This window comes from Marinobacter panjinensis, assembly GCF_005298175.1.
Lineage (GTDB): Bacteria > Pseudomonadota > Gammaproteobacteria > Pseudomonadales > Oleiphilaceae > Marinobacter > Marinobacter panjinensis.
Genome location: NZ_SZYH01000001.1, coordinates 1 through 230,686 on the forward strand (window position 1 = coordinate 1; position 230,686 = coordinate 230,686).

The window sequence follows — 230,686 nt, forward strand, 5'->3', positions numbered from 1 at the left end:
CCCGAACTCAGCAGTGAAACAGACCAGCGCCGATGGTAGTGTGGCTTCTGCCCATGTGAGAGTAGGTCATCGTCAGGCTCTTAATACTGAAAAACCCCCGCGGCTTCGCCGACGGGGGTTTTTTATTACCTGAATTAAAAAGGGTCAGGGCAACCAGATCTCAAACACCCCACCGCCCAGGCTGCCACCATTATGCAGCCGAATGGACCCGGTCCGGTCCCCTTCATTGTGCAGCTGAGCAACAGACGACGCGAAGAACAACCCCAGGCTGGTGCTGCCGCTCTTGAAGTTCAGGGATTTGAAACTCGGTGTGCCGCTGTGCTGCATACTCTCCGGATAACCATCTCCGTCATCCTCAACGCCAACAACCAGGAAACCCTGCTGTTCTGAGGCAGTCAGTTTGATCTTGCTCTTGGTGTAGCGAATGGCGTTGTTAATGGTGTTATTCAGCACGCCGGTCAGCAAATCTTCATCGAAGAACCCATTGATGTCATCGGCTTCTATCGCCAGCTCGATACCCAGGCCCTCGAGAAGGGGGGTGTGCCGGGCCATATGCTCGGAAAGAAAGTCGGGGACGAAGTGTTCCTCAATGTGAGCCGACAGGTTGTTTTCACCAAGCCGGTAGATGCCCAGCAGTTGCACCAGATCATTGTGCATACGCTCGGCTTCATATTGCAGGGTATTGAAGCGGGAAGACTCACCCACCGAGTTACCTTGCTCCTGGCGCAGCTCATCTAGAGAATTCAGCAACATGCCCAGGGAATTCTTCATGTCATGAACGGCGGATGCCAGAACCATGGAGAAGTCGATACTTTGAGACTCACGAGGACCAGAAGAGGTCTCCTGATTTTCGATGGTCATGACATCATTCCTTTCAGTTTTTTGCGCAGGGACATCAGGCGTCGATACTGCCGGTGTTGCTCCGGCAACCCTGAGAGCTTGGCGAGGTATTTCTCACAGCGCTTCAACAGATCGCGGTCGTCTTGGGTTTCCTGGTACTTCTTCATCAGTACCTGCACCAGATTAAGGTTGAGTGAGGCGTGGGAGGGCACTATCTCAAGGGCCTGACTGAACGTCGAGGCGGCCTCGTCAAGCTTTCCTGCCTCAAACGCCTTGATGCCATCCCGGTTCAGGGACCTTGCCTGCAATTTTTGTCGGAATCCTACCGGCTCATCAAGCAGGTTCTCGATCTTCTGCAGCAATGTCGGATTATCCTGGCAGCGATTGGCCAGGGCTGTCAGCAGGGTTTTTGCTTCTTCGTCCCGGCCCAGCCGGAACAATGTCTTGGCATAATCCAGGCCGGCCTCGGGATCCATGAGGTCCGGATCGCCCAATTCGTCAGCAATACTCTCGATTGCCTTCTGGGCTTCGTTCATTCTGCCCTGGCCGGCATGAACCCGGGATTGCACAATGCGGCTGCGGACCTTGATATCCTCCTGGTCTGCGAAACGTTTTTCCATGCGCCGCAGAATGGTCAGAGCTTCGTCCGCATGAGCCGAACCTTCGTCGGATGTATCGCCTTCGCTGAGATCCGACAGCGACTGGCCCAGCGCGAGGTAATGCTCGGAGCTGTCGTGAATAGAGTAGGTGCCCAGGGAAACCGTTTGTCGCCATGCCTCCGATGCGGTCGACATGTCCTGATTGGAAGCTGCCAGTCCAGCCAGGTGCTTGTGTCGCAGGAGCGCGTTAGGGGAGTGCTCGGCGGCCTTCTCCAGGATTTGCTGTGCCTGGGTGGGGCGCCCCTGCTTCTCCAGTGCTTCGGCCAGCAGATCATAGGCTTCCATGTAGTCAGGATGTTTGCTGACCAGGTCTTTCAGGGTGACAACGGCATCGTCGTAGTTCTGGTTGGCCACCAGGATTTTGCCGCGCCCCGCCCTGGCCCAAGAGAGATCCCGCTGAGCCAGCACGTCGTCATAGATTTTCAGGGCATGGCTGAAATCGCCGACCTGGTAGTAAAGGTCGGCAAGGGTTTTCATCAGCCATGTCTTGTAACGGGGCTTCGCGGGTAGCGCCTGCAGGCAGAGGGAGATGGCTTCAGGGTAGTTTTCACGGTCGATTTCCCGATTGATGGGAAGTAAAGCGTTTCGCTGTGTGATCAGCCCGCTGAGCCGTTTTTCCAGCATGGCGCGGTTGATGGGTTTCGTCAGGTAGGCATCGGGCTGGTATTCCCTGGCGCCCATGACCATCTCCTTGGACGTCTCAGCGGTGACCATCAGGAACAGGGACGAGCGTTTCAGAAGTTTCTTGTGCCGCAGTTCCTCCAGAATGTGCTGGCCGTTCTTGCCGTCTCCCAGGTTGTAGTCGCACAGGACCACATCCACATGGTTGTAGGAACAGTACTGGACGGCGGTAGACGCATTGGGTAGAAGTTCGATCTTGTCAGCACCACAGCTTCGTAACATCTGCCTCATGGACAGGCGAAAATTTTCGAAGTCATCGACAACCAGATAACTGAGTTTGGCAAAGGTGTTACCGATGGCGGTGTCTGTTGAATCGGTCATGGGCGCTTCTGTTTGAGTAACTTGTTAACCACAGCCCTGAGGGCCGCTGGCTTAACAGGTTTGTAAAGAATCTGATAACCCCTGCCAATAGCATCTTCCCTGACTTCCGGGGCCATGTAGCCGGTAATAAGTATGCCAGGTATATCATTGGTTGCCTCTTCTCTCAATGCGTCCATTGCGTCCAGACCATTACGGTTATCATCAAGCTGATAATCCGCCAGGATGATGTCCGGTTCTGTGCCGTTCAGCTTGTAGCGCGCATCTTCGAGGCTTTCGGCGGTGGTGACGTCACACTGCCAGTTGTCCAGAAGAGCACTCATGCCATGAAGGATGGCAGGGTCGTTGTCGATGCACAGCACGTGTAACCCTCCCAGGCTGGAGAGGCGCCGTGGTGCGGTGGCGGGCTTGGCAGCGTTCTGTTCGCTGTGTTCGGGGGCAGCGACCGGTACGGTGATGCTGAACACACTCCCCAGACCCTGAACAGAGCGAACATTGACCGGATGGTTGAGCATGCCGCAGATACGGTCAACAATGGCCAGCCCCAGGCCCAGCCCCTTTTTATCCCGGCCCTGCTGGAAACGGCGAAACTCCTCAAAGATATGGGCGAGCTGGTCGTCCGGAATACCCGGCCCGGTATCCCAGACTTCGATGCGAATATAACCCTTCAGACGGCGGCACCCGAGCAGGATCCTCCCGCTGGGGGTATATCGGATGGCATTGGAAAGAAAGTTCTGGATCACCCGTCTGAGCAGTTTGGAGTCAGAGCGTATCCAGGCACTGCTGGGCACCACGTGCAGATCCAGGCCCTGATCCTTGGCGATGGCGGAAAAATCCGTAGCCAGGTGACGCATGATCTCGTTGACCGGGAACACGCCGATATCCGGCTCCAGAGCGCCCGCGTCCAGTTTGGAAATGTCCAGCAGGGTGCTGATAATTTCCTCGGCGGCCCCCAGAGAGCTGTCGATATGTTCCACCAGTTCCGTCATTTCCGGGTCACGGGCCTTGCCGGCAAGCGCAGACGTGAACAGACGGGCCGCGTTCAGCGGCTGTAGCAAATCGTGACTGGCTGACGCGAGGAAGCGGGTTTTGCTCTGGTTAGCCTGCTCGGCAACCGACTTGGCCTTGAGCATCTGCTCGTTGATTACCTGCAACTCCTGGGTGCGTTCCTTCACCCGTTGTTCCAGATAGATATTGGTTTCCTTCAGCGCCTGTTCGGTGCGGCGCATGGCAGTGATGTCCTGGAAGGTGGTCACATAACCGCCGCCGGGAATCGGGCTGCCGTCAATTCGCAGCACGGTGCCGTCCGGTCGCTGACGCTCGTAGGACATGGCTCGGCCCTCCCGCATCTTGCTGCAACGGTCGGTAATAATCTCGTCAATACGTCTTGCCGGCAGATTGGTATTGGTCAGGTTGTAGCGCATCAGGTCTTCCACCGGCCGTCCGACCCGGACAAAACCGGCGGGGTAGTTGAATTGCTCCAGGTAGCGTTGATTCCATACCACCAGCTGTTGCTGATGATTCACCACTGAAACGCCCAGGCTGATATTCTCAATGGCGGACTGCAGGAGCTCGCGGCTGAACGTCATGGCCTGGGAGGCTTCATCGACAATGCTGACAACGTCCTCGATCTGCATGTCCCGGCCGGTCAGGGTCGACTCAAGCACAACTCTGGCGGTTGACGCGCCGATGACTGAGGCCAGCTGGCGTTCGATAAACTTCATCAGGTGCGATGAAGCAGGGCGGTGAAGGTGCAGGCGGATGGCGTTGCGCCGTTCATAGTTGCGGAATATGGCCTCCGCCCGCTCCTCTCCCATAAAGCGGTCAGCAATGGCCTGGAGGTCAGATGTCAGGATTTCACCCTGCCAGCTTTGTTGCTGGGGTGTTTCCGCTTTTGGCTGGGGGTCCTGGAAGAACGAAGCGATCTGGATTTTTTCCCGCACCCGTTGGCGGGTGAGCATGGACAGCACGATGTAGGTGACGGTGTTGATGCCAAGGCTCCAGATGATGCCATGGCTGATCTGGTCGAGCTCGGAGCCGAACAGGGCCGTTGGCCTGGTCCAGTTGATTCCCCAGATACCCTGTTCGATGAGGGTATCGTTCAGCCATCCGGTTGAAGCCAGTGCCGGTAGCAACAGGGTGTAGCACCACATAAGGAACCCGAGCCCCAGCCCCCATACCGCGCCCGTATGGTTGCCCCTGCGCCAGAGGATGCCCCCCACCAGGGCAGGGCCAAACTGGGCTGCTGCAGCAAACGAGAGGAGCCCGAAAGCCGTCAGGCTGTAGTCTTCCCCGGCCATACGATAAAAACCGTAGGCAGTTAACAGAACCACGAAGATGGCCACACGGCGGATGCTCAGCAGCAGGTAGCTGAGATCCGAGCGTTTGTTCATGCCGGGGCGGAAAAATTTCAGCAGGGCGGGCATGATGATTTCGTTGCTCACCATGGTGGCGATGGCCACGGAACAGACAATCACCATTGCAGCGGCGGCCGAGCCACCGCCGAGAAATGCCAGTATGGCGAGCCATTGTTCGCCGGCAGCAATAGGCAGGTTGAGAATCAGGATGTCGGGATCCGAGGAACCGATTTCCGGCGACAGAAGTCCGGCCGCGGCAATGGGCAGGACAAAGGCACTGGCGATAATCAGGTAGATGGGCATGGCCCACCGGGCAGTTTCGAAATCCCGGTAGTCGGTGTTCTCTACCACCATAACGTGAAACTGCCGTGGCAGGCAGATAATGGCAAGCATGGCCACCAGCGTCTGGGTAATAAAGGCTGGTGCCTCTATTCCGTCCGTTGTCAGGGTGCCCACCAGTCCGGCCTCACGGACATTGCCCCAGAGATCACCGAAACCACCGTAAAGGCCATAGCCCACAAACAGCCCGACAGCCACAAAGGCAACAATCTTGATCAGTGATTCGAAGGCAATCGCCTGAATCATGCCGCGATGGTGTTCCGTGGACTCCAGGTGCCGGGTGCCGAACAGCACAGTAAACACCGCCAGCACAAGGGTGATGTACCAGGCAGAGTCGTTCCAGGCGGCTGTGCTCAGCTCGGTATGGGTCGTTCCAGCGCCGGAAAGAACGTTGAAGCCCATGGAGATGGCTTTTAACTGGAGCGCAATGTAGGGAACGCTTCCAATGAGCGCAAAGATGGCGACCATGGCCGCCAGGGACTGGGATTTGCCATACCGCGAGGCAATGAAGTCAGCGATGGAGGTGCTGTTGTTGCGCTTACTGATGAAGATGATGCGGCGAAGAAGGGGAGCGCCGAACACGAACACCAGCAAGGGGCCCAGATAGATGGGCAGGAAGCCCAGCCCTTCCTGGGTAGCACGCCCGACAGCACCGTAGAAGGTCCAGGAGGTGAAATAGACTGCAAGGGACAGGGCATAGACATGGGTTCTTGCCCAACGCCGGCGATAGAGCCCGGGATGGCGGTCACCAGCCCAGGCAATGGCAAACAGCAGCGAGATGTAAGTGATCGAAATGAGGACTAACAGCCAGCCACTGAGCATAAACAGGCTTTCCCAGAGTACGATGAACAGACGTCAGGCCCGGTAACCGGATCTACTGGTCGCAGGCAAGCTCCAGCAACGGGTCGTCTTCGGGCAATGTTCGGAGTGCACTGGTATCCAGACTCTTTTCGCCCTTGAGGGGGACCAGCTCACGCGAATCACAGTTTAGCAGATACATTTTCTGGGACACCGCATCGGTGTAGGACTGCTCGAAGCGGTAAAGGCTGAAGCGAACAATATTCTGTTCAGGGTCGTCCACCATAATGCTGTTGGTATCCAGAACGGTAAAAGCAGCGATCTGTGGCACAACATAGGCCCATGGCCGCCACGGCGCGCCATATTCCTCGGTGCTGACGACAACAGCCTCTTCCGGGAGCTGCGTCTGCTTGAGATCAAACCAGGTGTACTCCATGTATATCAGGTAACCCAGCATGCCCGCGCCGGCAAATACCGGAATAATCCACTTGGGGGCTTTTTGTCGGGTGATGGCACGGATAGTGAGGGCGATACCGGCGGCGCCGAGACCACAGAATACTGTCGCCACAAAAGTCCAGAACATATGATTGATTCCTCGAAAAAAAACGGGCTTCCCCAATGAGGAAGCCCGTTCAGGTTCAGCCAGTCAGATTGTCATCTGCCGTTGGCTGATGTGTTGCTTAGTGGTCAGTAGCTTTGCCGGAACCGCGTGGGTAACGGACGCTTTCGACCAGTTCCTGAATCTCAATGGGCGGCTCTTCGGTCGCATGAGAGACCGCAAAGGCTACCGCAAAGTTGATGATTGCACCAACTGCACCGAACGACAGTGGGGAAATGCCCAGCAGCCAGTTGTCCGGAGTGTTGGCCAGGTTGTTGGTTCCCGGAATGAAGAACCAGCCAAGGAAGATGAAGATGTAGACCAGGGTAGCACCCAGGCCAGCCAACATTCCCGAGATGGCGCCCACATTGTTAATGCGCTTGAAGAAGATACCCATCATCAGCGCCGGGAACAGCGAGGCAGCCGCGATACCGAAGGCCAGAGCTACCACCTGTGCGGCGAACCCTGGAGGGTTGGCGCCAAGGTAGGTAGCCAGCACTATGGCAACGGCCATGGAGATACGTGCCGCCAGCAGTTCCCCTTTCTCCGAGATGTTGGGGTTGAAGCCACCTTTGATCAGGTCGTGACTCACCGCAGACGATATTGCCAGCAACAGACCAGCCGCTGTCGACAAGGCCGCCGCAAGACCACCAGCCGCAATCAGACCGATAACCCAGCCTGGCAGGTTGGCAATCTCGGGGTTGGCCAATACCAGAATGTCGTTGTTGTAGGTGAATTCGTTGCCTTCCCAGCCGCGGGCTTCCGCCTCGTCTGCGAACTCGGCATTACCATCGTTGTAGAACTGGATGCGGCCGTCGTTGTTCTTGTCTTCGAACTGGATCAGGCCAGTAACTTCCCACTCCTGAATCCACTGCGGCCGGTCATCATATTCGATGGCCTGACCCTGGACGCCATCCGGATAGATGGTGGTCATCAGGTTCAGTCGAGCCATGGATGCAACTGCAGGCGCAGTCAGGTACAGCAGGGCGATGAACACCAGCGCCCAGCCAGCGGACCAGCGTGCGTCTGCAACCTTGGGTACGGTGAAGAAGCGGATGATAACGTGAGGCAGACCAGCAGTACCGATCATCAGAGACAGGGTAAACAGAACCATGTTCAGTTTGTTGTCCACGTCTGCCGTGTAGTCCCGGAAGCCGAGTTCAGTGATAACCTGGTCCAGCTTCTCCAGCAGGGGAAGTCCCGAATCAACGTGAGTCGAGAACAGGCCAAGCGGAGGCAGCGGGTTGCCAGTCAGTTGCAGTGAGATGAACACCGCTGGAATGGTGTACGCAATGATCAGTACGCAATACTGGGCCACCTGAGTATAGGTGATGCCTTTCATGCCGCCCAGTACCGCGTAAATGAAGATCACGATTGCCGCGATGATCAGACCCATGGTGGCGTCCACTTCCAGGAACCGGGAGAAAGCTACACCGGCACCGGCCATCTGGCCGATAACGTAGGTAACCGACGCCACGATCAGACAGGCTACAGCCACAAACCGTGCATTTCGGCTGTAGAACCGGTCACCGATGAACTCGGGAACCGTGAACTTGCCGAACTTACGCAGGTAAGGTGCAAGCAGCATGGCCAGCAGCACATAACCACCGGTCCAGCCCATCAGGAAGGTTGAGTTGGCATAACCACCAGCGGCAATCAGGCCCGCCATGGAAATAAAGGATGCCGCAGACATCCAGTCAGCACCGATAGCGGCACCGTTGGTGATTGGATGAACGCCGCCACCCGCGACGTAGAAATCACTTGTACTACCGGCACGCGCCCAGACGGCGATACCGATATAGAGGGCGAATGAACCGCCTACGAATAACAGGTTGATTATAAACTGATCCATTCGAACTTACTCCTCATGCACGTCGAATTTTTCATCGAGCTTGTTCATTCGCCATGCGTAATGAAAGATCAGCGCGATGAAGGTAAGAATCGAACCCTGTTGGGCGAACCAGAAACCGAGGTCGGTTCCGCCGATAGGGATTCCGGCGAGCATGGGGCGAAGCAATATGGCGAATCCATAAGATACCAGGGCCCAGACGATCAGGCTCCCGAATATCAGGCGAAGGTTCGCCTTCCAGTAATTCACAGCATCGTAGTCATGACCTGACATAGGATCACTCCTGTTTTGTTGTTGTGGGGGTTGGGTGGGTTTTCTGTGACGTGTTTTTTGTAGAGAAATTATTATTCATATAGTTCTTCTCCGACTTGTTGTCCTCTCCGACTTTACCCGTCAAGCGATATATAGATATTGGCAAAAGGTCTAATTCTCAGTAATTTGCCTGCCAAAATGTCCGCAAACGCGACACAGTTCCAGGGTTTCTAACCTGGCCGATGCATGTTTTTAAGACGGCGGTAGTACTTTAGCTTGTCGATGAGGCCCTGCAATGTGACAACGTCGTTTTTGTGAGCTCTGTTGATAACTGCCAGGGTCAATTCCGCAGTGGCGAGGGCGTCGGCGGCCGCATGGTGGCGGGCACTGACCTCTAGGCCGAAAAAATCAGCCCAGTTGTCCAGGCCCCGGCCTCCGGTTTTTGCATCGGGAAAAAACGCCGGTAGCATCTCCGCCACGTCGATCCAGGTGTGGGGTTGGGTGTATCCAAGGGTATTTTTGAGCGCTTTCTCAAGGAACTTCTGGTCAAACGCTGAATGGTAGGCAAGGATCGGGTCGCCGTTCATCCATTCCAGCAGATGCAACAGGGCATCTTCGGTCTCGTGGCCGCGGGTCAGGGCTTCCGGGCCGATACCGTGAATCAGGACAGTCTCACTGATGTCCAGCTCCGGGCGCCGGAGGATAAGGTCGAACTGGTCCCCCATGACTATGGCATTTTTGTGGATAGCCACGGCTCCGATGGCAATGACTTCATCTTTTGCGGCATTGAGGCCGGTAGTTTCAAGGTCAAGCACGATCAGCCTGCAATCGGACAGGCGCTGAACGCCGGCGGTTTTCGGGGTTGGCAGGTGTTCACGGTCGGGCCCGCCCGTACTGCCGGCCCTGAGCCGTTCAATCCAGTCTTTGATCTGCTCCAGCATAATGGTCGGCCCGGGGGTCAGAGTTGATAGGTCACTTCCAGCTTCTGCTGCAAGCGCTGGGCCTGGCGGAAAGATTCGCGAAGAATTCGCCGGTCCAGCGGGTTGAGATCGTCAGGGTCGATATAGTTGGACAAGGGTTCCTCCCGCTCCAGCATTTCCTGGTGGGCTCTCATCCGGATCGCCTGAATGAGGCTATAGGCCTCCTGCCAGGCATTGGCATCCTTGGGGTCGAAGACACCTTTCTTGGCAAGGGCGCTCATGCGCTCCAGCGTGTTGGCTTCGCCAACCCCATTGGCCAGGGCAAACACCCTGACGGCTTCCACAAACGGCGCCAGGCCCTGACGCTTCAGATCCAGTTTGTTCTTCTTGCCTTCCTGGACATAGCGGAAGTTGCGGAACATGGTCAGAGGGGGCTTGCGGGTGATGGCATTGCCCGCCAGCATCTTCTGAAACAGGGCGTTCTTGCGGATGCGTGCGAGAACCTTGTCCAGCAGGGCGTCCAGTGGCTCTGTTGGCCCGAACACCGCTCTCATGTCGAGGAATATGGACGAGTACACCAGGTTTTGCGGGGTAGATGCGTCGATAAACCGGATGAACCAGTCGTCCCACTCACGGCCGCTGAGGCACAGTTTCGGATTGCTGGCCATGATGTTGCCCTTGCACAGGGTGAAACCACATTCTGCCAGTTCCTTGTTGATGGTTTCGGCAAACGGCAGCAGTTTTTCCCTTGCCTGGTCTTCGCTCATTCCCTCTGGTGTTTCGAACAGGATGCCGTTGTCCTGGTCCGTCAACAATGTCTGCTCCTGCCGGCCTTCGCTGCCGAAGGTCAGCCAGGTGAAGGGAATGCCCGGGTCGTTCTTCTTTATGTTCAATTCCAGTACCCGGCGCACAGTAACATCGTTCAGGGTGGTAATGATTTTTACCACCTGACCGGAGTCCGCTCCGTGGGCAAGCATGGCGTCCACGAGCCTGGAAACGTCGGTTCTCAGGCTGACCAGGGTCCTTAGATGGCTGGCGGTGCCAATGGTACGGGCGAGATTGACCAGATCCACCCGTTGCAGGGAGAAGAGGTCTCTCTCCGAGACCATGCCTATCAGGCGCTTGTCCTCATCCACCACACAGATATGGGCAAAGTGGTGCTCTGCCATGAGCATGGCGGCTTCAAAGGCGTCGGCCTGGGCTGTCAGGCAGCAGGGGTTTTTTGTCATCACCTGCCCGATGGGTGTGTCCAGCGGCCCTTTTTCTTCCGCCACCATGGTGCGCAGGTCCCTCAGGGTAAAGATGCCCCTGGGGTGCCGCTCGTCATCGGTTATGACAATGCTGCCTACATTATTCTCGTGCATGCGTGCGACGGCCTTGCGCACTGGCAGGTCCGGTGAGCACACAATGGGGTTGCGAATGGCATAGCGTTCCAGGGGGGTGTCCAGAGAGTTGCTGGAGCCTATGGAGGCCATGGCGCCAGTCTGTATTCGCTGGTTGACCTGGTCGAGCAGGCTGCTTACGCCCCGCAGGCAGAAATCGCGGAAAGGGTCACTCTGTGAGAACAGCGTGACAAAGGTGTCGTGTTCAATGCTGAGGCAGAAGGTGTCCCCGGAGGCGCGGTGAAGCGTACGGGTGGGGCGCTCGCCGATCAGGGCTGCCAGAGGAAAACACTCACCCTGGCTGATTTCGAACGTGGTTTCCGTCTCGCCGTCCTTGTCCCGGGCGCGTTCGCCGCGAATGCGCCCCTGCTTGACGATGTAGAATCGTTTTACAGGGCCATCCTCCGGCGAGAGTACGACATCATCATCGGCATAGAACCGCAGGGAAGCGTGTTCTGCAAAATGGGCCAGATGTGAATCGTCCATGTTCGAAAATGGCGAATGCTCGCGCAGAAAGGTCATAATGGCGCGTGTATTCTGGGGGCGTTCGCTGTCCTGGGGTGCGGCGGTCATAAACGCGCTCCGTTGTGGTTGTTATGAGCCTGAAGTGTAGACTAACTACAGGTACGCGGGCCCTAAGATTTTCGTCGGATAGTCAGTTATTAACGCTGTGGCGGGTGTGGGCCGGCGGGTGTTAAAGTCCCATCAACCCGACTGCAAATGATATCGACATGACGACCAAAGATGAGCGCCTTAGCTTTCTGGAGGAGATGAAGGACGTCCGTCGCATCCGGAAACCCAACAAGGCCGACGTGAAGACTCCGAAGGACCTGACGCCGGGTCACCTTGAGCGGCAACGGTCAGCCATGGATCAGCCGCTGAAGGACCGTAACCCGCTGACCGCTGATATGGTGGAGCCGCTGACGGCACACGATGTCCTGTGCTGGCAGCGCCCGGGTGTCCAGAACGGGGTGTTTCGCAAGTTCCGTCTTGGGCAGTACCCGATTGAAGCACGCCTGGACCTGCACCGTATGACAGTCGAGGAGGCACGCCGGGAGGTGTTCGGCTTTATAACTGACTGTGTCCGCTACGGGCTAAGGTCGGTGATCATCCTGCACGGCAAGGGTGAGCGTAACCCGGACGGTATCGCCCAGCTCAAGAGCTACATCGCCAAATGGCTTCCGGAGCTGGACGATGTGCTGGCGTTCCATTCAGCACAGAAGCGTCACGGCGGCACCGGTGCCGTCTACGTCATGGTTCGCAAGGGCGACCGTGACAAGCAGCGTAACCGTGAAATTCACGGTGCCTGAAGATTATCAGCCAAAACCGATGAGATCGGTCCGGAGGTAAGAATGAAACAGTTGATGTTGGTACTTTTTGTGGCAGCGGCCCTGGCCGGGTGCAAGGACCGTGTTATCTGGAATGATAACGGCAAGGTCGAAGAGGCGACAACGGACCGTAAGGTCTGGGACTCCGAGGGGAAAATGCCGACTGGCGAACGAAAGATCTGGACCGACAAGGACGGTGAGGACGTCGTCAAATAAGGCCGTTCCGGCTGACAAACAATAAAAACTCAGCCGGGGCCATGGCTCCGGTGAACACGGGAGAGTCTTCATGGCCGTGCGCCTGACTGTGAATGGCAAAAAGCAAACCGTTGAGGTTGAAAGCGACACCCCCCTGCTGTGGGTCGTTCGCGACGAACTTGGGCTTAAAGGAACCAAGTTCGGCTGCGGTAAGGGGCTTTGCGGCGCCTGTACCGTCCACTTGAATGGACAGCCAGTGCGTTCCTGCTCCACGCCGGTGGAAATGGCCGAAGGTGGAGATGTGATCACCATCGAAGGCCTGACAACCGATGGCGATTTGCATCCCCTGCAACTGGCCTGGGTGGAACATGGAGTTCCCCAGTGCGGCTATTGCCAGTCAGGTCAGATCATGAGCGCTGCTCATCTGTTGCAGCACAACGAGTCTCCTTCCCGTGAAGACATTGTTGCTGCGGTAAGCGGTAATCTGTGTCGTTGCGGCACTTACTCCCGAATTGTTGCCGCTGTCGAGTCCGTGGTTGAAAGCCGCGTCGGCCAGTCCAGTCACGGGGAGGCGTGATATGACCATGAATCGACGCGACTTCCTCAAGGTTACTGCGGGCACGTCTGGCGGGCTGGTCATTTCCCTGTCGCTGCCGGGTTGTGCCGGGATACAGACCGGTTACGATCAAAACAGCGGCGACTGGAAGCCGGATGCCTGGCTGGAGCTGACGACCGACGACAAGGTTTATTTCACCCTGGCCCGGGTAGAGATGGGGCAGGGCACCTACACCGGCCTGACCACACTGATCGCCGAAGAGCTGGAAGTGGCTCCTGCCGCCATACAACCCAGGTTTGCGCCGGTGGCCCCTGAGTACCGAAATCCGCTTTACAAGCTGCAACTGACGGGCGGAAGCACCAGCATGGCGACCAGTTGGCAGCCATTACGGATAGCCGGTGCCTCTGCCCGCATCATGCTGATCAGGGCAGCTGCCAGCGTCTGGGAAGTCAGTCCGGAAGACTGCCGCGCGGCTGACGGCCGGGTGGTGCATCCGAACGGCAATGAAAGCCTGTCTTATGGCCGACTGGTGGAGCTGGCCGCGAAGCAGAAGGTTCCAGGAGATCCCGTCCTGAAACCCCGCGAGGAATGGAAATACATCGGCAGGAACCGGGGCCGCCTGGATGCCGAAGCCAAATCCACCGGCGCCCCGATCTATGGCATTGATGTTGAACTGGACGGCATGGTTTACGCCGTTGTCACCCGTCCGCCCCGTTATGGTGCCCGCCTCCGGTCCTTCGACGATTCTGAAGCTCGCAAGTTGCCCGGTGTTCTAGACGTCTTCGAGATTGAGCGGGGCGTTGCAGTGGTCGCCGACAAATACTGGCGCGCTCGCAAGGCACAGGACGTGTTGACCATTGAATGGGATAACAGCGACGCCCTGAGCCTGTCGAATGACGAGGTCTTTTCTTCCTATCACAAGGCGGCCGACGAAGACCCGGGCGAAAGCGAGCGCAGCGAGGGCGACTACGGCGATGCGGTCGAGAGCGCTGAACGCCTGGTTGATGCCAGCTATGAGCAGCCCTACCTGGCCCACGCCACGCTGGAGCCGATGAATGCCACGGCCTGGTACCGGAACAACGGAATTGAAGTCTGGGCACCAACCCAGGCACCGGACCTTGGCCGTATTGCGGCCGCCAGGGTAACCGACCTGTCACCGGACGATGTGACCATCCATACCACCTTCCTCGGTGGCGGTTTCGGTCGTCGGCTGACCAACGATTACATCGAGGAAGCCTCTGCGGTCGCATTCAGGGTTGGCAAACCGGTCAAGCTGATCTGGTCGCGGGAGGAGGACACCCGCCATGATCTGTATCGCCCGGCCATGCTGCATCGTATGCAGGCCAGTGTCAGCGGTGATCAGGTTACCGGCTGGCACCACCAGATTGTTGGCCCCCAGATACTGGACTGGTACGTACGCAACGCGGCGCCTGCGCAGTATCCCTGGGCACCGAAATATCTCTACAACACGCTGGGACGGGTGGGGCTGATGGCCGAGGGCATTGCCACACCAAAGGATCACTCCGCCATAGAAGGCGCCATCGAGTATCCGTACCGGGTGCCGAATCTTGATATCCGCCACACCCACACGGACCCGGGCGTGCCCGTTTCCTGGTGGCGGTCAGTCGGGTTTTCCCACAACGGCTTTGCGGTGGAAACCTTCATGGATGAGCTGGCCAGTGAACTGGGGCAGGACCCCTACCAGTTCCGGCGGTCGCTGATTGACCATGAGCCCAGGCATCTGGAGGTGCTCGATCGCGCCGTCAGGCTGGCGCAATGGGACGACCCGGCACCGGAAGGCCGGGCGCGCGGCATAGCCCTGTTCCGCAGTTTTGGCACCTACGTCGCCCAGGTGGTCGAGGCCAGTGTTGAGGCCGGCGAAATTCGCGTGCACAAGGTGGTCTGCGCCGTTGACTGTGGCCAGGTGGTCAATCCGGACATTGTGCGCGATCAGATCGAGGGTGGTGTGATCTTCGGTCTTACAGCGGCACTTTATGGCAACATTACCTTCAGGAACGGGCAGGTTGAGCAGAGCAATTTCCATGATTACCCGTTGATGAGGCACGACCAGCGGCCGGAAGTGGTTGTCGACATTGTTGATAGTGAGGCGGCGCCAACGGGCGTCGGCGAGCCGGGTGTTCCGCCGGTGATTCCGGCGCTGGGTAATGCGCTGTTTGCATTGACTGGCAAGCGCCAGCGCAGGCTCCCCCTGAAAGCACAGGTGTAACGACCGGATGGCCACTGGCGCCCACGAGTCCGTTTTCAACGACGTCCGGGACTGGCTGCTGGCCGGAAAGCGGGTGTGGTTGTCTACCATCACTGAAACCTGGGGGTCTTCTCCCAGGCCCGCGGGATCCTGGCTGGCCGTCAGCAGCGATGGCGACTGGTCCGGGTCGGTGTCCGGCGGCTGCCTGGAGGAGGATTTGCTGAACCGCTGCGTTGCCGGCGGGCCGGAAATCCCCCGGTTCATCGACTACGGCATCTCCGACCACGACCGGGATCAATTCCGGCTGCCGTGCGGTGGCCGCATACGCCTGCTTGTGGAACCCCTATGGCCCGAACGGGACTTGCCCCATGTGGAAGCGGTGCTGGAGGCACTGAAAGCGCGGAATCCGGTTGCCCGGATTGTGTCCCTCGGCTCCGGTATCGCCCGGTGTGAGCTTGCAGACACCCGGCAAGCCGGAATTACAGTGGATGCGCAGGTTTTGAGGCACGGGCTGATGCCCGAGTTCCGGCTGTTGCTGGTGGGCGCGGGTGAAGTTGCTCGCTACGTGGCAGACTTCGCCAGGGCAGCCGATTTTTCCGTCACCCTCTGCGAGCCCCGGCCAACCTTTTCAGAAGGCTGGAGCCACGCCGGCCTGCCACTGGTTCAGGCACTGCCGGATGACCTGGTCAGCCGCTCCTTCAATGATCCCTGGGCCGGTGTGCTGGCCCTGGCCCATGACCCCCGGGTGGATGACATGGCGCTGCTGGCGGCTTTGAATTCCGGGGCTTCTTACGTTGGTGCCATGGGCTCGGCCCGCACCTCCGCCGAGCGCCGGGAACGGCTGGCATCGCTAGGGTTGGCGCAGGAACAACTGGGCAGGCTGAGAGCGCCCATCGGCATCAATATTCCCAGCAAGACCCCCGCTGAGATCGCCATTTCCGTGGTTGCGGACCTTATCGCCGCACGTCACCATTTGCGGGTGGCCCGCCCATCCTTATAATGGAAACCATCAAGCGCTGAACCGGCGCGTCTGTTCCGAGGTGCCCTTTGTTTGACGTAACCCGCTACGCCATTGCGGCGCAATCCATCATTGATGCCGGCCGGTTTCTCTACGGCCAGGGCTGGTCTCCGGCCACCAGCAGCAACTATTCAGCGCGCATCGACGATGAACATATTGCCGTTACCGTCTCCGGTCGCCACAAGGGGCAACTGGTCGCCGGCGATGTGATGGTGGTGGATCTGGCCGGAAAAGCCGTTCAGAGCAATGCCCGCTCATCCGCTGAAACACAGCTGCACACCGTTCTTTACCAGACCTTCCCGGAAGTTGGTGCGGTATTGCATACCCATTCGGTCAAGGCGACAGTGCTGAGCCGGCTGCTGCCGGCCGGAGAGCCTCTGACATTGCAGGGTTACGAGTTGCAGAAAGCCTTTTCAGGCATCGATACCCACGAATCAGAGCTCACGGTGCCGGTTTTCGACAACACCCAGGACATTCCTGCGCTGGCACGGCAAACCGGAGATTGGTTCCGCCAGCATCCCGGGCAGCCGGGCTACCTGATCCGCGGACATGGCCTTTATACCTGGGGCAGGACCATGGCAGACTGCTTGCGCCATGTTGAAGCCTTTGAATTTCTGTTTGAATGTGAGCTTGAAACCATGAGGGTCCGCCGATGACAACCTTGAGTATTTTTGACCAGAGTGCACCCGAAACGCCTCGCGTCGTTACCGAAGACGCCGGCAAGATTGCCAGCCTGCTGGCGGAGCACGGTGTACGGTTCGAACAATGGAGCACCCGGGACCTGCCCGCGGACGCATCGTCAGACGATATCCTGGAAGCCTACGCAGGCGAGATTCAGGCCCTCAAGGACGAGTGTGGGTTTCAGGCAGCGGACGTGATCAGCCTGAACCCGGATAACCCCCAGAAGGAGGCATTTCGTAACAAGTTCCTGAACGAGCATGTGCACAGCGAGGACGAAGTTCGGTTCTTCGTCCGCGGGCAGGGCCTGTTCTACCTGCATTTCGGCGACCAGATATACGCCGTTCTGTGCCAGAAAAACGACCTGATCAGCGTGCCGGATGGCACTCGCCACTGGTTCGATATGGGACCGGAGCCTGCCTTTACCTGCATTCGCCTGTTCACCAATCCGGAAGGCTGGGTTGCAGAGTTCACCGGCGAGGACATTGCCAGCCGGTTACCCCGTTATGAACGCCTGGCAGGAGCCGCCGGATGATTCGCGTGATCCTGACAGACATCGAGGGGACCACCAGCTCGATCTCCTTCGTTCATGAGGTGCTGTTTCCCTATTCGGCGAAGCACATGGCCGATTTTGTGCGGGAAGGCGAGGCCGACAGCATCGAGATCCGGGAACAACTGGATGCGATTGCGCAAACGTCCGGAGTGGCCAGGAACGATATCGAGGGGCTCATTGGAGTGCTGGATACCTGGATTCGCGAAGATCGTAAGGAAACACCCCTGAAAACCCTGCAGGGCATGCTCTGGGAGCAGGGCTACCAGCAGGGTGCCTTTCGCGGCCACATCTATGAGGATGCCGCCGAATATCTGCAGCGCTGGCATGATCGAGGGTTTCGCCTGTTCGTATATTCTTCCGGTTCCGTGAAGGCACAGAAGCTGATTTTCGGATTCAGCGAGGCGGGGGATCTGACACCGTTCTTTTCCGGGTTTTTTGATACCCGTATCGGTGGCAAGAAAGATCCGGAATCCTACGGCAATATCATCAATGAACTGGGTGTAGAACCCGGAACGGTGCTTTTCCTGTCGGATGTGGAGGCAGAATTGCAGGCGGCTGAAAGTGCTGGCATGCAGACCATCTGGCTGATTCGCGAGGGTGATATCCCGGAAACTCAACGTCAGGTGGCCAGGGACTTTGCTGAAGTAGACCGGTTTCTCCTGCAGCGCTGATCCGCCCCTTGCGCCTTCTTCTCTGAGCCCCCCGTGAGCAGGAGGCCTTGTGCCTGATACCCGAAAACTGATCATCCCTCTTTTGTGCCTCTACCTGGCGAGCTGTGCCCCGGACTCGGGCGTTCCGGAGATGATGGACAACTATGTGGTTCAGGTGGCGGACGCCCTGGAACTGAACCCTGAGTTGTCCGAAGTCAGTCCGGTCTCACAGATCCCCCGTCGCCGTGAGCGCTTCCTGGAAATGCCTGACCTGGATATGGGAATGCTGGACTTCCTGTCTCTCTATGGATGTGAGCTGCAATACGTGGTTGGTGAGCGAAACTCCATTATGGGCCGGGTGATGCAACCCCTGAACCGGTTACGTTACGAGGCGCATTTTATCCGCGCCGCTGAAAACTGTATCCCCCAGACTGATCGGGAAAGCGTCAAGGAAGATCTGCAAGAGGCTATCGAGAGCAAATCCGAAACGCTGGCCATTGCTGTCTGGAATGCGACCTGGGGCGTGGAGGAGGTTGAGCGGCTTTTCACCCTGGCCCAAGGGTACTATCCCGGAAAGAGTGACGAGAACCCGGTCGCTGAGCTGGCCAGTGGTGTCATGAAGCTTAATAGGACCGTCACTGGCCTGTTGGGTGGCAACACCGATGAGCCACTGGAATACGTTGGAGAGGTACACCAGCGCTGGCAGGCTGAGCATCGGGCAGGCCAGTTGATGAACAGCGCGCGGTTGCTGGTTACACGGCTTGATGATGCAACAGCTCTGCTGGCCAGGAGGGTTGAAACCGATCCGTTATGTCCGGAGGACGGTGCCAGCACAGCAACTGGGGCCCTCGGGGAGGCCTATTCCAGAGCTTACGCTGAAGGTGTTCAGACTTATCTGCAACGCGTTGACCAGGCTAAAGAGGCTCTGATCGAACCGCTGGAGAAACTGGCGGCGCAGCAGGAGGACACTATGCCGGAGGCTTTCAGGGAATGGTACCGGCAGCACCTGGACACGGAAAATACCGGAAGCCTGTGGGGCCAACTGGACCGGGCGACTGAAACCCATGCCCTGCGTTGGCAGCAGCTTCTGGCCCAGTGCGGCGTGTCCCCGGATTCGTGAGGTATGGTGCAGCTTAACGCTGGCTTTCGGGGGTAACCCGCAGGATCTCCTCGACAGTGGTAGAGCCGGCCGCCACTTTCTGCGCACCGCTGAGCCGCAGCGATTTCATGCCGTCCTTGTAGGCATCCACCCTTAGCTGCTCCAGTTCGCACTGCTCGGTAATCTGGCGGATCAGGTTGCCGGAGAGCTGCATGATTTCATACACCCCCGCGCGACCGTAATAGCCGGTATTCCGGCACTCCAGGCATCCCACCGGGTGATAGACCTGTTTGGGTGGGGTTGCCTTCCAGGGCCGTGTCAGGCTCTGCCAGGCCTGCTCGTCCACAGGCCCCGGCTCCTTGCAGTGGGGGCACAGGGTTCTGGCCAGCCGCTGGGCCATTACACCCAGCACCGTGGCGCGAATCAGGTAAGGGGGAATGCCCAGCTCCATCAGCCGGGTAATCGCGCTGGGGGCATCGTTGGTGTGCAGGGTGGACAGCACCAGGTGCCCGGTCAGTGCGGCCTGCACGGCCATCTCAGCTGTCTCAAGGTCGCGGATCTCGCCGATCATGATGATGTCCGGATCCTGCCGCAGCAAGGCCCGCACGCCGGAGGCGAAGGTCAGCTCAATGTTGGTCTGTACCTGCATCTGGTTGAAGGCCGGCTCCACCATCTCGATTGGGTCCTCGATGGTGCAGATATTCACCTCGTGGGTGGCCAGCTGCTTGAGGGTGGAATACAGGGTGGTGGTCTTGCCGGAACCGGTGGGGCCGGTGACCAGCACGATGCCATGGGGCCGGTCGGTAATGCCCTGCCAGCGTTCCCGGTCTTCCTTTGAAAAGCCCAGTTGTTCGTAGGATTTCAGCAGCACTTCCGGGTCGAAGATCCGCATTACCATTTTTTCGCCAAATGCGGTCGGCATGGTGGCCAGGCGCAGCTCCACTTCGCTGTTGTCCGGCTTGCGGGTCTTGATGCGACCGTCCTGGGGGCGGCGTTTTTCCGCCACGTTCAGCCGGCCAAGGATCTTCAGGCGGCTGGTAACCGCCACGCCGACCTGGTCCGGAAATTCGTACACGTTGTGCAGCACGCCGTCGATGCGGAAACGCACCTGGGTGACGTTGCGCCGTGGTTCGATGTGGATGTCAGACGCACGCTGGTCAAAGGCGTACTGCAGCAGCCAGTCAACAATCTTGACCACGTGCTGGTCGTTGGCGTCCGGGTTTTCGCTGGCGCCCAGGTCCAGCAGTTGTTCGAAGTTCTGCGCACCTGCGGGGTTGGCTGACTTGTTGCCACCGGCCTTGCTGACAGAACTGGCCAGTTGGTAGAACTCGACCGTGTAACGGCGGATATCATCGGGGTTGGCCACCACCCGGCGGATATCCTTGCCGACTGCCTGCCGCAGGTTGCTTTCCCAGTCGCCCTTGAACGGCTCGCTGCTGGCGATCAGCACTTCGTCTCGGCCGATTTCAACGGCAAGAATGCCATGCCGCTGGGCAAAGGCATAGGACATCACCCGGGCGATGGCCGGCGTGTCTATCTTCAGGGGGTCAATGTGGTAATAGGGTTGCTCCGCCCATGCCGCGAGCCATTGGGTAAGCTTGTCCAGATCCAGGGTGTGGCCGGTTTTCTGGCTTTCCAGGCCGGCCTTGGCGACCAGTTCCAGCGGGTGGCGATGGCTGGCTGGCCCGCTGCCACCTGTAAAAGCACTGATGTTGGCTGACAGAACCCGCTCAGCGTCCTCCTGGGTGATGTCACCGCTGGTCACCAGTGCCGTACAGATGTCCCTCAGGGTCAGTGTGCTTCTGTGGGGCGCAGGTGGATGGGTGCTGTCTGCCATGGAGTGCTTCCTGTCAGGTTTCTGAAACCGGCTGTGGGCGATTTACCTTAAGATGGACCATGGCCACTGTAAACAGCAGGAAGGTCAGCACTGTGAGGATCAGCGGCGCAATGGCGCCTTCGCTGAGCCAGGCGGACACAACGTGACGGGTGAAATAGAAAATGACCACAAAGCTCAGCCATATATAACCCCGGTTATGGCCGCGGAATACGGGCACTGCAAACACCAGTAGCGGGATCAGTTTGATGCTGAGCATCAGGGTTACCGAGACACCCTCAGTCTGCACCGGATAAAACGTCGTAACGACCAGAGTCACCAGGGTTGCAAGATAAAGCGCAATGGTCAGTCGGGCCGTGATGCGTGCTTTCGGATTGTGAAGCATTCAGAATTCCGTTGTTGGTAATGGGCTGTCAGTCGATAAGTTTTACGGCGAGCCGGGCCAGGCGTTCACCGAATGTCTGGCAGATGGTTTTTTCGTGGTCGCTCACGGCCTGCTGCTCTCCGGTGCCGGCCCAGTGGGACGGGCCATAGGGGGTGCCCCCGGACGTGGTCTCGTTGAGGGCGTTTTCGGAGTAGGGCACTCCGCACAGCACCATTCCGTGGTGCAAAAGCGGCACCATCATGGTCAGCAGGGTGCTTTCCTGTCCTCCGTGAAGGCTGCCGGTTGAAGTAAAGGCACCGGCAGGTTTGCCGGAGAGCGTTCCGTTCAGCCACAGGTCCCCGGTGCTGTCGAGAAAATACTTCAGTGGCGCGGCCATGTTACCAAAGCGGGTCGGACTGCCGATGGCCAGGCCGGAACAGTTCGCCAGGTCACCCTTGCTGGCGTAGGGTGCGCCATCGTCCGGCACCGCCGGCAGCGACGCCTCGGTATCCGGCGATACGCTCGGCACTGTGCGAATTCTGGCATCAATGCCAGCCACCCGGGACACGCCCCGGGCGATCTGGGTAGCCATTTCTGCAGTCTGGCCGGTGCGGCTGTAGTACAACACCAGAATGTAGGGGGCCTCGGCAGCCATCGCCTGTCTCCGTTTAAAGAATGTTGAGGACGTTCTCGGGCGGTCGGCCCAGGGCCACCTTGTTGCCCTTGATGACAATGGGGCGCTCAATCAGTTTCGGGGTGGCCACCATGGCTTTGATCAGGGTCTCCCGATCCAGCTCCGGATCGTCCAGGCCCCGTTCCCTGTATTCTTTTTCGCCGGTTCGCATCAGCTCCCGTGGGCCAATATCGAGAGCCTCGAGGATGTGTTCCAGTATCTGCTCTGTTGGCGGCGTTTCCAGGTAGCGTATAATTTCTGGTTCAACACCCTGTTCTCGAAGGAGTTCAAGGGTTTGCCGGGATTTTGAGCAGCGTGGGTTGTGGAAAATCCGGGTCGGTTCTGTCATGGTTCTCCCTCTTTCCAGGTCAGGTAAACCGCAAGTATGTACGAGCGCTGTAGTCTAACAGGAGGCCACCCTGTGCAATACCCTGCCGGGCACACTGTTGATAAACCCTTAGAGCATCGTGCAATGATGTGTAATTCCAGCAGGGCACGTGGAGTCGGTATAATACTGGTCGTATTGATGCTGGCGGGCTGCCAGAATCCGGAGTTTGAAAAGCCGGACGGCACGGTGCTGAAGTGGGAGAGCCTGCGCGGCCACTGGGTGCTGGTCAACTACTGGGCAGAATGGTGCAAGCCCTGCCTGGAGGAAATCCCGGAGCTTAATGACCTCGACAGGTCCAGTGCCATTGTGGTCCTGGGCGTAAACTTCGATGACATCCGGGGCCAGGAACTGATTGAACTGGGCGACAGAATGGGAATCAGGTACGGCATGCTGAACGAGGACCCTGGCCCTGAATTCGGCTGGAAAACCCCGGTAGCCTTGCCGGCCACCTTCGTTGTCAACCCTGACGGAGATCTGGTGGAAGCCCGTTTCGGCCCACAGACAGAAGAAGACATCAAAGAACTGATCGGGCGCTGAACCCACCCGATCCGGAATCATCAAGCAGGATTACCCCGGCGCTATGTCACAGACCTTTGTCCACCTCCGCGTGCACTCCGAATATTCCATGGTAGATGGGCTGGTGCGGGTGAAACCGCTGATCAGTCGGGTTGCAGAGCTGGGCATGCCAGCGGTTGGCCTGACCGAGCAGTCCAACATGTGTTCCCTGGTGCGTTTCTATAAGGCTGCCATGGGTGCCGGGGTAAAACCCGTCATTGGTGCGGATCTCTGGATTGAAAACCCGGAAGAGCCGGACAACCCTTTCCGTATTACCCTGCTGGCACGTGATAACGACGGTTATCTGAATCTCACCGAAGTGGTTTCCCTGGGGTATACGGAAGGGCAGCGGTTCGGCAAGCCCATCATCCAGCGCAAGTGGTTGGAAGACCGCTCCGGTGGGCTTATTGCCCTGTCGGGGGCGCGGATGGGCGATGTCGGCAAGGCACTGATGGCCGGCAAGCTGGATCTTGCCCGGCAGCGCGCTGAATACTGGATGACGCTTTATCCCGGGTCGTTTTACCTGGAACTTCAGCGCACCGGCCGGCCGGGAGATGAAGACTGCCTGCACCTGAATATCGAACTGGCAGAAGCCCTTTCATGCCCGGTAGTAGCCACGAATGACGTTCACTTCCTCCACGCCGAAGATTTCGAGGCCCACGAGGCCAGGGTCTGCATCGGCGAAAGCCGCACCCTCGATGACCCGAGACGGGATCGCCGCTTCAGCGATCAGCAATACCTGCGCAGTGCCGAGGAAATGATCGAGCTGTTCTCGGACATTCCCGAGGCGGTGGAGAACACGGTCGAGATTGCCCGTCGTTGCTCGGTACAGGTGCGGATGGGTGAGTACTTCCTGCCGAACTATCCCATCCCTGATGGCATGACCATGGATGAATACTTCCGCAAGGTGTCGGAAGAGGGCCTGGAAGAGCGGCTGGCGAAGACCCTGAGCAAGGATGACCCGGACTACGACACCAAGCGCGAGGCCTACTACACACGGCTGAATTTCGAGCTCGATATCATCACCCAGATGGGCTTCCCCGGCTACTTCCTGATCGTTATGGACTTCATCAAGTGGGCCAAGAATAACGGCGTGCCGGTGGGCCCGGGTCGGGGCTCCGGTGCCGGCTCGCTGGTGGCCTACGCCCAGTTGATTACCGATCTGGACCCACTGGAATACGACCTGCTGTTCGAGCGCTTCCTGAACCCGGAGCGGGTATCCATGCCCGACTTCGACGTGGATTTCTGCATGGAAGGCCGTGACCGGGTCATCGCCTATGTGGCAGAGAAATACGGCCGTGAAGCGGTATCCCAGATCATCACCTTCGGTACCATGGCCGCCAAGGCGGTGGTTCGCGACGTGGCTCGGGTTCAGGGCAAGTCCTACGGGCTGGCGGACAAGATGTCCAAGATGATTCCTTTCGAGCCGGGCATGACCCTGGAGAAAGCCCTGGAACAGGAGCCGCAGCTGGTCGAGTTCCTGGAAAACGACGAGGAAGCCCAGGAAATCTGGGAAATGGCCCTTAAGCTTGAGGGTGTCTGCCGTAATGCCGGGAAACACGCCGGTGGTGTGGTGATCGCGCCCACCAAGATTACCGACTTCTCGCCACTGTATTGCGATGATGAGGGCGGCAGCCTGGTAACGCAGTTCGACAAGGGTGATGTGGAAGATGCCGGTCTGGTGAAGTTCGACTTCCTGGGCCTGCGAACCCTTACCATCATCGACTGGGCCCTGAAGATGATCAATCCTCGCCGGGAGAAACAGGGCAAGCCGGCACTGGACATCAACGAGATACCGCTGGACGACGTTCCGTCTTTCACCATGCTCAAGAAAGCGGAAACCACCGCGGTATTCCAGCTGGAATCCCGTGGCATGAAAGACCTGATCCGCCGCCTGCAGCCGGATTCCCTGGAAGACATGATCGCCCTTGTGGCGCTGTTCCGTCCCGGCCCGCTGCAATCGGGCATGGTGGATGACTTTATCGACCGTAAACACGGCCGACAGCCGATGTCGTTTCCGCACCCGGACTATCAGTATGATGGCCTGAAGCCGGTTCTGGAGCCCACCTACGGGGTTATCCTGTACCAGGAACAGGTCATGCAGATCGCCCAGGTGATGGCCGGCTACACGCTCGGTAACGCCGACATGCTGCGTCGGGCCATGGGCAAGAAAAAGCCCGAGGAGATGGCCAAGCAGAAGCAGTTCTTCCTGGACGGCTGTGAAAAGAACGGCATCGACAAGACGCTGGCGGAAAACATCTTCGACCTCGTCGAGAAGTTCGCCGGTTACGGCTTCAACAAATCCCACTCAGCTGCCTACGCCCTGGTTTCCTACCAGACGCTCTGGCTGAAGGCTCATTATCCAGCTGAGTTCATGGCAGCGGTGCTGACAGCGGACATGCAGAACACTGACAAGGTGGTCACGCTGGTGGAGGAATGCCGCAGTATGGGGCTGGAGCTGCTGGTGCCTGATGTCAGCCGTTCCGAGTTCACCTTCACGGTGAACGAGGATGGCGCCATTATTTACGGCCTGGGCGCGATCAAGGGCCTGGGCGAGGGCCCGATTGGCAGCATCCAGGCCGGGCGCGCAGATGGTGAACCCTACCAGGATATATTTGATTTCTGCCGCCGCGTGGACCTGAAGAAAGTGAACAAGCGGGCCATGGAGGCGCTGATTCGTTCCGGGGCCATGGACAAGCTGGGCGCCGGACGTGCACAGCTGATGGCAAGCATTGATAAGGCCATTCAACAGGCCGGCCAGCAGTCCCGCAACGAATCCGCAGGTATGACGGATATGTTCGGCGAAATGCTCATGGGCGGTGAGGATGGCGACCCCTACTCTGATGTGGCAGATGTACGGGAATGGCCAAAGAAACAGCGCTTGAAAGGGGAGAAGGATACCCTCGGCATTTATCTGACCGGCCACCCCTTCGATGAATATGAGAAAGAGGTTCGACGGTTTGTGCGTTCCTCCATTGCCGACCTCAAGCCTGCGCGACAACCCCAGCGCGTTGCTGGCCTGGTGGTGGCTCAACGCTCAATGAAAACCCGTACCGGCTCTACCATGGCGTTTATCACCCTGGACGACCGCAGTGCCCGCATCGAGGCAACGCTGTTCTCCGAGGCGTTTTTCGAGAACCGGGAGCTGTTGCAGTCAGACCAGGTGATCGTGGTTGAGGGGCAGGTCAGCCACGACGATTACTCTGGCCAGATGAAAATGCGGGTGAATTCGGTGATGGACGTGGGCACGGCCCGGCAACAGTTCAGCCGCGGACTCAAACTCGCCATTCACGCCGACCAGCTGCAGAACGGCCTGCTGGACAAGCTGGACTCCACTCTGCGGCCCTTCCGTTGTGAAGGCAGCCCGGTATGGATTGAATACAGCAGCGACAACGCCAGCACCCGTATCGAGCTGGGTGAATCCTGGCGTGTTCAGCCAGATGACGACCTTTTGCTGGAGTTGAAATATCTGGTGGGCGACCAGTCCGTAGAACTGGTCTATGATTGATAGTGTCCGGCAAGGTTCATCCCCGGTGTGGCGACGTGCTGAAACATTACGTTTTTGTCAGAAAGCGGACTCATACCAAGGTACGCTTTAGCCATGGCCCGGGCGCTGCTATCTTTGTCCAAAATTCTGGTTTGGCGGCTTACATTCTCGCCATGCAAGCAAATGATGGAACATCATGAACCCTAACTATCTGGATTTCGAACAGCCTATTGCCGACCTTGAAGCCAAGATTGAAGAGCTTCGTATGGTGGGTAACGACACCGACATCAACATTACCGACGAGATCAGCCGGCTACGCAAAAAGAGCGTAAGCCTGACGGAAAGCATCTTCTCGAACCTTCAGCCCTGGGACGTGTCAAGACTGGCGCGCCATCCACGCAGGCCCTACACCCTCGACTACGTCGACATGATCTTTGACGATTTCGACGAGTTGCATGGTGACCGTCGGTACGCCGACGACCAGGCCATTGTTGGCGGTACTGCCCGGCTGGACGGTAAACCGGTGATGGTGATCGGCCACCAGAAGGGCCGGGAAGTGCGCGACAAGGTAAAGCGCAATTTCGGTATGCCCCGCCCTGAGGGCTATCGCAAGGCCCTGCGGTTGATGGAAATGGCCGAACGCTTCCACATGCCGATCCTCACGTTTATCGATACGCCAGGCGCCTATCCCGGTATTGGTGCCGAAGAGCGCGGCCAGAGTGAAGCGATTGCCTTCAATCTGGCAGTGATGTCACGCCTGAAAACGCCGATTATCTCCACGGTAGTGGGTGAGGGCGGTTCAGGTGGCGCACTGGCCATCGGTGTATGCGACCAGCTCAACATGCTCCAGTATTCCACCTATGCGGTTATCTCCCCTGAGGGCTGTGCCTCCATTTTGTGGAAGAGCGCAGAGTTTGCCTCCCAGGCTGCAGAGGCCATGGGGGTGACCGCTGACCGCCTGAGGGACCTTGGGCTGGCGGACAATGTGATTGCCGAGCCCCTGGGTGGGGCCCATCGCAACCCTGAGAAGATGGCCGAATCCCTTCGCGCGACCCTGAGCAAGGGCATTGCCGAACTTAGCCGTTTGCCGGCAGAAGAACTGGTGTCCCGCCGCTATGAGCGGTTGACCCGATATGACACGGGCCGGTAACCCCGGCTCCGGATCAGGCTGGCCGGAGGCTCTCTGTGCCCCGGTCAGGCAGCTGCCTTCAGCACCCCGTTTACGAGTTGCCCTCAGTGGAGGGATGGACTCGGTCCTTCTTCTTCATGTTGTTGCAACCCTGCACACCGATTCAGGTCGGTTGTCCGCGGTCCACGTCAATCATCAACTGCAACCCAATGCCGATCGAACGGAGCAATTCTGCCAGCAACTTTGCCGCGAACTGGGTGTGCCTCTTGAGGTCCGCCGGGTTGTGATCAATGGCCGCGAGGACGGCGCCAGTGGAGGGGTTGAGGAAGCGGCAAGGACTGCCCGTTACAATGTCTTCGAAGAGGTACTGACGTCCGGCGAACTGTTGTTGATGGCCCATCATGGTGACGATCAGGCCGAGACGGTGCTGTTTCGATTGCTGCGAGGCACCGGCGTAGCCGGGCTTGGAGGCATGCCCCGTTCAAGGTCATTGGGCGACGGCATGCTGTATCGGCCCCTGCTGGGTTTCAGCCGCAATGAACTGGAAGCCTGGGCAGTCGCAAAGGGGATCAGCTGGGTTGAGGATCCCAGCAACACCGATGAGCGTTTTGACCGCAATTTCCTCCGTCAATCCATCATGCCACTTCTAAAGACCCGCTGGCCGTCACTGGTCAACCGTGTTGCGCACAGTGCACGTTCCTGTCGTGAGGGTGATGAGCTGGCCGGAAAACTGGCAGAAATCCGTTTCCAGCAGTGCGCTACCGACCAGGGGGCCATCAGCGTCGACGCTTTGGGGCAACTTGTCGAGGTGGAGCAAAAAAACCTGATTCGTTGGTGGATCATCCGTAACCGATACACTCCGCCATCCATTGCCGATTGGCCTCAGGTGATTGAAGATCTGGTCAGAGCGCCTGCGGATCGGGAACCCGAGTTGCGTGGTAATGGCTATGTGGTGCGCCGCTATCAGGGCAATCTGTATCTGGTTGGTGAATCCATGGCGCTGCCATCGGTTAAACTGACACTGGCTCCTGGCCAGGAACGGGTATGGGGAGAGTGGCGTCTGCGGCTGGTGGCAGTGGCTAACCCTGAAATGCCCGTGCCGGATATACGGATATCTACGAGGGCAGGAGGCGAGCGCCTCAGGCCGGCTCCCGATGGCCCCTCGAAATCCCTCAAGAACTGGCTGCAGGAAAAAAATATTCCACCCTGGGAGAGGGCACGGCTACCGCTGCTTCTGGAGGTGAAGGATGGCCACGAAGAAGTGGTCGGAGCCGGCGACCTGTGGCTTTCCGACAAATACTGTGGGGCGGCTCCAACAAGTGGCTGGCGCATTGTTGTGGAGCGGGAATGTAATTGAGAAGCGGAGGCCTTTCTGGTAGTCTGGCGTCCCATCTTGAGATGACAATCTCCCTCCTTCACCGAACCAGACAAATCACGGAATCTGCATGACGCGTTATATTTTCGTCACCGGCGGTGTCGTGTCCTCCTTGGGGAAAGGTATCGCATCGGCCTCTCTGGCCGCGATACTTGAGGCACGCGGCCTGAAGGTCACTATTCTCAAGCTGGACCCATACATCAACGTGGACCCCGGCACCATGAGCCCGTTTCAGCACGGTGAGGTTTTTGTCACCGAAGATGGCGCGGAAACCGATCTGGACCTGGGGCACTATGAGCGGTTTATCCGCACGCCGATGTCACGCAGGAACAACTTCACCACCGGCCGCGTTTACGAGGAAGTCATTCGTAAGGAACGCCGCGGTGATTACCTGGGCGGCACGGTTCAGGTGATTCCCCACATTACTGACGAGATCAAGCGTCGTGTGGTCGAAGGCGCTTCCGGTGCCGATGTGGCGATGATCGAGATCGGCGGTACCGTGGGCGATATCGAATCTCTGCCTTTCCTCGAAGCCTGTCGTCAGTTGAAGGTGGAAGTCGGGCCCCAGCGCGCACTGTTCATGCACCTTACCCTGGTTCCGTACATTGCCACAGCCGGTGAGATCAAGACCAAGCCCACACAGCACTCGGTGAAAGAAATGCGGTCCATCGGCCTGCAGCCGGATATTCTGCTGTGTCGTTCCGAGCACGAGGTGGACGCCAGTTCCCGCCGCAAGATCGCGCTGTTTACCAACGTGGAAGAGCGGGCGGTCATTCCGCTCCAGGACGCCAAGTCCATCTATGCGATTCCGCGCATGCTTCACGAATTCGGCCTGGACCAGCTGGTGATCGAGCGTTTCGGCATTGACGCCAGCCCGGCCGATCTCGGTGAATGGGACGCGGTGGTCGAATCCCTGATGAACCCGGACCATGAAGTCACTATTGCCATGGTCGGCAAATACATGGAGCTGCTGGACGCCTACAAGTCCCTGATTGAATCCCTGCTCCATGCCGGCATCAAGACCCGCACCAAGGTCCGGATGAACTACATCGACTCTGAAGACATCGAGCGCGATGGCACCGGTGCACTCCATAGTGCCGATGCCATTCTGGTTCCCGGTGGCTTTGGCGAGCGTGGCGTGGAGGGCAAGATCCGCACTGTGCAATACGCCCGGGAAAACAAGGTTCCCTATCTGGGCATCTGTCTGGGTATGCAGGTTGCCGTTATCGAATACGCCCGCAACGTTGCCGGCCTGAAAGACGCCCACAGCACCGAATTCCGTGAACACACGCCGGAGCCGGTGGTAGGCCTGATTACCGAATGGCTGGATGCCAGCGGAGAAAAGGAAGAGCGCACCGAAGCCTCTGACCTCGGCGGCACCATGCGCCTGGGTGCCCAGGACTGCGTGGTGACAGAAGGCTCCACCATCGCCAACTGTTACGGTCGCAAGACCATCCGCGAGCGCCACCGGCACCGCTTTGAGGTGAATAACCATTTCCTGCCACAACTGGAAGGCGCCGGCCTGAGAATTTCCGGTCGCTCAACCGATGGCAAACTGGTGGAAGTGGTGGAAGTACCCGATCATCCCTGGTTTGTAGCCTGCCAGTTCCACCCGGAATTCACCTCCACTCCCAGGGACGGCCATCCGCTGTTCAAGGGTTTTGTAGAGGCAGCCCTGGCCCGTAAAAAGGAATCCTGATCATGGCGCAGAGTACGGTCAACGTCTCGGGAATTCAGATCGCTAACGACAAGCCGTTCGTGCTGTTTGGTGGTATGAACGTGCTGGAATCGCCTGAAATAGCCATGGAAGTGGCCGAGGCTTATGTCGAGGCCACAGGCAAGCTCGGTATTCCTTACGTATTCAAGGCTTCCTTCGACAAGGCCAACCGCTCTTCGGTCCACTCGTTCCGTGGTCCGGGCCTCGAGAAAGGCTTGCAGACCCTGGCTGACATCAAGAGCAAATTTGGTGTCCCCATCATTTCCGATGTCCACGAACCGGCCCAGGCAGCCCCGGCTGCTGAAGTCTGTGACATCATCCAGCTGCCCGCCTTCCTGAGCCGCCAGACCGATCTGGTGGTGGCCATGGCCCAGACCGGCGCCGTTATTAATATCAAGAAGGCCCAGTTCCTCGCGCCCCAGGAAATGCAGCACATCATCAAGAAGTGCGAAGAGGCGGGGAACGACAAGGTAATCCTGTGTGAGCGGGGCAGCAGCTTCGGTTATAACAACCTTGTGGTCGACATGTTGGGCTTTGGCATCATGAAGTCCATGAATGTCCCGGTCATGTTTGATGTGACGCATTCGTTGCAGATGCCTGGCGGGCGCGCTGATTCCGCTGGCGGTCGCCGCGCACAGGTAACCGACCTTGCCCTGGCGGGTATGTCCCAGGGTCTGGCAGGTTTATTTCTGGAGGCCCATCCCGATCCGGATAAAGCCAAGTGCGACGGCCCCTGTGCATTGCGGCTGAGTCAGCTGGAGGCCTTTCTTCAGCGAGTCAAAGCTGTGGATGATCTTGTAAAAAGCTTTAAACCTATCGACACCGCCTGATTGGGCGGTGTTTGTTTTTGTTTTGCTTGGGGGGAGCGAGCAGGCGAGCCCCCGCCTGCTCTTGATCAAACTATAAGCCATAACCTTCTAGACATTATTGAAAATACGGAGATTTGGACGAATGACCAAGATTGCTAATATTAAAGGCCGTGAGGTACTGGATTCCCGTGGGAATCCTACGGTTGAAGCGGACGTTATCCTTGAGGATGGAACCATTGGCAGTGCCTGCGCACCCTCTGGCGCTTCCACCGGTTCCCGTGAGGCTCTTGAGCTTCGGGACAAGGATGCCAGCCGTTACTTGGGCAAGGGTGTTCTAAAAGCAATCGAAGCGGTGAACACCAAAATTCGTGAGGCGCTAATTGGCAAAGACGCCGCAGACCAACGTACCCTTGATAACATCATGCTGGAGCTGGATGGCACCGAGAACAAAGCCAACCTGGGCGCCAACGCGATTCTGGCGGTCTCATTGGCAGCCGCCAAGGCCGCCGCCGCGTCACTGGGCAAGCCGCTGTATGCGCACATTGCAGACCTGAACGGCACTTCCGGCAAATACAGCATGCCGGTACCGATGATGAACATCCTGAACGGCGGCGAGCATGCCGACAACAACGTTGATATCCAGGAGTTCATGGTTCAGCCGGTGGCGGCCAAGAGCTTTGCCGAGGCTCTACGTGTAGGCGCAGAGATTTTCCACAGCCTGAAGAAAGTGCTGAAGGCTCAGGGTCTGAACACCGCAGTGGGTGATGAGGGTGGCTTTGCGCCCAACCTGCCGTCCAATGAAGCGGCACTTGCGGTTATCCAGGAAGCGGTGGAGAAGGCCGGCTACAAGCTGGGTACTGATGTGACCCTGGCTCTGGACTGTGCGTCTTCCGAGTTCTACAAGGATGGCCAGTACCAGCTGTCCGGTGAGGGCAAGTCCTTCGATTCCGCTGGTTTTGCCGACTACCTGGCGGGGCTGTGTGAGCGCTATCCGATTGTGTCCATTGAAGATGGTATGGACGAGAGTGACTGGGACGGTTGGAAAGTGCTTACCGAGAAGCTGGGTAGCAAGGTTCAACTCGTGGGTGATGACCTGTTCGTTACCAATACCAAAATCCTCAAGCAGGGGATCGACAAGAGCATTGCCAACTCAATCCTGATCAAGTTCAATCAGATCGGCAGCCTGAGTGAAACCCTGGACGCCATCAGGATGGCCCAGGACGCGGGCTACACGGCGGTGATCTCTCACCGTTCCGGTGAGACCGAGGACACCACTATTGCCGACCTGGCGGTTGCTACCTGTGCCGGGCAGATCAAGACTGGTTCCCTGTGCCGCTCTGACCGGGTGGCCAAGTACAACCAGCTGCTTCGTATCGAGGAAGCACTGGATGGCAGCGCGCCTTATCGTGGCCTGAGCGAGATCAAGGGCCAGGGCTGATCGCCCGGTCACCAGAATTACTCGTCGGGCATGACTCTGGCGGGTAACCGACCGGAAAAGGCCATCGTAGCTCCGAAATTGAGAAGCACGATGGCCTTTTTGCACAACTGGTTAGCAGAACTTGTTGCTAAACTACACTAAGGTCTATACTGACTGTCCGGTTGTTGCATCGTAAACGGAATTCGCAATGAAGTTGCTCTGGTCCATCATGATTATTCTCATTCTCCTGCTACAGGTGCGCCTGTGGGTCGGAGAGGGCAGTTTTGCCCAGGTATGGGGACTGGAAAAGGCCATTGCCGAACAGCGCGAGGTAAATGATGAGCTGGCTGTTCGTAACGAACGTCTGTATGCCGAGGTTCGCAATCTCCGTGGCGAGAAGGGTGCGGTAGAAGAGCGGGCGCGCATGAACCTGGGACTGATCCGTAACGATGAAACCTTCTTCCTGGTGGTTGAGCAGTAAGCAGCCACAAGCCAGACCTTTCAAAGTCGACCACGTTCATGAGTAAACCCCGCTACTGGCTGATCGTTCCCGCCGCAGGCTCCGGCCAGCGAATGAAGGCTGACTGCCCCAAACAGTACCTTCGGCTGGGCCAGCGTTTTATTCTCGATATCACACTTTCCTGTTTACTGGATAACGCCGCTTTTGCCGGGTGCGTGGTAGCTACAGGGCCCAATGACCAATGGTGGCCGGAAACGGAGGCCAGCAAGGACCGCCGTATCACTACCTGTATCGGTGGTGCGGAGCGTGCAGAGTCAGTGTTGGCGGCCCTCGATGCGTTGTCTGATCGTGCGAATGACGATGACTGGGTTCTGGTCCACGACGCGGCGCGTCCCTGTCTTCATGCTGACGATCTTGCGCATTTGTTAACCGAACTGAAGAATCATCCGGTGGGAGGCTTGCTGGCAACGCCAGTGGCGGATACCCTCAAGCGTACCGGACCCGGGAGCCACGAGGTAGAAGCGACGGTAGACCGTCGTGATCTCTGGCGTGCCCTGACTCCCCAGATGTTTCGTTTCCTGGCACTGAAGCAGGCACTTGAGAGCGCCATCAATTCCGGGTATCCGGTAACCGATGAGTCCTCCGCGATCGAGTTTGCGGGCCAGATACCCTGTATCGTGGAGGGACGACCGGATAACATAAAGGTTACTGTACCTGCCGATCTGGCCCTCGCCGGTTTTATCTTGGAAAGGAAGTAACACTATGCGAATCGGGCAAGGATTCGATGTCCATGCGTTTTGCGAGGGTGACCATGTCACTCTCGGCGGCGTCCGTATTCCGTTCAGTCAGGGCCTGAGGGCCCACTCTGACGGGGATGTGCTGCTGCATGCCCTCGCTGATGCATTGCTCGGCGCCGCCGCCCTGGGAGATATCGGCCACCTGTTCCCGGACACCAGTGATGAGTGGGCCGGCGCCGATAGCCGGGATCTGCTGCGCAGGGTTCTGGAGCGCGTATCAGACGAAGGTTTTGTGATTGGCAATGTGGATGCCACCATCATTGCTCAGGCTCCGAAGATGGCTCCCCATATTCAAGCCATGCGTCTGAATATTGCCGAAGATCTTGCCATTCCTGCCAGCCGCGTCAGCGTCAAGGCAACCACCACGGAGAAACTGGGTTTTACCGGCCGCGGCGAGGGCATCGCCTGCCAGGCCATTTGTCTGCTTGAAGCGGTATCCTCATGATCGACGCCACTGACAGAAACCCGGAGAAGTCGGGCTGGCGCCTCGACTGGCCTACCTCCGGCGGAGGGCGAGTCGCCAGTGCCCTGCTCAAGTCCACCCCGGATGATTTTTTCGTGGATGAAGACCTGCCTCTGCCGGATGACCTGGCGGCCGGTGGCGAGCACCTCTGCATTCGGCTGGAAAAAAGGGGTGATAATACCGATTACGTTGCGCGCCAACTGGCCACTCTTTCTGGCTGTCGCCATTTCGATGTGGGTTTTTGCGGGCTCAAGGACCGCCATGCGGTCACTCGTCAATGGTTCAGTGTTTACCGGCCGGGCCAGGAAGATGAAGACGCCGCGTTCCTCGGGGAAGTGGCGGAGAGCTGGCGAGTCCTCGAATACCACCGCCAGGCTCGAAAGCTGCGCCGGGGCGACCACCGGGGTAACTATTTCGAGTTGGTTCTGCGGGAGGTGTCGGGAGACCCGGAGGCCGTTGACGAGGCTCTGACCCGGTTGCGGGATCTGGGTTGTCCGAATTACTTCGGGCCCCAGCGATTTGGTCATAACGGGGCTAACCTGGACCGGGCGCTGGCCATGGATCCGTCAAAGCTGAATCGTCGTGGTTCCCGCAACGTCAAAAAGCGTGGCAGGGGGCGGTCGACCTCTGGCAGTGACGACAGTAAAAACGTATTGTACTTTTCGGCGGCACGCTCCTGGTTATTCAACGAAGTGCTTGCGTACCGGGTGCAGAATGGCACCTGGCTGGCACCTCTGGAAGGTGAGCCCGGAACCAATGACAATCAAGACGTAATGGTGACCGGCCCCCTCTGGGGTGACGGCGGAACAGAGGCGGTATCAGTCCAGGGTGAAATCGAGCGGACGGTCGTTGCTGAGCATCCGGAGTTGGCGGCGGTGTTTGCAACAACGCGCATGAAGCCGGAACGCCGACCACTTCGGATGATACCGGAAGCGTTCGAGTGGCAATGGCAGGGTAGCGACCAGCTATTGCTGAAGTTCCGGCTCGCGCCCGGGCAATATGCGACGACCTTGCTGGGTGATGTATTCGAGATAACGGATGCCACCAGGGATACAGGGCAGGACTGACGCCTCCCGGTTACAATTAAAGGGGCGCAAGACCCCGACAATAGAATGCCCGGCACCACGTTGCGGATTGTTGAGGTGGACACGGGTAATCAAAGCTAGCGGAGAAAATTGTGCGAATTCTGTTGTCCAATGATGATGGCGTTCATTCACCCGGACTGCAGGCCCTTTATGAAGGGCTTGTCGGCTTGGGGGATCTTGAAGTTGTAGCGCCGGATCGCGACCACAGCGGTGCCAGCAATGCGTTAACGCTGAACCGCCCATTAACGGTTGAAGACCACCCGAACGGATTCCGTTCGGTGGATGGCACTCCTACGGATTGTGTTCATCTGGGGGTAAATGGTCTGTTCGACGAGCCCTTTGATCGGGTGGTGTCGGGCATCAATACCCACGCCAATCTCGGGGATGACATTATCTATTCCGGAACCGTTGCTGCCGCCACCGAAGGCCGGAATCTCGGTTTGCCGGCCATCGCGGTGTCATTGGTCAATGAGGGGCGCTTTCATTACGAAACCGCTGCGAGGGTTGTTCGGGTGTTACTGGAAAGCAAAGATCCGCTCACTCTCGGGCCCCGTTGTATCCTCAATGTGAATGTCCCCGATGTTCCCTGGGAAGAGATAGCGGGTTTTCGTGTTACCCGCCTGGGCCATCGTGACCGAGCAGAGGGTGCGGTTCCCATGATCTGCCCACGGGGCAAGGCCCGTTACTGGATTGGCGCGGCAGGCAAAGGCAGTGATGCCGGGCCGGGTACCGATTTCAACGCTGTCCGTGAGAATTATGTGTCGATTACCCCGGTCCATGTGGATATGACCAGGCACGAAGTGCTTTCACCCCTGCGGGAGTGGGTTGGGCTGCTGTCGGAACGGGAGGGGCGCTGATGGTCGCTGAAATCGATGGTATCGGTATGACATCACGCAGGACCCGCATGCGGCTGATACAAAGGCTGAGAGCGGCCGGCATTTCCGATGAGCAAGTGCTGCAGGCGATGTCTGATACCCCGCGCCATATCTTCCTGGATGAGGCCCTTTCCCATCGGGCCTATGAAGACACGTCACTGCCTATCGGTTATAGCCAGACCCTTTCCCAGCCCTATATTGTTGCGAGGATGACCGAAGCACTGATGCGCCACAAGCCACGCAAGGTGCTGGAGCTGGGTACCGGTTCCGGTTACCAGACCGCAATCCTGGCCCGGTTGGTGGATCAGGTGTTCAGTGTTGAGCGCATCCGTCCGCTACAGGACAGGGCCCGGGACCGGCTCCGCCAGCTTGGTCTGCGCAATGTCATGCTCAAGCATGCCGACGGGGGCATGGGCTGGCCAGATCAGGGGCCGTTTGACGGGATCATCGTTACCGCCGCTCCCCGGGAAATTCCGCCGGAGCTCAAGGAGCAGCTTGCGGACGGTGGTGTGATCGTCGCTCCGGTCGGTGAAGGAACCCAGATGCTGGTGGAAATGGTCCGCCATGGTGACCGGTTTGAAACCACAGACATTGAGCCGGTGCGTTTTGTCCCTCTCCTGGGCGGGGTTGTTCGGTGACCTCAGAGCCCCAAACACAAGACACTACTGAACCGGTCCGCTCCCACCATCCTTTTGCTGTGTTTCTCAGAGGTATGGCCATGGGGGCTGCGGATATCGTGCCCGGTGTGTCCGGGGGTACCATCGCTTTCATCACAGGCATCTACTTCCGACTGCTGGAAGCCATCGGGGCAATCCCCCTGGCGGTATTCAGGCACCTGATTCGCGGCCGGATAAACGCATTCTGGCTGGCCTGTGACGGCACTTTCCTGTTGAGCCTGCTGATGGGCATTGTTGTCAGTATCGCTACGCTGGCCTCTGCCATCAGTTTTATCCTGACGGAATATCCCGTTCTTATCTGGAGTTTTTTCTTTGGCCTGATTGTGGCTTCTGTCTGGCATGTGGGCCGCCAGGTTCGCCATTACGTTCCAGTGCTTATCCTGCCGTTTCTTGCCGGGACGGTATTTGCCTGGTGGGTGACCACCTTGCCGGCCAGTCAGCTTGAGCCCTCGGCCATGGTCTTTTTCGGAGCCGGCGCCCTGGCGATCTGTGCGATGATACTTCCGGGTATTTCGGGTAGCTTCATCCTGGTCATTCTGGGCATGTACGTTCCGGTCCTGGACGCCATACGTGCACTGGATCTGGGAACGTTACTGATTTTCGTTGGCGGATGCCTTGTGGGGTTGCTGTCTGTGGCCAGGCTTATTACCTGGGCGTTCAGGCGGTTTCACGACCCGGTTCTGGCCCTGCTTACGGGGTTTATGGTGGGGGCACTGAACAAGGTCTGGCCCTGGAAGGAAGCGCTGAGTTGGCGGACCAACAGCGCAGGCGAGCAGGTGCCGCTTAACGAGACGAGCATCAGCCCGTTGGGCTATGCTGAGATGACTGGTCAGGATCCGCAACTGATGCTGGCTGTCATCTGTGCGTCCCTGGGCCTGTTATTGGTATTGCTGGTGGAATGGGCAGGCAGGAAAGAAACTGTCTGATGATCACTGCCGGCGGCTGATTTCCGCTCGGATCTGTGCGGTGGATCACAGGTCTATCGAGACGAAGTGTTACTTTTTGCTCATTGAAGGTGTGTCGACCGGTAACAAATACAACAAGTGGGTAACTTGGTTTCCTGTCCAAAATATGCAATAAATTAGCGGGTTACTTACAACACTTTATAAAGTGCCGTATTTTTTTATACGAATTTTTGATAACGGGCATATTTTTATTCTTTTCAGATCAGTGCGTGGGTTTATTATCACTGCAAAGGCAGTTCTCCCGCGGCTCCCCTCCGGTGCCCCTGTCTCTCCGTGTTCGAAAAAGCAGGGCCGCCGTCGCACCCTTCCTGTGTTGCTGCTCAGTTTGGTGTTGTTTCCTTTTCTGCTCAGTGGCTGCAACACCCAGGCACTGTACCAGGACGACATTTACAACCCGCCGGTATACTGGGGCAGGCATGTGGTCAAACCGGGTGAAACTCTCTATAGCATTGCCTGGCGCTATGGCCGCGACTACCGCGAGCTTGGCGACGCCAACGGAATCAATCCCCCTTTTAACATCAAGGCAGGACAGGTGCTCAGGCTGGATGTTCGTGGAAATGTAACATCGTCTGGAGATAATCGGAGCAGAAGCAAACCTGCGGTGTCTTCCTCACCGACGCGGTCTGCACCGAGCGTTTCTCGCCAGCAGGCAGCGAAACCGGAAACGAAACCGGCGGTCTCGAAAGCACCGGACAGATCATCGCCGTTAACAGGGCAAAGCCAGACCGTCGCCAGTATCGACTGGCGTTGGCCACACGTTGGCACCGTAATTGCAGGTTATTCAACGTCCGGGAAAGTCAATAAAGGTATTGATATTGCTGGAAAAGAAGGGGACTCTGTAAGGGCGGCGGCAAGTGGTAATGTCGTCTATGCCGGTAGCGGATTACTTGGCTACGGCAACCTGGTTATAGTGAACCACAATGAGCACTATTTGAGTGCTTATGCACACAACCGGAAGATTCTGGTGCAGGAAGGGGAGGATGTAAAAGCCGGACAGGTCATCGCTGAACTGGGAAACAGCGGCACGGATCGGCCCAGGTTGCATTTTGAAATCCGCAAAAATGGCAACCCTGTGGACCCCGCGCACTACCTCCCACCCCGATGAGACGGACTTGCGACAAAAACCTGATGCCGGCATCAGAGACAATCGACACTAATAAGAGAATCGGTGTTTTTTTATCGCCGTGAGCTAGCAATAAATGTCCTGAACAAGAAAACGAATAACAGCAGGCGCTCGCAATAACAAGAAACCGTGAGCGAATACCCAGGATCATTGAAAGGCGGGGCAAGAGCTATGTCAGCAGAGCATGAAGAACTTATTATCGATCGCGTATCCGACGTTGAGGATGCAGACGATCAACTGTTAGCAGAAGACAAGGTAGAAGAAAAAGAGACCGCGGAAGTAGAAGCGGCGGAAACAGAAGACGATATTCCGGCCCAGGGTCGTTATTTCACCAGCCAGAAGCAGCTGGATGCCACTCAGCTATACCTCAACGAAATCGGTTTTTCTCCACTTCTTACTCCGGAAGAAGAAGTCTATTTTTCACGGCTTGCCCGCAAAGGCGAGGAATCCGGCCGAAAGCGGATGATTGAAAGCAACTTGCGTCTGGTGGTCAAGATCGCTCGTCGTTACGTCAATCGCGGCCTGACGCTGCTGGACCTGATCGAGGAAGGCAATCTGGGCCTGATCCGGGCTGTTGAGAAGTTTGATCCGGAACGGGGCTTCCGCTTCTCCACCTACGCCACCTGGTGGATTCGCCAGACCATTGAGCGGGCGATCATGAACCAGACCCGCACCATCCGCCTTCCCATTCATGTGGTCAAGGAGCTTAATCTCTATCTGCGTGCGGCCAGGGAGCTGACACAGAAACTGGACCATGAGCCTTCTGCGGAAGAAATCGCAGCGATGGTGGACAAGCCGGTTTCCGATGTGAAGCGGATGCTGGGATTGAATGAGCGCGTTGCCTCCATGGATACACCCATCGGTAGCGGTGGTGAGAAGTCCCTGCTGGACACCGTTGCGGATGAAGGCGCATCAGACCCGGCTGATCTGCTGCAGGACAACAACATGTGTTCCTGCGTCGAGAAGTGGATTGACCAGCTCAGCGACAAGCAGCAGGAAGTGCTCTCCCGCCGCTTTGGTCTTAGGGGTTATCCCATCAGCACGCTGGAAGAGGTTGGCCAGGAGATCGGCCTGACCCGTGAGCGGGTGCGGCAGATTCAGGTCGAGGCGCTTCGCCGCCTCCGGGAAATCCTGGAAAAAGAAGGCCTGTCAGGAACCATGCTTTTCAAGTAACGGGTTCTGTCTGATCAAAAACCGGCCCGCTATCCGCGGGCCGGTTTTTTTTGCGTTGCCAAATGAGAACCAGCCGGCGTAAGCGTCCGTTTGCTCCCTGTTAAACTTGTCTGGCCGGAGGGGGATAAGGGTGTCGAACTCCGGCAACTAATACCAAGACATTCAATAATAACGATCAATAAGGAAAGGACGATGAAAAAGGCCCTATCAACAGGATTTGCCTCACTGCTGCTGACTGCAGCCCTGTCAGCCCCGGCTACCGCGCTGACGGTGGAAGGAGTGGACCTGCCGGATACCTATTCGGCAATGGATACCGAGCTCAAGCTGAATGGTGCGGGCACCCGCTCCAAGTGGTTCATGGACCTCTACATCGGTGGTCTTTACGTGCCTGAGACCATTGACGATGGCCAGGCCATTATCAATGCGGATGAGCCCCAGGCGATTACCCTGCATATCATTTCCGGGATGATCACCAGCGACAAGATGAAATCGGCCACCCTGGAGGGGTTCGAGAACTCTACCGGTGGCGATCTTTCAGCCATTCAGGGCGATGTCGATACCTTCCTCGATGTATTCTCCGAGGAAATAAAGGATGGTGACGTTTTTGACCTGGTCTATTTGCCGGGTGAGGGTGTGCGTGTGCTGAAGAATGGCGACGAGCGCGCCACCATCGGTGACCTGGAGTTCAAGAAGGCACTGTTTGGGATCTGGCTGTCGGACGAACCCGCCCAGGAAGACCTGAAAGAGAAAATGCTGGGCCAGCGATAATAGCCCGGTGACGTGCCGGCTTTCCCGCTGGGGAAGCCGGCACTACTCCATGTAGTCCCTTTTCTGTTTGAACTCGCAAAGATCCTCGATAACGCAGGCGCCGCACTTGGGCTTTCTTGCCGTACAGGTATAGCGTCCGTGCAGGATCAGCCAGTGGTGGGCGTCCAGCAGGAATTCTTTCGGCACCACCCGCATCAGGCGTTTTTCCACGTCCAGTACATTCTTGCCCGGAGCAATGCCTGTGCGATTAGAGACCCTGAAGATGTGTGTGTCCACAGCCATGGCAGGCTGCCCGAAAGCGGTGTTCAGAACCACATTGGCGGTTTTGCGCCCGACACCGGGCAGTGCTTCCAGATCCTCCCGGTTATCCGGCACCTCACCCCGATGTTTTTCAATCAGGGCGCGACAGGTTTTGATGACGTTCTCGGCCTTGCTGTTAAACAGCCCGATGGTTTTTATGTAGTCTTTCAGCCCGTCAACGCCAAGGGCCAGAATCTTCTCCGGAGTGTTGGCAACCGGGTAAAGTTTGGCGGTTGCCTTGTTCACGCCTACATCCGTGGCCTGGGCAGACAATATCACGGCAATCAGCAACTCGAACGGGCTGGAGTAGTTCAGCTCGGTGGTCGGGTTGGGGTTGGCGTCCCGTAAGCGGGTAAAGATTTCAATTCGTTTTTGTTTGTTCATCAGCTCTCAATCAACTGCGGCCATGAATTCAGGAAACGTGCCCGGTAACCCGGACCCGCTTGCTTCCGGAGGCTACCGGGGCGGGTTCGCTGGCCTTGCGGCGTTCCTCCAGGTGGCTGTCGATGCCGTTTTTCAGGGCAATCAGCAGCCCGAGACCAACAAAGGCGCCGGGCGGCAATACCATAAAAAGCATATCCGGATAGTTTTCAAATGGCCGGATGACCCAGTCAGCAGCAGCGGGGCCGAGCAGCAGGTTCATGTCCACAAACAGACTTCCCTGGCCGATTAGCTCTCGCATGCCGCCGAGCACGATCAGAACGGCCAGAAAGCCGATTCCCATCATGGTTCCGTCCAGCAGGGCAGGGCCTGGTGCGTTTCTGGAAGCAAAGGCATCGGCCCGGCCCAGGATGGCGCAGTTGGTCACGATCAGCGGAATAAAAATGCCCAGTATCTGGTAAAGCTGGTAGGTAAAGGCCTGCATCAGCAGTTCGGCGCAGGTCACGAACGAAGCGATGATCATCACAAAAGCGGGCAGCCGCACGGATTCACTGACGAAGTTGCGGATAAGTGACACCGCAAGATTGGAACCCATCAGCACCATCAGGGTCGCCAGGCCAAGTCCGATGGCATTGACAACGGTGCTGGTAACGGCCAGCAGAGGGCAGAGCCCGAGCACCTGTACCAGTGCCGGGTTGTTGGTCCAGAGTCCGTCGCGGATTATTTCGCTGGAAGGTTTGGTTGCCATGATCAGGAATGCTCCGTATTGGACGATTCGCCGGCAATCGCTTCGGGGTTCAGGGTCTTTTCCCTCAGAGAGGGCGCTTCATTCAGTCGTTCTCGTATTATCTGGCGATTCTCGCGGAAATAGATCAGGGCCTTCTGAACAGCCTTGACCACGGCCCGCGGAGTGATCGTGGCGCCGGTGAACTGGTCAAACTCGCCCCCGTTTTTCTTGACGTTCCATTCCCGGTGGGGGGGCTTGCCCAGAGACCGGCCTTCGAAGCTATAGATCCAGTCCGATTTTTTGGTTTCGATACGGTCACCCAGCCCGGGGGTTTCCCTGTGACCCGTTACCCGGACGCCCAGTATCGTGCCCTGCATATTCACACCAACCAGCAGGTTTATCTTTCCGGAGTAGCCGTCGGGCGCCACGATGGGCATGATCATGCCGATGGGGCGATCATCCTTGCGGGCAACCCAGACCGTGAGGGGGCCGGGCTGAGCCAGGCGTTCACTGGCTGGCAGCTGCACGGTGTCCCTTAGCAGATCGTTGGTGTGCCGGCTCTGCGGAATGATCTCGAACAGGGCCTGCGCCTCTGCACGGGCGGCCTGTTCCTGGATCCGTTCCTCGGTTATGGCCTGCGTCAGGGCAATGGTGCCACCGGTTATAACGGCGAACAAGCCAAGGCCGATGGCACTGCGACGGATTGATTGCGCGATGGCGGCCATGATTTACCCCTGACTGCCCGGCACACCCCGGCGGGCTTTGTGATGGCCGTACGTCCGCGGTGGTGTGTAGTGGTCGATGAATGGGACGGCAAAGTTCATTAGCAGAACGCTGAAGGCTACGGCATCCGGGTAGTTGCCCCAGGTACGGATCAGGTAGATCAGGATACCGATCCCGGCGCCATAGATCAGTTTGCCCTGGTGACTGGTGGCGGCAGAGACCGGATCAGTGGCAATAAAAAAGGCACCGAGCATGGTGCCCCCGGCGAGCAGATGAAGTGACAGGGGCGCGTATAGGTCGGCATTGCTACCAAAGGCCAGGCTCATCAGGGCCAGGCCGCCAAGGAAACCCGCGGGAATGTGCCAGGTGATGATTCGTAGGCCAATCAACAGCAGGCCGCCGGCAAGAAAGGCTGCGTTAACCCACTCCCAGCCCTTGGCGATGCCGTCACCAAAGGTGGGGTGGGCAAGCACTTCGGTCGCCGTGTGTCTGGCAATCTTATGTTTGTATTCGTCCAGGGGCGTTGCCATGGTCCAGCCGTCGATGGCTGTTTGCTGGCCCGAGGCAATGGTTGCCAGGGTTTCGCCGAAGCCCGGGGCGCCTTCCCAGAGCATGGCCGGTTCTGCCCAGTTGGTGGTCATGGCCACGGGGAAAGAAACGAGGACCAATGCATAGCCCACCATGGCCGGGTTGAAAGGATTGGAACCCAGTCCGCCGTATAGTTGCTTGGCGACGACGATGGCAGAAATAACCGCGACCGCCGACACCCACCAGGGGGTAAATTGCGGTAATGACAGACCCAGCAGTAAACCGGTAACAGCGGCGGTGTTGTCCCGGATAAAAAAGGCCACCGGTTTTTTCCTGAGCCGCAGGAGGGCCGCCTCCGAAACAATGGCAACGGTGATGCAGAAGACCACATTGATCAGGTTGCCCCAGCCGAAAAACAGAGTCTGGGCGAACAGGCCAGGCAATGCCGCTATGAGGACCCAAAGCATCACCCGGGATGTCGGTCGGGCCCTGTGGGCATGAGGTGAAGACTGCTGAACAAACGCCATGAATGTCGTGCCTGATTTCTTTTAATGGGTGGACTGGGGTTCGGTTGGCCGGGTGCCCGGTGTGTTTCGGGCCTCAGCCAGAGCCTCTTCGGCCCGTTTTACCCGATCGTGGTTCTTCGCCACTGCGCGCTCAAGTTTCTCTACGTTGTCAGCCTGTTGCGCCTTCGCGTCATCGAGCATGCTCTGCATGGTTTCCAGCTTGGACCTGGCCTGACTCAGCTGCTTTTCCAGAGCCTCTGTATCCGGCTTCTCTGCGGCCGGCTGACTCGCCGGGGATGACTGGTTTGCTTCGGCTTTTGCCTTCTTGCGGGCCAGGGCCTGCTCGACAATGGCGGATTTGGCCGATCGCTCATCAACCGCGCCACCCTCAGCCGTTGCTTGTTCCGCCTCGGCCTGTTTCTTTGCCTGGGCTTCAGCCGCAGCCTTTGCCCGTTCCTTGCGACGGAGCTCTTTCTCTTCCTTCTCGCGTTCCAGGCGTGCCTGACGTGCCTCAAAACGCTCCCGGGCACGGTCTGATTTCAGCTGTTCTGCCCGCTGCACGCGGATCTCGTCCTTGGCAAAGCGATAGTATTGAACAAGGGGGATTGAGCTCGGGCATACGTAGGAACAGGCACCACACTCGATGCAGTCGAACAGGTTCAGGTGCTCTGCCTTTTCAAACTCGGTAGACTTGGAATACCAGAACAGCTGCTGTGGCAACAGTTCCATGGGGCAGACTTCGGCACACTCGCCGCATCGGATACAGGGTTGCTCAGGCGGCGGCGCTGGCAGTTCGCTGGCCGTTGCCGCAATCACGCAGTTGGTGGTTTTAATCACCGGGACCGCTTCGGTTGAAAGCGTGTAGCCCATCATCGGCCCACCGAGGACCAGACGGCTGAGTTTGTCCTGTTGCACACCAGCCTGTTCCAACAGGTACTCGATCGGTGTGCCAATCAGAACCTCAAAATTACCCGGTTCGCGAACGGCTTCGCCGGTGATGGTAACTGTCCGGGAGATCAGTGGGATGTCTTGGTAAACCGCCTGTGCTACGGCAACGGCAGTGCCGATGTTCTGGCACATAACTCCGATATCCGCCGGTATACCGCCACTGGGTACTTCCATGCCGGTAAGAATCTGAATCAGCTGTTTTTCGCCACCAGACGGGTATTTGGTCGGAATAACGGCGATTTCAGTCTGTGTGCCTTCGGTCGCCTTACGAAGGGCGGCGATGGCTTGTGGTTTGTTGTCTTCCACGCCGATAACGCAGCGTTCCGGGCGAAGAATCCAGGCCATGACTTTCAGGCCGGCAACAACTTCATCGGCTTTTTCCCGCATGGTCATGTCATCGGCGGTGATATAGGGCTCACATTCAGCACCGTTGAGAATCAGGGTGTTTACCTTGCGGTCACGGGGCGGCCGGAGCTTGATGTTGGTCGGAAAACCGGCCCCGCCCATGCCGGAAATTCCGGCGTCCCGGATCATCTCCAGAACCTGGTCCCGGTCGAGGGCGTGGAAGTCATCCACCGGATTTCGCGGGCACCATTGGTCTTCGCCATCGGGCTTCAGGGTAATGCACCAGTCAGCCATTCCCGACGGATGGGGAACGGGATGTTCCGTAAGGCTCTCGATGATACCGGATGTAGGCGCATGAACGGGTACGCCCATGCCGGTTTTGACATCGGCGATCTTCTGCCCCTTGAGGACCCGCTCACCGACCTCGACAATGGCCTCGGCCGGGTCCCCGATATGTTGCTGGAGCGGCAGGATCAGCCGCTCGGGAATTCCGCAGCGGCGTATCGGACGAGACGTTGAAATGTCTTTGTGTTCCAGAGGATGAATGCCACCGGAGAAATCCCAAAGCTGACTCATCAGGCACTGGCTCCCTGACGGTCGGTGGCAATGAGCCCTGACGTTGGCGGAGTCCAGGTCCAGGTGCGGATGTCCGGTTCAACCGTCACCATATCGATGCAATCCACAGGGCAGGGCTCGACACAGAGGTCGCAGCCGGTGCATTCGCTTTCAATGACGGTGTGCATGTGTTTTGCGGCCCCGAGAATGGCATCCACCGGGCAGGCCTGAATGCATTTGGTGCAGCCGATGCACTCATCTTCACGAATAACAGCAACCCGCTTGACCTGCTCAACGCCATGCTCGGCATCCAGCGGTTCCGGCTCTACATCCAGCAGATCCGCCAGGGCCTTGATGGTGGCTTCACCTCCGGGAGGGCACTTGTTAATGGGGCCACCTTCTGCGATGGATTCGGCATAGGGCCGGCAACCCGGGTAGCCACACTGCCCGCACTGTGTCTGCGGCAACAGGGCGTCAATCTGGTCTGCCAGCGGATTGCCTTCCACCCGGAAACGTTCAGCTGCAAAGCCGAGCAGGCCGCCGAATACAACGGCCAGGGCCAGAAGCACCAGAATGGCAACAAGAACGCCTGTCCACATAGTCGTATTACTCCTAGTCCTGTCGCCCCGTCAAACGCTGACGAGACCGCTGAAGCCCAGAAACGCCAATGACATCAGCCCGGCCGTCACCAATCCGATGGCAGCCCCCCGAAACGCCACCGGTACATCGGCGACGGCGATGCGCTCACGCATGGCGGCAAACAGGACCAGAACCATGGAAAAACCGGCGGCCGCGCCGAACCCGTATAAAACCGATTCAACGAAGTTGTTGTTCCTGTTTATATTGAGCAGGGCGACACCGAGTACAGCACAGTTGGTGGTAATCAGGGGGAGGAAGATCCCCAGCACCCGATAGAGCAGCGGGCTGGTCTTGCGCACTACCATTTCCGTGAACTGGACTACGACGGCAATCACAAGGATAAAGGTGATTGTCCGGAGGAAGGCCAGGTCAAGTGGGGCCAGAAGGTAGGTATAGGCCAGGTAGCTGCACACTGAAGCCAGGGTCAGCACAAAGGTGGTGGCCAGGGACATACCCATGGCCGTTTCCAGCTTTCCGGAAACGCCCATGAACGGGCACAGGCCCAGGAACTGGACCAGCACAAAGTTATTCACCAGAATGGTGCTGACCAGAATCAGCAGATATTCGGTCATTCGCCTTGCTCCATTGACCCGCGTGCCGGCCCTTACATAATACGCATGCCGGGTGTGGCACCGGAATCCGGGGACAGGATAAAGATATCCTTGCCACCAGGGCCCGCTGCCAGCACCATGCCTTCAGACATGCCGAACTTCATTTTGCGGGGCTTAAGGTTGGCAACCATCACTGTCAGGCGTCCTTCCAGATTTTCTGGCTCGTAAGCAGACTTGATACCAGCAAACACGTTGCGTTCGCCATGCCCCACGTCAAGGGTAAGGCGAAGAAGCTTGTCTGCACCCTCAACATGTTCGGCTTTCACTATTTTAACCACCCGGAGGTCGACTTTCGCGAAGTCGCCGAATTCTATCTCATCGGCGATGGGTTCAAGATTGGCTTCTGGCACTTTCTGCCCTGTCGCTGCAGGCAGCTCTTCCTTTGAGGCGTCCAGCATTTTATCGATCTGGGCCATCTCGACGCGGTTCATCAGCGGCTTGAACTTGTTGATGCCGTGGTTTTCGAGGCGTTGCTCGCGCTTGTTCCAGTCCAGCGGGGCATTCAGGAAGCCCTCCGAGGCCTTGGCGGTTTCCGGAAGTACCGGTGCCAGGTAGGTCATCAGCAGGTGGAACATGTTGATGGCGTTGGTGCAGATGGCCTGCAGGTTGTCGTCCTGGCCTTCCTGTTTGGCAATCACCCAGGGCTGCTCATCGTTTACATACTGGTTGGCGACATCCGCCAGCTCCATGATGCGACGCATGGCACGGCCGAATTCCCGGGCTTCGTAGAAGTCCGCGATTTCTTCCCCGGCATCAATAAACTCTTTCATCTTGTCGTGTTCGGTCACGGTGCCGAGTTGGCCATCGAAGCGCTTGGTGATAAACCCGGCACTGCGACTGGCGATGTTCACCACCTTGCCCACCAGATCCGAGTTGACCCTTGCGGCGAAGTCTTCCAGGTTCAGATCCATGTCATCGACGCTGCCGGTAAGCTTGGCGGCAAAGTAGTAGCGCAGGTATTCCGGGTTCAGGTGGTCCAGATAGGTCCGGGCCATGATGAAAGTGCCCCGGGACTTGGACATCTTTTTGCCATTCACCGTTACAAATCCATGGGCCCAGACTGCACTCGGGGTGCGGAAACCGGCGCTGTGGAGCATGGACGGCCAGAACAGGGCGTGGAAGTTGATGATGTCCTTGCCGATGAAGTGGTAGACCTCGGCGGTGGAATCCGCTTTCCAGAAGTGCTCGAAATCAATGCCTTCCCGGTTGCACAGATTCTTGAAGCTGGCGAGGTAACCGATGGGGGCGTCAAGCCAGACATAGAAATACTTGCCCGGCGCATCGGGAATCTCGAAACCGAAGTAGGGCGCATCGCGGCTGATATCCCATTCCTGCAGGCCGGCATCCAGCCACTCGGCCAGTTTGTTGGCCACCTGGGGTTGCAGGGTGCCGCTGCGGGTCCAGTTGGCGAGAAAATCTGCGAACGCCGGCAGACGGAAGAAATAGTGCTCGGATTCTTTCTCGACAGGCGTGGCGCCGGAGACCGCCGAGCGCGGGTTGATCAGCTCCGCCGGGGTATAGGTGGCACCGCAGGCCTCACAGTTGTCCCCGTACTGGTCTTCGGTCTTGCACTTGGGGCAGGTGCCCTTGATAAACCGGTCCGCCAGGAACATTTTCTTTTCCGGGTCATAGGACTGGGTGATCTTGCGGGTGGCGATGTGACCGTTTTCCTGCAGCTGACGGTAGATGTATTCCGAGAACTGGCGGTTCTCCTCGGAATGGGTGGTGTAATAGTTGTCGAAGCGGATATGGAAGCCGCCAAAATCCTGCTGGTGCTCTTCCCGGATACGGTCAATCAGGTTTTCGGATGAGATGCCTTCCCGCTCGGCCCGCAACATGATTGCGGTGCCGTGAGCGTCGTCGGCACAGACGTAGTAGCAGTTCTGGCCTCGCATTTTCTGATAGCGCACCCAGATATCGGTCTGAATGTATTCCAGCAGATGGCCCAGATGGATGGGGCCATTGGCGTACGGCAGGGCGCTGGTTACCAGAATATCGCGCTGTTGCTTTGAACTCGCTTGCGTCATGTTATGGTCCGAACCTTCATTCGTCAGGAGTTGGGCGTTCGCGTTTGCCGGCCTTGTTCAGGGTCAAAACTCCTTATGGCCAGAAACGGGCACAGATGATACCTTCCAAGCAAAGTTTTTTCACCCGAAACACCCGCTTCAGCGCTATATCCGGAGACTCCGATGGCACAGATTTCACAGCACGCACTGGAAACCGCGGTAAAACAGTACCGCGACCCATACCTGGGCAAGGATCTGTATGAGCTGGGCGCGGTGAAATCCCTGACGACCGATGACAGTGGCAGGGTTACCGTCATGATCGAGTTGCCATATCCATCGAAGGGGATCGCTGGCGCCCTGAAGGAACTGCTCACCAACGCCCTTGACGACGTTGAAGGCGTTGAAAGCGTGGATGTCCATGTGGGGCAGCGTATCCACTCCCACAAGGGCCAGAAAGACATCCAGTCCGTGCCCGGGGTGAAAAACATCATCGCCGTCGCCTCCGGCAAGGGCGGCGTGGGCAAATCCACCACCGCCGTCAACCTGGCCCTGGCCCTGCAAGCCGAAGGCGCCCGCGTCGGCATCCTAGACGCCGACATCTACGGCCCCAGCATCGGCATGATGCTGGGTGTACCCGAAGGCAAACGCCCGGAAACCCGGGAGAACAAATACTTCATTCCCATGGAAGCCCATGGCCTGCAGGCCAACTCCATGGCCTTCGTGGTCACCGACAAAACCCCCATGGTCTGGCGTGGCCCCATGGTCAGTGGCGCCGTCATGCAGTTGCTGCAGCAGACCCTGTGGAATGAACTGGACTACCTCATCATCGACATGCCCCCCGGAACCGGCGACATCCAGCTCACCATCGCCCAGAAAGTCCCGGTCACCGGCGCCGTGATCGTTACCACACCCCAGGACATTGCCCTGCTGGACGGCAAGAAAGGCATCGAAATGTTCCGCAAGGTGGAAATCCCGGTACTGGGCGTGGTGGAAAACATGAGCGTCCACATCTGCAGCAACTGCGGCCATGAAGAACCCCTCTTCGGCCACGGCGGCGGCGAGCGCATCGCCGAAGAATACGACACCACGCTGCTGGGCCAACTGCCCCTGCACATGACCATCCGCGAACAGACCGACGGCGGTAAGCCCTCAGTAGTGGCGGAACCTGACTCGGAAGTGGCAAGACGATACAAGGACATCGCTCGAAGGGTGGGCGCTGAACTTTCTACCCGCGAAAGAAACCTGACGGGCTCTATTTCCAGTGTTTCCGTAACAGAACACTGATCCACGCAAAAAGTCAGACCGCAAGAACAGGCAGGGCCTTCCGAAACTGTGAAAAACATGGATGTTTTTCTCAAGCCTACAGGGACGTATTAACGGCGTGTTTCGGAAGGCCCTGCCTGTTCTTGCAGCCCCCAAGCTAAAGGTGGAATTCAAAAGCCCAAAGCTTCGACAGCCATTAAGTGAACAGGTAAACTACCGCCTCTTTTTTTATGGATACGAGACGTCACCCATGAGCATCAAATCCGACCACTGGATTCGCCGGATGTCCCGGGAACACGGCATGATCGAGCCCTTCGAGTATGATCAGGTCCGCGAAACCGAAAAAGGCCGCGTAATCTCCTACGGCACATCCAGCTACGGCTACGATGTCCGTTGCAGCAACGAATTCAAAATCTTCACCAACGTCCACTCCGCCACCGTGGACCCGAAGAACTTCGACGAAAACAGCTTCGTCAACTACACCGGCGACGTCTGCATCATTCCGCCCAACTCCTTCGCCCTGGCCCGCACCGTGGAATACTTCCGTATCCCCCGCAGCGTGCTGACCATCTGCCTGGGCAAATCCACCTATGCGCGTTGTGGCATTATCGTCAACGTCACACCGCTGGAACCAGAGTGGGAAGGGCAGGTGACCCTGGAGTTTTCCAACACCACCAACCTGCCGGCCAAAATCTACGCCAACGAAGGCATCGCCCAGATGCTCTTCTTTGAGTCAGACGAAGTCTGCGATACCAGCTATAAGGACCGCGGCGGAAAATACCTGGGACAAACAGGCGTGACCCTGCCACGAACATGAGTGGTTTTACCCTCAGGAGAGATCCACAGTGAATGCCAATCAGTTTCTGAAAGCGGTATCACAACTGCAGGGTTGGCGGGAATTCACCTTCCTGATGGCCCTTGCGGAGCGGTCGTTTCCTAACTACGCGCTGTTCGCCGACGCCGTTGAGCTGAAAACTGGTGCGAAAATGCGCCAGTTACTGGATCTGGGCTGGGAAATGCTGCAAAAAGACGTTTCCGAAGCGGCCGTCCCCCAGCTATTGGCAAAACTGGAAGCCCTGTCACCGGATGTGGATGCCTACGACGCCTACGGTGTCTACCCGGCTTTCGATTTCTGCCAGTTGCTTGAACAGGCGCTGCTGAACCGGCTCAACCCGGGCAAGCACCGCGCCACCGATGCCTCGCAGATGGCCACGGCAACGGTGATGAACTTCATTGAGCTTTCTGAAGGGGAGGATCTGAACGAGGACGAGCTGGTCCGGCTGCTGGAGCAGCACCCGCTGATGAAAGAGGACAAGATCTTCCAGCGTGACCTGATTCTTGCCCTCAAGCGCCAGCGTACCCCCACCAGCCAGTTTGTGGGGCGTATCCGCGAGGACGCCGCCAACGAGGGCGTGAGTAACCTCGGTATCTCCCTGAACGACTGACAGGCGGCGTTGCCGGCTCTGTCCTACACTGGGATGACAACCCGTTTTGAACCGATACAGACAGACACCATGAAACTCTCTTCGTTCGGCCGGAAATTTACCGCAGATGCGGGCATCACCTCGCTGATGGATGATCTTGGCAATGCCCTGGCATCCGGCGACGACATGATCATGATGGGCGGGGGCAATCCTGGCCATATTCCGGAAATCCAGGAACGGGTTCAGCAGATCCTGGCGGATATAGCCCGGAGCGAAGGCGACACCCGCCGAATGGTGGGTATCTACGATCCGCCCCAGGGCGAAAAACAGTTTATTGCGTCGTTGACGGAACTGCTGAACCGGGAGTATGGATGGGGTCTGAAGCCGGAAAATATTGCCCTGACCAACGGCAGTCAGGCGGCATTCTTTATGCTGTTCAACATGTTCGGCGGTGACTATGGCAGCGGGGTGCACAAGCACATCCTGCTGCCCCTGGCGCCGGAATACATCGGTTACGCCGATGCGGGTATCGAGCCGGGGCTGTTCCACGCGGTGCAACCAGACATTTCTTTTACAGATGCCCACGAATTCAAATACCGCGTGGATTTCGATGCGGTTGAGGTTACTGGTGAAACCGGTGCCATCTGCGTTTCCCGCCCCACCAATCCCACTGGCAATGTGGTCACTGATGACGAACTGGCCAGGCTTGAAGCCATGGCGCGCCAGCACAATATCCCGTTGATTGTCGACGGAGCCTACGGCACACCCTTTCCGAATCTGCTGTTTGTCGATGCAACACCGCACTGGAACGAACAGGTGATTCTCTGTCTCAGCCTGTCGAAGTTTGGCCTGCCGGCTGTGCGCACGGGGATCGTTATTGCCGCAGAGCCGGTCATCAAGGCGTTGTCGGGCATTAACGCCATCATGAACCTGGCCACGGGCAGTTTTGGTGCCATGCTGGCGGAACCCCTGGTGCGTTCCGGGGAAATCCTGTCACTCAGCCGGGACGTGGTCTGCCCCTTCTACAAAGCGAAGATGGAACGGGCCGTCGCCGTATTTCGCGACGCCATGGGCGAAGACAGTTGTCGCTGGTATGTGCACAAACCCGAAGGCGCCATGTTCCTGTGGCTGTGGTTCCCGGACTTGCCCATTACCAGTCTTGAGCTGTACCAGCGGTTAAAGGAAAGAGGTGTACTGGTGGTCTCCGGGCACTACTTCTTCCCGGGATTACCGGAGGATGGCTGGCAGCATCGTCATGAATGCCTGCGGGTAACTTACTCACAGGACGATGAGCGGGTCGCCCGGGGATTGCGCATCATTGCCGAGGAAGTGAAGGCGGTCTGGGCCGATGCCGGGAAGTAAATAACCGAATGCCTAGCGATCAAAAGAGGCCTGGTTAATGGTGAGCTCGTACTCGCTGCCATCCGGCTCTACCTGCAGGAAGCGGATGAGCAGGTAGTCGCGCTCTGGTGCGAACCACATCAGGGATCGTCGCTTGCTATCGCTGTCGCGGACTTTCTCTGCCTTGAGAGTCGTGACCTCGTCGCCATTGATTCGCCTGATTTCTTCATCAACGACCGCAAAACGATCGGTGTCGTAGTCACCCTTGTCGATCACCCGGTATTCCATTTCGCGCTTACCGGCCTTTATGTCCTGGCTCAACTGCAACTGGTAGCCCATGGGGTCAAGAGCGCCTTCTTCCAGCGCCATCGAAAACCTGTCGCCCTCATGGTGTCCGCTGACCACCATTGTGTCCCAGTCGAAGTCGATCGCTTCTTTCCTGGTTTTGATCAGGAAGCCGGAGAGCTCGTAACGGTAACGCAGGGGGACCACCTGATTATTCTCCCAGCGAAAGATCAGGGTTTCGTCGATATCGGCGATAAACGAGTCCACATCGGTGCGGAAACGCCAGGTGCCGTCATCCCGTTTTTCCAGAATGCGGCGGGCACTGCCTTTGAGGGAAATGCCCTTGTCCATGGACGCGTTATAGCTGAGCTCCATGGGGTGAAGAGGGACCTGCTCCGTGCCTTCTTTCAGCTGTGCGAGGGCGGCGCCAGAAAGTAGCAACCAGGCCAGCAGAACTGGCAAGACTGTGGTGCTGTGTTTCAGGTGCATAGAACTTCTCCGGTTGCACAATGGCAGGCGTACTTACCTCTGAGCAGTCTAACCTGCCAGGGTGCTCCCACAGATGACGATAACGTCACTCAGCGGTCGCTGCGTTACCGTCGTCCGGAAGCACAAGGGGGCTGTTCAGGGGCTGCCCGTCGAAAACCACATAATCAGAGCCAAGCTGAATGCGCCCTTCGCAGAACCAGCGAACAACGATGGGGTAGAGCACATGCTCTTTGCGCTGCACCTTTTCGGCAAGAGACTCGGCGGTATCGTCCGGGGCCACGATGACTTCTGCCTGGGCGATAATGGGGCCGCCATCCAGCTCTTCAGTGACAAAGTGGATGGACGCGCCATGAATCTTTTCGCCCGCCTCCAGTGCGCGCTGATGGGTATTCAGCCCGGTATACTTTGGCAGCAGCGAGGGGTGGACGTTCAGCAGGGTGCCGCGCAAGGCCTGTACGAAATCCGTGGTGAGAATGCGCATGAATCCTGCCAGCACGATCAGGTCCGGATTGTGGCGGCGGATCTCGGCCATCAGTGCGCCGTCGAATTCCTCACGGGATCCGTATCGGGTGTGGTCCACGGTGAATGTGTCAATATTTGCCTGTGCAGCGCGTTCAAGGGCGAACGCCTTGGGCCGATTGCAGCCGACGGCTACGATCTGGCCCGGAAAATCGCGCTCGCGACTGGCGTCAATCAGAGCCTGCAGATTGGTCCCGCTTCCGGAGGCCAGAACCAGAATACGAGGGGCGGTTACGGAATCTGCCTTCATGTCGACAGCAGCCCCGGCGCATAGCGTACAGACGATGAGGAGGCGGAGTCTTCCGCTGCTTCAATAATGCCGATCTGCCAGACCTTTTCACCCAGTGCGTTCAACGTATCCAGCGCCAGTTCACGCTGATTGGCAGGAACGCAGACGACCATGCCCACGCCACAATTGAAGGTGCGGTACATCTCTTCGATGGCAACACCGCCGGCTTCTTTCAGCCACTGGAAAACCGGGGGCAGCTTCCAGCTGTCGGTATCAATAGCGGCAACCATACCGTCTGGCAGAACCCGGGGAATGTTTTCTGGCAGACCACCACCGGTGATGTGGGAGAGCGCGCGAATATCCACTTCACGGGCCAGTTGAAGCAGGTTTTTTACATAGATACGGGTCGGTGCCATCAGCGCATCCGCGAGGGTGGTATCACCGATGGTCTGGTCAAGGTTCGCGTCGCTGACTTCCAGGATCTTGCGGATCAGTGAATAACCGTTGGAGTGGGGGCCGGACGAACCCAGCGCCAGCAATACATCGCCGGTCTGCACGCGGCTGCCGTCGATGATTTCACTGCGCTCGGCAACACCCACACAGAAGCCGGCCAGGTCGTAATCGTCGCCTTCGTACATGCCCGGCATTTCGGCAGTCTCTCCGCCCACCAGGGAGCAGCCTGCCTGTTCGCAGCCACGGCCAATGCCCTCGACTACCTGGGCCGCCACATCCACATTGAGTTTGCCAGTGGCGTAATAGTCGAGGAAAAACAGAGGCTCCGCGCCGCCTACAACCAGATCATTCACACACATGGCCACCAGGTCGATGCCGATGGTGTCGTGTTTCTGAAGTTGCATGGCAAGCCTGAGCTTGGTGCCTACTCCGTCTGTGCCAGAAACCAGAACCGGCTCATGGTAGCCCTGGGGAATGGCAACCATCGCGCCAAATCCCCCGAGGCCGCCGAGAACCTCCGGGCGACGTGTGCGTGCAGCCGTGTTCTTGATGCGGTTGACGAGTTCGTTTCCTGCGTCAATATCAACGCCGGCGTCACGATAGGTGAGGGAGGGCTTGTGTTCGCTCATGGTGTGCTTAACCGTTTGGACAGTGGGTCAGGCGGCGGATTTTAACAGGTGCGGAGTGGCGCTCCAAATGCAATTGCCAAGTTTGCCGTTGTGTCGGCATTCGCGGGCTGTATTGACTTTCTGCAATCCCGCCTGGCTACTCACACCATGGGGCTTGGTGTATCCTATGCGCCATTCAGACGAATTGCAGGGTGTTTCATGCCAGACTCAGGAAAAATCTCGATGCAGGCAGCGCGGATAATCCGTCGGTCAGTGCGGTTATTCGGTCTTCTGGCGCTGATCGCAGCACCGGCCGCCGCCGTTACGGTTACCGGGCTCTACTCGGTGGAAGTGCCAGTGGCGAGCTCACAGCCGGCAGACCTGGAACAGGGGTATGCGGACGGTCTGAGCCAGGTTTTCGTGCGCGTGTCCGGCACCCGAGATGTGCTTGGCAATGAAGGGGTCAAAGCGCTGCTGGACGATGCCGAGTCCCTGTTGCAGTCCTATCAGTTTCTGCGTTCGGACAAGGATCAGCACCGCCTGCGCATGTCGTTTGGCGCTGTCGGGGTCAATCGCGCCCTCGCTTCCGTCGACGCGCCGGTCTGGGGCGCCAATCGACCCCTGACCCTCGCCTGGATTGCCGTCGAAGAAAATGGCCGTCGTACCCTTGTACATGCTGACGGGGAAGACAGCAGCGGGAATGGCCAGTGGCGGCAGATATTTGAGAATGCGGCGGTAGACCGGGGCCTCCCGGTCAGCCTGCCACCGGCGGACTATGGTCAGGACCGCGAGCTGCTTTCCGATATCTGGGGCCAGTTTACTTCCAGTGTCAGGAGCGCTTCTGAAGAGCTTGAGCATGACCTGATGTCCCTGGTGCGGGTCCGCCGCTCCGGCTCCCAGTGGCGTGCCGGATGGGTTTTTGATGGCATGGGACTGGACAGCACGGAACAGTCGGTGACCGCGGATACCAAAGAAGAACTGGCCGCCCGGGTTGTCGGGCGCTGGGCCGAAATGTTTGCGGATCGTTATGCGGTCGCCGGGAGTGATGTGGGTGAATCGCCACAGGTGGATATTGTGGTGCATGGTGTAACTGACCTGAAAGATTATGCCAGTGTAAACGGCGTGCTCAAGAACCTGTCTCCGGTACTCGAAGCGGGCGCTACACAGGCTCGTGAGAACCAGCTAAAACTGCGGGTGGTGTTTTCCGGGGAAATGGAGCAGCTGAAACAGTACATCGCTCTTGACCCGCGCCTGGTGCCGCTGTCTGATGCCGAAGTGTCCCGGATGCCTTCCGATGATACTGTTGATTCAGGTGAGGAGGGCGCTGAGGGGCCCGTCCAGCAGGCACCGGAAGGTGGTTTCGCGCTGGCAGAAGACAGTGCCGAGAATGCCAGTTCGCCGGCTAACCCTCTGTTCGTATATCAGCCGCTACTGGTGGATGAAGAGGAATCGGAACAGGCATTCGAGTCACTCTATCAGGTGCTGCATTATCGCTGGCAGCCCGCTTCGATTGTTGATTCGGAAAACGGAGAGTAATATCCGGGTGCCGCAAGGAGAGGGAGGCGTGTCATGATGACGCATCGCTGGCGCTGGATTCCCAATGCCCTGACGTTTCTGCGTATAGTGATGATCGCTCCCTTTGCCGCCGCTCTTATGGCCAAGGAATACCGGATTGCATTGGCGATTTTTTTTATCGCGGCTGCTACCGATGCGTTTGACGGTTTTCTCGCCCGCCATTTCGATTGGCGGACCCGGCTGGGTGCCATTGCAGATCCTCTGGCCGACAAGGCCCTGCTGATTTCGGCTTACCTCATGCTTACCCTGACGGGTGTCTTGCCGCCATGGCTGCTCTGGTTGGTGGTGGGAAGAGACATCCTGATTGTCTGCGGTGGGCTGGCTTTCCATTACTACGTTGGCAGGTTTGATTTACAGCCCAGCATTCCCGGTAAACTCAATACGCTGATCCAGATTCTGGTGGCCCTTGCGATTATTATCCTGCTGGCGGATTTGCCAATGCAGCCGTGGGTTATCGAGGCCGGTATTCTGGTGGTTGCAGTTTCCGCACTGTTCAGTGGGGCTCATTATATTGTGGTCTGGAGTCTGAGGGCCTGGAGGGTCAAGAGTCAGTGAGTGCTTCGCAACTGTTGTTGGGGGTCAAGCTGCGTGATGACGCCCGCTTTGACAATTTCCACGGGGACAGAAATGCAGCCGCTGCGGCACGTCTGCGTGAGGCCTGTGAGCATCCGTATCCGGTGCCGGTTGTTGCTGTCTGTGGCGATGCCGACACTGGCAAGAGTCATCTGTTGCAGGCCGTATGCCATCTTGCCGAGCAGCGTGAACAAAGCGCCGTGTGCGTCAGTATGGAGGAGTTGTTGCCGTTCGGGCCGCAAGCGCTGGCAGGGTTGGAGAACCAGTCGGTGATCTGCCTTGACGATCTGGATCTCATTGCCGGCCTGGAAAGCTGGGAAGAAGCGGTCTTCCATCTGTACAATCGGGTTAATGATTACGGAAGCCTGATGGTCGTCAGCCTGTCAGAAGTGCCAGGCGGTTTGCCGTTTCTGTTGCCGGATCTGGTATCGCGGCTGCGGCACGGGCTAACGATTCAGTTGGGCATAAACCGTGATGATGACCGGCTCCGGATTCTGATGGCCAGGGCCGAACAACGGGGGCTGGTTCTTGGCGACGATGTGGCGGCATTCATTCTCAGGCGTGCGCCACGAAAGCTTGCCGATCTGCTGGCAATGCTGGATCGCCTGGATGAAAATTCATTGCGTGCCCAACGCCGGCTGACGATACCGTTCGTGAAGTCGGTGATGGGCTGGTAGGGCGAACAAATAACAGGGAACAGGTCAGGGGAAAAACATGAGACGAGTAGTGTTCAATCAGAAAGGTGGTGTTGGTAAATCCAGTATTACCTGTAACCTGGCCGCCATCAGCGCCGCCAGGGGCAAGCGTACGCTGGTCGTCGATCTTGACCCCCAGGGCAACTCAACCCATTACCTGCTGGGCCGGCCGGCGTCGGAGCTCAAGGACACCGTAGCAGACTACCTGGAACAGACGGTGGCGTTTACAGTGTTTAACCGCCGCGCTGACGAGTTTGTTCACGCGTCTCCCTTTGACAATCTGTTTGTCATGCCCTCCAGCCCGGAACTGGACTTTCTGGAACACAAGCTGGAAGCAAAGCACAAGATCTACAAACTGAGGGATGCGCTCAGGAAAATGGGCGAATCTTTCGATGAGATCTACATCGATACCGCGCCGGCGCTGAACTTTTATTCCCGTTCGGCACTGATCGCAGCACAACGGTGTCTTATTCCCTTCGACTGCGACGACTTTTCCCGCCAGGCGCTCTACAGTATCCTCCATGAAATCCAGGAGTTGCAGGAAGACCATAACGAAGATCTGGTGGTGGAAGGGATTGTTGCCAACCAGTTCCAGCCCCGTGCCACTCTGCCCAAGAAGCTGGTTCGCGAACTGTTGGACGAGGGGCTTCCGGTATTGCCGGTGAGGCTGTCCAGCTCGGTGAAGATGAAGGAATCCCATCAGAGCCGACAGCCGCTGATTCACATGGCGCCGAAACATCCACTGACACGGCAGTACGAGGACCTTTACCGGGTACTCCATGGAGAAACTGTCGAACTGGAACCACTGGCCGACTGAGAGCAAACGATGGCAAGACCGTCCGACCATACCGCCCGCGTGGCGGACAGCCTGCTGCAGATTGAGATCGAGTTACGGCGACTTGGCGCCTGGGAAACCGATCCGCCGTCTGATGAGGCGTTGCAAAGCACGAAGCCATTTGCGGTAGATACCCTGGAATTTACCCAATGGCTTCAGTTCGTGTTCGTTTACCGAATGAAGGTGCTGATCGAAAACGGGCATCCACTGCCGGAGGTGTCGGGAATGGCGCCCATGGCGGAGGAGTATTTCCGGGGCAGAAGCGAGCCCGGTCACAGCCTTATTCGCGAACTCGCGGAGATGGACCGCCTGCTTTCCGGGCAGTCCTGACTGCTCAGCCGACAGTGTCCAGTCTCATGGACAGATCTACGGCCCGCACATCCTTGGTCAGTGCCCCGATGGAAATATAGTCCACTCCTGTTTCTGCGATCGGCACCAGTGTGTCTGTGTTGATGCCGCCGGAAGCTTCCAGTTTTGCGGCGCCGGCAGTGCGACTGACAGCCTGCTTCATATCAACCAGCGAAAACTCGTCCAGCATAATGATGTCCGCACCGGCGGCAAGGGCCTGCTCCAGTTCATCCGGGTTTTCGGTTTCTACTTCCACGGGGCGACCAGGAGCAATGCGGCGGGCCTCGGTTACTGCATTGGCAATCGAGCCGCAGGCTGCAATGTGATTTTCCTTGATCAGGAACGCATCCCACAGGCCGATGCGGTGGTTGTGGCAGCCGCCACAGGTGACTGCGTACTTCTGGGCCAGCCGCAGGCCGGGAAGCGTTTTGCGGGTATCGAGCAGTTGTACGCCGGTATGGGCCACGCGCCGCGCATATCCGGCACAGGTAGTCGCAACACCGGAGAGCATCTGAAGCCAGTTGAGACCCGCACGCTCGCCAGTGAGCAGGCTGCGGGCAGGACCTTCCATGGTAAACAGCAATTGGTCGGGGCTCACTTCGTCGCCATCATTGACCGTCCACTCCAGGGTGACCCGGGGGTCTACCTGCCGGAATACCTCTTCAACCCAGGACCGCCCGGCAATGGTTGCGGCTTCGCGGGTGATAACCTGTCCACGACTGATTCGGTGCTCCGGTATCAGCATGGCGGTGATATCGCCGTCTCCGATATCTTCCCGAAGGCTTTGGGCGACGGTTTCGATGCGGGACTGGCGAAGCAGTTCGGCTTGGATCATGGTCGGGATTCCGGTGGTTCTTTTTGGGTCTGGGCTTGCCTGGGCAATGCAAATAATACGGGCCAATGATTCTAAAGCCCGCAAGGGTATTCGCCAAACACAAGTGAGTCAGAATGCTAAACTGTGACCGCCATCACTTAAACACAAAAGGTGACAAATTCTGACACAAGGTGACGTCGGTAAGGCCTAAGATGTGCAATGACGCACGTCTCCAGTCACTGTCCGGAGTAGCCGAATGGCGCAGGATAACAAGGTTGTAAGTCTTAAAGCCCAGAAAATGCCGGACAGGTTTTCCCTGCCGGGTTCTCTGGTGCGCCTGCGTGACGTATCTGGTCAGTCCTTGAAGGCAGTGATGTCCGGTTTTTTCGACAAGGCGGACGACGCGCTGTTCGAACTGGCGGACAAGGCTGGCACCAATCAGGACCAGACTGCCTATTTCGACGCGATGCGGGAACTCAGGTTGCGCCGCAAGAACATGACGGTTTCCGTTCTGCAGTACGTCAGCCGCGCCTTCAATGAAATCGGTTCCTTCCGTCCGGGTGGTGGCAGCGGCAGCCTGGACGAGGTAGACCAGGATTCACTGGCGCTGGTGGATCACTCCGATCTGGAGCAGCAGGTCGCCATCGACAACCTGATCAACAAGCTTCGCAACCAGCACGCCGAGGCCATCAAGCTGCTGAATGTCCGGGTGTCCCACCTGGTGCCGGCTGTAAAACTTGATGACAGCCAGATGCCACTGAGCCCGGAAGTGATTTGCGGCGGCGTCGCAGAAGCCTGCACAGATCTGGAAATCGACATTCGCGCCAAACTGGTGGTGCTGAAACTGTTTGATCGTCTGCTCGTCGGAATCCTGGGAGATGTCTACAGAGATGCCAATAAAACACTGATCGCCGAAGGCGTATTGCCAGACATGCGTCGTGCGCCGGTTGGCGGTCGTTCACCCGCCGGCAGATCCGCTCCGGGATCCGGCCAGAGTGGGGGAATATTGTCAGCACGCCAGAGCTCGGAACCGACGGGCCCGCTGACGGCGCCGCCTGATGATGTCCGTGCTACCTTCTCCGAGCTCAGTGCATTGCTGCATCAGGGCCAGGGCGATGCTGGTGGCATGCCTGCCGGCGGGGCGGGATTACTGGATACCGGCACCCTGATGTCGCGGTTGAGCGACGTTCAGGCGCAATCCGTGCATTGGGGGCAGGGTGAGGTTGTGCCTTTGTCCCGGCAGCTGCAGCCGGTTTTCAGGGCGGAAACCGGAGGCAGACTCAATGCCGGCCAGGTAGACAGCGATGTTATCAACCTGGTCTCCATGTTATTCGATTTTATCCTTGAGGATCGCCAGCTCCATCCCGTCATGAAAGCGGTCATCGGGCGTTTGCAGATTCCTGTGTTGAAGGTGGCCCTGAGTGACAAGAATTTCTTCAATCGCGGCGGACACCCGGTCAGAAAGCTTCTGAACGAGCTGGCCATGTCAGCTATTGGCTGGACCGAGAAAAGAGCCGGCCAGCGCGACCCCTTGCGGGAAAAAATTGAATCCGTCGTTGACCGCGTGCTGAATGAATTCACCGACAACGTGGAAATCTTCAGCGAGCTGCTCAGCGACTTTGGTCATTTCATGGACCTGGACCGCCGGCGCAGGGAACTGGTGGAGCAGCGACTTCGTGACGCGGAAGAGGGTCGGGCCAAACAGGAAAGGGCTTCGAGGGCAACAGAATCATTGTTAAGCGAGCAGATGACCGGCCGGGACCTGCCGCCCCAGGTGGTCACGCTGCTGAATGAGGCCTGGGCAAAATACCTTCAGTGGATTGTGTTGCGCGAGGGTGAAGACAGTGAACGCTGGCAGGTGGCGTCCGCACTGACCCGTCAATTGGTCTGGAGCGTTGATCCAAAGCCGGTCGAAGAGGGCACCCGGAGCGAACTCCTGAGGGCAATTCCCGGCATCGTGGACGGGCTGAGGTCAGCATTGCAGGAAATCGCCTGGGACCCGTTCGCAACGGACGCAGCGATACGGGACCTTGAGCTTGTCCATGTGGATGTGTTCCAGCGTCTGGTGACCACTTCCCGACGCTCCGCACCTGAAGAAGAGCCGGTGCGGGCAAACACGACCGAAGTGGCGCCCCCTGCCATTACGCCGGAGGACACTCAGCAAACGCAATCAGAAGCTCCACCACAGGAGATCCCGGAACCGCTGCAGGCCCCTGAGCCGATTGCACCAGTCGCAGAGGCTGCCAGTGGCGAGCCTTCTGAAGCGCCAATGGCGAACAATGGCCCCGATAAACAATGGCTGGACCGTGCGGATAGCCTCCGTGTCGGCTCCTGGATCGAGCTGATCCGCGACGGCGGCAAGATTCGCTGTAAACTGGCCGCCTTTATCAAGGCGACGGGCAAGTACATTTTTGTCAATCGCAGTGGCGCGAAAGTGGCTGAGTACCGGCGTGAGGATCTGGCCACAGCGCTGGCAGCGGAAGAAATTACCATGCTTGACGATGGCCTGATTTTTGACCGCGCTCTGGAGTCCATCATCGATAACCTGCGCAGCAGTCGCAAGGACTGACCGGCGACTGACTGGATAGCAAGGCCGGCCGCTTTGTGCTTCAATCACAGGCACAAACGTAACAAAGGCGGGTGGTTGTAAAACGCCCGCCGTCGGCTTGCTGGAAACACATTGTCTGAACAAAACGCTTCCCACTGTGATATTGACCCTTCGGAAAACCCAGCCTCCAGGCTGCGCCGCACCGGGCGTATAAGCACGGCCAGGTGGTGCCCGTCACCCAATTTCGGCCCGCGACCCCAAGATGCCTCCATTTCCCTGCTGGTGGTTCACAACATCAGCCTGCCGCCAGGGCAGTTTGGTGGCAATGCCATAGAGCGATTTTTCTGCAACCAGCTTGATGCTTCCCTGCACCCCTATTTTGAGACCATTGCCGGGATGAAGGTGTCGTCGCATTTGCTGATCCACCGTGATGGTTCACCAGTGCAGTTTGTCAGCCTGTTGGACCGAGCCTGGCATGCGGGCCGGTCGTGCTTCCAGGGTGAGGATGAGTGCAATGACTTTTCGATAGGGATTGAACTGGAGGGTGCGGACGACATCCCCTATACCGACGCCCAATACCAGACTCTGGTGGACCTGTCGCAGAAGATTATGTCGGCCTGGCCGGAAATCACCCCGGACAGGATTACCGGCCACAGTGATATCGCGCCGGGCCGGAAAACCGACCCGGGCCCGGCGTTTGACTGGTCATACTACCGGCAGATGCTGGATGCCGGTCAGCAAACAGAGGGGGTTGGCTGATGGTACTGGTGGTGTTTCTGCTCGCGTACCTGACCAGGCGCAAGCTGGATGCGGCGAACGCCTGGTCCGGGGACTTCCTTTGGAGCGCTGCCTTTGGTGCCAACAGTAAAGCGCGCGCCGGAAAGGAAGCGGTGAAATGGAAGGGGCTGCTCATGGTTGCCGTTCCGGCCGTTTTGCTTGCCGCCGGCGAGTGGTATCTGAGGGAGCTGGACTGGAGAATGGCGGCTTACCCTCTGGAATTCGCGCTCCTGGTGATGCTGATGGGTGCACCCGGCTGGCGCTCACCATTGGAAGCCTACAGTGCGTCCTGGGCCAGGGGTGACATGCAGGCAGCCTGGCACCATATCAAGGATAGCCTCCCTGCCCGGGATCGAGGTGCGGCCACCTCTCCCGACGAGATGCACCTGATACTGTCACGCTCGCTGATGGTCAATGTCTTTGAGCGATTTTTCCTGATTGCCTTCTGGTATGTGATTGGTGGCCCGGCAGCGGCATTTTTCGCACGCGGGGTCATTGCGTTGCGTGATCACTGGCCACAGGTGGCAGCAAGGCCTGACTTTGCCGCACTGGCAGAGGTGCTGAACTGGCTGCCCTCCCGTTTACTGTCGTTTACCTTCGGCGTGGCCGGGGATCTTGCCGGCTGGATGAGCGAAGGGAAGCGTGTTCTGGTCGGTATAACACTGAAAACGGATCAGGTGTTGATGGCGGCGGCGAACGGTGCGCTGACGGGCTATGCGCTGGACCCGGGGCGATTCTCGCAAATTCACCCCGACGAGTGGGCTGATTATGGCCGCCGCAGTCTGGATGCAATCAGGGATCTGCTGAACCGCAGCATGCTGGTTTGGATCTGTGTGTTGGCTCTACTGGTGATCGCGGGGGTCGTATAAGATTGATGTGTTAATAAAATTTACATTTTTACTCCGAAAAACACTCAAGTTTGTAGTACTTTAGTCGACAAAATAAACAAATAGAATAAAGCTTCATTTTTTCGACGCCTTGCGTGGGGGTATACGTGAACCAGCTTATCAAGCCTGCAGTGTCGTTGATGAACCGGCTGCCGATGTTCTACAAGTTCAGCCTGATCAGCGTTCTGTTTCTGCTGCCTATCGTTGCCCTTTCCTGGCTGGTGATCAGCGAGTTGAACCGGTCGGTAGACACCATGACCCGGGGTGTTGAGGGTCTGGAGCAGCTTGAGAAAGTGGATGCACTCTTGCAGGCTTCGCTTGATTATCGTGATTTCCGGTCGCCTGGAAAGACCAAGGATGACAACGAGCTGCTCGCCAGATCGGACGAGGCCGCTGAGCGGATTGACAGCCTTCTGGAAGAGTTGGCGGAAGCAGACGCACTGTTCGACACCTCCGGCAACTGGGCGGAACAGGTGGCAATGCTGCGGGAAGAGTGGCAAACGCTGAAATCAACCGACAGTTATCAGGGCAACATCGACCCCCAGTTCAAGTATTATCAGGAGTTTGTCCAGAAAGTCCGGGCCATGCTCTCCGCCACCATCGAGATTTCCGGCCTCGGCCAGGACGCGTCACGGGAAAACCTGTTGTTGCTCGGGCTTGTGCGTGAGGCACTGCCGGATGCCGAAAGCATCATCGGGCGGGCCCGTGCTTTCGGCATTTTTGCGCTGATAGAGGGGCAGGTGGGCTATGGTCTCAGTGACGTGCTGAATGAAATCTACGATCAGCTGACCAATCGCGCATCACTGCTTGGCCCCGCGCTCGCGGTGGCAATCGATGCATCGCCCACCCTGGCGGAAAATACCGGTAATGCCGTGCAAGGTATTGAAGACAGCCTGACCAGCATTCGGAATGAGCTTGATAGCAATGTCATCACTCCCATGCGACTGGAGTTGCCGTGGCAGGATTTCAATAGCACGGTCGAGAGCCAGCTTGTTCATTATGAGGCTTTTACCGCCGGCATTTTTGATGTGGTCAGCGATAACCTGAATGCACGCCTGGATCGCGAGATTCAGCAGCGACAATTCATCATTGTTGCTCTTGTGATTGTGCTGCTGGTGGTGGTGTATCTGTATGTTGGTTTCTTCATGTCGGTACGTACCGCAATCAACCGCTTCAGTCAGGCGGCCCGCAACGTGGCTGCCGGCGACATGACGACACACATCGAACTGGATAACCGTGATGAGCTGGGGGAACTGACCACCGAGTTCAACAGCATGACGGACCGGATCGCCGAGCTGATCCGTTCCGTCAGCGGCACGACATCGGATGTTGATCGCCAGGCAACCCGGGTCAATGACACGGCAGCCGCCAATAGTGAGGCAGTGGCCCGTCAGATGGAGGAATCCGGCCAGATCAATGAAGCCATGAGCCAGATGGTGGAAGCCGTCAATGAAGTGACAGAAAGCGCCCACAGGGTATCCGACAGTGCAAGCGCTGCCGAGGGAGATACCGAGAGAGGACGCGAAGTGGTCGCCGATACCGTTGAGACCATTAATCGCCTGGCCACCGAAATTTCCGGCGCGGTGGAGGTTATCAACCGGGTAAACGGAGACAGCGACAACATCAGCCAGGTGTTGGTGGAAATCAAGGCGATTGCCCAGCAGACCAACCTGTTGGCGCTGAACGCAGCCATTGAGGCTGCCCGCGCCGGCGAGCAGGGCCGCGGGTTTGCCGTGGTTGCAGATGAGGTAAGGTCACTGTCCCAGCGCACCCACAAGTCAACGGAAGAGATCGAAGGCATGATTTCCCGCCTGCAAAGCGGTGTCAAAGAAGCGGTTGCAGCCATGACCAACAGCCACGAGGTGACTGAAACCACGGTCAGGAAATCCTCGGAGGTCACCGAGGCGCTGGACCGGATTGCCCAGGGGATCTCCACCATCGTGGATATGAGTCACCAGATTGCCCAGGCGGCGGAAGAGCAGTCTGCGGTCGCGAAAAACGTCAATACCAACGTTGAGCAGATCAGCGTGTTGGGCCAGAAAACGGCGGACAACGCCGAGGAGACTCTGGCGTCCTCCCGCGAGATGTCACAATTGACGGCCTCGTTGCAGCGCCTTGTGGAAGCCTTCAGGGTCTGACAGAGGCGTGGGTCACCTGACGGACCTGCTCCGTCAGCATTTGATTCACTGGCACGTCAATGCCCAGCGCCTGCCCCCGGCGCGCCACATAGCCGTTGATGAAATCGATTTCGGTGGTCCGGCCCTGCTGCCGGTCGCTCAGCATCGACGATGTGTTCTTTGCTGTGCGTCGGGCGACCGTTTCGATGCGCTCACGAATGGTGTCTGGCGCCAACGGCTGACAGCCTTCGGCTTTGAGGACAGCAGCAATCTCCACACACAAGGGTTCTATATGCTGCAGATAGAACTTGTGATCCAGAATGTCGCCGTTGCAGCAGCCGAGAATAGCGGTAAAGGCGTTGATTCCGGCATTGACCACCAGCTTGTCCCAGAGTCTTTGGTGGATGTTGGTTTCCCCGTGGACCGTAAGGCCGCTGGTGGCCAGGGCCTGTACTACTGGCGCTATAAGCGGTCTTGCACGGTCTGTGAGTGCGCCAACCCAGGTTTCTCCCTTGCCGGCGTGGATCGTCTGGCCCCGCTCAGGGCGATTGGCGCCTTCGGTGGTGCTGGCGGCAAGAACAGGGCGGTGCGGCCACCGATCGGCGACAGCCTGTTGGCTGCCCATGCCGTTCTGGAACAACACAATAGGCGTGTCCGGGGGCAGGTCGGGTAGTCGGGACTCAAGGGCGCCGAGGGTGTCGCCGGCTTTGGTGGTGACCAATAACAAAGAGGGTTGTCCGGCGGGGCTGGTCAACCAGGGAACGGTCACAGACCGGGCAGAGCCGTCGAATCGCTGAAGCCTGTAGCTCAACGAATTCGCGCAGAGAACGGCGGTTTCGTCGTGACGAGGTACAAATGCCACCTTGGCGGTGGGCAGGTACCCCGCCCACAACTGGCCGAGGGAACCGGCCCCGAGAATGGCAATCAGGCCATTCCCGGGTAGCTGATGGTTGTCCCCGTGCCGGCACATTGGGTTTACATGGCCTCGATAGCAGTCCGCTGCTCGGTGAGACGGCTCATGCTGCCCTGGGCATCCCGGAGCTTGTCCTTCTCTTTTTCAACCACATCAGCCGGAGCCTTGGCGGTGAATTTTTCATTGCCGAGCTTGCCTTCCAGCCGGTCCACCTCTTTCTGCAGCCGCTCGAGCTCCTTGTCCAGGCGCTTGAGCTCGGCATCCTTGTCGATCAGGCCGGCCATGGGTACCAGCACTTCCATCTCGCCAACCAGTTGGGTCGCAGACATGGGGGCGTCACCGTCGGTGAACCATTCCACGCTCTCCAGCTTGGCCAGGGATGCCAGAAACTGGCGGTTCTCGTCCAGCCGGCGCCTGTCTTCCGCGTCTTTCCCGCGGAGCAGTACCGGGATGGCCTTAGCCGGGGAGATGTTCATTTCGCCACGGATATTCCGTACCGCAACAATCACGCCTTTCACCCATTCGATATCGGCGGCAACAGCGGCGTCCTGCTTGCCCGCATCCGGCTGGGGGAAGGGCTGCAGCATGATGCTGTCACCGGTCTTGCCAGCCAGTGGTGCGATACGCTGCCAGATTTCCTCGGTAATAAACGGCATGATCGGGTGCGCCAGGCGCAGAACTGCCTCAAGCACACGTACCAGCGTACGGCGGGTGCCACGCTTCGCCTCGGCACTGGCGTTGTCGTCGCTCAGGGCTGGCTTGGAGAGCTCCAGGTACCAGTCGCAGTATTCGTTCCAGATAAATTCGTACAGGGCGTAGGCCGCCAGGTCGAAGCGATACTGGTCCAGGTGGCGGATCACGTCCTGCTCGCAGCTCTGGAGTTCGCTGATGATCCAGCGGTCTGCCAGGGAGAGTGCTACCGGCTCGTTGTTAACACCGCAATCTTCGCCCTCGGTATTCATCAACACGTAACGGGCGGCATTCCACAGCTTGTTGCAGAAGTTGCGGTAGCCCTCCAGGCGCTTCATGTCCCAGTTGATGTCGCGGCCGGTGGTGGCCATGGCGGCCAGAGTGAAGCGCAGGGCATCGGTGCCGTGGGCGGTGATGCCTTCCGGGAATTCCTTCTTTGTACGCTTGGCGATTTTCTCGGCCAGCCTGGGCTGCATCAGGTTGCCGGTGCGCTTTTCCAGCAGGTCATTCAGTTCGATGCCGTCAATCATGTCCAGCGGGTCGATGACGTTACCCTTGGACTTGGACATCTTGTCGCCGTGCTCGTCACGGATCAGACCGGTGACGTAGACAGTCTTGAAGGGTACCTGCGGAGTGCCGTCTTCATTCTTCATGAAGTGCATGGTCATCATGATCATCCGGGCAACCCAGAAGAAGATGATGTCAAAACCGGTGACCAGCACATCAGTAGGGTGAAAGGTTTTCAGCCGTTCAGTGATTTCCGGCCAGCCCAGGGTGCCAAAGGTCCACAGGGCAGAGCTGAACCAGGTGTCGAGAACGTCGTCGTCCTGGTTCAGTTCCAGGTCCGCGGCAAGGCTGTGCTTCTGGCGCACTTCGTCCTCACTGCGGCCAACGTAGATATTACCCTCGGCGTCGTACCAGGCGGGGATGCGGTGGCCCCACCAGAGCTGGCGGGAGATACACCAGTCCTGGATGTCGCGCATCCAGGCAAAGTACATGTTTTCGTACTGCTTGGGCACAAACTGGATACGCCCGTCTTCCACGGCTTCAATGGCGGGTTTCGCCAGTGTCTTCGCGTCAGCAAACCATTGGTCCGTAAGCATCGGCTCGATGATCAGGCCGGAGCGGTCACCACGGGGTACATTCAGTACGTGGTCTTCCACTTCGTCGACCAGGCCTTCGGCGTCCATGTCTGCCACGATCCGCTTGCGGGCTTCCTCACGGGTGAGGCCGGCATAGGCGGCGGGCAGGGTGCCGTCTACGTCTGTGTTCTCGGTGCCATCGGGATTGACCACTTCGGCCACATCGCGGATGGAGGCATCCTGGGTCATGACGTTGATCATCACCAGGTTGTTGCGTTTGCCGACGGCATAGTCGTTGAAATCATGGGCCGGGGTAATTTTCACGCAGCCGCTGCCTTTCTCCGGGTCGGCGTGGGTGTCGGCAACGATGGGAATGCGGCGGCCCACCAAAGGTAGGTCGACGAATTTGCCAACCAGGTGCTGGTAACGCTCGTCTTCCGGGTGAACAGCCACGGCGGTGTCGCCCAGCATGGTTTCCGGGCGTGTGGTGGCGACCACCAGGTAGTCCTTGCCGCCCTGTGTTTTCTCGCCGTCGGCCAGCGGGTAGCGCAGGTGCCAGAAAAAGCCCTTTTCTTCCTTGTTTTCCACTTCCAGATCGGAGATGGCGGTATGCAGTTTCGGGTCCCAGTTGACCAGGCGCTTGCCGCGGTAGACCAGGCCTTCGTCGTACAGGCGGATGAACACTTCCTGAACCGCCTTGTAGAAGCCGTCGTCCATGGTGAAGCGTTCGTGGTCCCAGTCCACGGAGTTGCCCAGGCGGCGCATCTGGCCGGTGATGGTGCCACCGGAGTGTTCTTTCCAGTCCCAGATGCGTTTGATGAATTCTTCCCGGCCCAGGTCATAGCGGGTTTTGTCTTCTTCCGCTGCCAGTTTGCGTTCGACCACCATCTGGGTCGCGATGCCGGCGTGGTCGCTGCCTACCTGCCAGAGGGTGTTACGGCCCTGCATGCGTTTGAAGCGGGTGAGCGTGTCCATGATCGTGTGCTGGAACGCGTGGCCCATGTGCAGGCTGCCGGTGACGTTGGGCGGTGGGATGGCGATACTGAATGATTCGCCTTCGCCGGAGGGGCGGAAGTACCCTTTGGATTCCCAGTTTTCGTACCACTGGCGCTCGATGTTTTCTGGCTGGTAGGTTTTTTCCATGGGTTTCTGCTGGTGCCCGTTTGGTTGATTCACAAGGAAATTTGAGACCGCTGATTATACATGGTCCGTTGGTTCGCGGCGAACCATGGGGGGAGGGGTACGGGGGTGGTTGGAATTTCAGGCTGGAAAAGAACTCGCTTCGCTCAGACACCTTTTCCAGCCTGAAATTCCAACCACCCGCATACCCTTATGGACTCCGAGTTGTCTCGACTGTGTTCAATGGTTTTACCTGGGTTTGTTCGTGAGCCTGTTTTACCTATCCCGCTTTCAGATAAAACACAGACAGACCCTGCACTACCTTGGAGACACCCCCTTGGCTCGAAGAGTGGGGTGGTGGTATTTATTTCCCGCCAGGAAAAGGTGTCTGAGCGCAGCGAGTTCTTTTCCCAAGGGAGATAAATACCACCACCCCGCTCCTCTGCCAAACGAACAGTCCTACATAGGGCCCGCTATACGGCCCCCATCAAAATCTCACCGCTTCCTCTGATCATGCACCCGAGGCTCAATCCCCAACGCCCGCAATTGCTTGAAATGCGACCGCGCCTGTCCCAGCACTGCCTCATCGTTATGGGCCACCAACGCCAACCGTTTGAACCGGTCCGCATCCGCCGGCAGCGTGGCCGACAGAATGATCACGGTATCCCAGTCCTCTGCCACCGGCGGGCAAAGCAATATCCCAACCGGGTCGGTGCAGGTGGTGGCGGAGTCAGGAACGATGCTGTGGGGGATAAAAGCATCCGGACTGAAGTTCCAGAGCAGGTCGTCCAGTTCCTGGGCGTGCTGCATGGTGTCGCAGACGATACCTACACGGTCACCCTGCTGCCGCGCCTTGGCCACCAGTTTGGCGGTGTGGAGGTTGCGGGCAGCAGGGGTGTTCTGGGCGAGGATGTGGAACCAGTAGGACTGGTTCCGTTCATCCTGGGGGCCCGGGTTTTGCGAGCTGGAGTTACTTTCCGGCATGGGACATCAGGTAGTCGACCAGCAGGGGTACCGGGCGACCGGTGGAGCCTTTGGCTTTGCCGGAGTTCCAGGCGGTGCCGGCGATGTCCAGGTGGGCCCAGCGGTAGTCCTTGGCGAAGCGAGACAGGAAGCAGGCCGCGGTGATGGTGCCGGCGGGGCGGCCGCCGATGTTCTGCATGTCCGCGAAGTTGCTGTCGAGCTGGCTCTGATATTCATCCCACAGCGGCAGGCGCCAGGCGCGATCACCGGCGCGCTCGCCGGCGGCCAGCAGGTCGTTGGCCAGTTCGTCGTTGTTGCTCAGCAGGCCGGTGGCGTGGCTGCCCAGTGCAATAATGCAGGCACCGGTGAGGGTGGCCATGTCGACAACCACTTCCGGGTCGAACTTCTTGACGTAGGTGAGGGCGTCACACAGTACCAGGCGGCCTTCGGCGTCGGTGTTGAGAATTTCAATGGTCTGGCCGGACATGGAGGTGACGATATCCCCCGGGCGTGTCGCGGTGCCGCTGGGCATGTTCTCAGCGGCAGCGATAACAGCGACTACGTTGATCTTGGGCTTGGTTTCGGCAATGGTTTTCATGGCACCGAAAACAGCAGCAGCGCCACCCATGTCGTACTTCATTTCGTCCATGCCTTCGCCGGGCTTGAGGCTGATGCCGCCGGTGTCGAAGGTGATGCCTTTACCCACCAGAACGTAGGGTTTGTCTTTCGCCTTACCGCCACGGTATTCCATAACAATCAGTTTGGCGGGCTGGGCGCTGCCGGCTGAAACGGAAAGCAGGCTGTGCATGCCCAGCTTCTTCATCTGCTTTTCGTCCAGCACCTCGGTCTTGATAACGTCGTTTTCTTTCGCCAGTTTCTCGGCGTGTTCGGCCAGCCAGGTGGGGTGGCAGACGTTCGGCGGTGTATTGCCAAGGTCGCGGGTGAAATTCATGCCGCGGCCGGTGGCCAGGCCCAGGTTAAAGGCGTCTTTCAGTGCCTTGCCGGCAGAGGAGGCAGTAACGGTGACTTTTGCCAGTTTGCGGTCTGAGGGCTTCTCGCTCTTGAACTCGCTGAAGCGGTAGAGCTGCTCTTCCAGAGTACGGCCGATGAGATTCAGGCGTGCCGCTTCCGAACTGGTGGCGTCATCACCGGTCACCAGGGTGTCGCCCAGGCCGACCAGTACGTGTTTCGACGGGCCGTCCTTAATCTGGCCGGCCATGGCAATCAATGCCTTGCGATAGTTCGCGGGAGTGCGGTCTTTGTCAGCTCCGGTGCCAACCACCAGCAGGCGTGCCCAGGGCTGGCCGTCCAGGGGCATTTGCAGGGTGGTTGCGTTTTTACCGGTGGCGTCCCCGTTTTTGTGCAGGGTCTTGATCAGTCCGCCCAGGGCTTCGTTGGCCTGTGTCGTCGAGGCGGGCCAGTCGCCTTTTTCCGGCAGGGCTACAACAAGGCAGTCCGCTTTGGTATCGGAAATGGGCTTACTGCTCAGGGTAAAAGTCATGGCAACTCCCGTTGATTGTTCTGATGGAGGACAGTCCCGGGCCCGGGTTTGCTGTCCGAATGCGTATAGCATTGGGGTTAGGGGGCAAATTATCAAGCGCTGACAGGTTGTTAACGTCTTTGTTAAGCCCGTGGCCTGTCATTCGGCCCCAAGGTTACTTAGAATACGGCGAATCCCGAATTCCATCGACTCCGGTCGCATCCGGCTCTGAGAGACCGAATTGAGCATCGTTTTCCGCTACCTTACCCGCCAGGTGATTATCAGCATGCTTGCCGTTTCCGGCATTCTGCTGATGGTGTTCATGAGCGGCCGGTTTATCAAGTATCTGGCCGATGCCGCTGCCGGGGAGCTGGCCGGCGATGTACTGTTCCAGATTATGGCCTACCGCTTTCCCGGATTCCTGGAACTGATCCTTCCACTGGGCTTTTTCATCGGCATTCTGCTGGCTTACGGGCGCATGTACCTGGAAAGTGAAATGACCGTTCTGTTCGCCTGTGGTATCAGCGACAAGCAGCTGTTGGGCAAAACCCTGGTTGGCAGTATTCCGGTGATGCTGACCGTCGGGGCCATGAGCCTTTATGTATCGCCCTGGGGCATGAAGCAGGTGGAAGCCATTTTCAATGAGCAGCGCCAGGCGACAGAGTTTGAAATGCTTGCGCCAGGGCGCTTCCAGTCGCTGTCATCCGGGGGGCGTGTTACCTATACCGAAGGGCTGAGTGACGACAAGCGACGGCTTGAAGGCGTTTTTATTGCGGAGTACAAGCCGGAGGGCGAAGGCCTGTCGATTATTACCGCCCGTGAGGGTTCCCAACTGGTTGATGAGGAGACCGGCAGCCGGTTTCTGGTTCTCGAGGAGGGTGCCCGCTTCGAGGGTGTTCCCGGTCGCCTTGATTACGATGTGACCGGTTTTGATGCCTATGGGCTGAAGATTCGCAGTGGCAACGCCCGTGAAAAAGAGCTGGAAGAGGGGCTCAGTACCTGGGATCTGATGGCATCAGACAATCCCGAGCACCGTGCGATGCTGCACTGGCGCTTCACACTGCCACTGATCGTGCCGATCGTAACCTTGCTGGCCGTGCGGCTGAGCCGCGTGAACCCGCGTCAGGGCCGGTTTTTCCACCTGCTTCCGGCAATGCTGGTTTATATCACCTATCTTGGCTTGCTGATTGTGGCTCGTGACGCCCTTGAAAACGGGAAGGTTCCTGAGTGGGTCGGCCTGCTCTGGGTGCACGCCATCTTCCTGGTGCTGGGCTTGTGGCTGCAATTTGGCCCCGCCTGGCTGTACCGGCGGCGCCTGATTAGGGAGGGGCGCACCCATGCGTAAGATCGACCGTTACGTGATGACTACCGTGGGTGGCGCCATGTTCCTGGTGATGCTGGTGGTGCTGTCTCTGGATCTGATCTTTGCCTTTATCGCCGAGCTGGATGACGCCAAAAACGATTACCAGATGCTGCAGGCCCTGTCGTTTGTGTTTATGACCCTGCCCCGCCGTATCTATGATTATTTGCCTCTCGGCGCATTCATGGGGTGCCTCGTGGGGCTGGGGGCCATGGCGAGCTCTTCTGAACTGACAGTCATTCGTGCGGCCGGGGTGTCCCTGAAGCGTATCGTCTGGTCGGCCATGAAACCGGCTCTGGTGATCGTGCTGGTCGGCGTGCTGATTGGCGAATACGTTGCGCCACCGGCTGAGCGTATGGCCCAGAGCCAGAAGGCGATTGCCCAGGGCGCGGGCGAAAATGTTGCGTCGGCATCGGGCATCTGGCACCGGGAAGGCGAGGTGTTCATGCATCTGAACGCCGTTCAGCCCAATGGGGTGCTTCACGGAATATCGCTGTTTCGTTTTGATGATGAGCGCTGGCTGGTTTCGGTCAGTTTTGCGGAGAGAGGTATTTACCAGGGCGACCACTGGTTGCTGGAAAATGTCACCACCACCAATCTGAGTGACGATCAAACCACCCAGGAAAAGCACCGAGCGCTACGCTGGCAAACCGGTTTGTCTCCGAATGTGCTCAGCGTGCTGATTGTAAAGCCGGAAGACCTGTCCATCTCCGGCCTTTATACCTATGCCCGTTATCTGGGTGAGCAGGGGTTGAACGCGGCGAATTACTGGCTGGCATTCTGGAAGAAAGTATTGATGCCATTGGGCACGGCGGTCATGGTGTTGGTGGCGATTTCGTTTGTGTTCGGCCCGCTGAGATCCGTCACCATGGGCTTTCGGGTGTTTACCGGCCTGATCGTGGGGTTGCTGTTCAAATACATGCAGGACCTTCTGGGGCCCATGAGCCTGGTTTTCGGTTTCAATCCCGTGCTGGCGATTGTTCTGCCGATTGCAATCAATGCAGTGGTGGGCGCCGTACTCATGAGACGGGCAGGGTAGCTATTTTTTCGGCTCTTTTGGCACCGTAGCAACGATGCTGTCGGAAGCGCGGTCGGTCAGGGACAGACCGTTGATGGGGTAGAACAGCGCGATAATGGCCGGGATAGTGACGAACAGGGTGGCGGCATTCAGATAGTAGGCACCCAGCAGGGCAACGAACAGGATTGCGGCCGCTGCGACGTAGCGTTTAAGCGCCTGCGTCCAGGACACGGAAGTACCGTCCAGGTTTTCAATGCGAATGCGCCACACCTGCATGCCCAGCGTCTGCCCGTTTCTGGTCCAGAAATAACCGAAAAACAGATACAGGACCAGGAAGAGTACAAACGTCAGTATCGGGTCTGCTCCGATGGTGCCCGCTTCCGCCATTTCCTCATACTTGTCCCAGCCGGTCGTCCAGCCTGCCACAAGGGTATACGCCCAGGTGGTCACCAACAGCACCGCAACGCTGATCAGGGCATCGTAAATCACAGCCATGAGTCGCTTGATGAACGGCGCGGGGGGTAACAGCTCCTCGGCGGTATGAAAGCGGCGGGGCATGGCGTCTCCTGTGATGTTTCACGTTTTTCCTGTACTCGGCGTGTGCTAGAGTAGCGGATTTGCACGCGCATGTAAGTATGTGTCTTTAAACGTGGACCCGCACGGGTTTATAGAAGGGTATCAAAGGGCTATGAAAACCGCAGAGTTGCGACAGGCATTTCTCGATTACTTCAAGCAGCAGGGCCACACCATCGTACCAAGCAGTTCGCTGGTGCCGGCGGACGACCCTACATTGCTGTTTACCAACGCGGGAATGAACCAGTTCAAGGACGTGTTCCTTGGCCGTGAAGAGCGCGACTACACCCGGGCGACCACCTCGCAAAAGTGCGTTCGGGCCGGCGGCAAGCACAATGATCTGGAAAATGTGGGTTACACCGCGCGCCACCATACCTTTTTCGAGATGCTGGGCAACTTCAGCTTCGGTGACTACTTCAAGCGCGAAGCCATCAATTTTGCCTGGACCTTCCTGACCGGTGACGACTGGCTGAAGCTGCCGAAAGAAAAGCTGTGGGTGACCATATATGCCTCTGATGACGAAGCGTTTGATATCTGGAACCAGGAAATCGGCGTTCCGGCTGACCGCATTGTACGCATTGGTGACAACAAGGGTGCTCCCTACGCTTCCGACAATTTCTGGCAGATGGGCGATACCGGCCCCTGCGGCCCCTGTACCGAGATCTTCTTTGACCACGGCCCGGACGTAGCTGGTGGCCCTCCCGGTAGCCCGGAAGAAGACGGTGACCGCTACATCGAGATCTGGAACGTAGTGTTCATGCAGTACAACCGCCAGGCGGACGGTGAAATGCTGCCGCTGCCCAAGCCCTCGGTAGATACCGGTATGGGGCTTGAGCGCATCACCGCCGTGCTTCAGGGGGTTCACAGCAACTATGAAATCGACTTGATGCAGGACCTGCTGAATGCAGCTTCTGACATCCTCGGTGGCGTGGACACCACTGAGGCCTCGCTACGGGTAGTGGCAGACCATATTCGCTCCTGTGCCTTCCTGATCGCCGATGGTGTGATGCCGTCCAATGAAGGCCGGGGCTTCGTGCTGCGCAGGATCATCCGCCGGGCTGCCCGCCATGGCAACAAACTGGGGGCAACCCGGGCATTCTTCTACAAGCTGACTGGCGCGCTGGTTGAGTTAATGGGCGACGCCTACCCGCAACTGGTCAGCAGCCGCAAACAGATTGAAAAGGTGCTGTTGCAGGAAGAAGAGCAGTTCGCCAAGACCCTGGACAAGGGTCTGCGCCTGTTGGAGCAGGATATTGCTGAACTGAAGGGTACCGAGATTCCGGGCGAAACCATTTTCACCCTTTATGATACCTACGGTTTCCCGGTGGATCTTACCAACGATATCGCCCGCGAGCGTGGCCTGACTCTGGATTATGAAGGCTACGAAAAAGCCATGGAGCGCCAGCGCGAGCGTGCCCGAGCCGCCAGCAAATTCGGCATCGATTACAACGCCGCCGGCCTGACCATTGAAGGTTCCACCGAGTTTACCGGTTACGAGCATATCGATGGCCACGAAACCATTCGCACGGTGATTGTTGATGGCAATGAAAAGAATGCCCAGGCGGGCGATGAAGCCGTGGTGGTTCTGGAGCGCACGCCGTTCTACGCGGAATCCGGTGGCCAGGTGGGCGACACCGGCCTGCTGACCTGGAGCGGCGGCCGTTTCAAAGTGACGGACACCCAGAAGGAGGGCAAAAACCACCTTCACATCGGCACTGTGATCGAAGGTGAACTGTTTCCCGGTCTGGAAGTGGATGCACGCATCGACCATGCTCGCCGTGAACGGACCAAGAAAAACCATTCGGCAACGCACCTGATGCACGCTGCACTCCGCAACGTGCTGGGTGAGCACGTTTCCCAGAAAGGCTCGCTGGTGGACCCGGACAAGCTGCGTTTCGACTTTTCCCACTTCGAACCGGTGACACCGGAACAGTTGCGGGAAATTGAGCGCCAGGTCAACCAGCAGATACTGGATAACACCCCCGTACAGACGGAAATCACCGACATGGAGCAGGCCCAGGCCAAGGGCGCCATAGCGCTGTTTGGTGAAAAATACGGCGACACCGTCAGGGTGCTTAGCATGGGTTCCGATGACTACTCCGTGGAGCTTTGCGGTGGTACTCACGTGGCGCGTACCGGCGATATCGGTTTGTTCCGCATTACCTCGGAAAGCGGTATTTCTTCTGGCGTGCGCCGGATTGAAGCCGTGACCGGTTTTGGCGCCCTGGAGTGGGTAGAGGAAACCGAGCAGACACTGCGCGAGGCGGCAAAGCTGGTAAAAGGCTCCCGCGAGTCGCTGGTGGAGAAAGTTCAGCAAACCCTGGAACGCAACCGGCAGCTCGAAAAAGAGCTCAATGCGCTTCAGGCAAAACTGGCAAGCTCTGCCGGAACTGACCTGGCCGGTTCTGCCGTTGAGGTTGGTGGCCTGAAAGTGGTTGCTTCAGAAATGCAGGGCGCGGATCGCAAGGCGCTGATGGAAACGGCAGACCAGCTCAAGAACAAGCTGGGTGAGGGTGTAGTCGTCCTCGCCAGCGTTGAAGATGGCAAGGTTACCCTGGTGGCCGGTGTGACCAAGTCTGCCACCGGCAGGATCAAAGCCGGCGACCTGATGAAGCATCTGGCTGCCCAGGTTGACGGCAAGGGTGGTGGTCGCCCCGATATGGCCCAGGGCGGAGGTAATGATCCCTCCAAACTGGCGGAGGCCCTTGCCGGAGTTCCTGCCTGGGTTGAGAAAAATATTGCTTAGGTAGCTGTTGCGAAAACGGGCAGGCGTTTATAATCCCGCCCGTTTGATCGTCTGAGGCAGGGCTTTGTCCTGCCATTTGTCCACGTTTGGTATCGGGAAAATAATGGCGCTCTTGGTTCAGAAATTTGGTGGTACATCCGTAGGCACCACCGAACGGATTGAAGCGGTTGCTGAGAAAGTCAGTCGCTTTCGCAGGGAAGGGCACGACGTGGTGGTTGTAGTGTCAGCCATGAGTGGCGAGACCAACCGTCTGATTGGCCTTGCCAATGAAATCATGGATGAGCCCACTCCCCGGGAAATGGATGTGCTGATATCCACCGGTGAACAGGTGACCATAGCTCTGTTGTCCATGGCCCTGCAGAAACGCGGATGCGATGCACGGTCCTACACGGGCTCCCAGGTGAGGATTCTGACCGACAGCACCCACACCAAGGCGCGCATCAAGCAGATTGATGAGCAGCGCATGAAGGAAGACCTCAATGCCGGCCGGGTGGTTGTGGTTGCAGGGTTTCAGGGCATTGACGATAACGGCAGTATCACCACTCTGGGCCGTGGTGGCTCGGATACCACAGCCGTTGCCCTTGCTGCAGCATTGAAGGCTGATGAATGTCAGATCTACACTGATGTAGACGGTGTTTATACCACCGACCCGCGGGTGGTCGACAGCGCGCGCCGGCTTGAACGGATCACCTTCGAAGAAATGATCGAGATGGCAAGCCTCGGCTCGAAAGTTCTTCAGATTCGTGCGGTGGAATTTGCAGGTAAATACAATGTTCCTTTAAGGGTTCTTTCCAGCTTCCAGGAAGGTGAGGGCACCCTGATTACTTTTGAGGATGAAAGCGCCATGGAACAACCGCTCGTCTCCGGTATAGCCTTTAACCGTGATGAAGCCAAGCTGACGATTGCCGGGGTACCGGATACACCGGGCAGTGCGTTGCGTATTCTGCAGCCGATCAGTGATGCCAATATCGAAGTCGACATGATCGTTCAGAACGTCGGCGCGGACAACCGCACGGATTTCACCTTTACCGTGCACCGGAATGATTTCAGGCGTGCCCAGGCTGTTCTCCAGAAGGTATCGGATGAGCTCAGCGCCCGGGAAGTCAGTGGTGACAGCAAGATCGCGAAGGTGAGCATTGTGGGTGTGGGGATGCGTTCCCACGCAGGTGTCGCAACTAAAATGTTTGCAGCGCTGTCTAACGAGGGCATCAATATTCTGATGATTTCCACGTCCGAGATTAAGATCTCTGTGGTGATTGACGAAAAATACCTTGAGCTGGCGGTGCGGGCGCTTCATAGTGCTTTCGAACTGGACAAACCCGGGATCGAGGAAGCCTGATAGTTTGCGGGCAAAAACGCCGGTTCGTTTGGGTTTTCGGTAAAAGGGCATCATTTGCAGGCTTCTGCCTTCATAAGTGCGTATAAGTGATTATGCGTCTTTTGATCAGTAAGTGATCCCACTATAAAAGTAAGCAGTATACATTTGTCGGAACAGGTAGCTCTGGATAAGGGAGTAAAGGACATGTTGATTTTGACCCGCCGTGTAGGCGAGACCCTGATGGTCGGTGATGACATCACCGTAACCGTGCTTGGGGTGAAGGGGAACCAGGTAAGAATCGGTGTCAATGCGCCGAAAGAAGTGGCGGTACACCGCGAAGAAATCTATCAGCGCATACAGAGCGAGAAGGGCTCTGAAGAGCCGGAGCCCGGCAACAGCTGAGAGTGACAAAAAGCCGTTCGAGGGAAGCCCGGACGGTTTTTTTGTATCAGGGAAGGCGGCGTTTGAAAAAACTCGTGTCAACCCTATGAAATCAGAAAAATTATGGTAGTATACGCCCCGTTCTCAAGGAGAGGTGGGTGAGTGGCTGAAACCAGTTCCCTGCTAAGGAACCGTACGAGCAATCGTACCGAGGGTTCGAATCCCTCCCTCTCCGCCATTTCTTTTGGGAGATGAAAGAGAACAGTTTGAAGCGAGAATTCGTGATGCGCGGCTGTAGCTCAGCTGGATAGAGTACCTGGCTACGAACCAGGCGGTCGGAGGTTCGAATCCTCCCAGCCGCGCCATTCTCGAACAGGCTTGCAAGGTTTCAAGCGGCTGTAGCTCAGCTGGATAGAGTACCTGGCTACGAACCAGGCGGTCGGAGGTTCGAATCCTCCCAGCCGCGCCATATTAAGACCAAAGCGCCTCAGTTTGTGAATCCCACAGGCTGAGGCGTTTTGCTATGTATAGCTGGGAGAATTTGAACCGAAAGAGGTTCGACCGAAACCCACGCTGTGGGTTGAGGAACGCCGGAGCAAAGCGACGGCGGCCCCGAAGGGGTGAGGGCCGTAGACCCGAATAATCCTCCCAGCCGCGCCATATCAAACAAAAGACCCCGCTCTCGAGCGGGTTTTTTGTTTTCTGATCCCTCCATTAATTGCGCCATTTACTGATTGCTCCTATGGTATAAATGCTGGTTTTAGAAATTATGTTTCGCCAGGCAGAACGAAGGTACCATCAACAATAATAATCAGGAGCAAAGATATGATGTTGAGTAAAAATCTCTTGGCAATGGCGTGTGCCACTGCAGTAGCGGTTACGGCTCCGACCATTGCCCTCGCCATGGCATCGGATCAGGACAAGGCCCGGGGACAGGGAATAGGAAAGGGCTTGACCGAGCATGTGCGTGAGCACGACAGCCGGGTTTTCCGGGTTCAGGAAAACGCCGATCTGGCCTTCACGGCTTTCACGGGGGCGACAGCGTACTGGGGGGTCTATGAGGGCATTGAGGGACCCGCCTCCTACACCGCCGAGTTCCCGCAAAACTGGAATGGCGGTGTGATCATGTACACCCATGGTTTCCGTGGCCGGGGTCAGACATTAACGCGTGAGGTGCCCAATCTGGCGTTCCGGAATACTGCCCTGGCTCTCGGCTATGCCTGGGCGGCATCGTCTTACTCGGCCAACTATTACGACGTGCGTGCGGCCATAGAGGATACCAACCGCCTGGCGCTGGAACTGACAGACTATCTCGAGCGCGACTGGAGTGTGGGATATCGCGACCCCGGTCAGTACCTGATTGCGGGCGTTTCAATGGGTGGTCATACGGCAGCCGCCGCCGTTGAGCGCGAAACGCTGGAAACGGCGCGTTATCCGGTTGCTTACGAGGGGGCTCTACCGTTGTGTCAGGCAGAACAGAACCAGTTTCAATGGCTTGGTGACTACAACCGCGTTGTCAGAGAGCTTGCCGGCTTCGGTCACCGGCCTTATGAAGACTACCAGGAGTACGTTGGTGAGGCGCTGTTCAACCTGTTCGAGTTCGACGGGGGTGCACCCACTTTCGTGCCGCAGAATGAGGCTGGTCAGCGTCTGAAGGACATTGCGATGAATCTGACCGGTGGAGACCGGCCGATTTTTGACGAGGGCTTTCAGAACCCGGTGTGGCACGGGGCGGTTCTGGGTACTGGCGGAGCTGATGGGACTGTAACCGGTATCCTGGCCAATGAGATTTACGACAATACAGACCGTATCTATCGCTGGACAGACGGCAAGCGTTTTACTGACCAGGAGCGGGCATTTACTGCGAAAGTTGGGCGCTTCCAGGCGGAAAAGGGTGCCAACCCTGTTCGTGACGACAGCGTCCGCTGGCTACCTCTGGTTCAGGGTGACTTCGATGTCCCGGTGCTGACCATGCACACGCTGGGTGACTTTTTCGTACCATTCGTGCATCAGCAGCGCTATCGTGAAGCGGCCGAGACCCATGGCAGTGGGGATATGCTGGTGCAGCGGGCGATCCGTGATCCGAACCACTGCGGCTTCTCGGGCACCGAGTTCTCTACAGCGCTCGTGGACCTGGTGACCTGGGTGAATTCTGGTATCAAGCCCGGTGGCGACGAGGTTCTGGACCCGGCAGAAGTGGCCGATGAGCAGTACGGCTGTGCCTACACCAATGATGAGCTGTCCAGCGGGCGTGATAATCTCCCGCAGTGCGAATAAACGGGCAGTCGCCAAGGTGTTGCTGAAGCGCCCGCTACGATCGTAGCGGGCGCTTCAGTGTTTCTGTGTAATGTCCGGGTAGACGGTTGCTACCACATCAAGTCATCCGGAATCTCGTAACCCGCATAAGGGTCGTCATCACCCTGGTCATCGTTCTTGCGGTCGTGCAGCACTACAACGGCACTTTCATCCCGTTCCATAATCTTTCGTGCTACGCCTTCAGCGACAATTTCGTAGGCGTCATTCACGAATACAATGGCCAGCCGCCCCCGTGAGAGCTGGTCAACCATGGTGTCGTCCACAAAGAGCTTCTTGATCTTTTTGTCATGCACGAACTGGTAGGAGGTTTCACCCCGGGACCGATCAAGGCGGTTGGTTTCCACCAATTGCTGGATCTGGGCGTGAATGGCCTTTTTCTCCGCCTGCTTCTGGCGCTCGAGATTCAGTTGCCGGTCCCGTTCCGCCTTTTCTTCCCTTGCCTGGCGGGCGCGGATCTCGGCTTCATTGACCTCAACGGACCCCTTGGGTTGCTGCTTGCGCTTCTTGTGTTTCTCATTGCGGATGGCCTTGGCCTTTTTCTCATCGGCCAGGCCGGCTTTCAACAGCTGATCCTGTAGTGATGGCATTCAATGCTCCGTGACAGGTTTCTATTTCTGGTAAACTGCCCCCAGTATACGCCCGGAATGCTCCCGGTCGAACCCATCCCCTATTGCTATTCCAGGAATTTTTATGCCGTCATTCAGTGAGCTGGGTCTTTCCCGGCCAATGCTCGAAAATCTGTCGAGACTTGGCTTTGAAAGTCCGACCCCCATCCAGATCGGCGCCTTGCCGCCTGCGCTCAAGGGCAGCGACCTGATTGCCATGGCTCAGACCGGCAGTGGCAAGACGGCTGCTTTCGGGATTCCCCTGGTGGAAAAACTGCAGCCGCGCAGGTTTGTGGTTCAGGGGCTGGTACTCTGCCCGACGCGGGAATTGGCGGACCAGGTGGCCAAAGCCCTTCGAGAACTGGCGGTGGCGCGGGATAATGTGAAAATCCTGTCCTTGTGTGGCGGTGTTTCCATTGGGCCGCAGATTGGCTCGCTCAGCCATGGCGCCCACATTGTGGTGGGGACCCCGGGGCGGATTCAGGATCACCTTCGTAAAGGGACTCTCAGGCTGGACCAGCTTACAACTCTGGTTCTGGATGAAGCAGACCGGATGCTGGATATGGGTTTCCAGGAAGCGGTAGAGGACATCATTGGTCAGGCGCCAAAGAAGAGGCAGACGTTGATGTTTTCTGCCACCTGGCCCGAAAACATCCGCAGGCTCAGCGAGCAGTACCAGAACAACCCGGTGGATGTGCGGATTGATAGCCAGGCACTCGAGTCCGACATTAGTGAACAGTTTTATGAGATCGCGCCAGGACAACAGGTTCAGGCCCTGGCGGCGTTGCTGTCGCTGCACCAGCCTGCTTCCTGTATTGCTTTCTGTACCAGGAAGCAGCAGTGCGATGAGGTGGCCAGTGAGCTGAATAGTATGGGATTTTCAGCCCTGCCTCTGCACGGTGATCTTGAGCAGAGGGACCGAGACAGTGTTCTGGTCCGTTTTGGTAATCAGAGCTGTTCAGTGCTTGTGGCCACCGATGTTGCTGCGCGAGGCCTGGATATCAAGTCTCTGCCACTGGTGGTGAACGTCGAGCCTGCCCGGGACCCGGAAGTGCATACCCATCGTGTCGGGCGCACAGGCCGGGCGGGGGAACAGGGCCTGGCAGTGACATTCTGCACGCCGTCCCAGGCTCACAAGATCAACCGGCTGGAGGCCGGGCGCAAACAGGCCGTGGAATGGGGTGATACGGGGAATCTGTTGGCAACGCCGTTGCAGCCGATGGATCCTGCGATGAAAACCCTGTGCATCGCCGGGGGACGGAAAGACAAGGTCCGTCCGGGCGATGTCCTTGGTGCGCTCACGGGCGAGGCAGGGCTGCCGGGGAAGGTGGTCGGGAAGATTGATCTCTTTGATTTTCAGTGTTTTGTTGCCGTGGAGAAGGAATCAGCGGCAATGGCTCTGAAACGACTGGAGCAAGGTCGAATAAAGGGTCGGAAAATGCGTGTACGCTATGCATGAATGAGAATCGGTTTTACCTGCCCGATTCCTGTCAGTGTGGGCCTGTGCGCTCGGAAACCACCTATTGAAACCTGCAATTAGGTTGCTCAGCGAGTCGGAAAACGGTAAATTACGCGGGATTTTGCCCCCCGAAGTGCCTGGTCTGCGGATACTCTCCGCGGATTGGCAGGCAGCTCGGGAAAATCAACAACTCAATACAGGTAGCTATTCGTTATGAATGAGCTGATGTCACAAGCCATCGATCTGATGGTCGCAGGCATGGGGTTTGTCTTCGCATTCCTGATCATATTGGTGTTTGCAACCCTGCTCATGTCAAAACTGGTGCTCCGGTTTGGTCCAGCTGAGCCTGAACCTGCCGCTCCGAAATCACGTGCAAAGCCCTCAGCGCCGTCGCCAGTTGATCCTGACACCGCTGAAGCGATTAAGAAAGCGATTGCACAATACCGGTCACGCCACAAGAAGTGACCGGGCAGACAGATTAGAACCTTTAAACAGAAGGCTGACACGATGACTGACACGAAGAAACCGCTGGGGATTACGGACGTTATTCTGCGTGACGCCCACCAGTCCCTGCTGGCCACCCGCATGCGGCTTGACGATATGCTGCCCATTGCCGAGAAGCTGGACAAAGTAGGCTTCTGGTCTCTGGAATCCTGGGGTGGAGCTACCTTTGACTCCTGCATTCGCTATCTGGGCGAGGACCCGTGGGAGCGCATCCGTGAGCTGAAAAAAGCCATGCCCAATACCCCGCAGCAGATGCTGCTGCGTGGCCAGAACTTGCTGGGCTACCGGCATTACGCGGATGATGTGGTTGACCGTTTCTGTGAGCGTGCCGCCGAAAACGGCGTTGATGTATTCCGGATTTTTGATGCGATGAACGATCCTCGCAACCTGGATCGCGCCATCAAGGCCGTTCGAAAGACCGGCAAACATGCCCAGGGCACGATCGCCTATACCACCAGTCCGGTGCACACCATCGAAATGTGGGTAGAGCTGGCGAAGGAAGTCGCGGACATGGGCGCGGACTCCATCGCTATCAAGGACATGGCGGGCATTCTCAAGCCTTATGTCGCTTTTGATCTGGTCAGCCGTCTGAAGAAAGAGCTGGATATCCCGATTCACATGCAGTGCCATGCCACGACCGGTATGTCTACGGCGACCGCCATCAAGGCAGCGGAAGCTGGTATCGATAACGTGGATACGGCCATCTCCTCAATGAGTATGACCTATGGTCACTCCCCCACCGAGGCGGTGGTTGCGATTCTGGAAGGAACCGATCGTGACACAGGCCTCGATCTGAACCTGCTTGAAGAGATTGCCAGTTACTTCCGTGAAGTGCGTAAGAAATACGCCAGGTTCGAAGGCAGCCTCAGGGGCACTGACTCCCGCATCCTGATTGCTCAGGTTCCGGGTGGCATGCTGACCAACATGGAAAATCAGTTGAAAGAGCAGAACGCGGCCGACAAGTTCGACCAGGTTCTGGATGAAATCCCCAAGGTACGTGAAGACCTGGGCTTCATCCCGCTGGTAACACCGACCTCCCAGATCGTTGGCACCCAGGCGGTACTGAATGTACTGACCGGTGAGCGTTACAAGTCCATCTCCAAGGAAACCTCTGCCATTCTCAAGGGCGAGTACGGTGCTGCACCGGCGCCAATGAACAAGGAGCTGCAGGAGCGTGTTCTGGATGGAAAAGAGCCGGTCACCTGCCGTCCAGCCGACCTCATCGAGCCGGAAATGGACAAGCTGACCGAAGAACTCAAGAAGCTGGCTGATGAGAAAGGAATCAAGCTGTCGGAGAACACTGAAGACGACGTTCTGACCTACGCTCTGTTCCCGCAGATTGGCCTCAAGTTCCTGGAAAATCGCGGTAACCCGGATGCGTTCGAGCCGGTCCCGACGGCAGAGAGCGCCGCTCCGGCCAAGAAGTCCGAAGGTCCTGAGACCTACACCGTAGAAGTGAACGGCAAGAAGTTTGTGGTGGCCGTTTCTGAAGGTGGCGAGATCACCCAGATCCAGGGTGAGGGCGGTGCTGCCTCTGCACCGGCAGCTTCTTCGCCTGCTCCGGTTCCGGCCGGCGACGGTGAGCCTGTTCTGGCGCCACTGGGTGGCAACATCTTCAAGGTACTGGTGTCCCCGGGTGATGCCGTTGAAGAAGGCGATGTGCTGATCATTCTCGAAGCCATGAAAATGGAAACCGAGGTGCGTGCACCCAAGGCCGGTACCATCGGCGAAGTCTTCATCAAGGTCGGTGATGCCGTCTCCCCTGATGATGAAATGCTGACAATCGCATAAGGGCCAGCATTCCATGGATAAATTAATGACGTTGTGGACGGGCAGTGGCCTGTTCAACATAGAAATTGGCCAGGTGGTGATGATCGTCATCGGCCTGCTGCTTCTGTACCTTGCGATCCGCAAGAAGTTCGAGCCATTGTTGCTGGTACCGATTGGTTTCGGTGGCATTCTGGCGAATATTCCGGAGGCAGGGCTTGCCCTGTCTGCGGCGGAGAATGCCCTGCATTTTGCCAAGCCGGAAGTTCTGGCGGCTTTGGCCAGCACACTGGATGTTGGTTACCAGGCGGGGCAGGTCGTGACCCCTGAGGTGAAGGAGGCGTTTAAACTCGCCTTCAAGGATGCGGGCTATTCCACCGTTAGCGCGGCTAATGCCATTGCATCTGACTACGGCTATGGCAATGGTATGCTCTACAACTTTTACACCATTGTTATTGGTAGTACCGTTGGGCCGCTGCTGATTTTCATGGGTGTAGGTGCAATGACGGACTTTGGCCCGCTGCTGGCAAACCCGAAGACATTGCTGCTGGGCGCCGCTGCCCAGTTCGGTATCTTTGGTACGGTGCTGGGTGCAGCGTTGCTGGACTGGCTGGGCATTCTTGATTTCACCATCCTGGAAGCTGCTGCCATCGGTATTATCGGTGGTGCGGATGGCCCCACATCCATCTATGTGTCCAGCGTACTGGCACCCCACCTGATTGGTGCCATCGCGGTTTCAGCCTACGCTTACATGGCGCTGGTTCCGATGATTCAGCCGCCGATCATGAAGGCGCTGACCACACAGAAAGAACGGGCCATCAAGATGTCCCAGCTGCGCCCGGTGACGAAGAAAGAGAAAATCGTCTTCCCGATCGTGGTGCTGGTTGCGGTTGCACTGTTCCTGCCGGATGCGGCTCCGCTGCTGGGTATGTTCTGCTTTGGTAACCTGATGCGTGAGTGTGGCGTGGTTGAGCGTTTGAGCGACACTGCCCAGAACGCACTCATCAATATCGTGACCATTTTCCTGGGGCTGTCGGTTGGCTCCAAGCTGATGGCAGACAAGTTCCTGGATGGTCAGACTCTGGGCATCCTGGGGCTGGGTATTGTGGCCTTCGGTGTTGGTACGGCGTGTGGTGTTCTGATGGCGAAGCTGATGAATGCCTTCGTCAAAGAGCCCATCAATCCGTTGATCGGTTCTGCCGGCGTATCCGCGGTGCCAATGGCAGCACGGGTGTCCAACAAGGTTGGTCTTGAGGCCAATCCGCATAACTTCCTGCTGATGCACGCCATGGGCCCGAACGTGGCCGGCGTAATCGGCTCTGCGGTGGCTGCGGGTGTGATGATCAAGCTTCTGGGCTGATCGTTTCACTCTGGTGAACAAGAAAGCCCCGCTTCGTGCGGGGTTTTCTTGTTTCTGTTTCTAATGAAAATCCCGCGAACTAACCGGCAATGTCTCAATCAAATGACTCAAATCCGATAACCGTCCTGCCATCACATGAACAATATCCCCCTCTCTCTCCAATACACCCTTCACATGTAACAACCGCGCCGTGATCAACGGCTTACGCTGCCGCCGGGCTGTTTCCAGCCATACCACCACATTCACATTACCGGTTTCATCTTCCAGGGTAACGAAGGTAACTCCGGAGGCAGAGCCGGGGCGTTGGCGGCCGGTGACCAGGCCGGCAACCTGGACAGGACGACCCGGCTGGATGGCCTTGAGCTGTTCGGCGCTGAGGCAGAACTTCAGGTGGCCCTGTTCACGGAGCAGGGCCAGGGGGTGGCGTTGCAGGGTAAGCCCCTGGCTGGCGTAGTCGGCGAGTACATTCTGGCCTTCCGTGGGCTCGGGCAGGTGCACGCAGGTGTTGTCCGGCAGGTATTCCGCGCTTGTTTCAGCAGCAAAGAGTTCAGCGGGTTGCTCGTGACCGAGGAGTTGCCAGTAGGCCTGATGACGGTTGGCGGTGAAGTCCGGCATGGCGTTGGCCCCGGCGAGAAGTTCCATATCCCGCTGATTCAGCCCTGCCAGTTGCCGGAGTTCGTCGGTGGTGCGGTAGCCCTGCTGTGGGCGATGCTGGCAAAGGCGTTCGGCACCCCTGGTGGACAGACCCTGAATTAGCCTCAGACCCAGGCGTAGTTGGTGATCGGAGCCTTCGAGTGTGTGGTCCCACTGGCTGTGATTTACATCCGTTGGCAACGCGATGACGTTGTGCCGGCGGGCGTCCTGAACCAGCTGGGAGGGTGAGTAGAATCCCATGGGCTGGCTGTTGAGCAGGGCGCAATAGAAAGCTGCAGGGTAGTGGCGCTTTATCCATGAGGACACATACACCAGCAACGCAAAACTGGCGGCGTGGGATTCCGGAAAGCCGTAGCCGCCAAAGCCACAGATCTGAAGATACAGCCTCTCGGCGAAATCGGTGTCGTGGCCTCTTTCCAGCATGCCGTTGATGAGCTTGTCCCGAAAGGGTGTCAGATCGCCGTGCGATTTCCAGGCGGCCATGGCGCGGCGGAGCTGGTCGGCCTCTCCGGCGGAGAAACCAGCGGCCACCATGGCCAGTTTGATCACCTGTTCCTGAAAGATGGGTACACCCAGGGTGCGCTCAAGGACTTTGCGGACCGCATCGTTGGGGTAGTCGACCGGCTCCAGCCCATGTTTGCGGCGTAGGTAGGGGTGCACCATATCGCCCTGTATGGGACCGGGGCGGACGATGGCAACCTCGATCACCAGGTCGTAATAGGTGCTCGGTTTCAGGCGCGGAAGCATATTGATCTGGGCGCGGGATTCCACCTGGAAGACGCCAATGCTGTCGCCTTTCTGGAGCATGGCGTAGGTGGACGGGTCTTCCTCAGGAACGTCCTGCATGGTGAAGGCTGTGCCTTTTTCCGCACTTATCAGCTCCAAGGCCTTACGGATGGCGGTCAGCATGCCCAGGGCAAGCACATCTACTTTCATCAGGCCCAGGCTTTCCAGGTCGTCTTTGTCCCACTGGATGACAGTCCGGTCGGCCATGGCGGCGTTTTCCACCGGTACCAGCTCGGCCAGCGGGCCCGCGCTGATAACAAACCCGCCCACATGCTGGGACAGATGGCGTGGAAAGCCGAGCAGGGTATTGACCAGGGTAAAGAACTGGTCGGCCACTTTCGGGTTGCGGGTCAGGTGTTTGTCGAGAATCTGCTGGCGCCAGTTGTTGGCCTTGTCCCGCCAGTCGATGCCTTCCAGCAGCTGCTCCACCATGGCCGGATCAAAACCCAGGGCCTTGCCCACATCACGAATGGCACTGCGTGGCCGGTAGCGGATCACAGTGGCCGCCAGGGCGGCCCGTTCACGACTGTAGCGCCGGTAAATGTACTGGATGACCTCTTCCCGACGTTCATGCTCAAAGTCCACGTCGATGTCTGGTGGCTCGTTACGGTCTTTGGAGATGAAGCGCTCGAACAGCAGTTCCACCCGGGCCGGATTAACCTCGGTGATGCCCAGGCAGTAACATACGGCGGAATTGGCCGCCGAGCCCCGACCCTGGCAGAGGATGCCCTGATTGCGGGCAAAGGCGACGATGTCGTGGATGGTGAGAAAGTAGTGCTCGTACTTCATCTCCGAGATCAGGGCCAGCTCCTTGCGGATCAGCCCCTGAACGCTCAACGGGGTTCCTTCGGGGTATCGGCGGTGTTCGCCCTCGCGGGTCAATCGTTTCAGGTAGGCCGCCGGCGATTCACCGTCCGGTACCAGGTCTGGCGGGTACTCGTAGCGCAGGCTGCCGGGCTCGAAGGTGCACTGGTCGGCAATCCGGAGAGCTTCCCGAAGCCAGGCTTCCGGGAACAGGCGCCGCAAAACCGGCAATGGCCGCAGGTAACGTTCGCCATTCTGGAACAGGCAGTGGCCGGCATTCTCCAGGCTGGTGTGGTTGCGCAGGGCGGTGAGTACGTCCTGCAGCGGCTGACGCTCCCGGCTGTGCATGTGCACCTCGCCGGTGGCGGTGATCGGGCAGCGCAATTGATCGGCCAGCCAGCGGGCACGGGCCAGTTGCTGTTCCTCGCCGGATTCAAGAGTACGGGCCGCAGCAATCCAGAAACGCGGCTCGAACAGCCGTTGCAGCCATTCGCCACCGGCCAGGGCCTGATCGGCGTCGGCGTCGGCCGGTGAAGGCGGCAGCCACAGGCACAGGCAGTCATCCAGTGTGTGAGTTTCCACGTCCCGGAAGAACAGCTGGTACTGGCCTTTCTCCGCCCGGCGCCGCCCCGTGGTGATCAGCTGGCAGAGCTGGCCATAACCCTTGCGAGTGCGGGCCAGAACAATAAATCGGGGCGGAATGGCGCCGGGCGGGGCATCGTGGAGTTCAAGCCAGCTGCCGGTGATCAGCTTCACCGGGCTGTCCTTCAGGGCGGCCCAGGCGCGGGGGATACCGGCCACCGAGCAAGCATCGGTGATGGCCAGGGCGGTGTAGCCCAGTTCGGCGGCTCGCTCGGCCAGTTCCTGAGGGTGGGAGGCGCCAGTCAGGAAGGTGAAGTTGCTGAAGCAGAACAGCTCAGCGTAGGACAACTCATTCATTAGCCAAACCACCCGTGCACGAACCAGCCGTCCCGCACATCCCGAAACACCCAGGCCAGCTGGCCATTGTTGAGCTGGGCGACGTAATAATCCCGGTGTACCCGCTGGCCATCCCACCAGCCACCACTGATCCGTTCCGGGCCGGCAAACCAGGTGGTTGGCGTTTCCGTGAGTGGTTGCGGCCCCGGCAGTAACCACAGGGGACGGCGGGGCAGCTGGCTTGAAAGGGGTGTTTCCGGCCGGCTTTTGCGCTGCACGGCGGACGCACTCCAGGCCCGTTCCGGGCGATGGTCAGCCTGGGGCGAAAGCTGCTTGAGGGCGTTGTCTCCCAGCCGGGCCTGTAGTCGGCTCATCAGGGTATGCCAGGCTTCATTCAGATCCTGGGAATCGCCCAGCAAGTCCTGCCCGTTGTGGGCCTCGCGACCCAGGAACCGTTTCACCGACAACAGCAGTGAGACCACCGGCGCCCGCAGGGGGTGTTGTTCAAAGCGCAGACGAATCAGGTCCAGAAACGCCTCCGCCCGGTGCTCCGGGCCTGAGGTGCGAATGCGCAGGCGGGTCGGCTCTTCGTGGCGGTGGTGGAGAATCAGCAACAGGATGTCGGTTTCCTGCTGACGCCAGCACAGGTCTTCTTCCAGCTCCGACAGAATGCGCTGCAATGGAAACAGCAAACCCTGGGATTGTTCAATCTCCTGCACGAAATCCGCCTGTTGCCGGAAGTGGTGGGGCGGCTGCCAGGGGGATTGGGGGTCGGGTCGGGCGCCCTGGATTTTCTGAACATGGGCCAGAGTTTCCGGGGACAGCCGCCGGGCCAGTTCTGTTGCCGGCAGGTCAAAGACTTCGCCCAGGGTATTCAACCCCAGCCGTTGCAGGCGGGTGCAGGTGCGGGCATCGAATTCCGCCGTCAGCAGCGGCAACTGGCCCAGGGTGCGCAGAATGTGGCCGCTGTCGGCAGTGCATTCGCCCTTGCCGGAGCGGGCGATCAGCCGGGCCGCCAGCGGTGTGTGGCCAATGCCGGGCCAGGCGGTCAGCTGGCGTTCGTCGAGTGCCTGTTCCACGGTTTGCCAGACTGCTGGCAGGCCGCCATAGAGCCGCTGCAAACTGCCGATTTCCGCCATCAGGCCATCCGGTGGCACCAGCACAATGTGGGCGGCATAACGGTAGAGCCAGCGGGCCTGGTCTTCCAGAATCCGGGCTTCCTGCTGATGATCCGCGCGCACCATGCCCAGCTCCGGCACCAGGCTGATGGCGGTTTTCAGCCGCATACCGGCACGCACACCCTGATCCCGGGCATCGGGGCAGGCCTGGATTACCTTTTGTCCGGACCCTTCGACGATCACCAGTGCGCCCGCTTCCTCGCGAGACCGACGAATATGATCCAGCAACAGGTGCGGGAAGTGCAGGTACAACCAGAGCATGGCGATCTTACCGGGTTGAGGCGGGCCAGGGGCCCTGAACCACACGGGGGGCTTCGCGGAACGACAGATCCGCCCGGTGCGCCATCGCCAAGGCGCAGCGTTGGCCGGGCCAGCTGCCGCGGCGTTTGACGATGTTGACCTTCAGTTCCTGCTGGTCGCCGGGTTCCAGCTCAAGCCGCAGGGCAGCGGGGGAGTTCTGCCCGGCGTAACAGCGTTCGCGGAAGAGCACACATACATTGCTGCCGGCTTCCGCGGCCAGCTGTAAGCGCCGGACTTCCCGCGAGGCCAGTTTGCCTGGCCAGGCCATCACCAGGCCGGTGACCGGCGAACGCAGGCAGTTCTCCAGGGTCCACAGGAAATCCCCGTCGTCGGTGTGGATCATGACCACCTGATCCAGGTTCACGCCTTCCCGGGCCAGCGCCGGGGCATAGGGCGTATACGGCGGGTTCAGCCAGAACACAGTTTTGCCATTGTGGGAAAGCCGTTGCATCAGTGGCAGCAGCAGGTGCAGCTCGCCAATACCGGGGGTGTCCAGCAGGCATTCGCTCAGGGCGCCTTTCGGCCAGCCAATGCCACCGAGCTGATTGTCCAGAATCTGGTAGCCGGTCGGTTCCGCCGGCTGGGTGGTTTGCGTGTGCCGGTGCCCCTGCCAGACGCGGGCATCCTGCATCAGCGTGTTCAGAAGCTCGCTCATGGGAAAGATCTCAATATACTGTTTAAATATACAGTATTCTGAAAGCGGCTGAATTTCAAGGATGGCGTAGGGGCAATGCTGAGATTTTCCCCAGGGAGAAGCCGGCCACAAAAAAGGGGCGCAAAGCGCCCCTCTTGAGGACAGTGGCGCGAGATCAGCGCGGATGCAGCCAGCCCGGCAGCATGCTGTACGGGTCCACATGGATTTCCGAGTTGAAGCCAATATGCTGGCTCTGGAGACGGGGCATCAAGGAGCCGTCCTTGATCTGGTCAAAGACATCGGTGCAACCGCCGACAAACTCGCCGTTGATGAAAATCTGCGGCAGAGTGGTCCAGCCGGTTTTTTCTTTCAGTACCGCGCGAATCTGCCCGCCCCGGTTGCCCTGTTGGTAGGCCACCGAATCCAGATCGACCGATTTGTAGTCGATGCCGTACTTCTGGAACACCTTGCGCACCGACCAGCAGAACTCACACCATTCCAGCGCGAACATGATCACCGGGTGGTCCGGATCGCTGATCAGTGCTTCGACTTCGTCCACCGCTTCCGGATCCAGCTCTACCGGCTGGCTCGGAGCAGGCGGCGCCTGGGGCACGGTGATATCGAACCGGTAGTTGGGCGTGGAGCGTGACAGCGCCATTTCTTCTTCGGTCATTTCCACGGGCACATCCTCAAACAGCGGGGTGGTGAGGTAGCGTTCGCCAGTGTCTGGCAACATGCACAGGATGGTGGCCCCTTCCGGGGCCTGCTCGGCCACCTTGAGGGCTCCCGCGAAGGTGGCCCCGGCGGAAATGCCGACAAAAATGCCTTCCCGGCGGGCCAGGTCCCGGGCGCACTGCAGGGCATCGTTACCACCAATCGGGATGAATTCATCGATGTTGTGGGCCTGCATCACCTCTTCCGCCAGTTTGGGCACAAAATCCGGTGACCAGCCCTGCATCAGGTGGGGGCGGAACATCGGGTGGCTTTCCGAATGGTCGCCGCTGGCGTTCCGGGGCTGGGCAATGCCGCTGGCCAGGATCGCGGAGTTGTCCGGTTCGCAGACCACAATGCGGGTGTTGGGAGTCTTGCGTTTCAGCACCCGGGAAACCCCGTTGAGCGTGCCGCCGGTGCCAAAACCGGTCACCCAGTAATCGAGGCCGACGCCTTCGAAGTCCTCCAGGATTTCAACAGCGGTGGTGCGTTCGTGCACGGCGGCGTTGGCCGGGTTCTCGAACTGGCGGGGTTGCCACCAGCCGTGCTCACGGGCCAGCTCTTCCGCCTTGGCCACCATGCCGGAGCCCTTCAGCGAGGCCGGAGTGAGCACCACCTTGGCGCCCAGAAAGCGCATCAGCTTGCGCCGTTCCACACTGAAGTTTTCGGCCATGGTGACTACCAGGGGGTAGCCCTTCTGGGCGCAGACCATGGCCAGGCCGATACCGGTGTTACCGCTGGTGGCCTCAACGATGGTTTGCCCGGGTTTCAGTTCGCCGCGTTGTTCGGCGTCTTCGATCACGCCCAAGGCAAGGCGATCCTTGACCGACCCCATGGGATTGAAGGCTTCGATCTTGACGTAGAGATTGACCCCTTTGGGGCCGAGGTTATTGATACGTACCGTCGGGGTGTGGCCGATGGTATCCAGGATGCTGTGGTAAAGCGTACCCATGATTCTTCTCCTTTTCTGCTTGAGAGAAGGACGCCCTAACCCGTTTCGGGGTACGCCAGGGATCCTTAAATTATAGCTCAGCCAGCGGCTTCGTCATTCATTTGGGCCACTTCTTGGCCCACAGCCAGAACCTCGTCAACGAGTTCATCGGCTTCCTTCAAGGTTGTTCTTGCGCCCACAAAACATGGGCGGATCGCCAGCGTGCCATTGACCAGGGTGGTGCTGGGAATGGCCCGCCCACGCTGCACCATGCGCCGGTGGATGCGGCGGTTCAGTTCGTTCAGATCGCGCCAGCGGTCGCTTAGATAGCGGATCCCGCAGATCGAGAGCGTTGGCGCCGAGACGACCTCAAGGTTCGGGTGGGCGTCGGCGCGCTCGGCAACATGGCGTGCCAGGGTGTTGTGGCGGATGATCCGCTCACGCAGACCTGCAACACCGATCTCGCGAATCAGGGCCCATACCACCGCTCCCCGTGATGGGGCGGACAGTTCCACCCCCATATCCGCATACGGAATGCCCAGGTTATCCATGGAATGCGCCGCGACATCATTGGTGCAGGCGCCTTCCAGATAGGTGGCCGCCTCCTGGGTGAAGGCCCGGTTCAGTAACTCCCGGTCTTTCACGTAGGTGGCGCCAATGCCCACGGGGGCGCCCAGCCACTTGTGGGGGTCTACGATTACGGAATCCGCCAGGTCCAGGCCGTCGTAGAGCGGCAGGACCCGGGGATCAAGGATGCCGGGCAGGCCATAGGCACCGTCCACATGGAACCAGATGCCATAGGCTGCCGCGGTTTCGCCAATCTCCCGAAGCGGGTCAATGGCGCCCCGGTTGGTGCTGCCGGCATTGGCAATCACGGCCACCGGTAACAGGTTTGTCTGCTGATCCGCCATCAACTGCCGGCGCAGTGCCGCCGGGCACATCCGGCCCTGCTGGTCTGTGTCGATTCCGCACACTGAGCGCCGACCCATGCCCAGAACCGCGGCGGCGCGTTGAACCGAGTGATGGCATTCGGCGGAGGCATACAGCCGGCAGGGGCGGGCAATTCCATCCCTGGCGGGATCAATACCCAGAGCTTCAAAGGCCGCTTGCCGGGCTGCGCCCAGAGCCACCAGATTGGCGACAGAACCACCGCTGCTATAGAGCCCCTTCATTTCCTCCGGCAATCCGAACATCCGGGCCATCCAGTCCAGCGAGAGTTCTTCGAGAAAGTTGAAGGCGGTAAGGCCGAGACGTTGGGGCGCCGCCACCGAGCCGGCCAGCGTTGCCAGCGCGCCGATGGTGGTGGCGCCGGTGGTGATAAAGGCGGTGCAGCCCGGGTTGGGAATAGGGGAGCCGTTGGGGATCACCCATTCACCCAGTTCCGCCAGCACAGCCTGGATGCCAATGCCGTCTTCGGGCATCGGTTGAGCCAGAGCCTGGCGCCAGGTGTCTGGTTGCTGCATGGCATCCGGGTGCTGGAAGGTCAGGTAAGCGTCCAGCTGCCGGGCAAGCTGTGCGGAGAACTCTGTCAGGTGGCCGCATTCGGCTTTGTCTGTGTTCATGGTTGTGACGCTCCCTCTGGTTCGACCCCAAAAATCCGGGCGGGTTTCAGTCAACGGCGGCGGCTCGAAGGAAGTCGCCGCCGTATTCGCTCAGGCCAGCATCAGGCCGCCGGTCGCCAGGAACTCCATGGTTCGTGGCGCGCCTGCAACCTCGGCTCCGTCGATCAGGTCGGACTCGCCGATGCCTTTGGTTTTCAGGCATACCGGGCAGATCCAGATCTTGCCGCCGTTGGCCTGGTACTGGCTGATCAGGTTCTCCAGGGGTTCATGGCCGTCGGCTGCCAGGCCCTCCATCGCGCCTTTCACGAACAGATTCGTGGCATCGGCGGTAATGAACAGGGCGGTCTCATTGGTTTTGGACGCCGTGGTCGCAAGGATGGCGGCAATGGTGGCGCGCTCAAGGTTGTTGGCGCCGTCCTGGCAATTAACCAGATATTTCGGGGCATTGGCTTGTTGGGTATTCATGGTGGCATCTCCTGTTGGTCGGTGTGTGGTTGCTGATGCAACAGGATCTATCGTAGGCCTCGGAGGCAGGCGAAGCTTGGCGGGGAGGCGATTTAAATCTGGAGAAACTCTGGAGATTGCAATAACCTTGTAAAGACATGCACAGGCTTTTCCGGCTTGGCTTATGCGTTACCAATTTGACGACTTTGAACTCGATACCGACCGTTTCGAGCTATCCCGTGGCGGGGTTGCCCTGGCAACTGAACCGCAGGTGATTGAGTTGCTTGTCATGCTGGTACAGAACCGCCATCGCATGCTCACCAAAGAAGAAATCAATGAGCGTGTATGGCGAGGCCGGATTGTCTCCGATTCGGCGCTCAGCAGCCGCATCAAGATTGCCCGCAAGCTGCTGGAGGATGATGGCCGCACCCAGCGCTACATCCGCACCGTGCACAAGAAGGGCTTCCGCTTTATAGCTCCGGTTCAGGAACTGGACGCCACCGACGACACCCCGGCAAGCGTCGCGCCATTAGCCCCGCAAACGCCCGAGGCGGAGCCGGAACCGGCCCCTCAGTCCATTGGGCACAGCGCCAAGCCCGCGGTGGCGGTGCTGCCGTTCACCAACCTGACCAACGACCCAGGCCAGGAATACTTCTCCGACGGCATCACCACCGACATCATTTCCAACCTGTCCAAACACCGCTGGCTGGATGTGGTCGCCCGCAACACCACCTTTGGCTTCAAAGGACAGGCCATCAACGTGCAGATACTGGGGCAGACCCTGGGCGTGGATTACGTGGTGGAGGGCAGCGTGCAGCGGGCCGGCGACCGGGTGCGGGTAAATGTTCACCTGACCGACTGCCACAGCGGGCATACCCAGTGGGCAGACCGCTACAACCGCCAGATTGCCGATATCTTCGAGCTGCAGGACGACATTACCGAGACCATCGCCGCCCGCCTTGAGCCCGAGATCGGTTACGCCGAGCGCAATAAGGTAGTTCATAACCGACCGGCCAACCTTCAGGCCTGGGATTGTTACCACCTCGGGGTTCACCATTTCTACCAGTTTACCGGGCCGGACAATCGAGAGGCCCAGCGCCTGCTGCGACAGAGTCAGACGCTGGATCCCTTCTTCGGAGAGGCGTTTGCCTGGTGGGCCTATGCGGTGATTCTGGGCATGGTCTACTGGGATACGCAGCCCACGCAGGCCCTGCTGGATGAGGCCCTGAGCGCCTGCGACAAGGCACTGATGTTGATGCCCAACAACGCCACCTTCCATGCCCTGAAAGCGCGGGTGTTGTTGGCAAGGCGTGAGTACCGGAACGCCATTCGCGAAAACCGCGTTGCCATCGAACTGAACCCGACCTTCGCGGCCGCGTTTTGCGGCCTCGGTGACTCGCTGGCATATGAGGCCCGGTATGACGAAGCGCTCAAGAACTTCCGGAAGTCCATCGCCCTGAGCCCCAACGACCCCCAGATGTGGGCATTTTTAACCTACGGCGCCCTTGCCATGATTTTTCAGGGCGATTTCGAAACGGCCCTGGAGTGGACGGACCGGGCCGCGACAATCCCCAACTGCCAGTACTGGACCTGCGCCCACCGTGCCGTGGCCCTGGCGTATCTCAACCGGATAGCTGCGGCCCGGGACGCGACGGCGCACCTGCTCTGCGAGCAGCCCGGGTTTTCTGTGGCCTTCGCCCGGGAAAAGCTGTTTTATCTGAGGGAGCAGGCCCAGATCGATTGCTACCTGGAAGGGTTGCGCCGGGCCGGGGTACCGGAAACCGCCCGGATGCTGGCCGGCTGACACCCCGCGCGCCTGTTTTCCTTGCACGCCAGGCGGAACGCTGGTTGATAACTGCGAACATGAAGCCCACAGTAACTGTAAATGGATAGGTTTGGAGGTGACGGATGAGCGAACTAACCCAGCATAGCTGTGAAGCCTGCCGCGCAGGTGCTCCAACGGTATCGGAAAGTGAGAAGCTGACCCTTCAGAAGGAAGTGCCCGACTGGGAAATTGTCGAAGTCGATGGCGAAGAGCAGTTGCACAAGGTCTTCAAGCTCAAAAACTTTGCGCAGGCTCAGGCCTTCACCAACAAAGTGGGCGACCTGGCCGAGTCAGAGGACCATCACCCCGCCATTCTTCTAGAGTATGGGAAAGTGACCGTAAACTGGTGGACCCACGCCATAGGCGGGCTGCACAAGAACGATTTCATCATGGCGGCAAAGACCGATGCCGCCTATAACGAGATGCAATGACTTCCTCGTGGCGGAAGGCGCCTTCCGCCACAGCCCACTCAAGCGAGGCGAGGCCATGGTTGAGAATCGCACCGATAACCCCCTCACGCTCAAACTGGGCCATGAAGAACTGATCATCCGCCGCCGTTACGAAATGATCAGCATCACCAACGATTTCTTCATTGCCATCTGGTTTCTATTGGGCAGTGTCCTGTTTCTGTTCCCCGATTACGAAAGACCGGCCATCTGGATGTTCATCATCGGCAGTTTCCAATTCCTGATCCGCCCCACCATCCGCCTGCTGAGCCATATCCATGTGAAGCGGATTCCGGCGAGCAACTGGGAAAGCTAGAAGCCTCACAATTGAGGTTTTTGAGCGGGGTGCCCATCGTCTTCGGGTGTTGGCGAGGTATCGATGAGTCAGAACAGTACCTTTGAATAGGGTATGCCAACGGTCGGTGACTTCGTCCATGCTCCAAGACTTGGCTTGCTCGGCCTTGATATGAAGGATGATGTGGTAGTGGTTTGACATGGTTTTTATGGTCCATGTCCATGTTACAAGGCCAGGGCGTCCATATATATCCATATTGGCGTGATCATAGCTGACCCTGGAATTCGGACTCGGCCGTGGATCACGGGGTCGAAAGCTACCGAGGTGCGTGCTAAAATAGAATTGCCTTTAAGTCTGTTTTTAGGGGGTCATTGCACGACTGTTTTCCAAGAGCCGAGGGGGTGCCCGTGCAGTTGATGGGAAGGCGCGGCATGTAGGAGTTAGCGGGCGATTGCAGTGGCCAAGAACAGGCCATAGCCGACGGGTCCTGTCTGTGCCCCGCGGTGAGGAGGGAATCTTATGCGAGACGTGCTTCGCCGATACAACGCGAATTTCTCCATGTCATTGCTGGCCGGGACGTTGGCTCTGTCGACGGTGGCCGGCGCCCAAGAAGCGCTGGACGATCCGATCCCCGAGCCGATAGATTCGGGCCACGTGCGGATCGTTCTGGAAACGTCAGCCGATGGCATGACGGCCCCGAACTGGGGTAGCGACGTGCCCGGCTGTACCAATCTCCAGGACCGGCTGGTGGTGTCAGACCAGGACGGTATCCTCTGGGCTGTCAACATCGACACCGGCGACAGGAGCGTGCTTCTTGACGTCAGCGACCGACTGGTATCACTCGGCGTCGGCGGGCCGGGTACATTCGATGAACGGGGCCTGCTGGGCTTCACGTTCCACCCCGACTTCGCCAACAATGGCCTGCTCTATACCTACACATCGGAGCCGGTCGCCGGCCCCGCGGACTTCTCGACCATGCCGGTTGGGGTCGATGCGAACCACCAAAGCGTCATTAACGAATGGCGGGTTCCAGCGCCGTCGTGCGAGCGCGGCGCCGTTGTTGATCCCACCTCCCGTCGGGAACTGCTACGGATCGACGAGCCACAGTTCAACCACAATGGCGGTACGCTCGCGTTCGGACCCTATGGCATGCTCTACATTTCGCTCGGCGACGGCGGCGCGGCTGACGATCAGGGGGTCGGCCACGTACCCGGCGGCAATGGCCAGGATCCGGGCAACGTGCTGGGTACCATCCTGCGTATTGATCCCCAGGGCAGCAACGCCGCCAACGGCCAGTATGGCGTGCCGGTGGATAACCCCTTCGTCGGCGACGCCGACGCGGTCGACGAGATTTTCGCTTACGGGTTCCGTAACCCTTTCCGTTTCTCCTTCGATGCCTACACCGGCGAGATGATGATCGCTGACGTGGGTCAGAATGACATCGAGGAGGTTGATGTCGGTGTTCCTGGTGGCAACTACGGTTGGCCCATCAAGGAGGGGTCCTTCTGTTTCCATCCCAACGGCACCGAGCCGGGGTTTGTATTCAACTGCGGGCCCGGCAACGCGCCGGCGGGTCTGGTCGAGCCCGTGGCCGTGTACGATCACGACGAGGGTATCGCGGTAATTGGCGGCTTTGTCTACCGGGGGTCGTTAATCCCGAACCTGATGGGGCGCTACGTTTTTGGCGACTACTTACAGCCATACATTGACAGTGGCCGGCTGTTCTACCTTGGAAAGAACGATCGCATCTTCGAGCTGGACCTGCGGGACCGAGACAGCCTGGGGCTCGTACTGCTGGGCTTTGGCCAGGATGCATTCGGCGAGCTATACGTGCTGGCCAATGAAACCGGGACGCCGTTCGGCGATACCGGAGTCGTCCTACGCATGGTCAACGGTCAGGGAAAAGCTCCCAACCGGTTCCGCACCCACCTCTCCGGCAGCGAAGAGGTACCGGCGACGGAAACGCGGGCGCAGGGTCAGGCCACTTTTGAAATGAACCGGACAGCGAATCACTTGTCGTTCCGGCTCATCGTGGCGAATATCGAGGGCGTCGTCGCCGCGCACATCCACTGCGCGCCCGAGGGTGTCAATGGCCCTGTAGGCGTCACTCTGTTCAGCGGCGGACCGGTGAGCCCCGATGGCACGCTGGCCAGTGGGAATGTTTCTGAACCCGGCTCCGGTAACGCCTGTGGCTGGGGGAGTATCGGCGACGTGCTGACAGCGATGCGCCTGGGAAATGCTTACGTCAACGTGCACACGTTGGCCAATCCTCCCGGAGAGATCCGGGGGCAAATCCGTTGAGGCGCGTACCGTAGAACGAATCACGGGGACAGAGCGCATTCAGGAGTTATCAGGACGGGTTATCAGGACAAGTCGTAGGGACTAATAGGACGCGCACAATAGTCGACTATTAAAACCATAAAATACATAGGCCGGTGCTATCGACCGTGATGGGTTTCCTTGTTTGAGGTTGGATGGGGTGGGTGTCCCTCAGCAGATCAGAAAAACTTATATAATTAATCACGCATTAAATGGAAGGCCATGCTAACAAAGAGTTGCACCGGACAAGCCGGTGAACGCGGCGTTAGGGCTACTATGGATATACAAACTTATTCTGCAGACAAAGCTAGGGAAGTTGCTGAATTGTTTCATCAATCTATTCATGCAATTGATCCTTCGTTGTATACGTCAGAGCAAAAAGAAGCTTGGGCTCCTACTCCTGTGGATTATGAGAACTGGTCTGAGCGACTGAAGGCGAAAAAACCGTTCATAGCTTTAATTGAAAATTGTGTAGCTGGTTTTATCGAACTGGATGCTAATGGTCATATCGACTGTACTTATACCCATCCGAATTTTCAGGGAAGAGGTGTCGCATCTGCCTTGTATGAGCATTTACTTGCGGAGGCAAGGGCCAGAAATCTCAAACGCTTATACGTTGAGGCTTCACTCATTGCTAAGCCGTTCTTCGAGCACCGCGGCTTCTCTGTGGTCAAGAAAAATGAAGTGCAAAGAAACGCGGTTTCGTTAGTGAATTTCTCAATGGAAAGATATCTAAGCCCTAACAATCAAATGCGCCGCTGCGCTTCGGCGTTATCTGTTCGGCACTTCGGAGAGTGAGGAATGAAAGGAAGTTGCCTGTGTGGCGAAGTCAGGTACGAGGTGGATCGGCTGGATACACCGATTCAGCACTGCTCTTGCAGAACATGCCAAAAAGCTCATTCGGCGGCCTTCAATACCGGGGCAGGAGTGCTCCGCGAGCAGTTTCGGTGGACTAAAGGGAAAGAGTTGTTAAGCAGCTTCGAATCTTCACCAGGCAAGCTGCGCTACTTTTGCTCAAACTGCGGTTCCCAACTGGTTGCGGAGAAGGAGGGAAGTCCTCGGGTCGTATTGCGAGTCGCTAGTCTAGATGAGAACCCTCTCGCCAAGCCCGAACGTCATATCTGGAGTTCGCATGAAGTGCCCTGGCTGGAGTACGGCCCTCAAATCGTAGCGTTCTCGGAATGGGAACCGGGACATTGAAATCAGACAACAAGGCAATGCACGCGACGAACGCGTGATTGCGGCGTTAGGCGGCATTTAGACACGGTCGTGGAACCACAGGGAGGTTGCCATGAGTGAAATCAATATGCATGTGCCTGAGACGGGCTCACTTCACCCGCTCGTCGAACCAGAGTGGCTGGAGAAACACTTAGACGACCCTGACCTACGCATCGTGGATGCAACGGTGCAAGTCAAGCTCTGGCCATTCCCGCATATCAGGAGCGGTAGGCGTGGGTTTAAGCGGCGCCACATCCCGGGAGCAACATTTGCAGATCTCCTGAAAATATCGGATCCCCAGCGGCCTTCCTACACGTTTACGATGCCAACCGCGGAACGCTTCGCCGACCACATGGGCCGACTTGGCATCGGGAACGGCACACGTGTCGTGATTTACGATGAGCGGGAGAACATGTGGGCCGCGCGATTGTGGTGGATGCTCCGCACATTTGGCTTCGACGACGCGGCGGTTCTTAACGGTGGGTGGAAGGCCTGGCGGCTTGAAGACCGTCCGGTCTCCTCGAAACCCTGCGCGTACCCGGCTACCACGTTCACCCCGCATGTCCGGCCGGAGCTCATCGTTGGCAAAGAGGAGGTGTTGACCGCAATTGAGGACTCGACAACGTGCATCGTGAATGCGCTGGGCCGCCGCCAGCATCGTGGTGAACGTAAAGAATATGGGGGAAGAGGGCATATTCCAGGCGCAAAAAACGTGACGGCATGGGAAATCCTCGACCGGAAGACGATGCGTTATCGCCCGACCGAAGAGCTGCGCGAGCTGTTTCGCCCAATGTTGGAGGCCGAGCGGGTTATTACCTACTGTGGCGGTGGCATTGCCTCCTCGAGCGATGCGTTTATCCTCCACTTGCTGGGACATCCGAACGTGGCCGTTTACGATGGGGGGCTCATCGAGTGGTCGGCAGATCGCAGCTTACCCCTCGAACTCGGAGAATGACGATTCGAGAATGTCAGATGAAAGAGTTCCTGGAAAACCATCACTTGCCAATGGCAGTGCTCAGGAACGTCCGAGCCTTTGTCCACTTCTACGACGCGCCTGTTGTCAGGGTTCAGAACTGGCCTCGGGGTTATCTCAGCTTAGAACCATTAATCCACGGATGACCGGTGCGATCGAAAGCGCAGGACTCGCGCGCTTGTCGGCGTCGTTGGTGCACACGGGCGCTGCTGAACCAGCAGGGCCTGTTGCAGGCCGAGTAACGAGTCGTACATCATCGCTTGAATATCCAACAAGGCCTTCATGGGGCTGCCGGCCGTCCGGCGGCGGGCATCAATCACAAACTGTAGGCCCCGTAGCCGCCGTTGATTGCACTCCGAACTGCGGCGAATGCAGTCTTCAATCGCTGCCGGGAAAACCGGGACAGATTTATTTGATGGACTCCAGAGATGGGCATGTAAATTTTTCTGAGGGCGAAATCGAGGGGTATAGTTGGAAATCAGAGAAGCTACGCCAAGTGATGTGAATGCTATCGCTCAGCTTATTGCCACGCTCGCTAAAAAATTCATCGTGCATGAATTTACGGATGCGGGAAAAGATCAGTTCTTAGGTTCGAATAGTGCTGAAAAGATTCTCGAGTTCATGGGGCAGGGCTTCGAATATCATATAGCGGAAGATAATGGCGAAGTTATTGGTGTCGTAGGCATTCGAGAAAACAGCCACCTTTATCATCTGTTTGTATCAGAAAGTTATCAAGGTTGTGGGCTTGCTCGAAAGCTATGGGAGGTCGCCAAGGCTAAGTGTTTGTCAAAGGGGAATCCGGGTAGGTTTACCGTCAATTCCTCTAATAATGCGGTCCCGGTTTACGAGTCTTTTGGTTTTAAAAAAACGACCGGAGTCGTGGAAAAAAACGGTGTTTTATTTAATCCAATGGTTTTGGATGACCACAGTTAACAAGGCAGTCAGAAAGATGCGCATGCCGCTTTTTGGCGACCTCCATTGACGAGAGTCTGTTTAATCGGTTATTGGCCGGAGTTATTTGGTCGCAATAATCGTCACCAGCCCCCCATCCACCTTTGTCTCGACATTCGATAAACCCGCTTCAACCAGCTGATGCTCTACCCATTCCCTGGATAATCGAAGTTTCCGGTAATCACTTTTGCTCAGCAGCCATTTACCCTCTTCCTTTCGGTACACAATATCATTTATTTTTACTGTCTCTGGCTCGAACTCCAAAAAGCAGGTAAAGATCCTGGAGTCATCGCTTTGAACCGGAATAAACCGATCTGTCCCAAAGACCTCCGCTGACAGGTCACGAAAAGTGAGTATACATTTGCCAGCCGTTTCAAGTGAGGTCGCGACTTTTTCAAAGAGCCTGCGAACCTTGTCTTTAGACTCTAAGTGCAATAGCGTATCCGTCATACATGTGATGAGTTCCACTCTGCCGGTGGTATAGTGATCAAAATTTATCAGGTCATCCCGGACAGTCTGAATGTCCAGGCCAGCGGCATTGTTTTGCAGTTCCCGAAGCAAGTCCTCGCTGGTATCGATTGCCGTTACGCAGAAGCCGAGCCGGGCCAGGGGAATGGACTGAAATCCACAGCCCGCGCCAAGATTGATAGCCAGCCCCGATCCGCCCGGGGTTATTGCATGTTGCTCGAAGAAGTGGACGTTCTTTGCGAGTCCGGACGCGAAACCGCCCATCATCCAGCAATAGATGTCTGCCAAAAGCTGTTCATAATGTTCCTGTTGCGTGGCCATTTTCAAAATCTCCAGGTAGCTGAGAGGGTCAAATCTCTATAGTTCCCTTTAGATAAACGACTGCTTTACCCGCGATCTTCACCCGATTCCCCGTCACTTCGCAGCACACGTCGCCCCCGCGTTGGGAAACCTGCCTGGCACGCAGGGCGCTCTTGTTGAGTACCCCAGCCCAGTACGGGGCGAGTTGAGTGAAGGCCGAGCCGGTAACGGGATCCTCGTTGAGGCCGTATTTGGGCGCAAAGAATCGGGTTACAAAGTCGTACTCATTGGATCGCGCGGTAATCGCTACTCCCCGCAGGTCAAGTTGCTTGAGTTTCTCAAGCGAGGGCCTGACCTTAAGAACCGTCTCTGCGCTTTCGAACTCCACGATATAGTCTTCGCCTTTCAGGCATTGTTTCGGTGTCTCGCCAAACGCTTCAGAAATTGTCCGAGGCGTACTGCAAGCTGCTGGCATTTGTGCGGGAAAGTCCATCTCCAACCATTGGTCCCGTTGAGCGACCGTCAGCGTGCCGCTTCTCGATTCAAAGCTCATCATTGCCGAAGGGCCCTGTTGAAGGAGGACTTTCGCCGCTGCCAGCGTGGCATGACCGCAAAGATCCACTTCATGGACGGGGGTAAACCAGCGTATATCAAAGCCGGAACCGTTGTTGACGATAAAGGCAGTCTCAGACAGGTTGTTTTCCTGGGCGATAGACTGCATGACCTCCTCTGGAAGCCAATGATCCAGCAGACAAACGGCGGCCGGGTTGCCCTCAAATCTGTGGTTTGCAAACGCATCCACCTGATACATTTTCAACTTCATGGCAGGTCTCCATTGGGTTCGATTCCGGCAATTTCGGGTGCGAGCCGACGCGCCTCTTTGGTTCTCGCGTAGATGTTGCCCTCCAGCCTGGGCTGCATGCCAAAGATCCAGAAGCCAGGCTGGTTGGTAACGGACTCCTGGGCGTTTAAATTGTCCTGGTTTATAAAGGGCGTTACATCTTGATCTCCCGTCAAATCAGACAAGCCAGTGCGATAGCCGGTAGCGAAAATCACCACGTCACACTCCAGCATCGAACCGTCCACAAAAGTGACAGAGTGCGTATTGAAACATTTGATATCGGGGTAGACTTGCATCCTTCCCGTCTTCACGGCGGCCACGAATCCGTCATCAAAGCCAGGAGCCGTACCCTCCTTCACAAGGCGGGTGCAGATGCCCGTTGGGGGCGTACGGATGCCCCATTTTTCCAGGTCTCCAAAACATAATCTCGACAACAGTGCACCGACTTTGTCTTGTAGTCTCAGGGGTAACAGGGTCAGAGCCGGTGCGGTCACCTGGGACGGTATACCGAGCAATCGGGTTGGCAACAGATGGGTACCCTGGCGCATGGAAATCGCCAATGATTCACACTCACCGGCACGCACCAGGGAATTGGCGATATCAATACCGGAGTTGGCCCCGCCGACGATCAGGACACGCTTGTCGCGATAGCCTCCGACATCACCAAAATCGGCTGCATGTCGCTGTTCGATTTGGCACGTTTTTCTTCCGGGCCAGCAAGGCGTGTAAGGAATCCGTTCCGGTCCGGTGGCCAGGACAAGCCGCCTCGTGGTCACCGGCTCTCGGTTGGTGTGAATCCGCCAGATACCGTCCTGTTTTTCGATATGCCTGACCATCACGCCGTATTGGATTTCGACACCATGATGCTGACTTAACCAATCGGCATATTGGTTCAGATAGTCAAGGTAATCATCCCGGGCGACGAAAGTGCCGAGCTTTCTGGAGAGAGGCTTACCGGGCAATGCAGACAACCATCTATGGGTATTCAGACGAAGCTGGGGGTGCCGGGCACGCCAGGCGCTCCCGGCTTCCTGACTGGCCTCCAGAATGGTCGGTTGAACACTTTGTTGTTTAAGGTGGAAGGCCAGCGATAACCCGGAGGTGCCTGCACCGACGATAATAATGTCACGGTCCGGGACGCTGTTTGCATGACTATTTCTCATGACAGTGCCTCCTCTTTGAGCGTATTTTGCTGCTGGGGATCACGCTGCTTTCGTCTGATATAAAGGGTTTTCTTTGCCCGGGCGACTATCTCGTTATCTTCATCAATGATATTTACCTCAAAAGTGGGACGATACTTGCTGCCATCAGTAGTGGCCGCGGTAATCTCATCCACCCGTGACTGGGGAATGTGGAAATGAGCTTTGACGCGTCCCCTTCCTGGTTTGAGAAAATCGATAGTGACGCTTTGATCCCAGACGACATAGTCGCGTCCCAGAATGTTCATCAGAATCAACATGTAGAAAGGATCAATCATGGTCGACAGATTGCCGCCGAAGTGGGTACCGATGGTGTTTCGGTTGTACCAGCGCAATCTCATTTCCACGTCGATCGTACGGAAGTCTGACGCCACCCGAATCACTCGGATGCCCGTACCCAGGTAGGGCGGATACCAGTTGATCTTGCGTTTAAACGTAGATGGTTTCATTTTTTGCCTCCCGGATATTGTTTGGCGTTAGGGTTAAAAGTCAGCGGCGAAAAGGCAGAAAAGCTGGCACCTGTTTGCGGTATTCGCGGTAGGTCTCGCCCAACTCTCGGATTAAGTCCGCTTCTTCAATGGGCGTTACAATGAAGATGTAGGAGGAGCAGACCAGTGCCATCAGCACGTGCCCCACCGACATTTGTGGTGTCGCCCAGAACACGATTAACCAGCCCAGACTGATGGGGTGCCGGGTCACGCCGTAAAGGTAACGGGCCGTGAAAACGGTCGGCCGAGGCGCCTTTTTCAGTGCCCAGGTCCAGGCCTGGCGCAAGCCGAAAAAGGAAAAGTGATCGATGTGAAAGGTGGCACTGACCATCAACCCCCAGCCGATCGCGTACAAGCCATAGATCAACGCAGCTGAAACGTTGTGATCAACCCGCCAGATCGTTCCGGTCAGCGGTTGCCAAAGGGCGATCAGCAAAAACAGGGTGGTGCCGGAAATCAGGATATAGGTACTTCTCTCCAGCGCTGGCGGCACGATGCGTGTCCACCAGGCCTTGAACCATGGCCGGGCCATGACAGAGTGTACTGTCAGATAGATCACGAGCATGGTCAGATTGACCGTCAGGCCAAAAGCCAAGTCGGCGGAGCTGCCTGAATCGATGGTCTTTGGTAACCACAGGTTTTGCAGGAACAGCATCAGGTAGCAGAGAGCGCCCATGCCAATTGCATAAGACAACAGCGCATAAGGAAGAATGATTAACGTGTTCATGGGAATCTGATTCTCCTGGGTTGTGCCCGGCTATTGGTCGCCGGGCTGCGCAACGAAGTAAACGTTAAACGGATCATGGTCGAGACGATGGCACGCAATACTTTCGAAACCGGCTTTTTGCAGCATGTCGGTCGCCAGCTCTTCACCCCACATGGTGCCCAGGCCCGGCCCGCCCTGGGCCAGTGAGACCGGTGTGCAATGGACACAGGAGATGCTGTACAGCAGCGGGCCCAAAGGATGCTCCAGGTTATTTTCCAAATAACTGGAACCGCTGATATCCTGCATGAGGTAAGTGCCGCCCGGTTTCAGTGATTTGGCAATACCGGAAAGCAGTGCCTGGGGATCCGCCTGATCATGCACGGCATCAAAGCTGGTGATCAGGTCAAATCGCTCAGGTTCAGAAAAATTCCGTAAATCCCGCGCTTCGAAAGTAAGGTTCGTCAGACCTGTACAAGCGGCCTCCCGGGCCGTTTGCGCAAAAGCTTCAGGGCACAGGTCATAACCGACAAAACGACTCCGGGGATAGGCCCGGGCGAGGGATAGCAAGGCCAGCCCCGCTCCGCATCCGGCATCCAGTACATCAATGCCTTGCTCCAATCGTGCGTTTAATCCCGGGATCAACGGTAGTATGTGATCGCGCAATGCGGATACCACCGTTTGGGCACTGTCTTCGCTCATCACCTGATGAAAGCAGGGATAAGCCTGGTAGGGCAGGCCCCCGCCGTTTTTGAAACATTGGATCAGGGCATCTTCCATCTTGGCAATCAGGGGCACGAACTGGGCATTCACCGCGATATTGTTGGGCACCGCCGCGCGCGTCAGACAGGCCGCATGTGCCGGAGGCAGAGAGTAACTGCGGGAATCCGGATCATAGTGGATGATTTTGCCCGTGGTCATCGTTGCCAACCACTCCCGCACATAACGCTCGTTGAGGCCTGCCTCTTCGGCGAGCTTTTCACTGCTCGCGGGAGACCGTTCAGCGAGGTGATCGAAAAGTTTCAGTTTGTGACCCAGGGAAATCATGGCCACGATTGCGCCATGATTCAGCATGGTGACCAGTTGCTCTGCGAAGAGTTCGACTGAATCTTCTTGTGCCTCGGTGAGGACGGGTTCAATGGCACTCATGTTTAGCTCCTTATGTTGGGTTGACAAGGGCTATGTTATTGCGAATGCTTTGGGGAACCTTCAGTCAAAAAAAACAAAACCCAGTCAAACCTGCCAAACCGCCGAAACAGGTAAGCAGGCAAAAGGATTGAAGGGGGCCACCATGGTACGAACAGAATCTAAACCACCCTGGGAGATGGCTATCCTGGTTATTCGGGAAACAGCCGCCTCCGCAGCCTATGGCATGAACGACCTCCTGTGCTCCGCCGGTAAAGACTGGATGCTGATCACACAAGGAAAACCGGGCACCACGTTAATCAATCCAAGTATTGTCTCTGCGACGGGAGAGGCCATGGCGGTCGCCAATGGCGGCTGGATTAAGCCGCACCGGCGGTTAAGCGATGATTATCACCCCGATGTGATATGCCTGTTGGAGATAGCGGTTGCCCCGGATAAAAACTTTGCCCATAGCCTCAGCCTGGAGATTGAGTGGTTAAAGCGCTATTGGGAAAAGGGCGGCACCATTGCAGCAGCCTGCACCGGTTCGCTGTTAATGGCCGAAGCCGGGCTTTTGGACCATCAGGATGCCACCACCCATTGGGGCTTTAGTGACTTTGTGCGTGATAACTATCCGCATATCAGGCTTCACCCCAACCGTGCGCTGGTCACCGCCGGTGAGGGGCAGCGCCTGATCATGGCGGGCGGAGGGTCTTCCTGGATGGACCTTGGACTCTATCTCATCGCCCGATTCTGTTCGCTGCAAGAAGCCATTCGCGTGGGCAAGGTGCATCTGATCGATTGGCATGAAGTGGGACAACAGCCCTACGCCGTGCTTTCCTGTACCCGCCAGGCTGAAGACGCGGTGATTGCCAAATGCCAAGCATGGGTAGCACAAAACTATGATCAACCTTCACCGGTGGCATCAATGATGAAAATAAGCAAACTCAGCGAACGTTCCTTCAAACGACGCTTTAAACAGGCAACCGGAATGACTCCCATCGAGTATGTGCTGACGCTGAGGCTGGAGGAAGCAAAGCAGATATTGGAAACGTCGGATGTGCCGGTAGAGGCGGTAGCCGAATCCGTGGGTTATCAGGATGCAGGTTTCTTCGGTCGGAAATTTGTGCAACGGGTGGGGATGACGCCCGCGCAGTATCGTCGTAAGTTTCAAGGGTTACGGCAGCATTTCGCAACCTATTGAAAAATGGTGCCCGGAGGCGGAATCGAACCACCGACACGGGGATTTTGAATCGTCTATTAAAGTCTTTAAATAGTCTTTTCATGAGCGGATCAAAGGATGAAGGCTGCGTTGAAAAGGGATTTCGGGGAAGCAAAGCCAGAGTATGCCGCCTATCATCTTCTGGATATCCTTGGACAGCTATTCGTTTAGAACTCAAAGCCGGATATGGGGAGTTGGTGTATCCATGCCTCCTTGTACCTTCGCGATCAAATGGAATGAAGATTTAACAAAAGCATCAAATTCGTTCCGGCCCGATGGGCCTACACCGGACGCCCTTTTCAGAGCGCCGTTTATGCTGGCGTTTTGCCAATGGCGGTGCTCAGGAACGTCCGAGCCTTTGTCCACTTCTACGACGCGCCTGGTGTCAGGGTTCAGAACTGGCCTCGCGGTTGTCTCAGCTTAGAGCCATTAATCCACGGATGACCGGTGCGATCGAAAGCGCAGGACTCGCGCGCTTGTCGGCGTCGTTGGTGCACACGGGCGCTGCTGAACCAGCAGGGCCTGTTGCAGGCCGAGTAACGAGTCGTACATCATCGCTTGAATATCCAACAAGGCCTTCATGGGGCTGCCGGCCGTCCGGCGGCGGGCATCAATCACAAACTGTAGGCCCCGAAGCCGCCGTTGATTGCACTCCGAACTGCGGCGAATGCAGTCTTCAATCGCTGCCGCGCGTAATCTCTCAAAGCCTTCTGGATCGCGCTGGGCCAGATCCTTGAGCGCGTCGAACGTGGGCATTTCCATAACTTGCCTCCTTTCCGGGATTCAAGTAACCAGTACTACACCACTCCTTTTCAAAGCCCCTGTAACCCGCGTTCGACAGTCCGGAAACTGAACGTACAGCCCCTCGCAGAAAAAAAGCCGGGACACTTTCAGTTAAGCCTCGGCGGGCTCCGGAATCAAGCTGATGTTCTGATCACGTGGTGATTGGCTGTGAGAGGATCCACAGGCTCAGCACCGTCAGCCCGACCATGGCAAGGGTCATCGGGATCTGCGAAAGCGCCGCGCGCCGGGCGTCTTTGAAGAGCTGTAGTGCGCGCCGGTGCGCAACCAGAACCGAAAGCGCATGCCCCGCGATCAGCGCCGTCAAGGCGATCCACCAGATGTGCCTGGCCCCGATGACGCTGATGTCGATGGACCAGTTTCGCGTACCGAACAAGTCCCACCCCAGGCCAAACGGATCGGACGCCGCGGGGAAGATCAGCTGGCCGGCGATCAGTAGGTACGAGACATAGTGCGAGAGGTGGTAGGCGACTGCGATAGGCAGGAGCGTACCGGCGAAGGCGCGCGCGAGTTGACCAACCTGGAACCTACCGCCGACCAGTGCCCTCATCAGAATCACCAACAGCCAGTAGGCGCCGTAGAAGCCGGCAATGGTGGTCAAGAGGCCAATAGTGCGAACCACCTGAATCAAATCCGCCCCCTGATCACGCAGCCATAGCAGCGGCGAGCGCAGGGACGGTGAGTTGCTCACGAAATCCAGAACTGCGGTCCAGACCGAGGTCTCGGACAAACCATCGAAGAGCACAATCCCGATGAGCCCTATGACCAGAGCCACTTCACCGCGGATGGGCTCTGCCTTGGTGAGCAGGCCCTCGCCCGGCGGGCGCACGCGCAGGGCGGTGGCGCTGGTCACCGAGAGCGGTGCAACCCGACCGAGCACCGCGAATATACGGCTCAAGGGGTCTGCGACACGGAACCACTGTTCTCCGTAGGCGAGCCCGCCGAAGAGAGCGACCAGGAGATAGGCGGTCAGCAGCAGGCCCACTGTTTGCGGATCTTCCGACCAGTCCGATGTCAGCTCAATCCAGGCGATGGCCAGAAGTCCTGCCGGCGCCATCAGGCCGGCAGCCGACGGCAGGTTGGTCGCACTGCCATGCCATGGCCGACCGGTCGCGTACGCCGAAAATGCCGCCAGTCTGCGGAATGGGTCGATCTGCGGCCAAAGGCAGACCACCAGGGCCGAGAACAGCACGAAACCTACCCAACAGATCACCCAGACCCAGATGGTCGTGAAATTGCGCATGGCCTCCTGCGGTCCGAAGAACGCAGAGCCGAGCAGAACTGCCAGTACAATCAGGCCGACAAAGCCCAGCACCGTAGAAAACGCGTGACCAGCTTTGGCGGGCAGCGGTATGTCCACATGCAGAGGGCGCGCCTGCCCGGTGCGGAGGAGCAGCAGTGTACCGACAAACGACGCCGCCACCGCCATCCCCGCTGCGGTGAGGTAAAGACTGAGCGGCAACGGCAGGTCGTAACGGGCGCCGAAGCCATGAGCCTGGACCTGCGACGTCGCCAGAACCGTCGTCGCGAAAACACCCTGCCAGCGCGTCACTCAGGCCGAACCCCGAGGTAGGCGAGCGGGCTGTTGATCCGGCGCCGCCGCATGCGTTTAATGTCCGGCCAGGTGGTTCCACTCCGGCAAGAGCGTGAGCGAGTTCGGGTTGAACCCGGCATTCTTGAGGGTGTCCATCGAGGCGATCACCTCACCGCTCTCAAGATCCACCACCGAGACCGAACCGTCACTCATGTCCGGCAGGTTGATGAACGAGTTCTGGACGAATCCGTACCGGAAGTCCGGCGTGAATCCGACGTGGTGTGCACCGTCGGCCGTCGCGACCTGCTTCAATAGCTTCGGCTTCGTTGGGCCTTCCGAGATGTCGAAGATATGCAGGTGCCCAGGCTTCATCGCCGTCGTCACGTACATGCGGTCGGGGTTCTTGTCGTCGTTGAAGTAAATCTCAAGCGGCACACTGGCGCCATGCTCGGCGAAGTTGAAGATCGTCTCGCGACCGAACTCCTGCGAGTCCGTATTCCAGACCAGCGCTTCGAGCGTATGCCCGAACATGTTGGTCACGATCGCTGTCGCAGGCTCGGCACCGGGCACGAAGAACACCTCGACGGGCGCGACCTTGGACGGCGACTCGGCATCCGTCATCTTGATCTTACCAAGCGGCTCGAGGTCAGAGGCACGTACCACCGAGACGAACTCATCCGGGCTGGTCAGATCCGGCGTTATGGTCGAGGTGACCAGTATGCGATCGATCGCCGTGTTGACGGCGAGGCCGTGCGGATAGGTACCCGGCAGATCAATCTCGCCGACCACTTCGTCGCTCTCGACATCACCGACGATCACCTTGGCGGAGCCCATGCAGGTCAGATACCAGCGCTCGTTCGCTTCGTCCAGGATGACGTCCTCCGCCACGTTGCACGGTGGCGTTTCGATCGTGGCGAGGCGGTAGGGGTTCTTCGTGAGATCAAGAACCTGAAGCGCAGGTTTTTGCAGACCGGTGATGTAGGCCTTGCTCATCGTTCGGTCATAGAAAATGTGGTGCGCGACTGTTTCGGGGTCAATCGGAATATCCGAAAGAATCTTTCCGAAGTTCGGACTCTCCGGGTCGACGTCGATTATAGCCAGACCCTCGCGTCGAGCTGTTTCGCCAGATAACTTGAGGCTCTTGAGCTGGTCCGCGGGTTTACTCTCGTAATTCATGACGGCCAGTATTTCTGCGGTCGCCGGGGCGGTGGGGACAAATGCTGCCAAGGCAGCCAAAGTCCAGGGGATTGCGGTTTTCATGGGATGCCCTCCTCAGTGGGGCACGACCAACCTGAGACAACCTCAGGCAGTCTCATAGAGATTTATAGCTCCTGCTGGACCGGAATGCAATGCGTTCCGGGACTGGTCGATCACGCAAAATCGAGGCCCGTAACCAATTGATTTTAAAAACAACGAGAGCAGCAATTGGGGGAGGTCCGAGCACAAGGGCCGGCCTAACACATATGAGCCTTCTCGGATTCAATAGGCAATAGTCATTTTCTTTGGCCGCGCCAGCGGCCAACTTAAACCTATGAGCGAGAACGCCTGCTTTGCTATTCTGGTTTGGCTGTCAGGCACCTACAGCAAACACATATAGGGGCTCTCTTAAGTGGCTTTGGGCCACAGCCTGACCTGTCGTCCCATCGTTGGGTCAGGGGCACCAGACAAGGAAGAGTGTAATGAAGCTGCTCGATCTGATTCAGGATTTCCGCGGTCTGGCCGGAGACATACTCCCCGACAACATGCGCTTCGGGGAGGTATTTGGAAACGGCGCTCTCAAACAGGTGCCACCTGGCCAGGTTAAGCACATACCGCTCAATCCCCGGACAGAAACCTACGACGACCTGGATCCGCGTTCCCGGTCGCTGATCAGAAAGACCATTGATTTCTTCGAAAAGCGCGGCAAGCATCAACTCAAGGAAGACGATCATAACCGCACCTGGTACCAGGACTTCCTGGATTTTCAGGCCAAGGAAAAACTCTTCGCCACCTTCCTGACCCCCTCTGAATACGGCGCAAAGGATGCGCGCTGGGATACCTATCGCAATTGCGCTCTTAATGAGGTTCTCGGTTTTTACGGCCTTGCCTACTGGTACACCTGGCAGGTTTCAATCCTGGGTCTGGGGCCGATCTGGATCAGCGATAACGAAACCGTGAAAAAGCGTGCGGCGAAGTTCCTCAAGGAAGGTGGCATTTTTGCCTTCGGCCTTTCGGAGAAAGAGCACGGCGCCGATATCTACGCCACTGACATGATTCTCTCACCCCAGGAGGACGGCAGCTTCTGCGCCAATGGCGGCAAATACTACATCGGCAACGGCAATCAGGCGGCACTGGTTTCCGTGTTCGGCCGGCGGGAGGACACCAACGAGTACGTGTTCTTCGTTGCGGAATCCCAGCACAAGAACTACGAGCTGGTGCAGAACGTGGTCAGCTCACAAAACTACGTCGCTGAGTTCCGGCTCAACGATTACCCCGTTCGGGAGGAGGATATCCTCGCCACAGGCCAGGACGCCTGGGACATGGCGCTCAACACTGTCAATATCGGCAAGTTTAACCTCGGCTGGGCATCCATCGGCATCGCCACCCATGCTTACTACGAGGCCATCAACCATGCCTCGCATCGCTGGTTGTTCGGCCACTACGTCACCGATTTTGTCCATATCAAACAGCTTTTCACAGATGCCTATACCAGGCTCACCGCCATGAAACTGTTTGCCGAGCGGGCCATCGACTACGTGCGTGTCGCCAGCCCCGACGACCGGCGCTATCTGCTGTTCACCCCGATGGTAAAGATGAAGGTAACCACTCAGGGCGAAGAGGTGATCAACGAGCTCTGGGACGTTATTGCCGCCAAGGGCTTCGAGAAAAACATGTACTTTGAAACCGCCGTCAAGGACATCCGGGCCCTGCCCAAGCTGGAGGGTACGGTTCACGTCAACATGGCGCTGATTCTCAAATTCATGCCCAATTACTTCTTCAATTCCGCCGAGTTCGACGAGGTGCCACCCCAGCAGGAAGCCCGTAACGACGCTTTCCTCTTTCACCAGGGAGCCACCAAGGGCCTGGGCAAGACCCGGTTCCACGACTATCAGAAGATCTACGGCCAGTTTGATCTGCCCAACGTCAATCGCCTGAAGAAACAGATCCGGCTGCTCAAGCTGATGCTGATGACGGCCAAACCCAACGAAGAGCAGCAGAAGGACTTCGATTTCCTGCTCAATCTGGGAGAGCTGTTTACCCTGGTGGTCTATGGGCAGCTGATCCTGGAGAATGCGCAGATTCAGGGGCTGGACAATGCATTGGTCGACCAGATTTTTGATGTGTTCGTCCGCGACTTCTCGAAATACGCCCTGGAGCTGGCGCAGAAGCCGAGTGCGACGGTGCTTCAGCAGCAGATCACCCGCCGGATGATCCAGCGCCCGGCCGTGGACCATGATCGTCAGCAGCATGTATGGGAAAACTACGCCTATGCGCAGCGGGATCAGTACGAGATGAAGGACTGAAAAGGACGGTTTTTATATGGACAATTCCATCATCAAGGTGGCCGACAGATTCTGGAATATTCGCGGGTCGTTCAAGCTCAGGGGACTTATTGATATCGGAACGCAGGCCTCCCTTGTACAGCTTGCCAGCGGCAACTTTGTGTTCCTCGATGCCTACGCTTTCGAAGCTGATCAGCAGGAGACGATCAACTCGATTATTGGCGGCTCCAGGGTAGAGGCCATTCTCAATGTACACCCCTTCCACACCGTTAATGTCGAGAGAATGCACGAGCTTTTCCCCCATGCGAAACTCTACGGCACGGCCCGGCATCGTAACCGGTTCCCGCATTTGCCCTGGGAACCCGAATGCACCGAGCACGATGCCCTTCATGAAAAGTACCGTGATGACCTGCAGTTTTCAGTGCCCCGGGGCGTTGACTTCATTTCCGACAACGAAAACGTGCACTTCTCATCCGTGCTGGTGTTCCATCCCGAATCGGGTGCGATCCACGTGGACGATACCTTTGGGTACGCAGAGCTGCCCGGTTGGCTCCCGGGGCTGGGGGCGAAAGGCCTTGTGAGTCTGCATCCCACGCTGCCGCTTGCGCTGGAAAAACGTGCCGGAGCAGCGAGGGAATTCCGGGAATGGGCACAGACCCTGTTTTCCGACTGGGGAACGGCAACAACGCTGTGTGCCGCGCATTCGGCACTGCTGCAGGTGGAGGCCGGTGCGCCATCCCTTCAAACACGACTGAAACGGGCGCTAACGGTCAATGAACCCATCCTGCGGGCCCATCAAATGCGGTATGGCACATAAGGGCCGCTATGAACTCCTGGCCGATTCCAGCACTGATTTAAAAAGCTGCGTAAGGCGGACGCCCCTGTCGGGCTGCTAAATTTTGGCGTTAATATGACTCCCTCTGGGAATCGGTCGAGGCTTTGCATAATTACGTTTATCGGTCTGCTCACCCGAAAAGCTTGCCACTCTTGGTGCAGCCCTGCATCTGGAACCGGGTACCCGGGTTCTTGATCCTGGCAGTGGCTCTGGAGAGGTGCTGTGTGCATGGGCGCTACCCGGATCGGTGGGGTGTCTGGCGAACGCAATTTCTGACTTCCTTGTGCTGCCAGAACTGGTCGCATCTTTTGGCTGCCTGGGTTACGACGTGGTTGAAATGGTTTTGGCTAATCAAGACGATCGGGACAGATACGATGCATCCGCTAAATCAGACCGAGACTCCGCCCAAGCTACGTTTTCGTGGCCAGTCTGCTCGCCAGATCACCCGATTGTGAGTGACTGACCAAGACGAAGAGCCTCAAAAACTGGATAATGGCTGCCATTCAAGGCTGCGGCCCGCCAAATTCTCCAATCCGGATACTTCGTCATGGAAATCAACGTCAATTTTCTCGACAACCTCAGACTTGAAGCCAAGTTTGATGATTTCACCGTCGTTACCGACCAGCCTATCCGCTACAAGGGCGATGGGTCGGCACCCAGCCCCTTTGACTATTTTCTGGCATCCTCGGCTCTGTGTGCGGCTTACTTTGTTCGCGTCTACTGCCTGGCACGGGATATCCCCACCGAGAATATCCGCCTGTCCCAGAACAACATCGTGGACCCAGAAAACCGCTACAACCAGATCTTCAAGATTCAGGTCGAGCTGCCCGAAGACATTTCCGACAAGGACAGGCAGGGCATTCTGCGGTCCATTGATCGCTGTACGGTCAAAAAGGTAGTGCAAACCGGTCCGACGTTCGAGATTGAACCGGTTGAAAGCCTGGGGGCAGACGCCCAGGCCTTGCTGATGACCAAACCGGAGGGCGGCACCAGCACCTATATCGAGGGCAAGGATCTTCCCCTGGAGCAGACCATCGCCAACATGACCCGGATCCTTGAGGATCTGGGGATGAAAATCGAGATCGCGTCCTGGCGCAATATCGTGCCCCATGTGTGGTCACTGCACATCCGCGATGCTGCCTCGCCGATGTGTTTTACCAACGGCAAGGGCGCCACAAAAGAAAGCGCGCTGTGTTCGGCTCTGGGCGAGTTCATCGAGCGGCTGAACTGCAACTTCTTTTACAACGATCAGTTTTTCGGGGAAGACATCGCCAACAGCGAGTTCGTCCATTACCCGAACGAGGAATGGTTCAAGCCGGGCCCTGACGATGAGTTGCCCGAAGGCATTCTCGACGACCATTGCCTGGCCATCTACAGCCCGGACGGCGAGCTGTTCGGCTCCAACCTGATCGACACCAACTCCGGCAAGACCGAGCGCGGGATTGTCTCGCTGCCTTTTGTGCGCCAGTCGGATGGCGAGGTGGTTTATTTCCCCTCGAACCTGATCGAGAACCTGTACCTCAGTAACGGTATGAGCGCCGGTAATACGCTGCACGAAGCCCAGGTGCAGTGCCTGTCGGAGATCTTCGAGCGGGCGGTGAAGAAGCAGATTATCGAAGAAGAGATTGCGCTACCGGACGTACCCCGGGAGGTGCTGGAAAAATACCCGGATATTCTGGAGGGCGTGGAAGCGCTGGAGGCGCAGGGTTTCCCGACACTGGTCAAGGACGCGTCACTGGGCGGTCAGTTTCCGGTGATGTGCGTTACCCTGATGAACCCGCGAACCGGTGGCGTCTTCGCCTCCTTTGGCGCACACCCAAGCCTGGAAGTGGCGCTGGAGCGCAGCCTTACGGAACTGCTGCAGGGGCGCAGCTTTGAGGGCCTGAACGATGTGCCGCCGCCCACGTTCAACAGTCTTGCGGTGACCGAACCCAACAATTTCGTGGAGCACTTTATTGATTCCACCGGTGTGGTCTCCTGGCGCTTCTTCAGCGCGAAGTCTGATTATGATTTCTGCGAGTGGGACTTTTCCGGCACCAACGCGGAAGAGGCGGCCTGCCTGTTCAACATCCTCAGGGATTTGGGCAAGGAGACATACGTTGCGGTCTATGAAGAACTGGGCGCGCCGGTATGTCGTATTCTGGTGCCAGGGTATTCCGAGGTGTACCCCGCCGACGACCTGATCTGGGATAACACCAACAAGGCACTGGACTACCGGGAGGATATCCTGAATCTCCATTCCCTGAGCGATGATCAGCTGGCAGATCTGGTGGAGCGCCTGGAAGAGAGCCAGATGGATGACTACACCGACATCATCACCCTGATTGGCATCGAGTTTGACGAGAATACGTTCTGGGGTCAGCTCACCATTCTGGAACTCAAACTGCTTATCTACCTGGCCCTGCAACAGCATGAGGAAGCTCTCGAAAGGGTGGAAGCCTTCATGCAGTTCAACGACAACACCGTGGAACGTAACCTGTTCTACCGGGCGGTGAATGCAGTGCTGGAGATCACCATTGATGATGAGCTGGAGCTCGATGACTATCTGGCCAACCTCCGGCGTATGTTTGGTGAGGAGACCATGGAAGCCGTGGTAGGCTCGGTGAATGGCAGCGTTCGCTTCTACGGTCTTACCCCGACCAATATGCAGCTGGAAGGGCTGGAGAAGCATCTGCGCCTGGTCGAAAGCTATAAAAAGCTGCATTCGGCCCGTGCAGCGAGGCAGAACTGATTCTTCGGAGTAAGTCCTTATGAAAAAAAACTTTTTAGTGTTGATGCTCATGGTCGCGGCCAGCGCTAACGCCTGGGCTCAGGAGGTTGATTACGACAAGCGCAATCTGCATATTTTCTGCGCAAGCCATCTGGCGCTCCTCAGTGACTCACTCACCGAAAAAGGTGATGACTACAAGGCGCTGGTATTCCTGTCAGACACTCATGGTGATGAGGCGCGGAAAATGGGCGCGACCGAAACGCACTTTTCCGATGTGACCCGCTACCTGAAAACCGTCCGTAATAACAACAAAGGGAAGTGGGACAGGCTGACTTCCCGCAGCAGAGACGTCTGTCTGCCCAATTCCTGAATGGTTTGAAACTTGCACACCCCATAAAGGTGAGGATGATTGAATGACTGACAATACCTACACGCCGCCGAAAGTCTGGAAGTGGGACGCAGAGAGCGGTGGAGCCTTCTCCAAAATCAACCGCCCGATTGCCGGGCCCACCCATGAGAAGGAACTGCCGGTGGGAAAGCACCCGTTCCAGGTGTATTCCCTGGCAACTCCTAATGGGGTGAAAGCCACCATTATGTTCGAGGAGTTATTGGAGAAGGGCGTCAAGGAAGCGGAATACGATGCCTGGCCGATCCGCATTAAAGAGGGTGAGCAGTTTGGCAGTGGCTTTGTAAAAGCAAATCCTAACTCCAAGATTCCGGCCATGATGGACCACACTCATCGGCCAGTCGTGCGCGTATTCGAGTCCGGTTCTATCCTGCTTTATCTGGCGGAGAAGTTTGGTGAATTCCTGCCAACGGATATCGTTGCCCGGACGGAAACCATGAACTGGTTATTCTGGCAGATGGGCAGCGCGCCTTTCCTCGGTGGTGGGTTTGGTCATTTCTATGCCTACGCGCCGGAAAAATACGAGTACCCGATCAACCGTTACACCATGGAAGTGAAGCGGCAACTGGATGTGCTGGACCGTCAGCTGGCGGATAATCGCTATATCGCAGGGGACGAATACACCATCGCCGATATGGCGATCTGGCCCTGGTACGGCGCGCTGGTCAAGAACAAGGTCTATGAAGCGGCGGAATTCCTTGAAGCCCACACTTACACCAACGTTGTGCGCTGGGCCGATGAAGTCGGTGCACGCCCGGCCGTGAAACGCGGGCTGATGGTTAACCGCACCTGGGGTGACGAGAGCAAGCAGTTGCACGAACGGCACGATGCCAGTGACTTCGAGCTGCGCACCCAAGACAAGCTGGAGCCTTCTGGAGAGAAATAATGGCAGTGCCTGGCAGCTGGTGGAAAGTGGTTCTCGCTTTTGTGATCGCGCTTGTGGTGGGCGCTGTGCTGGGTAGCCTTGTGCAGACCCACTTCAATCTTCAGGCGCTTGAAGCCCTGGGGGTGGAGATCCCCCCGGGAACACGGCTGGAAACCAGTGCGCAGGATCTCGTCAATTTCGCCCCGCTTTACGCCGTACTGTTTGGCTTCAGTTTTCTGTGCTCACAGGGCGTTGCTGCGTTGGTAATCAGGCTATCAAGCAACTTAAGCCGGTTGTGGTTGTACCCGCTTGCGGCGGCGGTGGGGCTTTGGGTGACACTGAAGATTGTGGATGCCCTGGCACCCATGCCCACACTCATCGCCGCGACCCGTGGCACCGGAGGTTTATTGGCCATGCTTGTGACAGCGGCGATTTCGGGCTGGCTGTTTGTTGTGCTGGTTAATCGCCCGGCTCGGCGGAGGCGAGGGTATTCAGCCGTGCCGGTGATGACGCTTATGTTGGCTGGCAGCCTGGCCTTGCCAGAGTCGGATGCTGTAGCGGATGAACAGCCAGCCTACGAGATAGAGACAGTGGCACAGGGCCTTGAGCATCCCTGGTCGCTGGCTTTTCTGCCGGACGGGCGGATGCTGGTGACCGAGCGGCCTGGCCGGCTGCGACTGATTACGGCGGAGGGTGAACTGCTGCCGGAATCACTTGAGGGCGTGCCGGAGGTATTTGCGTCAGCTCAGGCCGGCCTGTTCGAGGTGTTACCTGCCAGGGATTTCGAGCAGAGTCGCCGGATTTATCTGAGCTATGCCTGCGGTACAATCGAGGCCAACCATACCTGTCTGGCCAGGGGCGAGCTTGGCGAGCAAGGCCTGGACAATGTGCGCGAAATTTTCCGGGTGCAGCCGGCCAAGGAAGGTAATGCCCATTACGGGGGACGCCTGGCCTGGCTGCCGGACAATACGCTGGTGCTTACCCTGGGTGATGGTTTTGATTACCGAGAAGACGCCCAGCGGCGTGAAAACCACCTTGGCAGCATTGTCCGGCTGAACCCGGACGGCACGGTGCCTGAAGACAACCCGTATGCCGGCAGTGATGCCTTTGAGGGTGAAATCTACAGCTATGGCCATCGCAATGTGCAGGGTCTGGTCTACGATCAGGAACAGGATCGTCTCATTGCCCATGAACATGGCCCCCGTGGCGGCGATGAAATCAATGTGATTCGCCCGGGCGCCAACTATGGCTGGCCCATTACCACCCACGGGCTGGATTATACCGGCGCCCGGGTAACGCCGTTCAAGGAGCGAGAGGGCATCGAACCGCCGTTATTGCACTGGACACCATCCATTGCGCCGTCAGGAATGGCACTCTACCGAGGTAATCTGTTTCCCCGGTGGCAGGGTGATTTGCTGGTAGGCGGGCTGGTGACCCGGCAGGTACATCGCGTCAGTCTTGAGAATGGTCAGGCGAAAGAGGTTGGCACTCTGTTTGGCGAGCTGGACGAGCGCATCCGTGATGTGCGGACCGGCCCGGATGGTGCTATTTATCTGCTGACCGACAGCGCCGATGGCCGTGTCCTGAGAGTAACGCCTGAGTAGAAAGGAAGCCCATGTCTGACCTGAAAGACCCGAGAGTGCTGTTCGCCGCCGAGCGAACCCTGCTGGCCTGGAACCGCACCAGCCTGTCGTTCATTGCGTTCGGCTTTCTGATTGAGCGCGCGGGGCTGCTTCTGCATGTGCTGGCGCCAGAAAGCGTAGGCGTGATGAATGCCATGCTGGGGTTCTGGATTGGCATCCTGTTTATATTGCTTGGGGCATTTGCCGCGGTGTGGTCCTCGCGTCAGTTCCGTGCCCTGTTACGCACTTTGAGCCCGGCCGAATTTCCCACCGGCTACGGATTCCGGTGGGGGCTTGCGGTTAACATGGTTGTGGCCTTCCTGGGCCTCGTGCTGGTCGGTGCGCTGTTTATCGGCCGCGTGTAGGGAGGGCGCTACCCGCGGCCTGTCTGCTACCGTGGCCTGCGGTCACCTTCCATGATCTTGGCCACAAACACCGCTTTGCCGTACTCCTCGAACGACCACTTCATGGTGTCTGAAAGCACCCGCATCACCTCATCATACTCACCGAACATCTCCGTGCTCATGCGGCCGGGATAGATTTCCAGGCCACTTTTCTCCAGCCGTTCAATAACCGCGCGGATGGGTGGTTTATAGTCATCGGCGAGTGGATAGCAACTCAATTGCACTGATAAATACATAAAACCTCCCGGGTCAGTAACCCATGGCTGACGATGTGCTGCGGCGCGGGTCCGCACCGCCGTACAGGGTTCCGTCACTGTCGATCAGTATGCTCTGGATGGCACCCATAGCGCTACCTGTCACCACCTTGTGGCCCATCTCTTCCAGTAGCCGCACGGTGTCGGGACTGATTCCCTGTTCGATACGGATTTCGTCTGGCAGCCACTGGTGGTGAATCCTCGGCGCACTGACCGCAGACTGTATGTTCATATTATGGTCAATCACATTGAGCAGCACTTGCAAAGTGGTCGTAATAATCCGCGAGCCACCGGGGCTGCCGGTGACCAGATAATTGCGGCCATCGCGCCTGACAATGGTCGGTGACATGGAGCTCAGCATGCGTTTGCCGGGCTCGACCTTATTGGCTTCGCCACCGATCAGTCCGTAGGCGTTGGGCTCGCCCGGTTTGGCGCTGAAATCGTCCATCTCATTATTCAGCAGGAATCCTGCACCGCTAACGGTAATGCCGGAGCCGTAGCTGAAGTTGATGGTGTAGGTATTGGAAACCGCGTTGCCCCAGCGGTCGACGATGGAAAAGTGGGTGGTTTCCGGGCTTTCATAGGCGCCCGGGTTGCCGGAGCTGATCTCGGCCGAGGGGCGGGCTTTGCCCGCGTCGATGGTTTTCCGCAAAGCCTCGCCATACGCTTTGCTGGTCAGCCCCTTCAGGGGGACCTCTACGAAATCCGTATCACCCAGGAACTCGGCACGGTCTGCATAGGCCAGCTTCATGGCTTCGGCCATATGGTGAATGCTGGCGGCGGAATTGTGTCCAAAATCAGCGAGGGGGTAGCCCTCGAGGATATTGAGAATCTGTACGATGTGGGTGCCGCCGGAGGAGGGCGGTGACATGGAATAAATGTCGTGACCCCGGTAGCTGCCATGAACCGGCTGGCGGATTTTCGGCTGGTAGTTTTTCAGGTCGTCCAGGGTGATCAGGCCGTCGTGGCGTTGCATTTCCTCCACGATCAGTTGCGCGGTCTGGCCTTGGTAGAATCCTTCAATGCCCTGGTCGGCAATCCGCTGGAGTGTGTCGGCCAGTTCCGGTTGCCGGAAGCGTTCGCCGGGTTGCCACGCGGAACCGTCTTCTTTGTAGAAGGTTTCCAGGGTTGCAGGCCAGCGCTGTAGCCGGCCCCGGGCCTCCTCCAGGCCTTCGGTAAAGCGGCCCGGTACGATAAAGCCCTCCCGCGCGAGCTTTATCGCCGGCGCCAGTGCCTCTTTCAGGGGCAGGGTGCCTTGCCGCTCCAGCGCCAGGGCAAGACCAGCCACGGTACCGGGTACTCCCGCGGCCTTGTGGGTGAACCGGCTACGGTTCTGTACCACATTGCCATCTTCGTCCTGGAACATCGTTTCCGTGGCAGCGGCTGGCGCTTTCTCCCGGTAATCAATGGCTTCCACGGCTTCACCGCCGCCGGGCGCGTAAAGCATGAAACCGCCCCCGCCAATATTGCCCGAGCGGGGCTGGGTGACGGCCAGGGCAAACCCGGCTGTGACCGCTGCATCCATGGCGTTGCCACCGTTTTCCAGAACCTTGAGCGCCACTTCGGTTGCCAGTGTATGGCTGGTGGCGACCATACCGTTCGTCGCTTTGACGGGGTGGTGGCGTTCGCCCTCAAGAATAGCGTCGGCCACAGAGGGTTGCAGTGGCAGGAGTAATGCGATGGTAATGATCAGTTTTGTGGCCAGTGAGTGGCCCGGCACGGCTTTTTTATTACGTACCTGTAGGGGGAGTCTATCCATGTCAGTGCGCCTCGTTTCTGATGCTCAGATAGGCTATCATAGCCGGTCATTTTTAAGGGTGTGAACCCGCACGCCCGCTTTCCCGGATCAGATTAAGGAAAGGCTTCCATGGAGCATACCTATCGTCTTGTGATTTCCTGCCCCGACCGGGTGGGAATCGTTGCCAAGGTCAGTAACTTTCTGTCGACCTACAATGGCTGGATTACCGAGGCGAGTCACCACTCGGATACCCAGGCAGGCAGGTTTTTCATGCGGCACGAAATCAAGGCCGACTCGATTCCGTTTGGCCTTGAGCAGTTCCGCATTGCCTTTGAGCCCATTGCCCGCGAGTTTGATATGGACTGGCATATTGCTGATTCGGCCCGGCCCAAAAAAGTCATCCTCATGTGCAGCAAGGAATCCCATTGCGTGGCAGACCTGCTTCACCGCTGGCACAGCAAGGAAATCAACGCCGAGATCGTTGCCGTTATCTCCAACCATGAGGATCTCAGGCGCATGGTTGAATGGCATGAAATACCCTACCACTACATCCCCGTGAACAAGAACAACCGCGACGAAGCCTTCGGTGAAGTGGACGGCCTGATCGAAGGGTATGAGGCCGATGTGATTGTTCTGGCCCGGTATATGCAAATTCTGCCCGGCAGCCTTTGTGAAAAATACTCGGGCAAGGTGATCAACATCCATCACAGCTTCCTGCCGTCCTTTGCAGGCGCCCGTCCTTACCATCAGGCATATAGCCGGGGTGTAAAGCTTATCGGCGCCACCTGCCACTACGTGACGCAGGATCTGGATGAAGGTCCCATTATCGAGCAGGATGTGATCCGCATCAGCCACAGTGACTCGATAGAGGACATGGTGCGCCTGGGCAAGGACGTGGAGAAAAATGCCCTGTCCCGGGGGTTGAGGGCGCACATTGAAGACCGTGTGATCACCTACGAAAACAAGACCGTGGTTTTTGACTGACGGACACTGCCATATGCCCCGCTAAAGGGTTGAATGTGGTAGTATTGGCCGCTTGTTAAAGAATAACTATGGGGCGCTCTGAAAGGCCCTGAAACGACTTCCAGCAAATGCAAAGGAACCTTTCTCGATGGGTGAGTTAGCCAAAGAGATCCTGCCGGTAAATATTGAAGACGAGCTGAAACAGTCCTATCTCGATTACGCCATGAGCGTTATCGTTGGTCGTGCGCTTCCGGACGTGCGGGACGGCCTCAAGCCGGTTCATCGCCGCGTTTTGTTCGCCATGTCCGAGCTGAACAACGACTGGAACAAGTCTTACAAGAAGTCCGCCCGTGTGGTGGGTGACGTTATCGGTAAATACCATCCCCATGGCGATTCCGCTGTTTACGACACCATTGTCCGTATGGCCCAGCCTTTCTCACTGCGGTATCCGCTGGTGGATGGCCAGGGTAACTTCGGTTCCATTGATGGTGACAACGCGGCTGCCATGCGTTACACCGAGATCCGCATGGAGAAGATTGCCCACTCCCTGCTGGCGGATCTGGAAAAGGAAACGGTGGATTTCGTCCCCAACTACGACGGCACCGAGCAGATCCCGGAAGTGCTGCCCACCCGGGTACCGAACCTGCTGGTCAACGGCTCCTCCGGTATTGCCGTGGGCATGGCAACCAATATTCCGCCCCATAACCTCACCGAAATCGTGAATGGCTGCCTGGCGCTGATCGACAACCCGGACATGACCATTGATGAGCTGATGGAGCATATTCCGGGGCCGGACTTCCCCACCGAGGGTATTATCAACGGCCGCGCCGGCATTGTTGAGGCCTATCGCACCGGGCGTGGGCGCATCTATATTCGTGCCCGCCATGAAATCGAGCACGACAAGAAAACCAACCGCGACGCCATCATTATTACCGAGCTGCCTTACCAGCTGAACAAGGCCCGGCTGATTGAAAAGATTGCGGAACTGGTTAAAGAGAAGCGCCTGGAAGGCATTACCGAGCTGCGGGATGAATCCAACAAGGAAGGCATCCGGGTGGTGATCGAGTTGCGTCGCGGGGAAAACCCGGACGTCATCGTCAACAACCTGTTTACGCATACCCAGCTGCAGACGGTATTCGGCATCAACATGGTTGCCCTGATCAATGGCGAGCCGAAGATCCTCAACCTGAAGCAGATGCTGGATGCATTTGTGCGCCACCGTCGGGAAGTGGTTACCCGCCGGACCATCTTCGAGCTGCGCAAGGCTAGGGAACGTGGCCATATCCTGGAAGGTCTGACGGTTGCGCTGGCAAACATTGATGAGATTATTGCCCTGATCAAGGCATCTCCGGGCTCTGCCGAGGCAAAAGAGAAACTGATGGCACAGGGCTGGGCGCCCGGTGACGTTCTGGCGATGCTGGAGCGGGCAGGTGAAGATGCCTGTCGGCCGGACGACCTGCCGGAGATCTTTGGTCTGCGTAACGGCCTTTACCATCTGTCGCCGGAACAGGCCCAGGCCATCCTCGATCTTCGTCTGCATCGCCTGACCGGTCTTGAGACCGAAAAGCTGCAGAACGAGTACAAGGAGATCCTCGAGAAAATTGCCGGTCTGCTGGAGATTCTGGCGGATCCGGACCGTTTGATGCAGGTTATCCGCGAAGAGCTGGAAGCCATTGTTACCGAGTTTGGCGACGAGCGTCGTACCGAAATTACCAGCTCCAAGCGTGACCTGACCATCGCAGACCTGATCGACGAGGAAGACCTGGTAGTGACCATCTCTCACGGTGGTTACGCCAAGACCCAGGCAGTAGAAGACTATCAGGCCCAGCGTCGTGGTGGCCGTGGCAAAGCCGCCACCTCCATGAAAGATGAAGATTTTGTCGAGAAGCTGCTGGTTGCCAACTCCCACGACACCATTCTATGCTTCTCCAACCGCGGCAAGGTGTACTGGTTGCGGGTCTTCGAAATTCCGCGTGCCAGCCGCGCCTCCCGCGGTCGTCCGATGGTCAATATCCTGCCACTGGATGAGGGTGAGCGTATCACCACCTTCCTGCCGGTACGTGATTACCCGGAAGACCAGTATGTGCTGATGGCAACGTCGGCCGGTGTGGTCAAGAAAACGCCACTGCCGAACTTCTCCCGCCCGCGCAGCAGTGGCCTGATCGCGCTGTCGCTGGACGAGGGCGATACCCTGATTGGCGCAGCCATCACCAAGGGCGATGCGGAAGTCATGCTGTTCTCCTCGGCCGGTAAAGCTGTTCGCTTCAACGAAGAGGCAGTACGCCCGATGAGCCGGACCGCCCGTGGTGTGCGTGGCATCAAGATGCCGGGAGGGCATCATGTGGTGTCGCTGATCATTCCGCAGGAGGGCGCGGTGCTGCTGACAGCCAGCGAAAACGGCTACGGCAAGCGAACCACCTTCGACGAGTTCCCGACATACAGCCGGGGCAGTCAGGGCGTCATCGCCATGCAGTGTTCCGAGCGTAACGGTAACCTGGTCACTGCGCTGCAGCTGTTCGAAGGCGACGAAATGATGCTGATCTCGGACAAGGGCACGCTGGTACGTACCCGCACCGACGAAGTGTCGGTTCTGAGCCGTAACACCCAGGGTGTCCGCCTGATCAAGTTGAGCCAGGAAGATGAGCGTCTTGTGGGCGTTGAGCGAATCGCTGAAACTGATGCAGAAGACGAGACCGTTGTAGATGGTGCGGCCAGTGTAGATGGTGAGGCCAGTGTAGATGGTGAGGACGATGACCAGGGCGTATAACTTTTGTGCAGGCCCGGCAACCCTGCCGGAACCCGTGCTGCAACAGGCGCGGGAAGAAATGCTGGACTGGCGCGGCACCGGTATGTCGGTGATGGAGATGAGCCATCGCGGTGATGAGTTTGTGGAAATCGCCGAAACAGCGGAGAAAGACCTGCGGGAATTGGCCGGCGTTTCAGATGATTACGCCGTACTCTTCATGCAGGGTGGAGCCTCCAGCCAGTTCGCGACCATTCCGCTGAACCTGCTGGGCGACAAGACCTCTGCGGATTACATCAACACCGGCATCTGGTCGAAGAAGGCCATCGCCGAGGCGAGCCGGTATGCACAGGTCAACGTGGCGGCCAGCAGCGAAGCCGATGGGTTTACCAGCGTTCCCGACCAGGATAGCTGGAATACCCGTGCGGATGCGGCCTACCTGCACTACACGCCCAACGAAACCATCGGGGGGCTGGAGTTTGATTTCGTGCCCGAGAGCGGTTCCGTGCCACTGGTGGCGGACATGTCGTCCACCCTGCTGTCACGCCCGCTGGATGTATCGAAGTTCGGCCTGATCTACGCCGGTGCCCAGAAGAACATTGGCCCGTCCGGCCTGGTGGTGCTTATGATCCGTAAGGATCTGTTGGGCAAGGCCCTCAAAGTCACGCCGACGATGATGAACTACCAGGTGATCGCGGATAACGACTCCATGTACAACACGCCGGCGACCTATTCCTGGTACCTGGCTGGCCTGGTTTTCAAGTGGCTGAAAGAGCAGGGCGGCGTTACGGCCATGGGCGAGGTCAACCGTCGCAAGGCCGGTAAGCTCTATGGCTTTATCGACGAGAATGATTTCTACGCCAACCCGATCTCGCCGCGTTTTCGCTCCTGGATGAACATACCCTTCACCCTGGCGGATGAGGCGCTAAATGATGCCTTCCTTAAAGGTGCGAACGAGCGTGGCCTGCTGAACCTCAAGGGCCATCGCTCCGTTGGTGGGATGCGGGCCAGCATCTACAACGCGATGCCCGAAGCCGGTGTTGATGCGTTGATTGACTATATGACCGTGTTTGCAAAGGAGCGGGGCTGATCATGAGCAGTGATGAGCAGGCCCGTCTGGGGCAGTTAAGGGACGAGATTGACCGGGTCGACCGGGAAATCATGGACCTGATCAGCAAGCGGGCTGAATGCGCCCAGGAAGTGGCGCGGGTCAAGATGGAAGCCCATCCGGGGGAGGATGTGTTCTTCTACCGCCCGGAGCGGGAAGCCCAGGTGTTGCGGCGTATCAAGGAGAGCAATCCCGGCCCCCTGTCCGGTGAAGAGATGGCGCGGTTGTTCCGGGAAATCATGTCCGCCTGCCTGGCGCTGGAAAAGCCCATGCACATCGCTTTCCTGGGGCCGTTGGGTACCTTTACCCAGGCGGCGGCGCTCAAGCATTTTGGTCACTCCGTGGTCAGCGTTCCACTACCGGCCATTGATGCGGTTTTCCGTGAAGTGGAATCCGGCGCTGCTCACTACGGTGTGGTACCTGTGGAAAACTCCACCGAGGGTATGATCAATCATACCCTGGACATGTTCATGTCCTCGCCGCTGAAAATCTGTGGTGAGGTTCAGTTGCGGATCCATCATCACCTGATGGTGTCGCCAAAGCACAAGGATGAGGAAATCATCCGCATCTATTCCCACCAGCAGTCGTTTGCCCAGTGTCGGCAATGGCTGGATACCCATCGTTATGGCATTGAGCGGGTCACCGTCAGCAGTAATGCAGAGGCGGCAAGGCGTGCAGCGGAGGAGCCGGGTACGGCCGCCATCGCCGGTGATATGGCGGCGGAGCTCTATGGCCTGGAAGTGCTGGCCGCCAGCATTGAAGACCGGCCGGACAACACCACGCGCTTCCTGATCATCGGGCGTGAAGAAGTGCCGGCCAGCGGCAATGACAAATCTTCTATCCTGGTCTCCATGCGCAACAAGCCCGGGGCGCTGTACCAGTTGCTGGAGCCTTTCCACAAGCATGGCCTGAGCCTGACCCGAATCGAGACCCGGCCGTCTCCCAGCGGCACCTGGGCTTACGTGTTCTATATTGATTTTGAAGGTCATGTTGAGGATGAACAGGTCAGCAGGGTTCTCTCCGAGATTGATGAAGAGGCGGTAGAGCTGAAGCGCCTTGGTTCCTACCCCATCGGGGTTTTGTAAAGAAATACGAATTGCTGAGGAAGGGTTCAATGTCGATTGATTACCAAAGCCTGGCGGTCAAAGGTGTGCAGGCGTTATCACCCTACCAGCCGGGCAAGCCCATTGATGAGCTGTCCCGCGAGCTGGGTCTCAACCCGGGCAGCATCATCAAGCTGGCCAGCAACGAGAACCCGCTTGGGCCCAGTTCCAAAGCGCTGGCGGCGGTCAGGGACGTGCTGGATGAGCTTTGTCGTTACCCGGATGGCAATGGTTTCGATCTCAAGCAGGCGTTGGCTGCACGCTATGGTGTCAAGCCGTCCCAGATTACGCTGGGCAACGGTTCCAATGATGTCCTGGAAGTGATTGCCCGGTGCTTTGCCGACCCGACGTCGGAAGTGGTGTTTTCCCAGTATGCCTTTGCCGTTTATCCGCTGGTCACCCAGGCGATTGGTGCCACTGGCGTGTCGGTTCCTGCCAAGGATTACGGTCATGATCTGGAGGCCATGGCTGGCGCCGTTACCGAGCGTACGAAACTGGTGTTCGTCGCCAACCCGAACAACCCCACGGGTACGGTTCATGGCGCAGAGGCCATCGAGGCATTTCTTGACCTTATCCCGGCAAGGGTGCTGGTTGTTCTGGACGAGGCTTACTGCGAGTACCTCCAGGGCGACGGTTATGTGGACGGCCTGTCGCTGCTGGAGCGTTACCCCAACCTGATTGTCACCCGTACCTTCTCCAAGGCCTGGGGGCTGGCATCATTGCGGGCAGGTTACAGCATTAGCTCTCCTGAAATTGCAAATATTCTCAACAGGGTACGGCAGCCTTTTAATGTGGATACTCTGGCGTTGGCCGCTGCTACCGCTGTGTTGAGTGATGAGCAATATCTGCAGCGCTCCCGAGCGGTGAATGCCCAGGGCATGAAGCAGCTTGAGACCGCTTTCAATGAACTGGGACTGGACTATATCCCCTCTGCCGGTAACTTCATTGCGGTGGATGTAGGCGAGCAGGCAGCTGAAATCAACCAGTTATTGCTTGAGCAGGGCGTGATTGTCAGGCCGATTGCCGGCTACGGCATGCCCAGGCACCTGCGGGTTTCCATCGGCCTGCCCGAGGAGAATGATCGCTTTATTGAATCCCTCGCCCGCGCCCTGGACACTCTGGCAGCCGCCGACCCCGGGGGAGTGTAAGGTGTCTGACGTCCAGCCACTGTTTCAGCGCGTTGCCATTATTGGTCTGGGCCTGATCGGTGGGTCACTGGCCAGGGCCATCCGTGACAACGGCCTCGCCGTAACGGTTGTTGGTGCTGACAAGCGCGGGGAAGAGCTGGCGCTGGGCAGGGAGTTGGGCATTATTGATGAGGCTGCAGCTTCCGTCGCCGAGGCGGTGGCCGGTAGCGATCTGGTCGTTCTTGCGGTGCCTGTGAAAGCAACACGAACCGTGTTGGAAGAAATTCGGCCCCATCTGGGTGATGCCACAGTGCTTACCGATGTCGGCAGCACCAAGACCAGTTTCGTGAACGACGTTCGTGAGGTGTTTGGCGAACTGCCCGCCAAGGTCATTCCGGGCCACCCCATTGCCGGATCAGAAAAGAGCGGTATCCGGGCGGCCGACCCTGGATTGTTTGCCAATCACAAGGTAATCCTGACCCCGGCGGACAATGTCAGTACGCTGGACCTGGAGAAGCTTAAGGCCCTCTGGGAAGGTTGCGGCGCCACGGTGCTGACCATGTCGGTGGCCTATCATGACGAAGTGCTGGCAGCCACAAGCCACCTTCCGCACCTGATTGCTTTTTCGCTGGTGGACACCCTGGCGGGCGAAGATGAGAATCTGGATATCTTCCGATACGCGGCAGGCGGTTTCAGGGACTTCACCCGAATCGCGGCCAGTGATCCGGTGATGTGGCACGATATTTTTCTCTCCAACCGTGACGCGGTGCTGCGGGTGATTGATCATTTCACCCATGACCTCGACCAGCTCCGGACCGCTATTGCCGATCAGGACAGTGCAACCCTGTTGCGGGTTTTCAGTCGTGCCAAAGCGGCGCGGGAACATTTTTCAAAAATGCTTTCAGGAAAGGCTTACGTGACAAATAACAGTCAGAAACAGGTAACGTTCCGTCTTCAACCCGGTGGTCGGATTTCCGGAGAAATCCGTGTACCTGGCGACAAATCCGTTTCCCATCGGTCCATCATGCTGGGCGCCCTTGCCGACGGTATCACCGAAGTGAAAGGTTTCCTGGAAGGGGAGGATAGCCTGGCCACCCTTCAGGCCTTCCGCGATATGGGCGTAACCATTGAAGGACCGGATGACGGTTTTGTCCGCATCCATGGTGTGGGTATCAATGGTCTGCAGGCACCGCGCGGCCCTCTCTATCTGGGCAACTCCGGTACCGCCATGCGTCTGTTTTCGGGTTTGCTGGCGGCGCAGCCGTTTGATTCCGAGCTGACGGGCGACGAGAGCCTTTCCAAGCGCCCCATGGGGCGTGTAGCCGACCCACTGCGGGCCATGGGCGCAGTGATCGATACCGCCGAGGGCGGCCGGCCGCCGCTGAAGATACGGGGCGGCCACGCTCTGACGGGAATCCATTATGAAATGCCGGTGGCCAGTGCTCAGGTCAAGTCCTGCCTGTTGCTCGCCGGGCTTTATGCCGAAGGGGTTACCTCAGTGACTGAGCCGGCGCCAACCCGGGATCATACCGAACGCATGCTGGAAGGCTTCGGCTATCACGTCCACCGCGACATGGCCACAGCCAGCGTTACCGGGGGTGGGCGTCTGACTGCCACTGCAATTGACGTGCCGGCGGATATTTCCTCGGCTGCGTTTTTCCTGGTAGCGGCCAGTATTGCACCGGGTTCGGACCTGACTATCCGGCACGTTGGAATGAACCCGACCCGGGTCGGCGTGATCAATATCCTGCGTATGATGGGGGCCAATATTGAAGTGCTTGAGGAGCGGGTGATTGGCGGCGAGCCGGTTGCAGACCTGCGTGTTCGTTCTGCCGATCTCAAGGGTATCGACATTCCCGAAGACCAGGTGCCCCTGGCTATCGACGAATTCCCGGTGCTGTTTATCGCCGCCGTATGTGCGGAGGGCAGAACCGTCCTGCGTGGGGCCGAAGAGCTCCGCGTCAAGGAAAGTGACCGCATCCAGGTGATGGCCGATGGCCTGACCGCTCTGGGTGTGGAAACCACGGTCACACCGGATGGCATTATTATCGACGGCGGCCAGACCATGGGTGGCGGGACGATCAACAGTCATGGCGACCACCGTATTGCCATGGCGTTTTCGGTGGCCTCCCTGCGAGCCAGCGCAAACATCGAAGTCACCGATTGCGCCAACGTGGCGACGTCTTTCCCGGACTTTGTCGGGCTGGCGAAGCGAACCGGGATCAATATCTCGGCCGAAGGAGCTGAATAATGGTTGAAGGCAAGGCACCCGTGATCACTGTGGATGGCCCGGGCGGTTCCGGCAAGGGTACTATCACCCAGATGCTGGCCCGCAAACTTGGCTGGCATCTGCTCGATAGCGGCGCGCTTTACCGTCTTACCGCACTGGCCGCCGAGCGCCAGGGTGTTTCTCTGGATGATGAGCCCGCATTGGTGGAGCTTGCCGCTAACCTGGATGTGGCCTTTGAACCGACACCCCCGGGTGAGCCGGCGAAGGTATTGATGGGCGGCACCGATGTGACCGCAGATATACGTACGGAAACCTGTGGCGACAACGCCTCGAAGGTCGCGGTAATGCAGCCCGTTCGCGATGCACTGCTTCAGCGCCAGCGTGATTTTCGCAAGCCTCCGGGGCTGGTGGCGGACGGCCGTGATATGGGCACGGTGGTGTTTCCGGAGGCGCCGGTGAAGATCTTTTTGACCGCCAGCGCCGAAGAGCGTGCGCAAAGACGTTACAGCCAGTTGAAGGACGCAGGGGTCGATGTTAATATTGACGCCCTTGTAGAGGAGATACGGGTGCGCGATGAGCGGGACATGAACCGCGCCGCCGCCCCGCTCAAGCCTGCGGATGATGCGCAAGTCATTGATTCGACAGGTTTGAGTATAGAAGAGGTGCTAGTCAGGGTTATGGCCGCAGCAGGTCAGGCCTGACTACACCTTTTTGTCGTTGAAATTCCGGATTCGGCGTTATCGGCCAGCCACTGGCTGAATCCGGATTGAAACTAACAGACCGTGTTGCTGGTAGCACGGAGTAAACTTGCGTTGATCACATAGGACACATAATGAGCGAGAGCTTTGCGGATCTTTTTGAAGAAAGCCTAAAAGAAATTGACATGCAACCGGGTTCCATTGTTCAGGGAACCGTAGTTGATGTTGATAACGACTGGGTCACCGTTAACGCCGGACTGAAGTCCGAAGGCGTTATCCCCGCCTCCCAGTTCCTCAATGAAAAAGGCGAGTTGGAAGTTGCTATTGGCGACGTTGTTGACGTAGCTCTCGACGCTGTTGAAGACGGCTTCGGCGAAACCCGTCTGTCCCGTGAGAAAGCCAAGCGCGCAGAAGCCTGGAAGGTACTCGAGAAGTCCTTCGAAGCAGAGGAAGTGGTTAAGGGTATTATCAATGGCAAGGTCAAAGGCGGTTTTACTGTCGATCTGGCCGGTATCCGTGCCTTCCTGCCGGGTTCTCTGGTAGACGTTCGTCCGGTTCGCGACACCGCGCACCTGGAGAACAAGGAACTCGAATTCAAGGTTATCAAGCTTGACCAGAAGCGTAACAACGTGGTTGTTTCCCGCCGCGCGGTTCTGGAAGCTGAAAACAGTGCCGAGCGTGAAGCTCTGCTCGAAACCCTGACCGAAGGGATGGAAATCAAAGGTATCGTCAAGAACCTGACCGACTACGGCGCGTTCGTGGATCTGGGTGGTGTTGACGGCCTGCTGCACATTACCGATATGGCCTGGAAGCGCATCAAGCATCCGAGCGAAATCGTCAATGTGGGCGATGAGATCAGCGTCAAGGTCCTGAAGTTTGATCGCGAGCGTAACCGCGTATCACTGGGTCTGAAGCAGCTGGGTGAAGATCCCTGGGTTGATATCAAGGGTCGTTATCCGGAAGGCACCAAGGTTACTGCACGCGTAACCAACCTGACTGACTACGGCTGCTTTGCCGAGCTGGAAGAAGGTGTTGAAGGTCTGGTTCACGTTTCCGAAATGGATTGGACCAACAAGAACATCCATCCGTCCAAGGTCGTTCAGGTTGGCGACGAAGTGGGTGTGATGATTCTGGATATCGACGAAGAGCGTCGTCGTATCTCTCTGGGTATCAAGCAGTGTGTTGCCAACCCCTGGGAAGATTTCTCCAGCAGATTCAACAAGGGCGACCGTATCTCCGGCAAGATCAAGTCAATCACTGACTTCGGTATCTTCATCGGACTGGACGGTGGCATCGATGGTCTGGTTCACCTGTCAGACATCAGCTGGAACGAGACTGGCGAAGAAGCCGTTCGTGAATACAAGAAGGGCGACGAGGTTGAAACCGTTATCCTGTCTGTTGATCCTGAGCGTGAGCGTATCTCCCTGGGTATCAAGCAGCTTGAAAGCGATCCGTTCGCCGAGTTTGTACAGCTGAACGACAAGGGCTCCATTGTTAAGGGCACGGTATCTGCAGTAGACGCCAAAGCAGCGACCATCACCCTGAACGAAGAAGTTGAAGCTGTTCTGAAAGCCTCTGAAATCAGCCGCGACCGTGTTGAAGACGCACGCAACGCGCTGAACGAAGGCGACGAAGTAGAAGCGAAGATCATCAGCATCGACCGTAAGAACCGCGTCATCAACCTGTCTGTGAAGTCGAAGGATGTTGAAGACGACAAGCAGGCGCTGGAAGGTGTTCGTGCGAAGACGGCTGAATCTTCCTCTGGTGCGACCACCATCGGTGATCTCATCAAGGAGCAGATGCAGCAGCAAAACGCCAACAAGGAATAACAATTCCGGTTGGTATGAAAAAAAACGGGCCTAAGAGCCCGTTTTTTTTGTGTTTTTTTCTGGTTTGGCTAAACTAGAGGCAAGGAGCTGGTAACCGGCTATCCAATAATAATTTGAAGAGGGATGAGCCCCATGACGAAATCTGAATTGGTAGAGCTGATTGCGTCCAAACAGACGCAGCTTTCAGTGAAGGATGTGGAACTGGCTGTGAAAACCATCATAGAACATATGTCCCAATCACTGGCAGATGGCCAGCGAATTGAAATCCGTGGTTTCGGCAGTTTTTCGCTGCACCATCGGGCGGCCAGAACCGGGCGAAATCCCAAAACCGGCGAAGCTGTACAGTTACCGGCTAAATTTGTTCCGCACTTCAAGCCGGGCAAGGAGTTGCGGGAACAGGTCAATGATAGCCTTAAACAGGGTTTCTGATTACCCTTACAGGGAAAGACTTTAACCAGGTCCTGATTCAGACCATCAGGTCCGCTTGGAGCGTTGCGACTATGGCCGGATTACAGAAGGTTCTTCTCATTCTGCTGGTGTTGTTACTAGTTCTGGTGGCGCTTGTATTCTCCCTTAATAATCAGATGGCTGTGTCCCTCAATTTTCTGCTTTTCGAGACCCAGCCTCACGGTGTTGCGGTCTGGATTATTATGTCTTTTGTGATCGGCGCTTTGATCGGAGTTCTGATTACCATGCTTGCTACCGTTCGCACATCGGTTTCCCGTCGTAACCTCGAAAAACGACTTGCTCGCACCGAGCAGGCATTGGAGAAATCCAGGGCCCAGAACGACCGGACGCTTTGATGGATATAGTGCTTCAGTGGCTGCTGTTGACGGTTGCGGTGGCTGCAGGTTGGTTTGTTGGGCGCATGGGCAACACCAGGGAGCGCTCCAAAACGCCCATCTCGAACGAAGAATCGGTCAAGGACCGCCTGCAATTCCTGTTCACCAACTATTCCGATCAGGCGGTAGAGAACTTCGTCCAGTCCCTGGCCGTCAACAAGGAAACGGTTGGTCTGCACCTGTCTATTGGTGCCCATTTCCGCCATAAGGGTGAGACTGATCGCGCTATCCTGATTCACCAGAACCTGCTGGCCCGGCCGGAACTGCCGCCACGTTACTCCCAGCAGGTGACCTACGAACTCGCCATCGATTATCTCAATGCAGGTTTGCTGGACCGGGCCGAAGCGCTGCTCCATCAACTGATGGGCGACAGGGAATATGGCCGCAAGGCTTCACTGCAGCTGATTGAGCTTTACCAGCAGGAGAAAGAGTGGGGCAAGGCCGGCCAGGTCGCCCGAACTCTGACAACGGGCGACCATGATGCTGGTATGTACAAGATGCTGGCCTACATCACCTGCGAGTTGGCGGAAAACGCCCTCAAGCAGGATGATCGTTGGATGGCCCAGAAGCTGGCGAAGGAAGCACTGGAATACGACGGGTCCTGTGTGCGGGCCACCTTTATTATGATGAAGCTCCTTGTGCGCCAGGGTAACTACCGGGATGCGGCCAATCAGAGCCTTAAAGTCTTCGATCAGAATCCCGAGTTCAGCTCTGAGGCTGTTGACCGTCTAATGAAGCTTGAGCGGGAACATGGTGACGTAGGGCGCCTGGTCAGGAAGCTCGGGAAATTCTATGAATCCTGGCCGAGCACCAGCCTGTTGCTGGCGCTGGTGGAGTCGGTTGAGCGCACCTCGGGCCGAATGGCTGCCATTGAATTACTGCGCCGTGAGCTGGAAGTGCGCCCCAGCGTGCGGGGGCTGCTGCGCCTGGTAGAACTCGCGGGCTACGAAAAAGGCATGACCACGGACGAAGGCCGTCTGGTGAGCCGCATTGGCCACCTGATACTGTCCAATCGCCCCATATACCGGTGCGCCAACTGCGGTTTTTCCGGCCAGCAACTGCACTGGCTATGCCCCAGCTGCAAGCAATGGGAAACCGTTCGCCCGATCCAGGGTGTGGAAGCCGAATAACCCGAATTTACGACATTCTGCAGGAAACCGACTGTGCAAACCCCCGATAACCCCAGAATCATTGTTGCCCTGGATTTTCCCTCCGACCAGCCTGCATTGGCACTGGTTGACCAACTGGACCCGGCTAAATGTCGCCTGAAGGTAGGGAAGGAGCTCTTCACCCGTTCCGGCCCGGAACTGGTTCGGAAGCTTCACGCTCGCGGTTTCGAGGTCTTCCTGGACCTGAAATTTCACGACATTCCCAATACCACGTCGGCGGCGGTAGCAGCGGCGGCCGATCTGGGTGTCTGGATGGTCAATGTGCATGCGTCCGGCGGTGAAAAAATGATGACTGCCTGCCGCGACCGGCTGGAGAGTTTCGGCAAGGACCGGCCATTGCTGATTGCGGTTACCGTGCTCACCAGCATGGGGCCCGGGGATCTCGCCGGTATCGGCATCACCGATTCCCCGGAAGCCCAGGTCTCCCGCCTGGCAACCCTGACCCGCAATTGTGGCCTGGACGGCGTCGTCTGCTCGGCGCAGGAGGCTCCGGCGTTGAAAGCCGAGCAGGGTGCTGATTTCAAACTGGTCACCCCGGGTATCCGCCCTCTATCTGCTGATAAAGGCGACCAACAACGCATCATGACCCCCACGGAGGCCCTCAAAGCCGGTTCCGACTACCTGGTAATCGGCCGCCCGATAACCCAGGCTGCCGACCCTCTGGCCGCGCTGGAGGCTATTCATTCTGAGGTGGTTGGGCTCTAGTCCCGCCCTAGCCTGATGTTTTGGTGCTTCGGTACGGTGGGGCCTCCCTCTCAAAAAACGCTACAAGCACATCCATGTGCGCTTGGGCTCCGCCATCCATGGCTCCGCACATTTTCGAGAGGGAGGCCCCACCGCACCGGTTCCCAACTTTACGGTATCGCCGAAAACGTAGAGAGGAACGTAGGTCGGATTAGCGAAGCGTAATCCGACAAATGGCGGACCACTCAAGCATCGAACATGCCTATGTTTTGTCGGATTACGCTTTCCGCTAATCCGACCTACATTAAGAATTCCGACGCGATAACTCCAGAGGTTCAAACAGGCGAGGTAGGGCCCGAAGCCAAACCCAAAGCAATAAAAACGAAAAAAGCCGCTAATCCAGGGGAATAGCGGCTTTTCGGAATAGTGGCTCCCCGAGCTGGGCTCGAACCAGCGACAAACGGATTAACAGTCCGTTGCTCTACCAACTGAGCTATCGGGGAACGTCGTCGTGTGACGAGGCGCGTATATTAAGGTTACCCCAACGCCTCGTCAACCCCTTGCCAGAAATTTTAGCCGAGGGCTTTCTTCAGGCGCTCAATGGCCTGCTTCAGAGTGTCCAGACTGGTGGCATAGCTCAGACGCATGTGGCCGGGTGCGCCGAAGGCTGAACCGGGCACCAGGGCAACGCCCGCTTCCTTCAGCAGTTTCTCGGCAAACTCCACATCATTGCTGACACCGGAATCCGCATCAATCGCAGCCTGGAAGCTCGGGAACACATAAAAGGTACCGTCGCCGTGCAGGCACTCAACGCCAGGTAGGGCGTTCAGGGCTTCTACCAGGTAGTCGTGGCGTTCCTTGAACGCGGTAACCATCTCCTGCACGCAATCCTGCGGGCCATCCAGGGCTGCAACTGCGGCCGCCTGGGAAATGGACGCCGGGTTGGAGGTGCTCTGGGACTGGATTTTTTTCATGGCACCGATGATCTTCGCCGGGCCCGCTGCGTAGCCGATGCGCCAGCCAGTCATGGAGTAGGCCTTGGATACACCGTTCAGTACGAAGGTACGGTCATACAGCTCCGGCGTGGCGTTCAGGATGTTGCAGAACGGCTGGCCGGTCCACAGGATCGGTTCGTACATGTCGTCGGTGGCGATCATGATTTGCGGGTGCTTTTTCAGCACTTCGCCAATCGCTTTCAGCTCGTCCAGGCTGTAGGCCATACCGCTGGGGTTGGACGGGCTGTTGATCACGAACAGGCGGGTACGCTCGGTGATGGCGTTCTCCAGCTGTTCCGGGGTGATCTTGAAGCGGGTGTCGGCGGCGGTTTCAATAATCACCGGCTTGCCTTCTGCGACCAGTACCATGTCCGGGTACGAAACCCAGTAGGGCGCCGGGATAATGGCTTCGTCACCCTTGTTCAGAGTGGCCAGGGCGAGGTTGAAAAAGCTCTGTTTGCCACCACTGCTTACCAGGATCTGGTTGGCTTCGTATTCCAGGCCGTTGTCCCTTTTGAACTTCGCAATGATCGCTTTCTTGAGGGCGGGCGTACCATCCACGGCGGTGTACTTGGTCTGGCCGTTGTTGATGGCTTCGATGGCCGCCTGTTTGATGTGATCGGGCGTGTCGAAGTCCGGCTCGCCGGCACCAAGGCCAATAATGTCCTGGCCGGCAGCGCGCAGTTCTGCGGCTTTGTTAGTGACCGCGAGGGTGGGGGAAGGCTTGATTGCCTGTACTCGGCTGGAAAGTTGAAGGTCCAAACTTGCGCTCCTTAAAGCTGCGTCTGATAGGGCTCCGGCGGCTGAGAGGTAGTGGATTACACCATGTTCAGGCCGCCTTGGATGGCACTGATGGTATCATGAAGCCCGCGTGACGATAAGTTTCTCTAACTCGATTGAACGAAGGACGTCTCCCGACTATGGCCACTTCAGAAACCGGCGCGCTGATGAAAGACGGTGCGTTCAAGGTGGATTCACCGTTCCAGCCCGCTGGAGATCAGCCCAAAGCGATCGAAGGCCTGGTGGACGGTATCCACTCGGGCCTCGCCCACCAGACCCTGCTGGGCGTGACGGGTTCGGGCAAGACGTTCACCATTGCCAATGTTATCCAGCAGGTCCAGCGACCTACCATCATCATGGCCCACAACAAGACCCTGGCCGCCCAGCTCTACGGGGAGTTCCGGGAATTCTTTCCGGACAACGCGGTGGAGTACTTCGTTTCCTACTACGATTACTACCAGCCGGAAGCCTATGTGCCGTCTTCGGACACGTTTATCGAGAAAGACGCGTCCATCAACGAACATATAGAGCAGATGCGCCTGTCTGCCACTAAAGCCCTGCTGGAGCGGCCGGACGCAATCATTGTGGCCACTGTGTCCTCTATCTATGGTCTGGGTGACCCCCAGTCCTACCTGAAGATGATGCTGCACCTGGACCGGGGCGACCAGATCGACCAGCGCTATATCCTCCGCCGGCTGGCCGAGTTGCAGTACACCCGCAACGATGTTGAATTCCACCGTGCAAACTACCGGGTGCGTGGTGATGTGATCGACGTATTCCCCGCGGAATCCGAAAAAGAAGCCATCCGCATCGAGCTGTTCGATGACGAAGTGGAAAACCTCAGTTATTTCGATCCGTTGACTGGCGAGGTTCTGCGCCGTGTGCCAAGGGTGACGATATACCCCAAGTCCCACTATGTAACACCAAGACAGACGGTGCTGGACGCGGTGGAGCACATCAAGGTGGAACTGGACGGCCGCCTGCAGCAGTTGCGTGACAACAACCGCCTGGTGGAAGCCCAGCGTCTGGAAGAGCGCACCCGCTACGACATCGAAATGATGCTGGAGCTGGGCTACTGCAACGGTATCGAGAACTACTCCCGCTACCTATCCGGGCGCCGGCCGGGCGAGGCGCCGCCCACGCTGTTTGATTACCTGCCACCCAATGCGCTGCTGGTGGTGGACGAATCCCACGCCACCATTCCCCAGATTGGCGCCATGTACAAGGGCGACCGCTCCCGTAAGGAGACCCTGGTGGAATACGGTTTCCGGCTACCTTCGGCGCTGGACAACCGCCCTATGCGATTCGACGAGTGGGAGCGGATTGCGCCGCAGATGCTGTTCGTCTCCGCCACCCCCGGTAACTACGAGGCCGAACACTCAGGGCAGGTGGTTGAACAGGTGGTCCGCCCAACCGGCCTGCTGGACCCGGAGATCGAAGTTCGCCCGGCCTCCACCCAGGTGGACGACCTGCTCTCGGAAATCCGCCTGCGCACCAACGTCAACGAACGGGTGCTGGTGACCACGCTCACCAAGCGCATGGCTGAAGACCTTACCGACTTTATGATGGAGCACGACATCCGGGTACGTTATCTGCACTCGGATATCGACACGGTGGAGCGCGTTGAAATTATCCGCGACCTGCGCCGGGGCGAGTTTGATGTGCTGGTGGGCATCAACCTCCTGCGGGAAGGCCTGGACATGCCGGAAGTGTCGCTGGTGGCCATCCTTGACGCCGACAAGGAAGGCTTCCTGCGCTCGGAACGTTCGCTGATCCAGACAATCGGCCGCGCCGCCCGCAACCTCCACGGCAAGGCCATCCTCTACGGTGACCGGATTACGGGCTCCATGCAGCGGGCGATCGACGAAACCGAACGCCGCCGGGCCAAGCAGACGGCCCACAACGAGGAACATGGCATTACGCCCCAGGGCCTGAACAAGAAAATTGCCGATATCATGGAAGGCGCCAGTAGCGGCGGTGGTCGCGGTCGCCGCAAAGCGGAGCGTCCCGGGGAGAAGGCTGCTGAAGAGGCTGAAAGATACCGTGCCAAGACGGGGAATCGCTCTCCCGAGGAGATCCTCAAGGAGATCACCCGCCTGGAAGACGATATGTATAAGGCTGCCGCAGATCTGGATTTCGAGACGGCCGCGCGGTTGCGGGATGATATATCAGAGCTGAAAGAGGCTGCTTTGCGGACTGGGTAGTGGCTCGTTCATGTAGGTCGGATTAGGCGAAGCGTAATCCGACAATTGGAGGCCCATTCAGGACTTGAGCTTGCCTGTGGTTTGTCGGATTACGGCTTCGCCTAATCCGACCTACGTGTTTATTGACCGGTCTGGGCTTCACGCTTGGGCCCCACAATAACCGCAGCCTGCAACGGCTGGTTCTTGCCATAGCGTGACATACGGTCGAACACCCGGCGATCTACCGGCAGGTACTGCTTGTCCGCGACGGTTTCACCGATGTCCGTGTCAATCTCGGGGTCGTGCAGGTATACAAACTGGTCATCGATGGCGCATACCGTTACCCAGTGGGGAACGCGGCTGCGGTTGAGTTGCCAGGTGCTGATCAGGATTATCGGAACCCGGCCTTCGTGGAGGGCAGCCTGCATACCGTCCAGGGTAAGGGGATCGTGGTGGAGCTCGATGCCGGTCTGGCCGATGTCGTAGAGGAAACCCTCGTGCACCAGCTCCAGAACCCGCTTCTTGTCCTCATTGCGCACGGTGTCCTTGAATAACGCGCCCTCCTTGCTGATATAGGCGCTGGCGTGAAAACCACGGTGCCACGCGGCCAGTGCCAGTCCGTGGGGGCCGCAGCCGCCGTGGCCGGCGAGCATGAAGATGGTGGTGGCCTCGCGCCAGAGTTTGAGCTCCTCCAGGGTGGTCATCATCTGCTGTTCGTCGAGCGTTGCCATGGCCATAATCAGTGCTGCCGGGCCACAGGAGAATTCCGTGGTCTGGGGGTAATAGGGCACTTCGGGAAATTCTCGGGACGGTTCATAGAACAGGATGCGGCGCTCGAAGCGCAGGGCAGTGCCGTGGTCTTCGTAGTAATCCCGCAGGGTGCCAAACTGGCGGTAGCCCAGGCGCTGGTACAATCGAATCGCCGGGGCGTTGTCCTCCCGTACTTCCAGTCTCATAACGATGCGGTCGGCGTCCACTGCAGCGGCTTCGGCTTCGCGGACCAGTTGCTCGCCGATGTTGCGACCGCGTTCAGATGGCGACACCGCAATGGAATAGATGCGCGCCAGCCTGGTGGACAGGCTCATCAGCACCAGGCAATAGCCCACCAGTTCTTCTCCGGCCACGGCGACAATCAAACGGTCCCTGGGCATGTCCAGAAAACGGCGAAAGCTGCGACGTGATATCCGGTCCTCGGTGAAGCAACGGTTTTCCAGCTCTACCAGTTTGTCCAGATCATCGCCGGTGGCGTGACGGAATTCTAGTGATGTCATAGTGTCAGGACTCTGGGTAACGCAAAAAGTGACGGCTTGGCCGGATTCAGCTACGGCGGCTATTATGAGTGAGAGTCGACATTGCCGGTAGCGTGTAATTATGCGTAAAAGCACGCATTTCCTGCCAATTGTAGGCTAGCGCGTTACGGCGTATTGTTGCGCCATTGTACAGGTCCGGCGGAAACGCGGTTGACCTGTTTATCGTCCGCTATCCGGCACTGTCTTCATGGAGAAATGCCACTGATGTCACGTTTGTTGATTGTTGTTGACCGGGCCAGGGATTGGGCACCGTATTACCCCAGCGAAGACGTGCTGACCTTCGACCAGTACCTGCAGTTTTCCGCACCCACTTCCAGCCGGGTTCGGGTTATTAACCTCTGTCAGAGCGCCCGTTATCTCAGCCGTGGCTACTACTGTTCCTTGCTGGCTGAGGCCCGGGGACACCACGTCGTGCCATCGGTCATGACCTTGAACGATCTTAGCCGCAAAGGGCTGTTTTCGCTGCAGCTGGATGAGCTGGACGCCAGTGTCATTAACTGGCTGGAGGCGTCCGGCTCGGAAATCGAACCGGGGAGCGACAACAGCCAGGCCACCCATGAAGTGCGCATTCGCACCTATTTTGGTCAGGCAGAACACGCGGACCTGAAACCGGTCGCTCGGGCGTTGTTTGATCGCTTTCCGTGCCCGGTGCTGGAGGTGGTTTTCCGCCGCGGGAAAACCTGGCAGATTGCGTCCATGAAACCGGGCTGTCCGGCGGATCTCAAGGACAAAGAGCAGGACGCGTTTGCGGCGGCGTTCGACCGTTTCAGCAGCATGGTCTGGCGCAAACCCCGTACCCGCCGTCGCTATCGTTTTGATCTGGCGATGTTGGTTAATGCGGAAGAAGAAATGCCGCCCAGTGACAAGGAAGCGCTGGATAAGTTCGAGAAAGCCGGCAGAAAACTGGGGATCAACGTAGAACAGATCGGGCGCCGTGACTATATGCGGCTGCCGGAATACGACGGCCTGTTTATTCGTGAGACAACCGCCATCGATCATCATACCTACCGTTTTGCCCGCAAGGCAGAAGCTGAAGGTATGGTGGTGATTGACGACCCTGTGTCGATCCTTCGTTGTACCAACAAGGTCTACCTGGCTGATCTGTTGAAGAACAACAAGATCCCGACACCGAAGACGCTGATTCTGTCCAAGGACCAGAAGGACAGCGCTGAGCAGGTGATGCGTGAACTGGGCTTTCCTGCGGTTATCAAAATTCCTGACGGTGCCTTCTCCCGGGGTGTCACCAAACCGGAGGATGAGAAGTCCCTGCGGGCTGGTCTCAAGGAGCTTTTCAAGCAGTCCGCCCTGGTACTGGCACAGGAATACCTGTACACCGATTACGACTGGCGCATCGGCGTTCTGGGCGGCAGGGCTATCTATGCCTGCAAGTACTTTATGGTGAAGGGCCACTGGCAGATCTACCAACACGGCGGGTCAGAGGTGGACAGCGGCGGTTTCGAAACCATGCCCACCTACGAAGTGCCGAGGAACGTGATCCAGGCAGCGCTGAACGCCACCCGGCTGATTGGCAATGGCCTTTACGGCGTGGACATCAAGCAGTCGGGCAACCGGGTGGCGGTGATTGAGGTAAACGACAACCCCAGCATCGACGGAGGGGTGGAAGACCGTTTTCTCGGGGGCGAACTGTACACACTGATCATGCAGGAATTCCTGTCCCGCATGGAGGACAACCGCCGCCGTTAGACAACTGGCTGATTATCCGTGTGGGCGTGCCAGATTCGCAGGCTGCCAAACCAGGGGTGACTTCCCAGCTCGCGGCTGATCCGGTGCGCATCAGGAAGTGCTTCTGATTCGGGGATCTCCATGAACAGCTCCATATGAACCTTGTTGCGCAGAAAGTGGAGCCTGAGCCGGCTGTCAGGCGGCAGCTTTTCGATGTGTCGGCTTAACGCCTCCCGGATCTCCCTGCGGCTGGGCAGTTGCTCCGAGGTCTGGGGATGGTCTTCGTCGTTCTCGGCATCAATATGGAAATTGATATCGAGGATGTTATCCAACTGCTCACGCATGGCGGAAACCACCTGCATCCCTATTTGATGCCCCTCGGAGACGCTGATTTCCGGCCGCACCACCAGGTGAACATCCAGCATTATGTCGTGCCCCATGCGGCGGCTGCGGAGCTCGTGAACGTTCCGCACACCGTCGATGTTGGTAGCGACTTCCTTGAGCATTTTGGTATCTTCCGGAGAGAGACCGGTGTCCACCAGCTCTTTGACGCTGTCCCAGGTAAATTTCCAGCCAATGCGAATAATAATGATGGATATAACAACAGCCGCCAGGATGTCCAGCCAGACGTAGCCAAGCATGGCGCCGACTGTGGAAAACAGCACTATGATGGATGAAAATGCGTCGGTGCGGCTGTGCCAGGCGTTGGCAATGATCAGATCCGAGCGAATTCTGATGCCTACGTGACGGGTGTAGCGATAAATCCATTCCTTGCTGCCAACCGATATGGCAGCGGCAACCAGAACAGGCCATTGTGGAAGATTCACAGCGCTTTCTCCCATCAGCCGAAGCGTGTTGTCCCACGCCAGGGCTGCACCAACCGCAATCAGAAAACTGCCCAGCACCATGGTGCCCATGGTTTCAATGCGCTGATGTCCGTAGGGGTGGTCGGCATCGGGCCCCTGACGGGACACACGCATGACCCCCAGAACCACAATATCCGAGGCGACATCACTGAACGAGTGAATACCGTCCACCAACAGGGCCTGGGAATGAAACAGCAGGCCGCCGATTACCTTGATAACGCCCAAGACAGCGTCCAGAAGCATGCCGATCACGGTCACTCTGGAAGCCTCTCTGCGCTCAGCTGACAGGTTATCCGCCTGCTGTGTGGATGGGCTCTGGTGGTCGTTCATCTTTTTTGCTCCTGCGGCTGAGAAAGCCAGTATAACGATGTTTCTGGCCAGCTTTGTAAAGGCTTTCCGACGCAAAAACTGAATGATTTATGCACATCGTCGGGAAATGACGTCAAGGCAACATTTAGTGTCTTCTGTGCGTTTTTCAGGATAAAAACAAGTTTAACCTATTGATATATTTAGCAAAATAAACTGATCAAAAAATGATCAATTTGTAGGCTGGCGCGGATATCAAGGGTTCGACGGCGTTGCCCCGCGATTTTCAACAGGGTTATCCACAGATTCCGTGGAAAAGGTCACAACACCTTAACGCTACAGACATTTTACTGTCATCTGGATTGTGTAAGGCGATGCTGTGGAAAAGTTCCGGTATACTCCGCGTCATTCTCGATCAGGGAGATTCTGTATGTATGGCATTATGCGCGAATTGCTGTTCCGGCTGCCACCGGAAACCGCCCATAATCTGACCTTATCCGGGCTGGACATGGCTGGGAAACTGGGGCTGCTGAAGGCACTCGTTACCGAGCCGGAGCCGCTCCCTGTGCGGGTGATGGGCCTGGATTTTCCCAACCCGGTCGGCCTGGCTGCCGGCCTGGACAAGAATGCCGATCACCTCGATGCCCTGGGCGCGCTGGGATTCGGGTTTATCGAGGTGGGCACTGTTACGCCCCTCGCGCAGCCGGGAAACCCCAAGCCGCGCATGTTCCGACTCCCTGAGCACCAGGCCATTATCAACCGCATGGGTTTCAACAATGAGGGCCTGGAGCACTTGCTGGAACGGGTGGACAAGCGTCGTTATTCCGGTGTGCTGGGTATCAATGTAGGCAAGAACAAGCTGACACCCAACGAGGAATCCGAATCGGACTATCGAAAGGGCATCGCCGCGGTATACTCCCGTGCCGACTATATCACCGTGAATGTGTCATCCCCCAATACGCCGGGACTGCGGGACCTCCAGTTTGGTGACTCGTTAAAAGGTCTGATGCACGCCATCAAGGATGAGCAGGCCCGTTGTGAAAAAGAGTACGGCCGCTATGTGCCGCTGGCAGTAAAAATTGCCCCGGACATGGACGACGAGGGTATCCGTTTTGTCGCGGCGGCATTGAAAGAGTCGGGGCTCGACGGGGTCATTGCAACCAATACCACCATCGACCGTGACGCCGTTGCCGGGCACCGGTACGCGGAAGAGGCGGGTGGTCTGAGTGGAGCGCCAGTGCGGGCGCCTTCAACACGGGTGATCCAGGCACTTTATGCAGAACTGGGTGATTCCTTGCCCATTATCGGGGTAGGCGGCATAACCGATGGCGCCAGCGCGGCCGAAAAAGTCCGGGCCGGAGCAAAGCTGGTGCAGGTGTACACAGGATTCATCTATCGCGGGCCGGCGCTGATACGGGAGTCTGTCGAGGCGATTCGTCAGTTGCGATGACGGGGTTCTGAAAATGGTGGGGCCAGAAATAAAGTGGGCCCGCTTAGCGGGCCCGTGCGGGGAACGTACCCCGTGGCGCTTCATCGCATGATACGGGTCGGGAGGACCCGTTTGGGTTGCTCTGAGTACTGCGTCAAATTGTGTTATTGAAAGATCAGATTAAAGATTCGGGGTTCAGGCAAACAGCGTCATGCCGTTACGTTCGCCAGTTTGTGGATACCGGATACGCCGGTCATGCCCTCCCATTGATCTGTGCGGCCTTCTCGCCACCCGTTGAGCCATTCCTGGCGAACTTCCGGTTGTTCCAACGGGCAGCTGTCTTTTGCTTTGCCGGACACACCGGCCAGATAACCCCGTTTGAATGCACGAGCGTACATATCTCTTTTCTGTCTTTTCATGCCGTTCCTCACTAATGGATTAACAGAACAAGCGTGTACACATCTGCAGTAGCCGAGACTCGGGGCAACCCTTACGGGGTAACCCACTATTGTCAGGTATGGCCAGAGCAGTCAGGATCCTGTTAACAGAGAGCCCTTTTTTTGGCTCCCGGAACGACGCGTCATCTACAAGGTAGGACTAAACCAACGCCCTTGTACACTATTTATTTAATCTATATGAAGCTTTTCTTATAGTTATGTGACATAACAACCCCGGGAAAGCCGGGGGAATGCGCTATTCCCACGACCTTTGACTGGCTACGCCAGAAACGACTCAGGAGTCGAACGTGTCAGACCTTAACTTTTTCGTAACCTGCCCCAAAGGCCTGGAGTATCTGCTGGAGGATGAACTGCGCACCTTTGGTATGGATCCGGTCCGTAATGCACCGGCAGGTGTCTGGGCCAACGGTACCCTTGAGAGCGGCTACCGTGCCTGCCTGTGGTCGAGGCTGGCTAACCGGGTCATCCTTCACCTTGCCGATGTAGACGCCACCTCCGGCGACCAGATGCTCGGCGGCGTGACGGATCTGGAGTGGCAGCAGCATATTCCCGTGAATGGCAGTTTTCGTGTCAATTTTGTGGGCCAGAACGAGGAGATTCGCAACACTCAGTTCGGCGCCCAGCGCGTAAAGGACGGTATTGTCGACCGTCTGCGCAGTGCCAGTGGCCAGCGGCCCTCGGTCGATGCAAAGAATCCGGACGTTACCGTGTCTGCCCGCCTTAATCGCGGGACGTTGTCAGTGGGCATTGAGCTCAGTGGTGACAGTCTGCACAAGCGGGGCTACCGCACGGAAAAGGGCGCTGCGCCTTTGAAGGAAAACCTCGCGGCGGCATTGCTGACCCGATGCGGCTGGCCGGAGATCGCCAGAGCCGGAGGCGACTTCATCGACCCCATGTGTGGCTCGGGCACGCTGGTGATTGAAGCCGCCATGATGGCACTGGACCTTGCGCCCGGCCGTAAGCGCGAGTGCTTCGGGTTTGAGCGTTGGCTGGGGCACCAGCCGGATCTTTGGCTGGGGCTCCGCCAGGAGGCCGAGAAACGTGCCTACGAAGGCAAGCAGGGAATCGACGGCCGGGTGCCATTGTTCCTCGGTTTTGACCAGGACCGGGGCGTGATCCAGACCGCCCGAAATAACCTGCAGCGCGCGGGCCTTGAAAGCATAGTGACGGTCGAACAGCGGGCCATCGACGAATTTGCCCGGAATGAGAGCTGGGCCGAGACTGGCCTGGTGCTGGTAAATCCTCCCTACGGCGAACGCCTGAGTGAGCGCAAGGAGCTCGGCAACCTGTATCGCAGCCTGGGTGAAGCCGTGAAAGCTGCGTTACCGGGCTGGCGGCTGGGTGTGTTCACCGGTGCCCCTGAATACGGAAAATCCGTAGGCCTGCGCAGCTACAAACAGTATCGTCTTTACAATGGCAAATTGCCGGCACAGCTGTTGCTGTTCACCGTGGACGATATGAGTTCGATGACCCCCAGGGAACCAGATGTGCCTGGCGAGGTAACGCCCCGTATTGCCAACGAAGAGCGAGCGGCCATGCTCCGCAACCGTCTGAAGAAAAATCTGAAGACGGTCGGCCAGTGGGCCCGTAAACAGGGCATTGGCTGCTACCGCCTGTACGACGCCGATATGCCGGAGTTTGCCCTGGCCATCGATATCTATGAGGGCCGGGTGCACGTCCAGGAATACGCAGCGCCCAAGTCAGTGGATGAGCGTTCCGCACGGGAACGGCTTGCGGAGGCACTGGCGGTGATTCCGGAAGCCATCGGCGTTGAGCGCGAAGCGATGGTCTGCAAGCAGCGCCAGCGACAGGCCGGCACCAGCCAGTATGAAAAACAGGCGGCCAGCGGTGAGTTTTTCAATGTTCACGAGCATGGGTGCGTACTGAAGGTGAATCTCAAGGACTACCTGGATACCGGTCTGTTCCTGGACCATCGCCCGGTGCGGCACTGGATTCAACAGCATGCAGCTGGCAAGCGGTTTCTGAACCTGTTCTGTTATACCGGTGCAGCCACGGTTCATGCAGCCGTAGGCGGTGCGACCCGTTCACTGAGTCTGGATATGTCGAAGACCTATGTGAACTGGGCGGAGGAGAATCTGGCGCTCAATCGTGCCGATGCTTCCCATCATCGGGTGGAGCAGGCGGATTGTCTGGCCTGGCTGGCGGCCAAACCCTCCGGTGACCAGCGGTTTGACCTTATCTTCATGGATCCGCCCACCTTCTCGAATTCAGCGCGGATGGCCGGAGTGCTGGATATTCAGAAGGATCACGGGCGGCTGATCCGGCAGGCGATGCGGCGGCTAACGTCTGAGGGGTTGCTGATTTTCTCGACCAATTTCAGGCGCTTCAAGCTGGATGAGAGTCTGGAAGAAGAGTTCGCCATTGAAGAGGTGACCCGCGACACACTTGACCGGGATTTTCAGCGCAATGCGCGGATTCACCGGTGCTTTCATATCAGAACTCATATTTGAAGCCGGTTGAGAACTGGAAGGTGTTGGCACCGGTTTCGGTATCTTCAAACAGCCGGCCGCCTTCCAGAACGATGAAACCGTTCTCCACCACCTCGAAATCCAGACCCAGAAGCCAGCTGACGCTGAATGAGCTGTCCGGGTATTCGTTTGCGAGGGAGGCGTAAGGAGAGCGGTCATCCGGATCCGCCTCACGGGCCTTGCCGAGAGGGGTGAGAGTGGCGACCCCCTCAATGTGTGAAAACCCGAATTGGGCGTAGATGTTGGCGTAGTCGGTAACCGGGTAGTGGCCGCCGATGTACCAGCTGGCGAAGTATTCGATGTCCAGTTCCAGCTCGTTGTCGATTTCGCCGGTGGTTGTGCCCGCGCCTGCGCGGATTTCCACGTGGAAATGATCGGAGATGTGTGTGCCGAGCACCATGGAGCCGGTGGAAGACATGGTTGTTTCCAGGGTGTTCTGACCGACAGAGCGGTGGTTGAGGGCCGTTGCCAGGAGCCCGACGTAGGTCATGCCTTCGCGGGATTTTTTATCCTGGGCAATGGCAGTTGTGGTGGCCAGCAGTGCTGCCATGAGCAGGGCAGCCGTGGGGATATCTCGCAACAGCATGTTCATTGTTATCGGGCTTCCTGGCGTTGTCGGATTCCGACAGATTCTGCCTTCTGTAACTGTTTGTTACGTCGACACAAGTCACAGTTCGCCCTGCTCGCAGTGCTGTCTGAGGTAGAGCTACTCGATGAGGCCTTCTTCCCGGGCAATCAACAGCAGTGCGAAAACGCCGTTTTCCGGCAGCTGGGGCTCAAGGCCCTCGTCTGACAGCAACTGGCGACGGCGGTCGTCCAGGTCTTCCCGCGGCATGGAGGTGACCAGCTCTTCAATCCCCGCGATTTCGAACGGGGCGTCCATGCTGACGGCCGTGAAGATAAGGTCCACGAGAATTTCGTCAGGGTCCATGCCATCGACGTAAACGGTCTGGTCGGGCAGGTCCTGGTGGAGTTCCTGGGCTAGTTCGATCAGCGGTACGCCCTGTTCCTCCAGGTAGAGCAGGTCAATGTCGCCCAGGTCGGCGTCTTCCGGTATCCACTCGTCGGCGGGAGCGATGACGACGGTTTTCATCTGCCCGTCTTCCAGCGACCAGGCCATGGCCACAGGAAACAGAACGTCGTCGGTCTGGCAGTATTCGATATCGAGAAAACGTGGTGTGGGCAAGGTACACTCTCCGGGTAGCCGGGCTGCACACTCTGGCAGCCGTTTTGTACGGATATGACGTCGGGCGCCATCATGCCATACTGGCGCCGCTATTATCAGTTTATCAGGGACATCATGGAACACGCTGAATTTAACAACGATCTGCTCGAATTTCTGAACGCTTCACCTACGCCCTGGCACGCCGTTGCGACCATGAAGCAGCGGCTCGACGAGGCCGGTTTCAAGGCACTGGACGAGAAAGAAGACTGGAACCTGGAGGCAGGTCAGGGCTACTACGCCATTCGCAATGGCTCGTCCATTGTGGCGTTCCGCACCGGTCGCCGCGACGTGGCCGAGGCCGGCATTCGCATGGTGGGCGCGCACACCGACAGCCCGTGCCTGAAGGTAAAACCGAACCCGGAACTGCGCCGTAAGGGCTATTTCCAGTTGGGCGTGGAAGTCTATGGCGGCGTATTGCTGAATCCCTGGTTTGACCGCGACCTGTCCCTCGCCGGCCGGGTGACCTACGTGGATGAATCCGGCCAGGTAAAAGACACCCTGGTGGACTTCCGCAAAGCCGTTGCCTACATCCCCAGCCTGGCCATTCACCTGGACCGGGAAGCCAACAGCAACCGCACCGTGAACCCACAGACGGATCTGCCGCCCGTGCTGATGCAGGTGCCGGAGGAGGACACCACCCTCTTCGCTGATCTGCTGAGCGAGCAGCTTGTCCAGGAGCAGCCGGGCATCCGTGTCCGCAAGATTCTGGGTTATGAGCTGGGCTTCTACGATGCCCAGCCGGCGTCGATCGTGGGGTTGCGCGGCGATTTCATTGCCTCGGCAAGGCTGGACAACCTGTTGAGCTGTTTCATCGGCCTGCAGGCGCTGATCGGGTCGTCAGGGGAGGAACCGGCGTTGCTGGTCTGCAACGACCACGAGGAGGTCGGCAGCATGTCCGCGGAAGGCGCGCAGGGTCCCTTCCTCTCTGCAGTTCTGGACCGCTGGTGCGGCAAGGGCAGGGCACGTGCAATTGCCCGTTCCATGATGATCTCTGCGGACAATGCCCACGGCGTTCATCCCAACTATCTGGACAGGCATGATGAGAATCACGGGCCAATCCTGAACCAGGGTCCGGTGATCAAGGTCAACCACAACCAGCGCTACGCGACCAACAGCCGCTCAGCCGCGCTTTATCGCCACATCAGTGATGAACTGGAGCTGCCATGCCAGACCTTTGTGGTGCGCAGTGATATGGGCTGTGGCAGTACGATTGGCCCGCTGACCGCCGGCAACCTGGGAGTGACAACACTGGATATAGGTGTGCCGCAGTTTGGCATGCATTCTATTCGGGAAATGGCCGGAACCAGGGATGGCGTAACGCTGTTCAGGGTGCTGCGGGAATTCATGCAGCGAAGGGAACTGCTGTAAGTGGCTCCCCGAGCTGGGCTCGAACCAGCGACAAACGGATTAACAGTCCGTTGCTCTACCAACTGAGCTATCGGGGAACAGAGTCGGAATGGCGCGCATGATAGGCACTTTCCCGGGTTCAGTCAACCCCCTGAATTGAAAGGTTAAATTTTGTACTACCACTTTCTGGACTACAAACCACCGCTGTGGTTGCGCAACGGCCATATCCAGTCGATCTGGCCGACGCTGTTCCGCACGGTAACGGTTGCGGAGCCGGAGCGGGAAGTATTGCCCACCGACGACAACGACGAGCTGCACCTGGACTGGTATCGCCAGGGCAGTGACCGGCTGGCGGTGTTGTCCCATGGTCTGGAAGGACATAGCCGGCGCCCGTATATGCAGGGTCTGGCGCGCGCACTGTTGGATGACGGCTGGGACGTGCTGGCCTGGAATTTCCGCTCCTGCGGCGGCGTGATGAACCATCAGCCCCGCTTCTATCACAGCGGTGCGACGGGCGATCTCGACCGCGTGGTGACGCACGGGCTCGGCAAAGGGTACAAAACGGCCTTTCTCTCCGGTTTCAGCATGGGCGGCAATCTCACCCTGTTGTACCTGGGGCAGCAGTCAGAACAGGTGGACAGCCGGATCTGCGGAGCCATTACCTATTCCGTGCCCTGTGACCTTGCCGGCAGTGCCGATACCCTGGCCTTGCCCAGTCGGCGCATCTACATGCAGCGCTTTCTGCGGGATCTGCAGGTGAAGATGGAAGAAAAATCGAAGCGGTTTCCCGACCTCATTGACGTCGAGGGCTTCGACACTATTCGAAGTTTCCATGAATTTGATGATCGCTACACCGCTCCGTTACACGGTTTCCGGGACGCGCAGGATTATTGGGCGAGCTGTTCGGCACTCTGGAAGCTGAAAGACATTCGCGTGCCGTCGCTTATCGTCAATGCTGCGGATGATCCGTTTCTATCGCGGCGGTGTTTCCCCGAATCCCGGGAACACCTGGGCGCCCACGTTCGGCTAGAATCGCCCCGGTGGGGCGGGCATGTCGGCTTTGTCGAGCACGCCCGGGACGGATATTACTGGTCAGAACGCCTTGCTGTGGCGCATGCCCGGGAGCTGCTGGCATGAAGCAGGGCGATTAGTGGCGCAGCATGGGTTCCAGCACCGGCCAGATGTTCTCCAGTAACTGGCCCTGGGCCTCGGCTGTCGGGTGGATGTCATCATCCTGCATCATGCCTTCCTGGTCATAGATGCCATCCAGGAAGAAGGGCACCAGTTCGGTGTCCTGTTCGTCCGCCAGTTCCGGATAAATCTCTGCGAAGGCGCTCGTGTAGCGCTGGCCATAATTGGGAGGAATCTGCATGCCCACGAGCAGTGCCCTGGCGCCGGCTTCATTCACCTGCTCAATCATGCTGGACAGGTTGCGGCGGATAACCTGAGGCGGGAAGCCCCGCAGGCCGTCGTTGCCCCCGAGTTCGATAATGACAATGTCCGGCTCGTTTTCATCCAGCAGTTTTGGCAGGCGACGCAAGCCGCCGTCGGTGGTTTCTCCGCTTATGCTGGCATTTACCACCTGCCACTGGTCAAGGCCTTCTTCGTCGAGGCGCTCCTTCAACAGGGCGACCCAGGCTTCCTCGGTCTGCACGCCATAAGCTGCACTGAGACTGTCACCAAAAATCATCAGTGTGTTCTGGCTGGCCTGTGCTTGCACACCAACACAAATTAAAGCGATGAAAACTATTGATCTCAGGCGTAAAAATACCGTATGCATAGAGTAGTTGTTTCCAAAAAACCGTTTCCAATAAACCCGATGTGGAGAACCCGTGAGCGACCTGAGTGAGCACAAATCGGATAGTCAGCGCCCCATCCTCAAAGTCAGCGACCTGACCCACAAGGTTAGCCTGGAGACTGATACGTTGACGATCTTGCAGGGGGTCAGTCTGGAAATCAACCGCGGTGAATCCGTGGCGATTGTCGGGCGCTCCGGTTCCGGCAAGACGACCTTGCTGGGTCTGTTGGCAGGGCTGGATACACCCTCGGAGGGCACGGTTGAACTGGATGGTTCGGTGATCAGCCAGCTCAGTGAGGACGAACGTGCAAAACTCCGGTCCCGTCGGGTGGGTTTTGTGTTCCAGTCGTTCCAGCTATTGCCGGCTTTGACGGCACTGGAGAATGTCATGCTGCCGCTGGAACTCGGCGGATTTGACAGTCCGGAAGCAAAGGCGAAGGAATTGCTGGAGCGGGTAGGGCTTGGTGAACGGCTCTCCCATACGCCCCGGCAGCTTTCCGGCGGGGAGCAACAACGTGTTGCCATCGCCCGGGCTTTTGCGTCAGAACCCGCCATCCTGTTCGCGGATGAGCCCACGGGCAACCTGGACAACCGCACTGGCGCGGATGTGTCAGATCTGTTGATGACACTGAACCGGGAACAGGGCACAACGCTGGTCATGGTTACCCACGATGAACGGCTCGCCGCCCGCTGCGTCCGCCAGTTCAATATTGAAGCCGGTATCCTGACGGAGCCGACCACCTCAGATCAGCCGGAAGCGGTGAACTGATGGCGGCATCGAAGAAGTTAATGTCAGTCAAGCGCGACTGGCGTGAAAGGGACGTCAGGGTTGTTCTGTCCGCGCTGATCATTGCCGTTGCCACGGTAGCGACCATCGCCCTGTTTGCCAGCCAGTTGCAGCGCACACTGGTGACGTCCGCCAGTTCTTTCCTGGCGGCTGACCGCCAGCTGGAAGCGGAGAACGGCCGGCCGGTTCCCGAAGCCTGGATGCAGGAAGCCGAACAGCGGGGCCTAGAAACCGCCCGCATGATCGAGTTTTCCACCATGGTTTACGGGGCTGACAATTTCCAGCTGGTGTCGATCAAGGCGGTGAATAACGACTACCCGCTGCGCGGCCAGGTCGAGTACCAGCAAGGTGCGGATGCGCCCCGACAGACAGTCGGTCATGGGCCGGGGCCCGGAGAGGTGTGGATAAACCCGCGCCTGTTGCGGTTACTGGAACTTGAGATCGGCGACAACCTGGAAGTGGGTAATCATTCGCTGACTATCGCCGGCTTGCTCGTTCGTGAGCCGGACGGTGGCTTCCGTATGTCATCGCTGGCACCACGGGTCATGATGCACGTGGATGACGTGGCTTCCACCGAGGTGATTCAGGAAGGCAGCCGGGTGGAATACGTGTACCTGTTTGCCGGCGATGAGGCTGCCCTCAATAGCTACTACAGCTGGCTGCAACCGCAGCTGGAGCCGAGTCATGAGTGGGAAGGTGTGCGCGATGGTGAGACCTTCTCCGAGTCCCTTGACCGCGCCGAGCGCTTCCTGTTGCTGGGTGGCAGCCTGGCGGTGATGCTGGCGGCGGTTGCTGTGGCGGTAGCCAGTCGCCAGTACGCGCTATCCCAGAGGGATACCGTTGCCCTGCTGAAAACGCTCGGCGTGAGCAGTAAAGGAATTGGGCGGTTGTACATTCGCCGTCTGGCTCTTTGGGGCATCGTTGGTGCCATCGGTGGGCTTCTGGTGGCCCTGCCTCTGTACTGGCTCCTGTCCAGCGTGCTGGGGGATGTGCTGGAGCGACAGATCGATTATCAGCTGGACCCCGACGCATTGATACCGGCACTTCTGACAGCCCTGGTGTCGCTGTTTGCTTTTGCCTACCCGCCGATTCGAAGGCTGCGCAATGTGCCAGCCATGCGGGTATTGCGAAGCCAGCCTGGCGAGTCCGGCCGAGAGGCCATTCCGGATCTGGTCATTGCCGTAGTGGCGATCTTCGGTCTGGTATGGATGTACGCCCGGGAGGTGTCCCTGGTGTTGTCGCTGCTGGGTGGCCTTGTGTTGCTGCTGGGTGCGCTGGGGCTGTTGGGGTGGCTGCTGGTGAGCACGCTGCGCAGAATCAGTGGCGGTGGCAACGCGTGGCGTCTGGCGTTGGTGGGGCTATACCGCCATCGCCGTGCCAGTCTGTCCCAGATGGCAGTGTTTGCCATGACGCTGATGCTGGCGGCCACATTGATCCTGGTCAGAACCTCGTTGCTGAACGATTGGCAGGCACAGTTGCCGGAAGACACCCCCAACCACTTCCTGATCAACATCGCGCCCCAGGCGGTCGATGAGGTGGATGAATTCTGGGCAGAGCGTGGGCATCCCCTGGAACAACTGTATCCCATGGTCCGTGGCCGGCTGACTGAACTGAACGGGCAGCCCGTTAAAGAAGCGGTGACCAAGGAAGAGCGTGTGGGGGCTCTGAATCGTGAGCTCAACCTGACCTGGATGGACGAATTGCCGGAAGACAACGAAATCGTGGCGGGCGAGTGGTTTGCCAGCGGCCAGACCGATGGCGTGTCCATTGAGGCGGAGTTGGCCGGTAAGCTCGGGGTCAAAGTGGGTGATGAGCTTGGTTTTACCATCGGTTCAGACAAGGTGACAGAAACCGTCACCAGCATACGTACCGTCCAGTGGGACAGCATGAAACCCAACTTTTACATGGCGTTTCCGCCCGGGGGCGGGCTTGAGAATATGCCGGCGACCTGGATCACGGCGTTCTTCCTGCCCGCGGATATGAAGGGCGAACTTAACGACTTTTCGCGTCAATTCCCGACTGTGTCGGTGCTGGAAATCGACCATGTGATCGAACGCATTCAGGAAATCGTGCGTCAGGTAACGCAGGCCATTGAAGCGATACTGGCGTTGATTCTGGCGGCGGCGCTGGTGGTCATGGCTGCGGTGGTCAGCGCCACCATGCAGGACCGGCAAAGGGAAGGTGCCTTGCTACGAACCCTGGGCGGCAGGCAGTCACTGCTGGTGAGAAGCACCATGCTGGAGTTTGCTTTGCTGGGGTTCTTTGCCGGCATCCTTGGGGTTGCGGCCGCGGAAGGCGCTGTCTGGGCGTTGCAGTTCAGGATGTTTGAAGGGGAATTCCGCTGGCACTGGCAGGCCATTCTGCCGATTCCACTGCTCAGCGCCCTGGTATTGGCATTGTTTGGCCGCTGGCAGCTGAAACCTGTGTTGAGTGTGTCGCCGATGTTGCTGCTCAGGCGTCTGGAGTAGCGCAGCGGGGCTGCGCAGGGAAGTATGGCTGAGAGGCGGGAACTAACGGTAGTGGGAAAGTATCTCCTCCAGCTCGCCGTTCTTCTTCATGGCTTCAAGCTCGCGGTTAAATGACTCGACAAAGTCCGTGCAGTCTTTTCTCAGCATCAGCCGGAAACCGTATTGGCTCAGCATCGCTGAAGTGGTGCGGAATTTACCCTGCATGTCTTCGTTGCGCAGGATCCATTTGCCTACCAGTCGGTCTGCAACGGCGGCATCCATGTCGTCTCCGTGTAGTACATAGTGGAACACGTCCTTGTCACGGGAAACATCAAAACGCCTGATCTCGCCCGCCTGGAAGTGGGGTTCCAGGGTCGGGTAGTGGTAACCGAGGGGGGTCACCAGCGTGTGTGAAAACAGGTCCTCAGGCACTTCAAATTCCAGGTCCGAGTCTTCGGGCACGAACAGCACTTCCTCGATGTCCACTATGGGATCGGTAAAGGCGAACTCCTCAGGATTGTCCGTCCATTCCCTGGCGCGAGTAGTGGCGTCGATATAGCCTTCCTTGATCATCTGGTCCACACGTTTGCGGGGGATCTGTTCAGGGATCACCACATAGTCCAGACGCTCGGCAATCGCAGTGACCACCTCCCACATGATACCGGAATGTTTTCCGTTCTCGTAGATCAGATAAGGTGGGTAACCGTTGGGAGAGACGTTAAAGCGGACAACCCGCTCGGTATTCTGTGTGGCCGCGTTTTCGGTGGCGAGAACGCCTGTTCCTGACAGGACAGAGAAAGCGAGTGTCAGTGAGGCAAGGATTATCGGCAGGCGCCGGCTGGATGATGCGTTGCGCATAGATGCGAGGCTCTGAATTCATCAAAAAAACAAACCCGGCTACATCCCTGCCAGCGAGTTTAAATTGTCACTTTTTCCCGCGTTGATTTCAACGATTTAGTTGCAATGTTTTTAGCCGGGAGAGCCGGTTTGTGTATGTCGCAGCATCCCGGACACCCCCCTGGCAGGGTGTCCGGAGGGCTCCGTCCAGTCAGGCCCAAGCTTTCTTCAGAACCGCCCGGGCGTCTTCCAGCGTGACTTCTTTCGGGTTGAACATCATGGAACCGTCATCCATGGCCAACTCGGCGATGGTGTCCAGCTGATGCTCCTCCACACTGCCCGCTTCCTTGAGGGTGCGCGGCAGCTTGCAACGCTTGAACAGCTCATCCCGAAGCTTGCGAAGGGCGGATATGCTGCCCTCAGCGCGGCGGCTGGCTGGTGTGGCAGCATAGACTTCCGGGCCTTCAAGGTAGAGCAGGAGTTCGCCCAGCGGCGCCCGAATCGTCTCCAGGTTATATTCCAGCACGTACGGCAGATACAGGCTCATGCAAAGCCCGTGGGGCAGGTGACAGATGGCACCGGTGGCATGCCCGAGGGCATGAACCAGTCCTACCATGGAGTTGGAGAAGGCAATGCCGGCCATGGTGGAGGCCTGTGCCAGCTCCAACCGGTTATCGCTGTCCTTCGGGTTGTCCATGACTTTCAGCAGAGAGGTGCTGATTTTCTTGATAGCGGCCGTTGCATAGGCATCACTGAGCGGGTTTTTCGCCATACAGGTGAACGCTTCCGTGGCATGGGTCATCGCGTCCATGGCGGTGGCGGCAGTGATGTGCGGCGGTAATGTCAGGGTCATTCGCGGGTCGATTACCGCAGCGTTGGGCAGCAGGAACGACGACGTGAACGGCAGCTTTACTGACTTGGCCGTGTCGGTAATCACCGCAACGGAGGTGACTTCAGATCCGGTACCGGCCGTGGTTGGCACCACCAGGAACGGCTTCAGCGGGTGCTTGATGATGCCCGCGCCACTGTACTCGGCAATGTTGTCACCACCTTCCGACACCAGGATGTTCACCGCCTTGGCGGTATCAATGGCAGAACCACCCCCCACCGCAATGAGGGAATCGCACTTTTCGTGGCGGTAGATTCCGGCAATGTCTTTCACCACGCCGGTGGAGGAATCCGGCGGAACGTCATCGTAAATGCTGATGATTTCCAGGCCGCTTTCTTCGCAAGCCGCAATCACGGGGTCAAGAAGTCCGGCGGCGCGAACGCCTTTGTCGGTAATAATCATCGGCCGCTTGGCGCCCAGGCCGGTCAGCTCATAGGGGATGTGCTCCAGCGCTGCTTTACCGGCGATTACCTTAACCGGGCAGAAAAATTCATAGTATTGGTTGGTCATTATGCTCTCACCGTGTCGACAAAATTGGAGGCTACCTTGAGGTAAATACGAGCCGCACTGAGGAGTTTCTCGGGCAGGTGCAGGTTCGAGGGATATTCCTTTACAGCCCGTTCCGCCACCAGTTTGGGCAGAATGAAGGTCTCAAGCCGGTTCAGAATCCGGGTCATGCGGATGGCGTAGCTGATATCGCCGTCCACCAGCATGCGGTCATTGGCAAAGGCAACCGAGGTTTTTTCCTGGAATGACAGCACCAGGAAGGCATGGGCAATGTGCTTGAACTGGATGGACAGGTCTATTGGCCGGGGCGCCGAGTCGCCATGGTAGTGGAAACGGCCGTCGCCGATGTGCTCCACAATAAGGCGGGAGCCGTTCGGCATCACCATCATCTCAAACAGGAAGCCCTCGGGCAGGGCCCGGGCTTCTTTCTGTACGGTAGCGTCAATTTCGCTGACGGCCTGAAGCGCACGCCCCATGACCTGGAACATGAGCTCTACATAAAGCCGGCGGGCCTGGAAGACCATCGGCTGGATACGTTTCGCGAGCATGGCAATCGTCCGATTGTTGAATGATTACCTCAATTTTTAGAGTTATTGCTCTAAAAGTCAATGCGGACGATGACATCAGCTCTGCGTCAGTTGGGCCAGCTTCTGTTTTGCTTCCTGGGCAATCTGCCCTTCAGCCTTGGCTGCGGTGCTGTAATACTGGATAGCATCGTCCCGACGCTTCTGCTGGACAGCAATATCGCCAAGGCGCAGAAAGGCGATGGAGGTCGGCACAGCTTCATTGGCCTTGTTCAGCCGCTCCTTTGCCTTGTCCAGTTTGTTCAGCTCAAGGGCGTTGAGGCCACTGTGAAGCTGGTAGGTGAACATCTCAGGATAGAGGGAAGTGGCCCTGTCGAAGTCGGCCTCGGCTTTTTTCTCATTGTCCTGGGCCCTGTAGATCCGCCCGCGCAGAGAATAAAAGGCGGCTTCCTCAGGCTCGATTCTGATCGCCTCGTTTACCTTGGCGAGTGCCTGATCAAGCTTGTCGTCGCTGGCCAGCTTCAGGGCTTCATCGTGAGCGTTATAGGCAGGTTGGCGGTCACGTAGAAACGACAGTTTTTTCTGGTATTCGTCCTTTCCCCGGTACCCTCCAGCGCCGATCTTGTTGACCAGTTCCTGGTTCTCATTCACGCGCTTTTGTGACGGTGGATGGGTGGCAAACATGCCCTCAATAAAGCTGGTATTGCGGCCCTCGGAAAGCCGGACAAAGATTTCCTGCAGCTCCACCGCGGCCTGGGGGTCATAGCCGGCTTCTTTCATGTAGCGAATACCATAGTGGTCTGACTCGAGCTCATCGCCCTGGCTGTACTGGGCCAACGCGAGCTGGGCACCCATGGCCGCGCCACCCATGATCAACCCGGCCCACTCGTTGTCAGAGAGCGCAAACCCGAGCCCCGCTACACCGGCACTGATCAGCATGCCTTGCTGCATCCGCTGCACACTGTGACGTGCTGCGGCATGGACAATTTCATGGCCCAGAATGGAGGCAAGTTGAGCCTCGTCCTCCAGTTCTGTCAGCAGTCCCCGGTTGATGGCAATCTTGCCACCGGGAAGCGCCCAGGCGTTGGGAACGCTGCTGTTCAGTACCACAAATTCGTAGGGGAGATCGGGCCGATCACTGACTTTTGCCAGCTTTTGGCCAACTTCACTGACGTACTGATTCAGGTCCGGGTCCAGGTAGAACTGGCCGCCCTGGGTCTGCTGGGTTGGTTTGTACTGCTCGCTGCCAATGGAAAGCTCTTGGCTCTCGGGGATCAGCGATAGCTGTTTCTCTCCTGTGACGGGATTGACGGTACACCCGGAAAGAAAAGCGAGCACAATAATAACGGTGAGGTATCGTAATCCAGCGTGGATATTCACGGGCAGAACTCCTTGGTCAATGTCCCTGGGCGACGCTGCCGGTTGGCCGGGTCGCCTTTTTTTGCAGATTTGTTACGTTTATACCATATCCGTGATGTGTGGAGGCTTTCATGACTTTACGTTAGTATTGCCGGTCATTTTATCGAGCATTTCATGCGCACTACCCCCGAGCCTATCTGACGAGCCAGACTTTATGAACGATGCCATGAGAATGGACCGGGTTCGCCGTTTTATAGGAACCCTGAACCAGGCCCGCGAACTGGGCCTGACCGTAACATCGGCAAAAAAAGGTCAGCTGACTCTGTGCCTGCCATACAGCGACCTGATTATCGGTAACCCGGATACCGGCGTCATTCACGGTGGCGCCATCACCACGCTGATGGATACGGCCTCGGGCTCAGCGACCATGTGCGCCCTGGATGACTTCGAGCTTTGTCCCACACTGGACCTGCGAGTTGATTACATGCGCCCCGCCGTACCCCATAAGGCTGTTTTCGCGCGCGCAGAGACCTACAAAGTGACCCGCAATATCATCTTTACCCGCTGCGAGGCTTTCCATGAAACGGGCGAGACCATCGCCAACTGCGTCGGCACCTTCATGCGGATCGGCAAGGAAGCAATGCCAAAGTCTTTCCGTGATCTGATCGACGGAGAAAAAGAATAATGAACCCTGAAATTCTTCGTTACACCCAGGAAACCGGTGATTTTTCCCGCATGCTGGAAAGCATCCCCTACGCCCGGTTCATTGGCCTGGAATGCGACCGTTTTGGCGACGATCTGATTTTTCGGCTGCCGAAAAAAGAAGAGAACCTGGGCAACCCCATTTTGCCGGCCATCCACGGCGGGGTGATCGGTGGCTTCATGGAGCTGTCCGCTGTCATCTACCTGATGATGTCCCAGGAAACCTTGCGCATGCCCCGAATCGTGGACTTTTCCCTGGATTACCTGCGCGCGGGCCTGAACCGGGAAACCTTCGCCGAGTGCCAGCTGACCCGCCAGGGCAACCGCGTGGCTAACGTTATGATCTCCGCCTGGCAGAAGTCCCGGTCCCAGCCTATTGCTACTGCCAGGGCTCACTTTTTGCTGGACGACTAAAGACTATTCCTGTCTGCAAGGGCTTGAAAAGACCCCGTTAGACCCCATTTCCTCCTGCAAGACAAACTCCACAGTTTGGTGCTGCGGCTACGAAGGCGTTTTCAAAACCGTGCGGAGCCATGGATGGCGGAGCCCGAGCGTACAGGGATGTATTTACAGCGTGTTTTGGAAACGCCTTCGTAGCCGCGGCGCTCCACCGTTCGTTGATAGCAGGAGACAAACAAGCCATGACGGTTGAATCGCAAAAAGAGACACTGGGTTTTCAGACCGAAGTTAAGCAACTGCTTAACCTGATGATCCATTCCTTGTACTCAAACAAGGAAATCTTCCTTCGTGAGCTGATTTCAAACGCGTCGGATGCAGAAGACAAGCTGCGTTTTGCTGCGCTGAAAGACGACAGCCTATTCGAGAACGATCCCGAGCTGAAAATCCGCCTGGACTATGACGCCGAAAAGAATACCGTCACCCTGTCCGATAACGGCATCGGCATGACCCGCGATGACGTGGTTCAGAATCTGGGCACCATCGCACGGTCCGGCACTGCGGAATTCCTCCAGCAGCTTTCCGGTGACGAGAAGAAAGACAGCAAGCTGATTGGTCAGTTTGGTGTCGGCTTTTATTCTTCCTTTATCGTTGCAGATGCGGTGGAAGTCTTTACCCGTCGCGCCGGTGCGCCCGTCGAAGAAGGTGTGCACTGGGAATCCAAAGGCGACGGCGAGTTCACCATCGAGAATGTGGATCTGAATGAGCGTGGCACCAAAATCGTTTTGCACCTGAAGGATGACGCGAAGGAATTTGCCGATGGCTTCCGCCTGCGTAACCTGGTGAAGAAATACTCTGACCATATCTCGTTCCCGGTGGTCATGAAGTCCGAATCCGAAGAAGAGAGCGAGAAGGGCAAGTACGAGACCGTTAACGACGCCACGGCTCTGTGGACCCTGTCCCGCAGCGAGATCAAGGATGAAGAGTACAAGGAATTCTACAAGCACATTTCCCACGACTTTGAAGACCCGCTGACCTGGTCCCACAATAAGGTGGAAGGCAAGCTGGATTACACCAGCCTGCTGTACATTCCGGGCCGTGCGCCGTTCGACCTCTACAACCGTGAAGCGCCCCGTGGCCTGAAACTGTATGTGCAGCGCGTGTTCATCATGGACGATGCCGAGCAGTTCCTGCCGTTGTACCTGCGCTTCACCAAGGGCGTGATTGATTCCAACGATCTGTCGCTGAACGTCTCCCGTGAGATCCTGCAGAACGACAGCACCGTGGACAGCATCCGCACCGCGGTGACCAAGCGGGTTCTGGACATGCTCTCCAAGCTGGCGAAGAAAGAGCCGGAGCAATACCAGCAATTCTGGAATGAGTTCGGCACCGTACTGAAAGAAGGCCCGGCAGAAGATTTCAGCAACCGCGAGAAAATTGGTGGTCTGCTGCGGTTTGCCTCTACCCATACCGGCGAGGAAACCCAGAACGTGTCGCTGGATGAGTACATCGCCCGTATGAAGGAAGGCCAGAGCAAGATCTACTACATTACCGCTGATAACTTCATGGCCGCCAAGAGCAGCCCTCACCTGGAAGTATTCCGCAAGAAAGGCGTTGAGGTGCTGATCCTCTCTGACCGGATTGACGAGTGGATGATGGGCTACCTCAACGAATACGATGGCAAACAGTTCCAGGACGTGGCCCGCGGCGAACTGGATCTCGGCGATGTGGAAACCGAGGAAGACAAGAAGCACCAGGAAGAGGCCACCAAGGAACACAAGGATCTGCTGGAGCGAATCAAGACTGCTCTGACCGACCGCGTCCAGGACGTGCGTGTCACCAATCGGCTGACCGATTCACCGGCCTGCCTGGTGGTTGGCGACTTTGACATGGGCGCCCAGATGAAGAAAATCATGGAAGCCGCCGGCCAGAAAGTGCCAGACAGCAAGCCTATTTTCGAAATCAACGTGGAGCACCCGCTGGTGCAACGCCTTGAGCGCGAGCAGGGCGAAGACCGTTTCAAAGAGCTGTCTGCGGTGCTACTGGATCAGGCCACTCTGGCCAGTGGCGAGCAGCTGCAGGACCCGGGCGCGTATGTGAGTCGCCTGAACCGGTTGTTGCTTGAGCTGGCGAACTAAGGCCAGATTACGTAGGTCGGATTAGCGAAGCGTAATCCGACAACCAGGCCGGATGTATCGAACAATTTTGTCGGATTACGACTTCGTCTTTTATGCCCTTCACGGGTAAATCCGACCTACGAACAAGGTGCTATGCAGCAGATCATTGTGGACGTCGAAATCAGCCCTGACGAGTGGATAAAGCTCTACCAAGGCACAGCCACCGATGTCCGCACCACGGCCCGGGACGGGCGCTCCGTCCGTTTCCCGGCTCGTATCCTTTCCCGTTTTTACCTCAAAGAGGGCATTCGCGGCAGCTTCAGAATTCTTTTTGACGACGCCGGGAAGTTCACTTCTATCGAAAGACTCTGATCTTTCACTCCGCCTTTTCAATTAATAAAAGCTCTTGTTATTGTATTTTTAATTAATTGTATTAAACGTTCGGTGCTGCGTTAACGTGTTGGTGATACGTCGGATACACCAATAGGCATTCGCTATCCGCGACATAATAAATACGCAAAGCAAAGCATTTTTTATGTCCTATAGTTAGTGGTGCTTCCTTAAAAGTAGTGTCGTTTTGCCAAACCGAATCAGGAGAGAAAAATGACAGAAAACAATAGCTCAGGCGGAAAGTGCCCGGTAATGCACGGGTCCAACACGCAGGAGAAATCTGATGTGGTTGCCTGGTGGCCGGAATCCCTGAACCTGGACATCCTGCATCAGCACGACCACAAGACAAATCCGATGGGTGAGGATTTCGACTATCGGGAAGAGGTCAAAAAGCTCGACTTTGAAGCACTTGAAAAAGACATGCATGAGCTGATGACCAACAGTCAGGAATGGTGGCCTGCAGACTGGGGTCATTACGGCGGCCTGATGATCCGTCTGGCGTGGCACGCTGCTGGTACTTACCGTCTGGCCGATGGCCGTGGCGGCGCGGGAACTGGCAACCAGAGATTTGCACCACTGAACTCCTGGCCCGATAACGGCAACCTGGACAAGGCGCGGCGTTTACTGTGGCCGCTCAAGAAGAAATACGGCAACAAAGTAAGCTGGGCCGATTTATTCATTCTGGCCGGCAACGTTGCTTACGAATCCTTTGGCCTGAAAACCTTCGGCTTCTCCTATGGTCGTGAGGACATCTGGCATCCGGAAACGGACATTTACTGGGGCGCAGAAAAAGAGTGGCTGGCGCCGTCCGATAGCCGTTATGAGGACGTGGAAAAGCCCGACACCATGGAAAATCCGCTCGCCGCCGTGCAAATGGGTCTGATCTATGTGAACCCCGAAGGCGTTAATGGCGTTTCCGATCCGCAGAAGACCGCTGAGCAGGTCCGCACGACATTCGCGCGTATGGCGATGAATGATGAAGAAACCGCTGCATTGACTGCAGGCGGCCACACCGTCGGTAAGACCCACGGCAACGGCGATGCTGAGAAGCTTGGGCCGGAGCCGGAAGGTGCTGATATTCACACGCAGGGTCTTGGCTGGATCAACCCGGACCTGGATGGCAAAGCCACCAACGCCATCACATCAGGCCTCGAGGGTGCCTGGACCACCAATCCGACCAAGTTCGACATGGGCTACTTTGACCTGCTGTTTGGCTATGAGTGGGAGCTGACCAAGAGCCCGGCTGGCGCGAACCAGTGGGAGCCGATCAACATCAAGGAAGAAGACAAGCCTGTTGATTCCACTGACCCGTCTGTTCGACGCAACCCCATGATGACCGATGCCGATATGGCCATGAAGGTGGACCCGAAGTACCGCGCAATCTGTGAGAAATTCATGGCAGATCCGGACTACTTCAGGGACTGCTTCGCCCGTGCCTGGTTCAAGCTGACTCACCGGGATATGGGACCGAAGTCCCGTTACATCGGCCCCGACGTACCCAGTGAAGACCTGATCTGGCAGGATCCGGTTCCTCAGGGTGAGACCAACTACATTGAGGAGATCGTTAAAGAGAAAATTGCCGAAGCTGGCCTGAGCCTTAACGAGCTGGTGACCACTGCCTGGGACAGTGCCCGTACCTTCCGCGGCTCCGACATGCGCGGCGGTGCCAACGGTGCCCGCATTCGTCTGGCTCCGCAGAAAGACTGGGAAGGCAACGAACCGGATCGCCTGGCCAAAGTGCTGAGCGCCTACGAGAAAATCTCTGCCGACACCGGTGCCAGCTTGGCAGACGTTATTGTTCTGGGTGGTAACCTGGGCATTGAGATGGCTGCGAAGGCCGCGGGACACGAAGTCCATGTGCCGTTCCTCAAGGGCCGTGGCGATGCAACGGACGAGATGACCGATGCCGAATCTTTTGAACCGATGGAACCGTTGGCTGATGGCTTCCGCAACTGGCAGAAGAAGGATTACGTGGTGAAGCCGGAAGAAATGCTTCTGGACCGTGCCCAACTGATGGGCCTGACCGCACCGGAAATGACCGTTCTGCTCGGTGGTATGCGGGTGCTGGGCACCAACCATGGCGGCACCCAACACGGTGTGTTCACAGATCGTGTTGGCCACTTGACCAATGATTTCTTCGTAAATCTGACAGACACGGCAAACAGTTGGGAGCCGACTGGCAAGAACTCGTACAACATCGTGGATCGCAAGAACGGCAACACCAAGTTCACTGCGACCCGTGTTGATCTGGTGTTCGGTTCCAACTCGATCCTCCGTGCCTATGCGGAACTGTATGCACAGGACGACAGCAAAGAGAAGTTCGTAAAGGACTTCGTTGCTGCCTGGACCAAAGTCATGAACGCCGATCGTTTCGACGTCAAATAAGACCTGCCAGTGAATGGGCACCCCGCCACGGGGTGCCCATCTATCAACTTCCCGCCAAATTCCTTACAATCCTCCCCGCCTGATTTTTGATCAGTCCCGATTTGAACAGACCTCTTTCCCCGCTGGAGCACCCATGCGAATCATCCTCGCCCCGATGGAAGGGCTGGTCGACGCACCTATCCGTGAGACCCTGACGAAAGTCGGTGGAATTGACCGGTGCGTGACTGAATTCATTCGCGTGACCCACGGCATGCTGCCGCCGAGGGTGTTCTACAAGTACGCTCCGGAACTTCACAACCAGTCGCTTACGGGTGTTGGTACGCCGGTGGCAGTCCAGCTTCTTGGCTCAGACCCGCAACAGATGGCTCGCCATGGCGAAAAAGCCGCCGAGCTGGGGGCAACCCAGGTGGATATCAATTTCGGCTGCCCCGCGAAAACCGTGAACAAACACAAGGGCGGCTGCGTACTGATGCGCGAGCCGGAACTGATGCACGAAATAGTGGCGGCTGTGCGCCAGGCGGTACCCGCGAGCGTGCCGGTTACCGCAAAAATGCGCCTGGGGTACGACGACCGTTCCATGGGTGTCGCCTGCGCCCAGGCACTGGAAGCTGCCGGCGCCAGGGAGATCGTTATCCATGCCCGCAGCAAGGTCGATGGCTATAAACCGCCTGCCTATTGGGAGGAAATTGCCAGGGCCCGGGAAGCGGTCAACACCCATATCATTGCCAACGGTGAGATCTGGACCGTGGCGGACTATTGGCGATGCCGGGAGGTTTCAGGCTGTGACGACGTCATGATCGGCCGCGGCCTGATTGCACGGCCGGACCTGGCCCTTCAGATCAAGGCAAGCCAGCAGGGCGAGGCGGTAGCGGACATGACCTGGCCGGAAGCCGTGGTTCTGGTTGGTGAATACGCCACCGTTCTGCAGGGCTGGCTGGAAGACCGCTACGTAACCGGTCGTATCAAGCAATGGCTCAATTTCCTGCGCCAGGGCTTTGCCGAGGCTGAAGCTCTGTGGCCACAGGCCCGCAAGATCCGCCAGGTGGCGCCGATGATGGCCTGCCTCAGGCAGCCGGTACCGATTGCTGATTCCCGCGCCGCCTGAACGCCGATTCCCGACGTAAATCTTCCCCGCTGACTACACTGGTACCAATGGCGTTATCGTTCGTATCAGTGTGGTGTCAACAATAAAAAGGTGGGGAGGACGAGTAACATGTCACAAGGAAATTTTCGCAACACCCTGGCCGTCGCCGGGGCGTCTGCCTGTCTTTTGCTGGGCGCAGCCATGTCGGTCCACGCGGATGGGCAGGTGGTCAAAGTCACACCGCTTGGCAGCCACGATGGAGAGTTCTGCAGCCGTGACAGGGCGCTGGTGTTAGAAGACCCGAACGGCACCCGGATTCTCTACGATGCCGGCAGAACGGTTGCCGGGCCGGACGATCCCCGGTTGGGCAGGATCGATGTCATTCTGGTCTCCCATATGCACGGCGACCACGTGGGTGATCAGCGCATCAGTGAAACCAATCAGGGTAGCTGTGCCTCTCCGGACACCGGAGTGTCCACATTGCCGCAGTCCAATACCGTTGATATCGCGGTCAAAACGAACGCGAAAATTGTCACGGGCAGTGAAATGCCGGCGTTTTTTGCCGCAAAGTTGAAGGCTGCCGGTGGTGACCCTGAAAACTCCGTGCTGGTGCGTTTTGGTGGTGAGCGGGAGGTTGGTGGTGTGGCCGTAACCACCGTACCGGCGGTTCACAGTAACGGCGTTGCCCCCTCGTTCCTGACCGGCCCGCTGGCGGAACATCTGAAAGCGGCGGGCGTGGGTGCCAGCGTAGGACCGCCCACCGGCTACGTAGTGACGTTCTCCAACGGGTTGGTGGTGTATCTGTCGGGTGACACCGGCATCACCGCCGAGCAGAAACTGGTGGTCAACGAACACTATGGCGCCGATCTGGTGGTGATGAATATCGGTGACACGTTCACCACCGGACCGAAAGAGGCTGCCTACGTGGTCAATGACCTTGTTCGTCCGAAGGCGGTCATCGCTTCACACGCCAACGAGGCAGCCACCGAAAACGGGGCAGTGCAGGAAGGCACACGTACCGAACAGTTTGTCGGCCTCGCTTCAATGCCCGTGCACATTCCCCTCAGCGGTAAAACCATGAGCTTTGACAGTAAAGCCCGCTGTACCGAAGGTTGCTGAGACAGAGGACTGGCCCATGCGGTCAGTCCTCCAGATCCGCTGAATAGCGCCCCAGTGTCGCCAGGCTGTTGAGCCTGGCCCTTTTCACCAGGGCAGTCTGGGCGGCCTCCCGGTTCGAGGAAATGCCTGCCCAGGCCTTTTGTGCCGGCTCCTGTAACGCGCGGCCGTAGGAGAAGCTGAGGTTCCAGGGCTGAGCGGAGCCACTGTTCATGGCATTGAGATTCAGGGTCGCTTCTTCCGGGGTCTGGCCACCCGACAGAAAGTTGATGCCTGGAACTGCTGCCGGAACGACTCTCCGGAAAACTCTCAGCGTGTGCTCCGCCACTTCCTCCGGGCTCGCCTTCTTACCGGTGGCATTGCCGGGCGTGACCATGCTGGGCTTTAGGATCATGGTTTCCAGCTCTACCCGATGGCGCCGCAGGGCGTGGAAAACCTCGCTGATGACCGCTTCGTTCACATCGGCACTGCGCTCGATGGTGTGGCTGCCATCAATCAGCACTTCCGGTTCCACGATGGGCACGATTCCGCAGGACTGGCAGATCGCCGCGTAGCGGGCCAGCACCTCGGCATTGGCTTCAATGGCAGCCTTGCTTGGGTTGATGTCGGTGATGTGATACACGTTACGCCACTTGGCAAACCGCGCACCCAGTTCCTTGTAGTGCTCCAGCCGCCCGGCCAATCCATCAAGCCCTTCGGTAATCTCGTCTCCGGGTGCGTTCACCATCGGACCCTTGCCTTTGTCAACCTTGATGCCGGGCACCACGCCCTGGTTGGCGGCTACCGAGGCCAGTGCAGTGCCATCATCCGCGTGCTGGTCCAGGGTTTCCTCAAACAGGATGACGCCACTGACAAATTCCCCCAGACCTTCCGCGCCAAGAATCAGGCTGCGGTACTGTCGCCGGTTCTCTTCCGTGGACTCGACTCCGACAGCCTTGAAACGCTTGGCAATGGTGGGGTTGCTTTCGTCCGCCGCCAGAATGCCTCTGCCCGGCTGAACCAGGGCCTTGATTGTCGCATTGAGTTCGTCCTGAATGGTCATGGTGATCTCCTTAAAGTGCCTGATGAGTCAATAATGGCTTTCAGCTGATTTTTAATTGTAGACGCAGAATCTCAGACCGAAATTTGATCTGGGATATAACAGTAACAGATGCAGTCATCTAATCTGGAGACTATAACAACCGTTAATTCTGGAAGGGATAATCATGAAGACCGTGGTGAGTGTCAGCCAGAGATCATCCGAGTTTGACTATGATTTTGAGACAGAATTTCTTGGGCAGTCTTTCCGCATCATTCGTATCGGAACGGACGGCGACCTGTCACGAGCCGAGGCCGTGCTGGATTCCGTAAAAACAGAGGCGGACGCCATTGGCCTGAGCACGATCCATGACCAGTATCACGCCGGCCGCGAGACACTGGAGCATCCGGACATCACCCGTCTGAAGGCCAGCATTCCTGACAAGCCGGTCACAACCGGCGCGAAATTGCGGGGTATCCTGCAGGAGTGGGCGGTTCGACACACCCAGTCCGAGCTTGGCCATTTCTTCGACAATGCCCGGGTGCTGTTCATGAACGGCCAGGCCGGCTATCGCGTTGCCAGGGCTTTGTCGGAGTATACGGACAACCTGTTGTTCGCAGACCCTTATACGGATTTCGGGGTGCCCAGGCTGCTGACGTCATTGGGCCAGCTTGAAACCTACACCGGACTAAGCGCCCCGATGATGTTCAAGCCGGCGACGGCAAGGGCGGCGGAGTTTATCCGGCATTTGCCCCTGTTCCGCCTCGGCGAAAAGCTGGTTGCCGGGTCGCTGCGTGAGGCGGTAAAAAGCGCCCACGTTATCGTTGCTGCGGTGGACGAACTGGGAGATTTCAGCCACGAGCAGCTGGATGGCAAAACGGTCATCACTTCCAGGGTGAATGACCAGGCCCTGGACTGGATGCGCTCCCGGCGTGTAGCCATGGTGGTTGACTACAGCCCCTGGTTGAATGGCCGGCCGGTGGGTGTGAACGTCCTGGAAGCGATGATCAGCGCAGCGCTGGCCCGCACTCCAGAACAAATGGGGCCGGATGACTTTCTGGAGGTTATTGAAACCCTGGCACTCAAACCCCGTATTCTTTATCCGGATGGTTATCGCCGGATTAATCGCTTCGCCTTCGTTATTCACCCCCTGTCGCAGCAGTATCTGACCAAAACACCGCCCCTGGACTGGATTGCCAGCGTTTCGCCGCCGGTTGTCATGAACATGGTGGAAAAGGCAGTAGCTTATACCCCGCCATTCATTTACTGCAAAGTCACCGGCGTGCAATCACCAACCGGGGACGAAGCCGAAGGCTGGCTGATTACCGTAGGTGGTACCCCACGGGAAATCATGGCTCATGGCCCGGAATTTACCTACAGCCGCCTGCTGGCCGCTGCCGGGCTGGCAAAAAAACTCGGTGCACAGATCATGGGCCTTGGCGCCTTTACCAAAGTGGTGGGAGACGCAGGCATTACCGTTGCCAAGCGTGCACCATTGCCGATTACAACGGGCAATAGCTACTCCGCGTCCGGGGCCCTGTGGGCGGCCCACGAGGCGGTGAAGAAAATAGGGCTGGTAGGCATAGGTCCCAGCGGCAAGATGGCGGGTAAGGCCATGGTAGTAGGAGCAACCGGCGCCATTGGTTCCGTCTGCGCACGTCTGCTGGCCAAGGCCGTGGATGAAATCTACCTGGCGGCGCCCGAACCGGCAAAACTCCTGGCCCTGAAAGAAACAATAGAGCGGGAGACGAAGGGCGCCATTGTTCATGTGGCGGGTGCCGCCGACCGCGACCTGGAAAGCATGGACATGATCGTGACAGCTACCTCCGGCGCCGGAAAGCGGGTGCTGGACATCATGCGGGTAAAACCTGGTTGCGTGATCACGGATGTTGCGCGGCCACTGGACATCCCCGCGGAAGACGTTGCCAAACGGCCGGACGTCATGGTGATCGAGTCAGGCGAAATCGAGCTTCCTGGGCATGTTGCCATGAAAGACATCGGCTTGCCCAAAGGAATTGCCTACGCCTGCCTGGCCGAAACCATTGTGCTGACACTGGAAGGCCGGTTCGAGAACTTTACCCTGGGCCGCAACATCGAGTGGGAAAAAGTCAGGGAGATCTACCGGCTCGGCCTCAAACACGGCATGAAGCTGGCGGCCATTTCAGGGGTAAACGGCGTATTCAGCGAAGAGGACTTTGAACGGGTCAGGGTGTTGGCAGAGCGGGAGAGATCCCGTGCACCCGCCTGATTTATTGTGTAGGTTGGCATAAAGGCAATTATGCCAAGGAGGCCTTCTGATGACCTATACACTGTTGGCTGTGGCGCTGGTGCTGCTGGCAGTCACTGTGCTCGGCAAAGTACGGCTTCATGACTGGTGGATACGTGCCTGCGAGTTTCCTCGGGTACAGATAGTCACGTTGGCCGTGATCACTGCTGTTGCGGCGCTGCTGCTCGGGCAGGGCGAAAAGCAGATATGGATTCTCTCACTGTGCGCCGTGGTACTGGTGCTGCAGTCGTACCGGATATTGCCGTGGACAAGGTTCTGGCCCCTTCAGGTTCAGAATGCTGAGCCCGGAAACGAAGAACGTTGCGTTACCTTGATGGTGGCCAATGTACTCACCACCAATCGCAACAGCGAAGGGCTGATCCGCCAGGTGCGGGATCAGCAGCCGGATGTGCTGCTGACTCTGGAATCAGACCAGTGGTGGGGTGATCAGCTCGATGCTGCCTTTGGCGACTGGCATACGATTATTCGTATACCCATGGACAACCTTTACGGTATGCACCTCTATTCTCGTCTGCCTCTTGAAGAAGCAGAAGTGAAGTACCTGATTCAGGACGATATCCCCTCGATACATGGCTGGCTGAAGTTGCCCAGCGGCGATCGTATCCGTTTACATGCCCTCCACCCGCGCCCGCCCGCTCCCAGCGAAAGTGAGGAATCCCTGTGGCGTGATGCAGAACTTCTGCTGGTGGGGCAAGAGGTCGAAAAAGGCGGCTATCCTGCAATAGTCGCCGGTGATCTGAACGATGTTGCATGGTCGAGAACTACGCGTTTGTTCTGTCACATCAGCGGTATGCTGGATCCGCGTCGTGGTCGGGGCACATTCAGTACCTTTCATGCGGAACGGTGGTACCTCCGTTGGCCGCTGGACCATGTCTTCATCACCGAGCACTTCACCCTCAAGGATATCCGCCGGCTCAAAGCATTCGGCTCTGATCACTTTCCCATACTGGTAACGCTGTGTTATCGCCCCTCGCGTAAGGACGAGCACGAGGTGCCCGAGGCCGACAGCGAAGAGGTACAGGAAGCCAGCGAAAATATCCGCGAAGGGAAGGAGCGGGAGCAGGGCGATAGCTGAATCGCCCTTTTCAAGCCTCGGCTCCTCAGGCGGAGGGGTCCATCAGCCCGGCATAGCGAACGCCGCTCAAAAGCGCCATTTCCCGATGCCAGGTTGCCAGGTCTTCCTTGTTGAACTTGCTGAGGCTGTCGTGGCCACAGGCTCTGGCCATTACTTTCATAAGAGCGACTGAGGCCTCAAGAAAGTTTTTAAGCTGCTCAGACGACTTATCTACGTTGAGTCGTTGCCGCAAGTCCTTCCTCTGAGTTGCAATACCGGCAGGGCAGTTGTTGGTATTGCAGATTCGTGCCGCTACGCATCCGATTGACTGCATGGCACTGTTGGCTATCGCAACGCCGTCGGCTCCCAGCGCCATGGCCTTGACGAAATCAACAGGTACCCGCAAACCACCTGTCACAATCAGGGTAACCCGGCCACTGGCGCCGTGATCATCCAGGTAGCGCCGCGCGCGGGCCAGGGCGGGAATGGTGGGAACACTGATATGGTCCCGGAACATCTCGGGGGCAGCACCGGTTCCTCCGCCACGGCCATCCAGGATGATGTAATCGGCGCCGGCATCCAGGGCAAACTGTACATCCCGTTCAATGTGGTTGGCACTGAGCTTGAAACCCACCGGGATACCGCCGGTAATCTCTCGTACCCGACTGGCGAATTGCCGGAAATCCTCCACCGACTGCAAGTCCTCAAAGGTGGGTGGGGAAATCGCATCCTCTCCCTCCCTGATACCTCGTACTTCCGAAATCCTGCCGGTGTTCTTGTTACCGGGCAGGTGGCCCCCGGTGCCTGTTTTTGCGCCTTGTCCGCCCTTGAAATGGAATGCCTGAACCTGTTTCAGAAGCTTTTCGTCATAGCCGAATTTGGCGCTGGCCAATTCGTAGAAGTAACGGGAATTCTCCTGCTGTTCTTCTGGCAGCATGCCGCCTTCGCCAGAGCAAATGCCCGTGCCGGCCATTTCGGCACCACGTGCCAACGCTATTTTTGCCTCTTCAGATAGCGCGCCAAAGCTCATGTCAGAGACGAAGAGAGGCATGCCCAGGGTCAAAGGCTTTTTCGCTTCCGGGCCGATGACTAGCTCAGTGGCTACTTCGGCGTCTTCCATCAACGGCTTGCTGGCCAGCTGCGCCACCATGAGCTGCAGGTCATCCCAGTGTGGAAGGCTGTGGCGCGGTACGCCCATGGCTGTTGTGGGTCCGTGCGGCCCCATATTGCTCAGGCCTTCGCGGGCGAGTTGGTGGATGAACGCAACAGTTGGTTCGTCCTGCGTTGGTTTCGCCTCGGGAGAGCTAACGGAAGGCTCTTCGTCCCCGTCTTCGTCGGGCCCTTCCTTGCCCACCTCGCCCTTATCGAACCGATTGTGGGTACCATCGCAGAAAGGGGCATCGGCGGTGTACTTGCATTGGCAAAGAACCGCGTCCTCATCCTTTTCCGCCACGAAACTTTTGGGTGTGAAGTCCGTATCGGCGTGGGAACCATCACAGAAAGGTTGGTCACCGGACCGCCCACACGTGCAGAAAAGGTACTCCTCGCCTTTCTTAAGGGAGACTTTTTTGGGTTTGTTGTCTGCGATTACGGGATTGCTCATAGGGCCGACTCCTCGAATATTTAAAAGAGTTACGGTGACGCCTGTGATGCGGATTGGCCTGCCGCGCTACTCGCGGCTGGCCAATTCATTCAAAGCCCCTGGGCACCCCGGCGCAGCCAGTCATGGACAAAGGAAAGCTTGTGGCGTGCGAAATCCGAGAGCACGAAGGGATAAAGGTCCTCCAGGCCCATCGACCGGTTAACGTGATTCACACCCACCGCGATCGACGCCGCGATATGAATCAGCCGTTGGGCATCCGGTTCGGTATACGGATCCCAGTTGGTGCCCGGAACCTGTGGTGAGGTAAGGCCTCCGGCCACGAAGCTGTCGGTAAGGTCGGTCAGGTGAAGCAAATGGGCCGTGGTCTCGGCCCAGTCCTCATGGGGGTGGGCGGAGGCATAGCTGGTCAGGTAATAATGCTTCCAGTCCTGCGGCGGACCATTCTCATAGTGATGCTGAAGCGCCCCGGGATAGCTGATGCGCTCATCACCGAACATCGCCCGGAACGCATCCAGGAAGTCCTCTCGCAAGCTCAGACGCCACCAAAGCATATGGGCGATCTCATGTCGCATATGGCCAATCATGGTGCGGTAGGGCTCTTCAAGGGCTTCCCGGCGGGTTGTTCGAAGCACCGGATCTGCCTCGGCCACACTGATCGTCACCACGCCTTGGGCATGCCCCATGGGTACAGGTGTGGGGCCTTCTGCGAGCATATGGAAAACGGGCCGTGCGCCCGGGTCTTCCGGACGGAACCAGTGCCAGCGGCCCAGATTGTCGAGTGCCCAGCGTTTGGCTGCCTCGGTTTGCGCCCAGTTCGGCATGGCATTATGAATGGACGGATCCGGGGCCAGCGCCGTCATGGCACAGGAGCGGCAGAAGGCGCCTTGCTCGGGCGCAATCCAGTTACAGCCAATCACATCCCGATTGGCGCAAAAGGGCGGCATGGGCAGGAAGGCCCGCGCCTGCGGATCGTAGGCGACGGGGGTTCCATCCGCGGTGGTGAGATTATCAAACCAGAGGGAGCCGGAGCCGACCGGGTTGGCGAAAACGCGCATAAGTAAAGTCTTCCAGCTGAATGAACTTCGAGTATAGGAACCTTCGGCCGCCGGTGTCCAATTCTCAGCTGGTCGATTTCCGCGCACGCCAGAAGCGGGCTATTGCGGGCTTGACGCTCACGCCATGAACCACGATCGACAAGGCTACTACCACCAGGGTCAGATGAATCAACTCCAGTGCGATCTCTTCTGGCAGTCCATGCTGGATGGCATACATCAGGTAGTAGAGTGAGCCGATGCCACGCACCCCGAACCAGCCTGCAAGGTTACGCATACGCATGGGGGCGTTGGTCCCGAGCAAGCCGATATGGACACTGATTGGCCGCGCGACAAAGAACAGGAATGCCGCGAACCCAACGGCGCGCCAGCTCCAGGAGTCCCAGAAAAGCGAGCCACCAATCAATAACACCAACACGATCTCGGCCAGCCTTTCCAGGTGCTCGTTGAATGCCAGCGAGCTCTGATGCACGTGGGCGATAGCTTGGGGCTTCTCGCCCGGCAGTGCTTCTCCGGATGTAGGGTCTGAGTACCGTTGCATGAGGCCGGCCAGTTTCAACTCCGTATGCCGTAACGCCACGGCTGCGCTGAATACCGCCAGAAAGCCCCAGGCATTCACCAACAGGCTGGCACCATAGGCAAATGCAATCAGCCCCAGGCCCAGAAAACTCTCAAGAAACTCGGAATGGGTAAACGTGGTTCGCAGTCTCTGCACCAGCCAGCCAACGGCGTAGCCAGCGAGGACGCCAATGCCAATCCCCGCACCGGTAGCCCAGGCCACATCAACCACCAGCCAGCGCAAACCGTCATCGCCAAGATCGTGGAGGCCCAGCAGGCCAAGCCCGAGCATGATAAAGGGAAAGGCGCTGCCGTCGTTGATACCGGCCTCGCAGGTCAGGGCAAACCGCAGTTGGTCCGGATCATCGGCGTGGCGAACCTGCACCTCCGTGGCAAGCACGGGGTCGGTCGGGGCCACCACAGCACCGAGCAGGACGGCGGCACCGAGGGGCAGCGCGAGCCAGTAATAACCAAAGAGCGCCACCAGGCCAACGGTCAGCGTCATTGAAACAACCGCCAGTTGCAGGGGATTGCGCCAGCGCTTGAAGGTGACCGGTGCGGGCATCTTCACTCCCGCACAGTACAGCGAAATCAGCACGGCGATTTCAGTCAGCAACTCAAGCAGCGCTGACTCTTCCAGCGGATTGAAATGGAACAGGCCGAAGCCCATGGGGCCGACCACAAAGCCGATGAAGAGATACACAATGGCTGAGGTGGCCGGTACGGTTTTGATGTAGGAAGCGGTGAAGCCCACTACCAATAGCAGCGAGCCAAGTAAGATAAACCAGGTAGCGGTGGTCATGGATAGCTCATCGTAGAACGTCGGTGCACCCCAAAACATAGGGCTCAGGAGCCGCTCACGATGCGCTCTTCAATGGCTCATTACCAGACTGTGCGAATTAAATCGCAGTAAAGGCGCGTTCGTTTCCCGACGACTCCGTACCCTCTGCACCGCTCGAGCCTGTTCCCAAAATCACTCTACGGTGATAGTGATCTTTTCCGACATAACCGGAGGCTCGTGCGGCACGTGCATGTGGTCCCCCAGGAGCAGTTGCAGGGTATGTTCACCGGGCTCCAGTTCCAGATCGGTACTGGTCTGGCCACCACCGAAGTGAACTACCTGTTCCGTAGAAGGCAGTGGCGCATCCATGGGCGGCAGCTCATCCAGATCGACCAGCAGGTGGTGGTGGCCGCTATTCTCATCGTCAGTACCCGCCTTGGCAACGTTCATACCTTCCAGCGCGAACTCCACAGTCACCGGACTGGTCACGGTAGCACCATCCTCCGGGATCACTATGGCCACTTCGGCATCTGCCGGCGCACTCGTGCGCTCACTGGAAGTGGTTTCAGTGGCGCCTTCTGTTTCATCGGTGGTTTCATCCGTTGTCGCCTGGTTCTGCGACATGGGTTGTTCTTCCTCACTGCTATCGGAACATCCCTGCAGCAAAAAACCGGTGGTCAACAATACGCCGATCAGCGAGATCTTTAATGGAGCGTGCATGGCAAAATCCTCCTTGTGCCATTGATGGGGCGGGAAGAGCCGGCCCAGCCATTGGCTGCGGCTGTCCCTGGTGCAGTTACACGCTTTAAATTAACAAAAAGCAGAAGATGAAAAACTGCACAGTAATGCGGCAGGTATGTGATGCGGACTATTCCGTTCACTGCCCCGAAAGTGCCTGCTTAACCGCCTGGGCGGCATGAATTTCCGTAGTGTCGTACAGCGGAACAGAGGTATCTGCCTGGCGGATCAGCAGGCCGATTTCGGTGCACCCCAGAATCACCGCCTGTGCACCGCGTTCTGAAAGCGATGCGACAATATCGAGATAGGCCTGACGGGAATCCGGGTTAATCTCGCCCTGGCACAACTCCTCGTAGATGACCCGGTGAACTGAATCCCGCTGGGCCTGATCCGGTATGAGCACTTCAATGCCTGCTGCTTCCAGGCGCTCGCGGTAAAACGCCTGCTCCATGGTAAACCGAGTGCCGAGCAGGCCCACGTGAGTGACGCGATCCTGCTCCAGCACTTGTGCTGTGGCATCGGCAATATGGAGAAGGGGCAGACGAACAGCCTGTTCAATTTCTGGCGCCACCTTGTGCATGGTGTTGGTGCCAATTACCAGGAAATCTGCGCCGGCTTTTTGCAATGACAGAGCCGCGTCGGAAAGTATCCGGGCGGTCTCGGCCCAGTCGCCCCTGTGCTGAAGCGCTTCGATCTCGGCAAAATCGACACTGTAGAGCACCAGTTTTGCCGAGTGCAGCCCTCCCAGGCGGGCTTTCACACCCTCATTGATCAGGCGGTAATAGGTTTGAGTCGATTCCCAGCTCATGCCGCCGAGAAGGCCAATGGTTTTCATAACAACCTCCCTTTTCTAACGTAAAACCCGCTTCACAAGTACCGGGCCAAACAGCTCAAACACAATGGTAGAGGCAACCACCACCGGGAGAATAGAATCTCGGTATTCCGGAAAGCGTTCCGCGGCCAGCAGTGCCATACCGATCGCTACGCCTGCCTGCGGGGTCAGGGCCAGGCCGATATTCCGGGGTAGTGCCTCGTGCCTTGCCGGGCTGAACATTACTGCAAAATAGCCCCCCAACACCCGGCCGGCCAGACGCAGCAAAACATAGGCGAGTGTCAGCAGTATGGCGTCATCCACCCTGTAAAGATCAATGCTGGCTCCGGAAAGCACAAAGAAGAACACCAGAAATGGCCATTCAATATGCTCAATCTCCCGGAATGACCGGGTATGGTGGTAGGCCAGATTGGCCACCAGGCTTCCGGCAATCATGGAGGCAAGCAGGGCGGAGACACCCAGCAGCGAGGAAAGCCCGGCCAGTAACAGTATTATCGCAATGGCTTCCACCTGAGTGGGCTCCCCTGATTTGAGGCGGCCTGTCAGCCATGCGGCTGGCAGGCCAATGGCGACCCCCAGTAATATCGCACCGCCCATCTCCCACAGGGCATGCAGCAAAGCAACATTCCCATCAGCTCCAATCACCCAGCCGAGAACGGACATGCTCAGCCCGAAAACGATAATGCCCCAGGCATCATCAATAGCAACAATACCCAGCAATATCCTGGGCACCAGTCCGGCGCTCCCTCTCTCGCGAACCGACTCGCTCACAGCGGCAGGATCTGTTGCCACTGAAATAGCCGCCAGCGATACGGCAACCACAAGGGGAAACCCCAGAACCACCAAGCCGGCACCTACCAGGAGACCGCCGCCGATAATCACGAACAGGGAAATCACCAGAATCAGTGGGCCAGTGTTGCGTAGTCGGCGCAGTTCCAGCTCACTGCCCAGCAGAAAAGCCACCATCACCAGCGCGAGCTGGATCAGCGGCTCACTCAGCCCACCCAGGACATCACCATTCTGACCACCTATCCACACCTGTTGAACGAAGGCGATAGCAATGCCCACCAGCATCAGAATGGAAATCCGCGGAACCCTTGTGCGATGGGCAAGGGCGTCAGCAAAAATGCTGGCGGACAGAATAACGCCCAGCAGGATGATGTTCAGGGTAGCCTGGGAAGCCCCAATGGGCAGCCAGTGGGGGAGGTTCTCAATCATCTGGACGCCTCGATATGATCCTTTGACGAAATAATCCATCACCACCGTCGGTGAGGATTGCCAGGCGGTTTACTGGCGGCCTGTTCAGAGAGTTAATAGAGAGATAGTGCCATCGGCTAGTAAACGCAGATTCCCATGACTAGAGTTAAGATAGCAGCTTGGCCACGGATCAGAATCGTCCCCTACACACTGCCATCGTAAACAGGGAATTGTTATGACGACAAGCAGTAACACACCGGATCACCGTGATGCGATCACCATCCTGGCACGGGCAGGGTATGGAGCCCGGGGTATTGTCTATCTGCTGGTAGGCGGGCTGGCTGCGTTGGCTGTTGTCGGGCAGGGCGGGCAGACGACCGGTAGCCGTGGTGCTCTCGAGCGAATTTTGTTTGCACCCTGGGGTGACGTGCTGCTCGGAATCATGGTTGTCGGCCTCCTGGGATTCGCCCTTTGGCGCGCCATCCAGGCGATCAAGGATACCGATCATCACGGCATGGATACCAAGGGCATTGTGGTCCGTGCCGCCCTCCTGATAAGCGCCATGACTCACATCATGCTCGCATTCTTTGCAGTCAGCCTGATATTTACCCTGGACAGTTCGTCCGGCGGTTCGGGCAGCGGGTCCAAAGACGCCGCTACCTGGTTGATGAGTCAGACCTTTGGTCGGTGGCTGGTTGCGGCGGTGGGGGTCGCACTTGTGGGAGCCGGGGTCGCCCACGTGATCAAAGCAGTGAAAACGCAGTTTGACCGCCACTTCAACATGCCGACGCAGGTCAAGTATTGGGCTTATCCCATCTGCCGGTTTGGCCTGATAATCCGCGGACTGGTTTTCGCGATCGTTGGCGCCTTTTTTATCATGGCGGCTTACCAGTTCGATCCCGATGAGGCCGGCGGTATCGCCGAAGTCTTCACCATGATACGCAGTCAGATATTCGGTCAGACCCTGCTGGTACTGGTCGCCTCAGGTTTGTTCGCTTTCGGCATCTATAGCCTGCTGGAAGCAATATACCGCCGCATCCATCCGTAGGCAGGAAGCCGTTTCACTATGAAATTCAGGTCCAGACGTGCACAGCGTTGGTTCGATCGCATAAACGATTCCCGCCACATGATGTGGTTTCTGGGGGTGGTGTCTTTCCTGGAAACCATCATCGTTCCCATACCGATTGAAGTGGTGCTGATCCCTTTAATGGCACTCAACCGGGATTGCATCTGGCGGTTGGCTGCAGCGACCACCCTCGGCTGCCTGGTGGCGGCGTTGGTGGGCTATGGGGTGGGCATGGCGCTGTACCAGTCCGTGGGTATCTGGTTCATTGAAAGCATGGGAATGCAGAGTGGCTACGAGTCCTTTCAGACATTCTTCGATCAGCACGGCTTTGTGGCGATACTTGCCCTCGGTATAGTGCCCGTTCCGTTTCAGATTGCCATGATCACTGCAGGCGCGGCCGGCTACCCGATTTACCTGTTTGTACTGGCGGCTCTGATTGCCCGCGGTATCCGTTACTACGGCCTGGCGTGGCTGATCCTGCGGTTCGGCAAGCGGGCAGAAGATCTATGGCGGCGCCATGCGGTGATCGCCAGTCTCGCCGCAGCTGCTGTCCTGATCGCCATCTCGCTGGGGTTGCAGGCCCTGGCGAACAGAATAATATAGGGAAGCGCTTTCTCTCGTCAGGCTGCGCTCGTAAACCAGTGGCTTTTACGACTTGTATACCCAGGCGGCTATCCCCAGCATTGGTTTATAAGTCCGTTTGTAATGGAGAAAAGCCAGATTCCATGGAACCTGTCACCAAGAAACCCTGCATCGACATCTGCGAGTTCAACAAGAAAGCTGTCTGTAAGGCCTGCGGCCGCACCCGGCAGGAGAAAAAAGAGTGGAAACAGCTGTCCCCCGACGAAAAACAGGCCATCTGGACGCGTATCCTCGAATCTCACGGTTCAGGCAAGGGCAAAACGCCCAGGGCGTTGCGGGACCTTTACGAAAAGGCCAGGCGTAAACAGCGCGAAAAAGCCTGACCTGCAATTCCTGTCTTCTTCAGGGCGCGTTCTGCAGCCGGATTTCATCAATTTTGTTCAATACCCGTTCCGACGTTCAGTGCAGACTCCGCTTCTGACCTGAACGGAGAACACTACCAATGAGCCTTTCCCTGATTCTGCCCATGTCCGCCTTTGCCCTGGCGGCGTCCATATCCCCGGGGCCGGTCAACCTCGTGTGCCTGAGCAGTGGAACCCGCTACCCGGTTTCCCGGGGGCTGATCTTTGTGACAGGCGCCACCCTGGGCTTTATCGCCTTGTTTATTGCCGTGGGAATGGGGCTTTACTCGTTGCTGAACGCAGTGCCGGCTTTCGAAGAGTTGCTGCGATGGGGCGGCGTCGCCTTCCTGCTGTACCTGAGCCTGAAGCTGGCCATGGACAGCGGCCGCCTGCCGGAGACCGCTACAGAAAAGGCACCTGGCTTCGGAACAGGAGCGCTGATGCAGTGGCTCAACCCAAAAGCCTGGCTGGCCTCGGCGTCCGGCATCGGTGCCTATACCAGTGCAAACGACCTGCAGGAGATTCTGCTGTTCGCCTCGTTGTACCTGCCCATATGCTGGTTATCGCTGGCCTGCTGGGTATACGCCGGAGCCTTTCTGCGCCGATTTGTTCAACGGCCGTTGGTCCTGGTAACCGTAAACCGGATACTGGCCTTACTGCTCGCCGCCAGTTGCCTGTATCTCGTGATCGGGTGAGGGGCGCCGGTACTGATTCGGCGTTGCCGCCATCATCCGTTTGAACGCACGCTGGAAGTGGGGTTGGTCTGCAAAGCCGGCGTTCAGAGCTGCTTCCGCAATGGGGGTGCCGTTTTTCAAGTCACGGCGCCCGAGTTGTACGCGGCGGTTCACCAGATAAGCGTGGGGCGTCAGGCCAAAGTATTGCCTGAACGCGCGAATCAGGTGGCCTGCGCTGTATCCGGAAATTCCGCAAAGGGTATCCAGCGAAACATCTTCAGCCGCATGGACATCCAGATAACGGGCTAACGCCTCCAAAGCCCGGGGTGCCTTTACTTCCTGCACTACCGGCTGGCTTGCCAATTCGTGCATCAGGTCTGACAGAAACTCCACCACTTCGGTTTGCTTGTCGAGCAGATCACGCTGCGTATCCAGAAGGCAATCCGCCATGCGGCAATAACGTTCATACCAGAACGGATCAGTCATCGTTGCCGTAGAGATATCCTGCCAACGAGGTTCCTGCAGCAAGCCGGCCTGAAACCGCAGATCCGTCAGCCACCCGGTATCCACATACAACATCAGGTATGCCCAGGGCTCGTTGTCGATGGGATTGCACGCGTGAACCCATTCCGGATTCATCAGTACAAGATCGCCTCCACAAACCCGGTAATGATCATTTCGATACTGAAACGTACTCTTGCCCCCCGTGATGGCACCTATCGACCACTGGGTGTGGCTGTGAGGGGCATAGCAAACCTGGCGACCATCCCCGACCTTGCGTAACTCCACATGGGGTATGCGAGCGTCTCGCCAGAATATGGGTTTGCTGTCAGGCGTTGTGGTTTTCATGTGAGCTGTCTCCCTGCTTCATAATTCCATGCGCCACCGGCTATCTGTGTTTGCGCGCATACAGCCTGAGAATCCCCCGGACCGTAACATCCAGCTGGCTGCCGGTAGTGTAATCACCAGGCACCACATAGCTTGCTCTCTCTTCTGAAATCAGCTTCTCGATCTTTTCCTGTGTTCGCGGCTCGCCCCATTTCTCATCGTCGAACACAGCGATGCTGCATCCTCCCTGAGTCTTGACCATCTTCATTGCCGGAATATCAGTGTCTCCGTCACCAAAATAGATCACTCGATCGAACGGGAAAGGGCGCTCATGGGGTTCGGTGTATTCGTTGATTTTTACGTTGTCCCAGCTGTTTTCGATGCCCTTGTTGATGCGAAACAGGTACTGGGTCTTGGTGGTGTAGTCGATGGCAACGGCGGGCCACTTGGCGTGTCCGGTGTCTTCATCATAGTGGTAGCGGCATCCGAAGATCTTTTTGAAATGTTTCGCCACTCTGGTCCCGCGAATCATTTCCTCCAGGCCGCTTGAGACCACGTAATGGCTAAGGGCAATTCCATGGTCGCTGGCAAAACGATTGATGGCGTCAAACCAGTTCTCTACACCAGGGAATAGTGGTATCGACTCCCCATGCATTTTGAGCCGGTCCGGGGTTAACTCATCGTGCTTGCCCACATCGCGGGCGCGTTTGGCGAGTTCGCCCAGGTAGGTGAGTATCTCGTCGCCATCGCGTTCAAAGTTCTTTCGGTGTACTTCGGGCCAGAAATCTTCCTTGTCACTCAAACCCAACGCCGGCATCAGCCCGTGTTCGGCGCAATTGCCTTTAGCGAGGGTGCCATCGAAGTCATAAACCAGAGCGCATTGCATCGTTTGTCTGCCTTATTTGCCATGGACATTATAGAGGTGGAACGGCTGCCGATGTCATTTTCTCTCCAGCTCTCCCAGCTTCCGCCCGCTCTTCAGATGCCGAAAAATCTGGGGCGTCATGAACGGCGCTGAACCATCAACATTGGGCGCGCCCGAACCGGTAGCCATATCAGAGCGATTCACCGTTCGAGTTTCAAAAGACAGCCGTGTCACGCTGGTGGTGTTGGGCACGCTTGCATGCAGATGGGCGCCCGAAAAGCAAAGCAGGTCACCGGGTAACAGGCTGATCACGAGGGCATCGTCCCAGCTTGGAGCCTTTGTCGCAGTTGGCAGAAGCGGGTACCCGGACGTGTTTTTTCCCCGGTGCGCGTGCACCATGTCCTGGAAATCCCAGTCAGCGCTGTCGTTATCGATGATCCGCGTAAACGAGCCCGGGAAGAGCGCAAGTGTTCTTTCTGGCGTGGTGTCGAAAAGTGGTGCCCACCAATTGATCTGTGCTGGAAGGTTGGAACCCCAGGTGTCCCTGTGGGCGCGAAGCGGTTCAAGACGCTCACCTTTTGCACCCGAGCAGGGTGGTTGTACACGAAGGACAACGCCATCGCCGTAGGTCTCGTCCAGATCGGTATGGATAGCAGAAAGCACCTGACACCACGCTAGATCCATGTCGCTGTCCTTTCTGATTGCCGCACGCAACGCCTCAGTGGCCTGTTCGATTTCGATGGAAGACATCCACTGGTGAACGCAGGTCGGCTCACTGCCTAGATGGCTGACGCAATGCGCACGCAACTGATCAGTAAGTCGAGCCATTGCGTCAAAACCACGGAAAACGATCAGCTCACCCCTGTAGATCCTGGCATTGCGCTCGGCCTCAGGCAGGGGCGTTGCCAGTTGGTATAGAGCGGTCATGATCGGGTGTCTGCTCCGTTGGTTATTCAGCCCGCCACGGGACATTTCTGGCTGAAGGTGCTTTCGCGTTGAATATGGTCAAGATAGCGGGATAGGGGGGAGTCTGTAAAAAATAAAATCTGCTTGACCGAATCGGTGTCGCGCTATAACATTTATGTGAAATACATTTTAAGTGGCGACAAAAGAGGATCTCCAATGACACTGTCATTCCTGAACATCGTTAAGAAAGAAGACACAGAAACCGAACCCACTGCAGCGCAAGGGGCCGGCTCAAACGACAATGCCGAGGCGAGCCAGGATGAAGCCCAGAACAAGGGCAAGCATGGAGAGGATTTCTGCTGCGGTTCCTGCTCGTAACCACGGTCCGCGTTCACCAGACACTCTACTTCAGGACCCCGGACAACCAGGCCGGGGTTTAGCCGACTGCCCTGAATAGTTCAGACGCCTTATCGTTTTTTCCTCCGCCGGCTAACGCACAGACGAACGCTTGACTCCGTAGCGACGGCCGTAGTACTTCGCCACCGGTGCGGCACCCAGGGCCAGCAATGTCAGCGCCAGGGTGGTGACACCCGGCTCCAGGGCTGGCTGAAACACGGTTGCCCTGAGAACGGTCCCGTCATGGGCCACAACGTCGGTATGATAGGACGTTTGCGGCAGGACCGTGGCGGGGCCGGTATCCTGGTAACGTTCGAGAGGGTCAATGCTTGCGCAGCCAGACACCAGCGAAACAACAATCAGCAACCAGATTCTGAAAGATTCCATAGCACCACACTGTTGGTAAGCTACACACTCTGACTCGAAGGGGCATCAGAATGAAAGCAGCCGGCCTTCTTCTTGTATTGTTCGCTATTTACGGATGCTCCGGAAAGCCTTATGTCGTCGAGCCGGATGCCAGGGCTGACAGCCCCCGTACCAGCAAGCTGTACGTTGTGAGCCATGGCTGGCACGTGGGGCTCGCGGTGGTCGCTGAAGCACTCAACCCTGTGATCCCGGACCTTAAAGAGCGGTTTGTCGGGGCTGAGTACTACGAACTCGGGTGGGGTGATGAGGGCTTCTACCAGGCAAGCGAGATTACAACAGGCGTGACCCTCCGGGCGATCGTCTGGTCCCGCGGAATCGTCGTGCACGTTGTGGCATTGCCGGCGTCCCCGGCCGGATATTTCCCCGTGAGTGGTGTTGTCCACACCTGCCTCAATGCTGAAGAAGCCGACTCTCTGGGGCGATACCTGGCCAACAGCTTCAGGCGGGATGCCGACAACAACCTGGTTGAACTCAAGCGCGGGCTCTATGGTGACAGCCAGTTCTATGAGGGCGAGGGCCGTTACCACTTACTCAATACCAGCAACAAATGGGCTGCGAAGGCGCTAAAGAGTGCGGGAATGGAACTATCGCCAACGTTCAAGCTTACCGCCGATAGCGTTATGAAGTTTGTTGAGCAGAACCGCAAAGACTGCACCCTGTAAGTCCGGGTCTCAGCGAAACAGACTAGCCTGACAATCGCCCGGCCAGGCGCTGTTGCTGCGCCCGTACCGCCTCTGTCAGAAAGTCCATCAGGGCATGAATCCTCACCACGCCTCGCAGGTCCGGGTGCATCAGAAACCAGAGGCCGTATTCCAACTCGGGGATGGGGTCTGTCAGCTGGATAATGTCCAGGTCTTCATCCGCCAGATAACAGGGCAGCACGGCCAGCCCCATGCGAGAGCGGATAGCGCTGAAAATGCTGACCAGAGTATCAACACGGTAGACACAGGCTTGCTTCAGCCCGTTGTTGTCCATCCACTGGTCCACTGCGGAATCCTGTAGTCGTGGCCCGGCACCAATCCAGGGCTGGCTGGCAAGGGTGTCGATGGGCGCGCCCGGGGTCAGGCCAAGGCTACGGTGTGCGTAGACCGCCTGGCCAATGGTGGTCAGCGGTCGGCCAATCAGGTTCTCAGGGGGACGGTTGGACGGGCGAATGGCGACATCCGCTTCCCTGCGTGTGAGATTGAACAGCTGGTTGGAGACTGCAACATCGAGCAGGATGCCGGGATACTTGTCCCGGAATTGCGTAAACAGCGGCGCGAGCAGCCCCATTAGCAACGAGTCCGTTGTGGTGGTCCAGATCTCCCCGCTGGGTTCCAGGTCGCGACCGGCCACCTTACGTTCGGCGGCCAGGGCCGCCTCGTCCATAATCCTGCCGGTGTCGGCAAGTTCTTCCCCCGCCAATGTTGGCCGGTAACCGGTCCGGCTCCTCTCAAAGAGAATGACCCCAAGGCGCTGTTCAATATCGCCCAGCCGCCGGAAAACCGTGGCATGGCTCACGCCCAGCGTACGGGATGCACCGGAGAGGGAACCCGCATTCGCCACTGCGAGCACGGTCTCAAAGTCACTCCACGCCAGATGACTCCGGGCTTTCTGCGTAGTGACAGCGGATTTCTTGAGTTGCTTGCCTGTCCGTTTTTGCAAAGTCAGTGCTCGCCTTTAGGGAATAGTTTGCAGATTAGAACAATATTAGCATGTACCTGAACTCAAGAGATAACCGACGCGCTCCGCTAACAGGCGTGGCGTCAGGAGGGTAAAAGGCATGTTGATTTCAGAACAGATAAAGTACTTTCACGGCGGTAATCCGTTAGCCCGCAGCGATAATGATGACGTATCAGGCCAAAGGCTCGACGAGCCATTCGAGGGAAGCATACCGCCCAGATATCGGGATGGGCTTGGTGGCATTGATCTTGAGCAGGTAAAGCGGGATCAGCGCCGGGCCCGGCAAGAGCTTGTCCAGGCGATGCTCCATCGCCTGGGAAAACTGCGAGGCCGTTAGTTTGTGATCAATGCCCGGCGGTGGGCTGGTCTAAGAGTGTGAAGACATGTATAAGCCTTTCAGACTGGTCAATGAGATAGGAAAGAGGATTTGATGTCGTTCACGAGCCGTTTGCACCGCTACGCACGGTCCCTTCGCCGGGGCATCCACATTCTGGCGGCCCCCGTAAAGGGCGACAATGGTCGGGGCGGACTGTTTATCCAGGCCTACCGGGGCTACGGCTCCCGCAGCCGGGTGTTCCTGATCGGAAGGGTTTTCCGCCAGCCGCACTTCGGCGCCTCCTGGCGGGAGGACCGGCTGCGCCGGGACATCATCGACCTCATTCGCAGACTGCTGCGCAAGCCGATCGTCGGAGCCCGCGTCCGCATACGGTACAAGGACACCAACACGGTCGTTCAGACCGACCGGCACGGTTACTTTCGGGTCGATATGGAACTGGGCACCATGCCTTCAGATGTTGCCTGGCACGAGATGGAACTGTCACTGGACAGTCCCGTCGACGAGCGTGCAGCCACCACTGGCGAGTTCTTTACTCCGCTGCCCGGTGCCCGTTACGGCGTAATCAGCGACATTGACGATACCGTGGTCTACACCGGCGTGGCCAATACCGCCATGATGATGTGTCGCCTGTTTGCCCAGGGAGCAGAAAGCCGTGTGGTTTTTCCCGGTGTGCCGGCCCTGTATCAGGCATTCCATGCCGGCCGGGATAATGACGAAGGAAACCCCCTGTTCTATGTGTCCCGCGCGCCCTGGAGCATCTACCAGGTGCTGGTCGAAGTTTTTCGCCGCAACCGGCTTCCCCACGGGCCGATCCTGATCCTGCGCGAGTGGGGAATGAAGCGTGGCAGCCTGCTACCGCGAAGGGCCAAGGCTCATAAGCAGGACGCGATTCGACATATCCTTGAGACATACCCTGACATGCAGTTTGTTCTGGTGGGTGATTCCGGGCAGCGTGACCCGGAGATCTACAACCATATTCTGCGGGAACATCCCGGCCGTGTACTGGGCATCTACATCCGCGACGTCAGTAATACAGTGGAGCGCTCCGAGGCCATTGACCGGCTCGCCCGGGAGGCACAAGAGGCAGGCTGTGACCTGATACTGGCAGCTGACAATGTCGCGATGGCGGAACATGCAGCCAGTGAGGGGCTGATTGCCGACGCCGCTGTGAATGCGGTGCGTGAAGAACAGCACCGCGACGACCGGGACAACGACTGATTCTGTTGCGGCCTGGTCGTCAGTTTACGGGTGTGATTCGCTAATCGGCGATTCCAGATAGAACTCATCGAATCCTGCCACTGCCTCAAGGCCTTTGATATCCAGTAACTCCAGATGTGCGTTACCCGTATTCAACAGTCCTTCCTGTCGAAATTCCTGGAATGTACGGCTCACATGCACTGTCGTGAGGCCAAGGGCATCTCCGAGCACGCTCTGACTTAGAGGCAGAGACAAGTGGTTCTCTACATAGGCATTGGTACGTAAAAGGCGGTACGACAGTTCCACGAGAAAGTGGGCCAGTTTTTGCCGGGCGGACCGGCGGCCGAGATTCACCAATCTCTCCAACAAAATCGCCTGGTCCCTTGAGGTAATCATGAACATGATGCTGCAAAGTACTAACGAGCTGGAAAAAACATGGTCCAGATGGTGTCTTGGGAAGGCGCAGAGTTCGGCATCACTGAGCATGATGGCGCTGGTAATGCGCTTCTGGAAAGAAAACTCGCGCAGTCCCACAATGTCTCCAGGCACATAAACATCCAGCACCTGGCGGGTTCCGTCTTCCAGATCACGGAAGGAGCAGGCCCAACCTTTACTGAGGGTGTAGAAACAATCGGATTTATCACCCTGCTGCAAGAGGAGGGCGTTTTTGGGCCACTCGTGTGGCCCTTCCTCCAGCGAAAGTAAAAGTTGATGGTCCTTCTCGTCGAGGTCCGCATAGGACTCGAAATGCTTGACGATACAACTACCCTCAGAGTGGTTGGTCATGTTTTTTCCTAATGGAACTCACCTGTATTGCCCTGTCCGTCGGGTAGTGCGAATGCTTTGGCACTCCCCCCCTTTAACCTAGGTTATCTCTTTTCGAAAACGTCCCATGGTAGCGTTGTTGGAACATGGAACGTAACAACATCAGGAAAGATTGACCAGCAATGCTACAGACAATGGACTTCTATCCGACCCGGGAGGACGCCACGGACGGGGCCTCGTTGCCACGGATATTACGTGAGGAGATAAAATATGAAATTCATTCCCAAAAACAGAAATCTACTGCAAGCAGTAAGTGCCATCGGTGCGGCCGCTGCTATTACTTTACCGGCAACAGCTGCAGCAGATGTAAGTGTGGAGCCCGATGGCAGCTGGATTTCAATGACAGGTAAAGTGGCAGTCCATACCCCCAGCGGTTTCACTCTGGACTACGGTGAGGGGGTTATGACAGTCGAAACTGACGACTGGGACAGTGTCGGCGACGGCTGGGCAATAGCTGAGGGAGACAAGGTTACCGTATATGGTCGAGTCGACGACGGACTTTATCAGAACAGGAAAATAGAAGCCGGTAGCATATACATCCACGATTTGAATACTATGATTACCGACCCGTCACCGGTTGATGAAGAAGACGCAGAGCTCTTAACCTACACGTATCTGAGCATACCTGCTGACTACGATCTACAGGTCGTAGGGACCGTTACATCCGTTGCAGGCCGGGAATTCACCATCGATACAGGGAAAAGGGAAGTCTCGGTTGATACCCTTCAAATGGATTACAACCCCCTGGACGATGTTGGGTTAGTGCAAATCGAGGAAGGTGATTTTGTCAGCGTTTCGGGCGATCTGGACCTGAGTGTCTTCGATGAAAACGAGATTTCCGCTGAGACTATCGTCTCTTACAATTAAAAAGTAACAGGCTGGACGTTGGGTCTGTAGCGCGAAGAGGTCGCGTTCCAGACCCAGCCCATGCCGGCTTTCCCGGCTACTTCACCACGATCTGATTATTGACACCATCCAGTTTGCTGTTCTCCCGCATCAGATCTTCGGCCCGCTGCCGCTGGGTGGTTGTTTCCACAAAGCCTTCCAGCAGGATCTCACCCTCCACGATGGTGATGTCGATGGCAGAACCGGCCAGGTCGTCCGCCTCAAGCAGAACCGCCTTCAGCCGGACCGCCTCTGCGGTATCCTGTGTTGCCATACCGGAGCCATCGAAAACGCTGCAGCCGCTAACAAGCGTTAGCCAGAGCACCAGGAAACGAGCTTCAGCCTTCATTGTTGTCAGACTCATCTTTGCCTCCCGGGTTGTCGTCGATGGCGTCCAAAGACCGGCTTGCCAGTCCTTCGCAGTACGCAACCTCGTTCCCCGTGCCGAGGTCAAGCAGCGGCAAAAGCGCAGCAACCGGGGTCGCCACAGCAGCCAGAATGGCACTGCTGGCGATCTGCATGGCCAGATCCCCGGTCTTTAGTCCGGGCTCGGGGTTATTGAACGTGCCCCCGAGATGAAGCGGAGTACCTGCAGCCAAAGCGCTGGCATCTTTCGGGTGAGAAAAAAGGGTAATGTCCAGGCGTTCGTTGTCGAAGTTCGCGGTCCCTGTGCCGGTAAAGCTGGTATCCGTGGTATCGACAGCCAGGGTGTCGATCCTGACGACGCCGTCTTGGGTTTTCAGATCAACATAGGCACAGTCGATCGGGACGGTGCCCCCGCCACCCATCCAGGTCACGAAGGACTCGGCGGCATCCAGCCCGGCCAGTTCGACCAGCAGGGCATCCAGCTTGCCCCGGGTCATCAGCATGACCATGCCGCCGTCGGCGGAGCCGAATAGCTCGGCAATGGAGGCGCCGGTCATCCAGAACTTGCCCTGACCAGCGACCGTGCCCACGCTGTCACTGGCCAGTTCCCAGCTGCCAATCGCCTTGCTGAGATTGACCGCCTGTACCTCCAGCTGCAGTGTGCCTTCCGGGGGCGTCGGTCTGGAATCGATGTCCAGGTTGAAGTCCACCTGACCCTCGCCCACCCCGAAACCCACTGGCTCGAACCGGGCGTGGCCGTCTGCAAGATTGAAATCGATGACCACCTCGCTCAGGGGGATGTCTGCCGCCCGCACGGCTTTGCCCCGGTAACTGACATCCGCAGAAACCTCTTCCCAGGCAGCTGTGATCAGGGGTTGGTCCGGCAGTGCGAACCGATCTCCATCGCCGCCGTTTGAGCTTTCCGGTCCATCCTGTTCAGCAGATTCCGGTTCCACACCAGCCAGTACGCCAAGATCCGCAAGATCGAGGGAATCAGAGTGCAGTTTTCCCGTCAGATGCGGAGGGCGCGAACTGATATCCAGGGCAATCTGTCCGCCCAGGTCACTGTCACCCACATCCCCCTCGATGTTGCTGAATGCCCAGCGGTTGTCCCTGAAGGACAGATCGCCGGATAACGAGTAGGGGGGCAGATCTGGCAAAGGTATCCCCAGCAGACGGCTCAGGCGGCCTGGATTGGGGCCTTGCACGCCAAGCTCGAGATCCAGGCCCTTTAATGCCAACGGTCGCAGAATGCTGCCCTGGACCTGGATACGGCTATCGACCACATCGCTTGTAAGCTCAAGGGCATAGGGACGGTCCGGGTCCCGGGCCGCTAACAGTTGGTCTCCGCGAAATCGCAGCGAGAAGGGCGAGCCGTCATACTCACCGTCGCCATCGATATGAAATGCCTGCTCACCAGCTTCCAGACCCTGTGTCTGCAGGTTGAGGGTGAAGTCCGTGTCGGCTTCCGACTCTGTAAACGTCAGCTGCGAGGGTTCGAAAACGAGGCGACCGATAAAGGGCATGATCAGATCCTCCGTCTGATCCACCGCAAGGGACTCGGTAATACCCAGGTGAAGATGCCCGGAAAGCGTGCCCAGACGATCCTCCAGCGGCGTGAAGGTGTCCCCGAACCGGCTCAGGGCGATGGACTCGAATTCGGTTTCAATGGTACCCGAGGCAGGCTGGTCGGTGGCGTCCAGTGCCACAGAGCTGCCCCAACTGCCCCCGGCAATATTGAAGTCCAGCGGCTCGATCTGGAGCCTGCCTGAATCCAGGCTGGCGGACAGGTTCAGGTTCGTCAGCTCCGGTGTATCCGGGAGCACCAGCGTATCCACCTGCAGGTTCAGCTGGCCGTCGATTGCGCGCAATGCCGCCAGCGGTGAACCAGCGTCGCCCGGTTCGGCATCGTCGTTTGATGATGGGTCGGGCTGTGAGTTTTCCGCCGTAAACTGGGCAAGTTCAATGCGATCCGCCTCAAGGTCAACATTCACTGTGGGCCGATCCGTAGTGTGGAAGTGGAACTCGCCGCTCAGGTTGCTGACTCCGACGTTGCCATCAAGGGAGGTGACAGACCACCGCTCCCCGTCACGGGCCAGCCGCCCCGACAGGCGGTACCCGGGCAGGGCGGGCAAAGGTGCCCCGATCCAGGCCCCCAGATCCTGACCACCATCGCCCTGGAGCACCAGGTTGCCGGCAAAGCTAGCGGGCGTCAGGAGCGCTCCCAATTGTGTATCCGCCCATGCAAGCAGGTCACCACTTTGTGCCTGAGCCTGTAACCGATAGCTTGCGGCGCCTTTCGCCAGCTCTGGCAGGGGTGCGCCCTCAATGGTCATCTCCAGCGGCTTGCCCTGGAACCTTCCGGTGATTGAGAGTACCGGTGTTTGCGGTTCTCCGACCTGCTCCAGGTGGAGGGCCAGGTCACTGCCAGCCTCCGTGGCCTGATTCTTCGTCCGGTAAGACGCCCTGGCCAGTTCAATGTCGAGGTGCTCCAGAATCGTCCTCGGGTCGAGGGAAGCAGCCTGCTGCATTTGGCGGAGACCGAGTTCCAGTTCGGCATCCAGGATTGTCGTGGATTCTTCGTCCGCACCAAGGCCATCCAGCGCCACTTGTTGCAGCTCGAGTTCCGCTTTCGCAGTGATGAAGTCGGCGTTGCTGACCAGGTGAGCCCTGGCCTCGCCCCGGCCCCCCGCCACGTCAAAACTCAGAGTCTCAAGCGCCAGCTCGTGCTGACCCGGGCGCAGCCTGGCCCCAACATTGGTGAACGTTGTCGGCTCCAGGATGAGCTGATCGACAGCGAGATGGATGTCACCCTGCAGGTCCGGCAGCACGGGTATGGACACAGACGGGGGCTCGTCGGTTGCCTGAGATTCAGGCAGTGCCGCCAGGATATCAGTGACGTTGATGGAGGGTGAGTGCAGGTTCCCGTCTACCGACACGGGGCTGGAACCAGCGCCCACACTGATGTTGCCGTCGATACGGACCTCACCCGCCCGGGCCTGAATATCAGATAACGCCCACTGGCTATCGGCAAGCCCCGGATCTGCGGCGGCCGAGAGTTCGACGGGCATAACCAGGCGCTCGCCTTCCGACCACAGCCTGGCCTCCCCGTTGAGGGATAACCTGTCACCGGCCAGCGTTAGCGAGGTGAGTGATAAAACCTGCGGGCGTTCGGTTTCGGGCGTGAAGTAACGGATCTCTGCGTTATGGATGTTGAGTTGTTGGACAGCGAGGGAAGGGCCGGAGCTTTCCTCCTCGCCCGCGTTCTCACCCCGGTCCTTCATTGCAGGCAGAGCCCAGTTGCCCGGTTTCCCTTCACGGCTTTCGAGGTTGAGGGTGGGTTCCGTTATGGTCACCGATTTCAGTGCCGGTTCGCCCTTGAAGAGACTGATGATGGAGGGTTCAAGCTCAACCCCCCCAACGGACAGCATTTCCGGGGTCTTTGCCCAGTCGGCGTTGGCCAGCTTCATTTCGCCCAACTCGAGGTGAGGGCGGGGCAGGAGACCTACGTCAATATCACCGGTGATCTCCATGTCACGGCCGGTCATGGCTTCAACGCGCTCGGTGATGGGCCCCTTCAGGAAATTCCACGACATCAGCTCAATAACGATAACCGCGATAACCAGCAGCGCGAACAAAACGGTCAGTGCCCGTAGAACTCTGAACGGGGGTTTTGAGGGGGAGCGGTTAGTCGTATCCATGACTGGCTCGTACTCGAAGGATGGGCGAAAATCCGGACGCGGATTGCGATTATCCTTCTTTCAACATAGTCGAAATTTGGTGATGCTGTAGTTTCTCAGGAAACCACTCAACGCCCGTTTATGCTCAGTACCCCCGAAGAACGGTTGCCGTTGTGTAACATCGCGCTGAACGTCTCCATCGGCAGGGGCTTGGAAAAATAATGCCCCTGAGCGAAGTCGCAACCGGCCGCTTTCAGCCAATCCTTCTGTTCCGCGGTTTCCACACCTTTCGCAATGACCTGAATTCCCAGTTTATGGGCCATCGCGATAATGGATTCAGCGATCGTCCGGCCCCCCGAATCGGAGTTGTCTCTCTGCACGAAGGAAGGGTCTAACTTCAGATAATTCACATTAAACCGCTTCAGATAGGCCAGCGAGGAATAGCCGGTACCAAAGTCGTCCAGGGCCAGCTGCACACCGGCTTTCTGGAGTTCAGAAAAACGTTCTCCAAGATTTTTCATGCTCTGCAGGAATACACTTTCCGGCAACTCGAGTATTACGGTGTCCCCGGACCGGGCAAAGGCGTCCAGGTCGGCCTCCTGGAATTCGTCCTGGGTGCTGCGGGTGAACTGCATTGGGGAGGTATTGACGCTTATCTGGAATGGTAAACCCGCCAGAGAGGTCCAGCGATCAGTGCTGGCGGTTGCTTCTGCGAACACCCAGTGCTCCAGGGCGCCCATCAGGCCCGTTTCTTCTGCCAGCCCGAGAAACTTCCCCGGCGTCAGCAGGCCGCGCTCGGGGTGTTGCCATCGCAGCAGTGCCTCTGCCTTCACAATACGCTCGCTGGACAGCTCCACAATAGGCTGATAATACAGCTCCAGTTGCTGTTTTTCCGGAGCCTGGCGAAGTTCGGCGACCAGCTGGTGGCGGGCATGGCGGGCGTGCCCCATGATCTGGTTATAGAAACAGATCTGATTGCGGCCAGACTGTTTGGCCAGATACATGGCCTGGTCAGCGTTGCTCAACAATTGCTGGGCGGATTGGCCGTCCTCGGGGAACAGGGTGATGCCAATGCTGGCGGACACTTTCACCTCATCCTCACCGAGACGAAATGGCTGGTCCAGTTCCGCCAGAATTTTCCTGGCGATGTCTTTGATAAAGGCCAGGTTGCCGGTATCCAGCAACAGAACCGTGAACTCATCGCCCCCCATTCTCGCCACCGTATCCGACTGCCGTACGCAGGCATTGATGCGCTTGGCCGCATCCTTCAACAGTTCGTCACCGGCATCATGGCCCAGCCGGTCGTTGATGACCTTGAAGTTGTCCAGATCGATAAAGAGCAGGGCAAAAGGGTCGCCGGTGCGGGCGGAATGGGCCGCGTGCTGATCCAGTCGGTCCCGGAAAAGGCGACGGTTGGGCACATTGGTCAGCAGATCGTAATTGGCATGGCGCCAGATTTTCGCCTCCGATTGCTTGCGGAGGGTAATATCATGACCAATGCCGGATACCGCTTCCACCCGCCCCTGCTTTTGCTTCTCTAGTGCGAAGCGCTGAACGGATTGCGCCAAGGCCTTGTCAATTTTGCTGTTGAATCGGTTCAGATCCTCAATGTCACTCGGCTCAACGGTGTCAAGCGAGTTCAGCCATAACTGGGCTACCGTCATCCTCAGCGCACCGAATTCACTGGTCACATGGACAATATCGGCGCCCAGATTGTGCCTCTCCATACCATGAATCCGGGCCGAAGCAATACAGTCCGGGTGATCAGGGTTGAAAAGGGATGATCGCTCATGGCCGGTCGCCGGTCGTTCCAGCTCTACCACGATGCCCAGCAGTATCTGTTCGACGTGGTCTCTGAGCTCTTCCCGTGACAGGTCTGGGTTGGGCAGGATCTCTTTTGCATCGTAATCCCAGACTTGCAGAATCTCTTCCATATGAGTTCGGATGAATTCGGTGAGCTTCATAGCCGGGTACTCCTGTATGGCAAAAGCTTTACTACTGATATTACTTAAGTAGGTTTTTGCGGAGTTGTACACCCTCTGTGTCTGAAATAATGGGGAATCCCGGCTAGCGCGGTCGGGCAAAGACCTGGGTCCAGAAAGGGGAATATGGCGAGCCCGGCGCCTCGACCCTCGCCGCGCCCATTTCCGTGAATTCCGTGCTCATAATATTGGCGCAGTGTCCCGGGCTTGAGAGCCACCCTTCAACGACGCGATCCACAGAGTTCTGGCCGCTTGCGATATTTTCGCCCACCGCCGACCAGCTGTAACCTCTGTCATTCACCCGCCTGCCGGTCTGAACACCTTCAGGGCTGGTATGGCTGAAGAACTCCTGCTCGATCATATCTTCCGAATGGGCATGGGCGGCATCCGCGAGCTTGCAATTCCATGACAGCGGTTCTGCTGCGTCGAAGTCTTCGTCGCCGCATTGTCGGGGCTGGCTGCGGGCTTCATTGACGAGATTCAGCAGCGCCCGATCGGTTTCATCCATTTCGCAGTTGCCGGCCACAAGAATCCCGGAATACCCGAAAAAAACCATCAAGGCAAGGGCGTATGGTGATTGGGGAAATAAGAGTGTCATGACACCTACCTAGTTATAAACCCGTTAGCAGTCTGCTACCGCACAAACGAAAGTCGGCTGTAATATTTAAAGTACAATTAACGGTCACTCGTTGGGAACTTCAAGTATCGTACCTCGCTTTACGACAGTACTGACGCCAACGTATCACGGAGGAGGCCCCTGGCTATGAAGCTGGCTCAATTTATCCAGACGAACATGGAGCACCTGCTCGAAGACTGGGAAGAAGCGGTGCTGGAAATCGCACCGGCATTGAAGGGCAAAGACAGCCCCGCCCTGAGAGACCACGCCCGTGAGATGCTGGATTTCATCTCCCGGGACCTCAGTACCTCCCAGACCAGCGAAGAGTCTGCAAGCAAGGCTCTTGGCAAAGGCAAAGAACCTGCTTCGGACATCGGAGGTGAACATGGCACACACCGTTTACAGCAGGGTATGTCCATGCTCCAGATGGTGCAGGAACTGCGGGCCCTGCGGGCACGGGTTACCAGGGCCTGGGGCCTTCAGCGGCGGGGCCTCACTGAAAAAGACATCGATGAATTGGTGCGGTTCAACGAGTCCATCGATCAATTGATTGCTTCCTCAATAGCCAGCTTCTCGGCCATCAAGGATCAGGTTTCACGCCTCATCGAAGCCATGCTTAAAGCCTCTCCTGACCCGGCCGCCATATTTGAACCTGATGGCAGGTACCTGTTTCTCAACGATGCAATGGCCGATCTGGTCAACACGAAGCACCAGGAGCTCATTGGTAAAACCCCAGGTGAGCTCAGTGTGGACCTGGCCACAGAGTTGCAAGACGCGATCACCACATCCGTTACCACGGGTCAGACTCAGCGCAGGGAGTATCATCACCATTCTCCGTCAGGTCGCGAGTTGTACCTGGACTGTCAATTGGTCCCGGTATTGAACGACCAGAACGAAGTGGAAGCGGTGGTGAAGACGTCGCGGGACATCACTGAGCGCAAACAGGCGGAATATCAGGTCTGGCGAAGCGCCAATTTTGACGAGCTCACCGGCCTCCCCAATCGGCGGCTGTTCATTGATCGACTGGAGCAGACCCGGCTGGAGGCCTTACGAAAGGGCAGCTCCTTTGCCCTGCTATTCGTCGACCTGGATCGCTTCAAGCAGGCAAACGACCAGCTTGGCCACAGCGGCGGTGACAAGCTTCTGGCTCAGGTGGCCGAGCGTATGAGCGCCAAGGTACGGGCCATGGACACCGTGGCCCGCCTCGGCGGAGACGAGTTCACCCTGATCCTGAAGGAAACCGGCCGGGATGGTGCAGCGGAGGTGGCCAAGGGACTCCTGAATAGCCTCGACCAGGCGTTTGACATTGACTCTCAACAGACACACATTTCCGGCAGCATCGGCCTGGCTCTTTTTCCCGATGACGGCAGGGAAACGGAACAGTTGATGCACAATGCCGATCAGGCCATGTACGCCGCCAAGGCGGGTGGAGGCCAACAGATCAGAGTCTACGAGCCCTCAATGGCGCAGAGCGAATCATGCTATATGCGGTTGAACAGGGAACTGGATGATGCCCTCAGGGATAATCAGCTGGAGGTTTACTACCAGCCTATCGTCGACATCCGCACGGGAGCCATATCAAGGGCAGAAGCTTTGCTTCGATGGAATCATCCGGACAAGGGGCTGCTGACTCCATCCGCCTTTCTCAGCGTTACTGAGCACAGCGGCCTGACCGAGGCCATCACTGCCTTCGTGCTGGAGCAGGCAGTGATCTGCTCGCTCCGATGGCGCGACCCGAGTGGCGAGTCCTTTCCCATCAACATCAACCAATCACCGGCCTCCTTTGTGACCCGAAGCCTTGTGGGTCAGTGGCGAGCGCGGCTGATAGAAATTGGACTCGATGAGAGCCGCATCACCATGGAACTGACCCCGGCCTCCCTTAACAACATTCATGCTTCCGGGTTCAATCCAGTCAAGAGCCTGGGTCTGGCAGGGTTGCGGCTACACCTGGCAATCGACGATTTTGGAATCAAACCGTTCTCCCTGTTGGCTCTTCAGGAGTTCAATATGGACAGCGTCAAGATAGACCGAGAGCTGATCAAGGGCACTGGCCAGGGTGGCGATGCCGATCGTATAGTGGAGAGCATCATCGCTATGGCTCACGCAATAGGCGTCCAGGTGGTTGGCGTGGGCGTTGAAACTGAAGAACAATTGCAATTCCTCACCCGTGCCGGCTGTGACTATGCCCAGGGCTTCCTGTTCTCCCGGCCTCTTCGCCAGAATGATTTCGAGGTATTGCTAAGACGGCGGGAGGGTTAACCGGTTTTGTCCTGTACGCAGATACGCCAGGGCGTACAACTCGAGCTCGGTCTGTGTGTAGTAAAAGCCTTTATAGATAATGAGCGGCTCATGACCGGCCAGAACAATCATCTTGCTATGGTTTATTCCGTGGTGTGCTGAGATGACGCCTTTGTGCGCCAACCCTGAGTGTAGCGCGTCCACAGACATGCCCGCCGAGTAATCGCGGAAAAGTGGATCTGCGAGCTCCGCCAGTTGTCTACTGAGCGGTGTTATGGGCGCGGCTATGTTGCCGCTCTCAGGGGCGCTCCCGTTGAGCACAAACCGCGTGCAACTGCTGAGGCCGAGCCATGTCGCTGCAGCGCCGAGACCGGTGAGTAAGGTGCGCCTATCCATGAGCATTACCTCCTGAAGTGCTGGCAAGGTGCGCGCCCAGGCGCAGCGCCATGGCCACAATGGTGTAGGTTGGGTTAGAAGCACCACCGGCTGGAAAGACCGACGACCCGGCCACATAGAGGTTATCGGTTGTGTGCACGCGGCAGTCGCTGTCGACCACGGAATCGGCCGACGACAGCCCCATTCGTGTTGTGCCCATCAGGTGTCCGCCATCGTGCAGCTTGAAGTCGGGTTGCAGGACAGAAGGGCGTCCCAATCCCGAGCGCAACAGTGCCTTGCCGAACAGGTGCCAGCTCTCACGCGCCAGATCACGGTAACGGTAGTGGAAATCAACCCGCGGCAAGGGCGCTCCAAGGTAATTGCGCTGGTCGCTGTCTCGTACGGAATTCCTGAAATCCGGAGCAATCTCGGCCCGAATAGTGACCGGGGTATGAAGCATCTCGCGCCGCTTGCCCAGTAATACGGTAGGGGTCATCTGCCGCTGATTGAAATCAGCGCTGAAAGACAGCACCCCTTTGTCGATGCAATAGCTGTCTGACAACTGGAGTGCGTGTACCAGGTACGGATCTTCTTCGGCGCCCACCGGGAGCCGGTCCCGGTCCAGATACATCTCCGCCACCGCGTATAGGTGTGGATGCTCCATCAGCCCCCGCCCGACGGGCATCGGGTCAACAATATCAGAGAGCTGCAGCATCCGCGGGTTGCCCACCCCTCCACAGGCAAGCACAAAGGTGTCAGCCGACACGAGCGTGGGTGAGAGCCGGGGTGCCAGTGAGTCTCGAAGTTCCAGAGCGGTGACGGTGCGCTCCTGCGTTAACAGGCGGAACCCGGTGGTGCCAAGTATCAGGTCAACGCGGGGATGGTGCAGGAAAAAGGAATGGTACTTTTTATTGAACCGGACCGGCGGGCTCACGTAGAAGGGCTTGTAAACCAGCTCTGATGTTCCTTCAATGGCCACCGTTGGTTGGCGATAGGCGTCGTCTGGCAGCTCGAGAATGCGGGCGGCAGCTGGATACCAACGGTTTATTTCCTGGTAGGGGATAGGCCACGTTTGCGCGGTGAAGGCTCTCTTCTCCAGCACGGCACAGTACCCGCCCCAGATGGTCGAGCTACCGCCAAAGCAACGTTGTGTGTGCATAGGGAAGTAATCATCTGGCAAATCGCCATGTAACTGGACGCCGGCCAGGGTCTGGATGGTTGGGTGTGGCTCCAGCACTCCGCTCTCGATGACGGCGACGTCAAGGGAAGAATCCTTGGACAACTCGAGTGCCGTGGTGATGCCAGCGGGACCGCTACCGAGGATGATAACGTCGTAATGACGGCGCCCGGGTTGATTGAGAATCATAGATTCAGCCTTCCCTGACCACGGATTCCACTTTCACTGGTCTCCACAACTACATAATAGACCAGTGTTGAAGGTGCTGTGTCCAAATTCAGTATCTGAGCTATCATCATAGGCACTGAACACTGCGCTCCTGCGGGCATACTCTTGCAGCAACACGAACGTTTCTGGATGGCGAAAGGACAGTTGAATGAGTGACCGGGAAGCCAACCAGGATGACTCCTCCAAAAAGAAGGCAAAGGAAGCCGCGGACGAGCAAGAGTCCCGCGCCAAGGCCGAGGATCGCGAAACCCGCGAACAGACACCGACGTCCAGCGAAAAGTCACTGACTCCGAAAGAACGTGACACCGTTGCCGAACATGGCGGCCTGACTTCACTGACGCTTTACTCCATCATCCATCGTGAGGGCGAAGAGGAGCTGCAACGCCCGATAATCTCCCTCTGGTGGTCCGGTGTGGCAGCGGGTATCGGAATATCGACCTCGGTCCTCGTCGAGGGAATTATCCGCTCCAATCTGGGCTCAACTCACCCCTATCTTACGTTGATTGAAAGCCTTGGTTACTCGTCCGGGTTTGTCCTCGTGATTCTGTGCCGACTGCAACTGTTCACCGAGAATACCATCACCGTCGTGCTGCCGGTTCTGGCCCAGCCAACGCGCAACCAGTTCTATCGCACCGGGCGCCTTTGGGGCATTGTGCTTGCGGCAAATTTGTTTGGCACGTTTGTTACCGCCGCCATCGGCGTCCACGGGGGCATCCTTACTGTCGAGACCCTCACGGCGATCCTGGATATATCGCGCCACCTGGCAACGCTGACCCCGGCCGAGACACTTTTGCGTGGTATTCCATCAGGCTTTTTCATAGCCGCTTTGGTGTGGATGCTGCCTTCGGCGAAGAGGTCGGAAGTGCTGGTAATCGTCATGTTTACCTGGCTGATTGCAGCGGGGGGCTTTACTCACGTGATTGCCGGGTCAAACGAAATTTTCACGTTGGTGCTCAATGGGGAAATGAATTTCTTTACCGCCTTGATCTACCATATTTCCCCGGTACTCATCGGCAACATTATCGGCGGTACCGGGTTGTTCGCGATGCTTGCCTATGGCCAGGTTCATGAAGAAATGTGATACGGCACCCCTGACTCTGCACGGGTCAGAAAGGAGGCGTCTGGTAACTCTGGCCCCGGACGTATTCACCCCGAAGTGATGAGAATTCAGGCATAGGCTGAGGGCTTACATTGCTTTCCGGGGTGGTTATCTCGATATTGTTCACCAGGAGTTGAGCGCCAGACAGAAGAAACCCGGCAAATCCGAGAAAAACCAGCAGGGCAAGGGTGTATGGTGAACGGGGAAATGAGAAATTCATAATACATACCAGGCACTGAGCGTGTCCCGGTTTAAGATGAGAAAAACGGCCTGCGCTGGGAGCGAGGCCGGTGCAAAAGGGCACTGCGGGTCCATAGCCATATTGCCAAAGAGGCCGTTAGGGGCCTCATTCCTGAGTTAAGATCGCGCCTCATCCCTAGGGCGCATGATGTGACGTCCTGTCCCGGCTAATCCATCGCCTCATCTGTAACCATCATATGCCCTTGGCTTTGGCCGGTCTGTTCGCTAGCGCACCAAGTGTAAAGATATGTAAGTGAGCCGTGTCGGCTAGCAGCCTTGTGGACCCCAAATAGGAGACCGGGGTTCAGAGCCAGCGGCGAACCCGTTGCTCATAGGCCCGGAATTCATCACCGAACAACGCCCGCAGGGCCCGCTCCTCGGGGGCAATCTGGAAGTGGTTCATATACAGCACAAAAAACATCACCCCCAGTAACCCCCAGCCAGACCCCAAAAACACAGCCCAGGCCAACAACCAGACCGCAAACCCCACATACATGGGGTTGCGGGAATACCGGTAAATACCGGAGCTGACCAAAGTTGAACTGGCCTCGGGCGTGCGAGGGTCTACCGTGGTTTTGGCACGCCGGAAGGCCACCACGCCAGCCACGGGAAACAGTGTGCCAACAACAAACATCACACCAGCGGCAACCCTGCGGAAGGTGTCTTCCAGCGGTAAAGGTAAAGTCACGGTAGCAATGCACCACATGGCGGCACCGATAATCAGCACCAGAAGCAGGGGAGGGATGCGCTTCACTGGAACAACCCTCCATCGCGACGTACCTGATCCATAATCCGCTGGTTGGCAAGGGTGCGTTCGTGGGGCATAACCTCGCTCTGAGTCTTTCCCTCTGCGATGCACCTGACCACATGCCGGACCTGGTACTCAAAGCCGTTGACTTCGAACGGGCAGTCCACAGTCTGAACGCTATTGTCATTGCCAACCAGGCTGATCTTTTCCGATTGCCAGAAATCGCTGTGAATAACGATACGCCCCTTGTTGCCAAAAACAGTGAGTTCGTTGTCGTATCTGTTTTCAAAGCTGCACAGCAACTGGCTGACCCTGGCATCAGGATAATGCAGCTGGATGGCAACGGTCTCATCAACCCCGGTTGGTCCGATATGAACCTGGGAAACGATGTCGTCGGGATCAGCCTGCATGAACCACTGGGACGTGGCGACGGTGTAGATTCCCATGTCCAGCAAAACGCCCCCGGCCAGGTCGGGGTTCAGAAGGCGGTCGTGAGGTTTGCGTTGCACCACAAAGCCAAAGGAGGACCGGAGACCGCTGATCTCACCGATTCTTTCCTGAGCCAGCCAGGCGTTGGCCTGTTGATAGACCGGTAGAAACAGAGACCACATCGCCTCCATCACAAACACCCCCTTGGCCCTGGCAGCTGCGAACAGACGCTCGGAATCGGCAGCGGTGACCGTGAGAGGCTTTTCTACCAGAAGGTGCTTGCCACAGGCTATCGCTGCCAGCGCCTGTTCGAGATGGAAATTATGCGGGGTGGCAATGTAGATGGCATCCAGACTGTCATCCTGGTAGAGCTTTGCATAATCGTTGTAGACGGTTTCGACCTGATGGTGATCGGCATACGCGTGGGCACGATCAGCGTTGCGACTGGCGACAGCCTTGAGCGTACCAACCCCCTCGGCTTTCATTGCCCCGGCGAACTTCTCTGCGATCCGTCCTGGCCCAATAAGGCCCCAATTGAAATCCATGTTTGTCTCCGCAAAAAAACCTTACGAGTCGGCCTCGTAACTGATCAGATCCACGTCCGCCGCCTGGGTGCGTAGCGGGACCAGTGCCTGGTACGCGGCGGAGTTGTGCCAGTTAACGGCGGATTCCATGTCCGGGAAGCGAATAACAACGGTATCCGTGTGGGGGTGCTGCCCACTCAGCACTTTCGCCCGCGTGCCACGGAGTACAAGTTCGGCGCCCCAGGGAGCCAGTGTGGCGGGTACCTTGCTGCGGTATTCTTCCCATTTGGCTGGGTCATTTACGGTGATCTGGCCGATTACGTAGGCTGTCATTTCGAGGTAAACGCCTCTTCGATATGAGGCTGGGCAGCGCGGCAGTGGCCGCACCAGGAAGTGCCGAACTCCAGAACGAGTGGGCCCCGAGCCTGTTGGACTTCCTGCAACTGGGGTGCTTCGGTTGTGTACTTCGGCGTAAAACCCATTAGATCTCCAAGTGTTAGAGCTGTGACATCCTAGGATTGCGTATCTGCCTTGGCAGTCGTTCACCGATTGACGGGTATGGGGGGCAAATAACGACCTGATTCGGTAATCAACTTCCAGACATCCGGGCGGCGCCGGAGGATCCCATTGATCAGGGATTCCGCTTCGGTGAAGGCTGGTCGGCGGAGGCCGTGATACTCCATTACCGGTCCGACGTGATCAAACTCCACACCAAACCGCTTTAACAGACGCAATTGAGCCGGCTCCATTACCGCCATCCAGTGTGTGACATTGTGTTTGACTGACATCCGCAGGATAGCGGCGAACAGGCCCAGACTGATATAGGGCATGGCGCGCCTGCCGCCCTCGGCATCAGCGTAGGAGGTCTGATCAGTAACACCAGTGGTTGATTCCTGTTCGTTGAGACGCCTACGAAATTCCCGACTTACCGCCATTCTGGAAATCTCGGCTATGTGTTGCCGGGGAGTCGCCGCAATCGTTTCCTGGGCTTGCTGGCTCATTCTGTGGATACAGGGCCCTTCCATTGGGAAGTCTGACTGCTCCGGGTTATCGCCCGCCAGAACGAGTCGAACAACCGCGACGCTGTCTCCGCTTTTCCGATGCCGGATCAAGGCATGAGCCGAGCGCGGATCGTAAGCATCATGCTCCCTTTTGTCGGGAAATTGCATCGGGTTTTCAAAGGCTCTGTCGATACAGTAGACCTGGTACCGGACTTCAAAGACTTTATTGACCAATTCCTCGGTGGTGGCGACCTCAATCTCGAAAAAGGACTTGAAGAGGCCGCTGAGGTTCTCGGTTTCCCCTGAGGCTGTTGGATTTTGTCCATCGTTATGAAATGGAGAGTATGCAGGCATGAGCAAGTCCTCCAATCTTTCCTTGCGGGAAGTGTTGTTCCGCATAGGTCATGTCGATTGAAAGTCCGCCGGAACAGCCAGGGGCGGGCTATTGGGTACCCAGGTAAAAAGCGTAGTTGAAGTTTGTGGGCTAAGCCATTCTGTCAGTGGACTTCCCCCGATACGCATGACACGCCCCAGCCCCAAACGGAGCCCACTTCAAAGGCCTCGAACCGGTGCAACTCGTCAGTCAGGATTACGTACGTTGCCGTTTCAGCCGGTACATGTTGTCATCAGCATGGTTCAACAGGGTGCCGGCGTCCTCCCCGTCCGCTGGATAACAGGCCACGCCGATACTGCAGGACGGCGTTTTGATATTGCCGAATTCGGCACCCAGGGGCACGGTTACGGCTGCGATGATTTGTTCCACCTTTTTTGAAACGGCTTCCGCCGACTGGATGTCCGTCAACAGCACAGTGAATTCATCGCCACCCATCCGGGCCACCGTGTCCGTCTCTCGAACGCAGCCTTCCAGCCGTCCGGCAATCATGCAGAGCACTCGATCACCCATGGCATGTCCATGGGTATCATTGATGCGCTTGAAGTCATTGAGATCCAGAAACAGCAAAGCCAGGCTGCTCTGGTGACGATGGGCTGCGCGTATGGCTGACTCAAGTCGATCATGGAACAATGATCGGTTGGTAAGCCCTGTCAATGGGTCGTGATGGGCGAGGAAACGCAGTTTCTCCTCGGCCTGCCTCAGGGCCGTTACATCCCGCGCTACACCGATCCGCACACCGTCCTCTTCGGATAAACGGGCAGACCAGAGGATGTATACAATAGTGCCATCTCTGTGGATGTAACGGTTACAGAAGTCATTGTGGGACTGACCGTCCATAACTCGAACAATGGACGCTCGTGTGACCCCCAGGTCATCTGGATGCACATAGTCGGTGATCAGTGTGCCCGTCAGCTCATCGGCACGATACCCGAGCAGTCCCTCACACGAATCGCTCACAAAGACGATCTGGTCGTTCTGATCGACTACAAAGACAGCGTCCAGCAACAAATTGGTCAGTTTGGGGTAAAGCGCTTTCAGATCAACGGGCATAGTTCAGGGAGATTTGGTGATTCATAGAGGTCAAGTATCGTCCAGCGGGTGCAACAGGTTGTCGAAAAATCGCCTGTGTGGCCGGGCCTTCACGGAAAACATGGGTTCGCGCAATTCTCCAACGGACCTCTCCTTTCTTTGACGCTTTTTCTTTCTTGGAGGCTTCTTCATATAATTGCATAGCGCTGGGCGCGGCGGGTAATTTTTTGTTGCACTGCGCCAAAAGATTGGTCCGGCTGAGGCTAATTGATACTGAATGAGCCTTCTCCCCAGCTCAGCGGTGGCCCGCTAAGCTGGAAGGCGAGGCATTGCAGTGCTGCCGATGGTCGGAAGTTAGACGTCCTTTGAACGAGTTTTTTACCGCACCTAAAGCAACCACATTACGCTGGGAACCCCTAAACCAACGCCCCATTAACAATAGCCCGCAATTCCTGACGGATCGGGTAGGTCGATGAGGGGATCAGTTGCGTCATGAAGATCACCACCATCTCCTCCACAGGGTCGATAAAAAAGTTGGTACTCGCCAGGCCACCCCAACCATACTCGCCGACCGATCCGTTGATCTGGGATTTGGCGACGTCAGTCTTTACCGAAAAGCCCAGACCGAAGCCACTCCCGGCATAAGGTGTTTCGCTGAACGCACCGACAGAGAGGCCAGGCAGGTCCTGGTTGCCGGGCAGATGATTGCGACGCATGAATTCCAGAGTCTTTCGGCCAATGATCCGCCGCCCGCCAAACTCGCCGCCCTGACAGAGTGCCTGGGCAAAGTGGAAATAATCGTCAATGGTGGAAACCAGCCCGCCGCCGCCAGACAGAAACTTCCTTTTGTCCCCGAAAGGGGACGCCTGCGGATCGTCCTGCAGCTTGAACTGATCGACAGAATCGTACTGATAGCAGGCGGCGAAACGGTCAAGCTGATCGTCACGAACATGGAAGCCGGTGTCCGGCATGGCCAAAGGCTCAAAGATATGCTCGCGCAGATACTCATCAAATGGCTTATCAGACAGCAACTGCACCAGATACCCCAGCACATCCGTGCTCACCGAATAGTTCCAGGCGGTACCCGGTGAGAACTCCAGCGGCAGTTCTGCCAGATGACCGACCAGCGCTTCCAGTGTCATATTGCGGCTGCCATCCAGCTTCAGCTCCCGGTAGGCGGCGTCAACGTTGGTGCGGTTCATGAACCCGTAGGTCAGGCCTGACATATGGGTAAACAGGTCGCGAATGGTCATGGTGCTGGTTGCAGGTGCGGTCAGGAAGTTGGGATAGATACCGCTTTTGTAAACCCGCAGGTTCTTCCAGGCCGGAATGTACTTGTGTACGGGATCATCCAGCAAAAACCGCCCCTGCTCATAGAGCTGCATCATGGCGATAGACGTAATCGGCTTGGTCATGGAATAAATTCGGAAAACCGTATCCCGGCAGACCGGCTTATTGCGCTCCACATCCATCAGCCCCTGAGCTTTCAGATACGCAATTTCCCCACGCCGGGCCACCAGTGTCAGCGTGCCGGGCAATTTCCCCGGCTGGATATAGCGACGGTCAAGATGGTCTTCAATGTAAGAAAGGTGGTCTGAAGAAAGGCCAGTAACCTGTTTGGATTCCGTCATAGTGATTACAACTCCAGCACAAGATTTCTGCCACCAAGAAAAAGTACCCAAACCGTTACCGCAGCCCAGTGAATGAGCACTGGAACCCAGATAGACCGGGAAAGTACATAAGCGTAGCCACAGGTGACACCCATAGCGCCTACAATAACCAGAAACCACGGATTCAGGAACAGAGAAATAGCCGTGGGGTTAAACGCCAGCGCTTAAGGGATGCCACAGAACGAATTTAAAGGTTTTTTTGAAATCATGGGGTTGCGAAACCAGTGTCTTATTCCCAGCCCCATCAGGTTATCAAAAAATAGATCACTCCTTCCCCTTTAGGTCAACGGTTAGTCTGGATCTCAGAGCATCAATCTCCTCGGGCTATTACCCTGGCAATATGGACTTGGAAATATCAACCTGCCAATATAATGTGGTTAATAGGGGCCCGCCATCATGGATCTGCCAACCAGCTTTCTAATATACGCAACCCTGTTTCGGCTGGCGGTTATTGCCGCCGGTGTGTTGATTGTTGTGCTCGGCTATCGCCTGTTTTTGCAGGGCCTGGCGTCCAGTAATGAATCCGATGCCGCACTCGAGGGTGGTGGGTTCAAGCTGACCTTGAAGAATGCCGCTCCGGGTACCAGTTTTGCCCTGTTCGGGGCGGTACTGATTTCGGTGATGGTGATTCAGGGCAGCCCGGAACTGAACGTCAGTAACGCAGCGCCTGGTGCTATCGCAGCGTCTGTAGAGCTGAAGCAGGGTGCTGGGAGTTTGCGCCTACGGAGCGACGACTCGGTCGCGCCCACCGTACAGCCGCAGTTACGCGAATTGGCCATTGCAGCCAGTGAACAGTTACTGCAAGCCGGTATCCAGAAAGAGTTGCAAAACGATTTTGCCGGCGCGCTGGAGGCATACCGCTTGGCGCTGTCAATGCCGGGGCAGCCACTGCGCCAGTTGGTTAACCCGCTCAACCAGATGGCCTGGGTGTACCAGCTGCAAGCCGAACCCGATCTGGCGTTGCCGTTGGCGCTTCTTGCCCAGCAGATCAATCCAGCGAGCGTTGTGGTGATGGATACTCTGGCGCGGGTCTATGTGCAACTGGAACAATTCGACAAGGCGCAGCAGTTGGTGGATCGGGTGCTGCAAAGCGATCCGGGCAACGACGATGCCAAAGCGACGGACAAGTTGATCAAACAACTAAAGCCTCGCTAGCAGCCGGTCACGGTTTCCCGCGCCGACAAACTCCTAACGCGGTACAAATACAAAATCGCCCGCCTCATGGCCCGCCATGTGAATGGGTTCATAGGTGGGTATCTGATTCACATTCAGATCGAACGCGGCGCTGGACACGCGTTCGCGGATGGCGAGAAACAGGCGCTCGGCTTCAAGGGTCAAGCCGTTTTCCTGCAGTACATCAAGAAAGGCCTTGGTAAAGACCGAGTGGCCACTGCCTCCGGAATCAAGTACCGGTTGCACGCCTCCGGAGGTGAGCGCGGTGCGCACTCTGGAGCTGGCGAAAGACTGCAGTAATTGCTGGCGCTTTTGGTCAGAGATCCCCGGCCTTAAGCGGGACAGAGAGCCACGGGAGAGGGTGCCCGCGTAACAGGAGTCGGCTACCACCAGTACATGTTTGGCGGACATGATTTTCAGTTGACCGGTGATGTTGCGGGTCGAAATCCACTCTGTGTCCTCATCCTGCTTGGCGTCCACTGGAATCCAGTAACCCTCATCCAGCTGCTCTACCAAATGCCCATGGCCCGCGTAGTAAATGAGCAAGTTGTCCTTTTCGGTTAATTGCTTGCGCAGATTGTTGAGGGTCGAGAGGATAGCTGCGCGATCGGCATTGTAGAGCTCGGTGATTTCGTAATCGTAATATTGTCTTAGCAGGCGGGCCACAGAGCGTGCGTCGTTAACCGCATTATCCAACGGTGTCCAGTAGCGGTACTTGTCGTTGCCGATCACCAGGGCGTAATAGCGACCGAAACCTTTGTTGGGTATTTTTTGACGCTCGGGCTCTGCAGCGCCTCGGGTCCCGGCAGCGATAATTATTCGAAGGGTGGCGCGTTGACTACGGTTGTCGACGGCGACAATTTGTAAGCTGGTCTCCCTGTCACCGCTGCGGTATTTGGGCAGTTGGGTCTTAAAGAAACCATCGTCGGAGGTGGGTACGGACAGATTATTTATCGTTAGCGACTGCAGCCCAGCCGGGGCAATGACCCGTCCGGAAATTTGCTGGCGCTCGCCCTCGGGGAGCGTTAAGCGGATCGACCCTCCACTGGCGGTCAGCGGCGGGTCAACCAGGTCGATTATAGGTGCGTCAACCGAGCCAGTTGATTGCAATGCTGCACCGCTCCCAGCGCGCAATTGTCGCTGCTGCAATTGCGCAACTTCTCGTTGGCGATTTGACACTTGTTGGTTTGGCTGGGGGTTGCTGGCCGCAACGGTCTGGTCCAGGAGCAATGCCAGGCTATTGTCATCCAGCCCTGCGGCCTGTCGGTAAAGGCGCACGGCTTCTACCGGGTCCTGTTTGACGCCCAGGCCTTGTTCGTAGAGTCGCCCGAGGTTGACGGCGGCACGCTTATACCCCTGGCTGGCCGCTTTTTGATACCAGGCGGCGGCCAACGGGTAGTCTGGCTGCTGATCGGCCAGCCCCTTTTCGTAAATCTCGCCGGTGTAATATTGCGCTTCTGCGTCGCCCTGATTGGCGGCTTCCTGCCAGATGCGCAGCGCCGATTGATAGCTCGCGGGATCATCAAGGACGTACTCGCCGCCCCGTAACTGACAGTCACCAACGGTGGTCTTGACTGGTTTGCGTTTGCCTACGTAGGTCATACCGCCCAGATGCCGGATCTGACCGGGCAGCAAACAGTTAACGACGGTGTACTCCTGTGCTTCAGCAGCAGGAGCCATCGGCGGGGAAATCTTTTCCTGTCCATTGCTATCGAGTTGGGGGGAATTGCCGCAGCCAATGACCAAAACCATCGCAATAACATGTGGTCCGAATCGAAGCAGAGTCGTTAGGAAGGATTGGTACATGCTGGCCTCTGTGCCTTTCCGGCGAATGTCTTGCCACTAAAGGTTCTTCTGTTAATTCTAGAACATAATTACATTAATTTTTATAATAATATGTGTCGCAATACCCTACTTGTTATTTTTTTCATCAATGTCGGACATATAAATAATGGGAAAAAGAATTAAAGAAAACGTACTAATAACCAAAGGATTATAATGTTATTTTTGAAATGTAATTTTCTAAACTACAATTTAAGTGTTAAGTGGTTCTACAAGTTAAATAAGCCGAGTTTCAGTAGATCGCTATTTGTCAGAATAAATGCTTTTCACTGTTGTGGTTCGTTGTAGCAGCGGAATGTGTGTCCGGTTTCACAACGGAAGGCAGAAATTATGAACGTCATCACCTCCCTACCGCCTGATTTAGCCGCACTGACAAAAGACCTGATGCGCGCCAGCAGATTGCCGCTGAGCGCCGCTTTGTTGGGTACGTCCCTCCTGCTCGCGCCAGCGGTATACGCGGCGCAGAGCCTCGATACCGCGGTCAATAACGCGGTAGGAAACAGTTGTGCGTCGGGGATCAACCCGGACGCTGGTAGCAATCTGGCATTATTCTGTGACGATGGTGGTGCAGCGAGTTCAAGTACCGGTGGGACAACAACTTCGCAAATCAGCATCGGGGCACTGGAAAAACAGGATGACACCCGCAGCGATTTGGCACGGGTGGACTTGGGCCCTGTAAGCGTGTTTCTGACGTCGGACTTCGAAACCCATGAAAAAGACCCCACCCCCATTGAAGGCCGGGGGTTTGAATCAGATCGCATTGCGATATTGGCGGGTCTGGATTACCTGATTAACGAGAACGCGAGCCTGGGTATGGCGTTCAATTACGCTAAAGTGGATGGTGATTTCGATGGCAGGATCGAGGGCCAGAACAGCGGCGGATTTGATAACAGCAGTTATGGGTTGATGGCCTTTGGTGAATATATCTTTGCAACCAGAGCCTACATTAACTGGTCGTTGGGCTACAACAACCACGACTATGAAACCGAGCGCTATTCGACAGTCAGCATGGGAAACAGTGTTGCCAACGGAGTGCTGGCAAGTGACACCGATGCGGATGAAATCAACGCCGGTATTGAATTCGGTTACGATATGACAATGGATTCCCTCATATTGGGCCCGCGTTTGGCACTGCGCTATAAAAAAACCGATATCGATGGTTACACGGAAACGGTAAAAAGCAATAACCCATCGAGTGCCCTTGCGCCGCTGGCGTTAATCGTTCGCGGGCAGGCCGAAAAGTCGCTCACCTCGCATCTGGGCGTACAATTATCGAAAGCCATTAATTGGGACCACGGCGTTTTATTGCCGCAGTTGTACCTGGAGTACGTGCATGAGTTCCAGGACGACCAGCGCGACATCGCTTTTTCTTTCCAGGACGATCTGGCCAACAATGTCTTTAATTACAACAACGACGCGCCTGATCGCGATTACGGCAATGTACTTGTTGGCGTGGTGGCGGTGTTTGCGAATGGCCTGCAATCGTTTATCAGTTATGAACGCCTGGTGGCATACAGCAATCATGACAACGACAGATTCAGCGTGGGCGTGAGACAGGAATTTTAATGCAGGGAATTATAAGGTTGCTCACGACCAGCCCGCAACGCCTCGAGCCATGCCCCAGTCTGGGACTCGTTAGCGGGGTAACCACATTCGAGGACAAGGCAGTGTATACCCGATAGGTCTTCGGGCTCCTTTCTGAATCGAAATGTCCATATTCCCTCAAGAGACCTTCTGCCAGAGTAAATCAGTGCCTGATACGCGGCGGAGTTTTGCCAGTTAACCACCGATTCCGGGTCCGGGAAGCGAATAACAACGGTATCCGTGTGGGGGTGTTTCCCGCTCAGCACTTTTGCCCGTACGCCACGGAGTACAAGTTCGGCACGCCAGGGAGCGAGCGTGTCAGGTACTTTGCTCCGGTATTCTTCCCATTTGGCTGGGTCTTTTATGGTGATCTGGCCGATTACGTAGGCTGTCATTCTTGTCCTCTCAGGCGCTCAGAGTAATCAGCAGTGTAGAATACACCTGCGCCACTTTTCAGTTTCTGACTTACCAGAGCTTCAGCAATAGCCCGGTAGCCCCTGCTACCGGGATGGTAGCCATCGCTGGCAAGCAGTGATGTATCAGTTATTGCGGGATAGCTCAGGTACCGGAAACCCGAGGGTGCCTGCCTGGCCAGTTGCTCATAGACCGAGTTCAGTTGCCGGGCCCGCCACCCCATGACTTGCCGGAGTGGAGCGGGCAACGCAGTAAACAGGTGTATGGGCGGCACACTCAGCAGGTATACCGGCCCCGGGTACCCCGCGGCAAGCGTGTCGCGAAGCGCCAGTAGCTGCCGGCGGAACCGATACCTGGGCGTGAAGCCCGTTGTGTCGTTGACCCCCATGCTCAGCAGAACCACATTGGCCTGCGGAAGATCAACACCGCGCAGTTTCCGATTAAGCTGATCCAAACGGATGCCATTTACTCCAAAGGTATGCCAGGAAATGGTTCGGCCTGTACGCTCATGCAGTTGCAGCGCCAGCTGGCTGGCAAGGCCCTGGTCATGAGTGGTCACGCCGACGCTGGCTGCCGTGGATTCCCCGATCACCAGAAGACGCAAATCCGGCTGACCCTCGCCGTAATGACCACAGGAAGGGCCATGGGCTTCCGGCAGTCTGGGCGTTGTCTTCCGGGCGCGTTTGCCCTGGTAAAGCAGCACCGGGAAGAGCAGGGCGGTGGTTAGCCAGAATGGAAGGTGCATTGAGTTCTCTTTGGCCTGCTGTGGATTACTGAAGATTACCTGAATTGGCGTCGGTACTGGCGTTGCGATTGATGCCGTCCGGGCAAAGGGTTACAGCTCCAGCACAAGATTTCTGCCGCCAAGAAAAAGCACCCAAACCGTTACCGCAGCCCAGTGAATGATCACTGGAACCCAGATAGACCGGGAAAGCACATAAGCATAGCCGCAGGTGACACCCATAGCGCCTACGATAACCAGAAACCACGGATTCAGGAACAGAGGAATAGCCGTGGGGTTGAACGCCAGCGCATTGAGCGGATGCCACACCACGAAGACCAGAGTGCTGACTGCCACGCTCCAGGCAGCCTTTGCGTGCCCCGAGGCCAGTATGTTTCGGGGTATCAGTACGCCCCTGAAGAAGGCCTCTTCGAGCAGTGACGGGAACACAAACAACAGGATGGGTAGTACGGGTGTGATTGGCGAGTCCAGCCACCCGAATCGAAACAAACCGGCGCCGAAACCGACAGACACCGCTATGATTGCGAACACGGGCACCAGTGCCCAAGCCTTCAGCGGGGCTTGAAAAGGGGAGGTCAGAAGACTCTGGGCGAGGTTGTTACTGAGGTACCTACCAGGGTTTGCTGAGATCATAGGGTTGAGGATTCACAAATTCGCTTAAATAAATCTGAAGATCATGTAGCCAGCCTCCCATAGTCCGTCATCGGGAGTAGGCTGGTAGTTGGCCAAAACAGAACCTGCCACTACAGGAGGCTGACATGAACCTATTCTGCGCCATTGATCTTCATTCCAACAACAGCGTTGCCGTCATTATTGACCATCAGGACAACGTTGTTTTCCAACAACGCCTGCCAAACGATATTCAGACTATCGAAGCGGCACTACTTTCTTTTCGGAAGGACCTTCACGGCGTCGCGGTCGAATCGACCTTCAACCTCCCGAGCACGCTAAGTGCCTGATGCGCCCTGGCCGTGAACCACTGTGAGACTGGCACGCGAGAGCGCTAACCACCTGTCTGTAACCCTTGGACGCGGTCAGGCACCGATGATTTTTTGAGGTGAAAGCCAGGGGATAGCTCGGTGAGCTATCCTTGATCCTCATGGGTGTCCCAGTTGTCTGACATCTTTACCGCCTTTGTCTACCACATTTCCCCGGCACTCATCGGCAACATTATCGGCGGTACCGGTTTGTTCGCTAGCGCACCAAGTGTAAAAATATGTAACTGGGCTTTGCAGGGCGGCACCACCATTTAAGACCCGGCAGCCACCACGTCCACCAATCTGTTGCGGAAGGCTTCGAGATATTACGCTCGGAACTGATGGAAGACTGTATCCGCCGCAGTTCCGTGAGTAATCAACGCCGACTAAGGGGCCTTCAGTTCGTCATTGAGGCCCTGCTTTGTCAGCAGCGCTCCTCTGAACCATCGGCACCAGCAAACGCCCGAGCCCTGCATTTCCGGCGGTCCCATTCCTCTGTGGATTAGCGCTTCGAGACTACCGAATACCCCGGTTTTCTGATCTGTGTCAATGCAGTCGTCGTTGAATGTCCTATCTTGAACTTTAGGCAGTTCTATTCCCGCTACGGGAGGAACCCATGCGGAATCTTGGCGCTTTCTCAGTTCTTGCTGCTTGTCTATCCTTCTTTATCCCTGCCATTGCCTTGGCATTGTCGGTGGGAACACCGGTGAATCCTGGCCAGTACGATGGTGTCGGCCGGGTTGACGGCTGTTCTGGTACGCTGATATCGCCGACCCAGGTCTTGACTGCGGCGCACTGCTTTTGCCCCGGCGATAAGCTTGGTGCCTGCAGGACCCGGGCGGAATTCAAGCTGTTCGATGTGCATCCGGTCGACAACCCGGCAACGACCGTGAACGAGTCGGTCTATTTGACAAACATCACCATCCCCGGCACGTTGCGTATTCACCCTCAATACAGTCAGCCAACCTGGAATCTGAACGATTTCGCGGTGCTCGACCTCGACGTGCCAGCTCACACCATGGCACTGGGCGTTAGGCCAATCCCACTTCAGGACCCAAGTGTGCTGCCTCGGCTAGGGGAAACACTCTGGCTCGTTGGGCACGGCCACACCGGAAACGATTGTAAGGGCCCGAGGCAGAAGCGATGGCTGGCCTTGCCTACCGCCGAAGTTATCGCCCATGCGGTGCGTTTCATCCAACCGGGGAAAAACGCCTGTCCCGGTGACTCGGGTGGCGCGGTCCTTGATCAAACAGGGCGGCTGGTAGCCGTCATCTCCTGGATCGGAAGGGAAACCAATACCCGGCCCACGCACACCAGCTTTAACTGGATAGCCGGTTTGCCTGATGCACCCTACGGAAGTTGCGGCTGGTACCCGGTGGGGCCGCAAAAGAGCCACGGTGCCGGCGCGGCCTGGTGCCCCTCAGGACAATTTTTGACTCAATTCGACCTTGAAGGCGACCGAAGCCTTGATGAACACGATGCGCCGATCGTGGGCCAGGCGCGATGCTGTGCCCCGGCAGCTGCTCCATCCGCCTGGAATCAATGCAACTGGGTCCGGGTGGGCCCCCGCAGTCACCAGGCCGGCGGCGCCTGGTGCCCGCCGGGCAGCTACATCACGCAATTTGACCTTGACGGCGACCGGGCGCTTAGCGGTCGTGATTCACCGATCGTTGGCCAGGCACTGTGCTGCCGTCACACCGCGCCTTCGATAAACAATTGGGGGTCCACCGCCTGGTGGCCGGTCGGGTTGCAAGAAAGCCATGGGGTGGGTAAGGCCTGGTGTCCATCGGGTGCCTACCTCGGAGCCTTCGACTTAGACAGCGGCGGACAGCCCCACGATTCGCCCTACGTCGGGCAGGCGCTTTGTATCAAACCACGGCCCTAGGAACCAGCGGAGTCAGCCCCAATGTCCAGCGGAAGCCGGCAAGACGGTGGGAAACCGGAAAGAAAACCGACGATCTGGCAAAATCCGGCGGTGGTCGCCGCGATCATGGCTTCTCTCATCGGTGGGGTGTTCGGTGTGATCCAAGTGATTATCCCACTCGCCCAGCAGTGGGGCAGGGAAGACAACGGGGCAGGGACGGTTGTTTCAACGGAGATTGCCACCGACCCCCGTGAACTTATCGTTCAGGCGGATCGCATGCTCGCGAATACCGAAACCCCCATTAATCTGCGGATCGACCTTATCCGGGCTCTCAAACAAGGCTCCGGTGAGGGTGCGCCTCCGGGCTACCACGAGGACGCCATCGATATTTTAGTCCGCTATTTGCGGCAGGCCGTGGGCGAACGGCGACATGCCAAAGATGACTTCGGGCTACCCTATCTGCGAAAGGATGAATATGGCAACCAGTTCGAGCCGGACCCGCGGATGTCACGGCCCCTCAGTATCGTCGCCGCGCTGGAGGCACTGGATACAATCCGGGATGCCGCACCCACGCCGGTTGAAGTGCGGATTGGCAACATAGACTTTAGCTATATGAACCTCGCCTTACTGGATCTCTCTAACTTCAACGCTGGGCATTCGAGCTTCAAGTCGGCCTTTCTCTCGGGCTGCGACTGCCGGGGAACGAATTTTAACAATGGAGATCTGAGCGGCCTTGTCGTCTGGGGCGAGAAACAGGCCAGGTTTGACGGAGCAACGTTCAGCAACACCAAGCTTGGCGGCTCGAAATGGGCCAATGTCAATCTGACCGGTGTGGACTTGAGCCGGGCGATCGGCCGCCCAGCCGTGTGGCTGGACATCGAGCCCAAGGAAATTCAGGCGATCTTCAGATGAACGAAAGACCAACCTGCAAAATTTGGGACATTGGCCTTTCAGCACTTTTGATCGTTCTATACCAGCAGTGAATTGTCCCGTTCTACGAACCGGTTACATGACCCTCGAAAATATCCCGAAGGGTAGAGACTTCAACACGTAGCTCAGCGGTGTCCAGGGCCACCAGGGCACATAGGAGCGGCGCTTTTCCGATTCAATGGCCTTCACCAGTGCCTTGACGCCGGTGTCGAGGTCCACGCGGAAGGGTGCATTCTTGGCATCCCGATTAATATCCGTGAGAATATAGCCGGGTAGAATGTTGCTGACGTTGATGGGTTTGCCCTTGGTATCCAATTGCAGGCCTTCGGCCAATGAGGCCACGGCGGCTTTGGTGGCGGCGTAGACGTTCAGGGGTCCTCGGAAGCCTCGCACGCCGCTGACCGAAGACATCAATACCAGATGGCCGCTGTTCTGCTCCCTGAAAATCTCCATGGCCGCCTCGCTCTGGGCAATGGCGGCCACAAAGTTGGTTTCGGCGGTTTGGCGGTTGGCGGTAAAGTGTCCTCGCCCGATCGGTTGGGAGCTGCCAATGCCGGCGTTAACCACCACCCGGTCAAGACTGCCCAGTTCATCCCGGAAGCCCCGGAACACCTCGAACACCTGGTCGTAATCGCACACGTCCAGGCCTCGAACGAGAACCCTGATACCAGGGTTGGCCTGCTGTAATTCCCGCTGCAGCGCCTCCAGCTTATCGGCCCGCCGCGCGCAGAGAGCCAGATTGCAGCCCTTGGCGGCCCACGCGCGCGCCATACCTTCACCGAGACCAGTACTTGCACCGGTAATCAGAATGTTCTTTCGCATCGTTTATGCCTTGATCCGTCAGGGTAATTGGTGATCAGACTAACATGATTGGATGCTATCGGAGTTGATGGGAAAATAGATCTGTCCGGGTTTTTTGTGCCTGCGGCTGAGGCTATATTGGATAAAAGGTGATTGGTTGGCTACGTGAGTCGTTGGCCCCTGGTGGCAACGATGTGCAGCCAATACGAGCCCGGATCGGCTTCCGGGGCGCCTCCCGCTACGCCCACCCCGCCTATGAAGAGGGCTTTCGGCTGGAATGCCGGGCCATGAAACGGGTACGCGAGGAGATGGGACTGACCAACGTCATCCTGATCGATCAGTTTGCCCAGCGCTTTGATGGCTTTTCTATCGGATCCAATGATCTCACCCAGCTCACACTTGGCGTGGACCGTGACAGCGACCTTGAAGTGGAAGCGCGCCTGAAAATATTCGGGAGAACGTGATGGTCGATGCTTTCAAAAAACCGCCACTTTTCGCATCTGGGCCGGCAGAATCTCCTGTGACTTACAGGCCCAGCCTTTCGTTTTCGCGTTGGAAAATGTCACGAATCCTGGCCCCATCAGAGGGCTCTTCTTCAAGTGTTTCCGGGTTCCATTGGCTCCGTCGGGTATCAAAAAAGTCACCGCCATAGATGTGAATGCCCCCCGTAAAGCGCTGCAACGGATTGGTCACCGAATGCACTGCGTCTTCACGTAGCATTGTGGTGTCTTTTGCAAACAAGGCTTCCGCACCGAACGCCTTGATTCCCTCAGGCGTCCTTTTCCAAAAAATATTGTCCTCGCGGCCCGTGTAAATGCCGATGTTGGCCCACATCAGATGATTATGTGGCATGAGATTCATCTGCGGCGTCCAGGTGGCAGCGAATATTGTCAGCGTGGGTGAGCTCAGCAATACGTTGAGGCCTGCCTTGTCCGGTTCGCCCAGCGCGGCCAGTACCGCCGCGGGTTCAGAGACTGCACGGGCAAGGACGTCGTTGATGGCGGCTTGAGCATCGGTCTCCTGGCTGGCAGCAATGCAGTCAGCAATGAAACGGTCAATATCCATAGTCATACCTTCCCTTGAACTCCGTGGCCCGGTATCGAAAAAGACAGATACTGCTTAATATATTTTAGGTTAAATCGACATCATCGTTACTATGAAATTTTCATTCTCCCCCTGATTGGCGGCGGCGAAATCGGACGCTTCCTGCGTCACCAGCTCGATGCGCTGGGGATCATCACCGGTTCGTTACAGCGGAGTTTACCGACAGACTTGTACGCGGAAGCCGTGCGACGGGTGATGCAGCCGGGGACCGAGCTGTTCGATCAGGAAACGGTCGATCGGCTGCGTGGTGAGGTTAAAGTGACGCGGCTACGCTTTTGAGCGGTGAAGAGCCTTATAACGTTCCTCTAACTCAACTCGAATCGCACGACGCTGCTGGCCGTTAGCAAAGCGCCTGATTTGCTCATCAGTGCCTGGTTTCAGTTTAGGCACTTCAACGGAATTTCCGTTTTCATCAACAGCTACCATAGTGAAAAAGCAACTGTTGGTATGTCTGACCAGCTTTTCACGGATGTTTTCCGTGATCACTTTAATGCCCACCTCCATCGAGGTGCGCCCTGTGTAGTTAACGCTGGCCAGAAAGGTAACCAATTCACCGACATGAATGGGTTGAAGAAACATCACCTGGTCCACGGATAGAGTGACCACATAGGTACCTGCGTAACGGCTGGCGCACGCATAGGCCACTTCATCCAGACACTTAAGCAAGGTGCCTCCGTGCACGTTGCCAGAAAAGTTGGACTTATCCGGCGTCATCAAAATGGTCATGGTGAGTGTTGTAGATTCGAGTTCCATAATGCTCTCGTTTTTATTTGACCATTCAGTATATGCGCAAAAGATGCGGCGGCGTAAAACTGGTTGACGATGCGGTTTAACCATCGGCCTCGTAACTGATCAAATCCACATCTGCGGCCTTGATGCGCAGAGGAACCAGTTCCTGGTAAGCCGGGGAATTGTGCCATCTGACCACGTAGTCCGAACCGATATCTGCCACAGCTAGTGTCTCTTGATTTTTGAAACGACCAGCTCTGCGGCAATTCCATATCGCTTCAGAATCTCCGCCAGTTCTCCGGACTGTTTCATCTCTGTAAGGGTATCAGACAGAATTCGAGCATACCGGGCGGCATTCGGGTTCTGAGGGCTGAAGCCGGTATAGTCTTCGAACGCTTCGGTGGTATGGCCGGCGATCACCATGGTGTCGCTGATCCCCATCCGGTTGAGCTCATAGAGGGCCGAATACTCACCCTCCAGAAAGGTGGTGATGCGGTTGCTCTGAAGCATGCGCAAACCTCTTGCGGTTGTGTTTTCACCATGCACGACATGCACCCGGGAGTCGTTGTCCTGCTCTTCTGCGAGATAGGCGATGAGACCAGGGTCGACGTAGTGAAAACCTTTGACAATCCCTACCTTCACATTGGTCAGGGAATCCACGCCTGTGTATCGCCAAGATTCGTCTTTGTTAACGAGAAACGCCACCCGTTGAACCACGGTTGGCTGGTCGGGATACACCAGATCCGGTGCGTAGTCTTTGCCAGCCACAATAATGCCGTCGAAGTTGCCGGCGCGGACGGATTTCACGGCACGCGCGTAGGGAAGTGCGTGAATCTCAAGCGTGTATCCGGCTCCGTCAAACGCTTCCCGGACGACGTCTGTCATAAACCCTTCCTTGCCGCCCGCCTTTGAGGGGTTGCAAGTAAACGGGCAATACTCGATCGTCGCAAAGCGAATTGTCTCAGCCAGAAGGATTGACGGAGAGAAAGCCAGGCTCACCCATCCAAAAAGCAGCAGACACCACCGGTGTGCCTTCATATTTGTAATTCTTTCTGTCAGCTGTTGCCTTTAGCTTAGCGTACGCAGGCCGATTGCAATCCGGTTTTTTCATTTGCACGGCGTTTTACCGTGGCGGTACCAACACAAACTTTCCGGCGTGAGCTTTCTCCAGAAAAGCAGCGGTCTGCTCCTTGACCGAGACGGCGGGTTTTGGAGTAGACCAAGGTATCCCCTTCCCGCGCAGAGGAACCATGGCCTGCAGCAAGAGCCGCCCGGAGGGGCAGCTCATTCGTCCTGGTCGCGGCTATTCGCGCGGTCCAAGCGGAACCATGATATGGGCGTACGGAGTGTTCTTCCACATGATGTAGGGGCCACCCACGTTCGGATCGTTGGACATTCCCTCCAGCGTCTCCTCGGGATGTGGCGCGATAATCATCAGGTGAGGCCCTTCTGTTACCCACGACTCACCCGGGTCCTGGGTGGTATCGAAGGGATCCTCATTATTCGTGGGAGCATCTCCGCCCAGCATATAGGAGATCCCGACTTTGGTCGTCTCGAACGGGGCTTTGTTGCCGACCGCGTCCAACACCGCCATCCAGGTGGCGTCACTGCACATGGGCACTTCGAGTTCCGGTGAAATGGAGGGCATGCATGTCCATCCATTTGAGCCCTCTCGAAGGATCGTACCGTCCATGTCCATGATCGTTGCATTTTCGCTGACCTGTGCCGGACCTGCCGACATCGCCAACTCTATTTTTTCTTCTTTGGTATCCGCGCCATAGGCCGTTCCAACCGCGACTGTGAAAAGGGATACCACGCATGAAAAACCGATACCTAAACGCCTTATCGTATTCATTGGTCAATCTCCTTTTGCCAATCACTAACCCTCAAAACCAATCTGCTACCGTGCTATGTCCGTGTCAAGCGGTTTCGGCCAGTTTCATCCGTTCAGATATCCACGAGCGCAAGTGGCAAGCTGCGACGGCTAATCGAGACACGAAGCGGTCAAACGAAGACAACTTCTGGCCGTGTTATTCCTATCCCCAAACAAAAAGGCCCGAAGTTTTCACTCCAGGCCTTCTCGTTACTCACCGGTCAATCATTTTAACCGCACTTACTATCGCCACAAGACAGACAAGTCGCACACCCGTCCATCACGATCACCGCCTTGGTGCTGCACTTGCCACACATGGTGGCGTTGGGCGGGAAATCGCTGGCTTTGTCGTCGTTGGTGGCCGTGCTGTGGCTGGCTTCGAATTCGGCGCGCTTTTCGGCGAGGATGCGCTTGGTGGTTTCACTCATTTCCTCGCTTTCCAGCAGGCCGATGGCCTTCAGGTGCTTCTCGATCACGGCGCCGATTTCAGCCACCAGGGAGGGCATGAATACGCCGCCTTTCTTGAAGTAGCCGCCGTTGGGGTCGTACACGCTGCGCAGCTCTTCCACCAGGAAGGTTACGTCGCCCCCCTTGCGGAATACCGCAGAGATTACGCGGGTGAGGGCGATAACCCACTGGAAGTGTTCCATGGACTTGGAGTTGATGAACACTTCGTACGGCTGCCGGCTTTCGTGGTCGGTGCCTTCGTTGAGCAGGATGTCATTGATGGTGATGTACATCGCGTGCTCGGCGATCGGCGGCTTGATCTTGTAGGTGGTGCCCAGCAGGAAGTCCGGCCGTTCGATGTATTCATTCATCTGAACGGGCTTGGTTTCCGCCTGCACCGGTGGCTGGTGCTCGCTGGCTATTGGGTCGGCTTTCTTGACGCGGTAGCCGACGATTTTGTTGGTAATTTTAACTGTCATGGTCTTGTGTCCTGTGTCGGTTGTACCGGATCAATATTTGCCGTAGGTGCCTTCTTTAAGCGCATCGAAGAGGTTGGCGGCGTTGTGGATTTCGCCGTCGTACTCCACTTCTTCGTTGCCCTTGAGGGTCACTTTGCTGCCATCGTCCAGGGTGAACTCGTACAGGGTGTTTTCCAGATCTTTTTCCTGGACGAGTACGCCCTGGAAGGCTTCCGGGTTGAAGCGGAAGGTGGTGCAACCCTTCAGGCCCTTGTCGTAGGCATACATGTAGATGTCTTTGAAGTCCGGGTACGCAAAGTCCTGCGGCACGTTGGCGGTCTTGGAGATGGACGAGTCCACCCACAGTTGCGCCGCGGCCTGGATGTCCACGTGCTGCGCCGGCGTCACGTCTTCAGACGTGGTGAAGTAGGGCGGCAGGCGCTTGTCTTCTTCTTCGGAGAAGGGCATGGCACCGGGGTTGACCAGGTGGCGGTAGGCCAGCAGCTCGAAGGAGAAAACGTCGACTTTTTCCTTGGTCTTGCGTCCTTCGCGGATGATGTTGCGCGCGTAGTGGTGCGAGAAGCTCGGCTCGATGCCGTTACTGGCGTTGTTGGCCAGTGACAGGCTGATGGTGCCGGTGGGCGCGATGGAGGTGTGGTGTGTGAAGCGACCACCTTTCTCGGCCAGCTGCTCGATCAGCTCCGGCTCTACACCGGCAATCTGCTGCATGTAGCGGCTGTATTTGGCGTGCAGCACCTTGCCCTTGAGCTTGTCGCCGAGTTTGTAGCCGTCTTTGGACAGCTGCGGGCACTTGGTCAGCATCTTCGGGGTTACTTCAAACTCGTCGTCCATGATCGGCGCCGGGCCTTTCTCTTCGGCCAGGGCCAGGGACTGGCGCCAGCCTTCTATGGCCATCTCGCGTACAACGTCTTCGGTGAACTGTACGGATTCGGCAGAACCGTAAGGCATACGCAGCATGGCGAGGGTGGAACCCAGACCGAGGATGCCCATGCCGTGGCGGCGCTTGTAGGTGATTTCGTGGCGCTGTTCTTCCAGCGGCAGGCCGTTGATTTCCACCACGTTGTCCAGCATGCGGGTGAAGATGCCTACAACCTTGCGGTACTTCTCATAGTTGAAGCTGGCCTTGTCGGTGAACGGGTAGTCGACGAACATGGTCAGGTTCACCGAGCCCAGCAGGCAGCTGCCGTACGGGGGCAGGGGCTGCTCGCCACAGGGATTGGTGGCGCGGATGTCTTCGCAGAACCAGTTGTTGTTCATCTGGTTGACCTTGTCGATCAGGATGAACCCTGGCTCGGCGTAGTCGTAGGTGCTGGTCATGATGGTGTCCCAGATGAACTGGGCTTTCAGGGTGCGGTAGATCTTGCACGCCACCTTGCCTTCGTCGTTGACCACGTAGCCTTTCTGGATCGGGAAGTCGCGGTATACAAACTGGCTGGGGTCGTTCAGGTCCAAGCCTTCGTCGGCGGCTTCTTTTTCGGTCACGGGGAAAGACAGGTGCCAGTCGTCGTTGTTGCGCACGGCTTCGATGAAGTCTTCGGTGATCAGCAGTGACAGGTTGAACTGGCGCAGGCGGCCGTCTTCACGCTTGGCCTGGATGAAGTCGATGACATCCGGGTGGTGTACGTCGAACGTGGCCATCTGGGCACCACGGCGTCCACCGGCGGAGGACACGGTGAAACACATGCGGTCGAAGATATCCATGAACGACAGCGGGCCGGATGTGGTGGCACCGGCGCCGGCGACGTAGGCACCTTTCGGGCGCAGGGTAGAAAACTCGTAGCCGATGCCGCAGCCTGC

208 protein-coding genes, 5 tRNA genes, 1 rRNA gene and 1 pseudogene (1 of these 215 cut by a window edge) are annotated in these 230,686 nt (G+C 57.5%); 116 read left to right on the top strand and 99 right to left on the bottom strand.

The window, feature by feature from the left end:
• Positions 1–78, top strand: a 5S ribosomal RNA gene (rrf, locus tag FDP08_RS20640); the annotation flags it as partial.
• Positions 79–144: 66 nt separating this feature from the next.
• Here rrf and FDP08_RS00005 read toward each other — a convergent pair.
• From FDP08_RS00005 to FDP08_RS00040, 8 genes are all read right to left on the bottom strand, one after another.
• Positions 145–861 carry a sensor histidine kinase gene (locus FDP08_RS00005; protein WP_137434010.1) on the bottom strand — a complete coding sequence of 239 codons (717 nt, stop codon included), beginning with the start codon at positions 859–861 and terminating at the stop codon, positions 145–147.
• Positions 858–2,501: a tetratricopeptide repeat-containing response regulator gene (locus FDP08_RS00010; protein WP_137434011.1), complete on the bottom strand. Its 1,644-nt coding sequence runs from the start codon at positions 2,499–2,501 to the stop codon at positions 858–860. Before FDP08_RS00010 ends, FDP08_RS00005 begins: the two co-directional genes overlap by 4 nt.
• Positions 2,498–6,016 carry a hybrid sensor histidine kinase/response regulator gene (locus FDP08_RS00015; protein WP_137434012.1) on the bottom strand — a complete coding sequence of 1,173 codons (3,519 nt, stop codon included), beginning with the start codon at positions 6,014–6,016 and terminating at the stop codon, positions 2,498–2,500. Before FDP08_RS00015 ends, FDP08_RS00010 begins: the two co-directional genes overlap by 4 nt.
• 52 nt (positions 6,017–6,068) lie before the next feature.
• Positions 6,069–6,575 carry a hypothetical protein gene (locus tag FDP08_RS00020; protein ID WP_137434013.1) on the bottom strand — a complete coding sequence of 169 codons (507 nt, stop codon included), beginning with the start codon at positions 6,573–6,575 and terminating at the stop codon, positions 6,069–6,071.
• A 97-nt stretch (positions 6,576–6,672) separates the two neighbouring features.
• Complete coding sequence (locus FDP08_RS00025; protein WP_137434014.1) at positions 6,673–8,442, bottom strand: sodium:solute symporter family protein; 1,770 nt, start codon at positions 8,440–8,442, stop codon at positions 6,673–6,675.
• 6 nt (positions 8,443–8,448) lie between these two features.
• The gene (locus FDP08_RS00030) at positions 8,449–8,712 is read right to left on the bottom strand and encodes a DUF4212 domain-containing protein (RefSeq protein ID WP_007154785.1); all 264 of its coding nucleotides are present in this window, start codon (positions 8,710–8,712) and stop codon (positions 8,449–8,451) included.
• Positions 8,713–8,921: 209 nt separating this feature from the next.
• The gene (locus tag FDP08_RS00035) at positions 8,922–9,632 is read right to left on the bottom strand and encodes a 3'-5' exonuclease (protein ID WP_137434015.1); all 711 of its coding nucleotides are present in this window, start codon (positions 9,630–9,632) and stop codon (positions 8,922–8,924) included.
• Positions 9,633–9,649: 17 nt separating this feature from the next.
• Positions 9,650–11,566, bottom strand: a complete 1,917-nt coding sequence (locus tag FDP08_RS00040) for a putative nucleotidyltransferase substrate binding domain-containing protein (RefSeq protein WP_137434016.1) — start codon at positions 11,564–11,566, stop codon at positions 9,650–9,652.
• Between the two features lie 158 nt (positions 11,567–11,724).
• Here FDP08_RS00040 and smrA point away from each other — a divergent pair, with 158 nt between their 5' ends.
• The 9 genes from smrA to FDP08_RS00085 all read left to right on the top strand — a co-directional run bounded on the left by smrA (position 11,725) and on the right by FDP08_RS00085 (position 19,297).
• Complete coding sequence (smrA, locus tag FDP08_RS00045) at positions 11,725–12,303, top strand: DNA endonuclease SmrA (protein WP_137434017.1); 579 nt, start codon at positions 11,725–11,727, stop codon at positions 12,301–12,303.
• A 42-nt stretch (positions 12,304–12,345) separates the two neighbouring features.
• On the top strand, positions 12,346–12,537 hold the full coding sequence (locus FDP08_RS00050) for a hypothetical protein (protein WP_137434018.1): 192 nt from the start codon (positions 12,346–12,348) through the stop codon (positions 12,535–12,537).
• A gap of 70 nt (positions 12,538–12,607) precedes the next feature.
• Positions 12,608–13,093 carry a (2Fe-2S)-binding protein gene (locus FDP08_RS00055; RefSeq protein WP_137434019.1) on the top strand — a complete coding sequence of 162 codons (486 nt, stop codon included), beginning with the start codon at positions 12,608–12,610 and terminating at the stop codon, positions 13,091–13,093.
• Position 13,094: 1 nt separating this feature from the next.
• Entirely contained in the window at positions 13,095–15,299 is a 2,205-nt protein-coding gene (locus FDP08_RS00060; RefSeq protein ID WP_137434020.1) for a xanthine dehydrogenase family protein molybdopterin-binding subunit, read from the top strand.
• 7 nt (positions 15,300–15,306) lie between these two features.
• Positions 15,307–16,278, top strand: a complete 972-nt coding sequence (locus FDP08_RS00065; protein ID WP_137434021.1) for an XdhC family protein — start codon at positions 15,307–15,309, stop codon at positions 16,276–16,278.
• A gap of 47 nt (positions 16,279–16,325) precedes the next feature.
• Positions 16,326–16,952 carry a methylthioribulose 1-phosphate dehydratase gene (locus FDP08_RS00070; protein ID WP_137434022.1) on the top strand — a complete coding sequence of 209 codons (627 nt, stop codon included), beginning with the start codon at positions 16,326–16,328 and terminating at the stop codon, positions 16,950–16,952.
• Positions 16,949–17,509 carry a 1,2-dihydroxy-3-keto-5-methylthiopentene dioxygenase gene (locus tag FDP08_RS00075; RefSeq protein WP_137434023.1) on the top strand — a complete coding sequence of 187 codons (561 nt, stop codon included), beginning with the start codon at positions 16,949–16,951 and terminating at the stop codon, positions 17,507–17,509. The genes FDP08_RS00070 and FDP08_RS00075 overlap by 4 nt, the downstream gene beginning before the upstream one ends.
• Complete coding sequence (gene mtnC / locus FDP08_RS00080; RefSeq protein WP_137434024.1) at positions 17,506–18,198, top strand: acireductone synthase; 693 nt, start codon at positions 17,506–17,508, stop codon at positions 18,196–18,198. The genes FDP08_RS00075 and mtnC overlap by 4 nt, the downstream gene beginning before the upstream one ends.
• A 49-nt stretch (positions 18,199–18,247) precedes the next feature.
• A complete protein-coding gene (locus FDP08_RS00085; protein ID WP_228263193.1) occupies positions 18,248–19,297 on the top strand; it encodes a DUF3080 family protein in 1,050 nt (349 codons plus the stop codon).
• Between the two features lie 13 nt (positions 19,298–19,310).
• Here the strand turns inward: FDP08_RS00085 and tfpB are convergent, their stop codons facing one another.
• Genes tfpB through arsC form a run of 4 tightly spaced genes read right to left on the bottom strand, consistent with a single transcriptional unit; the run spans position 19,311 to position 22,496 of the window.
• On the bottom strand, positions 19,311–21,113 hold the full coding sequence (tfpB, locus tag FDP08_RS00090; RefSeq protein WP_137434025.1) for a type IV pilus assembly ATPase TfpB: 1,803 nt from the start codon (positions 21,111–21,113) through the stop codon (positions 19,311–19,313).
• 13 nt (positions 21,114–21,126) lie between these two features.
• Positions 21,127–21,495, bottom strand: a complete 369-nt coding sequence (locus FDP08_RS00095; RefSeq protein ID WP_137434026.1) for a DUF2069 domain-containing protein — start codon at positions 21,493–21,495, stop codon at positions 21,127–21,129.
• A 28-nt stretch (positions 21,496–21,523) separates the two neighbouring features.
• Complete coding sequence (gene wrbA, locus FDP08_RS00100; protein WP_137434027.1) at positions 21,524–22,129, bottom strand: NAD(P)H:quinone oxidoreductase; 606 nt, start codon at positions 22,127–22,129, stop codon at positions 21,524–21,526.
• A 13-nt stretch (positions 22,130–22,142) separates the two neighbouring features.
• Positions 22,143–22,496, bottom strand: coding sequence for an arsenate reductase (glutaredoxin) (arsC, locus tag FDP08_RS00105; protein ID WP_137434028.1), 354 nt, complete (start codon positions 22,494–22,496; stop codon positions 22,143–22,145).
• A gap of 123 nt (positions 22,497–22,619) precedes the next feature.
• Here arsC and FDP08_RS00110 point away from each other — a divergent pair, with 123 nt between their 5' ends.
• The 17 genes from FDP08_RS00110 (at position 22,620) to FDP08_RS00190 (ending at position 41,410) form a co-directional block, all read left to right on the top strand.
• A complete protein-coding gene (locus FDP08_RS00110) occupies positions 22,620–23,072 on the top strand; it encodes a TlpA family protein disulfide reductase (RefSeq protein WP_137434029.1) in 453 nt (150 codons plus the stop codon).
• A 43-nt stretch (positions 23,073–23,115) separates the two neighbouring features.
• Positions 23,116–26,598, top strand: a complete 3,483-nt coding sequence (gene dnaE / locus FDP08_RS00115) for a DNA polymerase III subunit alpha (RefSeq protein ID WP_137434030.1) — start codon at positions 23,116–23,118, stop codon at positions 26,596–26,598.
• Between the two features lie 175 nt (positions 26,599–26,773).
• Positions 26,774–27,727, top strand: coding sequence for an acetyl-CoA carboxylase carboxyl transferase subunit alpha (accA, locus tag FDP08_RS00120; protein WP_137434031.1), 954 nt, complete (start codon positions 26,774–26,776; stop codon positions 27,725–27,727).
• Positions 27,711–29,063, top strand: a complete 1,353-nt coding sequence (gene tilS, locus FDP08_RS00125; protein ID WP_137434032.1) for a tRNA lysidine(34) synthetase TilS — start codon at positions 27,711–27,713, stop codon at positions 29,061–29,063. The genes accA and tilS overlap by 17 nt, the downstream gene beginning before the upstream one ends.
• 88 nt (positions 29,064–29,151) lie before the next feature.
• Positions 29,152–30,780 (top strand): CTP synthase, encoded by a 1,629-nt coding sequence (pyrG, locus tag FDP08_RS00130; RefSeq protein ID WP_137434033.1) that lies wholly within the window; start codon positions 29,152–29,154, stop codon positions 30,778–30,780.
• Between the two features lie 2 nt (positions 30,781–30,782).
• Positions 30,783–31,628 (top strand): 3-deoxy-8-phosphooctulonate synthase, encoded by an 846-nt coding sequence (kdsA, locus tag FDP08_RS00135; protein ID WP_137434034.1) that lies wholly within the window; start codon positions 30,783–30,785, stop codon positions 31,626–31,628.
• 121 nt (positions 31,629–31,749) lie between these two features.
• Positions 31,750–33,045, top strand: coding sequence for a phosphopyruvate hydratase (gene eno / locus FDP08_RS00140; protein ID WP_137434035.1), 1,296 nt, complete (start codon positions 31,750–31,752; stop codon positions 33,043–33,045).
• 187 nt (positions 33,046–33,232) lie between these two features.
• Positions 33,233–33,505: a septum formation initiator family protein gene (locus FDP08_RS00145; RefSeq protein ID WP_137434036.1), complete on the top strand. Its 273-nt coding sequence runs from the start codon at positions 33,233–33,235 to the stop codon at positions 33,503–33,505.
• 38 nt (positions 33,506–33,543) lie between these two features.
• On the top strand, positions 33,544–34,242 hold the full coding sequence (ispD, locus tag FDP08_RS00150) for a 2-C-methyl-D-erythritol 4-phosphate cytidylyltransferase (RefSeq protein ID WP_137434037.1): 699 nt from the start codon (positions 33,544–33,546) through the stop codon (positions 34,240–34,242).
• 4 nt (positions 34,243–34,246) lie between these two features.
• A complete protein-coding gene (ispF, locus tag FDP08_RS00155; protein WP_137434038.1) occupies positions 34,247–34,726 on the top strand; it encodes a 2-C-methyl-D-erythritol 2,4-cyclodiphosphate synthase in 480 nt (159 codons plus the stop codon).
• Entirely contained in the window at positions 34,723–35,811 is a 1,089-nt protein-coding gene (truD, locus tag FDP08_RS00160; RefSeq protein WP_137434039.1) for a tRNA pseudouridine(13) synthase TruD, read from the top strand. Before ispF ends, truD begins: the two co-directional genes overlap by 4 nt.
• A 110-nt stretch (positions 35,812–35,921) precedes the next feature.
• The gene (gene surE, locus FDP08_RS00165; RefSeq protein WP_137434040.1) at positions 35,922–36,686 is read left to right on the top strand and encodes a 5'/3'-nucleotidase SurE; all 765 of its coding nucleotides are present in this window, start codon (positions 35,922–35,924) and stop codon (positions 36,684–36,686) included.
• Positions 36,686–37,342, top strand: coding sequence for a protein-L-isoaspartate(D-aspartate) O-methyltransferase (locus FDP08_RS00170; RefSeq protein ID WP_137434041.1), 657 nt, complete (start codon positions 36,686–36,688; stop codon positions 37,340–37,342). The genes surE and FDP08_RS00170 overlap by 1 nt, the downstream gene beginning before the upstream one ends.
• Positions 37,343–37,416: 74 nt before the next feature.
• Positions 37,417–38,307 (top strand): DUF368 domain-containing protein, encoded by an 891-nt coding sequence (locus FDP08_RS00175; RefSeq protein WP_345789438.1) that lies wholly within the window; start codon positions 37,417–37,419, stop codon positions 38,305–38,307.
• Between the two features lie 349 nt (positions 38,308–38,656).
• Positions 38,657–39,451: a peptidoglycan DD-metalloendopeptidase family protein gene (locus tag FDP08_RS00180; protein WP_170978942.1), complete on the top strand. Its 795-nt coding sequence runs from the start codon at positions 38,657–38,659 to the stop codon at positions 39,449–39,451.
• Positions 39,452–39,640: 189 nt separating this feature from the next.
• Positions 39,641–40,642, top strand: a complete 1,002-nt coding sequence (rpoS, locus tag FDP08_RS00185) for an RNA polymerase sigma factor RpoS (RefSeq protein ID WP_137434043.1) — start codon at positions 39,641–39,643, stop codon at positions 40,640–40,642.
• A 192-nt stretch (positions 40,643–40,834) separates the two neighbouring features.
• The gene (locus FDP08_RS00190; RefSeq protein WP_137434044.1) at positions 40,835–41,410 is read left to right on the top strand and encodes a chalcone isomerase family protein; all 576 of its coding nucleotides are present in this window, start codon (positions 40,835–40,837) and stop codon (positions 41,408–41,410) included.
• Positions 41,411–41,452: 42 nt separating this feature from the next.
• Here FDP08_RS00190 and nth read toward each other — a convergent pair whose 3' ends face one another.
• The 8 genes from nth to metG are packed head-to-tail and all read right to left on the bottom strand — an operon-like array spanning position 41,453 to position 49,700.
• Entirely contained in the window at positions 41,453–42,094 is a 642-nt protein-coding gene (nth, locus tag FDP08_RS00195) for an endonuclease III (RefSeq protein ID WP_137434045.1), read from the bottom strand.
• Between the two features lie 28 nt (positions 42,095–42,122).
• Positions 42,123–42,839 carry an electron transport complex subunit E gene (locus tag FDP08_RS00200; protein WP_137434046.1) on the bottom strand — a complete coding sequence of 239 codons (717 nt, stop codon included), beginning with the start codon at positions 42,837–42,839 and terminating at the stop codon, positions 42,123–42,125.
• A 2-nt stretch (positions 42,840–42,841) separates the two neighbouring features.
• The gene (gene rsxG / locus FDP08_RS00205) at positions 42,842–43,543 is read right to left on the bottom strand and encodes an electron transport complex subunit RsxG (RefSeq protein WP_137434047.1); all 702 of its coding nucleotides are present in this window, start codon (positions 43,541–43,543) and stop codon (positions 42,842–42,844) included.
• Positions 43,544–43,546: 3 nt separating this feature from the next.
• The gene (gene rsxD, locus FDP08_RS00210) at positions 43,547–44,596 is read right to left on the bottom strand and encodes an electron transport complex subunit RsxD (protein ID WP_137434048.1); all 1,050 of its coding nucleotides are present in this window, start codon (positions 44,594–44,596) and stop codon (positions 43,547–43,549) included.
• 21 nt (positions 44,597–44,617) lie between these two features.
• Complete coding sequence (gene rsxC / locus FDP08_RS00215) at positions 44,618–46,444, bottom strand: electron transport complex subunit RsxC (RefSeq protein WP_137434049.1); 1,827 nt, start codon at positions 46,442–46,444, stop codon at positions 44,618–44,620.
• Positions 46,444–47,022: an electron transport complex subunit RsxB gene (gene rsxB / locus FDP08_RS00220; protein WP_137434050.1), complete on the bottom strand. Its 579-nt coding sequence runs from the start codon at positions 47,020–47,022 to the stop codon at positions 46,444–46,446. Before rsxB ends, rsxC begins: the two co-directional genes overlap by 1 nt.
• Positions 47,023–47,052: 30 nt before the next feature.
• Positions 47,053–47,634 (bottom strand): electron transport complex subunit RsxA, encoded by a 582-nt coding sequence (rsxA, locus tag FDP08_RS00225; protein ID WP_137434051.1) that lies wholly within the window; start codon positions 47,632–47,634, stop codon positions 47,053–47,055.
• 32 nt (positions 47,635–47,666) lie between these two features.
• Positions 47,667–49,700 carry a methionine--tRNA ligase gene (metG, locus tag FDP08_RS00230; RefSeq protein WP_137434052.1) on the bottom strand — a complete coding sequence of 678 codons (2,034 nt, stop codon included), beginning with the start codon at positions 49,698–49,700 and terminating at the stop codon, positions 47,667–47,669.
• A gap of 162 nt (positions 49,701–49,862) precedes the next feature.
• On the opposite strand from metG, the gene apbC reads away from it, so the two are divergent.
• From apbC to FDP08_RS00250, 4 genes are all read left to right on the top strand, one after another.
• Positions 49,863–50,963: an iron-sulfur cluster carrier protein ApbC gene (gene apbC, locus FDP08_RS00235; protein ID WP_137434053.1), complete on the top strand. Its 1,101-nt coding sequence runs from the start codon at positions 49,863–49,865 to the stop codon at positions 50,961–50,963.
• Positions 50,964–51,192: 229 nt separating this feature from the next.
• The gene (dcd, locus tag FDP08_RS00240; protein ID WP_137434054.1) at positions 51,193–51,759 is read left to right on the top strand and encodes a dCTP deaminase; all 567 of its coding nucleotides are present in this window, start codon (positions 51,193–51,195) and stop codon (positions 51,757–51,759) included.
• A gap of 28 nt (positions 51,760–51,787) precedes the next feature.
• Complete coding sequence (locus tag FDP08_RS00245) at positions 51,788–52,387, top strand: YjaG family protein (protein ID WP_137434055.1); 600 nt, start codon at positions 51,788–51,790, stop codon at positions 52,385–52,387.
• 69 nt (positions 52,388–52,456) lie between these two features.
• A complete protein-coding gene (locus FDP08_RS00250) occupies positions 52,457–53,728 on the top strand; it encodes a valine--pyruvate transaminase (protein ID WP_137434056.1) in 1,272 nt (423 codons plus the stop codon).
• A gap of 12 nt (positions 53,729–53,740) precedes the next feature.
• On the opposite strand, the gene FDP08_RS00255 is transcribed toward FDP08_RS00250, so the two are convergent.
• From FDP08_RS00255 to purM, 3 genes are all read right to left on the bottom strand, one after another.
• Positions 53,741–54,481 (bottom strand): DUF3108 domain-containing protein, encoded by a 741-nt coding sequence (locus FDP08_RS00255; protein ID WP_137434057.1) that lies wholly within the window; start codon positions 54,479–54,481, stop codon positions 53,741–53,743.
• Positions 54,482–54,566: 85 nt separating this feature from the next.
• Positions 54,567–55,250, bottom strand: coding sequence for a phosphoribosylglycinamide formyltransferase (gene purN / locus FDP08_RS00260; RefSeq protein WP_137434058.1), 684 nt, complete (start codon positions 55,248–55,250; stop codon positions 54,567–54,569).
• Positions 55,247–56,311: a phosphoribosylformylglycinamidine cyclo-ligase gene (purM, locus tag FDP08_RS00265; protein WP_137434059.1), complete on the bottom strand. Its 1,065-nt coding sequence runs from the start codon at positions 56,309–56,311 to the stop codon at positions 55,247–55,249. Before purM ends, purN begins: the two co-directional genes overlap by 4 nt.
• Positions 56,312–56,509: 198 nt before the next feature.
• Between purM and FDP08_RS00270 the strand changes: the two genes are divergently transcribed.
• The 5 genes from FDP08_RS00270 to FDP08_RS00290 are packed head-to-tail and all read left to right on the top strand — an operon-like array spanning position 56,510 to position 60,298.
• The gene (locus FDP08_RS00270) at positions 56,510–57,826 is read left to right on the top strand and encodes a DUF2066 domain-containing protein (RefSeq protein WP_228263194.1); all 1,317 of its coding nucleotides are present in this window, start codon (positions 56,510–56,512) and stop codon (positions 57,824–57,826) included.
• Between the two features lie 33 nt (positions 57,827–57,859).
• Complete coding sequence (locus FDP08_RS00275; RefSeq protein WP_137434060.1) at positions 57,860–58,420, top strand: CDP-alcohol phosphatidyltransferase family protein; 561 nt, start codon at positions 57,860–57,862, stop codon at positions 58,418–58,420.
• Positions 58,417–59,115, top strand: a complete 699-nt coding sequence (gene hda / locus FDP08_RS00280) for a DnaA regulatory inactivator Hda (protein ID WP_137434061.1) — start codon at positions 58,417–58,419, stop codon at positions 59,113–59,115. Before FDP08_RS00275 ends, hda begins: the two co-directional genes overlap by 4 nt.
• 37 nt (positions 59,116–59,152) lie before the next feature.
• Positions 59,153–59,950 (top strand): ParA family protein, encoded by a 798-nt coding sequence (locus tag FDP08_RS00285; RefSeq protein ID WP_137434062.1) that lies wholly within the window; start codon positions 59,153–59,155, stop codon positions 59,948–59,950.
• A gap of 9 nt (positions 59,951–59,959) precedes the next feature.
• Positions 59,960–60,298: a YqcC family protein gene (locus tag FDP08_RS00290; RefSeq protein WP_137434063.1), complete on the top strand. Its 339-nt coding sequence runs from the start codon at positions 59,960–59,962 to the stop codon at positions 60,296–60,298.
• A 4-nt stretch (positions 60,299–60,302) separates the two neighbouring features.
• On the opposite strand, the gene nadC is transcribed toward FDP08_RS00290, so the two are convergent.
• Positions 60,303–61,151 (bottom strand): carboxylating nicotinate-nucleotide diphosphorylase, encoded by an 849-nt coding sequence (gene nadC, locus FDP08_RS00295; protein ID WP_137434064.1) that lies wholly within the window; start codon positions 61,149–61,151, stop codon positions 60,303–60,305.
• Between the two features lie 235 nt (positions 61,152–61,386).
• On the opposite strand from nadC, the gene FDP08_RS00300 reads away from it, so the two are divergent.
• From FDP08_RS00300 to FDP08_RS00315, 4 genes are all read left to right on the top strand, one after another.
• Positions 61,387–63,699: a DUF1631 domain-containing protein gene (locus FDP08_RS00300; protein WP_137434065.1), complete on the top strand. Its 2,313-nt coding sequence runs from the start codon at positions 61,387–61,389 to the stop codon at positions 63,697–63,699.
• Between the two features lie 171 nt (positions 63,700–63,870).
• Entirely contained in the window at positions 63,871–64,437 is a 567-nt protein-coding gene (ampD, locus tag FDP08_RS00305) for a 1,6-anhydro-N-acetylmuramyl-L-alanine amidase AmpD (protein ID WP_228263330.1), read from the top strand.
• Positions 64,437–65,324 carry a regulatory signaling modulator protein AmpE gene (locus FDP08_RS00310; protein ID WP_137434067.1) on the top strand — a complete coding sequence of 296 codons (888 nt, stop codon included), beginning with the start codon at positions 64,437–64,439 and terminating at the stop codon, positions 65,322–65,324. The genes ampD and FDP08_RS00310 overlap by 1 nt, the downstream gene beginning before the upstream one ends.
• 125 nt (positions 65,325–65,449) lie before the next feature.
• Entirely contained in the window at positions 65,450–67,480 is a 2,031-nt protein-coding gene (locus tag FDP08_RS00315; protein WP_137434068.1) for a methyl-accepting chemotaxis protein, read from the top strand.
• On the opposite strand, the gene FDP08_RS00320 is transcribed toward FDP08_RS00315, so the two are convergent.
• The 4 genes from FDP08_RS00320 to FDP08_RS00335 all read right to left on the bottom strand — a co-directional run bounded on the left by FDP08_RS00320 (position 67,470) and on the right by FDP08_RS00335 (position 73,727).
• The gene (locus FDP08_RS00320) at positions 67,470–68,429 is read right to left on the bottom strand and encodes a ketopantoate reductase family protein (protein WP_228263195.1); all 960 of its coding nucleotides are present in this window, start codon (positions 68,427–68,429) and stop codon (positions 67,470–67,472) included. The genes FDP08_RS00315 and FDP08_RS00320 overlap by 11 nt on opposite strands.
• A 5-nt stretch (positions 68,430–68,434) precedes the next feature.
• On the bottom strand, positions 68,435–71,287 hold the full coding sequence (locus FDP08_RS00325) for a valine--tRNA ligase (protein WP_137434069.1): 2,853 nt from the start codon (positions 71,285–71,287) through the stop codon (positions 68,435–68,437).
• Positions 71,288–71,758: 471 nt separating this feature from the next.
• Entirely contained in the window at positions 71,759–72,247 is a 489-nt protein-coding gene (locus tag FDP08_RS00330; protein WP_137434070.1) for a DNA polymerase III subunit chi, read from the bottom strand.
• Positions 72,234–73,727, bottom strand: coding sequence for a leucyl aminopeptidase (locus tag FDP08_RS00335; protein ID WP_137434071.1), 1,494 nt, complete (start codon positions 73,725–73,727; stop codon positions 72,234–72,236). Before FDP08_RS00335 ends, FDP08_RS00330 begins: the two co-directional genes overlap by 14 nt.
• 220 nt (positions 73,728–73,947) lie before the next feature.
• Between FDP08_RS00335 and lptF the strand changes: the two genes are divergently transcribed.
• Both lptF and lptG read left to right on the top strand, forming a co-directional pair.
• Entirely contained in the window at positions 73,948–75,051 is a 1,104-nt protein-coding gene (gene lptF / locus FDP08_RS00340; protein ID WP_137434072.1) for an LPS export ABC transporter permease LptF, read from the top strand.
• The gene (lptG, locus tag FDP08_RS00345) at positions 75,044–76,105 is read left to right on the top strand and encodes an LPS export ABC transporter permease LptG (protein WP_137434073.1); all 1,062 of its coding nucleotides are present in this window, start codon (positions 75,044–75,046) and stop codon (positions 76,103–76,105) included. Before lptF ends, lptG begins: the two co-directional genes overlap by 8 nt.
• Here lptG and FDP08_RS00350 read toward each other — a convergent pair whose 3' ends face one another.
• A complete protein-coding gene (locus FDP08_RS00350; RefSeq protein ID WP_137434074.1) occupies positions 76,106–76,642 on the bottom strand; it encodes an RDD family protein in 537 nt (178 codons plus the stop codon).
• Positions 76,643–76,772: 130 nt separating this feature from the next.
• Here FDP08_RS00350 and alaS point away from each other — a divergent pair, with 130 nt between their 5' ends.
• The 7 genes from alaS (at position 76,773) to FDP08_RS00385 (ending at position 83,379) form a co-directional block, all read left to right on the top strand.
• Positions 76,773–79,403, top strand: a complete 2,631-nt coding sequence (gene alaS / locus FDP08_RS00355) for an alanine--tRNA ligase (RefSeq protein ID WP_137434075.1) — start codon at positions 76,773–76,775, stop codon at positions 79,401–79,403.
• Between the two features lie 103 nt (positions 79,404–79,506).
• The gene (locus tag FDP08_RS00360; RefSeq protein ID WP_137434076.1) at positions 79,507–80,742 is read left to right on the top strand and encodes an aspartate kinase; all 1,236 of its coding nucleotides are present in this window, start codon (positions 79,507–79,509) and stop codon (positions 80,740–80,742) included.
• Positions 80,743–80,925: 183 nt separating this feature from the next.
• A complete protein-coding gene (gene csrA / locus FDP08_RS00365; protein WP_008172808.1) occupies positions 80,926–81,123 on the top strand; it encodes a carbon storage regulator CsrA in 198 nt (65 codons plus the stop codon).
• 127 nt (positions 81,124–81,250) lie between these two features.
• Positions 81,251–81,340, top strand: a tRNA-Ser gene (locus tag FDP08_RS00370).
• Positions 81,341–81,390: 50 nt separating this feature from the next.
• Positions 81,391–81,467 (top strand) — tRNA-Arg (locus FDP08_RS00375).
• A gap of 27 nt (positions 81,468–81,494) precedes the next feature.
• A tRNA-Arg gene (locus FDP08_RS00380) sits at positions 81,495–81,571 on the top strand.
• 356 nt (positions 81,572–81,927) lie between these two features.
• Positions 81,928–83,379, top strand: a complete 1,452-nt coding sequence (locus FDP08_RS00385; RefSeq protein WP_137434077.1) for an alpha/beta hydrolase — start codon at positions 81,928–81,930, stop codon at positions 83,377–83,379.
• 89 nt (positions 83,380–83,468) lie between these two features.
• Here the strand turns inward: FDP08_RS00385 and FDP08_RS00390 are convergent, their stop codons facing one another.
• Positions 83,469–84,005 carry a DUF2058 domain-containing protein gene (locus FDP08_RS00390; protein ID WP_137434078.1) on the bottom strand — a complete coding sequence of 179 codons (537 nt, stop codon included), beginning with the start codon at positions 84,003–84,005 and terminating at the stop codon, positions 83,469–83,471.
• Positions 84,006–84,108: 103 nt separating this feature from the next.
• Between FDP08_RS00390 and dbpA the strand changes: the two genes are divergently transcribed.
• The 4 genes from dbpA to FDP08_RS00410 all read left to right on the top strand — a co-directional run bounded on the left by dbpA (position 84,109) and on the right by FDP08_RS00410 (position 89,113).
• Positions 84,109–85,482 carry an ATP-dependent RNA helicase DbpA gene (gene dbpA / locus FDP08_RS00395; RefSeq protein ID WP_137434079.1) on the top strand — a complete coding sequence of 458 codons (1,374 nt, stop codon included), beginning with the start codon at positions 84,109–84,111 and terminating at the stop codon, positions 85,480–85,482.
• A gap of 213 nt (positions 85,483–85,695) precedes the next feature.
• Complete coding sequence (locus FDP08_RS00400) at positions 85,696–85,947, top strand: OadG family protein (protein ID WP_137434080.1); 252 nt, start codon at positions 85,696–85,698, stop codon at positions 85,945–85,947.
• A 42-nt stretch (positions 85,948–85,989) separates the two neighbouring features.
• On the top strand, positions 85,990–87,777 hold the full coding sequence (gene oadA, locus FDP08_RS00405) for a sodium-extruding oxaloacetate decarboxylase subunit alpha (protein ID WP_137434081.1): 1,788 nt from the start codon (positions 85,990–85,992) through the stop codon (positions 87,775–87,777).
• 13 nt (positions 87,778–87,790) lie between these two features.
• Positions 87,791–89,113, top strand: coding sequence for a sodium ion-translocating decarboxylase subunit beta (locus tag FDP08_RS00410; protein WP_137434082.1), 1,323 nt, complete (start codon positions 87,791–87,793; stop codon positions 89,111–89,113).
• Positions 89,114–89,173: 60 nt separating this feature from the next.
• Here the strand turns inward: FDP08_RS00410 and FDP08_RS00415 are convergent, their stop codons facing one another.
• From FDP08_RS00415 to FDP08_RS00440, 6 genes are all read right to left on the bottom strand, one after another.
• Positions 89,174–92,296 carry an error-prone DNA polymerase gene (locus FDP08_RS00415; RefSeq protein WP_137434083.1) on the bottom strand — a complete coding sequence of 1,041 codons (3,123 nt, stop codon included), beginning with the start codon at positions 92,294–92,296 and terminating at the stop codon, positions 89,174–89,176.
• On the bottom strand, positions 92,296–93,714 hold the full coding sequence (locus FDP08_RS00420) for a Y-family DNA polymerase (RefSeq protein WP_137434084.1): 1,419 nt from the start codon (positions 93,712–93,714) through the stop codon (positions 92,296–92,298). Before FDP08_RS00420 ends, FDP08_RS00415 begins: the two co-directional genes overlap by 1 nt.
• A gap of 7 nt (positions 93,715–93,721) precedes the next feature.
• Positions 93,722–94,408, bottom strand: coding sequence for a translesion DNA synthesis-associated protein ImuA (gene imuA / locus FDP08_RS00425; protein ID WP_137434085.1), 687 nt, complete (start codon positions 94,406–94,408; stop codon positions 93,722–93,724).
• A gap of 154 nt (positions 94,409–94,562) precedes the next feature.
• Positions 94,563–96,050, bottom strand: coding sequence for a cysteine synthase A (cysK, locus tag FDP08_RS00430; RefSeq protein ID WP_137434086.1), 1,488 nt, complete (start codon positions 96,048–96,050; stop codon positions 94,563–94,565).
• Between the two features lie 77 nt (positions 96,051–96,127).
• Positions 96,128–97,591, bottom strand: a complete 1,464-nt coding sequence (locus tag FDP08_RS00435) for a pyridoxal phosphate-dependent decarboxylase family protein (RefSeq protein ID WP_137434087.1) — start codon at positions 97,589–97,591, stop codon at positions 96,128–96,130.
• Positions 97,592–97,681: 90 nt separating this feature from the next.
• Entirely contained in the window at positions 97,682–98,056 is a 375-nt protein-coding gene (locus FDP08_RS00440; RefSeq protein WP_137434088.1) for a DsrE family protein, read from the bottom strand.
• A gap of 163 nt (positions 98,057–98,219) precedes the next feature.
• Between FDP08_RS00440 and FDP08_RS00445 the strand changes: the two genes are divergently transcribed.
• From FDP08_RS00445 to FDP08_RS00475, 7 genes are all read left to right on the top strand, one after another.
• A complete protein-coding gene (locus tag FDP08_RS00445; protein ID WP_137434089.1) occupies positions 98,220–99,839 on the top strand; it encodes a winged helix-turn-helix domain-containing protein in 1,620 nt (539 codons plus the stop codon).
• Between the two features lie 104 nt (positions 99,840–99,943).
• Positions 99,944–100,291: a 4a-hydroxytetrahydrobiopterin dehydratase gene (locus FDP08_RS00450; RefSeq protein ID WP_137434090.1), complete on the top strand. Its 348-nt coding sequence runs from the start codon at positions 99,944–99,946 to the stop codon at positions 100,289–100,291.
• A 55-nt stretch (positions 100,292–100,346) separates the two neighbouring features.
• Positions 100,347–100,622 (top strand): YrhK family protein, encoded by a 276-nt coding sequence (locus FDP08_RS00455; RefSeq protein WP_137434091.1) that lies wholly within the window; start codon positions 100,347–100,349, stop codon positions 100,620–100,622.
• A gap of 498 nt (positions 100,623–101,120) precedes the next feature.
• Complete coding sequence (locus FDP08_RS00460) at positions 101,121–102,902, top strand: PQQ-dependent sugar dehydrogenase (RefSeq protein ID WP_206077255.1); 1,782 nt, start codon at positions 101,121–101,123, stop codon at positions 102,900–102,902.
• Positions 102,903–103,196: 294 nt separating this feature from the next.
• Positions 103,197–103,718, top strand: a complete 522-nt coding sequence (locus FDP08_RS00465) for a GNAT family N-acetyltransferase (protein ID WP_137434092.1) — start codon at positions 103,197–103,199, stop codon at positions 103,716–103,718.
• A 3-nt stretch (positions 103,719–103,721) separates the two neighbouring features.
• A complete protein-coding gene (locus tag FDP08_RS00470) occupies positions 103,722–104,120 on the top strand; it encodes a GFA family protein (protein WP_137434093.1) in 399 nt (132 codons plus the stop codon).
• A gap of 91 nt (positions 104,121–104,211) precedes the next feature.
• Entirely contained in the window at positions 104,212–105,093 is an 882-nt protein-coding gene (locus FDP08_RS00475; protein ID WP_206077256.1) for a sulfurtransferase, read from the top strand.
• A gap of 149 nt (positions 105,094–105,242) precedes the next feature.
• On the opposite strand, the gene FDP08_RS20645 is transcribed toward FDP08_RS00475, so the two are convergent.
• Positions 105,243–105,623 (bottom strand): DUF3135 domain-containing protein, encoded by a 381-nt coding sequence (locus tag FDP08_RS20645; protein WP_137437174.1) that lies wholly within the window; start codon positions 105,621–105,623, stop codon positions 105,243–105,245.
• Between FDP08_RS20645 and FDP08_RS00485 the strand changes: the two genes are divergently transcribed.
• Positions 105,583–106,044: a GNAT family N-acetyltransferase gene (locus FDP08_RS00485; protein ID WP_137434094.1), complete on the top strand. Its 462-nt coding sequence runs from the start codon at positions 105,583–105,585 to the stop codon at positions 106,042–106,044. The two genes, FDP08_RS20645 and FDP08_RS00485, sit on opposite strands and share 41 nt — an antisense overlap.
• An 81-nt stretch (positions 106,045–106,125) precedes the next feature.
• Here the strand turns inward: FDP08_RS00485 and FDP08_RS00490 are convergent, their stop codons facing one another.
• Genes FDP08_RS00490 through FDP08_RS00515 form a run of 6 tightly spaced genes read right to left on the bottom strand, consistent with a single transcriptional unit; the run spans position 106,126 to position 111,210 of the window.
• On the bottom strand, positions 106,126–106,851 hold the full coding sequence (locus FDP08_RS00490; protein WP_137434095.1) for a class I SAM-dependent methyltransferase: 726 nt from the start codon (positions 106,849–106,851) through the stop codon (positions 106,126–106,128).
• A gap of 28 nt (positions 106,852–106,879) precedes the next feature.
• Positions 106,880–107,653 (bottom strand): PhzF family phenazine biosynthesis protein, encoded by a 774-nt coding sequence (locus FDP08_RS00495; RefSeq protein ID WP_137434096.1) that lies wholly within the window; start codon positions 107,651–107,653, stop codon positions 106,880–106,882.
• Positions 107,650–108,834 carry a flavin-containing monooxygenase gene (locus FDP08_RS00500; RefSeq protein WP_137434097.1) on the bottom strand — a complete coding sequence of 395 codons (1,185 nt, stop codon included), beginning with the start codon at positions 108,832–108,834 and terminating at the stop codon, positions 107,650–107,652. Before FDP08_RS00500 ends, FDP08_RS00495 begins: the two co-directional genes overlap by 4 nt.
• Complete coding sequence (locus FDP08_RS00505) at positions 108,831–109,319, bottom strand: DUF4442 domain-containing protein (RefSeq protein WP_137434098.1); 489 nt, start codon at positions 109,317–109,319, stop codon at positions 108,831–108,833. Before FDP08_RS00505 ends, FDP08_RS00500 begins: the two co-directional genes overlap by 4 nt.
• Before the next feature lie 40 nt (positions 109,320–109,359).
• Positions 109,360–110,085: a methyltransferase family protein gene (locus FDP08_RS00510; protein ID WP_137434099.1), complete on the bottom strand. Its 726-nt coding sequence runs from the start codon at positions 110,083–110,085 to the stop codon at positions 109,360–109,362.
• Positions 110,086–110,115: 30 nt separating this feature from the next.
• Positions 110,116–111,210, bottom strand: coding sequence for a class I SAM-dependent methyltransferase (locus FDP08_RS00515; protein WP_137434100.1), 1,095 nt, complete (start codon positions 111,208–111,210; stop codon positions 110,116–110,118).
• Here FDP08_RS00515 and FDP08_RS00520 point away from each other — a divergent pair.
• Positions 111,200–112,390: a GlxA family transcriptional regulator gene (locus tag FDP08_RS00520; RefSeq protein ID WP_206077257.1), complete on the top strand. Its 1,191-nt coding sequence runs from the start codon at positions 111,200–111,202 to the stop codon at positions 112,388–112,390. The genes FDP08_RS00515 and FDP08_RS00520 overlap by 11 nt on opposite strands.
• 447 nt (positions 112,391–112,837) lie before the next feature.
• On the opposite strand, the gene FDP08_RS00525 is transcribed toward FDP08_RS00520, so the two are convergent.
• From FDP08_RS00525 to FDP08_RS00535, 3 genes are all read right to left on the bottom strand, one after another.
• Positions 112,838–113,170 carry a DUF3135 domain-containing protein gene (locus FDP08_RS00525; RefSeq protein ID WP_137434101.1) on the bottom strand — a complete coding sequence of 111 codons (333 nt, stop codon included), beginning with the start codon at positions 113,168–113,170 and terminating at the stop codon, positions 112,838–112,840.
• 172 nt (positions 113,171–113,342) lie between these two features.
• Positions 113,343–114,761, bottom strand: a complete 1,419-nt coding sequence (locus FDP08_RS00530) for a hypothetical protein (protein ID WP_137434102.1) — start codon at positions 114,759–114,761, stop codon at positions 113,343–113,345.
• A 57-nt stretch (positions 114,762–114,818) separates the two neighbouring features.
• Positions 114,819–116,003: a YncE family protein gene (locus FDP08_RS00535; RefSeq protein ID WP_137434103.1), complete on the bottom strand. Its 1,185-nt coding sequence runs from the start codon at positions 116,001–116,003 to the stop codon at positions 114,819–114,821.
• Positions 116,004–116,422: 419 nt separating this feature from the next.
• Here FDP08_RS00535 and FDP08_RS00540 point away from each other — a divergent pair, with 419 nt between their 5' ends.
• From FDP08_RS00540 to FDP08_RS00575, 7 genes are all read left to right on the top strand, one after another.
• Positions 116,423–118,246, top strand: a complete 1,824-nt coding sequence (locus FDP08_RS00540; RefSeq protein ID WP_228263196.1) for an acyl-CoA dehydrogenase family protein — start codon at positions 116,423–116,425, stop codon at positions 118,244–118,246.
• A 16-nt stretch (positions 118,247–118,262) separates the two neighbouring features.
• Positions 118,263–119,042 carry a hypothetical protein gene (locus FDP08_RS00545; protein ID WP_137434104.1) on the top strand — a complete coding sequence of 260 codons (780 nt, stop codon included), beginning with the start codon at positions 118,263–118,265 and terminating at the stop codon, positions 119,040–119,042.
• Positions 119,043–119,607: 565 nt separating this feature from the next.
• The gene (locus FDP08_RS00555) at positions 119,608–121,791 is read left to right on the top strand and encodes an OsmC domain/YcaO domain-containing protein (RefSeq protein ID WP_137434105.1); all 2,184 of its coding nucleotides are present in this window, start codon (positions 119,608–119,610) and stop codon (positions 121,789–121,791) included.
• A 19-nt stretch (positions 121,792–121,810) separates the two neighbouring features.
• Entirely contained in the window at positions 121,811–122,140 is a 330-nt protein-coding gene (locus FDP08_RS00560; protein ID WP_137434106.1) for a hypothetical protein, read from the top strand.
• Positions 122,141–122,183: 43 nt separating this feature from the next.
• A complete protein-coding gene (gene yghU, locus FDP08_RS00565) occupies positions 122,184–123,062 on the top strand; it encodes a glutathione-dependent disulfide-bond oxidoreductase (protein ID WP_137434107.1) in 879 nt (292 codons plus the stop codon).
• On the top strand, positions 123,062–124,645 hold the full coding sequence (locus FDP08_RS00570; protein ID WP_137434108.1) for a PQQ-dependent sugar dehydrogenase: 1,584 nt from the start codon (positions 123,062–123,064) through the stop codon (positions 124,643–124,645). The genes yghU and FDP08_RS00570 overlap by 1 nt, the downstream gene beginning before the upstream one ends.
• Before the next feature lie 11 nt (positions 124,646–124,656).
• Positions 124,657–125,028, top strand: coding sequence for a YidH family protein (locus FDP08_RS00575; RefSeq protein WP_137434109.1), 372 nt, complete (start codon positions 124,657–124,659; stop codon positions 125,026–125,028).
• A gap of 26 nt (positions 125,029–125,054) precedes the next feature.
• Here the strand turns inward: FDP08_RS00575 and FDP08_RS00580 are convergent, their stop codons facing one another.
• Together FDP08_RS00580 and ggt are read right to left on the bottom strand one after the other, a co-directional pair.
• Positions 125,055–125,303 (bottom strand): thiamine-binding protein, encoded by a 249-nt coding sequence (locus FDP08_RS00580; protein WP_137434110.1) that lies wholly within the window; start codon positions 125,301–125,303, stop codon positions 125,055–125,057.
• A 13-nt stretch (positions 125,304–125,316) separates the two neighbouring features.
• The gene (gene ggt / locus FDP08_RS00585) at positions 125,317–127,080 is read right to left on the bottom strand and encodes a gamma-glutamyltransferase (protein ID WP_228263197.1); all 1,764 of its coding nucleotides are present in this window, start codon (positions 127,078–127,080) and stop codon (positions 125,317–125,319) included.
• A 108-nt stretch (positions 127,081–127,188) separates the two neighbouring features.
• Here ggt and purU point away from each other — a divergent pair, with 108 nt between their 5' ends.
• From purU to pyrF, 12 genes are all read left to right on the top strand, one after another.
• The gene (purU, locus tag FDP08_RS00590) at positions 127,189–128,043 is read left to right on the top strand and encodes a formyltetrahydrofolate deformylase (RefSeq protein WP_137434111.1); all 855 of its coding nucleotides are present in this window, start codon (positions 127,189–127,191) and stop codon (positions 128,041–128,043) included.
• Positions 128,044–128,170: 127 nt separating this feature from the next.
• On the top strand, positions 128,171–130,789 hold the full coding sequence (gyrA, locus tag FDP08_RS00595) for a DNA gyrase subunit A (protein WP_137434112.1): 2,619 nt from the start codon (positions 128,171–128,173) through the stop codon (positions 130,787–130,789).
• Positions 130,773–131,855, top strand: a complete 1,083-nt coding sequence (gene serC / locus FDP08_RS00600) for a 3-phosphoserine/phosphohydroxythreonine transaminase (RefSeq protein ID WP_137434113.1) — start codon at positions 130,773–130,775, stop codon at positions 131,853–131,855. Before gyrA ends, serC begins: the two co-directional genes overlap by 17 nt.
• 2 nt (positions 131,856–131,857) lie before the next feature.
• Positions 131,858–132,958: a prephenate dehydratase gene (gene pheA / locus FDP08_RS00605; RefSeq protein ID WP_137434114.1), complete on the top strand. Its 1,101-nt coding sequence runs from the start codon at positions 131,858–131,860 to the stop codon at positions 132,956–132,958.
• 29 nt (positions 132,959–132,987) lie between these two features.
• Positions 132,988–134,124, top strand: coding sequence for a histidinol-phosphate transaminase (gene hisC, locus FDP08_RS00610; RefSeq protein WP_137434115.1), 1,137 nt, complete (start codon positions 132,988–132,990; stop codon positions 134,122–134,124).
• Positions 134,054–136,354, top strand: a complete 2,301-nt coding sequence (locus FDP08_RS00615; RefSeq protein WP_427901833.1) for a bifunctional prephenate dehydrogenase/3-phosphoshikimate 1-carboxyvinyltransferase — start codon at positions 134,054–134,056, stop codon at positions 136,352–136,354. The genes hisC and FDP08_RS00615 overlap by 71 nt, the downstream gene beginning before the upstream one ends.
• Entirely contained in the window at positions 136,354–137,034 is a 681-nt protein-coding gene (cmk, locus tag FDP08_RS00620) for a (d)CMP kinase (protein ID WP_137434117.1), read from the top strand. Before FDP08_RS00615 ends, cmk begins: the two co-directional genes overlap by 1 nt.
• A 131-nt stretch (positions 137,035–137,165) precedes the next feature.
• Complete coding sequence (rpsA, locus tag FDP08_RS00625) at positions 137,166–138,860, top strand: 30S ribosomal protein S1 (protein WP_137434118.1); 1,695 nt, start codon at positions 137,166–137,168, stop codon at positions 138,858–138,860.
• A 132-nt stretch (positions 138,861–138,992) separates the two neighbouring features.
• Positions 138,993–139,289, top strand: a complete 297-nt coding sequence (locus tag FDP08_RS00630) for an integration host factor subunit beta (RefSeq protein ID WP_137434119.1) — start codon at positions 138,993–138,995, stop codon at positions 139,287–139,289.
• A 71-nt stretch (positions 139,290–139,360) separates the two neighbouring features.
• The gene (locus FDP08_RS00635; RefSeq protein WP_137434120.1) at positions 139,361–139,663 is read left to right on the top strand and encodes a LapA family protein; all 303 of its coding nucleotides are present in this window, start codon (positions 139,361–139,363) and stop codon (positions 139,661–139,663) included.
• Positions 139,663–140,832, top strand: a complete 1,170-nt coding sequence (gene lapB / locus FDP08_RS00640) for a lipopolysaccharide assembly protein LapB (RefSeq protein ID WP_137434121.1) — start codon at positions 139,663–139,665, stop codon at positions 140,830–140,832. The genes FDP08_RS00635 and lapB overlap by 1 nt, the downstream gene beginning before the upstream one ends.
• Before the next feature lie 33 nt (positions 140,833–140,865).
• Positions 140,866–141,576, top strand: a complete 711-nt coding sequence (gene pyrF / locus FDP08_RS00645) for an orotidine-5'-phosphate decarboxylase (protein ID WP_137434122.1) — start codon at positions 140,866–140,868, stop codon at positions 141,574–141,576.
• A gap of 406 nt (positions 141,577–141,982) precedes the next feature.
• On the opposite strand, the gene FDP08_RS00650 is transcribed toward pyrF, so the two are convergent.
• Together FDP08_RS00650 and FDP08_RS00655 are read right to left on the bottom strand one after the other, a co-directional pair.
• Positions 141,983–142,058: transfer RNA gene (locus tag FDP08_RS00650), tRNA-Asn, on the bottom strand.
• Positions 142,059–142,127: 69 nt separating this feature from the next.
• Entirely contained in the window at positions 142,128–143,312 is a 1,185-nt protein-coding gene (locus FDP08_RS00655) for a pyridoxal phosphate-dependent aminotransferase (protein WP_137434123.1), read from the bottom strand.
• A gap of 185 nt (positions 143,313–143,497) precedes the next feature.
• Here FDP08_RS00655 and uvrB point away from each other — a divergent pair, with 185 nt between their 5' ends.
• Positions 143,498–145,534: an excinuclease ABC subunit UvrB gene (uvrB, locus tag FDP08_RS00660; RefSeq protein ID WP_228263331.1), complete on the top strand. Its 2,037-nt coding sequence runs from the start codon at positions 143,498–143,500 to the stop codon at positions 145,532–145,534.
• Positions 145,535–145,653: 119 nt separating this feature from the next.
• Here uvrB and rimI read toward each other — a convergent pair whose 3' ends face one another.
• Positions 145,654–146,784, bottom strand: coding sequence for a ribosomal protein S18-alanine N-acetyltransferase (gene rimI, locus FDP08_RS00665; protein WP_137434125.1), 1,131 nt, complete (start codon positions 146,782–146,784; stop codon positions 145,654–145,656).
• 243 nt (positions 146,785–147,027) lie between these two features.
• Here rimI and FDP08_RS00670 point away from each other — a divergent pair, with 243 nt between their 5' ends.
• The gene (locus FDP08_RS00670; RefSeq protein WP_137434126.1) at positions 147,028–148,527 is read left to right on the top strand and encodes a RimK family protein; all 1,500 of its coding nucleotides are present in this window, start codon (positions 147,028–147,030) and stop codon (positions 148,525–148,527) included.
• Here FDP08_RS00670 and FDP08_RS00675 read toward each other — a convergent pair.
• Positions 148,524–149,702: a cation diffusion facilitator family transporter gene (locus FDP08_RS00675; protein WP_137434127.1), complete on the bottom strand. Its 1,179-nt coding sequence runs from the start codon at positions 149,700–149,702 to the stop codon at positions 148,524–148,526. The genes FDP08_RS00670 and FDP08_RS00675 overlap by 4 nt on opposite strands.
• 406 nt (positions 149,703–150,108) lie before the next feature.
• Between FDP08_RS00675 and FDP08_RS00680 the strand changes: the two genes are divergently transcribed.
• Positions 150,109–151,128: a quinone-dependent dihydroorotate dehydrogenase gene (locus FDP08_RS00680; protein WP_137434128.1), complete on the top strand. Its 1,020-nt coding sequence runs from the start codon at positions 150,109–150,111 to the stop codon at positions 151,126–151,128.
• A 188-nt stretch (positions 151,129–151,316) separates the two neighbouring features.
• Here FDP08_RS00680 and rmf read toward each other — a convergent pair whose 3' ends face one another.
• Positions 151,317–151,526, bottom strand: a complete 210-nt coding sequence (rmf, locus tag FDP08_RS00685) for a ribosome modulation factor (RefSeq protein ID WP_027831734.1) — start codon at positions 151,524–151,526, stop codon at positions 151,317–151,319.
• A 326-nt stretch (positions 151,527–151,852) separates the two neighbouring features.
• Between rmf and rlmKL the strand changes: the two genes are divergently transcribed.
• Positions 151,853–154,036: a bifunctional 23S rRNA (guanine(2069)-N(7))-methyltransferase RlmK/23S rRNA (guanine(2445)-N(2))-methyltransferase RlmL gene (rlmKL, locus tag FDP08_RS00690; protein ID WP_137434129.1), complete on the top strand. Its 2,184-nt coding sequence runs from the start codon at positions 151,853–151,855 to the stop codon at positions 154,034–154,036.
• Here rlmKL and FDP08_RS00695 read toward each other — a convergent pair.
• Complete coding sequence (locus tag FDP08_RS00695) at positions 154,020–154,646, bottom strand: outer membrane beta-barrel protein (protein ID WP_137434130.1); 627 nt, start codon at positions 154,644–154,646, stop codon at positions 154,020–154,022. The genes rlmKL and FDP08_RS00695 overlap by 17 nt on opposite strands.
• A 114-nt stretch (positions 154,647–154,760) precedes the next feature.
• Positions 154,761–155,240, bottom strand: coding sequence for a hypothetical protein (locus tag FDP08_RS00700; RefSeq protein WP_137434131.1), 480 nt, complete (start codon positions 155,238–155,240; stop codon positions 154,761–154,763).
• A 114-nt stretch (positions 155,241–155,354) separates the two neighbouring features.
• Here FDP08_RS00700 and FDP08_RS00705 point away from each other — a divergent pair, with 114 nt between their 5' ends.
• Complete coding sequence (locus FDP08_RS00705) at positions 155,355–156,647, top strand: M18 family aminopeptidase (RefSeq protein ID WP_137437178.1); 1,293 nt, start codon at positions 155,355–155,357, stop codon at positions 156,645–156,647.
• A 1-nt stretch (position 156,648) separates the two neighbouring features.
• On the opposite strand, the gene FDP08_RS00710 is transcribed toward FDP08_RS00705, so the two are convergent.
• Positions 156,649–156,724: transfer RNA gene (locus FDP08_RS00710), tRNA-Asn, on the bottom strand.
• Between the two features lie 73 nt (positions 156,725–156,797).
• Here FDP08_RS00710 and FDP08_RS00715 point away from each other — a divergent pair.
• Positions 156,798–157,763, top strand: coding sequence for a YheT family hydrolase (locus FDP08_RS00715; RefSeq protein WP_137434132.1), 966 nt, complete (start codon positions 156,798–156,800; stop codon positions 157,761–157,763).
• A gap of 10 nt (positions 157,764–157,773) precedes the next feature.
• Here the strand turns inward: FDP08_RS00715 and FDP08_RS00720 are convergent, their stop codons facing one another.
• Positions 157,774–158,406, bottom strand: coding sequence for an arylesterase (locus FDP08_RS00720; RefSeq protein ID WP_137434133.1), 633 nt, complete (start codon positions 158,404–158,406; stop codon positions 157,774–157,776).
• Between the two features lie 52 nt (positions 158,407–158,458).
• On the opposite strand from FDP08_RS00720, the gene FDP08_RS00725 reads away from it, so the two are divergent.
• Entirely contained in the window at positions 158,459–159,193 is a 735-nt protein-coding gene (locus FDP08_RS00725) for an ABC transporter ATP-binding protein (protein ID WP_137434134.1), read from the top strand.
• Complete coding sequence (locus FDP08_RS00730) at positions 159,193–161,679, top strand: ABC transporter permease (protein WP_137434135.1); 2,487 nt, start codon at positions 159,193–159,195, stop codon at positions 161,677–161,679. The genes FDP08_RS00725 and FDP08_RS00730 overlap by 1 nt, the downstream gene beginning before the upstream one ends.
• Before the next feature lie 42 nt (positions 161,680–161,721).
• Here the strand turns inward: FDP08_RS00730 and FDP08_RS00735 are convergent, their stop codons facing one another.
• The 4 genes from FDP08_RS00735 to FDP08_RS00750 all read right to left on the bottom strand — a co-directional run bounded on the left by FDP08_RS00735 (position 161,722) and on the right by FDP08_RS00750 (position 165,795).
• Positions 161,722–162,516, bottom strand: coding sequence for a substrate-binding periplasmic protein (locus FDP08_RS00735; protein ID WP_137434136.1), 795 nt, complete (start codon positions 162,514–162,516; stop codon positions 161,722–161,724).
• 190 nt (positions 162,517–162,706) lie between these two features.
• Positions 162,707–163,894, bottom strand: coding sequence for an iron-containing alcohol dehydrogenase (locus FDP08_RS00740; RefSeq protein ID WP_137434137.1), 1,188 nt, complete (start codon positions 163,892–163,894; stop codon positions 162,707–162,709).
• A complete protein-coding gene (locus tag FDP08_RS00745; protein WP_137434138.1) occupies positions 163,894–164,439 on the bottom strand; it encodes a hypothetical protein in 546 nt (181 codons plus the stop codon). Before FDP08_RS00745 ends, FDP08_RS00740 begins: the two co-directional genes overlap by 1 nt.
• Positions 164,440–164,514: 75 nt before the next feature.
• Entirely contained in the window at positions 164,515–165,795 is a 1,281-nt protein-coding gene (locus FDP08_RS00750) for a M48 family metalloprotease (protein ID WP_137434139.1), read from the bottom strand.
• 193 nt (positions 165,796–165,988) lie between these two features.
• Here FDP08_RS00750 and FDP08_RS00755 point away from each other — a divergent pair, with 193 nt between their 5' ends.
• The 7 genes from FDP08_RS00755 (at position 165,989) to FDP08_RS00785 (ending at position 173,967) form a co-directional block, all read left to right on the top strand.
• A complete protein-coding gene (locus FDP08_RS00755) occupies positions 165,989–166,459 on the top strand; it encodes a PaaI family thioesterase (RefSeq protein WP_137434140.1) in 471 nt (156 codons plus the stop codon).
• Positions 166,459–166,890 carry a PaaI family thioesterase gene (locus FDP08_RS00760; protein WP_228263198.1) on the top strand — a complete coding sequence of 144 codons (432 nt, stop codon included), beginning with the start codon at positions 166,459–166,461 and terminating at the stop codon, positions 166,888–166,890. The genes FDP08_RS00755 and FDP08_RS00760 overlap by 1 nt, the downstream gene beginning before the upstream one ends.
• Before the next feature lie 227 nt (positions 166,891–167,117).
• Positions 167,118–169,010 (top strand): molecular chaperone HtpG, encoded by a 1,893-nt coding sequence (htpG, locus tag FDP08_RS00765; protein WP_137434142.1) that lies wholly within the window; start codon positions 167,118–167,120, stop codon positions 169,008–169,010.
• 132 nt (positions 169,011–169,142) lie between these two features.
• Positions 169,143–169,361, top strand: a complete 219-nt coding sequence (locus FDP08_RS00770) for a DUF2835 domain-containing protein (RefSeq protein ID WP_137434143.1) — start codon at positions 169,143–169,145, stop codon at positions 169,359–169,361.
• A 231-nt stretch (positions 169,362–169,592) separates the two neighbouring features.
• Positions 169,593–171,764 (top strand): catalase/peroxidase HPI, encoded by a 2,172-nt coding sequence (katG, locus tag FDP08_RS00775; RefSeq protein ID WP_137434144.1) that lies wholly within the window; start codon positions 169,593–169,595, stop codon positions 171,762–171,764.
• Between the two features lie 133 nt (positions 171,765–171,897).
• Positions 171,898–172,869: a tRNA dihydrouridine synthase gene (locus FDP08_RS00780; RefSeq protein WP_137434145.1), complete on the top strand. Its 972-nt coding sequence runs from the start codon at positions 171,898–171,900 to the stop codon at positions 172,867–172,869.
• 108 nt (positions 172,870–172,977) lie between these two features.
• On the top strand, positions 172,978–173,967 hold the full coding sequence (locus FDP08_RS00785; protein WP_137434146.1) for an MBL fold metallo-hydrolase: 990 nt from the start codon (positions 172,978–172,980) through the stop codon (positions 173,965–173,967).
• A 22-nt stretch (positions 173,968–173,989) separates the two neighbouring features.
• On the opposite strand, the gene FDP08_RS00790 is transcribed toward FDP08_RS00785, so the two are convergent.
• Positions 173,990–175,006, bottom strand: coding sequence for a class I fructose-bisphosphate aldolase (locus tag FDP08_RS00790; RefSeq protein ID WP_137434147.1), 1,017 nt, complete (start codon positions 175,004–175,006; stop codon positions 173,990–173,992).
• Between the two features lie 163 nt (positions 175,007–175,169).
• Here FDP08_RS00790 and FDP08_RS00795 point away from each other — a divergent pair, with 163 nt between their 5' ends.
• A complete protein-coding gene (locus tag FDP08_RS00795; protein WP_137434148.1) occupies positions 175,170–177,230 on the top strand; it encodes a dehydrogenase in 2,061 nt (686 codons plus the stop codon).
• Between the two features lie 49 nt (positions 177,231–177,279).
• Positions 177,280–178,344 (top strand): endonuclease/exonuclease/phosphatase family protein, encoded by a 1,065-nt coding sequence (locus FDP08_RS00800; RefSeq protein WP_228263199.1) that lies wholly within the window; start codon positions 177,280–177,282, stop codon positions 178,342–178,344.
• 25 nt (positions 178,345–178,369) lie between these two features.
• Here the strand turns inward: FDP08_RS00800 and FDP08_RS00805 are convergent, their stop codons facing one another.
• The 6 genes from FDP08_RS00805 to FDP08_RS00830 all read right to left on the bottom strand — a co-directional run bounded on the left by FDP08_RS00805 (position 178,370) and on the right by FDP08_RS00830 (position 185,105).
• Positions 178,370–179,926, bottom strand: coding sequence for a glutamate synthase-related protein (locus FDP08_RS00805; protein ID WP_137434150.1), 1,557 nt, complete (start codon positions 179,924–179,926; stop codon positions 178,370–178,372).
• Positions 179,927–180,015: 89 nt separating this feature from the next.
• Positions 180,016–180,981 carry a zinc-binding metallopeptidase family protein gene (locus FDP08_RS00810; protein ID WP_137434151.1) on the bottom strand — a complete coding sequence of 322 codons (966 nt, stop codon included), beginning with the start codon at positions 180,979–180,981 and terminating at the stop codon, positions 180,016–180,018.
• A 64-nt stretch (positions 180,982–181,045) separates the two neighbouring features.
• A complete protein-coding gene (locus FDP08_RS00815) occupies positions 181,046–182,338 on the bottom strand; it encodes a cation:proton antiporter (protein ID WP_137434152.1) in 1,293 nt (430 codons plus the stop codon).
• 171 nt (positions 182,339–182,509) lie between these two features.
• Positions 182,510–183,037, bottom strand: a complete 528-nt coding sequence (locus tag FDP08_RS00820) for a DUF4399 domain-containing protein (protein ID WP_137434153.1) — start codon at positions 183,035–183,037, stop codon at positions 182,510–182,512.
• 157 nt (positions 183,038–183,194) lie between these two features.
• Positions 183,195–183,890, bottom strand: a complete 696-nt coding sequence (locus FDP08_RS00825) for an aspartate/glutamate racemase family protein (protein WP_137434154.1) — start codon at positions 183,888–183,890, stop codon at positions 183,195–183,197.
• A gap of 15 nt (positions 183,891–183,905) precedes the next feature.
• Positions 183,906–185,105, bottom strand: coding sequence for a cation:proton antiporter (locus FDP08_RS00830; protein WP_137434155.1), 1,200 nt, complete (start codon positions 185,103–185,105; stop codon positions 183,906–183,908).
• A 214-nt stretch (positions 185,106–185,319) separates the two neighbouring features.
• Here FDP08_RS00830 and FDP08_RS00835 point away from each other — a divergent pair, with 214 nt between their 5' ends.
• The 4 genes from FDP08_RS00835 (at position 185,320) to FDP08_RS00850 (ending at position 187,828) form a co-directional block, all read left to right on the top strand.
• Positions 185,320–186,132 carry a DUF1206 domain-containing protein gene (locus FDP08_RS00835; RefSeq protein WP_137434156.1) on the top strand — a complete coding sequence of 271 codons (813 nt, stop codon included), beginning with the start codon at positions 185,320–185,322 and terminating at the stop codon, positions 186,130–186,132.
• A gap of 18 nt (positions 186,133–186,150) precedes the next feature.
• Positions 186,151–186,753: a YqaA family protein gene (locus FDP08_RS00840; RefSeq protein ID WP_137434157.1), complete on the top strand. Its 603-nt coding sequence runs from the start codon at positions 186,151–186,153 to the stop codon at positions 186,751–186,753.
• Positions 186,754–186,875: 122 nt separating this feature from the next.
• The gene (locus tag FDP08_RS00845) at positions 186,876–187,115 is read left to right on the top strand and encodes a DUF1289 domain-containing protein (protein ID WP_137434158.1); all 240 of its coding nucleotides are present in this window, start codon (positions 186,876–186,878) and stop codon (positions 187,113–187,115) included.
• Positions 187,116–187,234: 119 nt separating this feature from the next.
• Positions 187,235–187,828, top strand: a complete 594-nt coding sequence (locus FDP08_RS00850) for a LysE family translocator (protein WP_137434159.1) — start codon at positions 187,235–187,237, stop codon at positions 187,826–187,828.
• On the opposite strand, the gene FDP08_RS00855 is transcribed toward FDP08_RS00850, so the two are convergent.
• The 3 genes from FDP08_RS00855 to FDP08_RS00865 are packed head-to-tail and all read right to left on the bottom strand — an operon-like array spanning position 187,787 to position 190,427.
• Positions 187,787–188,656, bottom strand: a complete 870-nt coding sequence (locus FDP08_RS00855) for an AraC family transcriptional regulator (RefSeq protein ID WP_137434160.1) — start codon at positions 188,654–188,656, stop codon at positions 187,787–187,789. The genes FDP08_RS00850 and FDP08_RS00855 overlap by 42 nt on opposite strands.
• Positions 188,657–188,696: 40 nt before the next feature.
• Complete coding sequence (locus tag FDP08_RS00860; RefSeq protein WP_137434161.1) at positions 188,697–189,521, bottom strand: HAD family hydrolase; 825 nt, start codon at positions 189,519–189,521, stop codon at positions 188,697–188,699.
• Between the two features lie 54 nt (positions 189,522–189,575).
• A complete protein-coding gene (locus FDP08_RS00865; RefSeq protein WP_137434162.1) occupies positions 189,576–190,427 on the bottom strand; it encodes a phytanoyl-CoA dioxygenase family protein in 852 nt (283 codons plus the stop codon).
• 195 nt (positions 190,428–190,622) lie between these two features.
• Between FDP08_RS00865 and FDP08_RS00870 the strand changes: the two genes are divergently transcribed.
• Complete coding sequence (locus FDP08_RS00870) at positions 190,623–190,784, top strand: CCGSCS motif protein (protein WP_137434163.1); 162 nt, start codon at positions 190,623–190,625, stop codon at positions 190,782–190,784.
• 111 nt (positions 190,785–190,895) lie between these two features.
• Here FDP08_RS00870 and FDP08_RS00875 read toward each other — a convergent pair whose 3' ends face one another.
• Complete coding sequence (locus FDP08_RS00875) at positions 190,896–191,189, bottom strand: hypothetical protein (protein WP_137434164.1); 294 nt, start codon at positions 191,187–191,189, stop codon at positions 190,896–190,898.
• Between the two features lie 50 nt (positions 191,190–191,239).
• Here FDP08_RS00875 and FDP08_RS00880 point away from each other — a divergent pair, with 50 nt between their 5' ends.
• Positions 191,240–191,890: a TIGR02117 family protein gene (locus tag FDP08_RS00880; RefSeq protein WP_137434165.1), complete on the top strand. Its 651-nt coding sequence runs from the start codon at positions 191,240–191,242 to the stop codon at positions 191,888–191,890.
• A 22-nt stretch (positions 191,891–191,912) separates the two neighbouring features.
• Here the strand turns inward: FDP08_RS00880 and FDP08_RS00885 are convergent, their stop codons facing one another.
• Positions 191,913–192,872, bottom strand: a complete 960-nt coding sequence (locus FDP08_RS00885) for a LysR family transcriptional regulator (RefSeq protein ID WP_137434166.1) — start codon at positions 192,870–192,872, stop codon at positions 191,913–191,915.
• Between the two features lie 118 nt (positions 192,873–192,990).
• Between FDP08_RS00885 and FDP08_RS00890 the strand changes: the two genes are divergently transcribed.
• Both FDP08_RS00890 and FDP08_RS00895 read left to right on the top strand, forming a co-directional pair.
• Complete coding sequence (locus tag FDP08_RS00890; RefSeq protein ID WP_137434167.1) at positions 192,991–193,227, top strand: hypothetical protein; 237 nt, start codon at positions 192,991–192,993, stop codon at positions 193,225–193,227.
• Between the two features lie 93 nt (positions 193,228–193,320).
• Entirely contained in the window at positions 193,321–194,445 is a 1,125-nt protein-coding gene (locus FDP08_RS00895) for an App1 family protein phosphatidate phosphatase (protein WP_137434168.1), read from the top strand.
• A 24-nt stretch (positions 194,446–194,469) separates the two neighbouring features.
• On the opposite strand, the gene FDP08_RS00900 is transcribed toward FDP08_RS00895, so the two are convergent.
• Positions 194,470–195,210, bottom strand: coding sequence for a Crp/Fnr family transcriptional regulator (locus FDP08_RS00900; RefSeq protein WP_137434169.1), 741 nt, complete (start codon positions 195,208–195,210; stop codon positions 194,470–194,472).
• Positions 195,211–195,459: 249 nt separating this feature from the next.
• On the opposite strand from FDP08_RS00900, the gene FDP08_RS00905 reads away from it, so the two are divergent.
• Positions 195,460–196,116 (top strand): hypothetical protein, encoded by a 657-nt coding sequence (locus FDP08_RS00905; RefSeq protein ID WP_137434170.1) that lies wholly within the window; start codon positions 195,460–195,462, stop codon positions 196,114–196,116.
• A gap of 76 nt (positions 196,117–196,192) precedes the next feature.
• On the opposite strand, the gene FDP08_RS00910 is transcribed toward FDP08_RS00905, so the two are convergent.
• The 4 genes from FDP08_RS00910 to FDP08_RS00925 form a co-directional block, all read right to left on the bottom strand.
• Entirely contained in the window at positions 196,193–196,498 is a 306-nt protein-coding gene (locus tag FDP08_RS00910; RefSeq protein WP_137434171.1) for a BON domain-containing protein, read from the bottom strand.
• Positions 196,473–200,201: an AsmA family protein gene (locus FDP08_RS00915; RefSeq protein ID WP_137434172.1), complete on the bottom strand. Its 3,729-nt coding sequence runs from the start codon at positions 200,199–200,201 to the stop codon at positions 196,473–196,475. Before FDP08_RS00915 ends, FDP08_RS00910 begins: the two co-directional genes overlap by 26 nt.
• Positions 200,202–200,308: 107 nt before the next feature.
• Positions 200,309–202,144, bottom strand: coding sequence for a putative bifunctional diguanylate cyclase/phosphodiesterase (locus FDP08_RS00920; protein ID WP_137434173.1), 1,836 nt, complete (start codon positions 202,142–202,144; stop codon positions 200,309–200,311).
• Positions 202,145–202,247: 103 nt separating this feature from the next.
• A complete protein-coding gene (locus tag FDP08_RS00925) occupies positions 202,248–202,760 on the bottom strand; it encodes a CAP domain-containing protein (protein WP_228263200.1) in 513 nt (170 codons plus the stop codon).
• Positions 202,761–202,925: 165 nt separating this feature from the next.
• On the opposite strand from FDP08_RS00925, the gene FDP08_RS00930 reads away from it, so the two are divergent.
• Complete coding sequence (locus FDP08_RS00930) at positions 202,926–205,037, top strand: EAL domain-containing protein (RefSeq protein WP_137434174.1); 2,112 nt, start codon at positions 202,926–202,928, stop codon at positions 205,035–205,037.
• Positions 205,038–205,404: 367 nt separating this feature from the next.
• Here FDP08_RS00930 and FDP08_RS00935 read toward each other — a convergent pair whose 3' ends face one another.
• The gene (locus FDP08_RS00935; RefSeq protein WP_137434175.1) at positions 205,405–206,757 is read right to left on the bottom strand and encodes a GMC oxidoreductase; all 1,353 of its coding nucleotides are present in this window, start codon (positions 206,755–206,757) and stop codon (positions 205,405–205,407) included.
• A gap of 187 nt (positions 206,758–206,944) precedes the next feature.
• Between FDP08_RS00935 and FDP08_RS00940 the strand changes: the two genes are divergently transcribed.
• Positions 206,945–207,877: a formate/nitrite transporter family protein gene (locus FDP08_RS00940; protein ID WP_137434176.1), complete on the top strand. Its 933-nt coding sequence runs from the start codon at positions 206,945–206,947 to the stop codon at positions 207,875–207,877.
• 562 nt (positions 207,878–208,439) lie between these two features.
• Here FDP08_RS00940 and FDP08_RS00945 read toward each other — a convergent pair.
• The 8 genes from FDP08_RS00945 to FDP08_RS20650 form a co-directional block, all read right to left on the bottom strand.
• Positions 208,440–208,841, bottom strand: a complete 402-nt coding sequence (locus FDP08_RS00945; protein WP_137437180.1) for a methyltransferase family protein — start codon at positions 208,839–208,841, stop codon at positions 208,440–208,442.
• A 44-nt stretch (positions 208,842–208,885) separates the two neighbouring features.
• The gene (locus tag FDP08_RS00950; protein WP_137434177.1) at positions 208,886–209,857 is read right to left on the bottom strand and encodes a Gfo/Idh/MocA family protein; all 972 of its coding nucleotides are present in this window, start codon (positions 209,855–209,857) and stop codon (positions 208,886–208,888) included.
• Positions 209,858–209,878: 21 nt separating this feature from the next.
• A complete protein-coding gene (locus tag FDP08_RS00955; RefSeq protein ID WP_137434178.1) occupies positions 209,879–210,169 on the bottom strand; it encodes a DUF1330 domain-containing protein in 291 nt (96 codons plus the stop codon).
• A complete protein-coding gene (locus FDP08_RS00960) occupies positions 210,166–210,318 on the bottom strand; it encodes a thioredoxin family protein (RefSeq protein ID WP_137434179.1) in 153 nt (50 codons plus the stop codon). The genes FDP08_RS00955 and FDP08_RS00960 overlap by 4 nt, the downstream gene beginning before the upstream one ends.
• Before the next feature lie 60 nt (positions 210,319–210,378).
• A complete protein-coding gene (locus tag FDP08_RS00965; protein ID WP_137434180.1) occupies positions 210,379–211,191 on the bottom strand; it encodes a PEP-CTERM/exosortase system-associated acyltransferase in 813 nt (270 codons plus the stop codon).
• Positions 211,192–211,426: 235 nt separating this feature from the next.
• On the bottom strand, positions 211,427–212,281 hold the full coding sequence (locus FDP08_RS00970; protein ID WP_137434181.1) for a sensor domain-containing diguanylate cyclase: 855 nt from the start codon (positions 212,279–212,281) through the stop codon (positions 211,427–211,429).
• A 395-nt stretch (positions 212,282–212,676) separates the two neighbouring features.
• Positions 212,677–213,891 carry a serine hydrolase domain-containing protein gene (locus tag FDP08_RS00975; protein ID WP_137434182.1) on the bottom strand — a complete coding sequence of 405 codons (1,215 nt, stop codon included), beginning with the start codon at positions 213,889–213,891 and terminating at the stop codon, positions 212,677–212,679.
• A gap of 5 nt (positions 213,892–213,896) precedes the next feature.
• Positions 213,897–214,091 carry a CPBP family glutamic-type intramembrane protease gene (locus FDP08_RS20650; RefSeq protein ID WP_427901847.1) on the bottom strand — a complete coding sequence of 65 codons (195 nt, stop codon included), beginning with the start codon at positions 214,089–214,091 and terminating at the stop codon, positions 213,897–213,899.
• 235 nt (positions 214,092–214,326) lie between these two features.
• Here FDP08_RS20650 and FDP08_RS00985 point away from each other — a divergent pair, with 235 nt between their 5' ends.
• Positions 214,327–215,085 carry a tetratricopeptide repeat protein gene (locus FDP08_RS00985; RefSeq protein ID WP_137434184.1) on the top strand — a complete coding sequence of 253 codons (759 nt, stop codon included), beginning with the start codon at positions 214,327–214,329 and terminating at the stop codon, positions 215,083–215,085.
• Between the two features lie 33 nt (positions 215,086–215,118).
• On the opposite strand, the gene FDP08_RS00990 is transcribed toward FDP08_RS00985, so the two are convergent.
• On the bottom strand, positions 215,119–216,909 hold the full coding sequence (locus FDP08_RS00990; RefSeq protein ID WP_137434185.1) for a caspase family protein: 1,791 nt from the start codon (positions 216,907–216,909) through the stop codon (positions 215,119–215,121).
• Between the two features lie 366 nt (positions 216,910–217,275).
• On the opposite strand from FDP08_RS00990, the gene FDP08_RS00995 reads away from it, so the two are divergent.
• Positions 217,276–218,511: an autotransporter outer membrane beta-barrel domain-containing protein gene (locus tag FDP08_RS00995; RefSeq protein ID WP_137434186.1), complete on the top strand. Its 1,236-nt coding sequence runs from the start codon at positions 217,276–217,278 to the stop codon at positions 218,509–218,511.
• Here the strand turns inward: FDP08_RS00995 and FDP08_RS20395 are convergent.
• From FDP08_RS20395 to FDP08_RS01010, 3 genes are all read right to left on the bottom strand, one after another.
• On the bottom strand, positions 218,508–218,924 hold the full coding sequence (locus FDP08_RS20395) for a DUF1330 domain-containing protein (protein WP_137434187.1): 417 nt from the start codon (positions 218,922–218,924) through the stop codon (positions 218,508–218,510). The genes FDP08_RS00995 and FDP08_RS20395 overlap by 4 nt on opposite strands.
• Positions 218,921–219,688, bottom strand: coding sequence for an SGNH/GDSL hydrolase family protein (locus FDP08_RS01005; RefSeq protein ID WP_137434188.1), 768 nt, complete (start codon positions 219,686–219,688; stop codon positions 218,921–218,923). The genes FDP08_RS20395 and FDP08_RS01005 overlap by 4 nt, the downstream gene beginning before the upstream one ends.
• 90 nt (positions 219,689–219,778) lie before the next feature.
• Entirely contained in the window at positions 219,779–220,216 is a 438-nt protein-coding gene (locus FDP08_RS01010; RefSeq protein WP_170978943.1) for a CPBP family glutamic-type intramembrane protease, read from the bottom strand.
• Positions 220,217–220,443: 227 nt separating this feature from the next.
• Here FDP08_RS01010 and FDP08_RS01015 point away from each other — a divergent pair, with 227 nt between their 5' ends.
• From FDP08_RS01015 to FDP08_RS01030, 4 genes are all read left to right on the top strand, one after another.
• Positions 220,444–220,644 (top strand): IS110 family transposase, encoded by a 201-nt coding sequence (locus FDP08_RS01015; protein WP_137434190.1) that lies wholly within the window; start codon positions 220,444–220,446, stop codon positions 220,642–220,644.
• A 341-nt stretch (positions 220,645–220,985) separates the two neighbouring features.
• Positions 220,986–221,168, top strand: a complete 183-nt coding sequence (locus FDP08_RS20655; RefSeq protein ID WP_427901848.1) for a DUF3135 domain-containing protein — start codon at positions 220,986–220,988, stop codon at positions 221,166–221,168.
• 110 nt (positions 221,169–221,278) lie between these two features.
• Positions 221,279–222,547 carry a trypsin-like serine protease gene (locus FDP08_RS01025; protein WP_137434192.1) on the top strand — a complete coding sequence of 423 codons (1,269 nt, stop codon included), beginning with the start codon at positions 221,279–221,281 and terminating at the stop codon, positions 222,545–222,547.
• A gap of 21 nt (positions 222,548–222,568) precedes the next feature.
• Complete coding sequence (locus FDP08_RS01030; RefSeq protein ID WP_137434193.1) at positions 222,569–223,438, top strand: pentapeptide repeat-containing protein; 870 nt, start codon at positions 222,569–222,571, stop codon at positions 223,436–223,438.
• A 93-nt stretch (positions 223,439–223,531) separates the two neighbouring features.
• Here the strand turns inward: FDP08_RS01030 and FDP08_RS01035 are convergent, their stop codons facing one another.
• On the bottom strand, positions 223,532–224,278 hold the full coding sequence (locus tag FDP08_RS01035; RefSeq protein WP_137434194.1) for an SDR family oxidoreductase: 747 nt from the start codon (positions 224,276–224,278) through the stop codon (positions 223,532–223,534).
• Between the two features lie 194 nt (positions 224,279–224,472).
• On the opposite strand from FDP08_RS01035, the pseudogene FDP08_RS01040 reads away from it, so the two are divergent.
• Positions 224,473–224,676 (top strand): annotated as a pseudogene (locus tag FDP08_RS01040) (putative PEP-binding protein); the annotation flags it as partial.
• Positions 224,677–224,782: 106 nt separating this feature from the next.
• Here the strand turns inward: FDP08_RS01040 and FDP08_RS01045 are convergent.
• From FDP08_RS01045 to FDP08_RS01075, 7 genes are all read right to left on the bottom strand, one after another.
• The gene (locus FDP08_RS01045) at positions 224,783–225,322 is read right to left on the bottom strand and encodes a hypothetical protein (protein WP_137434195.1); all 540 of its coding nucleotides are present in this window, start codon (positions 225,320–225,322) and stop codon (positions 224,783–224,785) included.
• Between the two features lie 306 nt (positions 225,323–225,628).
• Positions 225,629–226,114, bottom strand: coding sequence for an acyl-CoA thioesterase (locus tag FDP08_RS01050; RefSeq protein ID WP_137434196.1), 486 nt, complete (start codon positions 226,112–226,114; stop codon positions 225,629–225,631).
• A 76-nt stretch (positions 226,115–226,190) separates the two neighbouring features.
• Positions 226,191–226,313, bottom strand: coding sequence for a DUF1330 domain-containing protein (locus FDP08_RS01055; protein WP_137434197.1), 123 nt, complete (start codon positions 226,311–226,313; stop codon positions 226,191–226,193).
• A gap of 2 nt (positions 226,314–226,315) precedes the next feature.
• Positions 226,316–227,128 (bottom strand): substrate-binding periplasmic protein, encoded by an 813-nt coding sequence (locus tag FDP08_RS01060; RefSeq protein WP_137434198.1) that lies wholly within the window; start codon positions 227,126–227,128, stop codon positions 226,316–226,318.
• Between the two features lie 265 nt (positions 227,129–227,393).
• Positions 227,394–227,945 (bottom strand): hypothetical protein, encoded by a 552-nt coding sequence (locus tag FDP08_RS01065; RefSeq protein WP_206077258.1) that lies wholly within the window; start codon positions 227,943–227,945, stop codon positions 227,394–227,396.
• 248 nt (positions 227,946–228,193) lie between these two features.
• Positions 228,194–228,889: a TSCPD domain-containing protein gene (locus FDP08_RS01070; RefSeq protein ID WP_137434199.1), complete on the bottom strand. Its 696-nt coding sequence runs from the start codon at positions 228,887–228,889 to the stop codon at positions 228,194–228,196.
• Between the two features lie 30 nt (positions 228,890–228,919).
• Positions 228,920–230,686: the 3' portion of an adenosylcobalamin-dependent ribonucleoside-diphosphate reductase gene (locus tag FDP08_RS01075; protein ID WP_137434200.1), read on the bottom strand. The gene runs 372 nt beyond the window's last position; the window shows 1,767 of its 2,139 coding nt (coding positions 373–2,139); its start codon lies off the right edge, out of view; the stop codon is at positions 228,920–228,922.

Bases quoted from the DNA above. Each gene is read 5' to 3' on its own strand.
- FDP08_RS00005 (WP_137434010.1), bottom strand. From the start codon at position 861: ATGACCATCGAAAATCAGGAGACCTCTTCTGGTCCTCGTGAGTCTCAA.
- FDP08_RS00010 (WP_137434011.1), bottom strand. From the start codon at position 2,501: ATGACCGATTCAACAGACACCGCCATCGGTAACACCTTTGCCAAACTC.
- FDP08_RS00015 (WP_137434012.1), bottom strand. From the start codon at position 6,016: ATGCTCAGTGGCTGGCTGTTAGTCCTCATTTCGATCACTTACATCTCG.
- FDP08_RS00020 (WP_137434013.1), bottom strand. From the start codon at position 6,575: ATGTTCTGGACTTTTGTGGCGACAGTATTCTGTGGTCTCGGCGCCGCC.
- FDP08_RS00025 (WP_137434014.1), bottom strand. From the start codon at position 8,442: ATGGATCAGTTTATAATCAACCTGTTATTCGTAGGCGGTTCATTCGCC.
- FDP08_RS00030 (WP_007154785.1), bottom strand. From the start codon at position 8,712: ATGTCAGGTCATGACTACGATGCTGTGAATTACTGGAAGGCGAACCTT.
- FDP08_RS00035 (WP_137434015.1), bottom strand. From the start codon at position 9,632: ATGCTGGAGCAGATCAAAGACTGGATTGAACGGCTCAGGGCCGGCAGT.
- FDP08_RS00040 (WP_137434016.1), bottom strand. From the start codon at position 11,566: ATGACCGCCGCACCCCAGGACAGCGAACGCCCCCAGAATACACGCGCC.
- smrA (WP_137434017.1), top strand. From the start codon at position 11,725: ATGACGACCAAAGATGAGCGCCTTAGCTTTCTGGAGGAGATGAAGGAC.
- FDP08_RS00050 (WP_137434018.1), top strand. From the start codon at position 12,346: ATGAAACAGTTGATGTTGGTACTTTTTGTGGCAGCGGCCCTGGCCGGG.
- FDP08_RS00055 (WP_137434019.1), top strand. From the start codon at position 12,608: ATGGCCGTGCGCCTGACTGTGAATGGCAAAAAGCAAACCGTTGAGGTT.
- FDP08_RS00060 (WP_137434020.1), top strand. From the start codon at position 13,095: ATGACCATGAATCGACGCGACTTCCTCAAGGTTACTGCGGGCACGTCT.
- FDP08_RS00065 (WP_137434021.1), top strand. From the start codon at position 15,307: ATGGCCACTGGCGCCCACGAGTCCGTTTTCAACGACGTCCGGGACTGG.
- FDP08_RS00075 (WP_137434023.1), top strand. From the start codon at position 16,949: ATGACAACCTTGAGTATTTTTGACCAGAGTGCACCCGAAACGCCTCGC.
- mtnC (WP_137434024.1), top strand. From the start codon at position 17,506: ATGATTCGCGTGATCCTGACAGACATCGAGGGGACCACCAGCTCGATC.
- tfpB (WP_137434025.1), bottom strand. From the start codon at position 21,113: ATGGCAGACAGCACCCATCCACCTGCGCCCCACAGAAGCACACTGACC.
- FDP08_RS00095 (WP_137434026.1), bottom strand. From the start codon at position 21,495: ATGCTTCACAATCCGAAAGCACGCATCACGGCCCGACTGACCATTGCG.
- wrbA (WP_137434027.1), bottom strand. From the start codon at position 22,129: ATGGCTGCCGAGGCCCCCTACATTCTGGTGTTGTACTACAGCCGCACC.
- arsC (WP_137434028.1), bottom strand. From the start codon at position 22,496: ATGACAGAACCGACCCGGATTTTCCACAACCCACGCTGCTCAAAATCC.
- FDP08_RS00110 (WP_137434029.1), top strand. From the start codon at position 22,620: ATGATGTGTAATTCCAGCAGGGCACGTGGAGTCGGTATAATACTGGTC.
- dnaE (WP_137434030.1), top strand. From the start codon at position 23,116: ATGTCACAGACCTTTGTCCACCTCCGCGTGCACTCCGAATATTCCATG.
- accA (WP_137434031.1), top strand. From the start codon at position 26,774: ATGAACCCTAACTATCTGGATTTCGAACAGCCTATTGCCGACCTTGAA.
- tilS (WP_137434032.1), top strand. From the start codon at position 27,711: ATGACACGGGCCGGTAACCCCGGCTCCGGATCAGGCTGGCCGGAGGCT.
- pyrG (WP_137434033.1), top strand. From the start codon at position 29,152: ATGACGCGTTATATTTTCGTCACCGGCGGTGTCGTGTCCTCCTTGGGG.
- kdsA (WP_137434034.1), top strand. From the start codon at position 30,783: ATGGCGCAGAGTACGGTCAACGTCTCGGGAATTCAGATCGCTAACGAC.
- eno (WP_137434035.1), top strand. From the start codon at position 31,750: ATGACCAAGATTGCTAATATTAAAGGCCGTGAGGTACTGGATTCCCGT.
- FDP08_RS00145 (WP_137434036.1), top strand. From the start codon at position 33,233: ATGAAGTTGCTCTGGTCCATCATGATTATTCTCATTCTCCTGCTACAG.
- ispD (WP_137434037.1), top strand. From the start codon at position 33,544: ATGAGTAAACCCCGCTACTGGCTGATCGTTCCCGCCGCAGGCTCCGGC.
- ispF (WP_137434038.1), top strand. From the start codon at position 34,247: ATGCGAATCGGGCAAGGATTCGATGTCCATGCGTTTTGCGAGGGTGAC.
- truD (WP_137434039.1), top strand. From the start codon at position 34,723: ATGATCGACGCCACTGACAGAAACCCGGAGAAGTCGGGCTGGCGCCTC.
- FDP08_RS00170 (WP_137434041.1), top strand. From the start codon at position 36,686: ATGGTCGCTGAAATCGATGGTATCGGTATGACATCACGCAGGACCCGC.
- FDP08_RS00175 (WP_345789438.1), top strand. From the start codon at position 37,417: ATGGCCATGGGGGCTGCGGATATCGTGCCCGGTGTGTCCGGGGGTACC.
- rpoS (WP_137434043.1), top strand. From the start codon at position 39,641: ATGTCAGCAGAGCATGAAGAACTTATTATCGATCGCGTATCCGACGTT.
- FDP08_RS00190 (WP_137434044.1), top strand. From the start codon at position 40,835: ATGAAAAAGGCCCTATCAACAGGATTTGCCTCACTGCTGCTGACTGCA.
- nth (WP_137434045.1), bottom strand. From the start codon at position 42,094: ATGAACAAACAAAAACGAATTGAAATCTTTACCCGCTTACGGGACGCC.
- FDP08_RS00200 (WP_137434046.1), bottom strand. From the start codon at position 42,839: ATGGCAACCAAACCTTCCAGCGAAATAATCCGCGACGGACTCTGGACC.
- rsxG (WP_137434047.1), bottom strand. From the start codon at position 43,543: ATGGCCGCCATCGCGCAATCAATCCGTCGCAGTGCCATCGGCCTTGGC.
- rsxD (WP_137434048.1), bottom strand. From the start codon at position 44,596: ATGGCGTTTGTTCAGCAGTCTTCACCTCATGCCCACAGGGCCCGACCG.
- rsxC (WP_137434049.1), bottom strand. From the start codon at position 46,444: ATGAGTCAGCTTTGGGATTTCTCCGGTGGCATTCATCCTCTGGAACAC.
- rsxB (WP_137434050.1), bottom strand. From the start codon at position 47,022: ATGTGGACAGGCGTTCTTGTTGCCATTCTGGTGCTTCTGGCCCTGGCC.
- rsxA (WP_137434051.1), bottom strand. From the start codon at position 47,634: ATGACCGAATATCTGCTGATTCTGGTCAGCACCATTCTGGTGAATAAC.
- metG (WP_137434052.1), bottom strand. From the start codon at position 49,700: ATGACGCAAGCGAGTTCAAAGCAACAGCGCGATATTCTGGTAACCAGC.
- apbC (WP_137434053.1), top strand. From the start codon at position 49,863: ATGGCACAGATTTCACAGCACGCACTGGAAACCGCGGTAAAACAGTAC.
- dcd (WP_137434054.1), top strand. From the start codon at position 51,193: ATGAGCATCAAATCCGACCACTGGATTCGCCGGATGTCCCGGGAACAC.
- FDP08_RS00250 (WP_137434056.1), top strand. From the start codon at position 52,457: ATGAAACTCTCTTCGTTCGGCCGGAAATTTACCGCAGATGCGGGCATC.
- FDP08_RS00255 (WP_137434057.1), bottom strand. From the start codon at position 54,481: ATGCACCTGAAACACAGCACCACAGTCTTGCCAGTTCTGCTGGCCTGG.
- purN (WP_137434058.1), bottom strand. From the start codon at position 55,250: ATGAAGGCAGATTCCGTAACCGCCCCTCGTATTCTGGTTCTGGCCTCC.
- purM (WP_137434059.1), bottom strand. From the start codon at position 56,311: ATGAGCGAACACAAGCCCTCCCTCACCTATCGTGACGCCGGCGTTGAT.
- FDP08_RS00270 (WP_228263194.1), top strand. From the start codon at position 56,510: ATGCCAGACTCAGGAAAAATCTCGATGCAGGCAGCGCGGATAATCCGT.
- FDP08_RS00275 (WP_137434060.1), top strand. From the start codon at position 57,860: ATGATGACGCATCGCTGGCGCTGGATTCCCAATGCCCTGACGTTTCTG.
- FDP08_RS00285 (WP_137434062.1), top strand. From the start codon at position 59,153: ATGAGACGAGTAGTGTTCAATCAGAAAGGTGGTGTTGGTAAATCCAGT.
- FDP08_RS00290 (WP_137434063.1), top strand. From the start codon at position 59,960: ATGGCAAGACCGTCCGACCATACCGCCCGCGTGGCGGACAGCCTGCTG.
- nadC (WP_137434064.1), bottom strand. From the start codon at position 61,151: ATGATCCAAGCCGAACTGCTTCGCCAGTCCCGCATCGAAACCGTCGCC.
- FDP08_RS00300 (WP_137434065.1), top strand. From the start codon at position 61,387: ATGGCGCAGGATAACAAGGTTGTAAGTCTTAAAGCCCAGAAAATGCCG.
- FDP08_RS00310 (WP_137434067.1), top strand. From the start codon at position 64,437: ATGGTACTGGTGGTGTTTCTGCTCGCGTACCTGACCAGGCGCAAGCTG.
- FDP08_RS00320 (WP_228263195.1), bottom strand. From the start codon at position 68,429: ATGTGCCGGCACGGGGACAACCATCAGCTACCCGGGAATGGCCTGATT.
- FDP08_RS00325 (WP_137434069.1), bottom strand. From the start codon at position 71,287: ATGGAAAAAACCTACCAGCCAGAAAACATCGAGCGCCAGTGGTACGAA.
- FDP08_RS00330 (WP_137434070.1), bottom strand. From the start codon at position 72,247: ATGCCGGAAAGTAACTCCAGCTCGCAAAACCCGGGCCCCCAGGATGAA.
- FDP08_RS00335 (WP_137434071.1), bottom strand. From the start codon at position 73,727: ATGACTTTTACCCTGAGCAGTAAGCCCATTTCCGATACCAAAGCGGAC.
- lptG (WP_137434073.1), top strand. From the start codon at position 75,044: ATGCGTAAGATCGACCGTTACGTGATGACTACCGTGGGTGGCGCCATG.
- FDP08_RS00350 (WP_137434074.1), bottom strand. From the start codon at position 76,642: ATGCCCCGCCGCTTTCATACCGCCGAGGAGCTGTTACCCCCCGCGCCG.
- alaS (WP_137434075.1), top strand. From the start codon at position 76,773: ATGAAAACCGCAGAGTTGCGACAGGCATTTCTCGATTACTTCAAGCAG.
- FDP08_RS00360 (WP_137434076.1), top strand. From the start codon at position 79,507: ATGGCGCTCTTGGTTCAGAAATTTGGTGGTACATCCGTAGGCACCACC.
- csrA (WP_008172808.1), top strand. From the start codon at position 80,926: ATGTTGATTTTGACCCGCCGTGTAGGCGAGACCCTGATGGTCGGTGAT.
- FDP08_RS00385 (WP_137434077.1), top strand. From the start codon at position 81,928: ATGATGTTGAGTAAAAATCTCTTGGCAATGGCGTGTGCCACTGCAGTA.
- FDP08_RS00390 (WP_137434078.1), bottom strand. From the start codon at position 84,005: ATGCCATCACTACAGGATCAGCTGTTGAAAGCCGGCCTGGCCGATGAG.
- dbpA (WP_137434079.1), top strand. From the start codon at position 84,109: ATGCCGTCATTCAGTGAGCTGGGTCTTTCCCGGCCAATGCTCGAAAAT.
- FDP08_RS00400 (WP_137434080.1), top strand. From the start codon at position 85,696: ATGAATGAGCTGATGTCACAAGCCATCGATCTGATGGTCGCAGGCATG.
- oadA (WP_137434081.1), top strand. From the start codon at position 85,990: ATGACTGACACGAAGAAACCGCTGGGGATTACGGACGTTATTCTGCGT.
- FDP08_RS00410 (WP_137434082.1), top strand. From the start codon at position 87,791: ATGGATAAATTAATGACGTTGTGGACGGGCAGTGGCCTGTTCAACATA.
- FDP08_RS00415 (WP_137434083.1), bottom strand. From the start codon at position 92,296: ATGAATGAGTTGTCCTACGCTGAGCTGTTCTGCTTCAGCAACTTCACC.
- FDP08_RS00420 (WP_137434084.1), bottom strand. From the start codon at position 93,714: ATGCTCTGGTTGTACCTGCACTTCCCGCACCTGTTGCTGGATCATATT.
- imuA (WP_137434085.1), bottom strand. From the start codon at position 94,408: ATGAGCGAGCTTCTGAACACGCTGATGCAGGATGCCCGCGTCTGGCAG.
- cysK (WP_137434086.1), bottom strand. From the start codon at position 96,050: ATGGGTACGCTTTACCACAGCATCCTGGATACCATCGGCCACACCCCG.
- FDP08_RS00435 (WP_137434087.1), bottom strand. From the start codon at position 97,591: ATGAACACAGACAAAGCCGAATGCGGCCACCTGACAGAGTTCTCCGCA.
- FDP08_RS00440 (WP_137434088.1), bottom strand. From the start codon at position 98,056: ATGAATACCCAACAAGCCAATGCCCCGAAATATCTGGTTAATTGCCAG.
- FDP08_RS00445 (WP_137434089.1), top strand. From the start codon at position 98,220: ATGCGTTACCAATTTGACGACTTTGAACTCGATACCGACCGTTTCGAG.
- FDP08_RS00450 (WP_137434090.1), top strand. From the start codon at position 99,944: ATGAGCGAACTAACCCAGCATAGCTGTGAAGCCTGCCGCGCAGGTGCT.
- FDP08_RS00455 (WP_137434091.1), top strand. From the start codon at position 100,347: ATGGTTGAGAATCGCACCGATAACCCCCTCACGCTCAAACTGGGCCAT.
- FDP08_RS00460 (WP_206077255.1), top strand. From the start codon at position 101,121: ATGCGAGACGTGCTTCGCCGATACAACGCGAATTTCTCCATGTCATTG.
- FDP08_RS00465 (WP_137434092.1), top strand. From the start codon at position 103,197: ATGGATATACAAACTTATTCTGCAGACAAAGCTAGGGAAGTTGCTGAA.
- FDP08_RS00470 (WP_137434093.1), top strand. From the start codon at position 103,722: ATGAAAGGAAGTTGCCTGTGTGGCGAAGTCAGGTACGAGGTGGATCGG.
- FDP08_RS00475 (WP_206077256.1), top strand. From the start codon at position 104,212: ATGAGTGAAATCAATATGCATGTGCCTGAGACGGGCTCACTTCACCCG.
- FDP08_RS00490 (WP_137434095.1), bottom strand. From the start codon at position 106,851: ATGGCCACGCAACAGGAACATTATGAACAGCTTTTGGCAGACATCTAT.
- FDP08_RS00495 (WP_137434096.1), bottom strand. From the start codon at position 107,653: ATGAAGTTGAAAATGTATCAGGTGGATGCGTTTGCAAACCACAGATTT.
- FDP08_RS00500 (WP_137434097.1), bottom strand. From the start codon at position 108,834: ATGAGAAATAGTCATGCAAACAGCGTCCCGGACCGTGACATTATTATC.
- FDP08_RS00505 (WP_137434098.1), bottom strand. From the start codon at position 109,319: ATGAAACCATCTACGTTTAAACGCAAGATCAACTGGTATCCGCCCTAC.
- FDP08_RS00510 (WP_137434099.1), bottom strand. From the start codon at position 110,085: ATGAACACGTTAATCATTCTTCCTTATGCGCTGTTGTCTTATGCAATT.
- FDP08_RS00520 (WP_206077257.1), top strand. From the start codon at position 111,200: ATGGCACTCATGTTTAGCTCCTTATGTTGGGTTGACAAGGGCTATGTT.
- FDP08_RS00515 (WP_137434100.1), bottom strand. From the start codon at position 111,210: ATGAGTGCCATTGAACCCGTCCTCACCGAGGCACAAGAAGATTCAGTC.
- FDP08_RS00525 (WP_137434101.1), bottom strand. From the start codon at position 113,170: ATGGAAATGCCCACGTTCGACGCGCTCAAGGATCTGGCCCAGCGCGAT.
- FDP08_RS00535 (WP_137434103.1), bottom strand. From the start codon at position 116,003: ATGAAAACCGCAATCCCCTGGACTTTGGCTGCCTTGGCAGCATTTGTC.
- FDP08_RS00540 (WP_228263196.1), top strand. From the start codon at position 116,423: ATGAAGCTGCTCGATCTGATTCAGGATTTCCGCGGTCTGGCCGGAGAC.
- FDP08_RS00545 (WP_137434104.1), top strand. From the start codon at position 118,263: ATGGACAATTCCATCATCAAGGTGGCCGACAGATTCTGGAATATTCGC.
- FDP08_RS00555 (WP_137434105.1), top strand. From the start codon at position 119,608: ATGGAAATCAACGTCAATTTTCTCGACAACCTCAGACTTGAAGCCAAG.
- FDP08_RS00560 (WP_137434106.1), top strand. From the start codon at position 121,811: ATGAAAAAAAACTTTTTAGTGTTGATGCTCATGGTCGCGGCCAGCGCT.
- yghU (WP_137434107.1), top strand. From the start codon at position 122,184: ATGACTGACAATACCTACACGCCGCCGAAAGTCTGGAAGTGGGACGCA.
- FDP08_RS00570 (WP_137434108.1), top strand. From the start codon at position 123,062: ATGGCAGTGCCTGGCAGCTGGTGGAAAGTGGTTCTCGCTTTTGTGATC.
- FDP08_RS00575 (WP_137434109.1), top strand. From the start codon at position 124,657: ATGTCTGACCTGAAAGACCCGAGAGTGCTGTTCGCCGCCGAGCGAACC.
- FDP08_RS00580 (WP_137434110.1), bottom strand. From the start codon at position 125,303: ATGTATTTATCAGTGCAATTGAGTTGCTATCCACTCGCCGATGACTAT.
- ggt (WP_228263197.1), bottom strand. From the start codon at position 127,080: ATGGATAGACTCCCCCTACAGGTACGTAATAAAAAAGCCGTGCCGGGC.
- purU (WP_137434111.1), top strand. From the start codon at position 127,189: ATGGAGCATACCTATCGTCTTGTGATTTCCTGCCCCGACCGGGTGGGA.
- gyrA (WP_137434112.1), top strand. From the start codon at position 128,171: ATGGGTGAGTTAGCCAAAGAGATCCTGCCGGTAAATATTGAAGACGAG.
- serC (WP_137434113.1), top strand. From the start codon at position 130,773: ATGACCAGGGCGTATAACTTTTGTGCAGGCCCGGCAACCCTGCCGGAA.
- pheA (WP_137434114.1), top strand. From the start codon at position 131,858: ATGAGCAGTGATGAGCAGGCCCGTCTGGGGCAGTTAAGGGACGAGATT.
- hisC (WP_137434115.1), top strand. From the start codon at position 132,988: ATGTCGATTGATTACCAAAGCCTGGCGGTCAAAGGTGTGCAGGCGTTA.
- FDP08_RS00615 (WP_427901833.1), top strand. From the start codon at position 134,054: ATGATCGCTTTATTGAATCCCTCGCCCGCGCCCTGGACACTCTGGCAG.
- cmk (WP_137434117.1), top strand. From the start codon at position 136,354: ATGGTTGAAGGCAAGGCACCCGTGATCACTGTGGATGGCCCGGGCGGT.
- rpsA (WP_137434118.1), top strand. From the start codon at position 137,166: ATGAGCGAGAGCTTTGCGGATCTTTTTGAAGAAAGCCTAAAAGAAATT.
- FDP08_RS00630 (WP_137434119.1), top strand. From the start codon at position 138,993: ATGACGAAATCTGAATTGGTAGAGCTGATTGCGTCCAAACAGACGCAG.
- FDP08_RS00635 (WP_137434120.1), top strand. From the start codon at position 139,361: ATGGCCGGATTACAGAAGGTTCTTCTCATTCTGCTGGTGTTGTTACTA.
- lapB (WP_137434121.1), top strand. From the start codon at position 139,663: ATGGATATAGTGCTTCAGTGGCTGCTGTTGACGGTTGCGGTGGCTGCA.
- uvrB (WP_228263331.1), top strand. From the start codon at position 143,498: ATGAAAGACGGTGCGTTCAAGGTGGATTCACCGTTCCAGCCCGCTGGA.
- rimI (WP_137434125.1), bottom strand. From the start codon at position 146,784: ATGACATCACTAGAATTCCGTCACGCCACCGGCGATGATCTGGACAAA.
- FDP08_RS00670 (WP_137434126.1), top strand. From the start codon at position 147,028: ATGTCACGTTTGTTGATTGTTGTTGACCGGGCCAGGGATTGGGCACCG.
- FDP08_RS00675 (WP_137434127.1), bottom strand. From the start codon at position 149,702: ATGAACGACCACCAGAGCCCATCCACACAGCAGGCGGATAACCTGTCA.
- FDP08_RS00680 (WP_137434128.1), top strand. From the start codon at position 150,109: ATGTATGGCATTATGCGCGAATTGCTGTTCCGGCTGCCACCGGAAACC.
- rmf (WP_027831734.1), bottom strand. From the start codon at position 151,526: ATGAAAAGACAGAAAAGAGATATGTACGCTCGTGCATTCAAACGGGGT.
- FDP08_RS00695 (WP_137434130.1), bottom strand. From the start codon at position 154,646: ATGAACATGCTGTTGCGAGATATCCCCACGGCTGCCCTGCTCATGGCA.
- FDP08_RS00705 (WP_137437178.1), top strand. From the start codon at position 155,355: ATGGAACACGCTGAATTTAACAACGATCTGCTCGAATTTCTGAACGCT.
- FDP08_RS00720 (WP_137434133.1), bottom strand. From the start codon at position 158,406: ATGCATACGGTATTTTTACGCCTGAGATCAATAGTTTTCATCGCTTTA.
- FDP08_RS00730 (WP_137434135.1), top strand. From the start codon at position 159,193: ATGGCGGCATCGAAGAAGTTAATGTCAGTCAAGCGCGACTGGCGTGAA.
- FDP08_RS00735 (WP_137434136.1), bottom strand. From the start codon at position 162,516: ATGCGCAACGCATCATCCAGCCGGCGCCTGCCGATAATCCTTGCCTCA.
- FDP08_RS00740 (WP_137434137.1), bottom strand. From the start codon at position 163,894: ATGACCAACCAATACTATGAATTTTTCTGCCCGGTTAAGGTAATCGCC.
- FDP08_RS00745 (WP_137434138.1), bottom strand. From the start codon at position 164,439: ATGCTCGCGAAACGTATCCAGCCGATGGTCTTCCAGGCCCGCCGGCTT.
- FDP08_RS00755 (WP_137434140.1), top strand. From the start codon at position 165,989: ATGAACGATGCCATGAGAATGGACCGGGTTCGCCGTTTTATAGGAACC.
- FDP08_RS00760 (WP_228263198.1), top strand. From the start codon at position 166,459: ATGAACCCTGAAATTCTTCGTTACACCCAGGAAACCGGTGATTTTTCC.
- htpG (WP_137434142.1), top strand. From the start codon at position 167,118: ATGACGGTTGAATCGCAAAAAGAGACACTGGGTTTTCAGACCGAAGTT.
- FDP08_RS00770 (WP_137434143.1), top strand. From the start codon at position 169,143: ATGCAGCAGATCATTGTGGACGTCGAAATCAGCCCTGACGAGTGGATA.
- katG (WP_137434144.1), top strand. From the start codon at position 169,593: ATGACAGAAAACAATAGCTCAGGCGGAAAGTGCCCGGTAATGCACGGG.
- FDP08_RS00780 (WP_137434145.1), top strand. From the start codon at position 171,898: ATGCGAATCATCCTCGCCCCGATGGAAGGGCTGGTCGACGCACCTATC.
- FDP08_RS00785 (WP_137434146.1), top strand. From the start codon at position 172,978: ATGTCACAAGGAAATTTTCGCAACACCCTGGCCGTCGCCGGGGCGTCT.
- FDP08_RS00790 (WP_137434147.1), bottom strand. From the start codon at position 175,006: ATGACCATTCAGGACGAACTCAATGCGACAATCAAGGCCCTGGTTCAG.
- FDP08_RS00795 (WP_137434148.1), top strand. From the start codon at position 175,170: ATGAAGACCGTGGTGAGTGTCAGCCAGAGATCATCCGAGTTTGACTAT.
- FDP08_RS00800 (WP_228263199.1), top strand. From the start codon at position 177,280: ATGACCTATACACTGTTGGCTGTGGCGCTGGTGCTGCTGGCAGTCACT.
- FDP08_RS00805 (WP_137434150.1), bottom strand. From the start codon at position 179,926: ATGAGCAATCCCGTAATCGCAGACAACAAACCCAAAAAAGTCTCCCTT.
- FDP08_RS00810 (WP_137434151.1), bottom strand. From the start codon at position 180,981: ATGCGCGTTTTCGCCAACCCGGTCGGCTCCGGCTCCCTCTGGTTTGAT.
- FDP08_RS00815 (WP_137434152.1), bottom strand. From the start codon at position 182,338: ATGACCACCGCTACCTGGTTTATCTTACTTGGCTCGCTGCTATTGGTA.
- FDP08_RS00820 (WP_137434153.1), bottom strand. From the start codon at position 183,037: ATGCACGCTCCATTAAAGATCTCGCTGATCGGCGTATTGTTGACCACC.
- FDP08_RS00825 (WP_137434154.1), bottom strand. From the start codon at position 183,890: ATGAAAACCATTGGCCTTCTCGGCGGCATGAGCTGGGAATCGACTCAA.
- FDP08_RS00830 (WP_137434155.1), bottom strand. From the start codon at position 185,105: ATGATTGAGAACCTCCCCCACTGGCTGCCCATTGGGGCTTCCCAGGCT.
- FDP08_RS00835 (WP_137434156.1), top strand. From the start codon at position 185,320: ATGACGACAAGCAGTAACACACCGGATCACCGTGATGCGATCACCATC.
- FDP08_RS00840 (WP_137434157.1), top strand. From the start codon at position 186,151: ATGAAATTCAGGTCCAGACGTGCACAGCGTTGGTTCGATCGCATAAAC.
- FDP08_RS00845 (WP_137434158.1), top strand. From the start codon at position 186,876: ATGGAACCTGTCACCAAGAAACCCTGCATCGACATCTGCGAGTTCAAC.
- FDP08_RS00850 (WP_137434159.1), top strand. From the start codon at position 187,235: ATGAGCCTTTCCCTGATTCTGCCCATGTCCGCCTTTGCCCTGGCGGCG.
- FDP08_RS00855 (WP_137434160.1), bottom strand. From the start codon at position 188,656: ATGAAAACCACAACGCCTGACAGCAAACCCATATTCTGGCGAGACGCT.
- FDP08_RS00860 (WP_137434161.1), bottom strand. From the start codon at position 189,521: ATGCAATGCGCTCTGGTTTATGACTTCGATGGCACCCTCGCTAAAGGC.
- FDP08_RS00865 (WP_137434162.1), bottom strand. From the start codon at position 190,427: ATGACCGCTCTATACCAACTGGCAACGCCCCTGCCTGAGGCCGAGCGC.
- FDP08_RS00870 (WP_137434163.1), top strand. From the start codon at position 190,623: ATGACACTGTCATTCCTGAACATCGTTAAGAAAGAAGACACAGAAACC.
- FDP08_RS00875 (WP_137434164.1), bottom strand. From the start codon at position 191,189: ATGGAATCTTTCAGAATCTGGTTGCTGATTGTTGTTTCGCTGGTGTCT.
- FDP08_RS00880 (WP_137434165.1), top strand. From the start codon at position 191,240: ATGAAAGCAGCCGGCCTTCTTCTTGTATTGTTCGCTATTTACGGATGC.
- FDP08_RS00890 (WP_137434167.1), top strand. From the start codon at position 192,991: ATGTTGATTTCAGAACAGATAAAGTACTTTCACGGCGGTAATCCGTTA.
- FDP08_RS00895 (WP_137434168.1), top strand. From the start codon at position 193,321: ATGTCGTTCACGAGCCGTTTGCACCGCTACGCACGGTCCCTTCGCCGG.
- FDP08_RS00900 (WP_137434169.1), bottom strand. From the start codon at position 195,210: ATGACCAACCACTCTGAGGGTAGTTGTATCGTCAAGCATTTCGAGTCC.
- FDP08_RS00905 (WP_137434170.1), top strand. From the start codon at position 195,460: ATGAAATTCATTCCCAAAAACAGAAATCTACTGCAAGCAGTAAGTGCC.
- FDP08_RS00910 (WP_137434171.1), bottom strand. From the start codon at position 196,498: ATGAGTCTGACAACAATGAAGGCTGAAGCTCGTTTCCTGGTGCTCTGG.
- FDP08_RS00915 (WP_137434172.1), bottom strand. From the start codon at position 200,201: ATGGATACGACTAACCGCTCCCCCTCAAAACCCCCGTTCAGAGTTCTA.
- FDP08_RS00920 (WP_137434173.1), bottom strand. From the start codon at position 202,144: ATGAAGCTCACCGAATTCATCCGAACTCATATGGAAGAGATTCTGCAA.
- FDP08_RS00925 (WP_228263200.1), bottom strand. From the start codon at position 202,760: ATGACACTCTTATTTCCCCAATCACCATACGCCCTTGCCTTGATGGTT.
- FDP08_RS00930 (WP_137434174.1), top strand. From the start codon at position 202,926: ATGAAGCTGGCTCAATTTATCCAGACGAACATGGAGCACCTGCTCGAA.
- FDP08_RS00935 (WP_137434175.1), bottom strand. From the start codon at position 206,757: ATGATTCTCAATCAACCCGGGCGCCGTCATTACGACGTTATCATCCTC.
- FDP08_RS00940 (WP_137434176.1), top strand. From the start codon at position 206,945: ATGAGTGACCGGGAAGCCAACCAGGATGACTCCTCCAAAAAGAAGGCA.
- FDP08_RS00945 (WP_137437180.1), bottom strand. From the start codon at position 208,841: ATGTGGTGCATTGCTACCGTGACTTTACCTTTACCGCTGGAAGACACC.
- FDP08_RS00950 (WP_137434177.1), bottom strand. From the start codon at position 209,857: ATGGATTTCAATTGGGGCCTTATTGGGCCAGGACGGATCGCAGAGAAG.
- FDP08_RS00955 (WP_137434178.1), bottom strand. From the start codon at position 210,169: ATGACAGCCTACGTAATCGGCCAGATCACCGTAAATGACCCAGCCAAA.
- FDP08_RS00960 (WP_137434179.1), bottom strand. From the start codon at position 210,318: ATGGGTTTTACGCCGAAGTACACAACCGAAGCACCCCAGTTGCAGGAA.
- FDP08_RS00965 (WP_137434180.1), bottom strand. From the start codon at position 211,191: ATGCCTGCATACTCTCCATTTCATAACGATGGACAAAATCCAACAGCC.
- FDP08_RS00970 (WP_137434181.1), bottom strand. From the start codon at position 212,281: ATGCCCGTTGATCTGAAAGCGCTTTACCCCAAACTGACCAATTTGTTG.
- FDP08_RS00975 (WP_137434182.1), bottom strand. From the start codon at position 213,891: ATGACGGAATCCAAACAGGTTACTGGCCTTTCTTCAGACCACCTTTCT.
- FDP08_RS00985 (WP_137434184.1), top strand. From the start codon at position 214,327: ATGGATCTGCCAACCAGCTTTCTAATATACGCAACCCTGTTTCGGCTG.
- FDP08_RS00990 (WP_137434185.1), bottom strand. From the start codon at position 216,909: ATGTACCAATCCTTCCTAACGACTCTGCTTCGATTCGGACCACATGTT.
- FDP08_RS00995 (WP_137434186.1), top strand. From the start codon at position 217,276: ATGAACGTCATCACCTCCCTACCGCCTGATTTAGCCGCACTGACAAAA.
- FDP08_RS20395 (WP_137434187.1), bottom strand. From the start codon at position 218,924: ATGACAGCCTACGTAATCGGCCAGATCACCATAAAAGACCCAGCCAAA.
- FDP08_RS01005 (WP_137434188.1), bottom strand. From the start codon at position 219,688: ATGCACCTTCCATTCTGGCTAACCACCGCCCTGCTCTTCCCGGTGCTG.
- FDP08_RS01015 (WP_137434190.1), top strand. From the start codon at position 220,444: ATGAACCTATTCTGCGCCATTGATCTTCATTCCAACAACAGCGTTGCC.
- FDP08_RS01025 (WP_137434192.1), top strand. From the start codon at position 221,279: ATGCGGAATCTTGGCGCTTTCTCAGTTCTTGCTGCTTGTCTATCCTTC.
- FDP08_RS01030 (WP_137434193.1), top strand. From the start codon at position 222,569: ATGTCCAGCGGAAGCCGGCAAGACGGTGGGAAACCGGAAAGAAAACCG.
- FDP08_RS01035 (WP_137434194.1), bottom strand. From the start codon at position 224,278: ATGCGAAAGAACATTCTGATTACCGGTGCAAGTACTGGTCTCGGTGAA.
- FDP08_RS01045 (WP_137434195.1), bottom strand. From the start codon at position 225,322: ATGGATATTGACCGTTTCATTGCTGACTGCATTGCTGCCAGCCAGGAG.
- FDP08_RS01050 (WP_137434196.1), bottom strand. From the start codon at position 226,114: ATGGAACTCGAATCTACAACACTCACCATGACCATTTTGATGACGCCG.
- FDP08_RS01060 (WP_137434198.1), bottom strand. From the start codon at position 227,128: ATGAAGGCACACCGGTGGTGTCTGCTGCTTTTTGGATGGGTGAGCCTG.
- FDP08_RS01065 (WP_206077258.1), bottom strand. From the start codon at position 227,945: ATGAATACGATAAGGCGTTTAGGTATCGGTTTTTCATGCGTGGTATCC.
- FDP08_RS01070 (WP_137434199.1), bottom strand. From the start codon at position 228,889: ATGACAGTTAAAATTACCAACAAAATCGTCGGCTACCGCGTCAAGAAA.